230 protein-coding genes, 7 tRNA genes, 4 pseudogenes and 2 riboswitches (2 of these 243 running past the window's edge) are annotated in these 220662 nt (G+C 62.5%); of the genes and pseudogenes, 144 read left to right on the top strand and 97 right to left on the bottom strand.

The features are described from left to right. Window positions 1–435, bottom strand: the 5' portion of a protein-coding gene (gene folD, locus D8767_RS19030; protein ID WP_016714772.1) for a bifunctional methylenetetrahydrofolate dehydrogenase/methenyltetrahydrofolate cyclohydrolase FolD. 420 nt of this gene lie to the left of the window's left edge; 435 of the gene's 855 nt are visible here — the first part of the coding sequence; the start codon lies at window positions 433–435; its stop codon lies beyond the left edge, outside the window. Between the two features lie 270 nt (window positions 436–705). Here folD and D8767_RS19025 point away from each other — a divergent pair. The 11 genes from D8767_RS19025 to D8767_RS18975 all read left to right on the top strand — a co-directional run bounded on the left by D8767_RS19025 (window position 706) and on the right by D8767_RS18975 (window position 10423). Next, window positions 706–782, top strand: a tRNA-Arg gene (locus D8767_RS19025). A 41-nt stretch (window positions 783–823) separates the two neighbouring features. Further along, window positions 824–899 (top strand) — tRNA-His (locus D8767_RS19020). A 52-nt stretch (window positions 900–951) separates the two neighbouring features. Further along, window positions 952–1036, top strand: a tRNA-Leu gene (locus D8767_RS19015). Window positions 1037–1080: 44 nt separating this feature from the next. Then, window positions 1081–1156, top strand: a tRNA-His gene (locus D8767_RS19010). Window positions 1157–1398: 242 nt separating this feature from the next. Beyond that, complete coding sequence (locus D8767_RS19005) at window positions 1399–1698, top strand: DUF6388 family protein (RefSeq protein ID WP_016714771.1); 300 nt, start codon at window positions 1399–1401, stop codon at window positions 1696–1698. Window positions 1699–1945: 247 nt separating this feature from the next. Further along, window positions 1946–3259, top strand: coding sequence for a trigger factor (gene tig / locus D8767_RS19000; protein WP_016714770.1), 1314 nt, complete (start codon window positions 1946–1948; stop codon window positions 3257–3259). 91 nt (window positions 3260–3350) lie between these two features. Then, entirely contained in the window at window positions 3351–3992 is a 642-nt protein-coding gene (gene clpP, locus D8767_RS18995) for an ATP-dependent Clp endopeptidase proteolytic subunit ClpP (RefSeq protein ID WP_003259400.1), read from the top strand. Window positions 3993–4100: 108 nt separating this feature from the next. Further along, on the top strand, window positions 4101–5384 hold the full coding sequence (gene clpX / locus D8767_RS18990) for an ATP-dependent Clp protease ATP-binding subunit ClpX (protein WP_003250242.1): 1284 nt from the start codon (window positions 4101–4103) through the stop codon (window positions 5382–5384). A gap of 164 nt (window positions 5385–5548) precedes the next feature. Then, window positions 5549–7945: an endopeptidase La gene (gene lon, locus D8767_RS18985; protein WP_122048352.1), complete on the top strand. Its 2397-nt coding sequence runs from the start codon at window positions 5549–5551 to the stop codon at window positions 7943–7945. Window positions 7946–8097: 152 nt separating this feature from the next. Continuing rightward, window positions 8098–8370 (top strand): nucleoid-associated protein HU-beta, encoded by a 273-nt coding sequence (gene hupB / locus D8767_RS18980; protein WP_003250246.1) that lies wholly within the window; start codon window positions 8098–8100, stop codon window positions 8368–8370. A gap of 181 nt (window positions 8371–8551) precedes the next feature. Then, window positions 8552–10423 (top strand): SurA N-terminal domain-containing protein, encoded by a 1872-nt coding sequence (locus D8767_RS18975; protein ID WP_019097183.1) that lies wholly within the window; start codon window positions 8552–8554, stop codon window positions 10421–10423. Between the two features lie 55 nt (window positions 10424–10478). Here D8767_RS18975 and D8767_RS18970 read toward each other — a convergent pair whose 3' ends face one another. Then, on the bottom strand, window positions 10479–11519 hold the full coding sequence (locus tag D8767_RS18970) for a patatin-like phospholipase family protein (RefSeq protein WP_016714767.1): 1041 nt from the start codon (window positions 11517–11519) through the stop codon (window positions 10479–10481). A 180-nt stretch (window positions 11520–11699) separates the two neighbouring features. On the opposite strand from D8767_RS18970, the gene D8767_RS18965 reads away from it, so the two are divergent. The 3 genes from D8767_RS18965 to D8767_RS18955 all read left to right on the top strand — a co-directional run bounded on the left by D8767_RS18965 (window position 11700) and on the right by D8767_RS18955 (window position 13644). Next, window positions 11700–11978 carry a hypothetical protein gene (locus D8767_RS18965; protein ID WP_016714766.1) on the top strand — a complete coding sequence of 93 codons (279 nt, stop codon included), beginning with the start codon at window positions 11700–11702 and terminating at the stop codon, window positions 11976–11978. A 14-nt stretch (window positions 11979–11992) separates the two neighbouring features. Further along, entirely contained in the window at window positions 11993–12760 is a 768-nt protein-coding gene (locus D8767_RS18960) for a CHAD domain-containing protein (protein WP_029380319.1), read from the top strand. 86 nt (window positions 12761–12846) lie between these two features. After that, entirely contained in the window at window positions 12847–13644 is a 798-nt protein-coding gene (locus D8767_RS18955) for an acyl-CoA thioesterase II (RefSeq protein ID WP_016714765.1), read from the top strand. Window positions 13645–13676: 32 nt separating this feature from the next. Here D8767_RS18955 and D8767_RS18950 read toward each other — a convergent pair whose 3' ends face one another. The 3 genes from D8767_RS18950 to D8767_RS18940 form a co-directional block, all read right to left on the bottom strand. Beyond that, on the bottom strand, window positions 13677–14045 hold the full coding sequence (locus D8767_RS18950; protein WP_016714764.1) for an Mpo1-like protein: 369 nt from the start codon (window positions 14043–14045) through the stop codon (window positions 13677–13679). Window positions 14046–14120: 75 nt separating this feature from the next. Then, on the bottom strand, window positions 14121–15599 hold the full coding sequence (locus D8767_RS18945; protein WP_016714763.1) for a methyl-accepting chemotaxis protein: 1479 nt from the start codon (window positions 15597–15599) through the stop codon (window positions 14121–14123). Between the two features lie 109 nt (window positions 15600–15708). Then, complete coding sequence (locus tag D8767_RS18940; RefSeq protein WP_029380318.1) at window positions 15709–16506, bottom strand: TatD family hydrolase; 798 nt, start codon at window positions 16504–16506, stop codon at window positions 15709–15711. Between the two features lie 156 nt (window positions 16507–16662). Between D8767_RS18940 and D8767_RS18935 the strand changes: the two genes are divergently transcribed. The 4 genes from D8767_RS18935 (at window position 16663) to greB (ending at window position 19649) form a co-directional block, all read left to right on the top strand. Beyond that, window positions 16663–18081, top strand: coding sequence for a transglycosylase SLT domain-containing protein (locus tag D8767_RS18935; RefSeq protein WP_016714761.1), 1419 nt, complete (start codon window positions 16663–16665; stop codon window positions 18079–18081). Window positions 18082–18194: 113 nt separating this feature from the next. Further along, a complete protein-coding gene (locus D8767_RS18930) occupies window positions 18195–18632 on the top strand; it encodes a DoxX family protein (protein ID WP_016714760.1) in 438 nt (145 codons plus the stop codon). A 223-nt stretch (window positions 18633–18855) separates the two neighbouring features. Then, complete coding sequence (locus D8767_RS18925) at window positions 18856–19164, top strand: hypothetical protein (RefSeq protein WP_016714759.1); 309 nt, start codon at window positions 18856–18858, stop codon at window positions 19162–19164. 11 nt (window positions 19165–19175) lie between these two features. Next, window positions 19176–19649: a transcription elongation factor GreB gene (greB, locus tag D8767_RS18920; RefSeq protein ID WP_016714758.1), complete on the top strand. Its 474-nt coding sequence runs from the start codon at window positions 19176–19178 to the stop codon at window positions 19647–19649. A gap of 64 nt (window positions 19650–19713) precedes the next feature. On the opposite strand, the gene D8767_RS18915 is transcribed toward greB, so the two are convergent. Together D8767_RS18915 and D8767_RS18910 are read right to left on the bottom strand one after the other, a co-directional pair. Beyond that, window positions 19714–22221 carry an ABC transporter permease gene (locus D8767_RS18915; protein WP_016714757.1) on the bottom strand — a complete coding sequence of 836 codons (2508 nt, stop codon included), beginning with the start codon at window positions 22219–22221 and terminating at the stop codon, window positions 19714–19716. After that, window positions 22221–22904 carry an ABC transporter ATP-binding protein gene (locus tag D8767_RS18910; RefSeq protein ID WP_016714756.1) on the bottom strand — a complete coding sequence of 228 codons (684 nt, stop codon included), beginning with the start codon at window positions 22902–22904 and terminating at the stop codon, window positions 22221–22223. The genes D8767_RS18915 and D8767_RS18910 overlap by 1 nt, the downstream gene beginning before the upstream one ends. 10 nt (window positions 22905–22914) lie before the next feature. Here D8767_RS18910 and D8767_RS18905 point away from each other — a divergent pair, with 10 nt between their 5' ends. The 3 genes from D8767_RS18905 to D8767_RS18895 all read left to right on the top strand — a co-directional run bounded on the left by D8767_RS18905 (window position 22915) and on the right by D8767_RS18895 (window position 24961). Next, the gene (locus D8767_RS18905; protein ID WP_016714755.1) at window positions 22915–23520 is read left to right on the top strand and encodes an arylesterase; all 606 of its coding nucleotides are present in this window, start codon (window positions 22915–22917) and stop codon (window positions 23518–23520) included. A gap of 58 nt (window positions 23521–23578) precedes the next feature. Then, window positions 23579–23869 (top strand): hypothetical protein, encoded by a 291-nt coding sequence (locus D8767_RS18900; RefSeq protein WP_016714754.1) that lies wholly within the window; start codon window positions 23579–23581, stop codon window positions 23867–23869. 114 nt (window positions 23870–23983) lie between these two features. Beyond that, entirely contained in the window at window positions 23984–24961 is a 978-nt protein-coding gene (locus D8767_RS18895) for a L,D-transpeptidase family protein (protein ID WP_016714753.1), read from the top strand. A gap of 132 nt (window positions 24962–25093) precedes the next feature. On the opposite strand, the gene oprI is transcribed toward D8767_RS18895, so the two are convergent. After that, window positions 25094–25345 (bottom strand): outer membrane lipoprotei OprI, encoded by a 252-nt coding sequence (oprI, locus tag D8767_RS18890; protein ID WP_003259780.1) that lies wholly within the window; start codon window positions 25343–25345, stop codon window positions 25094–25096. A 508-nt stretch (window positions 25346–25853) separates the two neighbouring features. On the opposite strand from oprI, the gene D8767_RS18885 reads away from it, so the two are divergent. Further along, the gene (locus D8767_RS18885; protein WP_016714752.1) at window positions 25854–26135 is read left to right on the top strand and encodes a GNAT family N-acetyltransferase; all 282 of its coding nucleotides are present in this window, start codon (window positions 25854–25856) and stop codon (window positions 26133–26135) included. Window positions 26136–26199: 64 nt separating this feature from the next. Here the strand turns inward: D8767_RS18885 and D8767_RS18880 are convergent, their stop codons facing one another. Beyond that, the gene (locus D8767_RS18880) at window positions 26200–27276 is read right to left on the bottom strand and encodes a 3-deoxy-7-phosphoheptulonate synthase (RefSeq protein ID WP_016714751.1); all 1077 of its coding nucleotides are present in this window, start codon (window positions 27274–27276) and stop codon (window positions 26200–26202) included. A 232-nt stretch (window positions 27277–27508) separates the two neighbouring features. Between D8767_RS18880 and D8767_RS18875 the strand changes: the two genes are divergently transcribed. The 3 genes from D8767_RS18875 to cysB all read left to right on the top strand — a co-directional run bounded on the left by D8767_RS18875 (window position 27509) and on the right by cysB (window position 30182). Continuing rightward, window positions 27509–28456 (top strand): putative 2-dehydropantoate 2-reductase, encoded by a 948-nt coding sequence (locus tag D8767_RS18875; protein ID WP_016714750.1) that lies wholly within the window; start codon window positions 27509–27511, stop codon window positions 28454–28456. A gap of 124 nt (window positions 28457–28580) precedes the next feature. Continuing rightward, entirely contained in the window at window positions 28581–29078 is a 498-nt protein-coding gene (locus tag D8767_RS18870; protein WP_016714749.1) for a universal stress protein, read from the top strand. A 129-nt stretch (window positions 29079–29207) separates the two neighbouring features. Further along, window positions 29208–30182: an HTH-type transcriptional regulator CysB gene (gene cysB / locus D8767_RS18865; protein WP_010953293.1), complete on the top strand. Its 975-nt coding sequence runs from the start codon at window positions 29208–29210 to the stop codon at window positions 30180–30182. A gap of 38 nt (window positions 30183–30220) precedes the next feature. Here the strand turns inward: cysB and D8767_RS18860 are convergent, their stop codons facing one another. The 5 genes from D8767_RS18860 to D8767_RS18840 form a co-directional block, all read right to left on the bottom strand. Further along, complete coding sequence (locus tag D8767_RS18860) at window positions 30221–30955, bottom strand: phosphoadenylyl-sulfate reductase (protein WP_016714748.1); 735 nt, start codon at window positions 30953–30955, stop codon at window positions 30221–30223. A 79-nt stretch (window positions 30956–31034) separates the two neighbouring features. After that, complete coding sequence (gene pabB / locus D8767_RS18855; RefSeq protein WP_016714747.1) at window positions 31035–32378, bottom strand: aminodeoxychorismate synthase component I; 1344 nt, start codon at window positions 32376–32378, stop codon at window positions 31035–31037. 124 nt (window positions 32379–32502) lie between these two features. Further along, complete coding sequence (locus D8767_RS18850; protein ID WP_016714746.1) at window positions 32503–33483, bottom strand: alpha-L-glutamate ligase-like protein; 981 nt, start codon at window positions 33481–33483, stop codon at window positions 32503–32505. Further along, a complete protein-coding gene (locus tag D8767_RS18845; protein ID WP_016714745.1) occupies window positions 33483–35018 on the bottom strand; it encodes an inactive transglutaminase family protein in 1536 nt (511 codons plus the stop codon). Before D8767_RS18845 ends, D8767_RS18850 begins: the two co-directional genes overlap by 1 nt. Window positions 35019–35023: 5 nt before the next feature. Next, entirely contained in the window at window positions 35024–35560 is a 537-nt protein-coding gene (locus D8767_RS18840) for an ATP-dependent zinc protease (protein ID WP_016485910.1), read from the bottom strand. A 305-nt stretch (window positions 35561–35865) separates the two neighbouring features. Here D8767_RS18840 and D8767_RS18835 point away from each other — a divergent pair, with 305 nt between their 5' ends. The 6 genes from D8767_RS18835 (at window position 35866) to prpD (ending at window position 44081) form a co-directional block, all read left to right on the top strand. Beyond that, on the top strand, window positions 35866–36582 hold the full coding sequence (locus tag D8767_RS18835) for a GntR family transcriptional regulator (protein WP_016714744.1): 717 nt from the start codon (window positions 35866–35868) through the stop codon (window positions 36580–36582). Beyond that, window positions 36579–37469: a methylisocitrate lyase gene (prpB, locus tag D8767_RS18830; protein ID WP_016714743.1), complete on the top strand. Its 891-nt coding sequence runs from the start codon at window positions 36579–36581 to the stop codon at window positions 37467–37469. The genes D8767_RS18835 and prpB overlap by 4 nt, the downstream gene beginning before the upstream one ends. 58 nt (window positions 37470–37527) lie before the next feature. Further along, entirely contained in the window at window positions 37528–38655 is a 1128-nt protein-coding gene (gene prpC, locus D8767_RS18825) for a 2-methylcitrate synthase (RefSeq protein WP_016714742.1), read from the top strand. Between the two features lie 76 nt (window positions 38656–38731). Beyond that, the gene (acnD, locus tag D8767_RS18820) at window positions 38732–41320 is read left to right on the top strand and encodes a Fe/S-dependent 2-methylisocitrate dehydratase AcnD (RefSeq protein WP_028699638.1); all 2589 of its coding nucleotides are present in this window, start codon (window positions 38732–38734) and stop codon (window positions 41318–41320) included. A 13-nt stretch (window positions 41321–41333) separates the two neighbouring features. Further along, window positions 41334–42524, top strand: a complete 1191-nt coding sequence (gene prpF / locus D8767_RS18815; RefSeq protein ID WP_016714740.1) for a 2-methylaconitate cis-trans isomerase PrpF — start codon at window positions 41334–41336, stop codon at window positions 42522–42524. 72 nt (window positions 42525–42596) lie between these two features. After that, window positions 42597–44081, top strand: a complete 1485-nt coding sequence (gene prpD / locus D8767_RS18810; RefSeq protein ID WP_016714739.1) for a 2-methylcitrate dehydratase — start codon at window positions 42597–42599, stop codon at window positions 44079–44081. Between the two features lie 72 nt (window positions 44082–44153). On the opposite strand, the gene acnB is transcribed toward prpD, so the two are convergent. Further along, window positions 44154–46763 carry a bifunctional aconitate hydratase 2/2-methylisocitrate dehydratase gene (acnB, locus tag D8767_RS18805; protein WP_016714738.1) on the bottom strand — a complete coding sequence of 870 codons (2610 nt, stop codon included), beginning with the start codon at window positions 46761–46763 and terminating at the stop codon, window positions 44154–44156. A gap of 406 nt (window positions 46764–47169) precedes the next feature. Between acnB and D8767_RS18800 the strand changes: the two genes are divergently transcribed. Continuing rightward, window positions 47170–47652 (top strand): DUF1289 domain-containing protein, encoded by a 483-nt coding sequence (locus tag D8767_RS18800; RefSeq protein WP_161775526.1) that lies wholly within the window; start codon window positions 47170–47172, stop codon window positions 47650–47652. A gap of 10 nt (window positions 47653–47662) precedes the next feature. Here D8767_RS18800 and queD read toward each other — a convergent pair whose 3' ends face one another. The 8 genes from queD to D8767_RS18765 form a co-directional block, all read right to left on the bottom strand. After that, on the bottom strand, window positions 47663–48019 hold the full coding sequence (queD, locus tag D8767_RS18795; RefSeq protein ID WP_003250327.1) for a 6-carboxytetrahydropterin synthase QueD: 357 nt from the start codon (window positions 48017–48019) through the stop codon (window positions 47663–47665). Between the two features lie 63 nt (window positions 48020–48082). Next, window positions 48083–48295 carry an AlpA family transcriptional regulator gene (locus tag D8767_RS18790; protein ID WP_069016185.1) on the bottom strand — a complete coding sequence of 71 codons (213 nt, stop codon included), beginning with the start codon at window positions 48293–48295 and terminating at the stop codon, window positions 48083–48085. 24 nt (window positions 48296–48319) lie between these two features. After that, window positions 48320–48496, bottom strand: coding sequence for a hypothetical protein (locus D8767_RS28820; protein WP_162998262.1), 177 nt, complete (start codon window positions 48494–48496; stop codon window positions 48320–48322). Between the two features lie 14 nt (window positions 48497–48510). Continuing rightward, window positions 48511–49248 carry a metallophosphoesterase gene (locus D8767_RS18785; protein ID WP_121757574.1) on the bottom strand — a complete coding sequence of 246 codons (738 nt, stop codon included), beginning with the start codon at window positions 49246–49248 and terminating at the stop codon, window positions 48511–48513. A 24-nt stretch (window positions 49249–49272) separates the two neighbouring features. Further along, window positions 49273–49590 carry a hypothetical protein gene (locus tag D8767_RS18780; RefSeq protein WP_121757575.1) on the bottom strand — a complete coding sequence of 106 codons (318 nt, stop codon included), beginning with the start codon at window positions 49588–49590 and terminating at the stop codon, window positions 49273–49275. Between the two features lie 235 nt (window positions 49591–49825). Then, a complete protein-coding gene (locus D8767_RS18775; RefSeq protein WP_122048351.1) occupies window positions 49826–50176 on the bottom strand; it encodes a hypothetical protein in 351 nt (116 codons plus the stop codon). Beyond that, window positions 50173–50577, bottom strand: a complete 405-nt coding sequence (locus D8767_RS18770) for a DUF2591 domain-containing protein (protein WP_121757578.1) — start codon at window positions 50575–50577, stop codon at window positions 50173–50175. Before D8767_RS18770 ends, D8767_RS18775 begins: the two co-directional genes overlap by 4 nt. Next, a complete protein-coding gene (locus tag D8767_RS18765; RefSeq protein ID WP_121757579.1) occupies window positions 50574–51059 on the bottom strand; it encodes a hypothetical protein in 486 nt (161 codons plus the stop codon). The genes D8767_RS18770 and D8767_RS18765 overlap by 4 nt, the downstream gene beginning before the upstream one ends. 105 nt (window positions 51060–51164) lie before the next feature. On the opposite strand from D8767_RS18765, the gene D8767_RS18760 reads away from it, so the two are divergent. Beyond that, window positions 51165–51848: a DNA cytosine methyltransferase gene (locus D8767_RS18760; RefSeq protein ID WP_121757577.1), complete on the top strand. Its 684-nt coding sequence runs from the start codon at window positions 51165–51167 to the stop codon at window positions 51846–51848. A gap of 9 nt (window positions 51849–51857) precedes the next feature. Continuing rightward, window positions 51858–53225 carry an ISL3 family transposase gene (locus D8767_RS18755; protein ID WP_121757576.1) on the top strand — a complete coding sequence of 456 codons (1368 nt, stop codon included), beginning with the start codon at window positions 51858–51860 and terminating at the stop codon, window positions 53223–53225. Here the strand turns inward: D8767_RS18755 and D8767_RS29315 are convergent. After that, window positions 53158–53475 carry a hypothetical protein gene (locus D8767_RS29315; protein WP_256658596.1) on the bottom strand — a complete coding sequence of 106 codons (318 nt, stop codon included), beginning with the start codon at window positions 53473–53475 and terminating at the stop codon, window positions 53158–53160. The two genes, D8767_RS18755 and D8767_RS29315, sit on opposite strands and share 68 nt — an antisense overlap. Continuing rightward, complete coding sequence (locus tag D8767_RS18745) at window positions 53472–54332, bottom strand: hypothetical protein (protein ID WP_121757581.1); 861 nt, start codon at window positions 54330–54332, stop codon at window positions 53472–53474. The genes D8767_RS29315 and D8767_RS18745 overlap by 4 nt, the downstream gene beginning before the upstream one ends. A gap of 181 nt (window positions 54333–54513) precedes the next feature. Here D8767_RS18745 and D8767_RS29310 point away from each other — a divergent pair, with 181 nt between their 5' ends. Then, complete coding sequence (locus tag D8767_RS29310; protein ID WP_121757582.1) at window positions 54514–54813, top strand: hypothetical protein; 300 nt, start codon at window positions 54514–54516, stop codon at window positions 54811–54813. A 47-nt stretch (window positions 54814–54860) separates the two neighbouring features. On the opposite strand, the gene D8767_RS18735 is transcribed toward D8767_RS29310, so the two are convergent. Then, window positions 54861–55784, bottom strand: a complete 924-nt coding sequence (locus D8767_RS18735; RefSeq protein ID WP_121757583.1) for a DNA cytosine methyltransferase — start codon at window positions 55782–55784, stop codon at window positions 54861–54863. Between the two features lie 18 nt (window positions 55785–55802). Beyond that, window positions 55803–56153 carry a hypothetical protein gene (locus D8767_RS18730; protein WP_016711325.1) on the bottom strand — a complete coding sequence of 117 codons (351 nt, stop codon included), beginning with the start codon at window positions 56151–56153 and terminating at the stop codon, window positions 55803–55805. Between the two features lie 163 nt (window positions 56154–56316). Here D8767_RS18730 and D8767_RS18725 point away from each other — a divergent pair, with 163 nt between their 5' ends. After that, window positions 56317–56601, top strand: coding sequence for a hypothetical protein (locus tag D8767_RS18725; protein ID WP_162998263.1), 285 nt, complete (start codon window positions 56317–56319; stop codon window positions 56599–56601). Here D8767_RS18725 and D8767_RS18720 read toward each other — a convergent pair. The 14 genes from D8767_RS18720 to D8767_RS18660 all read right to left on the bottom strand — a co-directional run bounded on the left by D8767_RS18720 (window position 56588) and on the right by D8767_RS18660 (window position 62181). Beyond that, entirely contained in the window at window positions 56588–57100 is a 513-nt protein-coding gene (locus D8767_RS18720; RefSeq protein ID WP_121757585.1) for a hypothetical protein, read from the bottom strand. The genes D8767_RS18725 and D8767_RS18720 overlap by 14 nt on opposite strands. A gap of 41 nt (window positions 57101–57141) precedes the next feature. Beyond that, entirely contained in the window at window positions 57142–57336 is a 195-nt protein-coding gene (locus D8767_RS18715; protein WP_121757586.1) for a hypothetical protein, read from the bottom strand. Window positions 57337–57338: 2 nt separating this feature from the next. Continuing rightward, window positions 57339–57878 carry a single-stranded DNA-binding protein gene (locus D8767_RS18710; protein WP_121757587.1) on the bottom strand — a complete coding sequence of 180 codons (540 nt, stop codon included), beginning with the start codon at window positions 57876–57878 and terminating at the stop codon, window positions 57339–57341. A gap of 8 nt (window positions 57879–57886) precedes the next feature. Next, the gene (locus D8767_RS18705; RefSeq protein WP_121757588.1) at window positions 57887–58558 is read right to left on the bottom strand and encodes a 3'-5' exonuclease; all 672 of its coding nucleotides are present in this window, start codon (window positions 58556–58558) and stop codon (window positions 57887–57889) included. Further along, on the bottom strand, window positions 58555–59421 hold the full coding sequence (locus D8767_RS18700; RefSeq protein ID WP_121757589.1) for an ATP-binding protein: 867 nt from the start codon (window positions 59419–59421) through the stop codon (window positions 58555–58557). Before D8767_RS18700 ends, D8767_RS18705 begins: the two co-directional genes overlap by 4 nt. A 10-nt stretch (window positions 59422–59431) precedes the next feature. Continuing rightward, window positions 59432–59578: a hypothetical protein gene (locus D8767_RS28815; RefSeq protein WP_162998255.1), complete on the bottom strand. Its 147-nt coding sequence runs from the start codon at window positions 59576–59578 to the stop codon at window positions 59432–59434. Continuing rightward, on the bottom strand, window positions 59575–59883 hold the full coding sequence (locus tag D8767_RS18695) for a hypothetical protein (protein WP_121757590.1): 309 nt from the start codon (window positions 59881–59883) through the stop codon (window positions 59575–59577). Before D8767_RS18695 ends, D8767_RS28815 begins: the two co-directional genes overlap by 4 nt. Before the next feature lie 154 nt (window positions 59884–60037). Then, window positions 60038–60253 (bottom strand): hypothetical protein, encoded by a 216-nt coding sequence (locus D8767_RS18690; protein WP_121757591.1) that lies wholly within the window; start codon window positions 60251–60253, stop codon window positions 60038–60040. After that, window positions 60250–60480: a hypothetical protein gene (locus tag D8767_RS18685; RefSeq protein WP_121757592.1), complete on the bottom strand. Its 231-nt coding sequence runs from the start codon at window positions 60478–60480 to the stop codon at window positions 60250–60252. Before D8767_RS18685 ends, D8767_RS18690 begins: the two co-directional genes overlap by 4 nt. Continuing rightward, complete coding sequence (locus D8767_RS18680) at window positions 60477–60731, bottom strand: hypothetical protein (RefSeq protein WP_121757593.1); 255 nt, start codon at window positions 60729–60731, stop codon at window positions 60477–60479. Before D8767_RS18680 ends, D8767_RS18685 begins: the two co-directional genes overlap by 4 nt. Window positions 60732–60751: 20 nt before the next feature. Continuing rightward, entirely contained in the window at window positions 60752–60985 is a 234-nt protein-coding gene (locus D8767_RS29710; protein WP_121757594.1) for a DUF551 domain-containing protein, read from the bottom strand. After that, on the bottom strand, window positions 60982–61383 hold the full coding sequence (locus D8767_RS28975) for a hypothetical protein (RefSeq protein ID WP_174824247.1): 402 nt from the start codon (window positions 61381–61383) through the stop codon (window positions 60982–60984). The genes D8767_RS29710 and D8767_RS28975 overlap by 4 nt, the downstream gene beginning before the upstream one ends. Window positions 61384–61676: 293 nt before the next feature. After that, window positions 61677–61747: transfer RNA gene (locus tag D8767_RS18665), tRNA-OTHER, on the bottom strand. Window positions 61748–61884: 137 nt separating this feature from the next. Continuing rightward, window positions 61885–62181, bottom strand: a complete 297-nt coding sequence (locus D8767_RS18660; RefSeq protein WP_024086955.1) for a hypothetical protein — start codon at window positions 62179–62181, stop codon at window positions 61885–61887. Window positions 62182–62232: 51 nt separating this feature from the next. Between D8767_RS18660 and D8767_RS28810 the strand changes: the two genes are divergently transcribed. After that, on the top strand, window positions 62233–62445 hold the full coding sequence (locus D8767_RS28810) for a hypothetical protein (protein WP_044047313.1): 213 nt from the start codon (window positions 62233–62235) through the stop codon (window positions 62443–62445). 379 nt (window positions 62446–62824) lie between these two features. On the opposite strand, the gene D8767_RS29480 is transcribed toward D8767_RS28810, so the two are convergent. Beyond that, entirely contained in the window at window positions 62825–63589 is a 765-nt protein-coding gene (locus D8767_RS29480; protein ID WP_276528536.1) for a helix-turn-helix transcriptional regulator, read from the bottom strand. A gap of 88 nt (window positions 63590–63677) precedes the next feature. Between D8767_RS29480 and D8767_RS18650 the strand changes: the two genes are divergently transcribed. From D8767_RS18650 to D8767_RS18460, 40 genes are all read left to right on the top strand, one after another. Then, window positions 63678–63923 carry a hypothetical protein gene (locus tag D8767_RS18650; protein ID WP_069016418.1) on the top strand — a complete coding sequence of 82 codons (246 nt, stop codon included), beginning with the start codon at window positions 63678–63680 and terminating at the stop codon, window positions 63921–63923. A gap of 29 nt (window positions 63924–63952) precedes the next feature. Beyond that, window positions 63953–64162 carry a hypothetical protein gene (locus tag D8767_RS18645; RefSeq protein WP_014859732.1) on the top strand — a complete coding sequence of 70 codons (210 nt, stop codon included), beginning with the start codon at window positions 63953–63955 and terminating at the stop codon, window positions 64160–64162. 18 nt (window positions 64163–64180) lie between these two features. Further along, entirely contained in the window at window positions 64181–64393 is a 213-nt protein-coding gene (locus D8767_RS18640; protein ID WP_084859283.1) for a hypothetical protein, read from the top strand. Between the two features lie 180 nt (window positions 64394–64573). Further along, window positions 64574–65293 carry a hypothetical protein gene (locus D8767_RS18635; protein ID WP_372237742.1) on the top strand — a complete coding sequence of 240 codons (720 nt, stop codon included), beginning with the start codon at window positions 64574–64576 and terminating at the stop codon, window positions 65291–65293. Next, on the top strand, window positions 65290–65658 hold the full coding sequence (locus tag D8767_RS18630) for a hypothetical protein (protein ID WP_121757597.1): 369 nt from the start codon (window positions 65290–65292) through the stop codon (window positions 65656–65658). The genes D8767_RS18635 and D8767_RS18630 overlap by 4 nt, the downstream gene beginning before the upstream one ends. Then, window positions 65655–66383, top strand: a complete 729-nt coding sequence (locus D8767_RS18625) for a helix-turn-helix domain-containing protein (protein WP_121757598.1) — start codon at window positions 65655–65657, stop codon at window positions 66381–66383. The genes D8767_RS18630 and D8767_RS18625 overlap by 4 nt, the downstream gene beginning before the upstream one ends. Continuing rightward, window positions 66380–67141 (top strand): replication protein P, encoded by a 762-nt coding sequence (locus tag D8767_RS18620; protein WP_121757599.1) that lies wholly within the window; start codon window positions 66380–66382, stop codon window positions 67139–67141. Before D8767_RS18625 ends, D8767_RS18620 begins: the two co-directional genes overlap by 4 nt. Further along, window positions 67141–67350, top strand: a complete 210-nt coding sequence (locus D8767_RS18615; protein ID WP_121757600.1) for a hypothetical protein — start codon at window positions 67141–67143, stop codon at window positions 67348–67350. The genes D8767_RS18620 and D8767_RS18615 overlap by 1 nt, the downstream gene beginning before the upstream one ends. A 5-nt stretch (window positions 67351–67355) precedes the next feature. Beyond that, window positions 67356–67679 (top strand): hypothetical protein, encoded by a 324-nt coding sequence (locus D8767_RS18610; protein ID WP_162998264.1) that lies wholly within the window; start codon window positions 67356–67358, stop codon window positions 67677–67679. After that, on the top strand, window positions 67679–68413 hold the full coding sequence (locus tag D8767_RS18605) for a hypothetical protein (RefSeq protein WP_121757602.1): 735 nt from the start codon (window positions 67679–67681) through the stop codon (window positions 68411–68413). Before D8767_RS18610 ends, D8767_RS18605 begins: the two co-directional genes overlap by 1 nt. Continuing rightward, entirely contained in the window at window positions 68410–68844 is a 435-nt protein-coding gene (locus tag D8767_RS18600) for a hypothetical protein (protein ID WP_121757603.1), read from the top strand. The genes D8767_RS18605 and D8767_RS18600 overlap by 4 nt, the downstream gene beginning before the upstream one ends. Beyond that, window positions 68837–69307, top strand: a complete 471-nt coding sequence (locus tag D8767_RS18595; protein WP_121757604.1) for a hypothetical protein — start codon at window positions 68837–68839, stop codon at window positions 69305–69307. The genes D8767_RS18600 and D8767_RS18595 overlap by 8 nt, the downstream gene beginning before the upstream one ends. Beyond that, window positions 69304–69909, top strand: a complete 606-nt coding sequence (locus tag D8767_RS18590; RefSeq protein ID WP_121757605.1) for a recombination protein NinG — start codon at window positions 69304–69306, stop codon at window positions 69907–69909. The genes D8767_RS18595 and D8767_RS18590 overlap by 4 nt, the downstream gene beginning before the upstream one ends. After that, window positions 69906–70052: a hypothetical protein gene (locus D8767_RS28805; protein WP_162998265.1), complete on the top strand. Its 147-nt coding sequence runs from the start codon at window positions 69906–69908 to the stop codon at window positions 70050–70052. The genes D8767_RS18590 and D8767_RS28805 overlap by 4 nt, the downstream gene beginning before the upstream one ends. After that, window positions 70049–70747 (top strand): hypothetical protein, encoded by a 699-nt coding sequence (locus tag D8767_RS18585; protein WP_121757606.1) that lies wholly within the window; start codon window positions 70049–70051, stop codon window positions 70745–70747. Before D8767_RS28805 ends, D8767_RS18585 begins: the two co-directional genes overlap by 4 nt. 153 nt (window positions 70748–70900) lie before the next feature. After that, entirely contained in the window at window positions 70901–71428 is a 528-nt protein-coding gene (locus tag D8767_RS18580) for a hypothetical protein (RefSeq protein WP_121757607.1), read from the top strand. A gap of 264 nt (window positions 71429–71692) precedes the next feature. Beyond that, window positions 71693–71766, top strand: a tRNA-Gly gene (locus tag D8767_RS18575). A gap of 87 nt (window positions 71767–71853) precedes the next feature. Further along, window positions 71854–72165 (top strand): hypothetical protein, encoded by a 312-nt coding sequence (locus tag D8767_RS18570; RefSeq protein ID WP_064314657.1) that lies wholly within the window; start codon window positions 71854–71856, stop codon window positions 72163–72165. Then, window positions 72165–72434, top strand: coding sequence for a hypothetical protein (locus tag D8767_RS18565; protein WP_121757608.1), 270 nt, complete (start codon window positions 72165–72167; stop codon window positions 72432–72434). Before D8767_RS18570 ends, D8767_RS18565 begins: the two co-directional genes overlap by 1 nt. Before the next feature lie 73 nt (window positions 72435–72507). Then, entirely contained in the window at window positions 72508–72765 is a 258-nt protein-coding gene (locus D8767_RS18560) for a hypothetical protein (protein ID WP_121757609.1), read from the top strand. Then, the gene (locus D8767_RS18555) at window positions 72762–73214 is read left to right on the top strand and encodes a proteasome subunit beta (protein WP_122048350.1); all 453 of its coding nucleotides are present in this window, start codon (window positions 72762–72764) and stop codon (window positions 73212–73214) included. Before D8767_RS18560 ends, D8767_RS18555 begins: the two co-directional genes overlap by 4 nt. After that, window positions 73189–73812 carry a putative metallopeptidase gene (locus D8767_RS18550; protein ID WP_121757610.1) on the top strand — a complete coding sequence of 208 codons (624 nt, stop codon included), beginning with the start codon at window positions 73189–73191 and terminating at the stop codon, window positions 73810–73812. Before D8767_RS18555 ends, D8767_RS18550 begins: the two co-directional genes overlap by 26 nt. Before the next feature lie 30 nt (window positions 73813–73842). Beyond that, window positions 73843–74319, top strand: a complete 477-nt coding sequence (locus D8767_RS18545; protein ID WP_121757611.1) for a DUF2280 domain-containing protein — start codon at window positions 73843–73845, stop codon at window positions 74317–74319. After that, window positions 74294–75622 (top strand): terminase, encoded by a 1329-nt coding sequence (locus D8767_RS18540; RefSeq protein WP_121757612.1) that lies wholly within the window; start codon window positions 74294–74296, stop codon window positions 75620–75622. The genes D8767_RS18545 and D8767_RS18540 overlap by 26 nt, the downstream gene beginning before the upstream one ends. Further along, the gene (locus tag D8767_RS18535; RefSeq protein ID WP_121757613.1) at window positions 75622–77082 is read left to right on the top strand and encodes a DUF4055 domain-containing protein; all 1461 of its coding nucleotides are present in this window, start codon (window positions 75622–75624) and stop codon (window positions 77080–77082) included. Before D8767_RS18540 ends, D8767_RS18535 begins: the two co-directional genes overlap by 1 nt. Then, entirely contained in the window at window positions 77000–78094 is a 1095-nt protein-coding gene (locus tag D8767_RS18530) for a minor capsid protein (protein WP_232889642.1), read from the top strand. The genes D8767_RS18535 and D8767_RS18530 overlap by 83 nt, the downstream gene beginning before the upstream one ends. 112 nt (window positions 78095–78206) lie before the next feature. Further along, entirely contained in the window at window positions 78207–78980 is a 774-nt protein-coding gene (locus D8767_RS18525) for a hypothetical protein (protein ID WP_054573904.1), read from the top strand. Between the two features lie 3 nt (window positions 78981–78983). Continuing rightward, window positions 78984–79961: a major capsid protein gene (locus D8767_RS18520; protein ID WP_054573903.1), complete on the top strand. Its 978-nt coding sequence runs from the start codon at window positions 78984–78986 to the stop codon at window positions 79959–79961. A 46-nt stretch (window positions 79962–80007) separates the two neighbouring features. After that, entirely contained in the window at window positions 80008–80448 is a 441-nt protein-coding gene (locus D8767_RS18515) for a HeH/LEM domain-containing protein (protein ID WP_054573902.1), read from the top strand. Between the two features lie 3 nt (window positions 80449–80451). Next, window positions 80452–80829 (top strand): hypothetical protein, encoded by a 378-nt coding sequence (locus D8767_RS18510; RefSeq protein ID WP_054573901.1) that lies wholly within the window; start codon window positions 80452–80454, stop codon window positions 80827–80829. 3 nt (window positions 80830–80832) lie between these two features. Beyond that, complete coding sequence (locus D8767_RS18505) at window positions 80833–81225, top strand: hypothetical protein (protein ID WP_054573900.1); 393 nt, start codon at window positions 80833–80835, stop codon at window positions 81223–81225. Window position 81226: 1 nt separating this feature from the next. Beyond that, the gene (locus D8767_RS18500) at window positions 81227–81901 is read left to right on the top strand and encodes a hypothetical protein (RefSeq protein ID WP_121757614.1); all 675 of its coding nucleotides are present in this window, start codon (window positions 81227–81229) and stop codon (window positions 81899–81901) included. Further along, on the top strand, window positions 81898–82326 hold the full coding sequence (locus tag D8767_RS18495) for a phage tail terminator-like protein (RefSeq protein ID WP_100413940.1): 429 nt from the start codon (window positions 81898–81900) through the stop codon (window positions 82324–82326). Before D8767_RS18500 ends, D8767_RS18495 begins: the two co-directional genes overlap by 4 nt. 39 nt (window positions 82327–82365) lie before the next feature. Then, window positions 82366–83025: a phage tail protein gene (locus D8767_RS18490; protein ID WP_121757615.1), complete on the top strand. Its 660-nt coding sequence runs from the start codon at window positions 82366–82368 to the stop codon at window positions 83023–83025. Window positions 83026–83034: 9 nt separating this feature from the next. Beyond that, entirely contained in the window at window positions 83035–83418 is a 384-nt protein-coding gene (locus D8767_RS18485; RefSeq protein WP_121757616.1) for a phage tail assembly chaperone, read from the top strand. Beyond that, complete coding sequence (locus D8767_RS18480; RefSeq protein WP_372237807.1) at window positions 83415–83732, top strand: DUF1799 domain-containing protein; 318 nt, start codon at window positions 83415–83417, stop codon at window positions 83730–83732. The genes D8767_RS18485 and D8767_RS18480 overlap by 4 nt, the downstream gene beginning before the upstream one ends. Window positions 83733–83735: 3 nt before the next feature. After that, window positions 83736–87137: a phage tail tape measure protein gene (locus D8767_RS18475; RefSeq protein WP_121757618.1), complete on the top strand. Its 3402-nt coding sequence runs from the start codon at window positions 83736–83738 to the stop codon at window positions 87135–87137. Next, window positions 87137–87475, top strand: coding sequence for a phage tail protein (locus D8767_RS18470; protein WP_121757619.1), 339 nt, complete (start codon window positions 87137–87139; stop codon window positions 87473–87475). Before D8767_RS18475 ends, D8767_RS18470 begins: the two co-directional genes overlap by 1 nt. A gap of 9 nt (window positions 87476–87484) precedes the next feature. After that, window positions 87485–88234, top strand: coding sequence for a phage minor tail protein L (locus D8767_RS18465; protein ID WP_121757620.1), 750 nt, complete (start codon window positions 87485–87487; stop codon window positions 88232–88234). A 2-nt stretch (window positions 88235–88236) separates the two neighbouring features. Continuing rightward, window positions 88237–88992 (top strand): C40 family peptidase, encoded by a 756-nt coding sequence (locus D8767_RS18460; RefSeq protein WP_121757621.1) that lies wholly within the window; start codon window positions 88237–88239, stop codon window positions 88990–88992. A 127-nt stretch (window positions 88993–89119) separates the two neighbouring features. Here D8767_RS18460 and D8767_RS18455 read toward each other — a convergent pair whose 3' ends face one another. Together D8767_RS18455 and D8767_RS18450 are read right to left on the bottom strand one after the other, a co-directional pair. Further along, window positions 89120–89419: a hypothetical protein gene (locus tag D8767_RS18455; RefSeq protein WP_075804364.1), complete on the bottom strand. Its 300-nt coding sequence runs from the start codon at window positions 89417–89419 to the stop codon at window positions 89120–89122. Window positions 89420–89482: 63 nt separating this feature from the next. Next, window positions 89483–89746, bottom strand: a complete 264-nt coding sequence (locus tag D8767_RS18450; RefSeq protein ID WP_121757622.1) for a protein L — start codon at window positions 89744–89746, stop codon at window positions 89483–89485. A 199-nt stretch (window positions 89747–89945) separates the two neighbouring features. Here D8767_RS18450 and D8767_RS18445 point away from each other — a divergent pair, with 199 nt between their 5' ends. From D8767_RS18445 to D8767_RS18370, 15 genes and pseudogenes are all read left to right on the top strand, one after another. Continuing rightward, window positions 89946–90128 (top strand): hypothetical protein, encoded by a 183-nt coding sequence (locus tag D8767_RS18445; RefSeq protein WP_121757623.1) that lies wholly within the window; start codon window positions 89946–89948, stop codon window positions 90126–90128. 84 nt (window positions 90129–90212) lie between these two features. Continuing rightward, on the top strand, window positions 90213–90554 hold the full coding sequence (locus tag D8767_RS18440; RefSeq protein ID WP_121757624.1) for a hypothetical protein: 342 nt from the start codon (window positions 90213–90215) through the stop codon (window positions 90552–90554). A 422-nt stretch (window positions 90555–90976) separates the two neighbouring features. Then, window positions 90977–91564 carry a tail assembly protein gene (locus tag D8767_RS18430; protein WP_060709063.1) on the top strand — a complete coding sequence of 196 codons (588 nt, stop codon included), beginning with the start codon at window positions 90977–90979 and terminating at the stop codon, window positions 91562–91564. A gap of 56 nt (window positions 91565–91620) precedes the next feature. Next, a pseudogene (locus tag D8767_RS29705) lies at window positions 91621–94075 on the top strand (host specificity protein J); the annotation flags it as partial. An 884-nt stretch (window positions 94076–94959) separates the two neighbouring features. Further along, window positions 94960–97728 carry a DUF1983 domain-containing protein gene (locus D8767_RS29700; RefSeq protein WP_372237806.1) on the top strand — a complete coding sequence of 923 codons (2769 nt, stop codon included), beginning with the start codon at window positions 94960–94962 and terminating at the stop codon, window positions 97726–97728. Beyond that, on the top strand, window positions 97728–98783 hold the full coding sequence (locus D8767_RS18415) for a hypothetical protein (protein ID WP_122048349.1): 1056 nt from the start codon (window positions 97728–97730) through the stop codon (window positions 98781–98783). Before D8767_RS29700 ends, D8767_RS18415 begins: the two co-directional genes overlap by 1 nt. A gap of 9 nt (window positions 98784–98792) precedes the next feature. Beyond that, complete coding sequence (locus D8767_RS18410) at window positions 98793–99368, top strand: hypothetical protein (RefSeq protein WP_028699393.1); 576 nt, start codon at window positions 98793–98795, stop codon at window positions 99366–99368. A 2-nt stretch (window positions 99369–99370) separates the two neighbouring features. Beyond that, the gene (locus tag D8767_RS18405) at window positions 99371–99922 is read left to right on the top strand and encodes a tail fiber assembly protein (protein WP_122048348.1); all 552 of its coding nucleotides are present in this window, start codon (window positions 99371–99373) and stop codon (window positions 99920–99922) included. 62 nt (window positions 99923–99984) lie between these two features. Continuing rightward, the gene (locus tag D8767_RS18400) at window positions 99985–100215 is read left to right on the top strand and encodes a hypothetical protein (RefSeq protein WP_121757627.1); all 231 of its coding nucleotides are present in this window, start codon (window positions 99985–99987) and stop codon (window positions 100213–100215) included. Between the two features lie 60 nt (window positions 100216–100275). Beyond that, window positions 100276–100902 (top strand): glycoside hydrolase family 19 protein, encoded by a 627-nt coding sequence (locus D8767_RS18395; RefSeq protein WP_121757628.1) that lies wholly within the window; start codon window positions 100276–100278, stop codon window positions 100900–100902. Then, the gene (locus D8767_RS18390; protein ID WP_121757629.1) at window positions 100899–101411 is read left to right on the top strand and encodes a DUF2514 family protein; all 513 of its coding nucleotides are present in this window, start codon (window positions 100899–100901) and stop codon (window positions 101409–101411) included. The genes D8767_RS18395 and D8767_RS18390 overlap by 4 nt, the downstream gene beginning before the upstream one ends. A gap of 41 nt (window positions 101412–101452) precedes the next feature. Beyond that, complete coding sequence (locus tag D8767_RS18385; RefSeq protein WP_121757630.1) at window positions 101453–101665, top strand: hypothetical protein; 213 nt, start codon at window positions 101453–101455, stop codon at window positions 101663–101665. A gap of 24 nt (window positions 101666–101689) precedes the next feature. Continuing rightward, the gene (locus D8767_RS18380) at window positions 101690–101896 is read left to right on the top strand and encodes a hypothetical protein (RefSeq protein WP_121757631.1); all 207 of its coding nucleotides are present in this window, start codon (window positions 101690–101692) and stop codon (window positions 101894–101896) included. A gap of 119 nt (window positions 101897–102015) precedes the next feature. After that, the gene (locus tag D8767_RS18375; RefSeq protein WP_121757632.1) at window positions 102016–102324 is read left to right on the top strand and encodes a hypothetical protein; all 309 of its coding nucleotides are present in this window, start codon (window positions 102016–102018) and stop codon (window positions 102322–102324) included. Continuing rightward, window positions 102314–102517 (top strand): hypothetical protein, encoded by a 204-nt coding sequence (locus tag D8767_RS18370; protein WP_121757633.1) that lies wholly within the window; start codon window positions 102314–102316, stop codon window positions 102515–102517. The genes D8767_RS18375 and D8767_RS18370 overlap by 11 nt, the downstream gene beginning before the upstream one ends. Window positions 102518–102529: 12 nt before the next feature. On the opposite strand, the gene D8767_RS18365 is transcribed toward D8767_RS18370, so the two are convergent. Next, entirely contained in the window at window positions 102530–103708 is a 1179-nt protein-coding gene (locus D8767_RS18365) for a tyrosine-type recombinase/integrase (RefSeq protein ID WP_121757634.1), read from the bottom strand. Window positions 103709–104094: 386 nt separating this feature from the next. Between D8767_RS18365 and D8767_RS18360 the strand changes: the two genes are divergently transcribed. The 5 genes from D8767_RS18360 to D8767_RS18340 all read left to right on the top strand — a co-directional run bounded on the left by D8767_RS18360 (window position 104095) and on the right by D8767_RS18340 (window position 108121). Then, window positions 104095–104403 carry a PepSY domain-containing protein gene (locus D8767_RS18360; protein ID WP_016714736.1) on the top strand — a complete coding sequence of 103 codons (309 nt, stop codon included), beginning with the start codon at window positions 104095–104097 and terminating at the stop codon, window positions 104401–104403. Then, window positions 104403–104717, top strand: a complete 315-nt coding sequence (locus tag D8767_RS18355; protein ID WP_016714735.1) for a PepSY domain-containing protein — start codon at window positions 104403–104405, stop codon at window positions 104715–104717. Before D8767_RS18360 ends, D8767_RS18355 begins: the two co-directional genes overlap by 1 nt. Continuing rightward, window positions 104718–105386, top strand: coding sequence for a response regulator transcription factor (locus D8767_RS18350; RefSeq protein WP_016714734.1), 669 nt, complete (start codon window positions 104718–104720; stop codon window positions 105384–105386). Further along, window positions 105383–106702: a sensor histidine kinase gene (locus tag D8767_RS18345; RefSeq protein WP_016714733.1), complete on the top strand. Its 1320-nt coding sequence runs from the start codon at window positions 105383–105385 to the stop codon at window positions 106700–106702. The genes D8767_RS18350 and D8767_RS18345 overlap by 4 nt, the downstream gene beginning before the upstream one ends. 264 nt (window positions 106703–106966) lie before the next feature. After that, window positions 106967–108121 carry an HPP family protein gene (locus D8767_RS18340; protein WP_016714732.1) on the top strand — a complete coding sequence of 385 codons (1155 nt, stop codon included), beginning with the start codon at window positions 106967–106969 and terminating at the stop codon, window positions 108119–108121. On the opposite strand, the gene D8767_RS18335 is transcribed toward D8767_RS18340, so the two are convergent. Then, window positions 108095–108961 (bottom strand): LysR family transcriptional regulator, encoded by an 867-nt coding sequence (locus tag D8767_RS18335; RefSeq protein ID WP_016714731.1) that lies wholly within the window; start codon window positions 108959–108961, stop codon window positions 108095–108097. The genes D8767_RS18340 and D8767_RS18335 overlap by 27 nt on opposite strands. A 179-nt stretch (window positions 108962–109140) precedes the next feature. On the opposite strand from D8767_RS18335, the gene D8767_RS18330 reads away from it, so the two are divergent. Beyond that, window positions 109141–111030, top strand: coding sequence for a propionyl-CoA synthetase (locus D8767_RS18330; protein ID WP_016714730.1), 1890 nt, complete (start codon window positions 109141–109143; stop codon window positions 111028–111030). Between the two features lie 65 nt (window positions 111031–111095). On the opposite strand, the gene zapE is transcribed toward D8767_RS18330, so the two are convergent. Then, window positions 111096–112166: a cell division protein ZapE gene (gene zapE, locus D8767_RS18325; RefSeq protein ID WP_016714729.1), complete on the bottom strand. Its 1071-nt coding sequence runs from the start codon at window positions 112164–112166 to the stop codon at window positions 111096–111098. Between the two features lie 275 nt (window positions 112167–112441). Here zapE and D8767_RS18320 point away from each other — a divergent pair. Further along, window positions 112442–112516 (top strand) — tRNA-Gln (locus D8767_RS18320). A gap of 102 nt (window positions 112517–112618) precedes the next feature. Here D8767_RS18320 and D8767_RS18315 read toward each other — a convergent pair. The 3 genes from D8767_RS18315 to D8767_RS18305 are packed head-to-tail and all read right to left on the bottom strand — an operon-like array spanning window position 112619 to window position 117746. Continuing rightward, window positions 112619–115006 (bottom strand): response regulator, encoded by a 2388-nt coding sequence (locus D8767_RS18315; RefSeq protein ID WP_016714728.1) that lies wholly within the window; start codon window positions 115004–115006, stop codon window positions 112619–112621. Between the two features lie 13 nt (window positions 115007–115019). Further along, a complete protein-coding gene (locus D8767_RS18310) occupies window positions 115020–115481 on the bottom strand; it encodes a response regulator (protein WP_016714727.1) in 462 nt (153 codons plus the stop codon). 15 nt (window positions 115482–115496) lie between these two features. Continuing rightward, a complete protein-coding gene (locus D8767_RS18305) occupies window positions 115497–117746 on the bottom strand; it encodes an ATP-binding protein (protein WP_016714726.1) in 2250 nt (749 codons plus the stop codon). 253 nt (window positions 117747–117999) lie between these two features. Between D8767_RS18305 and D8767_RS18300 the strand changes: the two genes are divergently transcribed. The 7 genes from D8767_RS18300 to D8767_RS18270 all read left to right on the top strand — a co-directional run bounded on the left by D8767_RS18300 (window position 118000) and on the right by D8767_RS18270 (window position 124344). Further along, window positions 118000–118527, top strand: coding sequence for a spore coat U domain-containing protein (locus tag D8767_RS18300; RefSeq protein WP_016714725.1), 528 nt, complete (start codon window positions 118000–118002; stop codon window positions 118525–118527). A 30-nt stretch (window positions 118528–118557) separates the two neighbouring features. Continuing rightward, window positions 118558–119094: a spore coat U domain-containing protein gene (locus D8767_RS18295; RefSeq protein ID WP_019098003.1), complete on the top strand. Its 537-nt coding sequence runs from the start codon at window positions 118558–118560 to the stop codon at window positions 119092–119094. 18 nt (window positions 119095–119112) lie between these two features. After that, window positions 119113–119646 (top strand): spore coat U domain-containing protein, encoded by a 534-nt coding sequence (locus D8767_RS18290; RefSeq protein WP_028699338.1) that lies wholly within the window; start codon window positions 119113–119115, stop codon window positions 119644–119646. A 3-nt stretch (window positions 119647–119649) separates the two neighbouring features. Beyond that, entirely contained in the window at window positions 119650–120153 is a 504-nt protein-coding gene (locus tag D8767_RS18285) for a spore coat U domain-containing protein (RefSeq protein ID WP_016714722.1), read from the top strand. Window positions 120154–120193: 40 nt separating this feature from the next. Continuing rightward, entirely contained in the window at window positions 120194–120970 is a 777-nt protein-coding gene (locus D8767_RS18280; protein WP_016714721.1) for a molecular chaperone, read from the top strand. Window positions 120971–121078: 108 nt separating this feature from the next. Further along, a complete protein-coding gene (locus tag D8767_RS18275; protein ID WP_016714720.1) occupies window positions 121079–123376 on the top strand; it encodes a fimbria/pilus outer membrane usher protein in 2298 nt (765 codons plus the stop codon). Then, complete coding sequence (locus D8767_RS18270; RefSeq protein WP_016714719.1) at window positions 123373–124344, top strand: spore coat U domain-containing protein; 972 nt, start codon at window positions 123373–123375, stop codon at window positions 124342–124344. Before D8767_RS18275 ends, D8767_RS18270 begins: the two co-directional genes overlap by 4 nt. A 52-nt stretch (window positions 124345–124396) precedes the next feature. On the opposite strand, the gene D8767_RS18265 is transcribed toward D8767_RS18270, so the two are convergent. From D8767_RS18265 to D8767_RS18245, 5 genes are all read right to left on the bottom strand, one after another. Beyond that, the gene (locus D8767_RS18265; protein WP_016714718.1) at window positions 124397–125545 is read right to left on the bottom strand and encodes a M14-type cytosolic carboxypeptidase; all 1149 of its coding nucleotides are present in this window, start codon (window positions 125543–125545) and stop codon (window positions 124397–124399) included. An 85-nt stretch (window positions 125546–125630) separates the two neighbouring features. Next, complete coding sequence (locus D8767_RS18260) at window positions 125631–126404, bottom strand: helix-turn-helix domain-containing protein (protein WP_016714717.1); 774 nt, start codon at window positions 126402–126404, stop codon at window positions 125631–125633. 36 nt (window positions 126405–126440) lie between these two features. Beyond that, window positions 126441–127673: an MFS transporter gene (locus tag D8767_RS18255; RefSeq protein WP_016714716.1), complete on the bottom strand. Its 1233-nt coding sequence runs from the start codon at window positions 127671–127673 to the stop codon at window positions 126441–126443. 129 nt (window positions 127674–127802) lie between these two features. Continuing rightward, window positions 127803–128033 carry a hypothetical protein gene (locus D8767_RS18250; RefSeq protein ID WP_016714715.1) on the bottom strand — a complete coding sequence of 77 codons (231 nt, stop codon included), beginning with the start codon at window positions 128031–128033 and terminating at the stop codon, window positions 127803–127805. Continuing rightward, entirely contained in the window at window positions 128026–128808 is a 783-nt protein-coding gene (locus D8767_RS18245; RefSeq protein WP_016714714.1) for a VacJ family lipoprotein, read from the bottom strand. Before D8767_RS18245 ends, D8767_RS18250 begins: the two co-directional genes overlap by 8 nt. A gap of 167 nt (window positions 128809–128975) precedes the next feature. Between D8767_RS18245 and D8767_RS18240 the strand changes: the two genes are divergently transcribed. Together D8767_RS18240 and D8767_RS18235 are read left to right on the top strand one after the other, a co-directional pair. Next, window positions 128976–129692, top strand: coding sequence for a response regulator (locus D8767_RS18240; protein ID WP_016714713.1), 717 nt, complete (start codon window positions 128976–128978; stop codon window positions 129690–129692). After that, on the top strand, window positions 129689–131044 hold the full coding sequence (locus D8767_RS18235) for an ATP-binding protein (RefSeq protein ID WP_016714712.1): 1356 nt from the start codon (window positions 129689–129691) through the stop codon (window positions 131042–131044). The genes D8767_RS18240 and D8767_RS18235 overlap by 4 nt, the downstream gene beginning before the upstream one ends. Here the strand turns inward: D8767_RS18235 and D8767_RS18230 are convergent, their stop codons facing one another. After that, window positions 131045–131509, bottom strand: coding sequence for a nuclear transport factor 2 family protein (locus D8767_RS18230; protein ID WP_016714711.1), 465 nt, complete (start codon window positions 131507–131509; stop codon window positions 131045–131047). It lies immediately after the preceding gene. Between the two features lie 163 nt (window positions 131510–131672). Continuing rightward, window positions 131673–132476 carry a 2,5-didehydrogluconate reductase DkgB gene (dkgB, locus tag D8767_RS18225; RefSeq protein ID WP_016714710.1) on the bottom strand — a complete coding sequence of 268 codons (804 nt, stop codon included), beginning with the start codon at window positions 132474–132476 and terminating at the stop codon, window positions 131673–131675. Window positions 132477–132591: 115 nt separating this feature from the next. On the opposite strand from dkgB, the gene D8767_RS18220 reads away from it, so the two are divergent. Further along, on the top strand, window positions 132592–138162 hold the full coding sequence (locus D8767_RS18220) for a dermonecrotic toxin domain-containing protein (RefSeq protein ID WP_233454308.1): 5571 nt from the start codon (window positions 132592–132594) through the stop codon (window positions 138160–138162). Window positions 138163–138204: 42 nt separating this feature from the next. On the opposite strand, the gene D8767_RS18215 is transcribed toward D8767_RS18220, so the two are convergent. Together D8767_RS18215 and D8767_RS18210 are read right to left on the bottom strand one after the other, a co-directional pair. Further along, window positions 138205–138699 carry a DUF934 domain-containing protein gene (locus D8767_RS18215; RefSeq protein WP_016714708.1) on the bottom strand — a complete coding sequence of 165 codons (495 nt, stop codon included), beginning with the start codon at window positions 138697–138699 and terminating at the stop codon, window positions 138205–138207. After that, entirely contained in the window at window positions 138683–140335 is a 1653-nt protein-coding gene (locus tag D8767_RS18210; protein ID WP_016714707.1) for a nitrite/sulfite reductase, read from the bottom strand. The genes D8767_RS18215 and D8767_RS18210 overlap by 17 nt, the downstream gene beginning before the upstream one ends. A gap of 213 nt (window positions 140336–140548) precedes the next feature. Between D8767_RS18210 and D8767_RS18205 the strand changes: the two genes are divergently transcribed. Continuing rightward, window positions 140549–141622 carry an ABC transporter substrate-binding protein gene (locus D8767_RS18205; RefSeq protein WP_016714706.1) on the top strand — a complete coding sequence of 358 codons (1074 nt, stop codon included), beginning with the start codon at window positions 140549–140551 and terminating at the stop codon, window positions 141620–141622. 266 nt (window positions 141623–141888) lie between these two features. On the opposite strand, the gene D8767_RS18200 is transcribed toward D8767_RS18205, so the two are convergent. Then, window positions 141889–142107: a DUF2970 domain-containing protein gene (locus D8767_RS18200; protein ID WP_012271636.1), complete on the bottom strand. Its 219-nt coding sequence runs from the start codon at window positions 142105–142107 to the stop codon at window positions 141889–141891. A gap of 108 nt (window positions 142108–142215) precedes the next feature. Then, on the bottom strand, window positions 142216–145923 hold the full coding sequence (metH, locus tag D8767_RS18195; protein ID WP_016714704.1) for a methionine synthase: 3708 nt from the start codon (window positions 145921–145923) through the stop codon (window positions 142216–142218). A 175-nt stretch (window positions 145924–146098) separates the two neighbouring features. Here metH and D8767_RS18190 point away from each other — a divergent pair, with 175 nt between their 5' ends. The 5 genes from D8767_RS18190 (at window position 146099) to D8767_RS18170 (ending at window position 151472) form a co-directional block, all read left to right on the top strand. After that, the gene (locus D8767_RS18190) at window positions 146099–148399 is read left to right on the top strand and encodes a fatty acid cis/trans isomerase (protein WP_028699332.1); all 2301 of its coding nucleotides are present in this window, start codon (window positions 146099–146101) and stop codon (window positions 148397–148399) included. Window positions 148400–148507: 108 nt separating this feature from the next. Continuing rightward, window positions 148508–149542, top strand: a complete 1035-nt coding sequence (locus D8767_RS18185) for an acyltransferase (RefSeq protein ID WP_028699331.1) — start codon at window positions 148508–148510, stop codon at window positions 149540–149542. A gap of 58 nt (window positions 149543–149600) precedes the next feature. After that, complete coding sequence (gene nfuA / locus D8767_RS18180) at window positions 149601–150185, top strand: Fe-S biogenesis protein NfuA (RefSeq protein ID WP_016714701.1); 585 nt, start codon at window positions 149601–149603, stop codon at window positions 150183–150185. A gap of 195 nt (window positions 150186–150380) precedes the next feature. Then, entirely contained in the window at window positions 150381–150989 is a 609-nt protein-coding gene (locus tag D8767_RS18175; protein ID WP_016714700.1) for an SCO family protein, read from the top strand. Continuing rightward, complete coding sequence (locus tag D8767_RS18170; protein WP_016714699.1) at window positions 150990–151472, top strand: copper chaperone PCu(A)C; 483 nt, start codon at window positions 150990–150992, stop codon at window positions 151470–151472. It begins immediately after the preceding gene. A gap of 49 nt (window positions 151473–151521) precedes the next feature. Here D8767_RS18170 and D8767_RS18165 read toward each other — a convergent pair whose 3' ends face one another. The 8 genes from D8767_RS18165 to D8767_RS18130 form a co-directional block, all read right to left on the bottom strand. Next, window positions 151522–151749: a hypothetical protein gene (locus D8767_RS18165; protein WP_003250422.1), complete on the bottom strand. Its 228-nt coding sequence runs from the start codon at window positions 151747–151749 to the stop codon at window positions 151522–151524. Between the two features lie 73 nt (window positions 151750–151822). Next, window positions 151823–152656, bottom strand: a complete 834-nt coding sequence (locus D8767_RS18160; protein ID WP_028699330.1) for an AraC family transcriptional regulator — start codon at window positions 152654–152656, stop codon at window positions 151823–151825. Beyond that, window positions 152653–152967, bottom strand: a complete 315-nt coding sequence (locus tag D8767_RS18155) for an AzlD domain-containing protein (RefSeq protein WP_016714697.1) — start codon at window positions 152965–152967, stop codon at window positions 152653–152655. Before D8767_RS18155 ends, D8767_RS18160 begins: the two co-directional genes overlap by 4 nt. Continuing rightward, the gene (locus D8767_RS18150; RefSeq protein ID WP_016714696.1) at window positions 152964–153656 is read right to left on the bottom strand and encodes an AzlC family ABC transporter permease; all 693 of its coding nucleotides are present in this window, start codon (window positions 153654–153656) and stop codon (window positions 152964–152966) included. The genes D8767_RS18155 and D8767_RS18150 overlap by 4 nt, the downstream gene beginning before the upstream one ends. Window positions 153657–153756: 100 nt before the next feature. Beyond that, window positions 153757–154452, bottom strand: a complete 696-nt coding sequence (locus tag D8767_RS18145) for a sel1 repeat family protein (protein ID WP_028699328.1) — start codon at window positions 154450–154452, stop codon at window positions 153757–153759. 137 nt (window positions 154453–154589) lie between these two features. Further along, complete coding sequence (locus tag D8767_RS18140) at window positions 154590–155672, bottom strand: hypothetical protein (protein WP_016714694.1); 1083 nt, start codon at window positions 155670–155672, stop codon at window positions 154590–154592. Window positions 155673–155711: 39 nt separating this feature from the next. Further along, complete coding sequence (locus D8767_RS18135; protein WP_016714693.1) at window positions 155712–156338, bottom strand: LysE family translocator; 627 nt, start codon at window positions 156336–156338, stop codon at window positions 155712–155714. A gap of 2 nt (window positions 156339–156340) precedes the next feature. Beyond that, entirely contained in the window at window positions 156341–157129 is a 789-nt protein-coding gene (locus D8767_RS18130) for a YqcI/YcgG family protein (protein ID WP_016714692.1), read from the bottom strand. 159 nt (window positions 157130–157288) lie between these two features. Between D8767_RS18130 and D8767_RS18125 the strand changes: the two genes are divergently transcribed. Then, complete coding sequence (locus tag D8767_RS18125; RefSeq protein ID WP_025754379.1) at window positions 157289–158209, top strand: LysR substrate-binding domain-containing protein; 921 nt, start codon at window positions 157289–157291, stop codon at window positions 158207–158209. Here the strand turns inward: D8767_RS18125 and D8767_RS18120 are convergent. After that, window positions 158190–159130, bottom strand: a pseudogene (locus D8767_RS18120) (LysR family transcriptional regulator). The gene D8767_RS18125 and the pseudogene D8767_RS18120 sit on opposite strands and share 20 nt — an antisense overlap. A gap of 59 nt (window positions 159131–159189) precedes the next feature. On the opposite strand from D8767_RS18120, the pseudogene D8767_RS18115 reads away from it, so the two are divergent. From D8767_RS18115 to D8767_RS18085, 7 genes and pseudogenes are all read left to right on the top strand, one after another. Continuing rightward, a pseudogene (locus D8767_RS18115) lies at window positions 159190–159465 on the top strand (MFS transporter); the annotation flags it as partial. Between the two features lie 34 nt (window positions 159466–159499). Then, window positions 159500–161860, top strand: a complete 2361-nt coding sequence (locus D8767_RS18110; protein WP_016714688.1) for a DNA polymerase II — start codon at window positions 159500–159502, stop codon at window positions 161858–161860. A 79-nt stretch (window positions 161861–161939) separates the two neighbouring features. Beyond that, the gene (locus D8767_RS18105; protein WP_121757636.1) at window positions 161940–166436 is read left to right on the top strand and encodes an NEL-type E3 ubiquitin ligase domain-containing protein; all 4497 of its coding nucleotides are present in this window, start codon (window positions 161940–161942) and stop codon (window positions 166434–166436) included. Between the two features lie 229 nt (window positions 166437–166665). Beyond that, window positions 166666–167217 (top strand): DUF4174 domain-containing protein, encoded by a 552-nt coding sequence (locus tag D8767_RS18100; protein ID WP_016714686.1) that lies wholly within the window; start codon window positions 166666–166668, stop codon window positions 167215–167217. 174 nt (window positions 167218–167391) lie between these two features. Continuing rightward, the gene (locus tag D8767_RS18095; RefSeq protein ID WP_016714685.1) at window positions 167392–167883 is read left to right on the top strand and encodes a hypothetical protein; all 492 of its coding nucleotides are present in this window, start codon (window positions 167392–167394) and stop codon (window positions 167881–167883) included. Window positions 167884–167956: 73 nt separating this feature from the next. Beyond that, window positions 167957–168790 (top strand): DUF692 domain-containing protein, encoded by an 834-nt coding sequence (locus tag D8767_RS18090; protein WP_016714684.1) that lies wholly within the window; start codon window positions 167957–167959, stop codon window positions 168788–168790. Continuing rightward, window positions 168783–169481 carry a DUF2063 domain-containing protein gene (locus D8767_RS18085; protein ID WP_016714683.1) on the top strand — a complete coding sequence of 233 codons (699 nt, stop codon included), beginning with the start codon at window positions 168783–168785 and terminating at the stop codon, window positions 169479–169481. Before D8767_RS18090 ends, D8767_RS18085 begins: the two co-directional genes overlap by 8 nt. Window positions 169482–169513: 32 nt before the next feature. Here the strand turns inward: D8767_RS18085 and D8767_RS18080 are convergent, their stop codons facing one another. From D8767_RS18080 to D8767_RS18065, 4 genes are all read right to left on the bottom strand, one after another. Further along, on the bottom strand, window positions 169514–170002 hold the full coding sequence (locus D8767_RS18080; RefSeq protein ID WP_016714682.1) for a DoxX family protein: 489 nt from the start codon (window positions 170000–170002) through the stop codon (window positions 169514–169516). Between the two features lie 28 nt (window positions 170003–170030). After that, window positions 170031–170648, bottom strand: a complete 618-nt coding sequence (locus D8767_RS18075) for a ferric reductase-like transmembrane domain-containing protein (RefSeq protein ID WP_016714681.1) — start codon at window positions 170646–170648, stop codon at window positions 170031–170033. A 134-nt stretch (window positions 170649–170782) separates the two neighbouring features. After that, window positions 170783–172069 carry a HAMP domain-containing sensor histidine kinase gene (locus tag D8767_RS18070; RefSeq protein ID WP_016714680.1) on the bottom strand — a complete coding sequence of 429 codons (1287 nt, stop codon included), beginning with the start codon at window positions 172067–172069 and terminating at the stop codon, window positions 170783–170785. Next, window positions 172066–172806 carry a response regulator gene (locus D8767_RS18065; RefSeq protein WP_016714679.1) on the bottom strand — a complete coding sequence of 247 codons (741 nt, stop codon included), beginning with the start codon at window positions 172804–172806 and terminating at the stop codon, window positions 172066–172068. The genes D8767_RS18070 and D8767_RS18065 overlap by 4 nt, the downstream gene beginning before the upstream one ends. Before the next feature lie 220 nt (window positions 172807–173026). Between D8767_RS18065 and D8767_RS18060 the strand changes: the two genes are divergently transcribed. Both D8767_RS18060 and D8767_RS18055 read left to right on the top strand, forming a co-directional pair. Continuing rightward, window positions 173027–173302 carry a DUF2790 domain-containing protein gene (locus D8767_RS18060; protein WP_016714678.1) on the top strand — a complete coding sequence of 92 codons (276 nt, stop codon included), beginning with the start codon at window positions 173027–173029 and terminating at the stop codon, window positions 173300–173302. 10 nt (window positions 173303–173312) lie between these two features. After that, the gene (locus tag D8767_RS18055; protein WP_016714677.1) at window positions 173313–173828 is read left to right on the top strand and encodes a thioredoxin family protein; all 516 of its coding nucleotides are present in this window, start codon (window positions 173313–173315) and stop codon (window positions 173826–173828) included. Window positions 173829–173884: 56 nt separating this feature from the next. On the opposite strand, the gene D8767_RS18050 is transcribed toward D8767_RS18055, so the two are convergent. Both D8767_RS18050 and aroQ read right to left on the bottom strand, forming a co-directional pair. Continuing rightward, window positions 173885–174733, bottom strand: coding sequence for a shikimate dehydrogenase (locus tag D8767_RS18050; protein ID WP_016714676.1), 849 nt, complete (start codon window positions 174731–174733; stop codon window positions 173885–173887). Continuing rightward, window positions 174730–175179, bottom strand: a complete 450-nt coding sequence (aroQ, locus tag D8767_RS18045) for a type II 3-dehydroquinate dehydratase (RefSeq protein ID WP_016714675.1) — start codon at window positions 175177–175179, stop codon at window positions 174730–174732. Before aroQ ends, D8767_RS18050 begins: the two co-directional genes overlap by 4 nt. 205 nt (window positions 175180–175384) lie before the next feature. Between aroQ and D8767_RS18040 the strand changes: the two genes are divergently transcribed. The 3 genes from D8767_RS18040 to D8767_RS18030 are packed head-to-tail and all read left to right on the top strand — an operon-like array spanning window position 175385 to window position 181008. Continuing rightward, entirely contained in the window at window positions 175385–176638 is a 1254-nt protein-coding gene (locus tag D8767_RS18040; protein ID WP_016714674.1) for a TolC family protein, read from the top strand. Further along, entirely contained in the window at window positions 176631–177845 is a 1215-nt protein-coding gene (locus D8767_RS18035; protein ID WP_016714673.1) for an efflux RND transporter periplasmic adaptor subunit, read from the top strand. The genes D8767_RS18040 and D8767_RS18035 overlap by 8 nt, the downstream gene beginning before the upstream one ends. 16 nt (window positions 177846–177861) lie before the next feature. Beyond that, the gene (locus tag D8767_RS18030) at window positions 177862–181008 is read left to right on the top strand and encodes an efflux RND transporter permease subunit (RefSeq protein WP_016714672.1); all 3147 of its coding nucleotides are present in this window, start codon (window positions 177862–177864) and stop codon (window positions 181006–181008) included. A gap of 32 nt (window positions 181009–181040) precedes the next feature. Here the strand turns inward: D8767_RS18030 and D8767_RS18025 are convergent, their stop codons facing one another. The 5 genes from D8767_RS18025 to D8767_RS18005 form a co-directional block, all read right to left on the bottom strand. Beyond that, window positions 181041–182378, bottom strand: a complete 1338-nt coding sequence (locus D8767_RS18025; protein ID WP_016714671.1) for an MFS transporter — start codon at window positions 182376–182378, stop codon at window positions 181041–181043. 211 nt (window positions 182379–182589) lie between these two features. After that, entirely contained in the window at window positions 182590–184740 is a 2151-nt protein-coding gene (locus D8767_RS18020; protein WP_016714670.1) for a TonB-dependent siderophore receptor, read from the bottom strand. Window positions 184741–184808: 68 nt separating this feature from the next. Beyond that, complete coding sequence (locus D8767_RS18015; RefSeq protein WP_016714669.1) at window positions 184809–185219, bottom strand: DUF2946 family protein; 411 nt, start codon at window positions 185217–185219, stop codon at window positions 184809–184811. A gap of 170 nt (window positions 185220–185389) precedes the next feature. Then, the gene (locus D8767_RS18010; RefSeq protein ID WP_121757638.1) at window positions 185390–186961 is read right to left on the bottom strand and encodes a sensor domain-containing diguanylate cyclase; all 1572 of its coding nucleotides are present in this window, start codon (window positions 186959–186961) and stop codon (window positions 185390–185392) included. 75 nt (window positions 186962–187036) lie between these two features. After that, window positions 187037–187516 (bottom strand): hypothetical protein, encoded by a 480-nt coding sequence (locus tag D8767_RS18005; RefSeq protein WP_016714667.1) that lies wholly within the window; start codon window positions 187514–187516, stop codon window positions 187037–187039. Between the two features lie 135 nt (window positions 187517–187651). Here D8767_RS18005 and D8767_RS18000 point away from each other — a divergent pair, with 135 nt between their 5' ends. After that, window positions 187652–188149, top strand: coding sequence for a GNAT family N-acetyltransferase (locus D8767_RS18000; RefSeq protein ID WP_016714666.1), 498 nt, complete (start codon window positions 187652–187654; stop codon window positions 188147–188149). A 121-nt stretch (window positions 188150–188270) separates the two neighbouring features. Continuing rightward, the gene (locus D8767_RS17995; protein ID WP_016714665.1) at window positions 188271–188594 is read left to right on the top strand and encodes a hypothetical protein; all 324 of its coding nucleotides are present in this window, start codon (window positions 188271–188273) and stop codon (window positions 188592–188594) included. Window positions 188595–188640: 46 nt separating this feature from the next. Here the strand turns inward: D8767_RS17995 and D8767_RS17990 are convergent, their stop codons facing one another. The 7 genes from D8767_RS17990 to D8767_RS17960 form a co-directional block, all read right to left on the bottom strand. Then, on the bottom strand, window positions 188641–189978 hold the full coding sequence (locus D8767_RS17990) for an OprD family porin (RefSeq protein ID WP_016714664.1): 1338 nt from the start codon (window positions 189976–189978) through the stop codon (window positions 188641–188643). Further along, the gene (locus tag D8767_RS17985) at window positions 189975–190409 is read right to left on the bottom strand and encodes a pseudoazurin (protein WP_016714663.1); all 435 of its coding nucleotides are present in this window, start codon (window positions 190407–190409) and stop codon (window positions 189975–189977) included. Before D8767_RS17985 ends, D8767_RS17990 begins: the two co-directional genes overlap by 4 nt. A 17-nt stretch (window positions 190410–190426) precedes the next feature. Then, the gene (locus tag D8767_RS17980; protein ID WP_016714662.1) at window positions 190427–191215 is read right to left on the bottom strand and encodes an ABC transporter ATP-binding protein; all 789 of its coding nucleotides are present in this window, start codon (window positions 191213–191215) and stop codon (window positions 190427–190429) included. After that, window positions 191212–192228 carry an iron ABC transporter permease gene (locus D8767_RS17975; RefSeq protein ID WP_016714661.1) on the bottom strand — a complete coding sequence of 339 codons (1017 nt, stop codon included), beginning with the start codon at window positions 192226–192228 and terminating at the stop codon, window positions 191212–191214. The genes D8767_RS17980 and D8767_RS17975 overlap by 4 nt, the downstream gene beginning before the upstream one ends. Then, a complete protein-coding gene (locus D8767_RS17970) occupies window positions 192228–193238 on the bottom strand; it encodes an ABC transporter substrate-binding protein (RefSeq protein ID WP_016714660.1) in 1011 nt (336 codons plus the stop codon). Before D8767_RS17970 ends, D8767_RS17975 begins: the two co-directional genes overlap by 1 nt. A gap of 110 nt (window positions 193239–193348) precedes the next feature. Next, window positions 193349–193548, bottom strand: a riboswitch (cobalamin riboswitch). A 28-nt stretch (window positions 193549–193576) separates the two neighbouring features. Beyond that, window positions 193577–194743 carry a DUF1624 domain-containing protein gene (locus D8767_RS17965; RefSeq protein WP_016714659.1) on the bottom strand — a complete coding sequence of 389 codons (1167 nt, stop codon included), beginning with the start codon at window positions 194741–194743 and terminating at the stop codon, window positions 193577–193579. Between the two features lie 120 nt (window positions 194744–194863). After that, window positions 194864–196990 carry a TonB-dependent siderophore receptor gene (locus D8767_RS17960; protein ID WP_016714658.1) on the bottom strand — a complete coding sequence of 709 codons (2127 nt, stop codon included), beginning with the start codon at window positions 196988–196990 and terminating at the stop codon, window positions 194864–194866. A gap of 108 nt (window positions 196991–197098) precedes the next feature. Then, window positions 197099–197307: riboswitch (cobalamin riboswitch) on the bottom strand. A 160-nt stretch (window positions 197308–197467) separates the two neighbouring features. On the opposite strand from D8767_RS17960, the gene D8767_RS17955 reads away from it, so the two are divergent. Continuing rightward, a complete protein-coding gene (locus D8767_RS17955) occupies window positions 197468–198214 on the top strand; it encodes an outer membrane beta-barrel protein (RefSeq protein ID WP_016714657.1) in 747 nt (248 codons plus the stop codon). A 49-nt stretch (window positions 198215–198263) separates the two neighbouring features. On the opposite strand, the gene D8767_RS17950 is transcribed toward D8767_RS17955, so the two are convergent. From D8767_RS17950 to lpxO, 3 genes are all read right to left on the bottom strand, one after another. Further along, window positions 198264–198833: a GNAT family N-acetyltransferase gene (locus tag D8767_RS17950; protein WP_028699317.1), complete on the bottom strand. Its 570-nt coding sequence runs from the start codon at window positions 198831–198833 to the stop codon at window positions 198264–198266. Window positions 198834–198911: 78 nt separating this feature from the next. Next, on the bottom strand, window positions 198912–199256 hold the full coding sequence (locus D8767_RS17945; RefSeq protein ID WP_013973174.1) for a carboxymuconolactone decarboxylase family protein: 345 nt from the start codon (window positions 199254–199256) through the stop codon (window positions 198912–198914). A gap of 188 nt (window positions 199257–199444) precedes the next feature. Then, window positions 199445–200344 carry a lipid A hydroxylase LpxO gene (gene lpxO / locus D8767_RS17940; RefSeq protein WP_016714655.1) on the bottom strand — a complete coding sequence of 300 codons (900 nt, stop codon included), beginning with the start codon at window positions 200342–200344 and terminating at the stop codon, window positions 199445–199447. A gap of 158 nt (window positions 200345–200502) precedes the next feature. Between lpxO and thpR the strand changes: the two genes are divergently transcribed. Further along, the gene (gene thpR, locus D8767_RS17935; protein WP_016714654.1) at window positions 200503–201048 is read left to right on the top strand and encodes an RNA 2',3'-cyclic phosphodiesterase; all 546 of its coding nucleotides are present in this window, start codon (window positions 200503–200505) and stop codon (window positions 201046–201048) included. Between the two features lie 63 nt (window positions 201049–201111). Here thpR and D8767_RS17930 read toward each other — a convergent pair whose 3' ends face one another. Continuing rightward, the gene (locus D8767_RS17930; protein WP_016714653.1) at window positions 201112–202017 is read right to left on the bottom strand and encodes an AraC family transcriptional regulator; all 906 of its coding nucleotides are present in this window, start codon (window positions 202015–202017) and stop codon (window positions 201112–201114) included. A gap of 182 nt (window positions 202018–202199) precedes the next feature. On the opposite strand from D8767_RS17930, the gene calA reads away from it, so the two are divergent. Next, the gene (calA, locus tag D8767_RS17925) at window positions 202200–203252 is read left to right on the top strand and encodes a vanillin reductase (RefSeq protein ID WP_016714652.1); all 1053 of its coding nucleotides are present in this window, start codon (window positions 202200–202202) and stop codon (window positions 203250–203252) included. Window positions 203253–203392: 140 nt separating this feature from the next. Here the strand turns inward: calA and D8767_RS17920 are convergent, their stop codons facing one another. Beyond that, window positions 203393–204709, bottom strand: coding sequence for a hypothetical protein (locus D8767_RS17920; protein ID WP_016714651.1), 1317 nt, complete (start codon window positions 204707–204709; stop codon window positions 203393–203395). Window positions 204710–204914: 205 nt separating this feature from the next. Here D8767_RS17920 and D8767_RS17915 point away from each other — a divergent pair, with 205 nt between their 5' ends. Continuing rightward, a complete protein-coding gene (locus D8767_RS17915) occupies window positions 204915–206114 on the top strand; it encodes a sugar transporter (protein ID WP_016714650.1) in 1200 nt (399 codons plus the stop codon). Between the two features lie 199 nt (window positions 206115–206313). Here the strand turns inward: D8767_RS17915 and ttdB are convergent, their stop codons facing one another. Next, entirely contained in the window at window positions 206314–206922 is a 609-nt protein-coding gene (gene ttdB, locus D8767_RS17910) for a L(+)-tartrate dehydratase subunit beta (RefSeq protein WP_016714649.1), read from the bottom strand. Further along, window positions 206919–207560: pseudogene (gene ttdA, locus D8767_RS17905) on the bottom strand (L(+)-tartrate dehydratase subunit alpha); the annotation flags it as partial. The pseudogene ttdA and the gene ttdB, both read right to left, overlap by 4 nt. 277 nt (window positions 207561–207837) lie before the next feature. Here ttdA and D8767_RS17900 point away from each other — a divergent pair. Genes D8767_RS17900 through D8767_RS17890 form a run of 3 tightly spaced genes read left to right on the top strand, consistent with a single transcriptional unit; the run spans window position 207838 to window position 209854 of the window. Continuing rightward, window positions 207838–208092 carry a helix-turn-helix transcriptional regulator gene (locus tag D8767_RS17900; RefSeq protein ID WP_019097992.1) on the top strand — a complete coding sequence of 85 codons (255 nt, stop codon included), beginning with the start codon at window positions 207838–207840 and terminating at the stop codon, window positions 208090–208092. Beyond that, the gene (locus tag D8767_RS17895) at window positions 208076–209308 is read left to right on the top strand and encodes a type II toxin-antitoxin system HipA family toxin (protein WP_016714646.1); all 1233 of its coding nucleotides are present in this window, start codon (window positions 208076–208078) and stop codon (window positions 209306–209308) included. The genes D8767_RS17900 and D8767_RS17895 overlap by 17 nt, the downstream gene beginning before the upstream one ends. Window positions 209309–209368: 60 nt before the next feature. Then, complete coding sequence (locus tag D8767_RS17890) at window positions 209369–209854, top strand: isochorismatase family protein (protein ID WP_016714645.1); 486 nt, start codon at window positions 209369–209371, stop codon at window positions 209852–209854. A gap of 145 nt (window positions 209855–209999) precedes the next feature. On the opposite strand, the gene D8767_RS17885 is transcribed toward D8767_RS17890, so the two are convergent. Together D8767_RS17885 and D8767_RS17875 are read right to left on the bottom strand one after the other, a co-directional pair. Beyond that, window positions 210000–212771: an amino acid adenylation domain-containing protein gene (locus D8767_RS17885; protein WP_016714644.1), complete on the bottom strand. Its 2772-nt coding sequence runs from the start codon at window positions 212769–212771 to the stop codon at window positions 210000–210002. A 534-nt stretch (window positions 212772–213305) separates the two neighbouring features. Next, window positions 213306–214982 (bottom strand): sigma-54-dependent Fis family transcriptional regulator, encoded by a 1677-nt coding sequence (locus D8767_RS17875; RefSeq protein WP_016714642.1) that lies wholly within the window; start codon window positions 214980–214982, stop codon window positions 213306–213308. A 373-nt stretch (window positions 214983–215355) separates the two neighbouring features. Between D8767_RS17875 and D8767_RS17870 the strand changes: the two genes are divergently transcribed. The 7 genes from D8767_RS17870 to D8767_RS17840 all read left to right on the top strand — a co-directional run. After that, entirely contained in the window at window positions 215356–215613 is a 258-nt protein-coding gene (locus D8767_RS17870) for a phenol hydroxylase subunit (protein ID WP_016714641.1), read from the top strand. Window positions 215614–215668: 55 nt separating this feature from the next. Then, window positions 215669–216664: an aromatic/alkene monooxygenase hydroxylase subunit beta gene (locus tag D8767_RS17865; protein ID WP_016714640.1), complete on the top strand. Its 996-nt coding sequence runs from the start codon at window positions 215669–215671 to the stop codon at window positions 216662–216664. Then, on the top strand, window positions 216661–216930 hold the full coding sequence (locus D8767_RS17860; protein WP_016714639.1) for an MmoB/DmpM family protein: 270 nt from the start codon (window positions 216661–216663) through the stop codon (window positions 216928–216930). Before D8767_RS17865 ends, D8767_RS17860 begins: the two co-directional genes overlap by 4 nt. A 32-nt stretch (window positions 216931–216962) precedes the next feature. Beyond that, window positions 216963–218477: an aromatic/alkene/methane monooxygenase hydroxylase/oxygenase subunit alpha gene (locus D8767_RS17855; protein WP_016714638.1), complete on the top strand. Its 1515-nt coding sequence runs from the start codon at window positions 216963–216965 to the stop codon at window positions 218475–218477. Window positions 218478–218541: 64 nt separating this feature from the next. After that, window positions 218542–218901 (top strand): phenol hydroxylase subunit P4, encoded by a 360-nt coding sequence (locus tag D8767_RS17850; RefSeq protein ID WP_016714637.1) that lies wholly within the window; start codon window positions 218542–218544, stop codon window positions 218899–218901. An 11-nt stretch (window positions 218902–218912) separates the two neighbouring features. Continuing rightward, window positions 218913–219974, top strand: coding sequence for an NADH:ubiquinone reductase (Na(+)-transporting) subunit F (locus D8767_RS17845; RefSeq protein WP_016714636.1), 1062 nt, complete (start codon window positions 218913–218915; stop codon window positions 219972–219974). A gap of 76 nt (window positions 219975–220050) precedes the next feature. Next, window positions 220051–220662, top strand: partial view of a transporter gene (locus D8767_RS17840; protein ID WP_016714635.1) — the 5' portion only. It continues 288 nt past the right edge of the window; 612 of the gene's 900 nt are visible here — the first part of the coding sequence; the start codon lies at window positions 220051–220053; its stop codon lies beyond the right edge, outside the window.

The following is a 220662-nucleotide window of genomic DNA, read 5'->3' as shown; positions in this document are numbered from 1 at the left end:
GCCTTTCGGCGTGCACGGGCGCAGCAGCGGGATGCGCTGGGCCAGGCGGCCGATGTTATACGGGTGGAAACCGTCCACATCCTTGTCCGGGCGAATGCGCTCGAGCAGCAGGGAGGCGTCCAGGTGCGCCGGCAGCGGCAACTGCAGCAGGATGCCGTCGACAGCCGGGTCGTCATTGAGGCGGTCGATCAGCTCGGTCAGGGCCTGCTGCGAGGTCTCGCTGGGCAGGTCGAACGCCTGCGAAATGAAGCCGACCTCTTCGCAGTCCTTGCGCTTGTGCGAGACATAGACTTGGGAGGCGGGGTCGGTGCCGACCAGGATCACTGCCAGGCCCGGCGTACGCAGGCCTTGCTGGCGACGCTCCACGACACGTTGAGCGATCTGCTTGCGCAGGTTGGCGGCGATCGCCTTGCCATCGATTAGGTGTGCAGTCATAGACGCGTGATTAACCATCGAGAAGGAAACAATAAAGAGCGCGCATTCTCGCACGACACGGCCCACGGGCAAAGGCGGGTGGTCGGGCAAATCCCCTAACCCCTTAAATAATTTAAATTTTTTTTAAAAAGGTGTTGACGAGGTACAGGGTCGACTATAAGATTCGCCGCACTTGTCGGGCACAGCCTAGCACTGGTTGGCTAAGTCGGGCAGAATGAGTGGTTTAGCAGTTATCTGTTAAGGTCTCGTTCGGTTAGGCTTCAAGCTTAAGCGCCCGTAGCTCAGCTGGATAGAGCATCCGCCTTCTAAGCGGATGGTCGCAGGTTCGAGTCCTGCCGGGTGCGCCATTAGGCAGCTTTGGCACGCAAGTAGGCGGTAATGCAATATGGTGGGCGTAGCTCAGTTGGTAGAGCGCTGGATTGTGATTCCAGTTGTCGTGGGTTCGATTCCCATCGTCCACCCCATATTTTTCAAGGGCGCCTCGATAGCATCTGGCGCCTTTGTTTTAAGCGTTACGCGGACGTGGTGAAATTGGTAGACACACTGGATTTAGGTTCCAGCGGCGCAAGCTGTAAGAGTTCGAGTCTCTTCGTCCGCACCATGCTTCTGTAAGGTAGTGCCGCAACATCGCAAGACTGCAATATGGTGGGCGTAGCTCAGTTGGTAGAGCGCTGGATTGTGATTCCAGTTGTCGTGGGTTCGATTCCCATCGTCCACCCCATATTCTTGAAAAGGCGCCTTGATCGTGAGATCGGGCGCCTTTTTTTTTGGGGTTGTGTGGCTGCGGTGTGCATGTCTTGAGTGTTCTGGCGCCTGTGAGATCGAGCGCCACAAACCTCACGCCAGAAACTAGCGACCGCGACGCAATTCCCCCTTGCAATCCTCTGGTGACACCCCAATAAAAGCTGTTAGATTTCAGCCGGTTGAAACAACGGCCCAGTTGGCCGGCAGAGGAACAACCCGATGATCGCAAAAGAAGCCCGTCAGGCCCTGGCGCTACAGCGCTTTGCCGAGGCCAATCCGCAGCTGCTCGAAGAGATCCGCGAGCTGGATCCGCGCGAGCAGGCCCAGCAGATCGAATGGGCATTCGAGGATGCGGCCGAGGAGCAGGGTATCCAGCCTTGGGAGCTGGCCCTGCAACTGATCGCCGAAACCCCGGAGCAACTGCAGGCCATGCGCCTGGAGACGCACCGCGAGGTCGCCGAGGCGCTGGGGATGGAATGGGAAGAGTACTGCCAGTTCAACGAAATCGACCCTGAATAAAGGAAGCGAAATCGTTGTTGGCAGTTGTTTGACAAGGTATTTCGGCTGTAGGGCGCCCCAGGTGTCGTGCGGCCCTTATTGAAACAGGTCTGGCGGTGCGCCGTACGGGCCTTGAAAGTTAATCGACCGGCGTGGTTTCCCGTCGTCCCGAGTGGGGTGACTTCTGCTGCGCGACTCACTAGAATGCTTGCCCTTGATTCTGGAGTCGGGCTAACGCCGGCTAACGTCTGTGCAACGAGGAATATCCATGCAAGTTTCTGTTGAAAACACTTCCGCTCTCGAGCGCCGCATGACCATCGCCGTTCCGGCCGAGCGCGTCGAGAACGAAGTCAACAAGCGTCTGCAGCAGACTGCCAAGCGCGCCAAGGTTGCCGGCTTCCGCCCAGGCAAGGTGCCAATGAGCGTGATCCGTCAGCGCTTCGAGGCCGATGCCCGCCAAGAGGCTTTCGGTGACCTGGTCCAGGCTTCCTTCTACGAAGCCATCGTCGAGCAGAAGCTGAACCCGGCTGGCGCTCCGGCTGTAGAGCCCAAGTCCTTCGAAAAGGGCAAGGACCTGGAATTCGTCGCCACCTTCGAAGTGTTCCCTGAGTTCACTGTTGCCGGCCTGGAGTCGATCAGCGTCGAGCGCCTGAGCGCCGAAGTGGCTGACGCCGACCTGGACAACATGCTGGAAGTGCTGCGCAAGCAGAACACCCGCTTTGAAGCCGTCGAGCGTGCCGCGCAGAACGACGACCAGGTCAACATCGACTTCGTCGGCAAGGTCGACGGTGAAGTGTTCGCCGGTGGTTCGGCCAAGGGCACCCAGCTGGTACTGGGCTCCGGCCGCATGATCCCAGGCTTTGAAGACGGCCTGGTTGGCGCCAAGGCTGGCGAAGAGCGCGTTGTCAACGTGACCTTCCCAGAGGACTACCAGAACCTGGACCTGGCTGGCAAAGCCGCCGAGTTCACCATCACCGTCAACAGCGTTGCCGCCCCTGTGCTGCCAGAGCTGAACGAAGAATTCTTCGCCCAGTTCGGCATCAAGGAATCGACCCTGGAAGGCTTCCGCACCGAGGTTCGCAAGAACATGGAGCGTGAGCTGCGTCAGGCGATCAAGACCAAGGTCAAGAACCAGGTCATGGACGGTCTGCTGGCCGCCAACCCGATCGAAGTGCCAAAAGCCCTGCTGGAAAACGAAGTCAACCGTCTGCGCGTGCAGGCTGTTCAGCAGTTCGGTGGCAACATCAAGCCAGAGCAACTGCCAGCCGAGCTGTTCGAAGAGCAAGCCAAGCGCCGCGTTGTGCTGGGCCTGATCGTTGCTGAAGTGGTCAAGCAGTTCGAACTGAAGCCGGACGACGCCAAGGTTCGCGAAATGATCGAAGAAATGGCTTCGGCTTACCAGGAGCCTGAGCAGGTCATCGCTTGGTACTACAAGAACGACCAGCAACTGAACGAAGTGCGTTCGGTTGTGCTGGAAGAACAAGTTGTAGATACTGTTCTGCAGAAAGCGACTGTGACCGACAAGTCGGTCTCGTACGAAGATGCCGTTAAACCAGCACAGGCTCCTGCCGAAGCTGAGTAATAAGGTTCTCTCGTAGGAAACCCCCACAAGCCAGCCTTCGAGCTGGCTTGTGCGTATTCAAGCCATGACTATTTGGGAGTGAGCGCAGGACATGTCCCGCAATTCTTATATTCAGCAGAGCTCTGACATCCAGGCCGCAGGCGGCCTGGTCCCGATGGTTATCGAGCAGTCCGCCCGTGGCGAACGCGCTTACGACATCTACTCGCGCCTGTTGAAGGAGCGTGTAATTTTCCTGGTCGGCCCGGTAGAGGACTACATGGCCAACCTCGTCGTTGCGCAACTGCTGTTCCTTGAAGCGGAAAACCCGGACAAGGATATCCATCTGTACATCAACTCGCCGGGTGGCTCCGTCACCGCCGGCATGTCGATTTACGACACCATGCAGTTCATCAAGCCGGACGTTTCGACCATCTGCATCGGCCAGGCCTGCAGCATGGGCGCCTTCCTGCTGGCTGCCGGTGCCAAAGGCAAGCGTCACTGCTTGCCGAACTCGCGCGTGATGATCCACCAACCGTTGGGCGGCTTCCAGGGGCAGGCGACCGATATCGAGATCCATGCCCAGGAAATCCTCAATATCAAGGCCCGTCTGAACGAGCTGCTGGCCTACCACACCGGCCAGGACCTCGAGACCATCAAGCGCGACACCGAGCGTGACAACTTCATGAGCGCCTCGCGCGCGGCCGAGTACGGCCTGATCGACTCGGTCTACGACAAGCGGCAACTGGCCTCCTGAACCGGGGCGCCAGAGCAGGTAGGTGCGCAAAGCGCCTACCTGCGGACTTGAAAAAGCCCGCAATTGCCTTCATCTTGTGTTGCAAGCCTACCGGATTGGATCGATCGAATGACTGACACCCGTAACGGCGAGGACAGCGGCAAATTGCTTTATTGCTCCTTCTGCGGCAAAAGCCAGCACGAAGTGCGCAAACTGATTGCCGGGCCCTCGGTATTTATCTGCGACGAGTGCGTCGACCTGTGCAATGACATCATCCGTGAGGAGGTGCAGGAAGCCCAGGCCGAGAGCAGCGCGCACAAATTACCTTCGCCGAAAGAAATCAGCGGCATCCTGGACCAGTACGTCATTGGTCAGGAGCGCGCGAAGAAGGTGCTGGCCGTAGCGGTGTACAACCACTACAAGCGCCTGAACCAGCGTGACAAGAAGGGTGACGAAGTCGAACTGGGCAAGAGCAACATCCTGCTCATCGGGCCGACCGGCTCGGGCAAGACCCTGCTCGCCGAAACCCTGGCACGCCTGTTGAACGTACCGTTCACCATTGCCGACGCCACCACCCTGACCGAAGCCGGTTATGTGGGTGAGGACGTCGAGAACATCATCCAGAAGCTGTTGCAGAAGTGCGACTACGACGTGGAAAAGGCCCAGATGGGCATTGTCTACATCGACGAGATCGACAAGATCTCGCGCAAGTCGGACAACCCGTCCATCACCCGTGACGTTTCGGGCGAGGGCGTGCAGCAGGCGTTGTTGAAACTGATCGAAGGCACCGTGGCTTCGGTTCCACCGCAAGGTGGCCGTAAACACCCGCAACAGGAATTCCTGCAGGTTGATACCCGCAACATCCTGTTCATCTGTGGTGGTGCGTTCTCGGGCCTGGAAAAGGTTATCCAGAACCGCTCCACCAAAGGTGGTATCGGTTTTGGCGCCGAAGTGCGCAGCAAGGAAGAGGGCAAGAAGGTTGGCGAGTCCCTGCGTGAGGTCGAGCCGGACGATCTGGTCAAGTTTGGCCTGATTCCGGAATTCGTCGGCCGTCTGCCGGTGCTGGCGACCCTCGACGAGCTGGACGAGGCTGCGCTGATGCAGATTCTCACCGAGCCGAAGAATGCCCTGACCAAGCAGTATGCCAAGCTGTTCGAGATGGAAAGCGTCGACCTCGAGTTCCGCAGTGATGCACTCAAGGCCGTTGCCCGCAAGGCTCTGGAGCGCAAGACTGGCGCCCGTGGCCTGCGTTCGATCCTCGAAGGCGTGCTGCTCGACACCATGTACGAGATCCCTTCCAAGAAGGATGTCAGCAAGGTGGTGATCGATGAGAGCGTCATCGAGGGTACCTCGCAGCCGCTGATGATCTACGAAAACAGCGAGCCGCAAGCCAAGGCCGCGCCAGACGCCTGATTCAGGCAAAGGCCGGTTCACGGTTGCAAGCAAGGAGGGGGCCTACGGGCCCCTTTCTGCTTTTCCTGCGCTAGCGCTTGTAATTTCCCAAGTGTACCCCCACATTAGGTCCAAGCATCATTTCCACCGGTTTCCGGCCATAAGGCCGCTGTAGAGGCGAAATCATGAAGACCACCCTCGACTTGCCTCTTTTGCCATTGCGCGATGTCGTTGTTTACCCGCACATGGTTATCCCGCTGTTCGTGGGGCGCGAAAAATCCATCGAGGCCCTCGAGGCCGCGATGACGGGCGAAAAGCAGATCCTTCTGCTGGCCCAGAAGAACCCGGCCGACGACGACCCGGGCGAGGACGCCCTGTACCGCGTCGGTACCGTTGCCACCGTGCTGCAACTGCTGAAGCTGCCTGATGGCACCGTCAAGGTGCTGGTCGAAGGCGAGCAGCGTGGCGCTGTCGAGCGTTTCACCGAAGTAGAAGGGCACATCCGTGCCGAAGTCTCCCTGATCGACGAAACCGACGCCGCCGAGCGCGAGTCGGAAGTGTTCGTGCGCACGTTGCTGTCGCAGTTCGAGCAATACGTACAACTGGGCAAGAAGGTCCCTGCCGAAGTGCTGTCTTCGCTGAACAGCATCGAAGAGCCAGGGCGTCTGGTCGACACCATGGCCGCCCACATGGCCCTGAAGATCGAACAGAAGCAGGAAATTCTCGAAATCGTCGACCTGCCAACCCGTGTCGAGCACGTGCTGGCGCTGCTGGATGCCGAAATCGACCTGCTGCAGGTCGAAAAGCGCATTCGCGGCCGGGTCAAGAAGCAGATGGAGCGCAGCCAGCGCGAGTACTACCTGAATGAGCAGATGAAGGCCATTCAGAAAGAACTCGGCGATGGCGATGAAGGCCACAACGAAGTCGAAGAGCTGAAAAAGCGCATCGAAGCCGCTGGCCTGCCCAAGGATGCCCTCACCAAGGCCCAGGCCGAGCTGAACAAGCTCAAGCAGATGTCGCCGATGTCGGCCGAAGCCACCGTGGTGCGCTCGTACCTCGACTGGCTCGTGCAGGTACCGTGGAAGGCCCAGAGCAAAGTGCGCCTGGACCTGGCCAAGGCCGAGGAAATTCTCGATGCCGACCACTATGGCCTGGAAGAGGTCAAGGAACGCATCCTCGAATACCTTGCCGTGCAAAAGCGCGTCAAGAAAATCCGTGGCCCGGTGCTGTGCCTGGTCGGCCCTCCCGGTGTCGGCAAGACCTCGCTGGCCGAGTCGATCGCGGCCGCTACCAACCGCAAGTTCGTTCGCATGGCCTTGGGTGGCGTGCGTGACGAAGCCGAAATTCGTGGTCACCGCCGCACCTACATTGGCTCCATGCCAGGCCGTCTCATCCAGAAGATGACCAAGGTGGGCGTGCGCAACCCGCTGTTCCTGCTCGACGAAATCGACAAAATGGGCAGCGACATGCGTGGCGACCCGGCCTCGGCGCTGCTGGAAGTACTCGACCCGGAGCAGAACCACACCTTCAACGACCACTACCTGGAGGTTGATTACGACCTCTCGGACGTGATGTTCCTGTGCACCTCGAACTCGATGAACATCCCGCCGGCGCTGCTCGACCGCATGGAAGTCATCCGCCTGCCGGGCTACACCGAGGACGAGAAGATCAACATCGCGGTCAAGTACCTGGTGCCCAAGCAGGTCAAGGCCAACGGCTTGAAGAAAGAAGAGCTGGAAGTCGACGTTTCGGCGATCCGCGACATCATCCGCTACTACACCCGCGAAGCCGGTGTGCGGGGCCTGGAGCGGCAAATTGCCAAGGTATGCCGCAAGGTGGTCAAGGAACATACCGGGCAGAAGCAGGTCAAGGTCAAGGTGACCAGCGAGCAGCTGGAACACCTGCTGGGCGTGCGCAAGTTCCGCTACGGCCTGGCCGAGCAACAGGACCAGATCGGCCAAGTCACCGGCCTGGCATGGACCCAGGTGGGCGGCGAACTGCTGACCATCGAAGCCGTGGTCATCCCCGGCAAGGGCCAGCTGATCAAGACCGGTTCGTTGGGCGATGTGATGGTCGAGTCGATCACTGCCGCACAGACCGTGGTGCGTAGCCGCGCCCGCAGCCTGGGTATTGCCGCCGACTTCCACGAGAAGCATGACGTGCATATCCACATGCCGGAAGGCGCTACGCCGAAGGATGGCCCAAGTGCCGGTATCGGCATGTGCACCGCGCTGGTGTCGGCGCTGACGCAGATTCCGGTGCGCGCCGATGTGGCCATGACCGGCGAAATCACCCTGCGTGGCCAGGTGCTGGCCATTGGCGGGTTGAAGGAAAAACTGCTGGCGGCACACCGTGGCGGGATCAAGACGGTGATCATTCCCGAGGAGAATGTTCGCGATTTGAAGGAGATTCCTGAAAATATCAAACAGGATCTGCAGATCAAACCGGTCAAATGGATTGACGAAGTCCTGCAAATTGCGCTGCAATACGCCCCGGAGCCCTTGCCAGATGTGGCTCCGGAGATTGTCGCGAAAGATGAAAAGCGCGACGGCGATGCTAAGGAAAGAATCAGCACGCATTAGTAGTTTTTGGCTGGGGGGCTTTCCTTGACAGTTTTTTCGGGGCCTTGCTATAAAGCGGCACGCTATTGTCATCAGGCCACCCAGCGCACGTTTCATAAGCTTTTCATTACATACTTAGAAACAAACTCAATAGAGAAATAAGGGGACTTAGAGTGAACAAGTCGGAACTGATTGACGCTATCGCCGCATCTGCTGACATCCCGAAAGCTGTAGCCGGCCGTGCGCTGGACGCAGTCATCGAATCCGTCACCGGCGCCCTGAAGCAAGGTGACGATGTGGTACTGGTTGGCTTCGGTACCTTCTCGGTCAAGGAACGCGCCGAGCGCACCGGCCGTAACCCGCAAACCGGCAAGGCGATCAAGATCGAAGCCGCCAAGGTTCCAGGTTTCAAGGCAGGCAAAGGCCTGAAAGACGCCGTCAACTAAGTCGTCTTTCAGCCGGACCCGGCCTGGCCTGGTCCGAGCACGGTGATGGCGGGGCGCAAACGTTCCCGCCTGACACGTTTGCTAAGCAAAGGCGCATCCTCGGATGCGCCTTTCTTTTATCAGGATTCTACCCACGCTCCGCGGTTGTCGACGCAGTGGTACAGCCGTTTCTGGGGGACGCATGCTGCAAAATATCAGGGACAATTCACAAGGTTGGATTGCCAAGACCATCATCGGCCTTATCGTCGTGTTGATGGCGTTGACCGGCTTTGAAGCCATTTTCCAGGCCGCCACCCATAGCCAGGACGCCGCCAAGGTGAACGGCCAGACCATCAGCCAGAACGAGCTCAGCCAGGCCGCTGACATGCAGCGCCGTCAGCTGATGCAACAGTTGGGCAAGGATTTCGACCCGGCGCTGCTGGATGACAAATTGTTGCGTGAAGAGGCCCTCAAGGGCCTGATCAGCCGCAAGCTGCTGCTGCAAGGCGCCGAAGATGCCAAGTTCGCCTTCTCCGAAGCCGCGCTGGATCAGGTGATCCTGCAGACGCCGGAATTCCAGGTGGACGGCAAGTTCAGTGCTGACCGTTTCGACCAGGTCATCCGCCAGATGGGCTACGGCCGCATGCAGTTCCGTGACATGCTTGCCGAGGAAATGCTCATTGGCCAGCTGCGCACCGGCCTGGCCGGCAGCAGCTTCGTCACCGACCAGCAGGTGGATGCTTTCGCCCGCCTGGAGAAGCAGACCCGCGACTTCGCTTCCCTGACCTTCAAGGCCGACCCGGCCTCGGTCAAGGTCAGCGACGAAGAGGTCAAGGCGCACTACGACCAGCACGCCAAGGAGTTCATGTCGCCTGACCAGGTGGTGATCGACTACATCGAGCTGAAGAAGTCGGCGTTCTTCGACCAGGTCAACGTGACCGACGAAGAGCTCAAGGCCCAGTACGAGAAAGAAATCGCCAACCTCGCGGAACAGCGCCATGCCGCGCACATCCTCATCGAGGTCAACGATAAAGTCACCGACGCCCAGGCCAAGGCCCGTGCTGAAGAGATTGAGCAGCGTCTGGCCAAGGGTGAAGACTTTGCCGCATTGGCCAAGGAGTTCTCTCAGGACCCAGGCTCGGCCAACAACGGTGGTGACCTCGGCTTCGCCGGCCCGGGCGTGTACGACCCGGCCTTTGAAGACGCGCTGTACAAGCTGCAGGATGGCCAGGTATCGACCCCGGTACGCACCGAGTTCGGCTACCACCTGATCAAGCTGCTGGGCGTGCAAGCGCCAGAAGTGCCAAGCTTCGCCAGCCTGAAGGACAAACTGACCCGCGACCTGAAGATCCCGTTGGTCGAGCAGCGTTACGTCGACGCCAGCAAGCAGCTGCAGGATGCTGCCTACGAGGCCTCCGACCTGGCTCAGCCGGCCCAGGACCTGAACCTCAAGGTGCACACCTCCGCAGCCTTCGGCCGCGAGGGTGGCGAAGGCATCACCGCCAACCGTTCGGTGGTACAGGCTGCGTTCTCCGAAGAAGTGCTGGACGAAGGTGCCAACAGCACCGCCATCGAGCTCGACCCGGAAACCACCGTGGTACTGCGCGTCAAGGAGCACCGCAAGCCGGAGCAACTGCCGCTGGAGGCCGTGGCCAAGAACATCAGCGAGCAGCTGGCCAAAGACAAGGCGACCGCCGAACTCAAGGCCAAGGCAGACAAGCTGATTGCCGGCCTGCGTGACGGCTCCATCGCAGCGGGCAGCGTGCATGAAGGGCAGGGCTGGAAGGCCTATGAGGCTGTTACCCGTGGCGAGGACGGTATTGACCCGGCCGAACTGCAGGCACTGTTCCGCCTCGGCAAGCCGCAGGCCAAGGACAAGCCGGTTTACGGCAGCGTAGTGCTGCGTGACGGTAGCCTGGTGGTGCTGCAGCTCAAGGGTGTTAACGAAGGCGCCACCGCCACCGACGAAGAGAAGCAGCAGATCCGCCGCTACCTCGCGTCGCGCGCTGGCCAGCAGGACTTTGCGGCTTATCGCAAACAGCTGGAAGCCAATGCAGACATCACCCGTTACTAAGGTGATCATTGCATGAAGAAACAGGCCGCCTTGTGCGGCCTGTTTCATTTCTGCGCTAGCGCTTTACACCCTCATAGTTATCTAGCGTATCGCGCGCAATCTCCCGCCCCAAAGCAATCAGCTCCGGCGCTTTGTAAAACTCGAAAAACCGGCACACCCGCTTGGGCACGTTGATCAGTACATCCGGTGGATAGCCGGCGATCTTGTACTGCGCCAGCGAGGTCTGCATCACTTCGAAGCTCTGGTTGATCAAATCCAGCAGCGAAGCCGGCCCCACGTTGTCAATGATGAACGAGCCGGTCGCCGACTTGGGCGCCCCCTCGCGCTCGGGGGCCGCTGCCGGTTGCTGGCCTTCCGGGTTGGCGGCATCTGCCAGCCACGGGTTCGGCGGCGCCAGCCCTTCGGCAACGATCTCCTGTTCGATGCGTATCAGCTCTTCCGCCGGCTTGCGCCGGAACGGCAAGCGAGAGCCCAATGAGCTCAGCAGGGAGTCAAAACGCATCTTGAACGCCGCCGGGCGCTCGATCACTGGCAATTGATACTGCTTCTGGTTGGTGGCGTTGAGGTTGACCGCGATGATCAGGTCGCAGTGGCTGGACACCACCGGCACGATCGGCAGCGGGTTGAGGATGCCGCCGTCGACCAGCATGCGATTGCCCTGCATCACCGGCGTGAACAGGCTGGGGATGGCCGCCGAGGCGCGCATGGCCTGGTGCAGGCAACCCTCCTGAAACCAGATTTCCTGCTGGTTGGTGAGGTCGGCGGCAACCGCCGTGTAGGGGATGCGCAGTTGTTCGATGTTGATCTCGCCGACGATCTTGCGGATCTGCCCGAACACCTTGTCACCACGAATGGCGCCGAGGCGAAAGCTCACGTCCACCAGGCGCAGTACATCCAGGTAGTCGAGGCTCTCGATCCAGTTGCGGTAGTCTTCCAGCTTGCCGGCGGCGTAGATGCCGCCAATCACCGCCCCCATGGAGCAACCGGCGATGCAGGCGATGTCGTAGCCCCGGCGCTCGATTTCCTCAATCACGCCAATGTGCGCATATCCTCGGGCGCCGCCCGATCCCAATACCAGTGCCACGCGTTTACTCATGAACATTCCTCGGGCCGTGCAACCATGGTCCTACAATGCACCCTTGGCGGCCTGTGCTTCAATGTAGATCGCGCTGAGCTACTGTGATAATGCTGGCCACGCAAAGTTGGCTGGGCAGGGCACTTTTCAGTTGCCCGGGCGTCGAACAGCCACCGTTTTTTTACCATTGAGGTCATACCGATGAAAGCCTGGATCTGCCTTCCACTGATTGCCCTGGCCTTGGCAGGCTGCGCGGGCAAGACGGCCTACCGCGACAACTGCGCCACCCAGCTGGATGCCGCCTGGAAGGAGCTGGACCTGGCCAAGGCCGAAGGCTTTGCCGGTGCCGTGAGCTACTCCAAAGCCTTGTCGCTGCTGACCGGCGCGAAGACCCAGCAGCAGTTCGAAGGCTACGAAAGCTGTACCCGCAAGGCCGAGAAGGCGCGGTTCTACATTCGTGAGTCTCGCGCCGGGCGCTGACCGAGGAGCGTCTTATGTCTGCCATGCTCGATCATGTAGTTGCCCAGATGCTGGCCGTGCAGGTACGCCTGCTGGCGTGCCGCGAGCGCCTGGCTGCCAATACCGACAGCGAGGCGCTGCATGACCTGCGTATTACCTTGCGCCGTCTGCGCAGCCTGCTGAGGCCCCTGCGCGGGTTGCCAGGCGTGGAACAGCTGGAGGATGCCGCCAGGGCCTTGGGTACCCTCACCACGCCGCTGCGCGATCGTGAGGTGCTGGCAGCCGAGCTGATCGCGCGCGGCCACGTCGCGGTCGGGCAGCGGCGCCTGGAAGGGCGGGACAGGACCTTCGCCAGTGTGGCTACCAGCCCGCAGCTGGCGCGTGTGCTGGCGATTGTCGACGCGTTTCCGTTGTTTCTGCGGGCAGCCGGCCGCGAGGGGCTGACCAGGTCACTGGGCAAGCGCATCGACAAGCGCCTGGTCAAGCAGTGGCGTACATTGCACAAAGCCTTGCAGGATCCGGCTCACGACCGTCACCGCCTGCGCTTGCTGATCAAGCGTGCGCGCTATGGCGATGAAGCCTACCCGCAGCTCGACCACGCCGGGAAAAAGCTGCAGCGCTTGCTGAAAAAGGCGCAGGGCGACCTGGGGGGCTGGCATGACCGCCTGCAGTGGCTGCTGCAGGCGCGCGACCATGCAGACCTTGCCCCCTGCCAGGCCGACTGGGAGCGGGAGTTGCACGAAGCCGAGCGCCAGTCGGACGTGACGCTGGATGCCATGTCGCAGGCACTGGAGCGGCGTTAGCCCCAACAATGACCGATATGCGGGCTGATCGCCCAGGGTTTGCTGGCTAGGATGGGCAGACCCTTTCTGCAGGCAGGAGCCGGCCCATGAATTTCACTCAACTGCTCGACGCTGTGCGAGCCAACTCGGAAGCCGTCAGCATCCCGCCCAGCTGGGCCCAGGGCCGCGCTGCCTTTGGCGGGCTGATGGCGGCCATGGTCTATGAGGCCATGCGCCTGAAACTCACCGACAGCCGGCCGGTACGCTCGCTGGCCATCAGCTTCGTAGCGCCTGCGGCCGCGGACGTGCCCATTCGCTTCGAGGTGGAGGTGCTGCGCGAAGGCAAGGCTGTCAGCACCTTGCTGGGCCGCGCGGTCCAGGATGGCCAGGTGGTGACCTTGGTGCAAGGCAATTTCGGCGCGGGGCGCCCATCTGTCGTCGATGTACCGGCATTACCGGCCATGGAAATGAAAGCGCTTGAAGACGCCGCACCCGAACTGCCCTATATCAAGGGCGTCACACCCGAGTTCATGCGCCATGTCGCCTTGCGCTGGGCGTTGGGCGGTTTGCCGTTCAGTGGCAATCAGTCGCGCAAGATGGGCGGTTGGGTACGGTTGCGGGATGTGGCAGAAGAACAGGTCAATGAAGCACACCTGCTGGCGCTGGTCGATGCCTGGCCGCCGAGCCTGATGCCGTTTCTCAAACAACCGGCTGCTGGCAGTACGCTGACCTGGACCATCGAGTTCATCCAGCCTACGGCGAAATTGTCGACCTTTGACTGGTGCCGCTATTGCGTGGAAACCGAACATGCGCGGGATGGCTATGGGCATGCTGCGGCCGCCCTTTGGACGGCAGAGGGCGAATTGCTGGCCCTGAGCCGGCAGACCGTGACCGTATTTGCCTGATCAATCCTGGGAGCGCAAACAGCCCCTTGGCATCAATGCCGGTGCTTGTGTCGCTCCCGCCAGGCCTTCCACCACGCCCCGCTCAGCACAAAGCGTGGAAAGGTAATGAACTGCTCGGTCAGCAATCGCTGCACCGCGTCCTGACGATTGGCGAACGGCTCAGGCTGCTCGGCTTCCAACCGGTGCCCCTGGCGCTGCAAACCAAGCCCCGCAATCAGGGCGATCACGCCGACGGCAATCTGCCCCAAATCCAGGGCGAACAGGCCGGACAGAACCAACAGCGCACCCAGAATGAACAGCGGCACGGCAATCAGGTGCAGCACGAGGTTGGTTGGGTGGCGGTGGTTGTGGTGGTAGCCACGCCATTGCCAGGCGGGCAGGTTGGGCAGACGCTTGCTCATGGGCATTTCCTCACGGTCATGCCCAAAGCTTAGTGCGGCCTCCGTATGGGGGCCAATCGAGGCTGGCTATGGTGACTATAGCTTGAGCTGGCCAATGGCTTTGCTGAGTTCGCCGGCCAGGGTCGCCAGTTCGCTGCTGGTGGTGGCCGAGCCCACCGTCTGCTGCACGGTCTGCTCGGTGACATCGCGGATGCTCACCACGGCGCGGTTCATTTCCTCGGCCACCTGGCTTTGTTGCTCGGCGGCCACGGCGATTTGGGTGTTGCTTTCGCGCATCTGCGCCACTGCATCGGTAATCTCGGCCAGCGCTTCGCCGGCCTCCTGGGCTTGTCGCACGCAGTCGTCGGCTTTGTAAGAGCTTTCCTGCATGAACTCCACCGCATCGCGGGTGCCCGATTGCAGGGCCGAGACCATGGTGGTGATTTCGTCGGTAGAGGTTTGCACACGCTTGGCCAGGTTGCGCACCTCATCGGCCACCACGGCAAAGCCGCGCCCCAGGTCGCCAGCACGGGCTGCTTCGATGGCAGCGTTGAGCGCCAGCAGGTTGGTTTGCTCGGCGATGCTGTGGATCACGCTGACCACGCCGTTGATCTTCTGGCTGTCGTCGGCCAGTTGGCGAATCATTTCGGCAGTTTGCTGCACGCCGCTGGAAAGCCCGGAAATCGAGTCCTGTACCCGGCTGACCACCTCTTTGCCACTGCCGGCCAACGTGTCGGCGGTTTGCGACAGGTCGCGGGTGGCACCGGCATGCTCGGCGATGTGGTGTACCGTCGCTGACATTTCGTTGATGGCGGTGGCGGCCTGGTCGGTTTCGCTTTGCTGCCCGAGCATGCCGTGGCGCACGTCGCTCATGCTCGCGGCCAGGCGTGCGGCGCCCGAGTCCAGTTGTGCCGCCGTGTGGGCAACAGTGCTGACGACCCGGTGGTAGGTGGCCTGCATCGCATTGAAGGCCCCGGCCATCTGGCCGACCTCGTCACCGCAGGCCAGCGGCACGCGGGCGGCCAGGTCACCGGTTTTCTCCACATGCAGCATCACGTCTTTCAGGGTGTTGAGCTGGCTGAGCAGGAAGCGGATCAGCAACTGCGAAGCGCCGAGCATGGCCAGCATCAGGATCAGCACGCACACCGCGTAGTTACTGAAGCGGTCGAAGAACACCTGGCGCAGGCTTGGCGACTGTGCCACCACGGCCACTTGCTGGTCACCGTTGCGCAGCACCTGTGCGCCGCGCAGCGGGTTTTCTCCGAGGACCCAGGCGCCTGGCAGTTCGACCCAGCCTTGGGCGTTGCGCAGGGGGTCGAGCGCCTCACCGGCGAACGTCGGCGTTTGCCCCGCAGGCCAGCTGATGACATTGGCAAGGCGGGGCAGTGCTTGCCCAGCCGGCCAGGCGGCTATCAGCTGGGCTTGTGCGGCCGCCTGGGCCTGCGCTGCCTCGGCGCGGGCGCGTTGCTCCAGGTGCACGGCGTAGAGCACCAGCAGCAAGGTCGTGACAAAGGCCACCGCGTTGACGGCCCAGAATTTGTACTTCAGGGAAACATTGCTAAGCCAGGCACCCATGGGCAGGTCTTCTCTGAGTTGAGCGGAAACAATATTGGCAAGGTGCCATCATTGTGCCTGTATCTACTCAGCAAGATGTTGATACATATCAACAGCCCGCACGCAGGGCTCACGGAAGCTGGAAAAATGCCCGCGCCGTTGCGGTGGTGTGGGCAGCCGTATGCTCGGCTGATTCGGCCCGGTGCAAGGCGACTTCACGCAGCACCTCTGGCAAAAACGCCGGCTCGTTGCGCCCGTTCTTCGGCTTGGGACGCAGGCTGCGTGGCAGCAGGTAGGGGGCGTCGCTTTCCAGCATCAGCCGGCCTTCGGCAATGTTGCCTACCAGCGGGTGCAGATGAGTGCCACGGCGTTCGTCGCAGATCCAGCCGGTAATGCCGATGTGCAGGTCCATGTCCAGGTAGGCGAACAGTGCCTCGCGTTCGCCGGTAAAGCAGTGCACCACCGCGCCGGTCAGGTGGTCGCGATAATCCTTCAGGATCGCCAGCAAACGCTCGCTGGCGTCGCGCTCATGCAGGAACACCGGCAGGCGCAGTTCCGCAGCCAGGGCCAGCTGGGCTTCCAGGGCTTTTTCCTGCAGCGGGCGAGGGGAGAAGTCGCGGTTGAAATCCAGGCCGCATTCGCCCACCGCACGCACGCGTGGCTCATTCAGCAGTTGGCGCAAACGGCGCTCGCTACCGGCATCCCAGGCCTTGGCATCGTGAGGGTGTACGCCTGCCGTGGCGAACAGGTGCGCGCCGCTGTTATCCAGCTGCTGGCACAGCTCCAGTGCCTGCTCGCTGACTGCCAGGCTGGTGCCAGTCAGCACCATTTGCGCTACACCGGCTTCACGTGCGCGCTCGACAATGGCTGCCTGCTGGTCGTGGAAACTGCTGTTGGTCAGGTTGACGCCGATATCGATCAGTTGCATGGTGCTATCTCGTGCCGCGGGGCGGCCAGCATAGCAAAAACCGCGTTTTTCTGAAAAAACCAAGAACTTCATGCTGTTGCCGTGGTCTTTTACCGCCATTTCTCACTTGGCGGTGCAACCCATGGATGCCGCCCACCGACAACGGACACGTTTTGCATGCTGCGATGCTGGCTCACCTTCCTGTTCACGCTCGGGCTGACGATTGGGCTGACCCTGCCCGGTGCCGCCCATGCGCGCGCGCCGGGGCCGCAGCAGAATATCCCACCAGCCAAGGTGCGCGACCTGCAACAGATTCGCTCCAGCCAGGTGTTGCGGGTGCTGGTCAATCAAAGCCGTAACAGCTCAGGCGAGGTCAAAGGTGAGCCGGTCGGCATCGAATACTACCGCCTGCGCGCCCTGGAGCATTACCTCAATGCCCGTGCCGCCGATGGCCAGGAGATTCAACTCAAGCTCATCCCACGGGCCAAGGAACAACTGCTAGGCGCACTGGCCCGCGGCGAGGGTGACCTGGCAGCGCCGGGCGAGCTGCTTGACCCCGGCACGGTGCGCGGTGTCAGCAGCAGTGCGCCAATTCTCGACCAGGTGCCGCTGATGCTGGTTGGGCGCAAAGGCGAGCGAAGCTTCAGTAAGGTCGAACAGCTTTCCGGGCGCACCGTGGCTTTGACCAGCGCCAGTGCTGCCGGGCCGCTGATCCAGCAGGTCAACCAGCAACTGGCGCTGCGCAAACGGCCGCCGATCAAGGTGGAATGGGTCGACTCAACGCTGGCGGTAGAGGATGTGCTGGAGATGGTGCAGGCGGGCATCTATCACCTGACGGTGGTCGAGCAACCCATTGCCCGGCGCTGGGCGCGGGTGATGCCACGCCTGCGCCTGGACACCCGGGTGCACCTGGGGGCTCCGCAGGCCATGCGTTGGTATGTAGGGCGCGATGCACCGCAATTGCTGGCCACGGTCGATCGTTTCCTGCAGGGCTACCGTGCACCGGACAACCAGGATGCCGCCTTCGAGCGCATCTACCGCCGCCAGTACCGGGTGCACAACCCGTTGGCCAGCAAGGACCGTCAGCGCCTGGCCTCGGTGCGTGCAGTGCTGCAGAAGCATGGCCAGGCGCAGCAGATCGATTGGCTCAACCTGGCCGCGCTGGCCTTCAAGGAGTCCACCCTCAACCCGGCCGCACGTGGCACTGGCGGTGCCCACGGCCTGATGCAGATAACGCCTTCGGCGGCCCAGCGGGTAGGGGTGAGCAACACCGCCACGGTAGATGGCAATGTACAAGCCAGTGCCCGTTACCTGGCGCTGATCCGTCGCAAGTTCTTTGCCAGCCCCAAGATCAACGAGCGTGAACGCATGGCCTTTGTACTGGCGGCCTACAACCTCGGCCCAGAGCGGGTTCAGGCCATGCGTGCGGAGGCCCGGCGGCGTGGCCTCAACGGCAACCAGTGGTTCTTCCAGACCGAGCGCATCGCCATGGAGCAGGTCGGCATGGGGCCGGTCAACTTCGTCAATAGCGTCAACAAGTACTTCCTGGCGTTCAACCGCGAGCGTGCGGTACTGGAGCGCGTAGCGAAGCGTTGAGAAATCGATTTTATCGATTGTTATGTTGGGTTTTTTGCGATTTTAATATCTATTGGATTGATTATTATGGCGCCCATCCCAACACAACTTCTCCGCTTCAAGGACGCTTCGACATGAACAACACGACCCTCAACGCCCTGTTCTCCACCCGCGCCGGTGCTGGCCTCAGCGTTATCCGCATCCTGGTTGGCATCATCTTCATGGCGCATGGCGCGCAAAAACTCTTCGGCCTGTTTGGCGGTTATGGCCTGGAAGGTACCGGCCAGTGGATGGAAAGCATCGGTCTGGCGCCGGGTTACCTGATGGCCTTGCTGTCCGGCAGCGCAGAACTCTTCGGCGGCCTGGCCCTGGTGATCGGCCTGCTGGCCCGCCCGGCGGCGCTGGCGCTGACCGTGACCCTGGTGGTGGCGATCTTCTCGGTGCATATCGGCAACGGCCTGTTCATGTCCAATAACGGCTATGAGTTCGCCCTGGCCCTGCTGGCGGGCACTGTCGCCGTCATGATCGAAGGCGCTGGCCGCTTCTCGCTGGACCGCCTGATCGCCCGCTGATACCACCCATGCGGCAAGATCCAAGCCTCAGGCCGATCACTTTCGGTTTGAGGCTTGTATCTTGCCGCTTGTAGCTCTAGCATACCGCCTGCGCCGATTTAAACAGCTACTTGCGGGGCGCAGGAAAGCCCCCATCCGGGTTATCCGAAATACCGCTAAAGCGCTGGTTCGGTGACGCCTCCCACCGCTGCCCAGCGGGATTCGCGAGGCGGAGAGAAGCTCCATGAGTTGCCCACGTACCAGTGTCTGTTTAAGCCCATTGCCTGCCAACCAGGCGTCCCGCACACCGCGCATTCTGCTCGGCGGCCAGCATCAGCCCACCCTTTTGCGTCACCTTGAAGGCCTGTCTCGACGCAAGGGCCAGGCGCGCGCATTTCTGATTCAGTTCGCTGATGCTGGCTGCCACCTGGCGCAGTACGGCAATGACCGTTTTGACCTGGCCGTCATCCAGGCTCCGGCGCAGGATGAGGCCGCAGACGTTATTGGCCACCTCACCCGTATCGCGCGCCAAGGCCTGATTACCCGCCGTTAAGGAGTGTGCTGTTGAGCACCAACATCATTACCACGGAAGGCCACGAGGCGCTGAAGAAAGAGCTGGACCACCTGTGGCGGGTGTATCGCCCGGAGATCACTCAGAAGGTTGCCTGGGCGGCATCCCTGGGGGATCGCAGCGAAAACGCCGACTACCAGTACAACAAGAAGCTGCTGCGCGAAATCGACCGCAGGGTGCGTTATCTGCGAAAGCGTCTTGAAGATGTGAAGGTGGTGGCTTATTCGCCGCAGCAGGAAGGCAAGGTGTTTTTCGGCGCCTGGGTCGAGATCGAGAATGATGATGGCGAGACCATGAAGTTTCGCATTGTCGGTTATGACGAAATCTACGGGCGTAACGACTACATCTCGATCGATTCGCCCATGGCCCGTGCCTTGCTCAAAAAGGAGGAGGGCGATGAGGTGTTGGTGCATACGCCTACCGGTGAAGCGACCTGGTATGTGAACAGCATCTCGTACGGGCAATAGATTGATGTTGTTTGTGCCGGCCTCTTCGCGGGCGAGCCCGCGAAGAGGCCGGCACATGTAACACTCAAGTTTCCCGCAACACCGCCAAAGGGCTGGCATTCAACGCCCGCCGCGTCCCCAGCACACCTGCACCGCCCACCAGCAGCGCCCCTGCCAGTGGCAACACCAGCAGCCACGGGTGTGGGCTCCACTGCAAATCGAAGGCATAGCGATACAGCACCAGGGTAATCAGTTCACAACCCACTGCCGCCAACAGCCCACTGGCCGCACCCAGCAAACCGAACTCGATACGCCGCGCCTTCACCAGCAATGGCCGCGCCGCCCCTAGCGCACGTAGCAAGGCACCTTGGCGAATGCGTTCGTCCAGCGTTGCCTGCAAGCCGGCGAACAGCACCGCCAGCCCGGCCGCCAGCACGAACAACAGCACATACTCCACCGCCAGGGTCACCTGGGCGAGGATGCTGCGCAACTGGTCGAGCAAGGCGTCCACCTGCAGGATGGTCACCGCCGGAAATGCCCGCGACAGCGCCACCACATCCAGGTCGTGGCCGGGTGCCAGGTAGAAACTGGTCAGGTAAGTGGTCGGCAACCCCTGTAGCGTGCCGGGCTGGAAGATCATGTAGAAGTTCGGCTGGAAGCTGTCCCAATGCACGCTGCGCAGGCTGCTGACCCGGGCCTGGCGCTGCTGGCCGCCGATGTCGAAGGTCAGCAGGTCGCCCATGTGCAGTTTCAGGCTGGTGGCCAGCTCCGCTTCCACCGAAACGCCGGGTATTTCGCTGTCGGCCGGCAAGGCTTGCCACCAACTGCCGGCAGTGAGTTGATTGCCTTCGGGCAGTTCGGCGGCCCAGGTCAGGCTAAGGTCTCGCTGCACGGCGCGTTCACCCGCCGATTCTTTGCTGACAACTTGCTGCACCGGCTGCTCGTTGATTTGCACCAGGCGCCCGGGCGTAACCGGGTAAAGCGGCGCCGAGGCTGCATTGACCTGGTGCAGGCGTTGCGCGAAAGATTCGCGGTCATCCGGCAGGATATTCAGGGCGAAATGGTTGGGTGCATCCTTGGGCAGTTGGGCTTGCCAGGTGTCGAGCAGTTCGGCGCGAAGCAGGGCGACCAGGGCCATGGCCAGCAGGATCAGGCCGAAGGCCAGGGCCTGGCCGGCTGCGGCCGTGGGGTGGCGTAGTAGCTGGCCCAACCCCAGGCGCCAGGTCAGCGGTGCGCCGGCCAGCAACTGGCGCAGGCTGCGCAAACCGAGCAACAGCAGGCCGCCGAGCAACAATGCGGCGACCAGACCGCCACCGAGCAAGGCGAAGGTGAGCAGCAGGTCAAGGCTCAGGCGCCACATGATCAGGCCCAAGGCAAACAGCGCGGCGCCATACACCAGCCAACTGCTGGGCGGTATGGGCAGCAGGTCGCGGCGCAGCACCCGCAGCGGGGGCACCTGGCCCAGTGCAGCGATCGGCGGTAGGGCGAAACCGGCCAGTGCCACCAGCCCGGTCCCGATGCCGGCCAGGGCCGGAACGATGCCGCCGGCAGGCACCACGCTTGGCAACAGCCCCTGCAGCAGGCGGAACAGGCCCAGCTGGGCCAGCCAGCCGAGCAGGGCACCGGCCAGGGCGGCGACCAGGCCGAGCATGGCCAGTTGCAGGCAATACAGGCCCAGTGCCTGGCGGCGCGACAGGCCCAGGCAGCGCAGCAGGGCGCTGGCGTCCAGGCGGCGTGCGGCATAGCGGCTGGCCGACAGGGCCACGGCCACGCCCGCCAGCAGCACCGCCACCAGGCTGGCCATGTTCAGGTAGCGTTCGGCCTTGCCCAGCGCGCCACCGATCTGCTGGTTACCATCGCGGGTGTCGCGCAGGCGCTGGTTGGCGGCCAGGTCTTTTTCCACGGCCTGGCGGTATTGGGCCAGTGCCTCGGTATCGCCGCGCCACAGGTCGCGGTAGGTAACCCGGCTACCCGGCTGAATGACGCCAGTGGCCTCGAGGTCGGCCAGGTTCATCATCACCCGGGGGGTAAGGCTGTAGAAGTTGTTGGCGCGGTCGGGTTCGTAGGTCAGCACGCGGCTCATGCGCAGGGTTTTCATGCCCACGTCGATGCTGTCGCCAATCGCCAGGCCCAGCGCCGCCAGCAGGCGGGGTTCGACCCAGGCTTCACCAGGCGCCGGGCCACCGCCAGGTGTCTCCTCGGCATAAGGGGCCGGCGCGCTGCGCACCTGCCCGCGCAACGGATAAGCGCCGTCGGCGGCCTTGACGCTGGACAGCTGGATGCCATTGTCGCCGCCTACCACGCTGGTGAATTCGACCACCTGTGCATGGCGCAAGCCAAGTGCCGTGCCGCTATCGATCTGCTGCGCACGGGCCGGGGCGCTGCCTTGCAGCACCAGGTCGGCGCCCAGGAATTCACTGGCGCGCAGCTGCATGGCGCCGTTGAGGCGGGCGCCGAAATAGCCGATGGCGGTGCTGGCCGCCACGGCCACCAGCAAGGCAAAGAACAACACGCGTACTTCGCTGGCGCGAAGGTCGCGCAGCAGCTGGCGCAGGGCCAGGCCGCACAGGCGGGACAACGGCATGTGGGTCATCAGGCCTCCACTGGGGCCACCAGGCGCCCCGCGTCCAGGCGGATCTGGCGGCGGCAGCGCCGGGCCAGGCGTTCGTCATGAGTGACCAGCACCAGGGTGGTACCGCGCTCCTTGTTCAACTCGAACAGTAAATCGCTGATGCGCTCGCCCGTGTGGCTGTCGAGGTTGCCTGTGGGCTCGTCGGCAAACAGCACCGCCGGTTGTGCCGCGAAGGCGCGGGCGATAGCAACCCGCTGCTGCTCACCGCCCGACAGTTGACGGGGCGTGTGGCTCAGGCGCTTGCCGAGGCCGACCCGTTCCAGCAGTGTGCGCGCGTGTTCGCGTGCATCCCGGCGACCGTCCAGCTCCAACGGCAGCATCACGTTTTCCAGGGCGTTGAGGCTGTCGAGCAGTTGGAACGACTGGAACACGAAGCCCACATGTTCGGCGCGCACCCGGGCGCGCTGGTCTTCATCCAGGGGGCCCAGGTCATGGCCGGCGAGGATGACCTTGCCGGCGCTGGGCTGATCGAGGCCGGCAAGCAAACCGAGCAGGGTCGACTTGCCGGAGCCCGATGCGCCGACGATGGCCAGGCTGTCGCCTTGGGCCAGGTCGAGGGAGAGTGCGTGAAGGATGGTCAGGTCACCTTCCGCGCTGGGGACCACTTTGCTAAGGTTCTGCGCAACGAGAATGCTGGGGCCCATGGAGAATCCGATGCGAGTGTGGTGGTTGAGTGCCGGTCTGGCCCTGTATTGCCTGGCCCAGAGCGCGGCGGCGGGAACACTGCTGATTGTTGGCGATAGTATCAGCGCCGGTTTTGGCCTGGATAGCCGCCAGGGTTGGGTCTCTTTGTTGCAGGCCCGGCTTAAAGACGAAGGTTTCGACGATAAAGTGGTCAACGCCTCGATCAGCGGTGACACCAGTGCAGGTGGCCAGGCGCGGCTGCCGGCGCTGCTTGCAGCCCATAAACCGAGCCTGGTGGTGCTGGAGCTGGGCGGTAACGATGGCTTGCGTGGGCAGCCGCCTGCGCAATTGCAACAAAATCTTGCCTCGATGATTGAAAGCGCGCGCCAGGCCGGCGCCAAGGTGGTGCTGCTGGGCATGCGCCTGCCGCCCAATTATGGCGTGCGCTATACCACCGCATTCGCCAAGGTGTATGAACAGCTGGCGGCGGATAAACAGGTGCCATTGGTGCCGTTTTTCCTCGAAGGAATAGGGGGCGTGCCTGAGTTGATGCAAGCCGATGGCATCCACCCGGCCCAGGGTGCCCAGCAGCGCTTGCTGGAAAATGCCTGGCCAGCGATAAAACCCTTGCTCTGACGCTTTAAACGGGGCCAGCTTTCGGCTAATGTTGCGCCCCCCGTTTCGAGTGCCCCCGATGCCGCGCCCTGCCTGGTCCCTGTATGCCTACCAACTGATCGAGCCCGATGAGCAGCTCGACCTGTTCGCCTGCCAGGAAATCCGCGTTCACCTGGTGGCTCGCCAGCTTGAGCTGGGCGTGCCGGTAGACCGCACCTTGTGCGGCGGCCTGCTGCCTGCGCAGCCGCGCTGGTCGGCCGTGCCGCGTGCCATCTACCGTGACAGCCGCCTGTGTGACCTGTGCCGTGCCATCCTCGATGCCCAGCGGCGCGGCATGCGCCCAGTCTGGCCAGAGCTGCAGGCCAGCTGAACGGCAAGCACCTTTCATCATCTGAAACGCTTGCATGGGCGCCAATGCCTCCCGCTTGCATCGAGGCGGGTGTACAATCGTTCCTCTTGACCTATCTTTCGAAGGATTTACCGGATGTTGCCGCGCTTTCCTGTCGTCACCCGTAGCCTGTCCCTGGCCGCCCTGCTGGTAGCGGGCCCCGCTGCTGCGCTGGAATTGCCACTGCCACCGCCCGGTGAAGACATCGTCGGCCAGGTGCATACGATCAAGGCCAAATACGAGGACACGTTCGCCGACATCGGCACCGCCAACGACCTCGGCTATCTGGAAATGATCGCCGCCAACCCGGGCGTCGACCCGTGGCTACCGGGCGCCGGCACCGAGATCATACTGCCGACCCGCTACATCCTGCCGCCGGGCCCGCGTGAAGGTATCGTCATCAACCTGGCCGAGTACCGTATGTATTACTTCCCGAAAGGGCAGAACGTAGTGCATACCTTCCCGCTGGGTATTGGACGTGAGGGGTGGGGGTCGCCGATCGCCAACACCAAGATCACCGCCAAAACGCCGAACCCGACCTGGACGCCACCTGCCTCTATCCGTAAAGAACACGCCGCAGACGGCGACATCCTGCCGGCTGTGGTGCCAGCAGGTCCGGATAACCCGCTGGGGCCGTTCAAGTTCACCTTGGGCGTGCCGGGCTATCTGATCCACGGGTCGAACAAGAAGTTCGGCATCGGCATGCGTACCAGCCACGGTTGCTTCCGCATGCTCAACAACAACGTGCTGGAACTGTCGAAGATGGTGCCGGTCGGTACGCCGGTACGCATCATCAACGAGCCCTACAAGTTCGGTATCAGTGGCGGCAAGGTCTATCTGGAGGCGCACACGCCGCTGGACGACCAGGGTAACCCGTCGGTGGTCGACAAACACACTGCGGTTATCAACGCCTTGCTCAAGCGGGAAGACCTTGCCAACAACCTGCGCATGAACTGGGACATGGTGCGTGACGTGGTGGCTGCAGAAGATGGCATGCCGGTAGAAATTGCCGTGCCGGTGCAAAACCAGGGCAATGCGCCGATGGTGACGAGCATACCGCCCGAACTGCAGTAAGGTATTCGCGACACACCCGGGCCCGCCTTAGTGCGGGCCTTTTCGTATCTGCGGGGCGCGTTTGGCTTGTTTACAGGCAATAAAAAAGCCGACCCACAAGTGGGTCGGCTCCATAACAATCCGTGAGGATTATTACTTGCGGCTGGCTTTGTCCAGCATACGCAGAGCGCGCTCGTTGGCTTCGTCAGCGGTCTGCTGAGCCTTCTGAGCGGCTGCCAGTGCGTCGTCAGCCTTACGGTAGGCTTCGTCAGCACGAGCTTGAGCGCGAGCTGCTGCGTCTTCAGTCGCAGTCAGACGAGCTTCGGTTTCTTTGGATACGCTGCTGCAACCGGTAGCCAGAACTGCGGCCAGAGCCAGAGCAGAGAATTTCAGAACGTTGTTCATCGTGTTCCCCTTCAAGGACTTTCTATTAAATAGCCATCTCTCAGGAAAAGAGAAACTGGCCGGCGTACATAGTACCCATTACTTGTAGTAAGTAAACTGACTGAGCGCAAGAACTGCAAAAAAAATGTTGCTTGACGCCGTGCCGACAAGATTTGCGGCGCGTGTGTGAAAAAAACGTGCAGGGTTCGCAAGCGGTTGTACTACAGGAACTTTTTTGTTGAACTAAGGGTGACTTTAACTGTCCTTCGACGTCTTAAGCCCTACAACATCCGGTGGCTGTTGAACGTGCAGGGAAGAGTCGCATTCCGGGCATTTTCGCCATTTTTAGCCGCTACCACCTTGAGCAATCCCGTTTGCGGCGCCTACTATCTTGTGAGTGCCAGAGAATCCGAACGATTGCAATCGTCCAGAGGTCGTAGGGGCAACAGGTGGCATAGAGGATTCTGTGCCGGATAAACCACCATCGGTGAAGGTATGGGTCTGCCGAGAAGACCTGCGAGGAGTAGTGATGAGCGAAGCGCTGACCATCCACCATGACCAGGCCGGTCATCAGTTCGAGACCAACGTGGACGGTCATCGTGCCTACCTGACGTACATGGATCTGGGCAAGCAGACGCTGGACATCTATCGTACCTTCGTGCCGAACGCCTTGCGGGGCCGCGGGATTGCCGCCGCGTTGACCGAGCAGGCCTTGGCGTACGCCGAGCAAATGGGTTACACGGTCATTCCTTCCTGCTCGTACGTGGAACGCTACATGGAGCGCCAGCAGCGGCATTCCAGCAAGGCCTGAGCTGCCGAAAGGCATCAGATACAAAAACGCCGGGCAATGCCCGGCGTTTTGTTTATTGCAATGCTCAGCCGCGCTTACGCTGCGGTAGCACATCCTTGAGCTTGGTACGCATGCTGCGCAGGGTTTTCTCGGTAGCCGACCAGTCGATGCAGGCATCGGTGATCGAGACGCCATACTGCAACTCTTCCAGGTTTTTCGGGATCGACTGGCAGCCCCAGTTCAGGTGGCTCTCGACCATCAGGCCGATGATCGACTGGTTGCCTTCGAGGATCTGGTTGGCAACGTTCTCCATCACCAGCGGTTGCAGGGCCGGGTCCTTGTTGGAGTTGGCGTGGCTGCAATCGACCATGATGTTGGCCTTGATCTTGGCCTTGGCCAGGTCCTGCTCGCACAGGGCGACGCTGACCGAGTCGTAGTTCGGCTTGCCGTTGCCGCCGCGAAGTACCACGTGGCCGTAAGGGTTGCCCTTGGTGGTGACGATCGACACGCCGCCTTCCTGGTTGATGCCGAGGAAGCGGTGTGGCTTGGAGACCGACTGCAAGGCGTTGATGGCAACGGTCAGGCCGCCGTCGGTGCCGTTCTTGAAGCCAACCGCCGAAGACAGGCCCGAGGCCATCTCGCGGTGGGTTTGCGATTCGGTGGTGCGGGCGCCGATGGCCGACCAGCTGATCAGGTCTTGCAGGTATTGCGGGGAAATCGGGTCGAGCGCCTCGGTGGCGGTCGGCAGGCCCATCTCGGCCAGGTCCAGCAGCAGCTGACGGCCAATGTGCAGGCCGTCCTGGATCTTGAACGAATCATCCAGGTACGGGTCGTTGATCAGGCCTTTCCAGCCCACGGTGGTGCGTGGCTTTTCGAAGTACACGCGCATGACCAGGTACAGCGTATCGGACACTTCTTCGGCCAGCACCTTCAGGCGCTCGGCGTACTCGTGGGCGGCCTTGATGTCGTGGATGGAGCAAGGGCCGACCACGACGAACAGGCGATGGTCCTTGCCGTCGAGAATATTGCGCACCACTTCACGGCCGGCAGTCACGGTCTGCAGGGCCTTGGCGCTGAGGGGGATTTCCTTCTTGAGCTGATCGGGGGTGATCAGGGTCTCGTTGGAGGCAACGTTCAAGTCATCGATCGGTAAATCAGCCATCGTGTTACTCGTCAGGTCACGGGTGCCGGCCGCCAGCTATCCCCGTGCGGCCCAGCAGCAAGAATATTCGCAGCGGGGAGCCGAACCTTAGCGCGTTACAGGTGGCGCGACAATGGGTTTGGCCCAGTCATTGTGGGGTTTTTCCCTGATCGAGTGCGTTGAGCGCGAATGGGCTGCCCAGCGCTGCGTAACCTGTGTAAAAAGAGGGCTGACTTCATACTCGGAGATCGGCATGCATCCGCACACCCCTCGCATCGGTATCATCGGCAGTGGCGCCATCGGCGGCTTTTATGGGTTGATGCTGGCCCGGGCCGGTTTCGATGTGCATTTTCTGTTGCGCAGCGAGTACCAGGCCGTCAGTGAGCAAGGGCTGACCCTGGAAAGTGACGTGCATGGTGCGTTGCAGATGCAGGTGCACGCCTATGCCAGTGCCGCCGACATGCCGCCTTGCGACTGGTTGCTGATCGGTGCCAAGGCCACCAGCAATGATCAGCTCGCACCTCTGATCGTGCAGGCCGCCGCACCCGGCGCCAAGGTCGTACTGCTGCAGAACGGCCTGGGGGTGGAGGAGCAATTGCGCCCGGCCTTGCGTAGCGACATGCATCTGCTGGGCGGCCTGTGCTTCATCTGCGTCAACCGTCATGCGCCAGGTGTGATCCGCCATCAGGCACTCGGGGCTGTCAACCTGGGTTACCACAGTGGGCCGGCAAGTGACGGCGGTGCTGCGCTGGTCGGTGAAGGGGTGGCGTTGTTCAAACGCGCGGGCATCGATTCGCAGGCCATGCCAAATCTCGACTCGGCGCGGTGGCAGAAGCTGGTGTGGAACGTGCCTTACAATGGTCTGTCGGTGCTGCTGGGGGCCAGCACCACGCCGCTGATGGCAGACAGTCACAGCCGTGATCTCATCCAGGCACTGATGGCCGAGGTGGTGCAGGGCGCTGCAGCCTGTGGCCACGTGTTGCCCGAGGGCTATGCCGAGCACTTGTTCCAGGTGACCGAGCGCATGCCCGACTACTGGCCAAGCATGTATCACGACCATACGTTCAAGCGCCCACTGGAGTTGCAGGCTATCTATGCCGAGCCGCTGGCACGTGCGCGTGCGGCAGGCTGCTGCTTGCCGCGTATGGAAATGCTCTATCAGGCGCTGAGCTTTCTCGACAGCAACCACCGGCCTCACTGAGGGCGGCACTGACCTCGGCTGGGCGCTTCAGCCCGCGCCAGTAGCGCGCCGGACGGCAAAGCGTGCATCCGGCGCGCTGCTAAGCTGAAGCTTGCTCTGCCGCTGCGGCAGTCGAGGAGGTCGAATGATCCGCTCCATGCTGTACGCCACCGACCTCGGTGTCTACGCACCTTTTGTGATGCAACACGCGCTGGCCCTGGCGCGTACGTTCAATGCCGAGTTGTATGTGATCCATGCGGTGGAACCCATGGGGCAGTTCGCCGAATCCCTCCTGCAAAGCTACCTTGATGAGCAGACGCTCGACCAGTTGCACAGCCAAGGCGTGAACACGGTGATGGCCAACATCGAGCAGCGCGTGCTGGAAAACTTTCGTGATGAGCTGGGTGAGGAGGCCGACCTCGCGGTTATCAAGGCGGTGCGGGTACGCCAGGGTGACCCCGCGCAGGTAATCCTTGATCAGGCACAGCGGTTGAGTGTCGACCTGCTGATTTTCGGCAGCCACAGCGCCGGTGCCGGCGTGGATGTACCCCTGGGGCGAACGGCGGTTCGGCTGCTGCAGCTGTCGCCGGTGCCGGTGTACATGGTGCCGTTGGCGCAGCACTTGGGGCGTAGGAAGGCATGAAGATGACTGTAGGCTGTTTCCGGGGGGCATGTAACAAAATAGTTCTAGATTTATTTCCAGAACCACTAATATAGTTATATATCGTCGCTGCCTGCTGCCGCGGACTCATCGCTGAACCGAGGGGAACCTATGAAGCTTCAACAACTGCGCTACATCTGGGAAGTGGCGCACCATGACCTCAACGTCTCCGCGACGGCGCAGAGCCTGTATACCTCCCAGCCAGGTATCAGCAAGCAGATCCGCCTGCTCGAAGACGAATTGGGTGTTGAAGTCTTTGCGCGTAGCGGCAAGCACCTGACCCGCGTCACGCCGGCCGGCGAGCGCATCATCAATACCGCTGGCGAAATCCTGCGCAAAGTCGAAAGCATCAAGCAGATTGCCCAGGAGTTCTCTAACGAGAAGAAGGGCACGCTGTCCATCGCCACCACCCACACCCAGGCGCGCTATGCCTTGCCGCCGGTGATCAGCAGCTTCATCAAGCAGTATCCGGAAGTGTCCCTGCATATGCACCAGGGTTCGCCCATGCAGATCGCCGAGATGGCAGCAGACGGCACGGTAGACTTCGCCATCGCCACCGAGGCCCTTGAGCTGTTCGGCGACCTGATCATGATGCCGTGCTACAAGTGGAACCGTTGCGTGGTGGTGCCGCAGGGTCACCCGCTGGCCAAGCTGCCGAAACTCACTCTGGAAGCGGTTGCCGAATACCCGATCGTTACCTATGTGTTCGGTTTTACCGGGCGCTCGAAGCTGGACGAAGCGTTCAACCACCGCGGCCTCACGCCGAAAGTGGTGTTCACCGCGGCCGACGCTGACGTTATCAAGACCTATGTGCGCCTGGGGCTGGGCGTGGGTATCGTCGCGGGCATGGCTGTGGATGCCAAGCTCGATAGCGACCTGGTGGCGCTGGATGCCAGCGAGCTGTTCGAGGCCAGTATCACGAAGATCGGCTTCCGCCGTGGCACCTTCCTGCGTGGCTTCATGTGCGACTTCATCGAGAAGTTCGCTCCGCACCTGACCCGCGAAGTGATGGCCAAGGCCATTCAGTGCCATAACAAGCAGGAGTTGGAAGAGCTGTTCGAAGGTGTCGAACTGCCGGTGCACTGATTCAAGAATGCCGGGGCTGCAAAGCAGCCCCGGTTATTTCAAGCCTTGCTGATCAGGTTGCCCGCGTGCAACCCGCATTCCTTCTGTGTCGACTCTTCCCACCACCAGCGCCCCTCGCGCTCATGCTGGTTCGGCAGCACCGGCCGGGTGCAAGGCTCGCAGCCAATGCTGATGAAGCCGCGCTCATGCAGGCTGTTGTACGGCAGCTCAAGCATACGGATATAACCCCACACTTCCTCGCTGCTCATCTGCGCCAGCGGGTTGAACTTGTACAGGGTGCGCTCGGGTGTGGAGAAGGCGCTGTCGATTTCCAGTGCCGCTACCTGGCTGCGGGTGCCCGGGCTCTGGTCGCGGCGCTGGCCGGTGGCCCAGGCGTTAACGGTAGCCAGCTTGCGGCGCAGCGGCTCGATCTTGCGGATGCCGCAGCACTCGCCGTGGCCGTCCTTGTAGAAGCTGAACAGGCCCTTTTCTTTCACGAACGGGTCAAGCCTGTCGCGGTCCGGGCTGAGGATTTCGATTGGCAGGTTGTACTGCTCGCGCACCTGGTCGATGAACCGGTAGGTCTCCGGGTGCAGTCGGCCGGTGTCGAGGCTGAACACCTTGACCTGCTTGTTCAGCTTCCAGGCCATGTCGACCAGCACCACGTCCTCGGCGCCGCTGAAGGAGATCCACAGGTCATCACCAAAGTGCTCGAAGGCAAGCTTGAGGATGTCCTGCGGGGACTTGTTGGCATAGGTCGCGGCCAGGGCGGCGACGTCGAAGGGTTGACTCATCAGGCGGTTTCCATCTTGGCTGTGGCGCTGTGCGCTCGTAGTAAGGTGATGGTAACAAAAAAACGCGGGCTAGACGGACTCACAAGCCCTGCAAGGTCTGCATCAACACCCGCACTTTGGCGATCGACTCTTCATATTCGGCCTGCCATTCGGAGTCAGCCACTACCGCGCCGCCACCCCAGCAGCTGACCTGGCCGTTTTTGACCAGCAGGCTGCGAATGGCAATCGAGCTGTCCATCTCGCCGCGCACATCCACATACAGCAGCGAGCCGCAGTACAGCGCCCGCCGCGTGGGTTCCAGCTCGTCGATGATCTGCATGGCGCGAATTTTCGGCGCGCCGGTGATTGAGCCGCCGGGGAAGCTGTCGCCGATCAGGTCCAGGGCATCCTTGTCGCTGGCAAGCTGGCCGGTGACACTGCTGACCAGGTGATGGACGTTGGGGTAGCTCTCAAGGCTGAACAGCTCTGGTACTTTCACCGAGCCGATTTCGCAGGTGCGCCCCAAGTCGTTGCGCAGCAGGTCGACAATCATCAGGTTTTCCGAGCGGTCCTTGGGGCTGCGCAGCAGCTCCTCGGCATTGCGTGCGTCTTCGCCTGGGTCGCTGGCGCGCGGACGGGTGCCTTTGATTGGCCGGGTTTCCACCTGGCCCTGGCTGACACGGATGAAGCGCTCGGGCGAAAAACTCAGCAAGGCGCTGCCGTCAGCCAATTGCTGGTAGCCGGAAAACGGCGTGGGGCATGCCTTGCGCAGGGCCTGGTAAGCTCGCCAGGGGTCACCCTGGCAGGGGGCGCGGAAGCGTTGAGTCAGGTTGATCTGGTAGCAGTCACCGGCCTGGATGTAGCGCTGGACCTGGTCGAAAGCGGCTTTGTACTGTTCCGGCTGCAGGTCACCAGCCATTGGGGCGAGCAACTGGAAGTCACCGGTTTCGGTGCAGCGACTGCCTTCGAACAGGCCGATCAGGCGTTCTCGCTCGTCGCTTGCCAGGCTCGGGTGGAACACCAACTGGCTGGTACCGTGCAGGTGGTCGCTGACCAGTGCCCAGGCGTACAGGCCCAGTTGCGCGTCAGGCAGGCCGAGGTCGTCCACAGCCAGGCTTGGCAGGTGTTCCAGCCGGCGGCCGAAGTCGTAGCTCAGGTAGCCGATCAGGCCACCGGCAAAGGGCAGTTCAACGCCCTTGGGCAAGCCTGCGTGGCCCAGTTGCGCCAGGCCGGCACGCAGGCGTTGGAGGAAGGCGCGGCCGTCTTCATCGGGCTGCGCTTGCAGCTGTTGCAGCGGCCAGGCGCTGAGCAGGTCGAAGCGACCGCGTTCGGCGCCTGGGCGGGCACTGTCGAGCAGGATCGCGCCGGGAGCCTGGCGCAGGCGGGCGAAATAGGCCGCAGGGTCGGGCTGGTAGGGCAGGGGGTGCAGCGTACAGGTCGGCATCAGTGTGGACGGCGATGTAAAAGCGAGGAGGGCGATTGTAGACCTGTGTAGGAAAAGCGCCTAGCACTGGGCGCGACATTCAACATTGTGTTTTATGCAGGGGCTGCAAAGCAGCCCCAATATTTCAGCGGTTGGGCACGTGCCCGAACAACCCTTGTGCTACCCGAACGCGCTGTTCGGCATCTTCAGTAATACCATCTTTTGCCAGCGCTTCAATGTGCGCCTCAATGGCATGGGTGCGCTGGGTCAGGCCGCAGTCGTTGGCAATCTGGATGTTCAGGCCCGGGCGGGCGTTGAGTTCCAGAATCAGCGGGCCTTTGTCCTGGTCCAGCACCATGTCCACGCCAATGTAGCCCAGGCCGCACAGCTCATAGCAGCCGGCCGCCAGCTTCATGAAACCATCCCAGTTCGGCAGTTGCACGCCGTCCACCGCATTGGTGGTGTCCGGGTGCTTGCTGATGATGTTGTTCAGCCAGGTGCCGCGCAGGGTCACGCCGGTGGCCAGGTCGACACCCACGCCGATGGCGCCCTGGTGCAGGTTGGCCTTGCCGCCAGACTGGCGGGTCGGCAGGCGCAGCATGGCCATGACCGGGTAGCCCATCAGCACGATGATGCGGATGTCCGGCACGCCTTCGTAGCTGATGCTCTTGAAGATCTGGTCGGGGGTAACCCGGTACTCGATCAGCGCCCGGTCGCGGTGGCCGCCCAGCGAGTACAGGCCGGTGAGGATGCTCGAAATCTGGTGCTCGATTTCCTCATGGCTGATGATCTTCCCCGACACTGTGCGGTAGCGGTCCTCGAAGCGGTCGGCAATGACCAGGATGCCATCACCGCCGGCACCCTGCGCCGGCTTGATGACGAAGTCGCTGCGCCCGCCAATGATCTGGTCGAGCTTTTCGATCTCTTTTTCGGTCTCGATGATGCCGTACATTTCCGGCACATGGATGCCGGCCGCCAGGGCACGCTCCTTGGTGATGATCTTGTCGTCGACAATCGGGTACAGGTGGCGCTTGTTGTACTTCAACACGTAGTCCGCGTTGCGCCGGTTGATACCCATGATGCCCCGGGCCTCCAGGGCTTTCCACGTCTTGATCAGGCCAAACATCAGGCGTCAGCCTTCTTCAGGAATGCCTTGAAGCGCACAAGCTCGGTCAGGCGGTAACCGCGGTAGCGGCCCATCGCCAGCATGAAGCCCACCAGGATCAACAGCACGGCAGGGAAGGTGAACACGAAGTACACCAGTTCCGGCACCATCATCAGCAGGTGCGCAAGCGACGCGGCGAACAGGGTGCCGATGGCCACTTTCATGGCATGGCCACCGCCACGTTCTTCCCAGGTAATGGACAGGCGTTCGATGGTCATGGTCAGGATCACCATCGGGAACAGTGCCACCGACAGCCCGCGCTCAAGGCCCAGCTTGTGGCTGAACAGGCTGATGGCGGCGATCAGTACCACGACAAAGGTGAGTACCACCGACAGGCGCGGCAGCATCTGCAGCTTGAGGTGTTCCAGGTACGAGCGTAGCGACAGGCCCAAGGCCGTGATGACCGTGAACAGCACGATGCCGAAGCCCAGCTGGGTCTCGCGGAAGGCCAGGGCGATCAGTACCGGGGTGAAGGTGCCAAGGGTCTGCAGGCCGATCAGGTTGCGCAATACCAGGATCACCAGCACGCCGATCGGGATCATCACCATGATCATGAAGGTTTGCTGGGTCTGCAGCGGCAAGCCGTACAGCGAGTACTCGAGGAAGTCGGCGTCGGTGTTCTCGTCGGTCAGCTTGGCCAAGCGGATGGCGTTCATCTCGCTGTTGTTCATGCTGAAGGTGACGTTGGCCTTCTTGCCGCCATCGACGGTGATCAGGTTGTCGTCACCGGTCCACCACAGCAGGCGGTCGCTGGGCAGGCCCTGCTCGCCGGTGTCCGGGTTGAAGTACAGCCAGTCGTTACCGTTGAAGCTGCGCAGCCACAGCTCCGGGGTTTGCGGGGTATCGGCCACCAGGCGGATGGTGTGCACCTTCTCCATAGGCACATGGGCAATCGACAGCAGCAGGTCGATGATCTGGGCCTTTTTCATCGGCGAGGTATCGCCGGCCAGTAGCAGCTTGACGTTGTCGTCGTTGAGGTTGTTGACCCGCTTGATGGTCTCGCTGACGAAGGTCTCGACGTCGGCGGAGTGCTGGCGAATCGGCGCCATGAGGGCTTCGGCGGCAATCTTCTCGGGGCCTTCGATCGCCAGGCTGTCACGGAAGGTCGGGCCTTTGACGGTGGTCTTCTCGTTGCTGTAACGCTTGGTCAGCACCAGACGGTAGTACAGGGTCTGGTTGCCGCTGGCGCGGCGGGCCGACCAGGTAACCTTGCGGTTGCCGTCGGCGCGGTTGACGCTGACCCCGTAGTTGTTGGAGATGAAACTCTCGTTAAGGCTGACGTAGTCGCGGTTCAGCGGTGGCACGAACATCTGCACCTTGACCGGGTCCTTGGTGCTGGCCACGAACTCGACCTTGGCGTCGATGTTCCACAGGTCGTCGGTTTCATCCTCGGTCACCGGGATGCCGAGGAAGAAGATCTGATAAGCCGTGACCGCCACGCCCAGCAGCACCAGCACGGTGATCAGGACTTTCAGATGGAGGGTAAGAGAGCGCATCGGGATTACTCTGCTTTGGGAGCGTCGGTGGCACAGGCAGGTTTGCCGGCCGCATATTTAAGGCTTGGGTCGACCAGCGCGTCGAAGTGCTTGAGCGCCTCGGAGCCGATCAGCAGCGGGAACTGGAACGCGCTGCGGTCGGTGAGGTTGACTTCGATGGTGCGCATGGCCTGGCCCATGCAGATTTCGAGTTCGATGACCGGGCGGGCGGTATAGGCCTTGCCCGATTCGGCATCATAGTCGCCGGCCCGGCGCTTGATCTTGCTCACGCGTGCCAGTGGACGTTCGATCGGGTGCGAGTGCGCCGCATCGATGGCCAGGTAGAAGCGCACCCAGCTTTCGCCGTTGCGCTTGAAACGCTTGATGTCGCGGGCGCTGAGCGATGCGGTCTTGGCACCGGTGTCGAGCTTGGCGGCCACTTCCAGGTCCAGGTCGCCCAGGCGGGCGTATTCGTTGAGACCATACACGGTCTTGCCCGCCGCCTGGCCAAGGGCCGGTAGCAGGGTGAGGCATAGCAGCAATAAAACGGGTGTAAGTCTCATAATCCTGGCGCGGTGCAGTGCAAGGTTCGGGCTATGTTAAGGGCAAGGCGACTGGCAACGACTGCGCAAGCTTCCTCGTTTATCTGTCAACAAGCATGAATGGATGACAGACAGGCTATCCATACCCCATCGGAGGCGCGGCATTCTATCACGCCGACGTCTTGACGCCAGCGGTGCGCGATCTGACAGCATCGAGAGGGTGATAGTTCGTTCTTAGACGATTGTCGACAATATTCATTTTGTCTTTGACTTGGAGGGTTCTGTTCGTTAATTTCTGGCGAAGAGTTTTTCAAGGTGTCGACAATATGCAGGACCTTTCCACCCCCAGCCCGGTGCAGGCAGACGAAACGGAAACCCTTTCCGAAAACGTCTTCCGGCGCATCCAGGCGGCCATCGTCAAAGGTGAAATCGCCCCCGGCAGCAAGATCTCCGAGCCGGAGCTGGCGCGCACCTATGGCATCAGCCGCGGGCCGCTGCGCGAGGCCATTCACCGCCTCGAAGGCCAGCGTCTGCTGGTGCGCGTGCCGCATGTGGGGGCGCGGGTTGTGTCACTCAACCACGCCGAGCTGATCGAGCTGTACGAAATCCGTGAATCGCTCGAAGGCATGGCCTGCCGGCTGGCCGCCGAGCGCATGAGCCAAGCAGACATCGACGAGCTGCGCCGGGTGCTTGACACCCACGAGCGCGATGCAGCGTTCCAGGCCGGCCTGGGTTATTACCAGCAGGAAGGCGACTACGACTTCCATTACCGGATCATCCAGGGCAGCGGCAACCAGACCCTGGTCAAGATGCTGTGTGGCGAGCTGTACCAATTGGTGCGCATGTACCGCATCCAGTTCTCGGCCACGCCCAACCGCCCACGCCAGGCTTTTTCCGAGCACCACCGCATTCTCGATGCCATCGCCGACCGTGACGGCGAACTGGCCGAACTCCTGATGCGCCGCCACATCGGCGCGTCCAAGCGCAATATCGAGCGTCACTACCTGGACGCCCACAACAACAGCCCACGAGGTGAGAAATGACTGTGAAGAGCACCCCCGGTCAGCGTTTCCGCGACGCCGTTGCCGCTGAACACCCGCTGCAGGTGGTTGGCACCATCAACGCCAACCATGCCCTGCTGGCCAAGCGCGCCGGCTTCAAGGCCATCTACCTGTCCGGTGGCGGCGTGGCCGCCGGCTCCTTGGGCCTGCCGGACCTGGGCATCAGTGGCCTCGACGACGTGCTCACCGACGTGCGCCGCATCACCGACGTGTGCGACCTGCCGCTGCTGGTGGATGTCGACACCGGCTTCGGGGCCTCGGCTTTCAACGTTGCCCGTACCGTGCGTTCGATGAGCAAGTTCGGTGCTGCCGCCATCCATATCGAGGATCAGGTGGGCGCCAAGCGCTGTGGTCACCGCCCGAACAAGGAAATCGTCAGCCAGCAGGAAATGGTCGACCGCATCAAGGCCGCCGTCGATGCCCGCACTGATGACAGCTTCGTGATCATGGCGCGTACCGATGCCCTGGCCGTCGAAGGCCTGAACGCTGCCCTGGACCGTGCCGAGGCCTGTATCGAGGCTGGCGCCGACATGATCTTCCCGGAAGCCATTACCGAACTGCAGATGTACAAGACGTTCGCTGACCGGGTGAAGGCACCGATCCTGGCCAACATCACCGAGTTCGGCGCCACGCCGCTGTACACCACCGAAGAGCTGGCCTCGGTCGACGTGTCGCTGGTGCTGTACCCGCTGTCGGCGTTCCGTGCCATGAACAAGGCAGCCGAGAACGTGTACACCGCACTGCGCCGCGACGGCACGCAGAAGAACGTGATCGACACCATGCAGACCCGCATGGAGCTCTACGATGCCATTGGTTACCACGCCTTCGAGCAGAGCCTCGATGCGCTGTTTGCCCAGAAGAAGGGCTGAGCAACACCCTGAATTAGCCAGAAAGCATCCATAACAAATTCAAGAAAGGAGAATCACCATGGCCGAAGCAAAAGTACTCAGTGGCGCAGGCCTGCGCGGCCAAGTGGCTGGTCAGACCGCACTGTCGACCGTGGGCCAGGCCGGTGCCGGGCTGACCTACCGGGGTTACGACGTGCGTGACCTGGCGGCCGGTGCCGAATTCGAAGAGGTCGCCTACCTGCTGCTGTACGGTGAGCTGCCAACCCAGGCCGAACTGACCGACTACAAGCGCAAGCTCAAGGGCCTGCGTGACCTGCCGCAAGCACTGAAGGAGGTGCTGGAGCGCATCCCGCGTGACGCTCACCCGATGGACGTGATGCGCACGGGTTGTTCCGTGCTGGGCACCCTGGAGCCCGAGCTGACCTTCGAGGCCCAGCGCGACAAGACTGACCGCTTGCTGGCACTGTTCCCGGCCGTGATGTGCTACTGGTACCGCTTCACCCATGAGGGTGTGCGCATCGATTGCACCAGCGACGAAGACACCCTCGGTGGCCACTTCCTGCACCTGCTGCATGGCAAGAAGCCGAGCGAGCTGCACGTCAAGGTGATGAACGTGTCGCTGATCCTCTACGCCGAGCACGAGTTCAATGCCTCGACCTTCACTGCCCGGGTCTGTGCCTCGACCCTGTCCGACCTGTACTCCTGCGTCACCGCTGCCATCGGCTCGCTGCGCGGCCCACTGCACGGCGGTGCCAACGAGGCGGCGATGGAGCTGATCGAGCGTTTCCAGAGCCCGCAGGACGCCACCGCCGAGCTGCTGCGCATGCTGGAGCGCAAGGACAAGATCATGGGCTTTGGCCACGCGATCTACAAAGAGTCCGACCCGCGCAACGAGGTGATCAAGGGCTGGTCGAAGCAGTTGGCCGACGAAGTGGGTGACAAGGTGCTGTACCCGGTTTCCGAAGCCATCGACAAGACCATGTGGGAGCAGAAACGCCTGTTCCCCAATGCCGACTTCTACCATGCCTCGGCGTATCACTTCATGGGTATCCCGACCAAGCTGTTCACCCCGATCTTCGTCTGCTCGCGCCTGACCGGTTGGGCGGCGCACGTCTTCGAACAGCGCGCCAACAACCGCATCATCCGCCCGAGTGCCGAGTATGTCGGCGTCGAGCAGCGCCAGTTCGTGCCGATCGAACAGCGCTGATTAGAAAAGAAAGGCACCCCGCCCCTCACCGGGGCGCAGGCGCCTTCCGACTCCTGTGACCGAGCCTGATTCCATGATGAACACTGCATTCCGCAAGCACCTGCCAGGCACCGACCTGGACTTCTTCGATGCCCGTGCGGCGGTCGAGGCGATCAAGCCCGGCGCCTACGACGGCCTGCCATACACCTCCCGCGTGCTCGCCGAAAACCTGGTGCGCCGCTGCGACCCGGCCACCCTCGATGCCTCGCTGAGCCAGCTGATCGAGCGCAAGCGCGACCTCGATTTCCCCTGGTTCCCGGCCCGCGTGGTGTGCCACGACATCCTTGGCCAGACCGCGCTGGTCGACCTTGCTGGCCTGCGTGATGCCATTGCCGACAAAGGCGGTGACCCGGCTGCGGTCAACCCGGTGGTGCCGGTGCAGCTGATCGTCGACCACTCGCTGGCCGTCGAGTGCGGTGGCTTCGATCCGCAGGCGTTCGAAAAGAACCGTGCCATCGAAGACCGCCGCAACGAAGACCGCTTCCACTTCATCAACTGGACCAAGAAGGCGTTCAAGAACGTCGACGTGATCCAGCCGGGCAACGGCATCATGCACCAGATCAACCTGGAGAAGATGTCGCCAGTGATTCACAACGACCGTGGCGTGGCCTACCCGGACACCTGCGTCGGCACCGACAGCCACACCCCGCATGTCGATGCCCTGGGCGTGATCGCCATCGGCGTGGGCGGCCTGGAAGCGGAAAACGTGATGCTCGGCCGCGCCTCGTGGATGCGCCTGCCGGAAATCGTCGGCGTCGAGCTGACTGGCAAGCTGGCACCGAACATCACCGCCACCGACCTGGTGCTGGCCCTGACCGAATTCCTGCGCAAGCAGAAGGTGGTCGGCGCGTATCTGGAGTTTCACGGTGAGGGTGCCCGCGCCCTGACCTTGGGCGACCGCGCCACCATTTCCAACATGGCCCCGGAATACGGTGCCACCGCAGCCATGTTCGCCATCGACCAGCAGACCATCGACTACCTGCGCCTGACCGGCCGCGAAGAGCAGCAGGTCAAGCTGGTTGAGACCTACGCCAAGGCCGCCGGCCTGTGGGCCGACAGCCTGGGCGGCGCCGTCTACGAGCGCACCCTGAGCTTCGACCTGTCGAGCGTGGTGCGCAACATGGCCGGGCCGTCCAACCCACACGCGCGCGTGGCCACCAGTGACCTGGCTGCCAAGGGCATTGCCGGCAATTGGGAAGACGTGCCAGGGCAAATGCCTGACGGCGCGGTGATCATCGCCGCCATCACCAGCTGCACCAACACCAGCAACCCGCGCAACGTGATTGCCGCAGGCCTGCTGGCGCGCAATGCCAACAAGCTGGGCCTGGCCCGCAAACCTTGGGTCAAGTCGTCGCTGGCACCGGGCTCCAAGGCCGTGCAGTTGTACCTGGAAGAGGCGGGGCTGGAGAAGGAGCTGGAGCAACTGGGCTTTGGTATCGTCGCCTTCGCCTGCACCACTTGCAACGGCATGTCCGGCGCCCTGGACCCGGTAATCCAGCAAGAAATCATCGACCGCGACCTGTACGCCACCGCCGTGCTTTCGGGTAACCGCAACTTCGATGGGCGTATCCACCCGTATGCCAAGCAGGCCTTCCTGGCGTCCCCGCCACTGGTGGTGGCCTATGCCATTGCCGGTACCATCCGCTTCGACATCGAGAAGGATGTGCTGGGTGTGGTCGATGGCAAGGAAATCCGCCTCAAGGACATCTGGCCGAGCGATGAAGAGATCGACGCCGTGGTGCGTGCTGCGGTCAAGCCAGAGCAGTTCCGCAAGGTGTACATCCCGATGTTCGCCATCGAGGAAGACCGTGGGCCGAAGGTGGCGCCGCTGTACGACTGGCGCCCGATGAGCACCTACATCCGCCGCCCGCCCTATTGGGAAGGTGCCCTGGCCGGTGAGCGCACCCTGCGCGGCATGCGCCCGCTGGCGGTGTTGCCGGACAACATCACCACCGACCACCTGTCGCCGTCCAACGCCATCATGTTGGACAGTGCCGCCGGTGAGTACCTGGCGAAAATGGGCCTGCCGGAAGAAGACTTCAACTCCTACGCCACACACCGTGGCGACCACCTGACCGCCCAGCGTGCCACCTTCGCCAACCCCAAGCTGTTCAACGAAATGGTGCGCAAGGAAGACGGCAGCGTGAAGCAGGGGTCGCTGGCGCGTATCGAACCGGAAGGCAAGGTCACCCGCATGTGGGAAGCCATCGAAACCTACATGCAGCGCAAGCAGCCGCTGATCATCGTGGCCGGCGCCGACTACGGCCAGGGTTCGTCCCGTGACTGGGCGGCCAAGGGTGTACGGTTGGCGGGTGTCGAGGCGATCGTGGCCGAAGGTTTCGAGCGCATTCACCGCACCAACCTGGTGGGCATGGGGGTGCTGCCGCTGGAGTTCAAGCCGGGCACCGACCGCAAGACCCTGGGCCTGGACGGTAGCGAGACGTATGACGTGCTGGGCGCGCGTACGCCCCGGGCGACCCTGACGTTGGTGGTTACCCGCGCCAATGGCGAGCGCCTGGAAGTGCCGGTGACCTGCCGCCTGGACACCGCCGAGGAAGTGTCGATCTACGAGGCGGGCGGTGTGCTGCAGCGTTTTGCCCAGGACTTCCTCGAAGCAACCGCTTGAACAGGACTTGAACATGGCACATGTACCGCAAGTGAAAATCCCCGCCACCTACATCCGTGGCGGCACCAGCAAGGGTGTGTTCTTCCGCCTGCAAGACCTGCCCGAGCAGGCGCAAATCCCGGGGCCGGCCCGCGATGCGCTGCTGTTGCGGGTAATCGGTAGCCCCGACCCTTACGGCAAGCAGATCGACGGCATGGGCGGTGCCACCTCCAGCACCAGCAAGACCGTGATCCTGTCGCAAAGCATCAAGCCCGGGCATGATGTGGACTACCTGTTCGGCCAGGTCAGTATCGACAAGGCGTTTGTCGACTGGAGCGGCAACTGCGGCAACCTGTCTGCGGCGGTCGGTTCGTTCGCCATCAGCAGTGGCCTGGTGGACGCGGCGCGCATTCCACGCAACGGCATCGCCACGGTGCGCATCTGGCAGGCCAACATCGGCAAGACCATCATCGCCCATGTGCCGATCACCGAAGGTGAAGTGCAGGAAACCGGCGATTTCGAGCTGGACGGGGTGACCTTCCCGGCGGCCGAGGTGCAGCTGGAGTTTCTCGACCCGGCAGCCGACGAAGACGGTGACGGCGGTTCGATGTTCCCGACCGGTAACCTGATCGATGAGCTGGAGGTGCCGGGCGTGGGTACGTTCAAGGCCACCCTGATCAATGCCGGCATTCCGACCATCTTCGTCAATGCGGCCGATATCGGTTATACCGGCGCAGAACTGCAGGACGCCATCAACGGGGACCCTCAGGCGCTGCTGCGTTTCGAGACCATTCGTGCATACGGTGCCGTGCGCATGGGCCTGATTGAAAACGTCGACCAGGCAGCCGGACGTCAGCACACGCCAAAAGTGGCGTTCGTTGCGCCGCCGAGCACCTACACTGCGTCCAGTGGCAAGGCGGTGCAAGCGGGTGATATCGACCTGCTGGTGCGCGCCTTGTCCATGGGTAAGCTGCACCATGCGATGATGGGGACGGCTGCGGTGGCGATTGGCACTGCGGCGGCCATTCCGGGCACGCTGGTCAACCTCGCGGCTGGCGGGGGTGAGCGTAGCGCCGTGCGTTTCGGCCACCCCTCGGGCACCTTGCGGGTCGGGGCCGAGGCGCGTCAGGTGAATGGTGAGTGGACAGTGACCAAGGCAATCATGAGCCGCAGTGCTCGCGTGCTGATGGAGGGCTGGGTTCGCGTGCCTGGCGATAGCTTCTAACGCACCACTGGCGCTCGGCTTTAGTTAGTTGGGGCTGCATAGCAGCCCCGGCAATTCTGAAGGGAGCTGGATATGAGCGCCAACGTTGACCTGAACGACCGCCCGGACTACGACCGGGTGCTGCAAACCCTGGCCGACTACGCCCTCGGCTACCGGGTCGATTCCGCCGAAGCCCTCGACACCGCACGCAACTGCCTGATGGACACCCTGGGCTGCGGCCTGCTGGCCCTGCGCTTTCCCGAATGTACCAAACTGCTCGGCCCTCAGGTGGAGGGCACGCTGGTGCCCAATGGTGCCCGCGTCCCCGGTACCGCCTACCGGCTCGACCCGGTCAAGGCGGCCTGGGACATCGGCTGCACCGTGCGCTGGCTGGATTACAACGACACCTGGCTCGCGGCCGAATGGGCTCACCCCTCGGACAACCTGGGCGGTATCCTGGCCGTTGCCGATCACCTGTCGCAGAAGCGCGTGGCCGCAGGTGAAAAACCGCTGCTGATGCGTGATGTGCTCGAAGCCATGGTCATGGCCCATGAGATCCAGGGCGTGCTGGCACTGGAAAACTCGTTCAACCGCGTCGGTCTCGATCACGTCATTTTAGTAAAAGTGGCCTCGACTGCCGTGTGCGCCAGGTTGATGGGCGCCAACCGCGAACAGATGCTCTCGGCGTTGTCCCATGCCTTCGTCGATGGCCAGGCCCTGCGTACCTATCGGCACGCGCCCAATGCTGGCTCACGCAAGTCCTGGGCCGCAGGTGATGCGTCCAGCCGTGGCGTGCGCCTGGCCGATATCGCCCTGCGCGGTGAGATGGGCGTACCGGGTGTGCTCACGGCGCCACAATGGGGCTTCTACGACGTATCGTTCAGCCATACCAACAAGGACCTGGCGCTCAAGCCCGCCGGGCAGTACGAACTGCGTCTGCCCCAGGCCTTGGGCAGCTACGTGATGGAAAACGTGCTGTTCAAGGTCAGCTTCCCTGCCGAATTTCACGCCCAGACCGCCTGCGAAGCGGCAGTTACCCTGCACCCTCGGGTACGTAACCGCCTGCATGAAATCGACCGCATCGTCATCACCACCCAGGAGTCGGCAATCCGCATCATTTCCAAGAGCGGCCCGCTGGCCAATGCCGCTGACCGTGACCACTGTCTGCAGTACATGGTGGCAGTGCCGTTGATCTTCGGGCATCTGGTGGCGGAGCACTATGAAGACACCTTCCATGCCAACCACCCCAGCATCGACCGCCTGCGCGAGAAGATGGAAGTGGTGGAAGACCCGCGCTTCAGCCGCGAGTACCTGGAGCCGGACAAGCGCTCCATCGCCAATGCGCTGCAGGTGTTCTTCAAGGATGGCAGCAGTACCGAGCAGGTGGTGGTGGAATACCCTATCGGGCACCGGCGGCGGCGAGGGGAGGGCATACCCCTGCTGGAGGCCAAGTTCAGGGCCAACCTGGCAACGCGGTTTGCGCGCCAGCGGTGTGGGGAGGTACTGGAGGTGTGCAAGGACCAGCAAACGCTGGAAGGGATGGCGGTGCACCGGTTTGTGGATTTGTTCGTGATCTGAGCGGGTGAGAGCAGGCAAATGAAAAGCCCCGGCATCGCTGCCGGGGCTTTCTTTTACAGCGTGTAACTCAGCTTACGCCTGAACCACCGGGATCTTGGCGTTGGCTGCCGCTTCGCGGAACTCGGCGATCTGATCGAAGCTCAGGTAGCGGTAAACGTCGGCAGCCATGCTGTCGATGTCTTTCGCGTACTGCATGTACTCTTCGACGGTCGGCAGCTTGCCGATGATCGAAGCGACAGCAGCCAGCTCGGCCGATGCCAGGTACACGTTGGTGGCGTCGCCCAGACGGTTCGGGAAGTTACGGGTCGAGGTGGAGACCACGGTCGAGCCGGTCTGCACACGTGCCTGGTTACCCATGCACAGCGAGCAGCCTGGCATTTCCATGCGCGCACCGGCCTTGCCGTAGATGCCGTAGTAGCCTTCTTCGGTCAGCTGGTGGGCGTCCATCTTGGTTGGCGGGGCCAGCCACAGACGGGTCGGAATACCGCCCTTGACCTTTTCCAGCAGCTTGCCGGCAGCGCGGAAGTGACCGATGTTGGTCATGCACGAACCGATGAACACTTCGTCGATCTTCTCGCCCTGTACCGAAGACAGCAGGCGGGCATCGTCCGGGTCGTTCGGCGCGCAGAGCACAGGCTCTTTCACGTCGGCCAGGTCGATTTCGATGATTTCGGCGTATTCGGCATCGGCGTCGGCCGACAGCAGCTCAGGCTTGGCCAGCCAGGCTTCCATGGCCTGGGCGCGGCGCTCCAGGGTGCGGGCATCGCCGTAGCCTTCGCCGATCATCCAGCGCAGCAGGGTAATGTTGGACTGCAGGTACTCGGCGATGGCCTTCTCTGGCAGCTTGATGGTGCAACCGGCAGCAGAACGCTCAGCCGAGGCGTCGGAAAGCTCGAAGGCTTGCTCGACGGTCAGTTCGTCCAGGCCTTCGATTTCCAGGATGCGGCCGGAGAAGGCGTTTTTCTTGCCTTTCTTCTCGACGGTCAGCAGGCCCTTCTGGATGGCGTAGTAAGGGATCGCATGCACCAGGTCACGCAGGGTGATGCCAGGTTGCAGTTTGCCCTTGAAGCGCACCAGGATCGATTCTGGCATGTCCAGCGGCATGACGCCGGTGGCAGCGGCGAAGGCTACCAGGCCGGAACCGGCCGGGAACGAGATGCCGATCGGGAAGCGGGTGTGCGAGTCGCCACCGGTACCCACGGTGTCAGGCATCAGCATGCGGTTCAGCCAGCTGTGGATGATGCCGTCGCCCGGGCGCAGCGACACGCCGCCACGGGTGCGGATGAAGTCTGGCAGGGTGTGGTGGGTGGTGACGTCGATCGGCTTCGGATAAGCCGCGGTGTGACAGAACGACTGCATGACCAGGTCAGCGGAGAAGCCCAGGCAGGCCAGGTCTTTCAGCTCGTCACGGGTCATCGGGCCAGTGGTGTCCTGGGAACCGACGGTGGTCATCTTCGGCTCACAGTAGGCACCTGGGCGCACGCCCTGGCCTTCTGGCAGGCCACAGGCACGGCCGACCATCTTCTGCGCCAGGGTGAAGCCCTTGCCGGTGTCGGCTGGCTGCTCTGGCTTCTTGAACAGGTCCGATGGGCCCTGGCCCAGCTCGGCGCGGGCTTTTTCGGTCAGGCCACGGCCGACGATCAGCGGGATACGGCCGCCAGCGCGGACTTCATCCAGCAATACTTCGGTTTTCAGCGCGAATTCGGTAACCAGCTCGTCGCTGCCGTGACGGCGCACTTCGCCTTTGAACGGGTACACGTCGATGACGTCGCCCATGGCCAGGTTGGTGCAGTCGAATTCGATCGGCAGGGCGCCGGCGTCTTCCATGGTGTTGTAGAAGATCGGGGCGATCTTGGTGCCGAAGCAGAAGCCACCGGCGCGCTTGTTCGGCACGTACGGGATGTCGTCACCGAAGAACCACAGCACCGAGTTGGTGGCGGATTTACGCGACGAACCGGTACCGACCACGTCACCGACGTAGGCAACCGGGAAGCCTTTGGCCTTGACGGCTTCGATCTGGGCCAGCGGGCCGACCGAACCTGGCTGCGACGGCTCGATGCCGTCACGGGCCATTTTCAGCATGGCCAGGGCGTGCAGCGGGATGTCAGGGCGCGACCAGGCGTCCGGGGCAGGGGACAGGTCGTCGGTGTTGGTCTCGCCAGGCACCTTGAACACGGTCAGGGTGTACTTGTCGGCGATGGCCGGGCGCGAGGTGAACCACTCGCCGGCAGCCCAGGACTCCAGCACGGCCTTGGCGTGGACGTTGCCCGCCTTGGCTTTTTCGGCCACGTCGTGGAAGGCATCGAACATCAGCAGGGTGTGCTTGAGCTGTTCGGCCGCGACGGCGCCCAGTTCGGCGTCATCCAGCAGTGCGACCAGCGTTTCGATGTTGTAGCCGCCCTGCATGGTGCCCAGCAGTTCGGTGGCGTGCTTGCGGTCGATCAGTGGCGACTTGGCTTCGCCCTTGGCGACGGCGGAGAGGAAAGCAGCCTTGACGTAGGCAGCTTCGTCGACCCCTGGCGGTACGCGGTTGGTGATCAGGTCTACGAGGAAGGCTTCTTCGCCGGCCGGCGGGTTTTTCAGCAGCTCGACCAGGCCTGCAGTTTGTTCGGCGTTCAGCGGCTGGGGCACGATACCCAGGGCGGCACGCTCTTCGATGTGTTTGCGGTAGGCTTCAAGCACAGTTATTTCCCTCATCAGTGGTCCCTAAAGGGGGTCCGGGACGCTCATCCAGCATTCCATGCACCCATGCGCTGCTACGGCTTTGTGGGCCGCCCAGCCAGGGTCGCAAAGAATCCTTACAGAAGCTGCTTTCAAAGTTTTACGCCTGCAGAACGGGGAGCTGATGAGGGCTGGCGCGGGCATGCGAGGGGTGCATGGCCCGGGCCAACGCCGTTCTACCGGATTAACTGTGCTCGTGACGCTTTGAAAACAGCTTCCAACGGACATTGTTGCCTTTGAAAAGGCGGGATGATTCTACGGCAAAAAAAGCCCGAAGGTAAGGCGCAGAAGGTGACTTTAACGAGTGACCCTGGTTAGACAAAGGGCTAACATGGGGCCGTGTTCCACCGCCAAGCTGTTGTTTTTCATGTCCAACAAGTCCATCAAGACCCCTTGCGTCGGCCTGTGCTCCACGGTGTACGGAGACACGGTGTGCCGTGGCTGCAAGCGCTTCCACCACGAAGTGATCAACTGGAACGGCTACGACGACGCGCAGAAGCGCGCGGTATGGCTGCGCCTTGAGCAGTTGCTGGTGCAGGTGATGATGGCCAAGCTGGAGGTGTTCGACAAAGGCTTGCTGCGCCAGCAGCTGGAACAGCGCTCCATCCGGTTTGTCGAGCAGCAGTCGGCGTATTGCTGGGCGTACCAGCTGATTGCCCGTGGGGCGCGGATGATCCGGGACCTTGAGGCCTACGGCATGGTCTTGCTGCCGGAGTTCCGCGACTGGGAACTGCCGCAACTGCGCGATGCCATCGACCGCGAATTCTTCCTGCTTTCAGAAGCGCATTACCAGCGCTACATCGCCCCCAGCTTCCTGCGCGATGCCATGGGCAGCACGCAGGGGCAGTGAGCCGGGCGAATCAGTCGCCGGTGTATTCACACCCGCTGGTGCAGGTTTCGTGGATGCGCACCTTCGACAGCTCTGGCATCAGCGGCTTGACCTGGTCCCAGATCCACTTGGCGATCACTTCGCTGGTGGGGTTTTCAAGGCCCGGGATGTCGTTCAGGTAGTTGTGGTCCAGCTGGTCATAGATTGGCTTGAAGATCGCCTTGACCTCGGCGAAGTCTCGAATCCAGCCAGTGTGCGGGTCCAGCGGGCCGGTCAGGTGCAGGCCGACCTTGAACGAATGGCCATGCAGGCGGCCGCATTTGTGCCCTTCAGGGACGTGGGGCAGGCGGTGAGCCGATTCGAATGTAAATTCCTTGAAGATTTCCACTGGTGGACCTGTATAGCTGGTGGGATAAGGGCTTGAGCGGAAATTGGTGTTTCAATGTACTGCTCAATGTACTGATTGGTCGTCGCTGGGGTCGAAAGAGGTCATCCACTGGGTGATGTCCGACTGGCGCCAGGCAACCGAATTTGGGCCTATCTTAACCTGTTTTGGGAAGGTGCCTTCACGGATTCTGCGATAGACGGTGTTCCGGCCAATGCCGGTCACGTGCAGCACCTCGTCGAGGCGCAGGAAGCGGTCGATGTTCTCTGCGGTGCGCATGGGTATCTCCTTTATATAGCAGGGTCAGGCCGTGAAGTGGTATCCGACCTTCGCCGCCTTGGCGGCTTCCTCGGTGCGGAACATGAGCTTGGTCTTGCTGGTGCTGCCCCAGCTGTTGTATTCGACGTCGACCCACCAGGCGCCGAACTTGCGGTACGGCTCGCCGAGGATCTTCGTGACGTAGCAGTCGATCAGGTTCATGGTCGGCTCCTGGCTCAGTCCCAGCTGAGCTTCGCTGGTGTTGGAGGGATTGTTTCGAGGCTGGCAAGGTCGAGCAGGGTGAAGTACCCACCGTCCTGGGGTCTCCACCCCATGGTGTCGATGTAGATCACGTTTCCTAGCGATGCCGGACTGGGAAGGGGCGTATGGCCAACCACTACGGCGCGAACGCCATCAATCGGTTCGTTATCGCGAAGCTCAATGCGGCTGCGCGACCACATGCAGGTGTTCTGCGTCAGCCTCAGCTGCTTGGCAGTCTCCGGCGCTTCAAGCGCGGCCCGCAGCTGATCCCAAGACGGGAATGGGCAGTCAGCGTGCACAACACCGACCAGGCCGCCAGGTGTCTCCACCTCGATGGCGATCGGCAATTCACGGAACTGGGCGGCGAACTCTCGCTGTTCATCCCATGGCAGCCCAGCGAACCAAGAACCACCGTTGTATACCCAGTTGTCCACGTCGCAGGTATCGAACCGGCAGACGTAGTCGTCGTGGTTGCCGCGCACTGGGTGGAACCAGGGCTTGGCCAGCCAGTCAAGCACATCACGGCACTCGGGGCCGCGATCGACCAGGTCGCCCACGCTGAACAGTCGGTCAACTGCTGGGTTGAAGCCGGCTGCGTCCAACGCGGCCTGCAGCCGGGTGAAGTGCCCATGAATGTCGCCAACCGCGAAATCGCGGCCAGCCGTGTTTGCGGCGAAGCGCTTGATGCGCACCACCTCGATGGTTTCGAGCATGTCAGCTCCTACAGGGAATTGGGGTCAGGCCGTAGCCTTGGCGATGGTCTGCTCGAAGCGCGCGGCCAGGTTGGCGTTGACCTCGGCCTTTGCCATGCTGTCGGAGGTGCCTTTGGCGCGGTGCAGGGTCTCGTATGCTCGCAGCTGTGCTGCAGCATCGATCAGGTCATCCAGCAGCAGAGGGGAGGCCGCGATCAACTTTGCGTTTGCCATCTGATGCATTCCCCCATCTACCTGGCAGATGAAGTACTCGCCGTCACCAACGACGATGCTGAGTTTCCCGGGATCTGCTTCATGGCCTTTTTCGTCGATGACCCAAGGGCCTGGCTTGTGTTTCGTCATGGCAATAGCTCTCCATGCCCGCGCATGTCGGGGGCTTGAGTTGTAGGGGGAGGGGTTAGAAGGTCAGCCGCGGCAAATGCTCAGCCAGCCAGTGATTAGCCACCAGGTGTCCTGGGCGGCCATGAATCCAATTCCGGCGGTGAAGCCTATGAGGAGTGCTTTCTGGGCCAGCCTCATCGCGGCGCTTTCCATATCAGATAGGCCATGTGCAGCGGGGCAGCGAGAGGTATCAGGATCATGACTTCTTCTCCTGTGCGCGGCGTGCAACGCCTTCCATGATGGCGATCGACATGCGCCGCCGTTCTTGCACGGCCGGGCTGTCCGGGTCGTAATTCGGGCCGAGATAAGTTTTCGGGTCGGTGGCCATGGCGCGCTTGATGCGCTGGAATTGCTCGTCACGCTGCCAGACGCTGCTCCAGCTCAAGAACGGTTTCTTGTCTTTCTCCTCACCCTCGGCCAGCTTCCAGATGGCCTGGCGGTCGAAGGTCATGAGCATGTCCATTGCGCAAACGGCCAGGCGCAGCTCGTCGTAGTCGGGGCGTTCGCCCGATCGGGCGGCTTCGATGATCTCGCCAAGTGTTCTCATGGCATCAGCTCCTTCGGCACCTGGACGGTATCGCCAATTTTTAGAGCGACTATCGCCCTGCAGCCTGCGGTGAGGATCGTTGGACCACCGGCTAAGCGGCTGAATCCAGTGGGCCGGTTGTAGGCGAAAGCTCGGTACCGGGAGGCTGTACCGTCCTGCAGCATGCCGAAGCCCTTGCAGTGCTTATCGAATAGAGGCCCGCCCAGCGCCCATTCTTCCCACGGGTTGTAGCGCTTGGTGTGTTCGATGGCCTCGCCCTGGTACCGGGCGAACACCCGCCAGGGCACCCCGTTGTAGCCGGGCGGCTCAAGGAACAGGTCTAGCCCTTCAGCCTTGCCGACTGCCCAGCCAAGCGCCTCGCCGGCAAGGTCTGCCGTCTTCACTTCGATCATGTCGGTCATGGCGTCTCCCGCCTGGCAACCGCGCGGTCGATGCGCTCGATTTCGGCGAGTATCAGTGCGCCGGCTCGGATCAGGTTCTCCCTTCTGCTGCGAGGCTTCCACCAACTGAGCGCCCATGGCCAGGACGGCGGGCAAGTTGGCTGCCACTTTTTCATGGCCTGCTTTTCGTCGTCCCAGATATCCAGCCACGGGGGCGCGATCGCATAGCAGGTGGCGGCATCGACCAGCTCAAGGCTGCCGTACTGATCGTCATGCTCCGCCGTCCAACCCTCCGCTTCGGTCTGTCGCTTGCGCTCGGCCAAGACAGCTAGGCCCGCAACGGTAGCGCCGCCCTGGCACTTGTACTCCACGGCTCTGGCCAGGCGTTCAAACGCATGTTCGTTTACCCCGAACGCCAAGGCTTCCTGGCATGCGCTGCTTGCAAGGTCGAGCAGTGCGCTTTCGTCGACCAGCAGGTGCTGGCGCATCTTGTTGGCTTCCATCACAGCTGATACCTCTCATCAATCCAGCGGGCTATTCGGAATATCGTGTGTAAAGCATGAGGGTCAGCTATAATCTAAATCCGGATTATCGTGTGGATTGGAGATATGAATGAGCTGGCTCTTTTCGCAGGCGCTGGTGGAGGATTGCTTGCCAGCCACCTCCTTGGATTCAGAACGGTCTGTGCCGTCGAGCACAACGCACATGCACAGCGGGTACTCGTGCAGCGACAGAATGACAAGCTGCTCAACCCCTTCCCGATCTGGGATGACGTTCGAACCTTTGACGGGCGACCGTGGAAAGGAGTTGTTGACCTCGTATCTGGAGGATTTCCCTGTCAGGCCTTCAGCACAGCGGCTGCTGGACGCAACAACGCTGAAAACCTTTGGCCGGAGATGCGGAGAATCGTGGCAGATGTCGCTCCCCGGCTTGTCTTCGCCGAAAACGTCGCGGCAGAAGCAATCGAGATGGCGGCTCAAGACCTCCGAGCTATGGGTTACAAGGTCAAGGCAGTTCCCTTATCAGCGGCAGACGTGGGTGCTGACCACATTCGGGAGCGATACTGGCTACTTGCATACGCCGACGACAAAAGCGAACTATTGCGCCAGTTCAATGCAAAAATGGCCAGCTGCCCGAGAGTTCACTCGCGTGTTTGGTCGGCCAACCCCGGAAGCCCACGAATGGCTGATGGGATGGCCAATCGGATGGACAGATACCAGGCCTCTGGAAACGGACAAGTGGCTATCGTGGCTGCGCTCGCATTCATTCTGCTTGCAGAGCAGTTCGTCTAAGGAAGCTGCGTGACCGATATTCTTGATCTTCCGGACTGGAAAGTCCTGACCTCCCGCCTCGATGGCGGCACTTACACCATCGAGGCGGAGTACACCCAACCCCTCCAGGCCTGCACCAAATGCGGCGTAGTGGGGAAGCTGTATCGTCACGGCCCAAAGCTGGTTACCTACCGCGATAGCCCCATCAGGGGCGCTCATGTCCAGCTTGAAGCGAAGGTGCAGCGCTACAAGTGCCGCGAGTGCGGTGGAACGTCTCTCCAGCCACTGGAGGGCGTCGAGGTTGATCGGCGCATGACGAAGCGGTGCGTCGAGTACATCAAGACTCAGTGCCTGCGTGACACGTTCACCAGGCTGGCCGAGCACATCGGTTGCGACGAGAAGACGATCCGCAACATTGCGAACGACTACGTTCACTACATGAACACCCAGTTCAAGCCGTACCTGCCCAACTGGTTGGGCATCGACGAAACCAAGATCGCCGGGGATATGCGCTGCGTGCTGACAGACGTTGGCCGGAACGTGCCTATCGACATTCTTCCCCATCGAGACCAGGACACCCTGGCTCGCTGGCTCCACGGTTTCTCAGACCGCTCAACGCTATTGGGCGTGGCCACTGACATGTGGCGCCCATACCTGAACGTGGTGAACATGATGGCTCCTGGCGTGCCAGTGGTCATCGACAAGTTCCACGTTGTGCGGATGGCCAACTATGCCGTGGACAAGACCCGCATCCGGCGCGGTAAGGCCCAGGGCGTGAAGGTCAACAAGGAGTGGAAGCGCAGCAAGGTACTGCTCAACAAGAGCGGAGCCAACCTCACCGACAAACAAGCCTTCAACCTGGATATGTGGGTGGAAAACGACGCCGAGATTGGTCAGTCGTACCAGTTCAAGGAGGACTTCTACGCCCTGTACAACCTCCCCAAGGCCGAGGCAGTCCCAGCTATTGAGGCATGGGTCGCGCAGGTGAAGGCAAGCGATGTCGCGGCGGATTACAAAGACCTTCTGTCGGCCCTGAAGAATTGGCGGCAGCAGATCATCAACTACTTCGACAACCCTATCACCAACGGTTACACCGAGGCCCTGAACGGCATGACGAAGGTCATCAACCGAAACGGGCGTGGCTATACGTTCGAAATCATCCGGGCTCGCGTCCTGTTCTCCCGCAGCGCCCGAGCAGGGCAGACACCTGAATGGTTCTGCGCAAGCTGCGGAGGTCTTTTCTACGAAGATGAGCGAGCCGTTTGGATGCCAACCGAGGCTGGTGATGATCGAAAACACTGCCTCTGTGAAGAGTGCAATGAGCGATCAATTACACAGTCGATGGAGTGGGAAGACACCATCGACTGGGCTGAGGTTTACACACAGTTATCCGAATAGCCATCCAGCGCCCAGGCGCCAGTGCGGGTGTAGGTTCGGGTTGGGTTTCGTGCGGGGAGAGCTGGCGCTGGTTGCCGGCCTGCAGCTGGCTGTCGGGGATGCAGCTCAGCCCGTACCCGATTTTCCAGCAGGTCACGCCGCGCAGATCGTCGTGGTAGATCCGGGCGTCGTAGGGCATTGGGATTGTTTCGCGTGGATCTGCGCTGGCGCCGGTGGCCAGAAGCAGGAGGCAGAGGGCGAGGCGGGTCATTGGCTCGCCTCGCGCTGGCGGTCGGCGTATGCCTCGGCGTTGCACTTAGGGCAGGGAATGTCGCCGCCGCTCAGCAGTGGGCCGCCTGGCACGTCGCAGCTGTCCTCATCCCAAAGGAAACCATCGACACACTGGGCATCGGGGTACGGCGCACCGAAGTGACTGCCGTGGTAGTCGCATCCCGCGGCGTCCGGATCTATCGCCTTGAACTCGACAACCCAGACCCACGGGTTGCTGGTCCATGATTCTTCACCGTTGATGCTGCTCCAGAGGCACTCGAATAGCTGCGCGGCGGTGAGCGTCTCGTCTGCATCGGGTACGTGCCGAAGGAAATTCACACCCTCTGCTTCGGCCTGGTCCTCGCTGATGTCCTGCAGCCGTTCGATGCGCACTGCTGTGATTTCCAGCAAGATTCGGCTGGCCCAGCGGGGCATGTGGATCGAGGGGCGCCCTCGGCCCTGCGAGACCATTGCGCATCCTGTCTGCCGTACGCTTCCGTCTGCCGGGTACATGATCGGCTCGCCCTGGCTGAGATCGCGAGGTGCAATCCCATCGAGCTGGGCGTCAGCCGCCCAGGCTTCGCGCACCCACAGGCGGTCACCCGGTTCGCCAAATGGGCAAGCACCAAGTTCACCCACCTTTACAGCGCACTCCTGCTCAGTTCTGCCGTAGACGACAAAGCCGTAGCGCGGGTGATGCTGGCCTACGGCAACCCAAGGTTCCGGGCTGTCCGGATACTCCAGGCGTGGGATCTGGCCGCCTTTCACTGGCCGGCGTGTGACCGTCTTCCGGCCCTCCAGGATGGCGCGCACCATCGGCGCACTGAACAGGATCGGGCTTTCCTTTGCTTGAGACATAGCTTCGCCTTGGCCGCCATATCGCGGCAGTAAGTTGTACAAGTGGTTGGGTTCGGTACAAGAAAATCGGCCGGTGGTCCGATTCAGTTCTCAAGCTGCGATACCGAGATTGCGTCTCGCCTCGCTTTGGCTATGGTGAGAGTTCACCCGTGGCATACAACTAAAATCGTAGGAGGCCGACATGAGGATTCGCGGTGAAGTTTTCTGGGAGTGGGCTGATCCAACGCTTCACCACCGTGCTCACGACGAAATCCTCAGCGATGGAACGCATATTGATGTTCAGGTGCGACTGTCGCGGGGAGGCACGACGCAGATGTTCATCGGGGTTTATGCCCCTAGCGGTATGGCTATCCATGAGGAGGCCTTCGATTCGCGACCAGGGGAGTCGATGACTCGAGCTCTGGCCTGGGGGGTTGGTCGTGCTCGCCGTATTGCCTCTGATGGCCCTCCCGCCGCTGATCGAATCGCCGCCTTGAAATAATTGGGAGAGGGGTTACAGCCGGATGGAGTACAGATGTGCTCTTTCGGTCATGCGGCCTTCATCAAGGCCTCGATGACTCGCTGACCGGCCAGCGGTGGTACCGCATTGCCGGCCATGTGCATGGTCAGCCGGTGATTGTCCGGCCGTAGGGTGTCAGCTGGGAATGACATCGCGGCCAGGGCCTCGCTGGCGCTGAGCATCCGCATGCGGTCGCCGTCGACCAGAGCCCATCGGTCTAGGGTGGTAATGGTGCCGATCGGCCGGTTGATGTCGCGGCCGGTGGTGCCGGAGCCCTTGCCGTAGTAGGGCATGATGAAGCGATCTCCGAAGCGTTGGCGCCCGTTGCGCACTCGGTCGAGCGTGGCCTGGGCCCGGCCTAGCTTCTCGATCTGTGACCAGCGCCCGGCGTCGAAGTCGAGGAAACTGGCGGCTGACACATGCCGTTCCTGCGGCAGCTGCAGCATCAGCGGGGCCTTGCTGCGCGTCAGGACCATGAACAGGCGCACCCGGTGCTGCGGCACACCGAGGTCAGCGCAGTCCACGATGTGCGGCGCTGCCTGATACCCCAGCGCCTGGATGGCTTGCAACCAAGCCGGGTAGAGCACCCAGTCGGTGAACTCCGGTACGTTCTCGATGATGGCTGCCTGCGGCCGGTGGAACTCAAGGGCCGCTACCGGCGCCCAGGCCGTCGAGCGCGATGCGTCATGCTCAGGGTTCCCCGATTTCTTCCCGCGGGCCTTGGCGTGCCCCTGGCAACACGGCGAAGCGAGCAGGATGTCGTGAGCAGGTACCTGCTCCCAGCGAGCCTGGTGCAGATCCTGGCAGACATGCTCGGTGTTGGGATGGTTGGCTGCATGCCATTTCACGGCATCTGGCCAGTGGTTTGCCGCCCAGAGAACCTGGACGCCTGCGGCGCGCGCGCCGGTGCTCCATCCGCCGAGGCCGGCGAACAGGTCGATTGCTGTGGTCATAGTGGTCTCGGTCGAGGATCAGTCGAACAGGTGCTCGCGGCGCCCGGTCTCGTGGTAATGCAGGTCCTGAATGGCCTGCTGCTGGTCGATGGTGAACATCGGGTTGCAGGTGGTGCAGTGGCCGGCGATCTTGATTGCCTGGAACGACAGCGTGATGGATGAATGGTCCCTGTAGCAGGATGGGCACTTGATCGAGTCGCTTTCGCAGCACAAGCGCGCTTCGTCCTCGCCGTCATGGATGGTCTTGCATACCGGGCATTCGAACATCTCCTCCACTTCTGGCTGGCAGCACTCCCGGGCTCCATCTTCATCGTCGTGGATGTCGCCACAGAAGCCGCACTTGTAGAGCGTCCTGATCTGAACCTTCATGGTGTCTCCAGGCAGGCGCCGCCCTCGCCGCGGAGGCGTTATCGTTGAATAGGGGAAGGCGCTGGCGGGCAGCGCGGGTGAAAAAACTTCTAGAACGATTTTTCTGGCAGCGCGTACCAGAGTAAAAAGAGATACCGGCATGGGGCCGGATACAGGTGGTGATATGTCGCTAGAAGATGATGATGGCCTCAGCGCCTACGTTGGGGATCTGCTTGACGCTGGATATTTACAGGGCGCAGAAGCAGGGGTCGCGAAACGATTTTTGGATGGCCAGGATCTCACTCCCGACCAGCAGAACGTTTTTGATCGTTATGTGATCGCCAAGCATGATCCAGGCCGCTGCATCCGAGGATGCGAGATACCTTGGTCTGAAAAGTATGAGGCTAAGCAAAACGGCGGGATGTGCAGTTACTGCGCTCACCTGACTGAAAAAGTCATGCGGGAGTGAGTATTTCATCTCCTGGATCTTGCTGAATCATCAGCATGCTCTTCCGGTCGAAGGCCAAAGCCAGGCGAGGTGAGATGCTGATCTCATGCCGCGGCGGGGTGAGAAACTTCGCCGCGTGCAGCCTGCCCAGGGCGTGGATGCCGTGGATCAGCGCCTCGATCATCTGGCTGTAGGTGGCATAGGCCCAGCCGCAGATTGCTCGCAGGTGCTGGCCGGTTCGCTTCCTGGCTGACAGCCTCAGCGGCTCCGTCCGCGCCACAGCTCGGTGAGCATCGATTTCGTGGCGCGCGATCCTGAACAGCGCGTGATGCCCGAGCGCTTCGATGTGATGAATCATCAGCGTCATCGCCTCGCCCTGTTCCTCGATCCCGGCCCACTCCATCAGCTCCAGCAGGGCCTGCTTAGTCCCTGGTCGAACCTTCAAGCGCAGGTCTTCTTCCTGCAGTCGCTCGGCCTTCTCTCGTCGGCGCTTGTCGCGCTCTGCTTGGTCCATCGCCATACGGCACCTCCTTCAATCCGCTGGGCGGTAGGTTGAACTGCTCACGCCGCCTTGTTCTTTGCAGCGCGCTTCGGATTTTTCTGTTCAATCTCAAGATCCATGTCGTTCCAGCCGGCCAAGAACCAGGAGCCGTGGAACGTGTGAGAGGCGAATGGGTTGGCCAGCTTGCCGCCACCGTTGCGGCGGCATTCCCGGCCAAGGTAGTAGACGCTGGGATGCTCGCCGCAATCGCTCATGGCTATGCACCCACCAGGTGGTGGAGCGGGGCGAACGGGATGTCGTCGTCGAAGTTATCCGGCGGAGCCGACTGCTGGCTCTGTTGTCCGTAGTTGTCATTCGCGTTGTAGCTGTGCTGCTGCCGAGGTTGCTGGCGCTGTTGCCGCTGCTGTTGAGGCTGCCGCTGTTGTTGCTGCTGGCCGCCGCCATGGTTATCCGGCCGGCCGCCCAGCAGCTGCATGGTGCCGTTGATGTCAACGTGCACCTCGGTGCTGTACCGCTTGATGCCGTCTTTCTCCCATTCGCGGGTCTTGAGCTTGCCTTCGATGTAGCACTGCGAGCCTTTGCGCAGGTACTCGCCGGCAATCTCGGCGACCTTGCCGAACAGCACTACCCGGTGCCATTCGGTCTTCTCGACCTTCTGCCCGGTCTGCTTGTCCGTCCAAGCCTCGCTGGTGGCAAGGCTCAGGCTGGTGACCGCGTTGCCATTGGGCAAGTAGCGGACCTCGGGGTCCTGGCCGCAGGTTCCGACCAGGATGACTTTGTTTACTCCGCGGGCCATGTTGTCTCCTAGCGCTGCAGTGCTTTGCGAACGAACGGGTCGAGGTCAGGTTGGTTGAGCAGCCAGCGGCGATAGTCGGCCGGCAGATCGCTGAACTTGGTGCCGCGGTGCTTGCCGAAGCCGATCACGGTCGGGATGCGGGCGTCTTCGGAGATACTCCAGAGTTCTTCCCAGTCGGCCACCGGGCGGCCCAGTTCGGTAGTTAGGGCATCGAGAATCTTGACCAACAGCAGTCGGCAATTCTTCACATCATCCAGGGCGGCGTGTGCATTGCGGAGCAGGCCCGGAGCTTGCTCCCGGTAGTGCAGGTAGATCATCGCCGATTGGGAGTGGCTGTCGGCGTCGGGCCACAGTCGGCGGCTCAGGGCTGCGGTGCAGATGCGCTTGAGCTCTGGCTTGCCGATGACGCCCCAGTCGTAGTCGACGTTGTGACCGATCAGATACTCAACCTCGGCAGGCAGCGCGAATTCGGTGTGGTCCGGGCAGCCCGCCAGGTCCTCATCGAGGATGTGGCTGGTGGCCAGTGCGCCGAGCTCAATCGGCTTGCCCGGTTTGTAGCGCTGAAGGAATTCGCCAGCCGCTGGAAGGCCCGGGATAGCTGCAAGTTGCAGCCAGGCGGCCTCGACCAAGTGCGGCTCGTTGAAGCCAGTGGTTTCGCTGTCGAAGATGAAGGCATTCATGCCGATTGCTCCTGAGGGGTAAGTTCGTACTTGCGTTGGTCCTTCGCGGCGTTCAGCTGCGCAAGGAGGTGAGGGGACTGCTCGAGGACGCGATAGGCTGCCGAGAACACGCTCTGCAGCTCCTGCATCGTCTCTGTGATCGGGATCTTCGACAGGGCGTCGTCGAGTGCCGCAGCCTGGAGATCAGCTTGAGACTTGCCATCGTTCAGCCAGGCCAGAAGGCGCCGGCCGGTATCCGGGCTGACAACCTCCGGCTGATCGAAGAGGCGGGTACGGTCCTTGGTGGCCACGGCAACATTGCCGTCGTGGAGGAGGTCGAGCACCACGGTGAACTCGTAGTCAGAGCCGTCACGCTGCTCCGACTTCATGCCCAGCTTGAGGATTTTCTTGCCTTCGCCCTGGACCGTCTCGGTCTTGCTGCGCATCGTGCAGATGATGTGCAGTGGGCTGGTCAGGATGGTGTCGACCAGCTTGCGGTGGCGCGGCGTGGTCTCGTTCCAAGCCGACCAGGTATTGCCCTTGTAGCGCTGCTTGGCGATCGTGTCGTTGATCTCAAGGCAGCCACCAGAACCGACCCACTCGTGGGAGTAGCTGTCAATGATCAGCGTCGAGTAGTCGCCTGCCTCTGCAGCCTTGATGGCTTCGATGTACCGCTCCGGCGAGTACGGCGCGCTCAGCCCCATGACATCGAAGTCGGTCAGGTCGGCATACAGCGAAGCGCTTTCGTGCTCGGTGTCGATGACTGCAATCGGTCCGCCCAGGCCGATGGCCAGTTGCAGCGCGGAATATGTCTTGCCTGATCCAGATGGGCCGGTAAGTGCTAGCCGTAGCCTTGCCTGCTTACGTTCGGCTTTCTTGAACATTGGGATGCCCTCAGTTCGGTTGGTTGTCCCACTGCCGCTCAATGCGAGCGGCCTCTTCTTCGTACTCTTTGCGCTCTTCGCCCTGGAACCGCTCAGGCGAGAACGCTCCGACCGTCATCCAGTCGAGCTGGGCGGCCAGGCGAGGCGTTGTGTTCACAGTCCCTCCCGTGCGCCATCAGGCTTGCGCGGCCAGAAGTCGAAGGCGAACGCCGACAGCGCCATGTGCATCTTGTTGGCGCGCTCCATGCCGGGACGGCGGAGTACTTCCTTGAGGTAGCACCACTGCAACTCGCCGTAGCCATAGGAACTGGAGTTCTTGATGTGATCGGCCTCGATCACCTTGGCCAGCTCATCGAAGAACTTTGCCTGCTGAGTGTCTTCCATGGCCCAGAAGGCCTTGGCCAGGATGGCAGGCGTCAGGCCGACGACCTGCTGGTCGAGCTCTACGCGAATTTCGGACATGCGAATCTCCCGCGCCATGCATGCGGCCGGCGCTGATGTGGTGGTTACTGGGTGATACAGCCGGCTTAAGAGCTGGCAAGCATCCAGGCAGTGCAAAGGGAAAGGGTGATGAAGCTGCCGCGCCAAAATGCCCAGCGCCTTGCTTGCTGGCGACTCATGCCCGCACCTCATAGGCCAGCGTGCATATTCCGCACAGGTAGGCCCGGCCGGACCATGCCTCTGGGTTCTCGATATGAGCAAGACGCGCCTGGTTCATGGCGTCTGCCAGGGTCAGGCCCTTGAAGACCATGAGGATACGGTCGTCTGGCACTGCCTGTTCAGCTTCAGCGACCTGTTCGTCAATGAGCGACATCACGATAGGCGTTGTCATGCCACCCTCCCGTTCGCTACCAGCCAAGCTTCGTTGTTGCGGGCAATTGCCAGATTCAAGCGCTCCATGTACCCGCGCTGCTTTGGAAGATCGATCGCGCCGGTCAGTCCGGCAAGGTCGATGGCCATCGACAGCTCGCCGCGCAGCCCCTCGCTGAACGAGGCTTCGATGGCCACGAACCGCGAGTTGATGATGGCGACAACCTCTTCGCGTGTTCCTCTGTTCATGCAGTCCTCCGGGCGGCACCTGAGCCGCACATGGCTTCCATCTTGTCGAGAGCCGATCCGATCACTCTGCGGCTTTCTGCCCGCTGTCGTTCATCGCGTTCGCGGATCATCGTGTTCCAAGCCTCGTTGTTCGCCCTAGCCTGCTCCGAGGTCATATGGTCAACCCACGACGAGTCACCAAAGAGCTGGTACTGGCGATCGATCTCGCGGGCCTGGGCGCTGTCTGCGTAAAGCTCATGCTCGCGAGCCATGGTCGCCTCCAGGTGGTGGGTTACTCGGTGGGTGGGGAAGGGAGGGGCTGCCAGTGGGTCGGCTTCCAGCTTGAAGTCCAGCTGCTTTGCGGCTCTTCCCACGAGAAGTACGGCGGATATCCGTGTGCGTGCGCAATCGAGCCTTTGCCATGCTCGCGATAAAGCGACTCGCGAGCACCGTATTGTTCGTTCCAAGCAAGAACCCTGGTCCCAACCTCCGGAAGCCTGTCGCTGCACTTGATCCAGGCGCTCATGGCTTCACCCGGGCTTTATCAATGGCGTCCAGTTGTTCAGCCCAAGACTCGGTGAAGTCGCGGTAATCACCGCTGTCGAGCCACTGAGCATTAACAGAATCAACGTCACCGCTTGGGCTGATGCGCAGAAGCCAGTCTTCGAAAATGCGTTGCTCGGCGCTCTCTACCACCGATACCAGCGCAGTGAGCAGATCTGGGGCGGCTGCGATCAGGCGGGCATTGGCTTCTAGCTCTTTGTCAGCAGGGTTGAATGCTGATGGGTAGTCTGCGTAAAGACACGCATGCCTTACTGTTTCATCATCCGGCCGCCGCGGTGGGAATGGCCCTATTCGATGACAAATACCAACTGAAGTCTGGATGGTGTCCAGTACCCAAGGCCCTGGAGTGTGTTCGCTCATAGTGTGAACCTCAGTAGGACCGCATGAGGCAGATGCCAGCGCAGGTGACCAAACCTCCTGCGAGCCGTGAGAGCGCAGGGCTGGAGCCTGTCTGATGCGGTCGTATGTGAAGGGAAGGGGATGCAGATGCCGGGCGCTACCCCGGCAGCTGGCTTGGCGTGGACCCATCCAGCGGCGCAATTCGTTTACCCTCAGAGCGAGGGAAGGGACGTCCACAGGTGCTTCGGTAACCGCGCCCTGAGCTGGGCGCTTCTCTGCATCGGGGTGTGATCTGGCCGGTGCTGATCTCCGGCACAACCGGGCGGGAATTGAACCCGCAACGCCACCTCGCGAGAGGCCGCTCTACCGGTGAGCTACACGGTTACAGCCTTGGTTCACCCTGCCTAGGAACCCGGTCACCCTCAGCTCTAGCGCATCAGCCTGCGCATTCAGATCACGCTCCGATGCAGCCTGCGATGGGGAGCAGGGCATCGGGCAGTTAACGTCAGGCGGACGTGGCGCTTACTCGTTGTTGAGCCACTTCAAGACCGTTTCCTCACCGATAGCGCTGAGAAAATCGTTCGGGTCGACATTGCTGCTTGCCAGCCATTCGGAGATCTCGGCCTCGTCCATGGTTTCCAGCAGCTTGCCGGCGCCGATGTGGTTCACGATTTCGTGCGGCTCCAGGTCGTGCAGACGGTCGTCGATGTGGAGCGACTCAGCAATGTCGCTACCTTTGCCTTCAACCGTAACGCGCACCTGGCTGTTCCGGCCCACGCTTTCAACGCTGACGCTATCCGCGTCGAATGTGATGCTCATGCGATCTTCCTCCAGTAGATTCCCAAAGCACCCGGTAGCCCAGGTGCTTCAGTGAATCTCGTGGTGCACCGCGACCCGCTACTGGCGTCGGTCGCGGTTTGTTGCGTCAGCAATGTGGGCGCCATTCCCGCTGCTGATCGCAGGTCAGGCGCCATCCTTGGGCTTGGTTCGGGCGGCGAGCTTCCTCCCCAGGTCGGCAATCAGCATCTGTTCGCCTGGATCAAGGGTCCTTACAACATGCACGCTGCAGCTCTGGTGCCCTGATTTGATGGGGCAGGGTGCATGAGGTCCGGCGCCCATCTGTGCCGAAGCTCAGGGCGCTAATTCAAAAATTCGTGTTGCCGCTCCCGCTTACCGAGGTCGATACGGCCAATCCCAGGGAGCCGCATGGCTATGTGGATTCGCTAACGCCTTTCCCGGCAGGAGCTTGAATCGGTTGAGTTGTGTAAAGAGCGGTTAGGCTTGAGGGCCTCCAGAGGGGCTGTGTAGCGCCTCGATGGGATTGAATTTATCTGCGCGATAAATCACTGTCAATATCAATTTGATAAATTTATCTCCTGCCGATGATCGGTGCGTTTATCAGGGTGATTTTCTCTGGACGAAAAAAAGCCCGCACATGGCGGGCTTGATGGGTTATTCGAGGCTAGAAGAACGAAGCTCCCCAGAAAACTCGACCGATGATGGTGATTTCCTCGGCCACCAGCTCGTCGGCGGTGTACTCCTCATCTGGGTGCTCGTCGCGGTTGAAGCTGCGCAGGCGGAGACCGCCGCGTGGAGTGCGGTAAAGCTGCTTCACCCGGACGTGCCCGGCGTGATTCAGCGCGTACATCTTGCCGTCGACTACATCGGAAACCTTGTTCTTGGACCGATCCACGGCCACGGTGCCGCCATTTTGCAGCACTGGCTCCATGGAATTGCCTGAGATCGAAACGCACACAGCCTGGTCGGGCTGGACGCCCATGTTGCGCACGGTGTACTTGCCGAAGCGCAGCTTTCGGGTACCGCTTACTTCGATCACTGTCTTTCCGCCTCCTGCAGACAGTTCAACTTCCTTCAGGAATGGCAGTTCGATCTCGTCGTCATCCAGGGGCGTGTCATCTGCCCACTGGTCAATGCCTTCGGATTCGATCCTGGCGTTCGGCTCAACGAACCTCTTTCCAGCAGCATGGTTGTGCGGTTGATCAAGCCATCCGTGCTCAAGACCTGCGGCAGCTTCGATCTTCCTGGCCAACTGTGGGCCGAGGTTTCTCTTAGGGTTGGGTGAAATGATCAGGCTGATAACGGACGGCGCCGTGCCGCACGCGGCGGCGAATTCGGCCTGGGTAGGGTAGCGGGCCGCAAGGGCTCGCAGGTTCTCGCGTCGAATGGTGTTGGTATCCATGGGCGGATGATCGCCGCTTTTATCCATCTGATAAATAACCTTGCAGATCAATCATTGGTTGCCTAAAAATTATCAGTGAGATAAATTTGGTTTATCTCTCGGAAAGGTAACGAAGATGAAGACCCCAATTCCTGAAATGCAGACCTGGCTTTCCGGCGCCAGCGCCGATGAGCGCCAGCGCGTGGCCGATGCTTCGGGTATCTCGGTCGGCTACCTCTGGCTGATCGCTGGCGGCCATCGAAAACCATCCGAAGACGTTGCCGCAAACCTGCACAAGGCTACCGACGGCCGCGTCTCGGCTTTCTCGTTTTTCCCGAAGCTGGCAGCGATCGCTGCAACCGCCGCTGAATCTGCCGCTTAACCATTTTTCAATCACAAGGAAATCCCTGAATGCATCTGGACCCCGCCAACAAACGTAGCGAAGTGATCAAGTCGCGTTGGAAGCCCGAGGAAGTCAGGAAGCTGCGCATGGAGGCCCGAATGGCCGGCATGCAGCTGGCGACCTACGTACATGAGCTAGCCAATCTTGGTCGTCGACTGGGCGCTGCCGATCTGCTCCGAGAAATGAACGGCGCTGGCGAGCAGGATAAAACGGCCTGAAGCCCCTATGGAGGGCCTATGCCTGAAAACACCTTCGAATTGCTGCCAATCGAGGTGAAGGCTGAGGTTCGACAGCTGGCTGCCGACCTCGGCTGGAGCCTGGAGAGATCGACCGACGAATACCTGGAAATGAGTCGATCCCTAGCCATCCAGGAGCAACTGCGACAAGCAAGACATAAAGCCCCCGTGTTGGGGCTGGTAGGGCACAAAAAGGGCCTCGATGTTCCCTGATTGTGGAAAGACAGAGGCCCTCTTTCGGGCTTCTAGCAGGCACAAAAAAGCCGGGATTGCGCCCCGGCTCTCTGCAACATCACATAAGTGAGACCAATTATGCATATGCAGACCCCAAGTGTACAGCCCATAAGCTTGCTCGCGCCACAAAACGCGAAGCACGATTCTGTGGCGCGCACGATGAGCAGCTTTGATCTGCTAGTCCTGGTCAACGAAGCCAGGATGCAACACGGCGAGAGCGAGGTTCGGCGCGCCGACTTCACAGCGCGCTGCAAGGACGAACTCGACGGCGAATACTACGAAACTTTCGTAGTTAAGAATTCCCGCGGCCCGGCCTCCGAGGGCCTGATGCTGACCAAGGACCAGTGCCTTCTGGTGTCAATGCGCGAATCCAAGGCAGTGCGCCGGATCGTGGTGCAAAAGCTCAACGAACTATCGCAGCCGCGCGAGCTGACCCGCCTCGAGCTGATCCAGCTTGCCTATGAGGCAGAGCAGGCCCGCGTCCTGCTCACCGTCCAAGTCGAGGCCCAGGCCAAGAAGATCGACCACCTGGAAAACCTGTTCAAGGAAGGCATGAGCCATGTCCAGTTCTGCAAGGGCCTCAATGGGGTCAACGTGATGCAGGTCGGTCACTTCCTCGAAGGCCGAAACTGGCTCTACAACGAGAGCAAGTCCGGCACCCGCTACCGCGTCGCTGCTTACGCCCGCGACAAGTACATGACCGAGCATCAGCAGGAAATCACCCCGCACGGGAAAGAGGCGTTCATCAGCTACACGCCGATCCTGCTGCGCAAGGGCGCGGTGCGCCTCTACGAGCTGTACCTGGCCGGCGAGCTGCCCATGAAGAAGAACTGGGACGGCCTGCACACCCACGACAAGGCCGTGCGGGGTGCAGCATGAACCCTGAATTCCACACTGAAACGCACCGAGTCGCGCGCAAACGTCACACCTGCACGGAATGCCGTGGCTACATTGAGCCTGGCGACCGCTACGAATTCGTCTCTGGTCTCTGGGATGGTGACGTTTCTACCTACAAGACTTGCGCCCAGTGCGAAGCAGCCCGTGACTTCTATGTCAACGAGCTCAACTCAACCGATTTCCGGGACCACGAGGAAGGCGCCTACTGCTACAGAGAAGTCCGCTGCGATCTGGAGGAGGCTGCGAATGAAATTCCGCCGGGGACTGGCCTGAAGTTCAGGGCATACCGGCATGTCGTGGGTATGCGGCGGCGTGGTGCTGCAGCCAGGGCGGAGCGCGCAGCATGAGCATGGAACTGATGGTCAAGGCCATGAAGACCAAGGTCGGCAATCCTCTGCGCAAGCTGGTGCTCATCAAGCTGGCCGACAACGCCAGTGATCAGGGTGAGTGCTGGCCGTCGTATCAGCACATCGCCGATCAATGCGAGATCGACCGGAGCACTGTTCGCAAGCACATCAAGCACTTGGAAGCTCAGGGACTGGTGCGCATTGAGAACCGCGAAGGGCCGAAGGGCAATTCCACCAACCTGTACTACCTGACCCTGCGCAACCCTGTAGGCCAAAACAGCACCCCTGTAGGCCCAGAAAGCACAGGTGTAGGCCCACAGCCTACAGGGGGTGTAGGCCCAGAAAGCACCAGAACCAGTCACTCTTTTGAACCAGTCACTGAACTAGTAGAGCAGACGGTCGCTGCCGCTCCCTCGGCGAAGAAGAAGGCTTCGAAGTTCGACCCGCTCACCTGCAAGCCGGCCAACGTGAGCGAGCAGACCTGGGCCGACTGGTGCCAGCACCGCAAAGAGATCCGTAAGCCACTGACCGCCACCACCTGCGCGAAGCAGGCCAAGACCCTGGCGGGCCACCACGCGCCAGACGCCGTGATCAACCAGTCCATCAGCAACGGCTGGACCGGCCTGTTCCCGGAGAAGGTGCTGCCTGGGTCTCAGCAGGGCCAGCGCCGGACCGGTCCTGACTTCAACGACACCAGCTGGGCTGATGACCTGGGGGCCTTATGACCGCACAACCGAAACTGCGCAGCGTGACGCAGATCATGGCCACGGCCCGCAACCTGCCGGCCGAGGTGCAGGCCCCGGCCAAACAGCTTGACCCCGGCACCACCGAAGTGGTCAACGCCCTGTTCAAGGAACTGCAGGCCATCTTCCCAGCGTGGAAGCAGGCCTGGCCGGACGACGAGGCCCTGAAGGCTGCCAAGCGCAGCTGGATCAAGTCCTTCGTCGCCGCTGGCATCAACACGCTCGAGCAGATCCGCTTCGGCATCCAGAAGTGCCGGGTGCTGGGTACCGACTTCGCCCCGAGTAGCGGCAAGTTCATCAAGCTGTGCCAGCCGACCCCGGAGGAGATGGGCATTCCGCCGCTTGCGCGGGCCCTGGCAGAGGCGCTGGAGAATTTCCACCCCAGCAGGGCAGGTTCCCGCACCTGGTCGCACGCAGCGGTGCGCCACGCGGCCCTGCAATGCGAGGCGCAGAACCTGGGGTCGATGGAGGTGGAGCGGGCCGAGAAGGTATTCGCCCGGGCCTACGACATCACCATTCGCATGCTGGTGGCCGGCGAGCCACTGGGCGACATCGCCACCGGCATCGGACACGACAGCCAGAAGAGCGCTTCCCAGCTGGCCGATGAGTACGCCGCCCAGAAGCAGGTCCGCCTGCTGGAGATCCAGCAGATCCCAACCAGCGCCGCTGCGTGCCGTGCGCACCTGCTGGCCAAGTTGAACATCAAGCGCGCCGGGCAGCCGGCCGGGGAGGGGGTGTGATGCGCACCTATCTGAAAGCTGTGCTGATGATCGTCCTAGCTCCGTCGGTGATCGTTCTGGGTTCCGTGGTGGCCTATCTGTGGTGCGAGTTCGCCATGTCGCTGGATCTGCCAAAGCCTGTGCGCTTCGGGATCTACATCACGCCGGTGGTGCTGCTTGCGGCGATCCCGGTCACCTGGGTGCTGAACCGGATTGAGGGGCGAAAGTGATGACCATGACAGATCGAGAAATGTTGGGGCTAGCCGCCAAGGCCGCTGGCTACGTTGTGCGCTGGTATGACGACAGCCTGGCTTACGGGCCGACTTTCGGGATTGAGGTGGAACCCGGCAACCCATCCGGGTTCGAGCCATGGAACCCGCTGGAAGACGACGGTGATGCATTCCGCCTCGCTCTGTGCCGACCTGGCCTGGACCTGACCTGGGTGATCACCGAGGCATGGCAGGCATCTGACGATGAGGCTGAGCGTGCGGCATACGTGCGACGCGCCATTACCGAAACACTTGCGCGCATTGGCAAGGCCATGCAGGAGAAGCACTGATGGACACCAACAAGATGCGCGAAATGCGTGAAGCCTTCGAGCGCACCAACTCGCGCGACCATCGCCGCCAGCCGCCGAAGGGCAATAACTACATCGACCCGATGGCCCAGGCCGACTGGGAGTCGTTCCAGAAGGGCTGGCAGGCCTCCCGCGAGGTGGTGGTAAACCCTTATCCGCCTACTATGTCGATCACCTGGTACGACACGCCTGAGCAGGTCCACCGCGCCATGTGGGAGGAAGGCGCCATCGCCAACGGCATGACCTACGAGCAGATGATGTCCGAGAGCACCTGCGTCGGCGAGGACTTCGCGGGCAACGAGCACGAGGTCACCCACGAGCAGGAGATGGCCGGCATCCGCACCCAGGGCTGCTGGGCGTTCGTCGACACCCGGGTGAACATGATCCACGCCTGGGCCGATCCCGAGGCCGACCGCGAGCTGGTGCTGCACATGCTGGCTCACGAGATCGGCCACGTCACTGGCGCCGAGCACCCCGACCCGATTCAGGAGGAGATGCGCGCCGAGCAGTTCGGCCGCGTGGCGAAGATGGCCGCGAGCCTGATGCCCGCCCCCGAGCCAGACGCGTGGCGGATGTTCAACGGCGAGGACGGCTACGAGTACACCGACTGCCCTGAGACCGTGGAGAGCTGGCGCGTTCACCTGGGCGAGAAGTACGCCCACTGGATCGAGCCGATGGTTCTGCCGAGCAAGGCGTTTGGGGGTAAGCAGCCATGACCATCGACAAAGAGAAGCTGAAGGCGCTGGCGCAGTCCGTAGCCGACTTGGAAGACCATCCCGAACTCGGAGCCGAGCATGCCGAGGCCAAGGATGCACTGTGGCAACACATGCACTGCCACACCATTCTGACCCTGCTCGCGGAGATCGAGCGATTGGAATTTGAGCCTGCAAAACACGCGCGCCGCCTGATCGACCAGCTCAAGGCCGAGAACGAGGCGCTGCGCAAGCTGAAGCTCCCGCATTACCTGAAGCTATCTGGCGAGATGCGCGCAGCCGGCGACCATGCCGAGCTGCGGGCGCGCGAGGACCAGTGCTACAGCGTTCCTGTTCTAAAGGCCGTGTTCTTCGAGGCCGCCATCCAGCGCTGGCTTGATGATCAGGAAGAAGCGATCGACGCAGCCATAGCCAAGGAGGAGAGCCATGACTGAAAAAATCTCCGTCAACTGCCAGGCCAAGCTGTCCGAGGCCGTGACCATGCTCACTCGCATGTTCCGCGATAAGAAGTTCGTCGTGGTCACCATGCGCCCGGGCAAGGACCGCACCCTGGACCAGAACGCCCTGTGGTTCGCCATGTACGACCGCATCGCCAAGAGCACCGAGATGGGCGACATCGAGGACGTTCGCCGGTACTGCAAGCTCCACTTCGGCGTGCCGATCATGCGCGCCGGCTGCGAGGAGTTCCGCACCGGATGGGCCGAGTCGTTCATCCACCTGCCGTATGAGGTGAAGCTGCGCCTGATGGGACCGTGCGCCATGTTCGGGCCGGATGGCTTCCCGGTAACCCGCCTGTTCGACCGGGCCCAGGGCTGCCAGTACACAGACCGCATCGTGGCGGAGTTCGCGCCGCAGGGCGTGGTGTTCAGCGATTTGCTTGGGGAGGAGGCGGCATGAGCCTGACCAAGGAGATCAAGCCGAAAAAGTGCAAGGCACCAGGTTGCGGCAAGCCCTTCAAGCCAGTCATGACCACGCAGAAGGTGTGCAGCGTTGCATGTGCCCGCGCCATGGCCAAAGACCCGAAGCTACAGAAGATCGCCGCCAAGGCCATCACCAAGCAGGCCCGCCAGGACCTGCAGGAGCGCCGCGAGAAGCTCAAGACGCACCGCGAGCACATGGTTGAAGCGCAGGCCGCGTTCAACGCCTACATCCGCGAACGTGACGCCGGGCTGCCGTGCATCAGCTGCGACTCGCTGCCGAGCGACCACGACCTCATCACCGGAAGCCGCTGGGACGCCGGCCATTACCGATCTGTGGGTGCTTGTCCGGAACTGCGCTTCGAGCCGCTGAACGTCCACCGCCAGTGCGTGAAGTGCAACCGGAACCTGTCGGGGAACGCGGTCGAGTACCGCATCCGTCTGGTGAAGCGCATCGGCGCCGAAGCCGTGGAGTTCCTCGAAGGGCCTCATAAGCCCCAGCGCCTGACCATCGAAGACCTGCAGGCCATCAAGACCCTGTACAGGCAGAAGCTCAAAGACCTGAGGAGGGCGGCAGCATGACACCGGCATGGGGATTTCTGATTTTGGCCACCCTCATGGTGGTGGGTGGTGTGGCTTTGTCCTGGGCGGGCGCAGTGCGCCGCAAGCGCAGCTACGAAGAATTCATTTTGAGAAAGGCCAAGCGGGCAGGGGGTGGGCAGTGAACTATCAGAACGTGGTATCGGCAGTGGTTCGCGCACTGGCGGCCGAGACGATCAACAGCGCCGGCGGCTGCAATGTCGAGCCTCGGGTGCAGACCAGCAAGCTCAAGGGCGAGATATCGGGGAAGGATGCCGCGCTGCTGGCTGACTCGATCGTCCACAAACTGCTGCATGCCCAGCTCAGCCCGCGACACTGGAATGCCCTGGTGGCCAAGTACAGCACCCACCGCGGGCGCAAGATCGATTCCATCGGCCGCCTGGTGGCTGTGGTGCCCACGCCGGCGCCCAAGCGGTTCACCCAGCAGGCCGTGTTGGTCTGGGCTGTACCGGAGCAGAAGAAGGGCGTGCAGCGTGTTGCTACCCAGGCCAAGCCGGTCAAGCCACTGGAATGCGCCGAGGACTGCGGCTGCAAGGAGGGCTGCAGGCTGGAGTGGCGAAACCGTGCGGCCCGGCAAGCAGTTGAGCGGGCCAATACTCACGCCAGGACTGTAGCTGAGCAGCGATCTGGCGAAATGATCGTGCTCGCCGAGTCGAACTACGACATGACCAACTGGGATTCCCAGGGTCTGACCGAGCGCACTTACCAGCGCTGGAACAAGGCCATCAAGGATTCCCTGGAGTCGATGGTCAACGAAGCGCTGGTGGAGGCACAGCACATGCTAGAGGCGGTTGGAGTGCTTTCCGGCGAGGCGGCGTAAAAGGCCCTCAAAAGGGCTTGCAATATCATGTCGCCATGTCGTAAATTTGCCCCATCCTGTCATTCCTGCATGTGTTGATGATTGACGAAAAGAACCCGGCCAATGCGCCGGGTTTTTTGTTAGCCTTGGCATCCCATTTAGGCGGAAGTCAGCATGGCTAAGCCAATCTTCATCGACAACTGTGCATTCGACGCGCTCTATGAGCTTGGCATCGAACCAGCCAATATCCAAAGTGCTGGTTATGAGTTCTGGGTCACTGGTGAGGTGCTCGCAGAAATTGACGCAATCCCTGACGTGGACGACAAGCAAGCTAAGAAGGAATGGATCAAGAGGGTAGTCACTAGCGAGGCTGTGGAAGAGCGGGGCTACTTTGGCTTTGCAGAGGCTGGCGACTCGTATGGGTTCGACCAAGGCCTGCTGGCTGATCTGGATCAGAGCCACTTCTTGACTGAGACCGCAGGCCAGTTGGGGCCGGAGAGAGCCACGGGCTTTCCTAAACACCATACAGATCGGCTGCTACTGTCCCATGCCATCTGTTTCGCAGTAATCACTGCAGAAAAGAGATTGGGAAATGCACTTCTTTCGGAAAAAGCACTTGAGCGTGGGGCTACGATCATAAGTCTCCAGGACTTCAATCCGGAGGTTGAGACGTTCATCGAATTTCTCTGCCGTCACTATTGAATCAGCGCTGCACATGAGGCCCAGCCATTGAGCTGGGCTTTTTTGTGCGCGCAAGAAACGCAACTGCAGCCAGGGCAGGCCCTAACGGGACAGCCTGGACACTGCTAGCCAGTAGTGTGGTGATACGGAAAAACACCGGCAGCCCGCGCACCCTGACCTCACATGCTTTCATGGTGGCGCGTGACCGGACCGGCGAGACTGGTGCATTGGGGTGCCAGCGCTGCAATGGTCTTCGGCGGACAGGTGGGGAGAGACCCACGCAAAGCGGGCAAGCAGAAGGTTTGCCGCCAGCCTTCCAAGCTGAGCAGAGAAGGGTTCGATTCCCTCTGCCCGCTCCAAATTCGATTCGTTAAGTGCTGCTCCGCACGTTTGCCCGGCCCCTCAATAGGGCCTCCCCTCCGGGCCTTTTCTTCTAGGAACCACTCATGGCCGAACCAGCAAGCACGACTGCCGGCGTCCTGCTGGTGAAGTACGGCGTGATCATTGGCGGCTTCGCGGGAGCGATCCTCTCGCTGACTTTCCTGCGCGGCCTCACCCGTGGCCAGGCTGTCGCCGCCTTCTTCACCGGTTTCACCTCGGCAGTTTTCTGCACCCCGCTGGCAATCAGTTTCTTCAAGCTTGAAGCTGGCGGAGAAACCCAATACGGCGTGGCCTTTCTGATAGGCCTTCTGGCAATGAACATCATCCCGGTGCTGAAGTCGCTCGTGGGTCAGTTCGGAGCCAAGGGAGCTACCTGATGAGCTCGACCCTGATTTCAGTCCTGATCGGCGCCAATGCCTTCCTGAGCGTGCTGGTGGTGATCGCTGCGTGCGACTACCTGCGGCGGATCAAGCCGATGGATGCGCCACTGCTGGCCGTCGCGTTCTACCTGGTGGCCATCGGTGCGTTCGGCGCCTTCGTCCTGGCCATGAACGGCCATGTGCCCACCCTGTACGGTGTGATCCTCAAGCTGGGGATCGTCCTGTACGCGGTCGCCAGGCGCGGCCATGTGCTCCAGCCGGGGTAGGGCGCCACAAGTTCCCAATGCGCCGACCTGTGGCGCGTCATCACTCAGCCTGTGCGCAGGCCGGAGATAACCCATGAAGACCGAGTACCGAGTTCGTCCAGTCACCCGTTACATCGTCACTCGATTCGCGACCGAGCAAGTATCGGAAGGCGGATGCTGTGGCGCGTCCTCTTCCGCAATCGGCGAGTTCGCCAGTGGCCAGCAGGCCGACCTGGTTGCTGACGCGATGGTGGCAAGGGATCAAGCTGACGGCATTGAGTCCATCCGCACCCGCCACGGGCTTAGCCTGGGTGAGGTGATCTCTGGCCAGCGACTGGAGCAGGGTGCATGACCACCATCGCCTACAAGGACGGCGTGATCGCCTACGACTCCCGCCAGACCCGCAGCGGCTCCATTGTTTCCGATGACTGCCAAAAGCTCACCGTCGTGGATGGCGTCAGCTTCTTCCTGTCCGGTGCCGTGTGCGACGAGAAGGCCCTGATTGCGGCCTACTTCGGCACGCCATCGCCAGTTCCGGTCGAGTGCTCGGGCTACGTGGTGGATGGCGGCAGGCTGCAGATGGTGGGCCATGACGACAAGGCCGGCGTATGGCGGCAGGACCTCGATCCGGCCAACCCTGACGCGATCGGCAGCGGCTCGGCCTATGCCCTGGCAGCAATGGACATGGGCGCGAGTGCCGAAGAGGCGGTCCGTGCCGCGATGAAGCGGGATATCTACACCGGCGGCAAGGTTCGGACTATGAGGATTGACCAGCATGGAAAGGCCAGTTCCTCCGGCTGACCTCCTTGAGCTGACCGACTTATCGGTGCTCGGCACCAGGCTTCAGCCAGCGCCCGAGATTGGCGAATGGGTGCAGGCAGCGATCCTCAGCGATGGTGGCGAGCTGCATAACCATGACCATGCTCACCTGATCGACGCGCCGCTGCGCTTCCTGTGGGCCTCAGCCTGCTTCGAGAAGCAGGGGCGAACCGTAGTGGGCCAGGCAGAGTCGGTGATGTTCCGCGCTGGCGGATGGCAGAAGGCACGGCAAGAGCAGCAAATGATCGACTGGTTCGGCGAGGTGCCGGGCTTCGTCATCACCCTGGCTGCGGATTACTGCTCCCAGTGCTCCGACACCGAGTTCTGCGCTCTGGTCGAGCACGAGCTTTATCACATCGCCCAGAAGCTCGATCAGTACGGCGCGCCCAAGTTCACCCAGGATGGGTTGCCCAGCCTGACGCTCCGTGGCCACGATGTGGAGGAGTTCGTCGGCGTGGTTCGCCGCTACGGTGCCGGGCACGACGTACAGCAGCTGATCGACGCTGCGAGCCGGCCGCCTGAGGTGGCCAAGATCAACATTTCGAGGGCCTGCGGAACCTGTCTACTGAAGTCGGCCTGATTTTGGACAGGTTTGGACGGATGAACGCCTATGGCAGCCCTATCAAGTGAGGTGAAGGTCTTCGTAATTCAGGCCTTGGCCTGTTTCGATACGCCGTCCCGGGTGGCCGAGTCGGTCCAAAAGGAATTCGGCCTGGCCATCACGCGGCAACAGATCGAATCGCATGACCCGACCAAGGTGTCCGGCAAGGGGCTTGCGGCCAAGTGGAAGCAGCTATTCGAGGAGACTCGTAAGCGCTTCCGCGAGGACATTACCGATATCCCCATTGCCAACAAGGCCTACCGCTTGCGTGGTCTCAATCGCATGGCCGACAAAGCAGAGGGCATGCGCAACATTGCCCTTAGCGCTCAACTGTACGAGCAGGCGGCCAAGGAATGCGGCGACATGTACGTCAACCGCAAGATCGAACCAGACAAGCCCCTGGACTCCCAGGCGGACCAGCAGCACGCCGTTGCTGAGTACAAGCTGGAGCCAGACGAAGGTGTCCCGACTACCCCGTACCTATGACCCGCCGGTGAAGTTGACGCCGAAGCAGGCAAACATCTATGTCTGGGGCTTTCAGCCTGAGGCGCGCTTCCGCGATGCGGTGTGTGGGCGTCGATTCGGCAAGACCTTCCTCGGCAAGGCAGAGATGCGCCGCGCGGCTCGGTTAGCTGCGGAGTGGGGTGTGAGCGTCGAGGACGAGATTTGGTATGGCGCGCCGACGTTCAAGCAGGCCAAGCGGGTCTTCTGGCGCCGGCTGAAGCAGGCCATCCCGGAAGCCTGGCGCGCAGCTCGACCAAACGAGACCGAGTGCTCGATTACCCTCAAATCCGGGCACATCATGCGCGTGGTCGGCCTGGACAACTACGACAACCTGCGTGGCTCCGGCCTGTTCTTTGTATTGGTGGACGAGTGGGCGGACTGCCCATGGGCAGCCTGGGAAGAGGTACTCAGGCCAATGCTCTCGACCTGCCAGTACACGATTCCCCAGACCGGGGAGTCGAGAAAGGGCGGGCATGCGCTGCGGATCGGCACCCCGAAGGGCTTCAACCACTGCTACGACACATACCGCGACGGGCAGCCAGGCGGTGAGCCTGACCACAAGAGCTGGCAGTACACCTCGCTGCAGGGCGGCAACGTCCCTGCCGATGAGCTGGACGCTGCCCGCCGCAAGATGGACCCGCGCACGTTCCGACAGGAATACGAGGCCGGATTCGAGAACTACGCCGGGGTGGTGTACTACACCTTCGACCGGGCCGAGTGCCGCACCAGCGAGCGCATCAAGCCAGGCGAGGCTGTGCACATCGGCATGGACTTCAACGTCATGAAGATGGCCGCGGTCGTGTACGTGGTCCGGGACGGTCTGCCGTTGGCGCTGGACGAGTTCCACTCAGTGCGGGATACGCCCGAGATGATCGAGAAGATCAAGGTGCGTTTCTCGGGGCACAGCGTATCTGTGTACCCAGACGCCAGCGGACAGAACACCAGCAGCAAGAACGCCAGTGAGTCGGACCTGTCACTGCTCAAGAAGGCCGGCTTCACCGTGGTGGTCGATTCACAGAACCCCGGCGTGAAGGACCGGATCAACGCGGTAAACGCCATGTTCCTCAATACCTATGGGGAGCGGCGCCTGAAGGTCAACATCGACCAATGCCCGCAGCTCACCCAGTGCCTGGAACGGCAGACGTACACCGACAAGGGCGAGCCGGACAAGGACCCCAAGAAGGGGCACGACCACATGAACGACGCTGCGGGCTACTTCATCGCCAAGCGGTTCCCGATCAAGACTCAGTCCGCCGGCACCCGCCGCATCGGAGGTTTGGCGTAATGCCTGTTCAATCCACCAACCCTGACTACGACGCTCACATCGAAGAGTGGCGGATGATGGACGACGCCCTGGAGGGTGAGGGCGCCATTAAGCGCAGCCCGCGCAACCTGCCCAAGCCCAGCGGTATGGTCGAGGCTGAGAAGCTGGACGGCCAGGGCAATGCGTACCTCTACCGTAACTACACCGACCGGGCCCAGTACGAACACTGGGTGCGCGATTCGCTGCGCTCGATGATGGGGCTGGTCTCGCGGCTGATCCCCGAGGTTAAGCTGCCATCGGGCCTGAAGGGCCTGGAGGACAACGCCACGGCAGATGGCTTCGGCCTGACCCAGCTGTTCCTTCGGATAGTGCGCCAGGCCATTTCCCACGGCCGGGTGCCGCTGGTGGTCAACATCGATGACAAGGGCCAGCCGTATTTCGCCACATATGCGGTGCGCAACGCCATCAACTGGGACACCGCCGACCAAGGTGGTCGCCAGGACCTAGTGCTGTCGGTGTTCCGCGAGTTCCGACGCAAGGAGCAGGATCGCTACAGTCACGAGTGCGAGACGGTCTATCGCGAGTTCTACATGGACGGCGCGGTCTGCCGCACAGGCGTGCGCAACGAGGCCGGTGAGCTGATCGAGGACGACCGCCCACTGGGCGCCGTCGACGGCAACAACAAACTAGTGCGCGGCCTGGACTACATCCCGGTCATCTACTGCGGGTCCACCGACAACTCTCCGGATGTGGATGAGATCCCGCTGCTTACCATGGCCCGGGCCGCGCTGAAGTCGTACCAGCTCAGTGCCGACTACTTCACGGCGCTGCACCAGACCAGTCATCCGCAGCCGTGGGTGTCAGGGCTGGACGAGAGCGTGGAACTCAGCGTGACCGGTCCTTCCGCAGCCTGGGATCTCGGGCCGAACGGTCAATGCGGCTATCTAGAGTTCCAGGGCGCCGGAATCGAAGCCGTCCGCACAGCTATGGAAGACCAGAAGAACGCTGCCCTTGAGGCTGGCGCCAAGGTCATGGACGTCTCTGGCACGGAGTCGGGCGAGGCTCGCAAGACCCGGCAGAATGACCAGCACGCGACGCTCCACAGCATCGTCATCACCGCGGCAGCCGCGATTGAGCAGGCCCTGCGGTACGCCGCAGAGTGGACAGGCTTTAATCCTGACGAAGTGGTCTTCACGGTCAAGCCGGAGTTCGTGATCCCAGAGGTGAACGCCCAGGTGCTGGCCGAGCTGCAGAAGAGCGTCATGGCCGGCACGATCAGCGCCGAGACCTACTGGCAGTACCTCACCACCGGCAAGCTACCCGAGCGGGCCTACGACGAAGAGGCCGGACTGATTAGCGACGAGCGTGAGTCGGCCGGCATCAACCTGGACAAAGACGATGGCGACGAAACCGACGCAAACGGCGGACGAGATGCTGCTGGAGCAGGTCAGTCGGCACGCGGTGCTGCTGGAGCGGCTTAAAGCGGGTGAGGTCAAGAAGTTCGAGACGGTGCTGCGCCAGATGGATACCCAAGTGCGCGAACAGCTGACCCGAAAGGAGCTCACGACCTACAGCCGAACCCGGCTTGAGGAGTTCCTGGGTCGAGTTGGCGGCAAGCTGCTGGGCATCTACCAAGCGTTTGGCGATCGCATGCAGGCAGACTTGGTGGACATCGCGCTGTACCTGGCCGCTTTCGAAAGCCGGAGCCTGTCCAAGGCACTGCTCATCAATGCCATCATGCCGACCGACTCGCTGATCCGGGCCGCGATCAATACGCAGCCCCTTCAGGTGGCAGGAATCGACGGCGGTACGCTGCTGAAGCCGTTCCTGAGCGGCTGGACGCGCACTGAGTCTACCCGGGTGACCAATGCCATCCGCCTTGGCGTGGTGCAAGGTCAGACCAACGCAGAGATCACCCAGGCCATTCGGGGTACTGCCGCGCAGAACTTCACCGATGGCGTGCTGGCGGTCAGTAACCGCAACGCCAGGTCGGTTGTGCACACCGCCGTGCAGCACGTGTCCGCGACGGCACGCATGGAGACGCTCGCCGCTAACGCCGAACTCGTTCCGGGCTACCGCATCGTGGCCACCCTCGACCGGAAGACCAGCCAGCAGTGCAAGAGCCTGGACGGGCGTGAGTTCGAGATAGGGAAGGGGCCGGTGCCGCCGTTCCACATCAACTGCCGCACGACCATCACGCCCATCACCAAGCTGTCAGCAGCGTTCGCGAAGGGCGCCACGCGCGCGTCTGTGGGCGCATCTGGCGGCGCGCAGGTGTCAGCCAGCCTCAATTACTACCAGTGGCTTCAAACGCAGCCAGCGGCGTTTCAGGATGTCGCGCTGGGACCGGTGCGCGCTAAGCTGTTCCGAGACGGCGGTCTCACGGCTGAGCGCTTCGCCTCGCTGCAGCTGGACAAGAACTTCAAGCCACTGACGCTCGATCAGCTCAAGGAGCTGGAGCCGTTGGCGTTCGAGAGGGCCGGTCTTAACTGACCCGCGCCACAAAACACCTAGCCACGATTTCGTGGTGCGAACTACGGCCTCGCATTGCGGGGCCTTCTTCTGCCCGCCAGGCGGGCCTACTCAGTCCCCAGGGGATAGTCACATGCCTTTTGACTTCGACCCGGCCGCCCACGGCCTCACCCTCGACGAAACCCAAACTGCCGCGCTGAAGGCAGCGCTGGGCGGCGAGGTGCAGAAATTCCTGGACGGCGAGGTCTCGGGCCTCAAGTCCAAAAACACCGAGCTGATCGGCTCCAACAAGACCATCAAGGCTGAACTGGACAAGTTGAAAGGCCAGTTCGACGGCCTGGATATCGAAGCGGTCAAGGGCCTGCTGGCAAAGGCCGGCCAGGACGAAGAGACCAAGCTGATCGCCGAGGGCAAGCTGGACGAAGTGATCAGCCGCCGCACTGAGCGCCTGCGCACCGACCTGGACAAACAGGTCAAGGCCGCCAACGAGCGTGCGGACAAGGCCGAAGCCTTCGCCGCCAAGTACAGCGACAAGGTACTGGCTGACTCCATCCGCGCTGCCGCCATCAAGGCCGGCGCGCTGCCTGAGGCTACCGAGGACATCATCCTCCGCGCCCGCGGCACCTTCAAACTGAGCGAAGACGGCGAGCCCGTTGCCACCGACCGTGCTGGCGAAGTCGTGTACGGGAAGGACGGCAAGACCCCGCTGTCTCCCCTCGAATGGGCGGAATCGCTCCGCGAAACCGCTTCCCACCTGTGGCCAAGGGCCCAGGGTGCCGGGCAGACCGGCGACAACGGTGGCAAGGCCACGAAGAAGTGGGGTGAGTACACCGAGACCGAGCGCGCAGCGATGGCTCGTGACAACCCCGAAGCATTCAAAAAACTCCAAGCCACCCGAGGAACCTAACTCATGCCAACCACCCAACTGTCGGACATCTTCGTTTCCGACTACTACGGCACCCTAGAGCCGGTGAACTCTCCAGAGAAGACCGCCGTCTTCGAGTCGGGCATCATCACCCGCTCGGCTACCCTGGACGATATCGCAAAGAATGGCCAAGGTACTTCCGAGATCAGCTACTGGCAGGATCTCGACGCCGACGAGGCGCCAAACATCTCCAACGATGATCCTGACGACCAAGGCGCTGTCGGCAAAGCTGAGCAGGGCAGCATGCGTGCCCGAACCCTGTACCTCAACAAAGGTTACGGTGTCTCCGACCTGGCAGCCGAACTGGCCAATTCCGAGCCTATGCAGCACATCCGCAACCGCTTCGGCACCTACTGGACCCGCCAGTGGCAGCGCTACCTGATGGGCGCCGGCCGCGGCATCATCGCGGCCAACATCGCCCAGAACGGCGGCGACATGGTTAAGGACTCGGGCGCTTCGATCAGCGCAAACGCCTTCCAGGACGCCGCTTTCACCGCCGGCGACGCCGCCGACATGTTCGCCGCCATCGGTGTGCACTCAGTCGTCATGAACCAAATGGTGAAGCAGGACATGATCGAGTACCTGCGTGACTCGCAGGGCAAGATCATCCTGGCGACCTATCTGGGCAAGCCGGTGTTCATGGACGACGCCCTGACGTACGCGCCTGGCCAGTACCTGTCGTTGTTCTTCGGCCAGGGCGCTTTCGGCTACGGCGAAGGTGATCCGACCAAGCCGGTCGAACTGGAGCGCAAGCCTGGTGGCGGCAACGGCGGCGGCGCGGAGGTGCTGTGGGAGCGCAAGACCTTCATCCTGCAGCCGGCTGGCTTCAGCTGGCAGGGCAGCGAGAACCGCAACCTCAGCCCGACCGCCGCCCAGTACGCTGCAGCAGCAAACTGGAAGCGCGTATTCGACCGCAAGCAGGTTCCGTTCGCCGCGGTCATCAGCGGCACCGCCACCCCTTGACCCATGATGCGGGGCGCCGACCTGGCGCCCTGCGCAGGAGATCAGCATGAAAGTCATCTACACCAACACCCCGGGCACCGAGCGCGGCACCTGTTATCGCCGCCTGGATCAGTTCTTTGGCGTCATCGACGGCGCTACCTCGGTATCCGTGCAGGGCGATGCTCCGCACATCGGCGAGGCGTACCAGCGCCAGGGCATCAGCGTCAGCGAGATTGATGAAGGGCTGCGCCTGGACGGCCCGACCATCGCCCAATGGGTGGCGGAGGGTTATAAGGCCTCGGCCTACCCGCCGAACGGCTATGCCCCGGTCAGCAGCCAAGTGGAAATCGACAAGGCGATCGAGGAAGAGGACGGTGGCGACGATGAAACCGACCCGTACAAAATGAAGGTCCCGCAGCTGAAGGCCTGGCTGACGGCCCAAGGCATCACCTTCGAGGCCGGCCTCAACAAGCCCGACCTGCAGGCCCTCATCCCTTCGAAGGAATAAGCCATGACCGACTTCATCACCGTCGCTGATGTTGATCAGAAGCTCGGTCCGGACTGGGCGGGCACCGGTGATGCAGTCCTCGCCGTGGCCATGGCCAACGCCTGGCTGACAGCCAAGATCAAGCGGACGGTGCCAGATCCGGTGCCGGATGCCATCGTGACTGCCGGCGCGCAAGTGGCCAAGCTGGCTGCGGCCGGCAAGCTCTACAAGGACACCCAGCGCGAGGTGCAGAGCAAGACGGTGTCGGCCCAGGCTGGCACTTCGACCAGCAAGACCTACGTCGCGGGATCTGTCGATCGCTCTGCTGGCGAGAACTTCGCCCTTGACCTTATCGCCCCGTGGATCAGGCGCACTGGCACCGTGATGCTCAAGAGGATCTGACCCATGGGCATGCGCGAAGAACTACAGGCCGAGCTGGCGGAAGCGTTCGACGATCCAGATGGCCTGGCCGATGCGGTGAAGCCCGTTGCTGGGAGCCGTATCGTAAAGGGCGGATATGACCCCGAGATCGGCGGCACGGTGCCGGCGTCAACCATCTACTACGCCGGCCGCGGCGTGTTTGGCAGCTATCTGGCCAAGGAGATCGACGGGACCCGCATCCAAACCGAGGATGTGAAGCTGCTGGTGCTCCAGAACGAGATTTTCGAGGGGCAGGCCGGTGCCGCTACCGATGTTCCAGCTGCCCCCAAGATCGGTGACCAGGTGAGCGGGTACCGCGTGCTCAACGTTTCCGAGGACCCGGCTCAGGCTACCTGGACCATTCAGCTGAGGAAGTGACATGGCGCGCGGCTCACACATGGCCCAGCGATACGGCGGGCAGCAGGGCGGGTTCGCTGAGGCCATACGGGCCTTCGCAGAACAGGCGGAGCAAGCCCTGGACGCGACCTTCCGCGAAATCGTGATCGAGATCGGCAGCAGCGTCATCCGCATGTCACCGGTAGGCAACCCGGAACTATGGGCGGCCAACGTGGCTCACCGGGCCAAGGCCAACAAGGCCGCCGATGACTACGACTTCAAGGTCGCGGTACGCAACACCTTGATCAACCTGAACCAGGACAACTTCACCAAGGCCGGCAGGCTGCGTAAAGGCGTGAAGTACGCCAAGCCCCTGACTAAGACCGAGCGTGAGCAGAACTTCGCTGTGAACGGCCTGGTCGCGGGCCAGGGCTACGTAGGCGGGCGGTTCCGGGGCAACTGGCAGTTCTCCATTGACTCGCCGGCGACCGAAGAACTCGACCGCATCGATCCGTCGGGCAGCGAGGCCATTACTGCGCTCATCACCCAAGTGCAGGCGCTGACCATCGGCCAGACGGCGTACATCGTGAATAACCTGCCGCATGCCATCCCCCTCGAGTACGGGCATTCGTCGCAGGCTCCGGCCGGCATGGTCCGGGTCACGCTCGCAAACTTCCAACGCATCGTCGACGAAGCCATCAGGAACAACCGCGTATGAGCCAAGCACGTGCCAGACAGGCTATCGAGATCAAGCTGATGGCCTGGGCCACGGCGCGCCCGATACGGGTCGCGAACTTCGAGCAGGCCTTCGAAGCTCAACCAGGTGAAACCTACCTGCAGGCTTTCCAGCTGCCGGCGGGCACCACATGTCGCTACCTGGGCGGCGAGGCCTACGAGTACACCGGAGTCTACCAGGTCAGCATCGTTTGCCCGGCGGGCCAGCCTCTGGCAGCCGCCGAGACCCTGGTAGGAGAGCTTTCGAGTCTCTTTCGGGTGGACTCGGAACTCAGCCGCAACGGCTTCGAGGGCCTGGTCACCGAACCAATTGACCAGGGCCCGACCATCACCGAGTCGGCGACCTACACGGTCCCGGCCAGCTTCACCTACCGCGGTGTCGCGGACCAACCGCCCGCTGGGGCATAACCAACCGCCGCCCGGCGGGCAACAACGAGGAAACACTTCATGGCCGCAAAATTTCCGCTGCCGAACGGCTCTGTGCTGGAAATCGCCAGCATTTTTGGCGCCGCTGTCGCCTTCACCGCTCTGACCAATGCCTTGCCACCGGTGGCCACCGCTGCCGGTCACGACATTGAGAATGGCGATGTCCTGCTGGTCAGCTCCGGTTGGGCACTCATCGCCGACCGTGCCGTCAGCGCCGCAAACGTGGCCGCCGACACGTTCGCCTTGAAAGGCCTCAACACCACCAACGTGGACAAGTACACCCCTGGCGCCGGCGTAGGCTCGGTGCTCCCTGTCACTGCTTGGGCGCAGATTTCTAAGGTGACTGCGTTCACTTCGGCCGGCGGTGAGCAGCAGTACCTCACCGTGGGGTATCTGGAGGATGACGACGATCGCCAGTTCCCGACCAACCGCAACCCGATCACGCTGTCGATCACCGTCGAAGACCAGCCGAGCGCAGCCTACGTCGCCCTGGTCGAAAACTACGGTGACAGCAAGGAGCTCGTGGTGGTGCGACTCAAACTGCCGGGTGGCGACCAGATCCTCTACCCAGGCTATGTGAGCATCACCACCACCCCGACCATGGATCGGAACAGCCTCATGACGCGCACCATCAGCATCGCACTGTCGGGCCGTCCCGTTCGCATCCTGGCCGGCGCGTAAGGAGCCCTCATGGCGAAGATCAAGATCGCGCAGAATCCCACTTTCGCTGCCGTGGTGCAGGTTCCGCGAATTGGCGCCGAGCCGGCGCCGGTCGAATTCCAGTTCCGCTACATGGACCGCGTGGCCCTGTCCGCAATGTTCGACCGCTGGAACAAGGCTCGCGATGCCTGGGCGGAAAAGGCCCAGAAGGACGGGGCGACTTGGGAGGAGGTCACCACCGGTGAAATCGTCCTGCAGGCCGAGCAGTTGGGCGATATCGTCACAGGCTGGGACCTGGAGGACGAGTTCAGCGCCGAGGCCATCGTTGACCTGGTGCGCACCTGCACCGGCGCTCCGAAGGCGGTCATTGATGCCTACCAGGCTGCCTACAGCCCGGCCCGCTTGGGAAACTGAAGGCGGCGGCCCGGGCCTGCTACGAGCGTGGTCCGTCCGCCGAACAGCTGGCGGCGCTGGGGCTGACACTTGATGACATCGAGGAGGAGGTAGTGGAGGTCTTGCCGGATGCCTGGCCTGCGTTCCGCCTGTTCGATGCGCTGGGCACGCAGTGGCGGGTGGCTTCGGGCGGCCCATCCGGCCTGGACTACACCGCCATTCCTGCAACCGCCTCAATGCTCGGCATCAAGCGCCGCGACCTCAACGACATTTTCCCCGATCTCCGCGTCATGGAGGTTGAGGCCTTGGCCGTCATGGCCGAATCGATGGAGTAGATCATGACCACCATTGCCTCTCTCGGCCTTCAGATCGACTCCGGTGATGCCGTCGAAGCCAAGGACAACCTCGATCAGCTGACGGACGCTGGCAAGCGTAGCGAGGAGTCGGCCGGGCGAACCGGTCGCGCCTGGGAGACTGCCCTGGGCAGCCTGCAGGGTGACACCCGGCAGATCGTGCAGGAGCTGCAGGCGCTCAACGCCAAGCAGACAGAGTTGGCGCAGCAGATGGCCACCGTGGGACGCGCCGTTACCAGCGCTTCCACGGCATTCAGCAGCGCCGCGGCGAACATGGGAGCTTTCCGGGCCGAGGCCGCTCAGGCGGGCAAGGTGCAGGAGGCGCTCACCAGCGCCACTGATGCCGGCGCCCAGGCTGGCCGGCGCGCCGCCGAATCCGCCGACGAGCAGCAAGCCAGGATTCTGGCCGTGGCCAAGGCCTCGCTGGAGGCCAGCCAGTACGTTCAATCGCTCAACCGGGCAACCGAGCAGAGCGCCGAGGTAACCGCCCAGGCGAACGCCGTTCTGTCCGACAGTGCCAGCCGCCAGGCAGCCATCAACAGCCGGGCCCAGGCCCTCATCGCCACAGAAGAGCGCCAGGCGGAGGCGGCGAAGAAGGCCGCCGGCGCGCATCGGGAAGAAGGCCAGGCGCTTGAAGATCTGCTGGGCAAGATCGACCCTACCGTCGCGGCCATGAGCCGGCTGGACCAGATGGAGCAGAAGCTGAAGGGCTTTCGCACCAGTGGCGCGCTCGATGCGGAGACCTTCGGCGAGTACCAGGCGAAGATCGACCAGGCCCGCACAGCCTTGGGCGGTGCCGATGTAGCACTGAACAAAACTGGGATGTCGGCAAAGGCCACCGCTGCTGCTCTGCGGGGCGTGCCGGCACAGTTCACCGACATCGTGGTATCCCTGCAGGGCGGCCAGGCCCCGCTGACTGTCCTGCTGCAACAGGGCGGGCAGCTAAAGGACATGTTCGGCGGTATTGGGCCGGCTGTGCAAGCGCTCGGCGGCTACGTCTTGGGCCTGGTGAACCCGTTCACCGTCGCAGCTGCAGCGGTGGGCGTGCTCGGCTATGCCTATTACTCGGGCAGCGAAGAGGCGGTCAGGTTTGAGAAAGCGCTGATCACCACCGGCAATGCCGCCGGCACAACATCGGATCGACTTTCCGGCATGGCCCGTGAGGTAGCGGCAACTGTCGGCACCACTGGCGCTGCAGCAGAGGTGCTCACCCAGCTAGCCAGCAGCGGCAAGGTAGCCTCTGGCAGCTTCGTCGAGATCACCGAGGCCGCATTGGAGTGGCGATCGGCAACCGGCAAAGCAGTCGAGGACACCGTCGCCGAGTTCGTGAAGATCGGCAAGGACCCGGTGGCTGCTGCCAGGGACCTCAACGAGCAGTACAACTTCCTCACCGCTGCGACCTACTCGCAGATCGTAGCCCTTAAGGAGCAGGGCGACACCATCGGGGCTGCCAAGCTGCTCACCGACACCTATGTCGATACCATCAAGAACCGGAGCAAAGAGGTCACCGAGAACCTGTCCATCTGGGAGCGCGGCTGGAAAGCGCTGCGTGGTGAGGTGGCTGCAACCGTAGATTCAGTCAAGAACATTGGCCGGGACCAGGATATCGCGAGTCGCATCGTAGAGACGCAACAACGCGTGGCTGCGGCGCAGAGCGCGGTGAACGGCGATCCTGACGACACCGCAGCTAAGCAAAAGCTGACGGATGCCAACCTTGAACTCAAGGCTCTCATCCAGCAGCGAGACACACAGCAGGCGATTGCCAAGGCCCGGGAACTGGATAGCCAGCGGCAGCAGGCGGCTATCCTGGCCATCGGCAAGATCGACGCTCTGGAGAAGTCCGCAAGGACCAACGCCGAGAAGCGCGCGGATGCTCTCAAGGAGTACAACAAGTCTCTTGATGCGATCCGCAAGGTCAACCCGAATGATGATCGGCTGAAGCCCGAGAACATCGCTCGGGTGCAGGCCGATATCGCCAAACAGTTCAAGGATCCTGCTGGGCGAACTGCGTCGGTCGACCTTTCCGGGTTCAACGACCAGAAGAACGCGCTGAGCGCAATCTTGGCCGAGTACAAGAACCACCAGAAAGAACTGGACGCGGCGCAGAAGGCGGGGCTTATCTCCCAGGAGTCCTATGCCTCCCAGCGCGCAGCGATAATCGAGCAGCAGAAGGGCGACGTCACCTTCGCTTACGAGGCCGAGATCAAGGCACTGGAGGATGCGAAAGGCAAGAGCACTACCAGCGCCCAGCAGCGCATACAACTGGACCAGAAGATCGCCGATGCCCGCGCTGCTATGGTCAAGGCCCAGAAGGACGCCGACACCGAACTGGCGGTGCTGGCGACCAATGAGCAGGGCCGGCTGGCCAAGCAGGCCGCCGCTACCCAGGCCTATGTGGATCAGCTTGAACGCCAGCGCGCTGCGCTTTCGACTAGCGGTGACCGTTCTGCGGCTGCCATTGGTCTAGGAGATCGGCAGGCTGGCCTGCAGCGCGACCTGGACGGAGCAACTGATCGATTTAATGATGAGCGTGCCAAGCTTCTTGATCGCCGCCGCACCGCGCCGGACAAGTACAGCGAGGATGACTACCAGCGCGACCTGGCGATCCTGAGCAAAGCCGAGGAAGAGTACCGCGACACTGTCGTGGATAACTACGACAAAATCTCGGCTGCCCAAGGCGACTGGCGCAAAGGCGCCTCCTCTGCTTTCCAGAACTACCTGGACCAGGCGCGGGATGTTGCCGGGCAGACGAAATCTCTTTTCACGAACGCATTCACCTCAATGGAGGATGCAGTCGTGAACTTCGCCATGACCGGCAAGTTCTCGTTCGCGGACTTCACCAAGTCGATACTGGCGGACATGGTGAGAATTGAGACACAGCGCGCGGCTTCGGGCCTATTGGGCAGCTTGGTGAGCTGGGGCGCGACGGCAGCCTCTGCCTGGTTCGGCGGTGGAACGACTTCCGCCGGTTCGACACAGGCAGGCTACGCCCCTGAGATCATGGACAACTTCGTCTCTGGTCAGCGCGCAGGTGGTGGACCGGTGGCAGCAAACTCGCTTTATCAGGTCAACGAGCTGGGGCCGGAACTGCTGAGTCAGGGAGGGAAGACCTATCTGATGATGGGCGATCAGGGCGGGACGATCACCCCGCTAGGCTCTGGACCCAGTCCAACCCTCACAGCGACAAGCAGCTCGGGAACGATGATCAGCGTGTCGGCACCGGTCAACGTGGCCGTCGCGGATCGTAGCGACGAAGGCATGGAACTCGACCAAACGCTACTGCAGCAGAACATGCAGAAGCAGATGCAACTCGCTGCCGAGAAGGCTGTTGCCGACTCGTGGCGGCCTGGCGGCGTGAGCTACCGAAACACAAAAGGAGGGCGCTGATGGCCATCGAGACGTTCAGCTGGCCAACCCAGCGTGGCGAAACGCCCGATATCACCTATCGGGTCCGTGAGTCGAAGTTCGGCGGCGGGTACCGGCAGGTGGTGGGCGACGGCCCCAACAACAAGGAGGACAGCTACCCGATCAGCGTGACCGGCACGAAGGCCCAGGTCCGCAAGATCATGGAGTTCTTCGACCGGCACGGCGGCGCCAAGGCCTTCCTTTGGTCTACGCCGCTCGGCGATCTGGGCCTGTTCACCTGCGCAAACCCCAAGCCCACCCCTGTGGGTGGCGGTCGATTCAAGGTCTCCGCCACCTTCGAGCGGGCTTTCCACCCATAGGGAGCGAGTATGTCGCTGATAAAAGACATCCAGACTCTGGAGCCTGGCAGCGAAGTGCTGCTGTTCGAGTTGGATGGCTCGGACTTTGGCGCCGACATACTGCGCTTCCACGGGCACGCGATACCGCACACCTCCGAGGAGCTTGCGGCAGCAGGTGCGAACGCCGACCAGTTGCCCGCCAAGTCGATTTGGTGGCAGGGCAATGAGTACGGCGCCTGGCCGATGCAGATCGATGGCATAGAGGCAAACTCGGACGGTACCGCTGTGCGGCCCACGCTGACCGTTGGCAACGTCAACGGCAGAATCACAGCGCTTTGCCTGGCGTTCGACAACCTGCTCGAGTTCAAGCTCACCATGCGCCACACGATGGCGCGTTACTTGGATGCGGTGAACTTTCCGGAAGGCAGCCCGGAGGCCGACCCAACCGAGGAAGCCATTGAGGTCTGGTACATCGATCAGAAGGTGTCGGAGAACGGCAAGACGGTGGCCTGGGAGCTGGCCAGCCCCGGTGATGTCGGCGGGGAGACGATCGGCCGGCAGATGACCCAGCTTTGCCACTGGGCAATGACCGCCGGCTACCGCGGCCCCAACTGCGGATATACCGGCCCTTACTTCGACCTCGACGGCAGCCCCACGGATGACCCGGCCAAGGACCAGTGTAATGGGTGTTTGGATTCGGGCTGTGTTGTGCGGTTCGGTGAAGGCAACCCGAATAGCTTTGGTGGCTTCCCGGCTGTTTCCCTCATCGCACGGAGCTGACCATGCGCAAACACATCCTCGCCGCCGTGCAAGCGCAAGCTGCGGCGGAGTACCCGCGCGAGTGCTGCGGACTGATCATCGCTGTTGGCCGCTCCCACAGGTATATGCCGTGTGAAAACGCCGCCGCCGACCCTGCAGAAGAGTTCCGGATTTCGCCGGAGCAGTATGCTGAAGCGGAAGACCAGGGCGAGGTAATCGGCATCGTGCACTCCCACCCGGACGCAACTAGCAAGCCGTCGCCACGCGACCTTGCCATGTGCGAAGCCACGGGTCTGCCCTGGTACATCCTGTCGTGGCCGGAGGGCGATCTGCGGAGCATCACCCCGACCGGACACACGCCGCTGCTGGGGCGGCCGTTCGTGCACGGCGCATGGGACTGCTGGCAAGTCTGCGCCGACTGGTACAAGCGGGAGTGGGGCCTGGAGTTTCCGGTCTATGCCCGGGAGGAAGGATGGTGGGAGCAGGCAGACGGCCCGAGCCTTTACGAGCAGGCCTACGAGGCCGCCGGGTTCTACCAGGTCAGCCAGCCGCAACGCGGCGACATGATCGTCATGGCCGTGGGGCGCACCGCGCATCCGAACCACGCCGGCATCTACCTGGATGGCAATTCCCAGTTACCCGGCGAGCAGGCCCAGGTGTTCGGTCCAGGCCCATTCATGCTGCACCATCTGTTGGGCAGGCCATCAGAAATCGTCGTGTTCGGCGGGCCCTGGCTCGACCGGGCGCGCCTCGTGTTGCGTCATCGGGACGCAGAATGAAGCGGCTTGGCCGCAGGAGAGAGTGAGATGCAGCAGGCCACAAAGGAAAGCCATGATCCGTTCGTGCTGGTTTCGGTTCATGGCTTGCGTATCGATTTACGAAAAGGAACGATGACCTTCCCTGGAATCACTTCCCGCGGAAGAACGAGCGCGCCTCTTGCTGATCATTCAGCAGGAATCGAAGCGGAGCGGAAAACGCTGTCTCCGTTACTTCGTTGTTCGGGATGTTCGTAAGCGGCCATCCATGCTTAAGGGTATGGGTAAGCATCTGCTCCATGACCTTTGGTGAGTAGCCTGGGATTTCACGTAGGGCCGCTGAAATTGAGGCGAGAGCTGCTGCGTTGCCGGCCTTCAATGCTTCGAATTCATCCTTCAGGCTACTCAACTCAGCTTTAAGCTGAGCGATTTTCCCGTTTTCGTCTTGCACATTGACCTCCTAGGTCATCATTCCCCAGTCCATGGGCTTTCAGGCAACGGACCGGGGCGGTTATCAGCGAAGGTCCGGACCCTGTGTTTGGGTCATCACCACGAGCTGCCAAAGGATGGGTTTGTCGTGCTTTGGATGTTGGGTCTTGTTTTGCGGCGGGAAGGGATCGCCTTTGTTGGAAGTGATTTCATCTCCACAGTTATAGCAGCGATAGATGCCCGACACAGGAACGTCTTCGCCGATTTCATAAACGTGGGTCCAGTGCTCTTCGTCAGGGCTATCTACTTGGCGAAGGTACTGATTTGTGTGATCTGCTACTTGTGCCATCGGTTGCTCCTTGCGTTAGAGGCACAACGCTACTACGCGCGGGCCCATTCCACGTACTGGCTTTCCGTCCAGGGTGGATGGGTGGACAGGAGCGGTTGATGCCAAATTGACACCAATCTGCGGTGTCAGTAGATTCGCCGGTTGACCAAGGTCTCAGGCATCGCGCTTTGACCGAAACACAGCAAAGGAAGGTATATCAGTGGCCAAGTTCATGTGGATCGTCACCATTATCATGTCGCTAATTGGTGCTGTTGTTGGGTTCGGCGGTATGTACTTAGCCAATGGCGCGCCACAAGAGGCGGCGTCGGCAGCAATGGGGCTGGCTTGCGCAGTGATCCCGTATTGCGTAGCGAAGGCGTTTACCGAACTCCGTTCGCTTTGAGCATCTCTCAAGCCCCGTCTGCCCGGGGTTTTGGTGATGGCGCTGATAATGTTAGATTGCCTTCGCTCACATGGAGGGGTAGCAATGCGTAAATCGTTCGTGGTTGGATCAATTATCGCAATGTCGTTGGTGTCGACGGCATCTTTTGCGGCGAGACCATCGCAGGAGACGCTAGAGTTTTGTGGCGGATTGTCGAAATTGGCAAACACGGTTATGACTTCGCGTCAGAATGGCGTTGCCATGTCGAAGTTAATGGAGGCCAAGGTTTCCGATGAGGCTATGAACGACTTGGGCGCACTGATGATTGAGCAGGCATACGATTCGCCTGCATACGGCTCCCCAGAGTACAAGCAGAAGGCAGCCACTGATTTTGAGAACAGTTGGTACTCCAACTGTTTGAAAGCCCGAAGTGCGGCCAAGAGCTAGGGGAGGCGCATTCTCATGCCAATTAGTTTTAGGTCGGGAATCATTGGCGCTACTCTGGCGTTACTAGCAGGGTGCGTGACGACCGCAGATTTGGAAGGCAACGATCCTTCGATTAGCGCGGTAACGAAGAAAAACCCAAAACAGTATGCTTTGTGCGTTTTCCCTAAGTGGCAGGCTGCCAGGACGGAGTCCTCAATGGTGGAAACCGAAAACGGTTACCGCCTATGGGTGTCGAATAGCAGCATGGCAGACGAGCTTCTTGATATCACCAAAACGTCGACCGGCAGTTCAGTTGCTCTTCGACAGCGCATGCCTTGGTCGGCCATGCCGGGTCGTTCCGCTGTGGAGCGCGCCGTCAGGTCATGTCTTTGATTGATCACCACAAACCGCCCTAGGGCGGTTTTTTAATGCCTGGAGGAAGCATGGCAACCACAGCAGCCAGTTATCAACCAATGACCATTATCAAGCTATCCGGATCCTTGGCGCAGAAGTTCGGGCGAACTCATCGTCGACAGCTTGACAGCGGCGAGGCCTGGGAGGCCTTCAAGGCTCTGAAGGCTACGTTACACGGATTCGAGGAGGAAATTAGACGGCTTGATGGGTTGGGATTGCGCTTCGCCATCTTCCGTAACCGAAAGAACATTGGCCTGGACGAAATGAACCTGCGCGGCACTCAGGAGGTTCGTGTAGTGCCGGTTGTCCACGGCAGCAAGCGCGGTGGAGTTCTTCAAACCATCATTGGCATTGCTTTGATGGTATCTGCCATATGGCTGGGCCCATCCGCATTTTATGCTGGCCTTTCCATGACGCTTGGTGGAGTGGTTCAGATGCTCAGCCCGCAGGCCCAAGGTTTGTCTCAGAGCGCTGCCACTGAGAACTTACCAAGTTACGCCTTCGGCAGCGCTAAGAACACCACCGCCAGCGGTAACCCTGTCCCGATCTGTATCGGCGAGCGCCGTTGGGGTGGCGCGATCATCTCTGCCTCCATTGAGGCACAGGACAAGGCCTAGGGCCGATTCAGCGTACAGACCGCCTCCGGGCGGTTTTTTGTTGCCCGGAGGAAAGCATGGGCCCGACAGATCACCTGGACATCACCGGCGGCAAGGGTGGTGGGAGCAAACCGAAGACGCCCGTCGAGGCCCCTGACAGCCTGCAGTCGACGAACATCGCAAAGATCCTGTTGGCCGTGGGCGAGGGCGAGTTCGACGGCACACCGACCGATCGTGATATCTACCTCGACAATACGCCGATCATGGACGCCAGCGGCAACGTGAACTTCCCGGGTGTGAAGTGGGAGTGGCGCCCTGGCTCCGTTGAGCAGGACTATATCCAGGGCATTCCGTCGGTGGAGAGCGAGACCACCGTCAACGTCGAACTGCGCAGCGACAACCCGTTCACCCGGGCGCTGAGCAACATCCAGCTGTCGGCCGTGCGCGTGCGTATGTCCTGGCCGCGCCTGGCCCAGCAGGACAGCAGCGGCAACACCAATGGCTACCGCATCGAGTACGCCATCGACATTGCCACCGATGGCGGGGCGTACGTCGAGGCTCACCTGGGGGCGGTGGACGGCAAAACTACAAACGGGTACCAGCGCTCGGTGCGGGTGAATTTGCCGGCGGCAGCGTCCGGTTGGATGATGCGTGTGCGTCGAATCACCCCGAATGCCAACAGCGGCACTGTGGCCGACACGATGACCATTGCCGGCTACACCGAGATCATCGACGAGAAGCTGCGCTACCCAAACACGGCTCTGCTCTACATCGAGTTCGACGCGCAACAGTTCCAGAACATCCCGGCCGTGACGGTAAAGTGCAAGGCCAAGCGCTGGCCCGTGCCGACCAACTACGACCCAGTGACACGCACCTACACCGGAGTGTGGGATGGCACCTTCAAACAGGCCTGGACCAACAACCCGGCGTTCGCCACCTATGGCATCTGCGTGGAAGACCGCTTTGGCCTGGGCAAGCGCATCAAGTCGTGGATGGTCGACAAGTGGGAGATGTACCGCATCGCCCAGTACTGTGACCAGCTGGTGCCGAACGGTGTAGGCGGGCAGGAGCCGCGCTACCTGTGCGACATGAACCTGCAGGGCCGCGCCGAGGCCTGGACCCTGCTGCGCGATCTGTCGGCCATTTACCGGGGCATGGTGTACTGGGCTCACGGCTCGTTGTTCATGCAAGCAGACATGCCGCGCGCGCAGGACATCGACTACGTGTTCACGCGGGCCAACGTAATTGACGGCGAGTTCGTGTACGGCGGCGCCGAGCGCAATACGCACTACAGCCGGGCCCTGGTCAGCTACGACAACCCGGCCAACAACTACGACACCGACGTTATCCCTGTCACCGACTTGGCGCTGCAGCTCCGGTACCGCGACCGACCCATCGAGATCTCGGCCATCGGTTGCACCCGTGCATCCGAAGCTCAGCGTCGCGGCAAGTGGGCACTGTTGAGCAACAGCCAGGACCGCACCGTCACATTCAAGACTGGTATGGAAGGCCGCATCCCGCTGCCTGGCTACGTCATCCCTGTGGCTGACGAGCTGGTGGCAGGACGCCCGAATGGTGGCCGGATCTCGGCGGCAGCTGGCCGTGTAGTCACCCTTGATCGCGATACGCCGATCAAGGCCGGCGATCGCCTGATTTTGAATCTGCCGAACGGCACCGCCCAGGCACGCACGGTACAGTCCGTCGCCGGTCGCGCAGTGACGGTTACCACCGCGTATGGCGTTCAGCCTGAGCCCGAGCTGCAGTGGGCGATTGACTACGACGACTTGGCGGTCCAGCTGTTCCGAGTTTTGAAGACCACACGCACCCAGGAAGGCGAGTACGAGATCACCGCGCTTGAGTTCAATCCGAGCAAGTTCGCGGCGATCGACACCGGGGCCAAGCTGGACGAGCGCCCGATCAGCGTCATCCCGGTCACCACCGTGCAGCTGCCGGCCAGCGTGACCTTGACCTCGGCCTATGCCGTGGACCAGGGTATCGCGGTCAGCACCATGACCATCTCCTGGCCTGCAGTGCAGGGTGCCGTGGCCTATGACGTCGAGTGGCGTAAAGACAACGGCAACTGGGTTCGTGTGCAGCGCACCGGTGCCGCATCTGTAGACGTCGTGGGTATCTACGGCGGCGCCTACTTGGCCCGAGTGCGGGCAGTTAGCTCTTTCGATATTACTTCGACTTGGCGCGACTCCACGCTCACTCAGTTGAAAGGTAAGGAGGGGTTGCCGCCCGCCGTTGCATACCTCACTACGACGCCCCTGGTATACGGAACTGCCCTGTCTTGGGGTTTCCCAGCCGGCGCCGAGGACACTGAACGCACCGAAATTTGGCAGAGCGCGACCACCAGCCGCGACGGCGCTATCAAGCTTGGTGACTTTGCCTACCCTCAGGCAGAGCACGAGATCCACGGCTTGGCCGCTGGCGTTTCGTTCTTCTACTGGGCGCGCTTGGTGGATCGCTCTGGAAATATCGGCCCCTGGTACCCGGCAGGCGTTGGCGTAAACGGACAGTCCAGCAGCAACCAATCCGAATACGAGGAGTACTTCAAGGACAAGATCAGCAATGGCGCGCTGTATCCCGCTCTGCGGGAAGAGATCTCCCTGATCTCTGGCCCGCCTACCCAGACAGGCTCCGTCGCCCAGCGTCTTGCTGCTGAGGCAGTGGCTCGTGCGCAGGCCATCGCGGCAGAGGTCGTGGACCGCAACCAGGCGATTGCCGCCGAAACCCAGGCGCGGACCCAGGCTATCAGCGACGAAGCCGCAGCGCGCGCGCAGGGCCTGCTGTCCGAGGCCCAGGCGCGCGGGGCGGCGATCACCAGTGAGGCGCAGGCCCGGCAGTCAGCCGATGACTCGCTTACCCAGAAGATCGAGACCGTAACGGCTTCGGCCGGCAACAACGCTGCCGCTATCCAGGCGGAGGCGACAACCCGGGCCAATGCTGACTCGGCACTGAGTCAGAGCCTCGCCACTGTGGCCGCTAACACGGCATCGAACACCGCAGCGATCGGCAACGAGACCACGGCGCGGACCACCGCGGACACCGCTCTGGCCGCACAGATCGCTACCCTGCGTGCCGAGTCTGGCGGGTTCGATTCCGCGCTCAACTATGGCTTTGCCTCGACTGTTGAGGGATGGACCGGTACGCGCTGTACGCTGGCCGTCGAGAACGGCCGGCTCATCGTTACCAATGACGGGACCGGTGCGGCGTATCTGGGCTCTCCGGTGGTGTCACTCAAAGGGCGTGATCATGACCGAATCCGTTGCCGTATCACACGGCGTGCGGGTTCGGGGTGGAATGGCCAGGTCACTTACGTTACCGCCAACCATGCTTCATCGACGTCCTACCGCAAAGTGATCCCGGATCCGGGCCTGGCGGTTGGGCAGACCGTGGTGCTTGAGTGGGACATGTCGCAGCTCACCAACGGCGGCAGCGACTGGACGGATAGCACGGTCACCAGATTTTACCTGTGGATCAGCTCCGGCACGACCGACGTGTTCGAGATCGACTGGATTGCCGTCGGCCAGATCGCGCCGTCGGCATCGGTGGCGTCGGTGGTGGACGAGCGCACTGCCCGGATCAGTGGTGATGAGGCGAATGCTTCGGCTGTCACCGCGCTGGGCAGCAGCCTGACCACTACCAACCAGAATGTCACCGCTGCCCAGCAGGCCGCTCAGGACGCGGCCACGCTGGCGGGAGGCAAAGGCAAGGTACTGGTGCAGGCGACGGCGCCGGCCGTGGCGGACCGCCTGGCGCAAAACCTGTGGATCGACACCACCGGCAATGCCAACACCCCGAAACGGTGGAATGGCACTGCCTGGGTGGCTGTGACGGACAAGGTGGCAACGGATGCCGCTGCGGCTGCGCAGTCGGCACTCTCGCAGTTGGCTGGCAAGGCGGACGCTTCGGCACTGCAGGCCCTCAGCACGACGGTCAGCAATCAGGGCAACACCTTGTTGAGCCAGGGCAGCAGCATCACCGAGCTCAACAACAGCCTGCAGACCACCAACGGCAACGTGGCTACGGCTCAGCAGGCCGCTCAGGCTGCGGCAAGTCTGGCCGGCAGCAAGGGCAAGGTGCTGTATCAGTCGGCTGCGCCGGCGGTGGCTGACCGTCAGGCCGAGAACCTGTGGATCGATACCAGTGGGGCGGCGAACACGCCGAAGCGCTGGACTGGGTCTGCCTGGGTTGCGGTGACCGACAAGGTGGCCACCGATGCAGCGGCTGCTGCAGCTAGCGCACTCGCTCAAGTTGCTGCCAAAGCTGATGCCTCAGCCCTGCAGGCATTGCAAACCACCGTCACCAACCAAGGCAACACGCTGACCGCCCAGGGTACGTCGATCAACCAGATCAAGGCGTCCATCGGCCAGCAACCAGACAACCTGATCCTGCGGGGCAGTTTCGAGGATGGCCTGGTTGATCCCTGGAGCGGTGACGCCCGGATCACTAACATCTCGGCGCATCCCTCAGCCGGCAAGGGCGTTTCGTTCTATACGAACAGTTTCTGCGGTGTAGCTGCAAACGTAGTGACAGCTGGCGGCGAGCAGTTCGACCTGTCAGCAGACATCTGGCCGGCCTACATGACGGCCGGTCAAACTGCACGGTTTCAAATGCAGTTCTACGATAAGGCCGGTACCAGCCTTGGTTACGTCAATGCCTTCTCGGTGGCAGCTGCGGCAACAGGATTCAAGTCCTACTCGGGCCGCATCACTGCGCCGGCAGGGGCCGTGTCGGCACGGTTTTTAACCCGTACGGAGCCAGCGGACGGCTCTGGTCGCTCGCTGTGGTGCAACATCGTGGCGCGCCGTGTCACCGCTGCTGATACTGCCAACGCGGATGCCATCAGTACCCTTGGCGCGAGCGTCACCCAACAAGGCAACACATTGACCAGCCAGGGCCAGGCGCTGACGCAACTGCAAAGCAGCGTGGGAGGTATTGGGGGGAATGGTGCCAACCTGCTCAGTGACGAGTACAGCTGGTTGACCTCGACCGCGCTGCCGCCGATGTTCAACTCGGCGGGCGTCAGCAAGGCGGGTGTGGCGGTCGCAGCGGCTGATTCGGGGTACGGCTTCCAGATCATAGACGCGACGGCAAGCAACCACTACGTGATGCTCAGTCCGACCAGCAACACCGCCGGGTTCAATATCCGGATTGATCCTGGCACTTACCTGGTGTCGATGTGGGTCCAAGGCAGCGCGGCTGGTTCGATGCGGGTGTCCCTATATGACGGCGCGGGGCGGCCTTCAGCCAACGTCGCGTATACGACCACCCGGACTCGCTACACCTACCCGATCACGGTAACTGACAGTACCCGTGCAACGCTGACTCTGTACCCGAACCAAACGGCAGTCCCTGGTGTTGTCGTGACCATCGACTCTGTGATGGTCGAGCGGCGCATCGGGGAGAGCAATACCCCATCGCCGTTTGTTCCAGGGCCCAGTGCTCGAGCGGTCAGCGGTCAGGCTACTGCGATCAGCCAGATGGACACGGTTGTGAAGCAGCAGGGCACGGCCATAACCGCGCAAGCCAGTCGCCTGGACGGGCTGTATGTTCAGGTGAATCCGGAAATGGAGGGTGACAGCTCCGGCCTGGCCGGCGCCACGGGTGGACTGGTGGGTGTCTGGACCGAGCAATCGGCCCGGATCGAGGACGGTATTGCCATGGGACGGCAGGTAGAAACGGTCCAAGCGCAGATGGGACAGACCAATGCCTCTGTACAGCAGGTCAGTGAGGTCATGGCTGACATCAACGGAAGGGTATCGGCTCAAACCACGCTGAAGGTCGAAACGAACCAGGGCGGCCGCAAGGTCGTCTCGGGCATCGCGATCGGCAGCAATGGCGAGGAGGGCGAGATCCTACTGATGGCTCAGCGACTGGCGATCATCGACAGCCTGAATGGACAGACGATTCTGCCCTTCGTGGTAGAGGGGGGGCAGGTCTTCATCAACCAGGCAGTTATCAACCAAGCGTTCATCCAGAACATTGTGGCTGGCATGACCATCCGCTCCCAAGCGCTCAACTCGCAGGGTCTTCCGCTGCTGGAGATCAACTTCGCAGCAGGTACGTTCACGCTAAGGGGGCAGGATGCCAACGGTTCGACGCTGCTCAACAATGGCGGCCTGTACGTCTACGATGCCAGCGGCATCGAGCGAACAGCAGTGGGGAGGCTTACCTGATGGCTGATCTGTATGGGCTCCGGACGCGCGATGCGTCCGGGGCTGTGACTTTCGATACAACCATCACCCCAGTCCGATCACTAAAAATGATGCAGGTCACCGGGAATAGCGCCTTTGACCAATACATCTCGATCCCAGAGATACAGGCCGCCTCGTTCGTAGTGGTTGATGCATTGTTTGATGCAGGGGAAAACACCTACAGCCCGCAAGCGTGGTACTCGCAAGGCCAGCTGCAACTCAGGCAGGCAGAAAACCGTGCATGGCAGGTAATGATCCTCTCGCAAGGAGGTGAGCCATTTGCCGCGCCGGGCAGCTACGGGATACGGGCGCTCAACAACAACGTCCGTACTCAGATCGACGCAATCAACCGAGTGCTTACGATCCGCTACAACGGAAATTTCAACATAGGGTTTCAAGGTCCAGGCAGCGGTTCGCAGATCCAGTGGGGTGATGTGAACTTCGCCGCACCCATAACCACAAACGAGCGGCCGCTAATTTTCCTCAATGCTGCCAACTACATGATGGTGGGCAACTTCTATGTCAAAGGCAGCCCAGGCAACTGGACGGGCTTTCGCATTAAGGCATGGAACAACAACCAGGCGCATGGTGATGTCGCGCTGTATCCAATGCAGATCAAGTGGTTCTGCGCGAGCTACCTAACACCCAATACACCCGCTGGGGACTACGGCGCCTCGGTCAAGGATGCCACCGGTGCCCGTACGTTCGTCACAACCGCCAACCTTTCACTACTGAACGGCCAGCCTGCCAGTAACAGCTTCGTCCAAACGGGTGACCCGATTTCAGGTGGCGCCTATTACCACCCTAGTCAGCAGATGCCGTGGACAGGCAGCTATGACGACTACGTGCTGGCGAACGCTTTGTTCTCCTGCACCAACATTCAGCAGACCGCCCAGCCTATCCGGACCAACTACGGAGGCTTCTTGCCGGGAAATCGGTCGATTCTGCAGATGTACTGCGACAACGCCTCTGGCATCAACCCGCTCACCGCGAATGGGCGAACACTATTTGCGTCCAGGCCCATGAAGCCTCTTTAAGGAACAGACATGGCAAAGCAAGTAATCAACCTCGGGTCTTCGCCAACAGGTGCCGGCGGGGACGATCGCCGTTCGGCTTGGGTGAAGGCCAAGGCCAACTTCACCGAGCTCTACAATTGGCTATCGAACTTGTCGCAAGGCGACGATGTAGCGACTGCGCTGCCTGCTTCTTTGCCGGTGGCCAAGGGTGGCACTGGCGGCACCACTCAGGCAGCTGCACGCACAGGCCTGGGTCTTGGCAGTTCGGCAACCCTAAACACCGGCGCCGCCCAGGGAAACGTGGCTGTTGTCGGGTTTCGCGGACTTGGCATCCAAGGACTTGCTAAAGCCTCATCCGTAAACGTTGTGCTCAGCGGATTCGATGCGTACGACAACACGGTTACCGCGTACTCGCCGTCGACCTACGGCAGCATGCTGACGATGGGCTATCCGTTCGGCGATTGGGCGGGGCAATTGTTCATCAGTTGCACGCCGCAGAGCAAAGCCTGGATTCGTGGCGGCTCACAAGCCAACGCCCCTTTTTACGAGATCTACACCACCGGCAACACCACCCGTGCCGCTGACGGCACATTGAAGGCGATCTGAACATGGCAAGAGCAGCAATCAACATCCTGGGTGACGGTTCGATCATGGACATTACTTCGCTCGGCAGAGGAGACATCTCTGTAGCGCATCCCAGCCCTGGTCAGTACCTGGTGACTGGCACGCTAGGAATGTGCCCTCCGCCAGAGGGCTGGGGGTATGTGATCAACCAAGCGGACTCAGGAGCATCTGTCGCTATCTCGTTCACAGATGGCGTCCTGTTGGTCAGCGTGGCCAAGGAAGGAGAGCCGGCCGACCTGGTTCACAGCATCACCTTGCACGTATCTGTGGAAGATCTGCCAGCCCCTCAGGTTCCCGATAGCCCTGCTCCAGAACCGGTAGACCCACTGGCGCTGGCTCAGGTGGAGGCAGCTCGGCTGCGAGCAATTGCCGACGCTGCCATTGCGCCGCTGCAGGATGCTGTCGATCTGGATGACGCCACGGTGGATGAAATGCGCCGCCTCACGGCTTGGAAGCGGTACCGCGTTGCCTTGAACAGGCTACCAGAGCAGGCGGGCTGGCCAACTGAAATCGACTGGCCGGCGCTACCGGCCTGACTCACAGCAACACCTAAACCCAACCGCCACCCGGCGGTATTTTTTTGCCTGGAGAAAACCCCATGCCTTACATCGCCATCAATCTCAGCAACGCCTACGACCCTGAGAACAACACCCGCTTTGCCACTCCCGAGGAGGCTGACGCCCGCGCTCGGGCGGTCCTCAACCAGTTCCCAACTGCGCAGGTATTCACCGCCCAGGTACTGAAGGAGTACAGCGCCAAGGTTTCGATCACCGCAAAAGAACCGGCTGAGCCTGAGTCCGTGCCTGCGCCTGAAGAGCCTGCTGCATAACTCTCTGTAACCAACCCAAGCCCGCCCAGTGCGGGTTTTTTTGTGCTTGGAGAAAACCGAATGCCCATCACTGAGCAGCAGTTGCTGCAGGTTCTGCCAAAGGCCCGCACTGTAGCGGGCATTTTTTTGCCTGCGCTCAACCGCGCAATGCTGCGTTGGAAGGTCGACAGCCGCCTGCGCGCCGCTGCGTTCCTAGCTCAGATCGGCCACGAGTCTGGCCAGCTGCGCGTTCTGGTGGAGAACCTGAACTACAGTGCGGACGCCCTGGTGCGCACCTGGCCAAGTAGGTTCACCGATCAGAATGCGGCGGCATATGCCCGGCAGCCAGAGAAGATCGCCAACCGCGTTTACGGCGGACGCATGGGGAATGGCCCTGAGTCGTCGGGCGATGGCTGGCGTTATCGCGGGCGCGGGCTGATCCAGCTCACCGGGCGCGACAACTACCGTGCCGCAGGCGCCGCACTGGGCCTGCCGCTGGAGGATAAGCCGGAATTGCTCGAGCAGGCTGAGCATGCTGCGCAATCCGCTGCGTGGTGGTGGGCGAAGCACGGGCTGAACGAACTGGCTGATGCCGGACGCATTCAGGACATCGGCAGCATCATCAACACCGGCAAGCCAGGCCGCGTCCCGCATGGCGCTGCTGAGCGCAAAGCGCTTTATGACATTGCTGTGCGGGTGCTGGCATGAAGTGGCTCGGCGCGGTACCGCCCTGGTGCTGGTGGCTGATCGCCCTGGTGCTGGTAGTCGGAGGGCAGCAGTACCGCGTGGCGGTCGCTCAAGGTGAGACATCAGCCGCACGCAAAGAACTGTCCGACTACCGCCTGGAGGTCTCCGAGCGGGACCGGCGCGCAGCCGCTCAGGCCAGAACCGAAGAACAGCGCCGCCAAACCGTGGCGGACGAGGAGGGTGAGAGTGCGCGCAAGAAACTGGAACTGGCCCAAGGCCGCGCCGCTGATGCTGAGTCTGCTGCTGACGGGCTGCGCGGGGAAATCGCCCGATTGCGGGATGGCCACCGAGCCACCTGCGACACCATCACTGCCCAGCAGCGCCAGGCAGGAACCTCTGCCGTCGTGGTGCTCGGGGGATTGCTTGAAGAAGCTGACCGAATGGCGGGAGACCTCGCGACAGCGTTTGAGCGAAGCAGAATAGCTGGGTTGGCCTGTGAGGCGGTGGTTAACCGTATGAAGGCTCCGTAGCGCTGCCTATAATAATCCGTCTATCGGTACGGAGAAGGCCAATGGACAAGCGCACCTTCATTGGGCTGGTGGAGGCCGGTGAGCCACTGATCCAACAGGCAATCGATGCCACGCGGGAATACCACCAAGCCCTGGACCGCAACGCGCCGCCCGAAGAGGTCGAGCGCCTACGCCTATTGGCGGATTCGCTATACCAAGCGGTTATCGATTACCAGTTAATCCAAGCAGGGCGGGCACCGGCTACCATTCAGTGATGGCCTTCTCCGGATGGAGCACCGATGAAGTGTAAGCCGCCGATCCTTTACCCTGACCATCCCATGTACACCGACGCCGTGGACGCTATGAAGCGTTATCACGAAGCCCAGGCTTCTGGTGAGCCGGAGGAAGAGGTGGAGCGTCTGCGGCTGATTGCCGAATCGCAATTCCAGGCGGTCACCGACTACCAGCTCAAAGCGTTAGGCGGCCCTGCTGGCCCGGTTCACTGATTGGGCCCCATGTGTCGACATCATTCCTGAGCAACCACGCATAGTCCGCCGAGCGGTACTGGCGCGGTTGCTTTACCTGATGCTGAAATACTGTATCCATATACAGTATTTGGTGTAGCATGTACTTCCTCCTCGTTCGCCGCCGCGTGAATGGCGTGGCCATCCCTTCCGATCAGCTCAGGAAGATCCAGCCCCTGCGGGCTGACATCCACATCGGTGACCACCACAGTGAGCCGCTGGGCCGGGTTTCGACCCAGGCGTGGGTGTTCAACCCGTCGCCCGGGCCCGACATCATCCCGCGGCTGCACGATGCCAAGGTCAACGGCATGGCCCAGCTCGGGATGAACATCAACGGGGTCGAGGAGATCGACGGCGTGCTGTACGCGCAGTCGTGGTGGTGCCGGGCGGTAGGCGAGTATGGCAACTGACCTGCCGCCGGCCTGGGTGGCTGAACTGGACGATCAGGCCGCCCTGGTTGAAGATCCGGATGGCCGCGCAGCTGTGCTCAGTGAGATGGCCTATGCCGCGCACCGGCGGCAGGAGATCGACGAGGGTGACCTAGTGGACATGCTTGAACTGGCAGAGGCGGCCAGGCTGTGGGCGCTCCAAGGGAACGAGTGATTCGGCCACCAATCAGTCCTTTGGTGGAAGCACCATGTCGGCCCAGGCCTGCATCATGTCGCGGCGCTGCTCTATATATGTGGCGTGGTTGTACACATCACGGATGGCGCTGCTGTCGGCGTGGGCCAGCTGGCGCTCAATCCAGTCCTTGTTGTAGCCACGGCTGTTCATCTCCGTAGAAAACAGGTGACGGAAACCGTGGGGCGATTGCCGGCCTGTATACCCGCAACGGTCCAGCAGGTTTACCGCGTAGTTGATGCCGATCGGTCGTACCGCATCGGACCGGTTCGGGAACACATACTTCATACCGCCTGAGATCGGCAGCATGGAGCGCAGTATCTCCACGGCCTGGCGAGACAGCGGTACCACATGGTCGCGGCGCATCTTCATTTTGGTAGCTGGTATCGCCCAGGTCGCTGTGTCGAGGTCGATTTCCGCCCACTCGGCTTTGCGCACCTCAGCAGGCCGGCAGGCGGTGAGGATCAGCAGTTTGGTGGCGCACTGCAGCTGCAGGCCTGACTGGCTTTCCTCGATGGCCTTGATGATGGCCGACATCTCCGAGAAGGCGAGGAACGGTCGGTTTTTGTGCGGCGCCATCCTCTCGGTGACAGTGTGCATTTCCGCCGTGGGGTTGTTCTCGATCATGCCGGTGGCGATCGCATACCGAAAAACCTGACCCATCCACTGCCTGGTCTTGACGGCAGTGGTCACCGACCCGCGACGCTCAATGCGGCGAATCAGCGTGATCACATCGGACCGCTTGATCGAATCGATCTGGCGCAGGCCGAACGCCGGAAGTACATCCAGCTCCATCGCATTCGAGATGATCTTGACCGTCGATTCGGTCAGGCTTCCCTTCCTGAATTCCAGCCACTCGTCGTAGACGCGGCGGAATGTCCTCTCTTGGGCGCCAAGGCGCTCTGTCTTCTTCATCCTCCTTGATTCGCGTGGGTCTATTCCCTGCGCGACCTCTTCGCGCGCCTCGTCCCTTCGCGCACGTGCCTCCTTCAAGCCGATCTCTGGGTAGGTCCCAAGGGAAATCCTGGCCTGCTTTCCAAGCCAGGTGAACCTGAAATGCCAGCTCTTTACGCCGGTTTCGGCGATGTACAGCGTGAGCCCGAGCGAGTCCGCAAGGGTGTAGCCCTTTTCCCGGGGCTTGGCCTGCCTGGCCGCGGTGTCCGTGAGCGCCACTAGTACATTGCCTCTCGCTTTGTGTTGGATGTACTGGATGATGTACTACGTTTTTGGGATTGGGAAGGTACAGCGTGGTACGAGGCGATACGCCAATGACGCCGCATTCAGGGCGCCATGGCTGTCTATGGTATCGCTCGGTTTTCGGCGGGAATCCACTGTGGAATTCTTGAAGATTTCCACGCTGTCATAACTCTGTGTGAATCAATAATGCGCGCAGTCTACCAGCATGCCCGTTACAAGGCTTGCAGGTGTTCATGCAACCGCCCGGTGGTGCGGTCTTGACCTGCGCTATCATGCTGCCAGCTTTTTTCAGGTTGAATTAAGGACCGGTGGTTAATCTTAACCCCGTAGACAACTTGCACAGTTCTCAGGAGAGAAGCACGATGAAAACCTTGACTGCCCTGTTCACCGCCGCCGCCCTTGCCCTGGGCGCCAATGCCGCCTTCGCCAAGGACGTACAGCCTGACGAAGTGGTCAAACTGGTCAACGCCAAGACCATCAAGTCGCTCGACGAGCTGAAAGCCACCGCCGTGGCCAAGCACCCGGGCGCCACCGTCACCGATTCGGAGCTGGAAGACGAGTACGGTCGCTACATCTACAAGGTCGAACTGCGTGACACGCAGAACGTAGAATGGGACGTGGCGCTGGACGCCAAGACCGGTGAAGTGCTGAAGGACGAGCGGGACAACTGATGATTCACTTACCGCGGCCAGCGCGCTACCTCGCGCTGGCGCTGCTGGCCGTGTGTTCGCTGGCCGCCGCCCGCGACCTTGACCAGGACGAAGCCCTGAAGCTGCGCCAGAAGGGCGTCATCCTGCCGCTCGAACAATTGCTGGAAGCCGCCCTGGGGCGTTACCCCGGGGCGCGTTTGCTGGAGGCCGAGCTGGAAGAGGACGACGATCGCTACGAATATGAAGTCGAACTGCTGACGGCGGACGGTGTGGTGCGCGAGATCAAGCTCGATGCCAGCACCGGCGCCCTGCTCAAAGACGAGGAAGACGACTGAATGCGCCTGTTGCTTGTCGAGGACAATGTACCACTGGCCGACGAGCTGACCACCGGCCTGCAGCGCCAGGGTTATGCCGTGGACTGGCTGGCTGACGGCCGTGATGCGGTGTACCAGGGCCAGAGCGAGCCCTACGACCTGATCATCCTCGACCTTGGCTTGCCGGGCTTGCCGGGCCTGGACGTGCTTGCCCGGTGGCGTGCCGCTGGTCTGGCCACTCCGGTATTGATCCTTACCGCCCGTGGCTCGTGGGCCGAGCGTATCGAAGGGCTGAAAGCCGGGGCTGATGACTACCTGAGCAAACCGTTCCACCCGGAAGAGTTGCAACTGCGCATCCAGTCGCTGCTGCGCCGTGCGCGCGGCCTGGCCAATCAGCCAACCCTGGAAGCTGCCGGCCTGCACCTGGATGAAAGCCGCCAGTGCGTGAGCCGTGATGGCGTGGATGTGCAACTGACCGCCGCCGAGTTCCGCCTGCTGCGCTACTTCATGCTGCACCCGCAGCAGATCCTGTCCAAGAGCCACCTGGCCGAGCACCTCTACGACGGTGAGACCGAGCGGGATTCGAACGTGCTGGAAGTACACGTCAACCACTTGCGCCGCAAGCTGGGCCGCAGCGTGATCGAGACCCGACGCGGGCAAGGCTATATCTACGCGGGGAGCACCGAGTGAAGTCGATCCAGGCGCGTTTGAGCCTTGGCCTGGTCGCGGTGCTGGTGGTAGTCGGCGTGGTCCTGGCGCAACTGACCTTGTGGTTGTTCGAAGCCGGCCTGCAGCGTTACCTGGAAAACGGCCTGCGAAAGGAAAGCGAGAACCTGCTGGTGGCACTGGTGCGCGGGCCATCCGGCCTGCAGCTGGATGAGCGGCGCATCTCGGCGGCGTATCAGCGGCCTTTTTCCGGTTATTACTTCCGTATCGATTTCGACAAAGGCACCTGGCGTTCACGCTCGCTGTGGGACCTGGACATGCCCAAGCCTGCTGCGCCAGGCCTTTCCGACAGCCATGAGCTCGGTCCGGAAGGGCAGCAACTGCTAGCCCTGCGCGCTGACTACCGTCGCCTGGGACAAGACATCTCGATCAGCGTCGCACAGGATTACTCACCGGTGCGTGAGGGCTTTCGGCGCATGCAGCAGATCGGCCTTGGCATGGGCCTGGTGGCACTGATTTTGGTGTTGGTGCTGCAGCGCATGACCGTAACGCGCTCGCTACGGCCGTTGGAGCGGGCGCGCCAGCAGATCGCCCAACTGCAGCAGGGCCAGCGGTCACAACTGGATGCCGAGGTGCCCAGCGAGCTGGCCCCGTTGGTGGGACAGATCAACCACTTGCTTAGCCATACCGAAGACAGCCTGCGCCGTTCGCGCAATGCCTTGGGTAACCTGGGGCATGCACTGAAGACACCGTTGGCGGTGCTGCTGAGCCTGGCGTCCAGTGAGCGCCTGAAGGACTTGCCCGAGGTGCGGGCGCAGATGCGTGAGCAGCTGGAGCAGATTCAGCAGCGGTTGGCGCGCGAACTGAATCGCGCGCGGTTGGCGGGTGATGCCTTGCCCGGTGCGCAATTCGATTGCGAGGCCGAACTGCCGGGGTTGCTGAGCACGTTGGGCATGATCCATGGAGAAGGGTTGCTGCTGGCCAGCGATGTGCCCCCCGGGTTGCTGTTGCCATGGGACCGTGAGGACTTCCTGGAGTTGTTGGGCAACCTGCTGGACAACGCCTGCAAGTGGGCCGACAGCGAAGTGCGCCTCGGCATTGGGTCGAATGCCGAGGGCTATCAGGTATGGATCGATGATGACGGCCCGGGGATTCCCGAGGGTCAGCGGCAGCAGGTGCTGGAGCGTGGTTCGCGGCTGGATGAGCAGGTGGACGGGCACGGCCTGGGGTTGGGCATCGTGCGCGATATCGTCGAGGCCTGGGGCGGGCAATTGTCGCTGCTGGAAAGCCCTCTGGGCGGGCTGCGGGTGAGTATCGAGTTGCCGCGCAAGACTCGGTAGTGCCGGAACTGCAATCTCTTGTGGGAGCGGGTTCAGTGGCTCGCTTGAGAAATATCAGTACTGCAAAAAAATTGCAGTACAGCCGCATTTTTTTGAATTAGCCCAATCTCCCCCCGCCCGGCAAAATCCCGTTCACGAAACCCTGCGGTTTCCATCTCTCCACGGACGGAGCCCCTTGTGCTATTGCACGCGCAATACGAGGCCCAGGCCACCTCGGCTGGGCTTTCTTTTTAATCAGAAAAACCAAAGATTCCGACTACTCAAATGCCTGCCTCGCGTTCCGAAAGTCGTCTGCAGCGGCTGTTGCCGGCGCCCCTGAATATTCCCCCAAAAGAATGGCTGCGTGCCGCTATCGGTGCGTTGCTCGGCCTGTTCCTTGCCGGCTGGCTGACCAGCATCGCCTATGGCCCCGGTATCGCCCTGCATCTGCTTGGCCCGCTTGCCGCCTCGGCTGTGCTGGTGTTTGCCGTGCATTCCGGCCCACTGGCCCAACCCTGGCCGGTGCTGGGTAGCTATGCCCTGGCGGGCGCGGTCGGCCTGGCCATGCGCGAAGGCTTCGGCCCCGAGCTGTGGGTAGCCGCTGCCGCCCTGGGCATCTCGCTGCTGGTGATGTGCCTGCTGCGCTGCCTGCACCCGCCGGGTGGCGGGGTGGCGGTGAGTGCAGTGCTGGCTGACTCAGGGCTGACCGCCATGGGCGACCACCTGCTGGAGCCGGTGCTGCTCAATGCGTTGATCCTGGTAACAGTGGCGATTGTCTACAACCGCCTGACGGGCGTGCGCTACCCGAAAGGCGCGGTGCCGCGCAAAGACCTGCACCACACCCATGACCCGCTGCCCGGCGAGCGGGTTGGCATCCGCAGTGAAGACTTGGACCAGGCCCTGGAAGAGCTGGGCGAGTTCGTCGACGTCACCCGTGACGAGCTGGAACGCATCATCCTCGCCACCGAGCAACACGCCCTGCAGCGCAGTCTCGGCGGTATTACGGCGGCCTCGGTGATGTCCCGCGACGTGCAGTTCGCCACGCCCGATACCACCCTTGAGCAGGCCTGGAAAATGCTCGCCAGCCACCACCTGAAAACCCTGCCGGTATTACAGCATGGCAAGCTGGTGGGCATCGTCAGCCTCAGCGACCTGGTTGGCCCGGCCATGCAGCGCGGCCGTTTCAACTGGCGCGGGCTGTTTGGCCGCAAGGCGGTGCGCATGGAGCAGGTGATGAGCCGGCGGGTGGTGAGTGTCAGCAGCCAGCACCCGTTGGAGCGCCTGCTGCCGCTGTTGTGCGAACAAGGCTTGCACTGCCTGCCGGTGCTCGACGCCGACCAGCTGGTGGGGGTGATTACCCAGACTGACCTGATTGCCGGCCTCAAGCGCCAGTTGCTCAGCAAAGCCGAGGCTTCAGATAGCCGGGTCCCAGCGCTGTGACCAGTCGCTGGCGCCTGCAGCCACCAGCCGGCGCAAGATGGCGAAGGCCTGTTGAAGGGCTTCGCTGTCGCGTTCGCGTGGATACACCAGGAAGGTTGGGTAAGTGAACTCCGGGGCCTGCGGTACCCGCTCGAACACACCGCTGTCCAGGTATGCCTGCACCACCCGCGTGCGGAAGTAACCGCTGCCACCCTGGTCGAGAATGAACTGCAAAGCCAACGGGCCGAGGTTGAAGCTTAACGCCGGGCGCGCGCAATCGGGCAGGGCGGCATCGTGCCGACGGCGGAAAGCCTCGCCCCAGTCGATGTAGATATACGGTTCGGGTTGGTCGACGCGGCGCACGCGGATCAGTTTCTCTTCCATCAACTGTTCCACCTGCAAGCCCGGCCCGTAGGTCGGCTGGTACACCAGCGCAGCGTCCAGCAGGCCCATCTCGACCTTGCGCAGCAGCGACTCGCCGTCGCTCACTTCGCTGCGTATGGCGTGGCTGGGCAGTTCACGGTGCAGGGCAGTGACCCAGTCAAGCAACATCGGGTTACCCAGGCTGACTTCTGCCCCTACATGCAGCACTTGCTGGCAGCCTTCAGGCAGCGGCAGGTCGCGCCGCGCTGCTTCCCAGGTTTGCACCAGCTGGTTGGCATAACTGACAAAGGCCTCGCCGTCGCTGGTCAGGCTGGCACCGTTGCGGCTGCGCACGAACAGCTGGCAGCCCAATTGCTGCTCCAAGCGCTGCACCCGGGCGGTAATGGCCGTCTGTGACACGAACAGGCGTTCGGCGGCGGCGACCAGGCTGCCGCAACGCACGATTTCCAGAAAGGTTCGGGCCTGTTCGATGTCCATGGGCTGCTCGGTGGCTGAAGGGTGGCCTATTCTAGAGGCTTTGCACCGTTATGGGGCGCTTTAGCGTTGTCTGCAAATTTGCAGGTCGGTTGTGACTTTAGTCCCATGGCGGCGCCGTTGTAGCGGTCCATACTCAAGGTTCGCCCTTCAATAACAACAAGTACCGGGTTCCTTTCGCTATGAGCTATCAGCACAGCTACGCCCATTCCATTTCCGACCCTGCCACATTCTGGGGGGAACAGGCCGCGCACCTGGCCTGGCACCGCAAGCCTGCCCTTATCCTTCAAGGCAACGCCGACGGTACCCACCGCTGGTTCGCCGATGGCCGCCTGAACAGTTGCTACCTGGCCCTCGATCACCAGATCGAGCAGGGCCGTGGCGAGCAGCTGGCACTGATTTACGACTCGCCGGTGACGGGCGTGCAGCAGGCCTATACCTACAACCAGTTGCGCGACGAAGTGGCGCGCCTGGCCGGCTTGCTGCGCCAGCTAGGGGTAAACAAGGGCGATGGTGTGATCATCTACATGCCCATGGTGCCGCAGGCGGCCATGGCCATGCTGGCCTGCGCGCGCATTGGTGCGGTGCACTCGGTGGTGTTCGGTGGCTTTGCCGCCAACGAGCTGGCGCTGCGTATCGATGACGCCCGGCCGGCCCTGTTGCTCACGGCATCCTGCGGGCTGGAGTTCGACCGGGTAATTGCCTACAAGCCGCTGGTCGACCGTGCCCTGCAACTGGCCCGGCACCAGCCGCGCAATGTGCTGGTGCTGCAACGGCCGCAGGCACAAGCTGAACTGCAACCAGGCCGCGACCTGGACTGGCAGGCGGCCTTGGCCGGCGCCACGCCGGTCGCCCCGGTCGAACTGGATGCTGGTGACCCGCTGTACATCATGTACACCTCGGGCACCACCGGCAAACCCAAGGGTATCGTCCGGGAAAACGGCGGTAATGCTGTGGCGCTGTGCTATGCCATGCGCCATATCTATGGCATGCAGGCCGGCGATGTGTGGTGGGGCATTTCCGACGTGGGCTGGGTGGTCGGCCATTCGCTGATCGTCTACGGGCCGTTGATGAGCGGCTGCACCACGGTGTTCTACGAAGGCAAGCCGATCCGCACCCCAGACGCCTCGGCCTACTGGCGGGTGGTGGAGCAATACAAAGTCAATGCGCTGTTCTGTGCGCCCACCGCCATGCGTGCCATCCGCAAGGAAGACCCGGAGGGCGAGCTGATCCGCAAGCACGATCTCAGCTCGCTGCGCCAGCTGTTCCTGGCGGGTGAGAAGCTCGACTCAAGCACCCATGAATGGCTGGAGCGGGTCAGTGGCAAACCGGTGCACGACCATTGGTGGCAGACCGAAACCGGCTGGCCGGTCACTGCGCCCTGCGTCGGGCTGGAGGGCAGCGCGGCCAAGCCGGGCTCAAGCAACCGGGCGGTACCGGGCTACCATGTGCGTGTCGTGGATGACGAAGGCCACTTGCTGGGGCCTAATCACCAAGGCTCGATTGTCATTGCCCTGCCGTTGCCGCCCGGGTGCAGCCAGACGCTATGGGGTGACCACGAGCGTTATTTGCAGGCCTACCTGCGCACCTATCCGGGTTACTACCACACAGGCGATGGCGGCTACCTGGACGAGGATGGCTTTGTCTACATCATGGGGCGCACGGATGACGTGATCAACGTGTCCGGGCACCGCCTGTCCACCGGCGAAATGGAAGACCTGGTGGCCTGTCACCCGGCGGTGGCCGAGTGCGCGGTAATTGGTGTGCACGACGAGATCAAGGGGCAGGTGCCGCTGGCGCTCGTTGTGCTCAAGGACGGCGAGGGCATCAGCGAGGCGCAGTTGCTGGTGGACCTGGTGGGCAGCGTGCGCGAGGCAATCGGCCCGCTGGCCTGTTTCAACCGGGTTCGGCTGGTGAAGCGTTTGCCTAAAACGCGGTCGGGGAAGATCTTGCGGGCGGTGCTGCGCAAGATTGCCGACGGGCAGGACTACGTGCCGCCTTCGACCCTGGATGACCCGGCGGTGCTGGGGGAGATCGAGGGGGTGCTGGCGGATTTGCCCAGGGCGGGTTGATGCGCTGACTCTTCTGGCCTCTTCGCGGGGTTACCCGCGAAAAGGCCGTATCAGGCAATGGAGATCTAAGGGGCTACCTGATGCAGTTGCCCCAACCGGCTGCGGGTTCGCATCAGGTCGGCAAGCGGCCCGCCCAGGCTCTCTTCCAGCGGTCGCTTGCCAATCACCGTCACTTGGCGGTCCTGGTCATACAGCACATCCACCAGGTTGACGAAGCGCTGCTGGGCTGCCAGCGAACACTCCGCCAAGTCATCCAGCCCATCAATGATCCACTCATCATACTGCTGCGCCAGCGCCAGGTAGTCGATCACCGCCGTGGCCTTTTCGCACAAGTCGTCAAACCCGAGCACCACCCGCCGGCCGTCGATGGCCAGTGCGCGCAGTGGGCGCTTGTTCACCTCCAGCATCACCGGCTGTTCGCGCGGCACGTTCAGCGCCTGGCGCTGCGCGGCATCGCCTGGCCACACATAATGGCCCTGGGTGAAACGCTGGTGCTCGCGGTTGGCCGGCAGGCTGCGAAAATCCGTATCGCCGCCTACCTCCAGCACTTGCATAGCGCTGTTGATCAGGCGGATCACGGGCAGGAAACGCTCGTGGTACAGCGGGTTGGGCAGCAAGCCCTCAGGGGCGTAATTGGAGGTCACCAGCAGGAACACGCCACGGGCGAACAAGGCGTTGAACAACCGGGTGAGCAGCATGGCATCGCCAATGTCATGCACATGGAACTCATCGAAGCACAGCACCCGGCAATTGCCCACCAGCTCATCGAGTGTGGCGCCCAGTGCATCGTCCAATGCCCGGTGGCGGTGCATGCCCTGGTGCAGGCGGGCAAAGAAGTCATGAAAGTGCAGGCGCAGTTTGGCTTCTACCGGCACCGCCTGGAAAAAGCCATCGAGCAGCCAGCTCTTGCCGCGTCCCACCGAGCCGTACAGGTAAAGGCTGCGTGCTTGCCCTTGTTCGAGCTGTGCCAGTTGTGTGGCCATGCACTGGATCACCCGTCGCTGGCCATCACTCAGCTGGTAACCCCGGCTGCGGGCTTTTTCCTCGAACCAGTCGAGCAGTTCACTGTGGTTGGCTTCGGCGCCACGCAGGCGTTGGCCAAGCTGGCGAAGTGGGGCGGGGATCCAGGCAGACAAATGCACAGCTCCTTGGGTGATGGCGGGGCAGCGTGCAGCTTGCCCGAGGGCGGCCATTTTGACTAATACGGAAAGTGGCCGGCAATGATCGCTTCATGCGATAGGTCTGGCATCAGCGCGGGTGAAAATGACTAACTCGCTGTTTTCTGGCAATTTTTTTTCATCAGGGGCTTCACAGATCAAAACTTTGTTGTTAAAGTGCCGCGCATTCCAAGACAACAACCCAGTTGTCACTCAGTTGGAATTGTCAGAGCAGCAAGCGCTGCATCCGATACAGGGGCGTCGCCAAGCGGTAAGGCAGCAGGTTTTGATCCTGCCATGCGTTGGTTCGAATCCAGCCGCCCCTGCCATTTTTCAGCTTCAAACGTATATCACCCGGTGCTTAGAAAGATGAGCGCTGGGTTTTGTCGTTTTTGCGCGATGTCTGTAGAGCGGCCTTGTGCCGCTCTCAACTAACCTGCAATCCCCAGCATTTCATTCAGCACCCTGGCCAGCTCATCCGCCTGCACGGGCTTCTGGATGACCACGCTGCGCGGTAATTCCAGGCCCTGCAACTCCGCATAACCGGTAAGAAACACCACCGGCAGGTGCGGGTAGCGGTCACGGGCCGCCAGCGCCAACTGCGCGCCGTTGAACTCGGGCATGGCGAAATCGGTAAGCAGCAGGTCGATTTCCCCATCCAGCAGGACCAGGGCCTGTTCGCCGCTGTGCGCCTGGCGCACCTGGTAGCCGTACTGGCGCAACACGTCACCCAGCATGTCGCGCACCAGGTGGTCATCATCCACCAGCAGCACCGTACGGTTGCGGCCACTGTCGCTGACCGGCTGCCTGAGCAGCGGTACGGCCGGTTCGCTCATGGCCTGCTCCTTGACCGCCGGCAGATACACCGCCACTTGCGTGCCACGGCCAGGTACGGTGTCGATGCGCACGCCGCCCCCGGACTGTTTGGCAAAGCCGAACACCTGGGCCAGGCCAAGGCCGGAGCCCTTGCCGATGTCCTTGGTGGTAAAGAACGGCTCGAACACCTTGGCCAGCACGTCTTCGCTCATGCCGCAGCCGGTATCGCGGATGCTCAGCATCACGTATTCCCCAGGCTCCGGGTCTTCGGGGCGCTGTGGGCGGGTATCGATGCAGGTATTGTGAGTGGTCAGGGTCAGCTGGCCACCATCGGGCATGGCATCGCGGGCATTGATCGCCAGGTTGAGGATGATCATTTCGGTCTGGGTAGGGTCGGTCAGGGCCTGCCACAGGGCCGGGTCCAGGTCCAGGCGTACCGAGATGTTACCGCCCAAGGTGCGGCTTAGCAGTTCTTCCAGGCCGGCCAGGGTGCGATTGAGGTTCAGCGGCACGGGTTCCAGGCGCTGACGGCGGGAAAACGCCAGCAGTTGTGAGGTCAGCTTGGCGCCACGCTCGCCGGCTTCGCGGATGTGCGTGAGGCGCGTGCGGGCTTTGTCCAGGTTGGCCTTGGCCAGGTCGCGCTCGAGAAAGCTGGCGCCGGTGAGGATTACCGTCAGCAGGTTGTTGAAGTCGTGGGCCACGCCTGCGGTCAGTTGGCCGACCGCTTCCAGCCGTTGCATCTGTTGCAGCGCCGCCTCGATGCGTTCGCGCTCGTTGATCTGCTCGCGCAGGCGCGTGTTGGCTTCTGCCAGGCCAAGAGCGGCTTCGCGCTCGCTGGTAATGTCACGCGCCACCACGTAAAGCAAGGTGTCCTCGGGCACCACCACCCACGACAGCCAGCGCTGCTGCCCACCGGCGTGCTGGATGCGCCCGACGAAGCGGGCACTGGTGCGGCCGTGGGCGAGGGCGGCCAGCTCGGTAAGCAACAGTTCCTGGTCGTGCTCGGGCAGCAGGTGCAGCAAGGAGGACTGGCTCAGGCGCTCGCGGGAGAAGCCCAGGCTGGCTTCCCAGGCAGGGTTGAGTGCGACTGGGGTCAGGTCTTTGTTGAGCACGGCCAGCAGGTCCTGCGACAGCTCCCAGGCGCGGTCGCGTTCACGGGTGCGGCGTTCCACCCGCTCGCCCAGCATCTCGTTGAGCTGGCGCAGCGCCTGGGTGGCCAGGCGCTGGGTGTGGATGTCCTGCAGTACGCCGGAAAAACGCACGCACTGGTCGTTGACGAACTGGCACTGGCCGCTGCTAAGCAACCAGCGTGGCTCCAGCCCGTTGGGTTGGGCAATACGGAACTCGACCCGGTAGTGGCCCCCGCTTTCCGGGCGCATGGCGTGCTCAACCGCCTCGCGCACCAGTGGCAGGTCGTCGGGGTAGATGCCGGCGTAGAACACGTCAAGGCTCATTTCGGTGCTGGTGGGCAGGCCGAACAGCGTCTTGCAGCGGTCGTCCCACAGCAGCAGGCCTTCTTGCGGGCGCAGGTCCCAGGTGCCCATGCCGGCGGCGTCGATGGCGATGCGGGCACGGGCTTCGACATCTGCCAGTGCCTCTTCGGCGCGGCGCCGGCGCTGGCGTTCCTGCACCTCGGTCAGGGCCCGGCGCACGGCCTTGGGCAGCAGCGGCAAGTTTTTCTTCAGCACATAGTCGGTGGCGCCGAGGCGGATCATTTCCACCGCGTGCTCTTCGCCATAGATGCCGGACAGGAAAATGAACGGTACGGCTGGCGCCAGGCGTTGGGCGATGGCCAGCACCTCGGTGCCGGACGAGCCTGGCAGCACGCAGTCGCACAGGATCAGGTCATAGTGGGCCTCACGCAGGGCATGTTCGAAACCCGCATGGTCGAACACCAGCCGGTGCTGCACATTCAGCCCGCTGCGCTCCAGGCGCATCAGGGTCAGCTCGGCGTCCATCGAGCTGTCCTCGACCATCAGTATTTTCAACGGCGTTTGCTGCATCGTTGCGGCGGCCTCAGTTGCTACCGCGACGGTTCAGCCGCAGTGAGCCGGGTGGCGGTTCGTTGAGCACTGCCCAGAATACCCCGAGGTCGGAGATGGCGGCGACGAATTCCTTGAATTCCACCGGTTTGACCACATACGCGTTCACCCCCAACTCGTAGGCGCGCAGCAGGTCAGGCTCCTCCCGCGAGGAGGTCAGCATGACGGTGGGGATGCTGCGCAGTTCAGGTGTGGTACGTACTGCCTTGAGCACTTCCAGGCCATCGACCTTGGGCAGTTTCAGGTCCAGTAGCAGCACGGCAGGGTTGCCGTCGTCGCGATCGGCATAGGCATTGCGGCGCAGCAGGTAGTCCAGGGCATCGGCGCCGTCGCGCAGCACGATGACTTCGTTGGCCAACTGGCTACGCTCCAGGGCCAGCAGCGTCAGCTCCAGGTCCCTTGGGTTGTCTTCGACCAGCAGGATGGGTTTAAGCATGGTGATAGTGGTGCCTCAGGTGGATGCGGTGTGGTGCGGTAAGGTGAAGTGGAAGCTGGCACCCTGGTCGATCTGACCAGTGGCCCAGACCCGGCCGTCATGGCGCTCGATGATACGACGTACGCTGGCCAGGCCAATCCCGGTGCCTTCGAAGTCCTCCATGCGGTGCAGGCGCTGGAACACCCCGAACAGCTTGTTGGCGTAGGCCATGTCGAAGCCTACGCCATTATCGACGATGATGATTTCGGTTTCGTCAGGGTGCTGTACCGCGCGGATGCCAATGTGCGCGGGGTTACGGCCACGCGTGTACTTGATGGCATTGGCGATCAGGTTGTGCAAGGCCATGTTGATGAATGCCGGATCGCCGATCACCTTGGGCAGTGCAGCAATGTCCCAAACGATTGCGCGGCCTTCGTAATCCGGTGCCAGCTCGCTGCGAATCGCATCGACCAGCGTGTTGAGGTCGACGTCGGACAGGCGCAAGGCCGAGCGGCCCATTTGCGAGAAGTTGAGCAGGTTGTCCACCAGGCTGCCGGCGAAGTGCGCCGCTTCTCCGATATGCTGAAGGTAGCGCTTGCCGCGTTCGCTCAGACCCTGGCCTTCGATTTCGCCGAGCAGTTCGGTGTAGCCGGCGATGTGCCGCAAGGGGGCGCGCAGGTCGTGGGACACGCTGTATGAAAATGCTTCAAGCTCCTTGTTCGAACGGCGCAGTTCGCCTGCCAGTTGCGCCAGCTCTTCGGCCTTGCGCAACACAATGCCCAGCACCGCGCTGCGCAACTCCATCACGCCCTCGATCTCCAGCGGGTCCCAGGGCTCGCAGTAGTCGCGCAGTTCTTCCTGCCAGCGTTCGAAACTGTGCCGCGGGTCGAGGTTGCCCTGCGGCCCGGCCTGCTTGGTCGGCTGGCCAGCCCAGTTCACCGTGCGCACCTGCTCGGGGCGGAACCACAGCAGGTAGTGCGAGTGGATCTGCGAGATGGCCACCGCCAGCACACCGCCGACATGGGCGGCCAGCTCGGGCAGGTCGGTGATGTCACGGCGCAGGTTGTCACTGTGGAACACAGTGTCTGCACCGCGCTGGCCAAGCCAGTGTACCAGCGCGGTCACCTGGGCTTCGGGCGGGGTCTTGCCGATCAGGTCGCAGCGTTCGGCCGAGATCACGGCGGCACCCTGGGCACCGGCAAAGGCCAGTAGCACATGGGGCAGCTCGCGCAGGCCGTCGCTGACGCTGTCATGGTCGGCCATGGACGAGATCATGCGCACGATGTGTTGGCGCAGCGCCAGCAGCTTGCGTGTGCTGGCATGCGCCTCGCGGGACTCGATCTGCAGCGACAGCACGCTGGCCAGCAGCTCGCAGGCCGTGCGGGTACGCAGGTCCACTGCACGCGGCTGCTGATGGTGGCAGGACACCAGCCCCCACAGTTCACCATCGACCACGATCGACAACGACATCGACGCCAGCGTGCTCATGTTGCGCATGTATTGCAGGTGCACCGGTGACACGCTGCGCAGCGTGGCAAAACTCATGTCCAGTGCCTTGCCGGTACGCGGGTTGGTGGCCGGATGCAGGGGCGAGGGTTGGTAGTTGGCGTCTTCGATCACGCGGATGCGGTTCATCCGGTACAGCTCGCGCGCCTGGCGCGGGATGTCTGCAGCCGGGAAGCATAGGCCCAGATAACGGGGGTAGCCCGGGTCGGCCACCTCGGCCAGCACCTGGCCGTTGCCATCGGCATCGAAACGGTACGCCTTGACCCGGCCAAAACCGGTGATGCGCTTGAGTTGGAGCACCGTTTGCTGCAGCAGGTCTTCAAGGCTGCTGGCCGGCTGAAGGCTGCCAACGAAGCTGCGCACCAGTGGGTAGTAGTCGCCTTGCCCGGCCAGGTCCGGCGGCAGGCGTGGGGGTTCGAGCTCGGCCACCAACACGTCGTCGTGACAGTGCACCAGCAGGTGCAACGGGGTGCTGAACGGCGCGCCCTGGCGCAAGCGCACGTCGCCAATGTGAAAAGGGAAGACTTCATCGTCGGGTATGCGCGCGAGCTGCGCGCACAGGTCAAAACCGTCGCTGACCAGGTGGGTGAATTGGCAACCGATCAGCTCCCGGGCTGGCAAGCCCAGCCACTGTTCGACATTTTCACTGGCCTGCAGCACGCACAGGTCGGTGGCATCCAGCACCAGCAAGAAACCGTGGGGCTGGATGCTGCTCGGCACGTGGATCGGTTCCCGGGCACAGCGTTCCATGGCTTCTTCCAGCGTGTTGTCTGCAGTCATCAGTGAAAACGCTCCTGTCTTGTCCGTCCCTGTATGGCACAGGATGAGGTGTGTCACCCTAACAGAAATCCAGCAGTTTTACCGGCCTCTGGCCATTGGAGGCACTGGGTAGCGAGGGGTTCTACGCGGGGCTGGTTTTTTTTGACGGAGCGGTATCGCTTTATCGCTAATACAAAAAAATGGCTTGATGCCACCACGGTCGTGCTGCCTCGCTGCTACGCTCAGACCAGGCAGTTTCGATAAGGATAATAAGGTGACGGAGCGCTTGGTGGCCGCGCTGTTGGGCCTGTTGTTCAGCGGCAGTACCGTGGCAGCGGATTTTCTCGTGGAAGTGCGGGTGCTGGTGCAGCGTGGCTGCATGCTGGTTACCCAGGCACGCGATGCGGGAGCTCAGGCGCTGGGGCGGATCGACCTGGGTGCGACGGCTCGCCTGGACGGCCCTGGCGCGCCTTTGAGCGGGGTTTTGCTGAGCCAGCGCCCGCCGCGCCTGGAGTGCAACCCGGGCACCCCTTATCAAGTGCGCGTCGACGGCGGCCAGCATGGCGGCGTTGGCGAGCTGCGTTACCTGGCCAGCGACGACCGCACCGCACGGCCCATTCCTTACCGCTTGTACCGCGATGCTGCCTGGCGCGACCCCTTGGAGGTTGGCGTGGCCCAGTCGGCGCGGGTGCCAAGCAGTGGCTCGGTCGAGCTGCCGCTGTATGCGCGTGTCGACAAATTGGCCTGGGTGCCGAATGCAGGGCTGTACGCCGACCTGCTCAAAGTCACGGTCACCTGGTAGGGACGCCGCCATGCACAAGGACGCCATGCCATGAACCGTACTTCCATCCTGTTACTCACCCTTGGGCCATTGCTGGTAACTGGCGGTGCGGCGCACGGCAGCACCACCGGTTTCATCCAGGCGCGGCTGGTGATCAGCGCGGCCTGCCAGATCAGCAGCAACGACACTCAACCGGCCGTACTGGGTAACCCGGGTCTGCTGGATTTCGGTGAACGTGGCCCGAATTGGGACCAGCCGCTGCGCAGCCGGGTTGACGAAGCAAGCGGCGAGGGCAGCCTGCAGATCAGTTGCACGCCTGAGGTACGGGCGTTCAACGTGCGGATCAACGGTGGCCTGAATGGCGACGACGGCATTCGCCGACTGAGCAACGGCCGTGAACTGATCCCTTATCAACTGGCGGTCGACCCGGGTGGCAACAGCCGCTACGCCATCGGCCAGGCACGCGCCTTCACCATCAACAGCACCCGGCAGATCCCGATTCCCATCTACGGAGTGGTAGTGGCGCAACGTCGCGCGCTGCCGGCCGGGCTGTACCGCGACACCCTCAGAGTGACCCTGGACTGGTAACTACGCAAGGAGACTCCGATGCGAACGAACCTATCATGCTGCATGCTTGCAGGCCTTGGCCTCGCGCTGGCCTCCCAGGCCCAGGCGGCGACGGTAACCGGGAATATCACCTCGACGTTGACCCTGATTGCCGCGTGCCAGGTCAACGGTAGTTCGGGTACATCAGGGCTTAACTTCGGTGCCTTGGACTTTGGCACCCAGGATGCCCTGTTCACTAGCGCAAATGCCCAGGTACTGGGGGGCGGGGGCGGCGCCATGAGCATTCTGTGTTCGGCCGGTACGGTGCCGGTGGTCAAGGTACGTGCGGGCCTGCACGACGGCCAGTCGAGCGGTGGCACGCGTGCCCTCGCTGACGGCGCTGGCAACTTTGTACCTTACGACCTGTATACCGACTCGGGGCGTACAACGTTGCTGGCAATCGACGGCACCATCACCCTGCCCACCAGTACGGGTGTGGCCCAGACCGTCAACCTGTACGGCAAGGCCGTGGGCAAGGCGGGTTTGCCTGCTGGGGTGTACAGCGACACGATTTCGGTTGAGCTGTCGTTCTGAACCATGCGCCGCTGGTTGACGTGGGGCCTTACGGGCACCGGTTTGCTCCTGGCTACACCGTTGAGCGCGGTGACTACCAGCACCTTCACCGTGACGGCACAGATTGTTGCCGGTTGCCTAGTGGTGGGGGGCGTCACCAGTTATGGAACGCTGGACTATGGTACGCAGTCTGCGTTGTCCACCAGCACCCTGAGCACCTCGCTGGGTGGCACCACGGTCACGTTCCAGTGCACCCCCGGCGTTGCCATGAACATGAGCGTGGATGGTGGGCAGAACAGTGCGAGTGGCACGCGCAACCTCAAGCGCACGAGCGGCACGCAGCTGCTGGCCTACCAGCTTTACCGGGACGCGGCCTACAGCCAGACGTTGGGCATCGGCACGAGTGTGGCCGTGAGCTATTCCGACCCGACAGCGATCAAACTGCCGGTCTACGGGCGGGTTCAGCTGAGCGGCACGCTGCCAGCGGGGACCTACACCGATGTGGTGCAAGTGACGGTGACCTGGTGAGTGCCAGCGCCACCAACGACACGTGTCTAAGGAGAGTTGCATGCGGCAAGGCGCGAAGTGGGCGCATGGATTGATCGGGTTATCGTGGCTGGCGAGCCTGCCAGCCGGAGCGGCGACTTCGGTGCTGATCTGGCCGATCGACCCGGTGTTGGAGGCTGATCAGAAGGCCGGTGCCCTGTGGCTTGAAAACCGCGGCACGGCGCCGGCCAACCTGCAGGTACGGGTATTCGCCTGGCGCCAGGGCGATTATCAGGAACAGTTCCAGGCACAGCGTGAAATCATCGGCAGCCCGCCGGTGGCCAACATCGCCCCTGGGCAAAAGCAGCTCATCCGCCTTACCCGCACCGGCCCGTCACCGGCCGGTCAGGAGCAGGCCTACCGCATCATCATCGACGAAATCCCGCCCGCCATTCCTGTGGACAAGGCCGAGCCAGGCGCCACTGCGGCAATTCGCCTGCAGATGCGCTATTCGGTGCCTCTGTTCGTCTACGGCGAAGGCCTGTGGGGCAAGGCCGACACCGAGGGCAGGCGCAATGCCGAGGGCGTTGGCAAGCCGCAACTCACCTGGCGCCCGGTGACCGTGCAGGGCAAGCCCTACGTTGAGCTGCGCAACACAGGCCCGGTGCATGCGCGCCTGACCGATGTGGTGGTGCAGCAAGGCAGCCAGAGCAAACCGTTGGCCGAGGGCTTGCTGGGCTATGTGCTGCCGGGTGCGAGCATGCGTTGGCCGGCACCCGTGGCGCCCGGCAGCACCAGCGTGCTCAAGGGCCGGGTCAACGGCCAAGGCTCGGCGGACGCCATCCGCCAAGGCCAATGAGCCAGCAACTGAATGCAGTGCAGGGGCCAGGGAGGACCCGGCAATGGTTGGAAACCGTGTGTGAAATGGCTAACGGCGACGACGCGCCGCTGGTGCCTGGGGCTGGCCATGGCTGGCCCCAGCCTGGCGCTGGCCGACGACCTGCCTCCGCCGCCTACGGAGATGTCCGCCACCGCCGATGCCACGCTGTACCTCGACCTGCTGGTAAACCAGATGCCCAGGGCTGAACTGGTGCCGGTGCAGCAGCGGGCCGGGCAGTTGTACCTGGACAGCGAGGTGTTGCGCGCGGCCGGTATTTCGCTGCCGGGCAACCCCCAGGGCGAAGTGGCACTGGAAGGCATCGCAGGGTTGCACACCGACTACGACAGCCAGAACCAGCGCTTGCTGCTGCAGGTGCCGCCGGCCTGGCTGCCCGATCAACAGGTCGGCGACCACAACCTGTACCCGGCCAGTGATGCCCGCAGCAGCTTCGGCGCCTTGTTCAACTACGACCTGTACCTGAACGACACCGATGATGGCGGTACCTACCTGGCCGCCTGGAACGAGCTGCGCCTGTTCGACAGTTGGGGCACGTTTTCCAGCACCGGGCAGTGGCGCCAGTCGTTCAATGGCGCACAGGCGGATGCAACACGCCAGGGGTTCATGCGTTACGACACCACTTGGCGCCTTACCGACGAGCAGCGCCTGCTCACGTATGAAATGGGTGATTTTGTTAGCGGTGCCTTGCCCTGGAGCAGTTCGGTACGGGTAGGGGGGCTTCAGTTGTCGCGTGATTTCGGTGCACGCCCCGACCTGGTGACGTACCCGTTGCCGGCATTCGCGGGTGAAGCGGCGGTACCGACGTCGCTGGACCTGTTCATCAATGGCTACAAGTCCAGCACCACCGAGTTGCAACCGGGTCCATACACCTTGACCAATGTCCCCTTCATCAATGGCGCGGGGGAAGCGGTGGTGGTCACTACTGATTCTTTGGGACGGCAGGTGTCGACCACTTTGCCGTTTTACGTCACCAGTAGCCTGCTGCAAAAAGGCCTGTCGGACTATTCGATGGCGGCAGGTAGCTTGCGACGTGATTACGCCGTGCGCGATTTTGCTTATGGCCCAGGCGTGGCTTCGGGCAGCCTGCGCTACGGGCTCAGCGACACCTTCACTTTGGAAACCCATGCCGAAACCTCCGAATCGCTGATGCTCGGCGGCCTGGGCGGCAACATGCGGCTGGGCAACTACGGGGTGCTCAACGCTGCCTTGGCGCAAAGCCGCTTCGACGGCGAGAAGGGCCACCAGGTCGCCTTGGGTTACCAGTACAACAGCCAGCGCATCGGCTTCAGCTACCAGCGCCTGCAACGCCATGGCGATTATGCCGACCTGACGCGGGTCGATTCCCCGGACATGCAACTGAGCAAAAGCAGCGAGCAGGTCACCCTGAGCCTCAACCTGAACGAGTACGGCAGCATAGGTGCCGGCTATTTCGATGTGCGCGCCGGTGACGGCACGCGGACCCGTCTGATCAACCTGAGTTACAGCAAACCGTTGTGGGGCAGCAGCAGCGTGTACCTGTCGGCTAACCGCGAAGTGGGTGATAGCCAGTGGGCGGTGCAGGCGCAGCTGGTGATCCCGTTCGACCTGCACGGCACCCTGGCGTTGAGTATGGAGCGGAGCAAGGAAGGCGAGCGCCTGCAACGGGTCAACTACAGCCATGCGGTACCGGCCGGCGTCGGCGTTGGCTATAACCTCGGTTACGCCGCAGGCAGTGACCGCGATGCCTACCGCCAGGCTGACGTTACCTGGCGGCTGCAATCGGTGCAGTTGCAGGCCGGGGTGTATGGCAGCAGCGGCGAGATGACCCGCTGGGCCGACGCCAGTGGCTCGCTGGTGTGGATGGATGCGGGCGTTTTCGCCGCCAACCGCATTGACGATGCGTTTGTGGTAGTGAGTACCACAGGTTATGCCGATGTACCGGTACGCTACGAGAACCAGGAAATCGGCCGTACCGATTCCAAAGGTCATTTGCTGGTGCCATACAGCAGCGGGTACTACCGCGGCAAGTACGAAATCGACCCCATGGACCTGCCACCGGACGTGCTTGCTGCTGAGGTTGAACAGCGCGTGGCGGTGCGCCGGGGCAGCGGTTATTTGCTGGAGTTCCCGCTCAAGCGTGTGATGGCGGCCAGCGTCGAGCTGGTGGACGGCAACCAGCAGGTGCTCAAGCTGGGCAGCCGGGTCACCCACGAGCAAAGTGGCAGCCAGGCCGTGGTGGGTTGGGACGGATTGGTGTACCTGGAGAACCTGTCGGAGCACAACCGCCTGCAGGTGCAGATCGAAGGGGGCGGGCAGTGCCAGGTGGCCTTCGACCTGCCCGAAGCACAAGGCTCGATACCCTTGATTGGCCCGTTGGTGTGCCGATGAGTGGCTGGCTGCGTGTCCTGTGGGCGAGCGTGCTGCTGTTGCCAGCGGGTACCTCCTGGGCCCTTTGCTCGTCGGTAGCAACGTTGCCAGCAGCGTTTGGCAGTCTGAATTCAACGCAGGTTCGCACCACGGTGCAGACTGCGTCGACCCTGAACTCTGGTTTGCAGTGCACAGGTTCATTACTGACCTTGCTCAGCAGCAGTGATCATTTCTACGCGACGATAACGCCTGCCTCGGGCGGGTTGGTCGGCCCTACAGGCGATGTCATTCCTTATACCCTGTACGCGAACAACACGACCAGTTACCCGATCACCCGGGGGGTGGCCTACGACTTTGCCCGCAACGGTATTATCGACCTGTTGGGGTTGCTCGGGGGCACTACACCCAAGGCAGTGCCTATCTACATGCGCACGCAGATCGGTAGCAACGTTGCAGCAGGGTTGTATCAGGAAAACCTGACCGTGGCCTGGAGCTGGGATTACTGTTCGGGGATTGGCGCGCTTGGAATATGCCTGGGGCGTGACGTTGGTTCGGGCACCAAGACCTTGAACGTGAGCCTGACCGTGACCAACGATTGCCAGATTACCACCCCCGACATCAGCTTCAGCAGCGCGCCGGTGGTCGCAGGGTTCGGTACGGTGAGCCAGAGCCTCAACGTGTCGTGCACCAAGGGCAGCAACTACACCGTGGGGCTGGACGACGGGCAGAACGTCTCCGGTGGCCGGCGGCGAATGAAGTCATCGGCCAACAACTACCTGGCCTACGACATTTTCAAGAGTGCCGGGACGGTGCGCTGGGGCTCATCGGGGGCGGCACGACGTGCCAGTACCGATGCAGACGTAAACCCTGGGGCGGGTACCGGCACTGGGAGCCAGCTGTTCAACTATAACGCCAAGGTCTACACGGACCAGCCTACGCCGCCAGCGGCGACCTATTCCGACAGTGTGATACTGGATGTGCAGTTTTGACAAAGCCTGACGCGGTCCTGCAAGAGGGCCGCGTCAGTTGCAAAGGCAGGGCTCAGCGTAAATCGCCCACCATCTTCGCCAACGTTTCCAGCACCGCCCCGGCCAGTGCCTTCGACCGCGCCCCCGACCACCCGGTAACCGCATCGGGCGCGTCGTCATGGTCCTTGAACGGCATCTCCAGTGTCAGTGACAGGCAGTCATGCGCCATGCCCACTGCGTTGCAGGCCAGCGTGGTATTGGCCTGCCCTGGCTTGTCACGGGTGTAGCCATGCACGGTCTGGAAGTCCCGAGTCAGGCTGCACAAGGTGCTGCGGAACTGCTCCTCGAGCGTTGCCAGGCGTGGCGTGTAGCCCGGGTTGCCCTCACAGGCAGCGGTGAATACGTGGGGGATCTCTTCATCGCCGTGTACATCGACAAAGGCGTCCACCCCGTACTGCTTCATCTGCGCTTGGGCAAAGAACACCTCCGGGGTCAGCTCGACGCTGGCGTCCAGCCAGGCGCGGTTGAGGTCCTTGCCCTTGAAGTTGGTGCGCAGGTGGCCGAGGAAGGCGCCGTCCGGGTTCATGTTGGGGATCAGGTAGAGGTCGGCCTTGGCCAGTAACTGCTGGATTACCGCATCGTTGGCCTGCAGGCGATCGATTACCCCTTCCATGAACCATTCGGCCATGTGCTCGCCCGGGTGCTGCTGGGCAATCAGCCACAGCTTGCGCTTGCCAGTGGCGCCATCGCCAGCGCGCAGCAGCGGAATGTCGCGGCCCTGTACGCTTCGGCCGCTGGCCAGCAACTCGACCCCTGGCAACTGGCGAGCACGTTCGATCAGCTGGTTGTGACGGGCGCGCGAGTAGGGCTCGAAGTAGGCGAACCAGATCTGCTCCTGCTCCGCTTTCACTTCGAACGACAGCGCCGTGCCGTCGAACTGACTGGGTACGCGGAACCAGGTGTTCTGGTCGTAGCTGGCCACTGCGTTGTAGCCGCTCCAGGCATTTTTGTACGAGGAGCCCGATGCGTTGTCGAGACTGAAGCGATGGACCTGGCCCGGGGTCAGCCCACTGACCTTGAAGTGGAACCACTGGTAGTGGCCGCTGTGGGTGTCGGGGCGGATGGCCAGGTGCACCTGGGCCGGGTTGCTGGCGTCCAGCACCTGAATGTTGCCGGAATCGAAAGCGCAGTCGATCTGCACGGGGGACAGCGTCACGGTCATGGGCCGGGCTCCTTATCGGGCGTTGTTGTAGGGGTACTGTACACGGCTTGGCCCGGTCCACGCCAAAATCGCACCGGCCTGCAGGTTATTTGAAGAACTGGCTCGGTGTGGTGCCGAACTGGCGCTTGAACATGCTGGCGAAGGCACTGGGGCTGTCATACCCCAGCGCCCCCGCCACATCGATGATCCGCTCGCCCTGTGCGATCCGCTCAAGTGCCTGCATCAGCCGTGCCTGCTGGCGCCACTGGCCAAAGGTCATGCCGGTTTCCTTGCGGAACAGGCGCTGGATGGTCTTTTCATCTACGCCCAGTTGCAAGGCCCAGTCAGCCACGGTGGCGTTGTTATCAGGCCTTTCGTGCAAGGCCGAGCAGATGGCCTTCAAGCGGCTGTCGCTGGGTTGCGACAGCTTCAGCGGCAAGGTTGGCAGTACGCAGATTTCGTCGAGGATCAAGCGCATTACCCGGGCCTCACGCGAGTCCTCGGCAAAGGGGGCGGTAAAGCCCACCGAGGCTTTGATCAGTTCGCTGAGCAGCGGCGAGATGCTGATGGCCTTGCTCTGCAGGGGCAGGCCCGCTGCCGCGTCGGTGCGCACGAACACACTGCGCATCTTCACGTCGCCAACACAGCGGATGGCGTGAACCTGGCCGCAGGGCATCCACACACCGCGGCTGGGCGGCACGGTCCAGCATTCGTTACCGGACTCGACGATCATCAAGCCTTTGATGGCGTAGATCAGTTGATGCTTGGCATGCCGGTGGGGTTCGATGAACCAGTTCGTAGGGTAGTCGGTCGCACGGCTCCCGACTTCCCAGGTCCATTCATCGACCTCCACCAGCAATTCGCGCTGCGGCTTTACCATCGTGACCTCGTGTAGATGCAGCCAGGCAGCGCCACTTTAGCAGCAACGGCTCGGCCGGGCCTGCGAGCGGGTGGCCGGCAGCAGCGCGGTGGCCAGCCCGAGCAACGGCAGGAACGCGATGGCCTGGTACACCCACTCGATGCCATGCCGGTCGGCCAGTTCGCCCAGGCCGGCGGCGCCGATGCCGCTGATGCCGAACATCAGCCCGAACATCACCCCGGAGACCATGCCGACCCGCCCTGGCACCGCCTCTTGGGCATACACCACCAGGGCCGCGAAGGCCGAGGACATCACCAGGCCAATGGCCACGGCCAGTACGGCTGTCCAGGCCAGGTTGGCATGGGGCAGAGCCAGGGCGAAGGGGGCGACGCCAAGGAACGAGACCCAGATCACCGCCTTGCGCCCGATGCGGTCACCCACCGGGCCGCCGGCAAAGGTCCCCAGCGCCACGGCTGCGAGGAACACGAACAGGTACAGCTGGCTGTGTTGCACGCTCAGGCCGAAATGCTCGATCAGGTAGAAGGTGAAGTAGTTGGTGAACGAGGCGATGTAAACGAACTTGGCGAACATCAGCACGGCTACCACGGCCACTGCGCGCCACATGGCACCCCGCGACAACCCGGGCGCTTGCTGACCGGCGAAAGTCTTGAGCCGGGCCTGGCCGTGGCGCACGCTCCAGCCTGTTACCCGCAACAGCACCCATACTGCCAGTGCAGCCGCCAGCATGAACCAGGCAATGGCCGGCTGGCCGTGCGGAATGACAATGGCGGCGGTGAGCAGCGGGCCGAGGGCCGAGCCAGTATTGCCGCCAACCTGGAAGGTGGATTGCGCGGTTCCGAAGCGCCCGCCGGAGGCCATCCTGGCCACCCGCGAGGCTTCGGGGTGGAAGGTAGCCGATCCCACGCCAACCACTGCGGCGGCCAGCAACAGCATTTCATAGCTGCCGGCAAAGGCGAGCAGGGCGATGCCCACCAGCGTCACCAGCATGCCGGCGGGCAGCAGGAAGGGTTGTGGATATTTGTCGGTGAACAGGCCGACCCAGGGCTGCAGCAGGGAGGCGGTCACTTGGTAGACCAGGGCGATCCAGCCGATCTGGGCAAAGCTCAGCGCAAAATCGCTTTTCAGCATGGGGTAGATCGATGGCAGCACCGCCTGGATCAGGTCGTTGAGCAGGTGGGCGAATGCAGCAGCACCGACGATGCGGACCACAAAGCCCTGAGGCTGGTCGGCAGGCGTGGTCGAGGCTACGGAGGCAGCGGAGGTTGTCATGGGCAAGGTTCTTCTGTGGCAAGGGAGCAAGGCATTGCCGCAGCAGGTTAGCCAGTGCCCGGGTTGCCTGTCTCACGCCGAACAGGCAGCCACTGCCGCGTTTCGGGCATCCGTGCCCGCAAAGCCCTTTTAGCGTTCGTGCCTGGCCATCCAGCGCAGCAATGCCGCAATCGGTATGCTGCGGTGAACCTCGTGTCGGTAGGGCTTACCTTCGGCGCTGTAGCGCTCTCGATACCGGCTAATGACCAGGCTACGGCCATCAGCCGATAGCCGCGCCTCCAGTTCATGCAGCAACAGGGGTTGCCGGGCGGCACCTTCCAGGCGCCTGAACAGCAGCATGGCTGCCTGGGCATCATTCATGGCCGGTTGCCTCCGGGCAATGGGCTTGCCATGTTCCAGGTTTGCCTGCCTTGCCTTCTGCCACCAGGTTGCTGCGCTGCTGGGCGGTGTAGTCGCGCATTGCCAGGTAGTAATCGGGCCAGGTGTGCAGCAGATCGGTCAACGGCAGGGTGGCGGCGCGCCCATCCACGATGTGCCCGGCAGTGGCCACGGTCGTGAGGGTGGCAACCGTGTCGCTGTTATCGCCGAACGGGTCCACGGCCATGCTCAATACCTTGCCGGTAGCGTCGCGCACGTTGTGCGTACCCAGTAATGGCAGCTCGACGATGGGGCCATTGGCGATGCCCCAGACGCCGAAAGTCTGGCCAAAGTCTGAGCGGTGTTGGCTCAGCCCCATCTTCCCGGACACATCGACCAGGCCCGCCACACCCAGGGTGGTGTTGAAGATGAAGCGTGAAAGGCTGGTCATGGCCCGTTCGCCGTTGCCCTGCAGCAGGTCGTTGACGAACACCTTGGGCTCGCCGAAGTTGTTGGCAAAGTTGTGCACGCCCTGCCGGGCAAAACCAGGCAGCGCGGTGTAGCCGCGGGCGATGGGGGTCAGCAGGTAGTCATCGACCGTGCGGTTGAAGGCAAATACTGCGCGGTTGGCGGGTTCCGCCGGATCGCTGACTTGATAGGCCACAGGGCCGCAGGACGAGGCGGCAGGTGCGCGCTGGCTGCAGCCTCCGGCTGCGAGCAGCGACAGTGCCAGCGCAGCAGAGCGCGCCGAACGGGAGACGGATGATGAGCGGGACATAGGCACATTCCTGGCAAGAACTGGCGGCGATGCTGCCCGGCTTTTCTTGCCAGGTAATGTCTGGATTGTCTCGGCCCGGACACTTTGTTACCGAGTTGAAATATATGACGGCCGCAGGGTGATGGCCTTAAAGTACCGCTTGGTTACCTTGTTCGTGGTGCTTTTTCGTGAGCCATTTGCTGATCGTCGACGATGATGTCGAGGTGCTCGACCTGTTACAGAAGTTTCTTCGCCAGCATGGCTACGAGGTAGACGTCGCCTGCGATGGCAAAGCGCTCTGGCAGGCGATCGAGCGGCGCGTGCCAGACCTGGTCATCCTCGACGTGATGCTGCCCGGTGACAGTGGCCTGGTGCTGTGCCAGCGCCTGTTGGCCGAACACAAGGTGGCAGTGATCATGCTGACCGCCATGGGCGAGCTGAGCGACCGTGTGGTGGGCCTGGAGCTGGGGGCAGACGACTACCTGACCAAGCCGTTCGCTGCCCGTGAACTGCTGGCGCGGGTCAGGGCCGTGTTGCGCAGGGCCGGTGAGGGGGCTGCTGGCGCTGTTGTCGCTACGAGCCACCCCTCGGTGCTTGAGTTCGCCGGCTGGCAGCTGGACGTGGTGCGGCGCGAGTTGCGCTCGCCGGATAACGTCATGATCCCGTTGTCCAACGGTGAATTCGAGCTATTGCTGGTGTTTGCCGAGCATCCGCGTCGGGTGCTTAGCCGCCAGCAGTTGCTGGACCTGGCCCGTGGCGAAGCCTACGACGCCTACGACCGCAGCGTTGATGTACAGGTGAGCAGGTTGCGCCGCAAGCTTGAAGCTGACAATGGCAGTGAGCCGTTGATTCGCACCCTGCGTAATGCCGGCTACCTGTTCACGCCCACGGTCGCCAGGCGATGAAGCTGTTCACCCGGCTGCGACAGGCCCTGCCGCAGCCAAGAATCACCATTGCCCGCTGGATTGCGCTGACCACTTTGACGGCGATGCTGTTCCTGTTGCTGCTCAAGGGGCTGTTCAGCCTGCTGTTGAGTGTGTGGGCGCAACCACCGCTGCTGGAAAGCGGGGTGATCGAGAAAGTGGCAGCGGTGACCCGCATCCTCGATGCGGCGCCTGTGTTGCAACGCAGCAACATTGCGGGCGCGGCGGGTGACGGCACCTATTCGGTACGCTGGTTGCAGCGCCATGACGAAGCCGGTGTGCCCATGCTGGTCGATGCCGAGTACCGCCAGGGCACGCCTATCCTGCGTGCCTTGCTCAAGCGCCCGGATGCCAGGGTCGAGGCATTCGAGCCTTCCGACATGCCGGAATACGCCCCTGAACGCGGCTATGCCCTGATGATCGAGCTGAGCGACAAGTCCTGGGTGCTGTTTCGCGCTACCAGCCGTAGCTGGGGCCTGGATGAACTGCCGCGTAACCTGATCATCCTCGCCTTGATGCTGGCTTCCAGCCTTGCTGTCGCGTTGTTGGCCACACGCTACCTGGCCAAGCCCCTGGAGCGCTTTGCCGAAGGTGCGCGGCGCTTTGGCAAGGACTTCAACGCGCCCCCCATCCCGGTGGTCGGCCCGCACGACCTGCGCCAGGCCATCCTGGCCTTCAATGCCACCCAGGCTCAGCTCAAGCATTACCTGAACGACCGCACGCAGATGCTCGCGGCCATCTCCCACGACTTGCGCGCACCACTGACGCGCATGCGCTTGCGCGCCGAGTTCATCGACGATGCCCAGTTGCAGGCCAAGTTGTTTCAGGACGTTGACGAGATGCAGGCGATGGTCGATGCCGCGCTGGCGTTTTTCCGTGATGACGCGCGGCTTGAACCCACCACCGTGTTCGACCTGGGCGAGCTGCTGCTGACCGTGGTGGACGACTTCAAGGATGCGGGCGTGGAGGTTGGCCTCAGCGGGCCGCGCCGCTGTGTTTACACCGGGCGGCCCGTGGGCATCAAGCGGGTGTTGGTCAACCTGATCGACAATGCCGCGAAGTACGGTTGCGAACCAACGGTGGTGTTGGCGGTAACTGCCAGGCAGATAGAAATTACCGTGCAGGATCGCGGGCCGGGTATCGCGCCGGAACTGCAGGAGCAAGTATTCGTGCCGTTTTACCGTATTGAAGGCTCACGCAACCGCGACACTGGCGGTGTGGGGCTGGGCCTGCCCGCCGCACGGGCCATCGTGCTGGAACAAGGTGGCAGCCTGACATTGAGCAACCGCCTCGACGGCGGTTTGCAAGCCAAAGTCACGCTGCCAGTGGGTTGATCAAAGCCCCAGTTCGCTGAGCCCGGGGTGATCGTCCGGGCGCCGGCCCAGCGGCCAGTGGAACTTGCGCTCGGCCTCGCTGATGGGGTGTTCGTTGATGCTCGAATGACGGTTGTGCATCAGTCCGTCGTCGGCAAACTCCCAGTTCTCGTTGCCGTAGGCGCGGAACCACTGGTCGCTGTCGTCGTGGTATTCGTAGGCGTAGCGCACGGCAATGCGGTTGCCGGTGAAGGCCCACAGTTCCTTGATCAGGCGGTATTCCAGTTCGTGGTGCCATTTACGGGTCAGAAACGCTTCGACCTCGGCACGGCCACGGGGGAACTCGACGCGGTTGCGCCAGACCGTGTCCGGGGTGTAGGCGAGCGCAACCTTGGCAGGGTCACGGCCGTTCCAGCCATCTTCGGCCAGCCGGACTTTTTCGATGGCACTTTCGCGGGTGAAGGGAGGAAGGGGCGGGCGGGACATCGGTGTACTCCTCGGGTCGTTTGGCTTGTAGCAGGTTAGCTGCCGCTGCCTGGACAGAGAATGGATGTGCCGGGCACTTCATAATTGCGGTCCGTGGAATAGTGCTGAGGTGTCGTGCCCAGGTGCGGCCCTTATGTAACCCCTGCACAAGGGCGTACCCCTGTCAGTCCCAGGCCGGTGCCAGGCCGTCTGGGCTGACTTCGCGGCCATTGCGTTCGAGCGTGGCGATGCGTGCCATGTCGTCTGCGTCCAGCTTCAGGTCACGGGCAAGCAGGTTGCTGGCCAGGTTTTCACGCTTGGTCGACGACGGGATGACCGCATAGCCCAACTGCAAGGCCCAGGCCAGGGCAACCTGGGCGACAGTAGCCTTGTGCTTCGCGGCAATCTCGGCGAGTACCGGGTCCTTCAGCACCTTGCCGTAGGCCAGGGTCATATAGGAGGTGACGGTGATGCCCTGTTCCTTCAGGAACGCGGTCAGCTTGCCGTTTTGCAGGTAAGGGCTGAGTTCGATCTGGTTGGTCGCGATTTCGCCTTTGCCGACGACTTCGATGGCCTGGCGGGTCAGCTCGATGTTGAAATTGGATACACCGATCTGGCGTGTCAGGCCCAGCTTTTTCGCTTCGGCCAGCGCGGTCATGTATTCGCGCAGTTCCACCCCGTTGCCCGGCGCTGGCCAGTGGATCAGCAAGAGGTCGACATAGTCGGTACGCAGTTTGCTCAGGCTGTCGCGCAGGCTGGGGATGAGCTTGTCGGCGGTGTAGTTGTCCACCCAGATCTTGGTGGTGATGAACAGCTCGCTGCGCGGCACACCGCTTTCGGCGATCGCCTGGCCAACGTCAGCTTCGTTCTTGTAGATTTGCGCGGTGTCGATGACGCGGTAGCCCAGCGCCAGGGCCGACTTGACCGAATCGATAACGGCTTGCCCGGTGAGGCGGAAGGTGCCCAGACCAAAAGATGGGATGCTCATGAAAATGCTCCTTGGCAGATCAGGGTGGACCCAGGCGTGCGGCCTGCGTCAGTGAAGCCAGTGTGCAGGTTTTGCGCGTAACGATTAATGCAGTGTGGCGGCAAGATCTTTTGCTTTGAAGTCAACAGTCGCCCCGGGACTCATGTTCAGGGCGCCAAGGGATTGCCATAGATACCACCGTGGCCACGTCGGGCCTGATGCAATGCGGTTTTCTTGCCCGGAGACCGCGATGCACCCGCCACCCTTTACCGATGGCTCGACCGATGCCCTGATTGCCAGCCGTTTACCGTCCTGGCTGACCGGGGCATCGCTGAATACCTTGTACTCACTGCATGCGAGCCAGCAATGGCAGCAGCACGTTCAACACCAGTTGCATGAGTGGTTGGCAAGTATCCTGCCTCTGGATGCATTTGCCGCCCCATTGTTGCAGCAGGCGTTGTACACCCGGCATGGTTTGACGTTGGATGTTCGCAAGGCGATGCTGCGCCGACGTACATTGCAGCGTTTCGCATCACACATTGCGACCCTTCCAGATGGGGTGAAAGAGCATGTCCATCAGCAGAGCCTGCTGGCTGCTGCGCTGCATAATTTTACCGAGGGGGAAACATTTGCCAGTGCTATTTTGCAAGGCACTGTCGTGCAGGACTCGAATGGCCAGGACGCAAGTCTTTCGCCAAAGGCATTTTACACGTTGTGCCGAACCCTCGACCTGGGTGGGCAGTACCAGGCTTATCTGAATACCCGGTTGATGCCAGGCGGAGAGCCTGGGAGGCAGCTGGAGGCCCTTTTGCAGGAGGGCTATCGGGCTGCTCTGGAGGCGGCACTGCGTCTCTCACTGTACAACGGCGAAATTTCCAGGCATGGCTTTGATCAGTGCATCCCGCTGGCCTCGCAGGTAGCTGGCAAACCCTCGACAGGTACAGGTTTGCAGCCTCATGCGCTGCGTGTATTCGGCAAGCTCGCACGCGGGGTGGTGGTATTCGACGTTGCAGCATCCGACAGTGCGCAGAGAGGGCTTCTGTGCTGGGTGCCTGACGATCCCCATGGTGCGCTTACCTGGTACTCCACATGGGACCAACTGTTCCTGACGATGGGCAAGCAGTTTCGTTTGCCTGGCTATGTCGATTTTTTCCAGCGCTTCATCAGCGAACGGGATCGTGAGGCTTACAGCCGTGCGCTGGGTGAGGCGTTGAAGCAAGGCGATGAAAATGTGCCGGTTCGTCTCGATGGGCGCCACGAAGTGATCGGGCAGCCATTGTTCGAATACCTGCGCAAGCAGCAGATCGATAACTTGTTGGACAATGCCAGGGTCCTGGCGGTGCCTACCGCCGATGTGGATGCACAGGTGCGTGACCGGCGCTTGCACTTCTATCTCGAAAGTGCGCTGGACCTACTGGGCCTGGCGAGCTTCGGGCTTCCCGCGTTGGCGCTGCCGTTGTTGGGCATCACCGCGTTGCAGGTAGCCGACGAAGTATACGAGGGCTATGCCGATTGGCGACTGGGTGATCGACAGGCGGCGCTGGAGCACCTTTATTCGGTTGCCGAAACGGTGATCATGACGGGCGCCAATGTGGGCGCTGGGCTGGCAGCACAGCGGCTGGCCAGGGCAGCGCAGGTCGATGAGCTAGTGCCGGTACGGTACGACGAGCACAGGTTGAAATTGTGCGACCCGGCGTTACCCGGCTATGAGATTGAGCCTGTGGGCAGCACGGGAGCGCTACCTTTGGGCGGGCCGGGGGAGCGGGTGCGCACGCCAGTCGGCAGCTTTGAAACCTACCTTGAGGCGCAATCGCAACAACGGCGAATCCGTCATCCGCAGCGTGCCAGTGCCTATGCGCCGATGCTTGAAGGCAACGGCGCCGGCGCTTGGCGCCACGAGCTCGAAAGCCCTCATGAGTGGCAGGGGCGCGTGCATTTGCTGCAAGACCTCGCCAGCGATCTGTCGCAGCTGGATGCTGAAGCGGCCAACGATGTGCTACTCGCCACTGGCCTGAATGAAGACCATCTGAGGCGTTTGCACCTCGATCACGCGCCGCCTCCGGCACGGCTGCTCGATGCAGCTGAGCGGCATCGTGTGCACACGCAAGAGCCATGGCTACGCGGCGATCGCTTCGAGGAGCATCTACAGGCCCAACAAGGCGTCGCTACCCCAGAACAGGCCGTGTTGCGCAGAGACTTCCCAGGGCTTTCAATCAGGGGGGCGCGCGAAATCATCGAGCATGCCAGCGAGGACCAGGTTGAACAATTGCAGATACGCCAGCGTGTTCCCCTGGCCTTGGCCGAACAGGCGCGTTGGCAACTGCACGATGCGCGACTGGATCGTGCCTGTGCCGGGCTGCGCCAGGCCGCAGCCATCAACCGCGATACCGAGCAGTTGGCGTTGAGCCTGGTCGGCGATGAGGCGCCTTGGCGAGGCACCCGGGTTGAAGTGCGGCTTGCATCGGCGCAAGGCGAAAGAATGGCCTGTGTCGGCGCTGAAACCTCCGACGAGCTCCGTACGCTGGTGCGTACCGCCGACGGTTATGAAGTAATAGCGCGCGCCGGTGACCCTTTGTCGCCCCCTTCGTCGCCATGCAGCCTGTTCGAAGCGCTGATACAGCTGCTGGACCCTTGGCAGCGCAAGCAGTTGGGCGAGGCCGCCGACAGCCCGCAGGCGTTGGTGGATGCGTTGTCACTCTGGGCAAGCCAGCGGCGTGAACGGGTGGCCGATGTGCTTGGTATGGCGCCAATCACCCCTGGTTTCAGGCCTCCAGTCAGGCTGGGAGACGGGCGCGTGGGATACCCGTTGAGCGGACGGGGGGAGAGCAGCCTTCGTGCATTGCGCCGGGGTATGCAGCGGCTGTTTCCAGACCTGGATGATCACGCATTTGAAGACCTCATCGACAGGGCGCGAAGCCTTGGGTTGACGGCCTGGAACTATCATCTGCGCCTCAGTGGGCAGCTGCGTGCACTTGACCTGGCTTTGAGCCGATGGCGACGTCAGTCATCCGGCCCTTTGCAACTGCTCAGGCGGGCCCGCATGGCACGGCGAATCCGAAATGCCTGGCGGCGCAGTATTCGCGACGAGGCCGGCAACTTCGCGTTGATTCTGGAAAACTCACGGCTGGGCTCATTGCCGGATTTGCCAGATACCGTCAGTTTTGACCATGTGACCACGCTCACGCTGACAAACCTGGAGCTGGCCCACGTCGATGAGCGCTTTCTGTCCCGTTTCCCCAGCGTGACCAGGCTTGACCTGACGGGGAACCGGTTGACCGAACTGCCAACACTGGAACACACGCCTTGGCTGGAGACGTTACGACTGGCGCATAACCGGATCGTGATAACCGAACCGGGCAATCGGCAGCTGGCTGGTTTGAGCCATCTGACCACGCTGGACCTTGATTTCAACGCGCTTGAGGTTGAGCCAAGGGTGAACCTGTCCACTGCCCTTCGACGTTTGCACTTACGTGGTAACCGGCTGCGCACGGTCCCTTTGCATCTGCTGCAGCAAGTCGCGTTGGAGCAGATCGACTTGCGTGGTAACCGTATCGGTACCATTGACGAAGCTCAGTTGGCCCTTCTGAACGCTTATCCCGACAGGGTGCGTCTGCAAGACAACCCGCTGCCTCCTGTCATATTGGAACGGGTGGACGAACGTGTTTGGCTCCCCCCTTCACAACCATTGCCCGCACAACCAGCTGCGCATGAGTCGGACCCTTGGCTGGTTGGCTTGAGCGGGCAGGAAGCGGCCCGGCGCAGGGAGGCGTGGCAAGCGTTGCGTGCCGAACGGGGCAGTGAAGACTTTTTTGCCTATCTGGAAGCGGTGCGGGCGGCTGAGCAGTTCACGCGCCAACCGGCAGAGGCCCGCCGGCGTGTGGGCGAGTTGCTTGAAACCATGTGGCACAATTCGGTTGTCCGCAGTGCTGTGTTCCGTCAGGCGGCAATGCCGCGCGGGCGTGCCGACCTCGATGTACTGGTGGTGAGGCTGCAGGTCGAGCTGCGTACCGAAGGCGTGAGAGGGAGACGGGTGGAGCGCGCGTTGCGAGACCTGTCGCGGGAGCTGTTCCGGCTGGAGCAAGTCAATCGTTTTGCCGCGCAGCATATCGAGCGTCTGCGTCTGCCGCCCGGCGAAGCCCGTACAAATGACGTTTACCTCGCCTTCAGAGTGGGCCTGGCAGATGCTTTGGGTATTTATGGGCAACCCACCTACCTGAACCTCCAGCATGTAACCAGCGTCACACCTGAGCTGCTATCGGAAGCCGAAGCAGCGGTGCACGAGGCCGAAACGGCTGAAGCGCTGAGCCAGTTCCTGTCGCGGCAATCCTTCTGGCAGGACTATGTGCGTGTCGCGTACGCCGATGAATTTGCCGAAATACGCCACGAGTACGCTCCGCAGTTAGGTGCGTTGGAGCCTGAACCCGGTGAGGTGCATGTGCCCATGGATGCTGTGAACCGGATCGGCGCCCAACGCCAGGCATCGGAGAGGGCGCTGACGCTGAAACTGGCGCGTGGCAATGCCTGGGCGTGGTTCCGCTTTGAGCCCTCTCATGGGCCTGGCCTTCGAGCGTTTACCCGGCTGTCGAGGCAGTTGGAGCAAAGCCTGGATACTTGGCGAGGTCTGCCGACCGATGCGGAATATCATGCTCGCTCTGCCGTGGCGCAAACACTGCGCCAGGCTTGGTATTCGGGCTTTCGCGCTGAAGGCCCAGGCTTCAATCCCACCATCGAAGGGTTGTCGGTCAGCACGTTGCCGGAGCTGCCGGTGGGCATTCGTTTTGACAGGCTGCGTACGTTGTCGCTACGCAACCAGCAGGTCACGGCCATTGCAGGTGATTTTTTGCGGCGCTTTCCCAATCTGGAGGTGTTGAACCTGTCGGGTAGCAGAATTTCACGCCTGGAAGGGCTTGAGCATTTGCCTCAACTGCGCAGCTTGAACCTGGGGGGTAACCTGCTTGATACGGTGACAGGCCTGGAAAACCTGGGGCAGTTGGTCGAGTTGGACCTCAGCGGCTGCAGGCTGGAGGCATTGCCCGCTGGCATTGAGCGTTTGACGAATCTGACGAGCCTGGACCTGGCCTTCAACCAGTTGAGTGAGCTGCCGGAACAGCTGGGTGCGCTGCCAGCGCTAGAGAACTTGCAGTTGAGCGGTAACTTGTTGACAGGCTTGCCACGCACTATAGGCAACCTGGCGCGGCTGAACATTCTAAATCTCGGTGGCAACCGGTTGAGCGTAGTGCCGGAAAACCTGAATGGTCTGGCAAGGCTCACTCAGTTGTACTTGCACGATAACACCATCGTTCTTGATGCCGTCAGCGAGTCGCGACTGGAGTGGTTTTCCAGGCTGGAGGTGCTCAACCTTGAGGGCAATCCACTCGTCAGTGCGCCACTGCTGCGCTACAACGTCCACCTGCGGTATTTGTCGTTGCGTGCTACCGGCCTGAGGGCGTTCCCGCTTCAGTTAATGCAAGGTCACCCAGACTTGAGCGTGGACTTGCGAGGCAATCGCATCACTGCCTTGGACGAGGATGCCCTGCGTTGGGTGGAGGCCAACCCCCATACCGTCAATCTCGAAGACAATCACTTGAGCGAGCAGGTCATGGCTCGTGTACGCGATGCCTTGGCGCGCTTGCAATTGCAATGGGTCAGGGAAGAAGAGGAGGGGGAGGTGACCGCAATCAGAAAACCACCCTCACGCAGAGGGTAATGAGCCAAGCCATGGCCTGGGTGGGCCATGGCTTGCGGTGCATCAGCGGCGGCGGAACAGCGGCAGCGGCTCGTCGGTGGCGGCCTGGTAGGTCACCGAGAAGTCCTTCAGGCTTTGCAGCGCGTCTTCCGGGTTCTTGTCGGCACGGATGGCGAATGCATCGAAACCGCAGCGGGCCATGAAGAACAGCTGGTCACGCAGCACGTCACCGATGGCGCGCAGTTCGCCCTTGAACTTGTAGCGGTCACGCAGCAGGCGCGCATTGGAGTAGCTGCGCCCGTCTGTGAACGCCGGGAAGTTCAGGGCGATGACCTGGAAGTGCTGCACGTCTTCGCCGATTTCTTCTGCCTCCTGGTCGCTGTCCAGCCACACACCCAGGCCGCCGTCGCGGGCTTTGAGCACATGGGCATGGTCGCGCCACATCTGCAGCGGGACGATGTAGTCGTCGCAGTTGGTCAGCTCGTCAAAGGACGTTTCCTTGGGCAACAGGTGCCAGGTTTCGTCGACGATCTGGTTGTTCTTAATGATTCGCTGCATAGACGCGTTCCTTGAAGGGGTCGATGCCGATACGCTGGTAGGTGTCGATGAAACGCTCTTCCTCGGTGCGTTGCTCGACATACACGGCGATCAGCTTCTCGATCACATCGGCCATGTCATCCTGGGCGAAGGACGGGCCGAGGATCTTGCCCAGGCTCGCGCCACGCGCGGCGTTGCCGCCCAGCGACACCTGGTAGAACTCCTCACCCTTCTTGTCCACGCCGAGGATGCCGATGTGGCCCACGTGGTGGTGGCCGCAGGCGTTCATGCAGCCAGAAATGTTGAGGTCGATTTCACCGATGTCGAACAGGTAGTCCAGGTCGTCGAAACGGCGCTGGATGGATTCGGCAATCGGGATCGACTTGGCGTTGGCCAGCGAGCAGTAGTCACCGCCCGGGCAGCAGATGATGTCGGTCAGCAGGCCGATGTTCGGCGTGGCGAAGCCGCCTTCGCGCAGCTCCAGCCAGAGCGCGTGCAGCTGGCGCTGCTCGACGTCGGCGAGGATGATGTTCTGCTCGTGCGAGGTGCGCAAGAAGCCAAAGCTGTAGCGCTCGGCCAGGTCGGCCACGGCGTCCAACTGCTTGTCGGTCAGGTCGCCCGGGGCAACGCCGGTCGGCTTGAGCGACAGGGTCACGGCCACGTAGCCAGGGCGCTTGTGGGCGCGGGTGTTGCGCGAGCGCCAGCGGGCGAAACCTGGGTATTCGGCGTCCTGGTTGGCGTAGTCGAAATTCTCGAGGGCCAGGTAATCCGGGTCGACGAAATGGCGCGACACGCGCTGCACTTCAGCTTCGGTCAGGGTGGTGCTGCCGCCACGCAGGTGGACCATTTCGGCCTCGACCTTCTCGGCGAACACTTCCGGGGTCAGGGCCTTGACCAGGATCTTGATCCGCGCCTTGTACTTGTTGTCACGGCGACCGTAACGGTTGTACACGCGCAGGATGGCGTCCAGGTAGCTGATCAGGTCTTGCCACGGCAGGAATTCGTTGATGAACGAGCCGACCACCGGGGTACGGCCCAGGCCACCGCCGACCAGCACACGGAAGCCCAGCTCGCCGGCAGCGTTGCGCACCGGCTCCAGGCCGATGTCGTGCACTTCGATGGCGGCGCGGTCTTCTTGCGAGCCGTTGATGGCGATTTTGAACTTGCGCGGCAGGTAAGCGAATTCCGGGTGGAAGGTGGTCCACTGACGGACGATCTCGCACCACGGGCGCGGGTCGATGATTTCGTCTGCGGCCACACCGGCGAACTGGTCGGTGGTGGTGTTGCGCAGGCAGTTGCCGCTGGTCTGGATCGCGTGCATCTGCACGGTGGCCAGCTCGGCGAGGATGTCCGGGATGTCTTCCAGCGCCGGCCAGTTGAACTGCACGTTCTGGCGGGTGGAAATGTGGGCATAGCCCTTGTCGTAGTCGCGAGCGATCTTGGCCAGGGTGCGGACCTGGGTGGCGTTCAGCTGGCCGTACGGCACGGCGACACGCAGCATCGGCGCGAAACGTTGGATGTAAAGGCCGTTCTGCAGGCGCAGAGGGCGGAATTCTTCTTCGCTCAGCTCACCGGCCAGGTAGCGGCGGGTCTGATCACGGAACTGCTTGACGCGGTCCTCGATGATCCGCTGATCGTACTCGTCGTATACGTACATAAAAGTCCTGTCTCAGGCATGCAGCTATTCGCGCGCACGGCCGCGCACTCCGGTACGGAGCCGGGGAACGATATCAGGTTGCGGTTATGCGCTAAAGTGATGTTTTAGCATATGAAAAGAACCAAATGGACTATGTGAGACTGACTGCCATTTGTGCCTCGGGTGAGGCAGGGCGTTTATAATCCAGGGTTTGCTTCGCAGAGATTTGACCCCATGCTCAAGGCCCTGTGCCAAAGCTTGTTTCTGGCCCTGCCGCTGGCGGCAAGTGCGCAGCCATCGGTGGTTTTCCTCAACCCTGGGCTGTCCACCGAGACGTTCTGGACCAGCTATACCCGCTTCATGCAGGCCGCCGCGGATGAGCTGGGCATGACCCTGCGGGTGGAATACAGCGAACGCCGCGCCGACTTGGCCCTGACCCAGGCCCGGGCGATCATGAGTGGGGCGCAGCGGCCGGATTACCTGGTGCTGGTCAACGAGCAGTACGTTGCGCCCGAAGTGCTGCGCCTGTCGCGTGGCACGGGGGTGAAGCTGCTGTTGGTCAACAACGGCCTGACGGCCAGCCAGGTTCGCAGTATTCAGGCCCAGCCCGACAAGTATGCCGAGCCGCTGGGCACCTTGACGAGCAACGACGAGCAGGCGGGCTTCCAGATGTTACACCAGATGGTCGCGCAACTGCCGCGCGACGTCGGGGCGGTGGACCTCGTGGCTTTTGCCGGGCTCAAGACCACCCCGGCCTCGCAGTTGCGCGAGGAAGGCATGCGCCGTGCGCTGGCCGACTTCCCTCAGGTGCGCCTGCGCCAGGTGGTGTATGGCGGCTGGAGCCGCCAGCGCGCCTACGAGCAGGCGCAGCAGTTGCTGGAGCGCTACCCGGCAACGCGCCTGGTGTGGTCGGCCAATGACGAAATGGCCTTTGGCGCCATGCAGGCGTTCGAAGCGGCAGGGCGCAAGCCTGGGCGTGATGTGCTGTTCAGCGCCGTCAACAGCTCGCCCGAGGCCTTGCGCGCGCGTATCGACGGTCGCCTGAGTGTGTTGATGGGGGGGCACTTTACCCTGGGTGGCTGGGCCATGGTGATGCTGCACGACGACGCACACGGGCTGGCGCTGAACCGTGATGGCCTGCGCGAGCACAGTGCCCCGGTGCTGCAAGTGATCGACCAGGCCAAGGCCAGGCGTTGGCTGAAACTGCTGGAACGGGACGACTACGGTGTCGATTTCCAGCGTTACAGTGCCGAAGGGCGGCCGTCTGGCTACCAGTACCCGTTTCTGACGGCACCGGTCGAATATTGAAAGACCTTGCTTGAGGAAAGGGCATTGCTCGTCTTAACTGCTGGTGGTGAAGTGCATTCCCATAACCACTACAAGAGGCAATGCAATGGGAAACTCAACCAAGGTCCGCAAAGCTGACAGCAGCGTCGATGCCTGGGCGATCCTTTGCCTGATCGTGTTGGTGGTGGTCACTGCCGTGTATTGGGTCAGCCACCAGTAGACCTGTTCTCAAGACCGTGAAGCCGTCAGAGCGCCTGCGGGAGGGAATCCCGCAGGCGTTTTCATTTCTAGCGGGCGGTAAGGTGCAGGGCCAGTTGCACCAGGCCGATCAAGACGGCAATGAACACCAGGGTGAACAGCGTCCCCAGTGCGATGAAATGGCTGGCTTTGCCGTGGGTAAAGTCGCGGGCGCGGTTCTTGCCGCTTTGTACGCCGAAGGCAGCGGCGAGGATGCTGTGCAGCATCTGCCAGAAGGTAGGCGGTTTGCCCTGGCTGGAATCGTCCATGGTGGCTCCTGAGAAATCAGAGGCAATCAAGGACAGTGTAGGCAATGAAAAGGCGGTTGCCTGGACTGGCTTCTTCGCGGGTTTACCCGCGAAGAAGCCAGCGCGGTCTTAGCTGTCGTACCCGAGGTTAGGCGCCAACCAGCGCTCGCTCACGCTCACATCCTGGCCTTTACGCGCGCTGTAGTTTTCGATCTGGTCCTTGTCGACCTTGCCCACGGCAAAGTACTGCGCTTGCGGGTGGGCAAAGTACCAGCCGCTGACCGCCGCCGCCGGGAACATCGCGAAGTGCTCGGTCAGGAACACGCCGCTTGGCCCGGTTTCGCCGATGGCGGTGCCATCGAGCAGGCGGAACAGGGTTTCCTTCTCGGTGTGGTCGGGGCAGGCCGGGTAGCCCGGGGCCGGGCGAATACCGCTGTACTGCTCCTTGATCAGCGCCTCGTTGTCCAGGTGCTCGTCGCGGGCATAGCCCCAGTGCTCTTTACGCACCTGCTCGTGCAGCCACTCGGCGCAGGCTTCGGCCAGGCGGTCGGCCAAGGCCTTGACCATGATCGAGCTGTAGTCGTCGCCTTTGTCCTGGTAAGCCTTGGCCACTTCCTCGGCACCGATGCCGGCGGTGGTGATGAACCCGCCTACATAGTCGGTGACGCCGCTGGTTTTTGGCGCGACGAAGTCGGCCAGCGACCAGTTGGGCTTGCCATCCGGTTTGATGGTTTGCTGGCGCAGGTGGTGCAGGGTGGCCAACGGTTGGCCGTCCTCGCCGTACACCTCGATGTCGTCATCGGCCACCTGGTTGGCTGGCCAGAACCCGAACACGGCGCGGGCGCTGATCAGCTTCTCGTCGATCAGCTTGTCGAGCATCTCGCGGGCATCCTTGTACAGCGCCGTGGCCGCCTCGCCGACCACTTCGTCGGTGAGGATGCGCGGGAACTTGCCGGCCAGGTCCCAGGAGATGAAGAACGGGGTCCAGTCGATGTATTCGGCCAGGGTACGCAGGTCGATGTCTTCCAGCACCTTGACGCCGGTGAAGGAGGGCACTGCTGGCTGGTAGCCGGCCCAGTCGTATTGCGGCTTGGCAGCGATGGCCTGGCTGTAGCTCAGGCGCTCGGTGCGGGCGCTGCGGTTGGCGGTGCGCTCGCGTACTTCCACGTATTCCTGGCGGGTTTTCTCGACGAAGCCCGGCTTGAGTTCCTTGGACAGCAGTTGGGTCGCCACGCCCACCGCGCGCGAGGCGTCGGTGACATAGACCACGGCATCATTGCTGTACTTGGGCTCGATCTTGACTGCAGTGTGCGCCTTGGAGGTGGTGGCACCACCGATCATCAGTGGCAGCTCGAAGCCCTGGCGCTGCATTTCGCGGGCAACGTGCACCATCTCGTCCAGCGACGGGGTGATCAGGCCGGACAAACCGATGATGTCGCACTTCTGTTCGCGAGCGGTTTGCAGGATTTTTTCGGCCGGCACCATCACGCCAAGGTCGACGATGTCGTAGCCGTTGCAGCCCAGTACCACGCCGACGATATTCTTGCCGATGTCATGCACATCGCCTTTGACCGTGGCCATCAGGATCTTGCCCTTGGCTTCCGGCTTGTCGCCTTTTTCGGCCTCGATGAACGGGATCAGGTGCGCCACGGCCTGCTTCATCACGCGGGCCGACTTGACCACCTGGGGCAGGAACATTTTGCCCGCGCCGAACAGGTCGCCGACCACGTTCATGCCGTTCATCAGTGGGCCTTCGATCACTTCGATCGGGCGTGCGCACTGCTGACGGCATTCTTCGGTGTCTTCGACGATGAACGCGGTGATGCCCTTGACCAGCGCGTGCTCCAGGCGTTTTTCCACCGGCAGCGAGCGCCATTCTTCGTTTTCCACTTCCTTGGTGGCGCCGCCGCCTCGGTAGTCGTCAGCGATCGCCAGCAGGGCGTCGGTGCCGTGCGGGGTGCGGTTGAGTACCACGTCCTCGACTTTTTCGCGCAGTGCCGCCGGGATCTCGTCGTAGATTTCCAGCTGGCCGGCGTTGACGATACCCATGGTCAGGCCGTTCTGGATCGCGTGGTACAGGAACACCGAGTGGATCGCTTCACGCACCGGGTTGTTGCCACGGAACGAGAACGACACGTTGGACACACCGCCCGAACTCAGCGCATGGGGCAGGTGATCGCGGATGTAGGCACAGGCCTCGATGAAATCGACGGCGTAGTTGTTGTGCTCTTCGATACCGGTGGCGACGGCGAAGATGTTCGGGTCGAAGATGATGTCTTCCGGTGGGAAGCCCACTTCATTGACCAGAATGTCATAGCTGCGCTGGCAGATTTCCTTCTTGCGCGCGGCGGTGTCGGCCTGGCCGACCTCGTCGAAGGCCATCACCACCACGGCAGCGCCGTAGCGCTTGCACAGGCGGGCGTGATGCTTGAACTGCTCGACGCCTTCCTTCATGGAAATGGAGTTGACGATGCCCTTGCCCTGGATGCACTTGAGGCCCGCCTCGATCACGTCCCACTTGGACGAGTCGATCATGATCGGCACGCGGGAAATGTCCGGCTCACCGGCGATCAGGTTGAGGAAGCGGACCATGGCGGCCTGGGAGTCGAGCATCCCTTCGTCCATGTTGATGTCGATCACCTGGGCGCCGGCCTCGACCTGCTGCAGGGCGACTTCAAGCGCTTCGGTGTAGTTTTCTTCACGGATCAGTCGGGCGAACTTGGCGGAGCCGGTGATGTTGGTGCGCTCGCCGACGTTGACGAACAGCGACTGGCGGTCGATGGTGAACGGCTCCAGGCCCGACAGGCGGCAGGCCTTGGCGATTTCCGGGATCTCACGCGGCTTGTACTTGGCCACGGCTTCGGCAATGGCCTGGATGTGGCCTGGGGTGGTACCACAGCAGCCGCCGATGATGTTCAGGAAGCCGCTGGCGGCGAACTCCTCGACCACCGCAGCCATTTCCGCCGGGGTCTCGTCGTATTCACCGAAGGCGTTCGGCAGGCCGGCGTTGGGGTGGGCCGAAACATGGGTGTCGGCTTTGGTCGCCAGCTCTTCCAGGTACGGGCGCAGGTCCTTGGCGCCAAGGGCGCAGTTCAGGCCCACGGAAATCGGCTTGGCGTGACGCACCGAGTTCCAGAACGCTTCGGTGGTCTGGCCGGACAGGGTACGGCCGGAGGCGTCGGTGATGGTGCCGGAGATCATGATCGGCAGTTCGACGTTGTCGTCCTCGAACACTTGCTGCACGGCGAAGATCGCCGCCTTGGCGTTGAGGGTGTCGAAGATGGTTTCGATCAGGATCAGGTCGGCGCCGCCCTCGATCAGGCCGCGGGTGGCCTCGATGTAGTTTTCGACCAGCTCATCGAAGGTGACGTTGCGGTAGCCAGGGTCGTTGACGTCCGGGGAAATCGAGCAGGTGCGGCTGGTAGGGCCGAGCACGCCGGCGACAAAGCGTGGTTTGTCGGGGGTTTCCAGGGTCTTGGCATCCGCTACCTGGCGGGCGATGCGCGCGCCTTCGACGTTCAGTTCGTAGACCAGCGACTCCATGCCGTAGTCGGCCTGGGAAATCTGCGTGGCGTTGAAGGTGTTGGTTTCGAGAATATCGGCGCCGGCATCCAGGTAGGCTTTCTCGATGGCGGCGATCACGTCCGGGCGGCTGAGCAGCAACAGGTCGTTGTTACCTTTGACATCGCTTGGCCAATCGGCGAAACGCGTGCCACGATAGTCGTGTTCCTCGAGACGGTAGCTTTGGATCATAGTACCCATGCCGCCGTCGAGGATCAGGATGCGCTCTTTGAGTGCGTTCTGGAGTGCTTGGAGACGAGCGCTGCGGTCGGACATAGGAACTACCTGGTCGGGCAAATATCAGAAGGTGCGGAATCATAACAAAGCTGCGCGGTTTTTACGCACATCGCCCATTTGCATGAAAACTGCTCATGTTGTTGGCGCGATTACCAGCACCCAAGGACGACCAGGCACAATCGTGATGGCTTTTAAGAACCAGGACTTTTCGCACATGGTGCATCGTATCCTTGCCGGCGCCTTCGCCCTGCTCATCAGCGGCGCGGTGTTCGGGCAAGCCCCTCAGTCGAGCCCGGCTATTTCCTACACCCGGGACATTCAACCGATTTTCACCGAGAAGTGCGTGGCTTGCCACGCCTGCAACGACGCTGCCTGTCAGCTTAAGCTGGAAAGCCCGGAAGGCGCGGTGCGCGGGGCCAGCAAAGTGCCCGTGTACCAGGGCGAGCGCAGCAAGGCGGTGCCTACCACGCGGCTGTTCTACGACGCCCACAGCGAAGAGGAATGGCGCAAGAAGGGCTTCTACTCGGTGCTCGACAACCAGGGCAGCCAGGCCGCACTGATGGCGCGCATGCTGGAACTGGGGCACAAGACCCCACTCACGCCCAACGCCAAGTTGCCCGAGGACATTGTCCTGGGCTTGAACCGCAACAACATGTGCCCGCTGCCCCATGAATTCGACGCCTATGCCGGCGCCCACCCCAAAGAGGGCATGCCGTTGGCGGTGACCGGGCTGACCGACAAGGAATACGACACCATGCGCCGCTGGCTGGCAGCGGGTGCGCCGGTGGAATACCAGCCGATCAAGCCAAGCGCAGCCGAAGCCCGGCAGATCACCGAGTGGGAAGAGCTGCTCAACCGTCCGGGCTCCACCGAGGCGCTGGTCGGCCGCTGGCTGTACGAACACCTGTTCCTGGCGCATATCTACTTCGTTGGGGGGGAGCAGGGGCACTTCTTCCAGTGGGTGCGTTCGCGCACGCCGAGCGGCAAGCCGGTCGATATCATTGCCACGCGCCGCCCCAACGACCCGCCGGGCACCGACTTCTACTATCGGTTGATCCCGGTGCAGGGTGTGATCGTGCACAAGACGCACATCACCTACCCGATGGGGCCGCAGAAACTCAAACGGGTCAAGCAGCTGTTCTATGCCGGCGACTGGCACGCCACCGCACTGCCGGGTTACGGCCCGCGTCACCGGGCCAACCCGTTCGAAACCTTCGAGGCGATCCCGGCAGTGGCGCGTTACCAGTTCATGCTGGATAACGCCGAATACTTCGTACGCACCTTCATCCGGGGCCCGGTGTGCCGTGGACAGATCGCCACTGACGTGATCCGCGATAACTTCTGGGCACTGTTCCAGGAGCCGGCCTTCGACCGTTACATCACCGACGCCAAATACCGTGGCGAGGCCACGCCGCTGCTGGCCATGCCGGGCCAGATCGATGACGTGGGCAGTGTGCTGAGCCTGTGGCACGCCTACCGCGACAAGCGCAACGAGTACGAAAAGCTGCGCCGTGACGCCTATGCCGACATGCCGGCACCGGGCTGGTCGACCTTATGGGCCGGTAACGACAACGCGTTGCTGAGCATCTTCCGCCACTTCGACAGCGCGTCGGTGAGCAAGGGCCTGATCGGTGACGTGCCGTTGACCGTGTGGTTGTTCGACTACCCGTTGTTCGAGCGCACCTATTACCAGTTGGCGGTCAACTTTGACGTGTTCGGCAATGTTTCGCACCAATTGCAGACGCGCCTGTATTTCGACCTGATTCGCAACGGTGCCGAGGTCAACTTCTTGCGCCTGATGCCTGCCGACCAGCGCAAGGCGATCCTCGGTGACTGGTACCAGAACAGCGGCAAGGTGAAAATGTGGATGGACTATGAGGACATCGACACCGACACCCCGAGTGGCATACAGCTTGACCCGCGCAACCCCAAGCGCGACTTTGGCCTAAAGCTGTTGCAGCGCACCGGCAGCCTGAATGCCACGCCCGACCCGATCAACCGCTGCCAGGGCGCGTTCTGCTCACGGCCGCAGATGAGCGAAGAGTTCCGCAATGCCGAGCAGTCGCTCAGCCGCCTGGTGTCGCGCCCGGCTGCGGGGCTGAAGGTGATCAACCAGTTGCCCGAGGCAACCATGCTGCGTATCGAAGGGCAGGGCGGCCAGCGCCAGGTGTACAGCCTGCTGCGCAACCGTGCGCACAGCAACGTGGCGTTCCTGCTGGGTGAGGCATACCGCTATCAGCCGGGGCTGGATACCTTGACGTTGGCCCCGGGTGTGCTCAGCAGCTACCCGAACTTCATCTTCAACATCCCGACAAAGGATGTGGCGGAGTTCGTCGAGGACATGGAGTATGCGAAAGATGACCCGGCGAAGTTCGAGCGCATCGTCATGCGCTGGGGCGTGCGCCGCAGTCACCCTGAGTTCTGGCGCTACTTCCATGACTTGAACAGCTTCATCAAGGAGACCCAGCCGGTGGAGGCGGGGGTGCTGGACATGAACCGCTACGAGAACCTCTGATCGGGTAAGCTGACCTTTCCGGGTACCCTGCGGTCGGACAGGTTGGGTGGTCTGGGAGCTGTCATAGGCTCCCAAGGCCTCAACGCACCGGCAAGCGCAGGGTACTTCATGCTGTATTCGCTTCAGGCACTGCGGGCGTTCGCCGCCTGGGTGGTGGTCTGCCACCATTTCATGCAGATCTTCTTCGACTTCCACGCCACCGGCCCCATTGGCCAACTGCTTACCGACCGTGGTGCCGTAGGCGTCGACATCTTCTTCGTCATCAGCGGGCTGGTCATCTACCTGTCGACCCGCGATAAAACCATCGAACCGCGCCAGTTCCTGCTCAATCGGGTGCTGCGTATTGTTCCGGCCTACTGGTTCTACACCGCGTTGATGGCCATGTTGCTGCTGGCTTTTAGCCAATGGATGCCACATCAGGTGTTCACCTGGCACCATCTGTTCTTGTCGATGCTGTTCATCCCGGCAGAAAACCCTGGAGGCTATGGCCTGTACCCGACCCTGAACGTGGGCTGGACGCTGAACTTCGAGATGTTCTTCTACCTGCTGTTCGGCCTGGCCTTCCTGGTGCGCCAGCGTCATCACCTGTTGCTGGTTACCGCGGCCTTGTTGCTGGCTAGCGAGGTGCTGGGCCGGCTGGGTGTGCTAAGCCGCTTCTACAACAACGACATCATCTACGAGTTCTTGCTCGGCATCGGTTTGGGCGTGCTGTATCGCCGTGGGCTGATCCGCCAAGGGCGGTGGTTGCCGCTGGGCGTGCTGGTTGTGGCGGGCCTGGCCATCTATCACCTGGATGCGTCCCTGCGCCTGCTGCATTGGGGCCTACCGAGCGCCATGATCGTGATGGCCTTCATCGCGCTGGAACCGCTTTTTCAAGGCAACCGGCTGCTCAAGGCCTTGGGGGACTGCTCGTACTCGGTGTACCTGGTCCATGTGCTGGTGCTGTACGCCGGCTGGTTCGCCAGCCAGCGCTTGCAGTTGAACCCGTATCTGGTGTTTGCCCTGTGCGTGCCGTCCATTGGACTAATGTCGTGGTTCAGTTACCAGTGGCTGGAGCGCGGGCTGTACCGGCGCATGCAGGCCTGGCTGGCGGCGCCACGGGGAGTGGCCCCTGAATATGCGCTTTCCCGAGTCAAATACTAGGACTTTGTTCAATGAGCGGGTTGGCGTACACTTGGCGGCAAGTCTGTGAGGAACCTACATGAGCGCTATAACCATTACCGACGCCGCCCATGACTACCTGGCCGATCTGCTCTCCAAGCAGAATACGCCTGGCATCGGCATTCGCATTTTCATCACCCAGCCGGGCACCCAGTACGCAGAGACGTGCATTGCCTACTGCAAGCCGGGCGAAGAGAAGCCTGACGACACCGCCGTGGGTCTGAAGAGCTTCACCGCTTACCTGGATGCGGTCAGCGTGCCGTTCCTGGAAGACGCACTGGTTGACTACGCCACCGACCGCATGGGTGGCCAGCTGACCATCAAGGCGCCTAACGCCAAGGTGCCGATGGTCAACGAAGACAGCCCGATCAACGAGCGCATCAACTACTACCTGCAGACCGAGATCAACCCGGGTCTAGCCAGCCACGGCGGCCAGGTCAGCCTGGTGGACGTGGTCGACGACGGCATCGCCGTGCTGCAATTCGGTGGCGGTTGCCAAGGCTGCGGCCAGGCCGATGTCACCCTGAAGGAAGGTATCGAGCGCACCCTGCTCGAGCGTGTTCCGGAATTGAAGGGCGTGCGTGACGTGACCGACCACAGCCAGAAAGAGAACGCCTACTACTAAGCCAAGGTCGGCTCTCTAGCAACAAAGTGTTACGGTTTCAACCCCTGCGACAACAGGCCGCAGCCCGTATTCAAAGGGTTGTAGGCCTTCCCCGCCTTGGTCGGGTAGAACCCCTTGGGGTGTCATGCCAGAATGCCCCGGTTTTTCAGCCGGCCCGTCCCGAGGGCCGGCACCTTCCCTGTAAAGGATGGTTTCATGAATGATCTGTATACCCGGCGCGCAGTTGTCGCCGGGATGGGCGTTCTCGGGCTCGGCCTGCTGGCAGGCTGCAGCCCGGCCCGGGGGCTCGAGTTCAAGTACGGCAAGAACATGAGCAACGAAATCCTCGGGCGCAAGTTCAGCCTCAAAGACCCACAAGGTAACGTGCGCACCTTGTCGAGCTTCTACGGCAGCATGCCGATGGTCTTCTTCGGCTTCACCCAGTGCCCGGCCGTTTGCCCGACCACGCTGGCGCGTGCGGCGCAAATCCGCAAGCTGCTGAGGGGCCGTGACCGTGACCTGTTCCAGGTGGTGTTCATCACGCTGGACCCCGAGCGCGACACCCCCGAGGTGCTTGATGCCTACGTCAAGGCCTTCGACCCGACGTTCACCGCGCTCACCGGCACCCCCGAGGAAATTGCCGCAGTGGCCAAGGAATTCAAGGTGTTCTACGAAAAGGTCCCGGCCGGTGACACCTATACCATCTCTCACTCGTCCACCAGCTACGTCTACGATACGCGTGGCACCCTGCGCCTGAGCCTGGGCCATTCCCTGAATGCCAAGGAATGTGCCGAAGACCTGGTCACCCTGATGGAGATCTGCTGAATGTCGATGCAACCGATCAAACGCGGCCTGGCTGCCCTGGCACTGATGGGCCTGGCCCTGCCAGCCCTGGCCCAGACCACCGTGAGTGAGGCCTGGGTGCGTGCCAGCGTGCCGCACCAGCAGTCCACCGGTGCTTTCATGACCCTCACCGCCAGCAGCGACAGCAAGCTGGTGAGCGTGGCTTCGCCTGTGGCCAAGACCGTGCAGGTACACGAGATGACCATGAACGGTGACGTGATGGGCATGCGTGAGGTGAAGTCTGTAGAGCTGCCGGCTGGCAAGGCCGTAACCCTCGACCCGAATGGCCTGCATGTGATGCTGATGGGCCTGAACAATCAGGTGAAGGAAGGCGAGAAAGTGCCACTGACCCTGACCATCGAAAATGCCAAGGGCGTCAAGGAAACCGTGGACGTGCAGGCTGAGGTGCGTGCGCTCAACGCCGAGGCCGGCGGTGGGCATGACCACATGCACATGAAGCACTGACCGATCGAAGGGCCGCGTTTAGCGGCCCTTTTCTTTTCAGACGTACCCTTCAGCTACGAAAGCGCGGCAGCGGCCTGTCGAGGGTCAGCGAGGTCAGGGTCTTGCGGACCTGGGCTTCGTCGGCCTCCAGCGCCTTCAGGCTTGCCCGGATCTTGCCGGCGGCGGGCACATCGCCCTGCCGGTCGATCCAGTCGGCAATCTCCTTGCAGGCACTGCTCAGGCAGGCCTGGCGCTGGTTCATCAGCGACAGAAGGGTGGTGAGCTCTCTTTCGGACATGGCAGGATCCTCCCATTCAGCCTTGTCAGTGTAGCAGTGGCTGGCCGGCTTGCCTGAGGCCGGGTGACGCAGTTCAAACTGGAAGGCAAGCGCTGCGATACGCCCCCGGCGTCACTCCGTACGCCTGCTTGAACTGCCGGCTGAGGTGGCTCTGGTCAGCAAACCCCAGGTCAAACGCCACTTCCGAAGCGACCAGGCCGCTCTTAAGCATTTCCCGGGCGCGGGCCAGGCGGCGCTGTTTCAACCAGGCATGTGGCGGCAGGCCGGTGGCCTGGCGGAATACCCGTGCGAAGTGGAACGGTGACAGGTTGACTGCGGCGGCCAGCGCTTCGAGCGAGGGTGGGTCGGCCAATTGGCTTTCCAGCAGTTCGCGGGCGCGGGCCACGGCCAGGGGCTCGTGGCCGGGGGCTGAAGGCTCGGCGCATTGCCCGTGACGCTGCACCAGGGCCAGCACCGCCTGGCGCCAGGCGGTCTGTTGCTGCAGGGCGCTGGCGCCGGCTTCGGACAGCTGATGCAGCTGGCTGAAGGCGATGGCCAGGGCAGGGTCCTGGATGACGCTGTCCTTGAAACGGGGCATGCCGTGACGGCCCAGTTCCAGCTCGTCGAGCACGCCGGTTACCCGCTCGTGCTCGGGGTAGAAGCCGCGATAACGCCAGCCCGCTTCATGGGCTGTGGCACCGGTATGCAGCTCGTCAGGGTTGATCAGCACCATGCTGCCAACCGGCGCCAAGTGCTCGCTGCCTCGGTGCCAGAAGCGCTGGGCCCCGGATTCGATCACGGTGAACACATAGCCTTCGTGCACATGCGGGGCGAAACGCTGCTGGAAATAACGCGCGTGCAGCATCTCGACGTCGCCCAGTGCAGGTGCCTGCCAGAGGTGTGTCTGCTCGCGCAGGGGCGTGCTCATGCCAGCCAGCTGCGCAGGAAGAAGAAGATCAACATGCTCACCAGCATGCTCAGCAATACGCTGCGGGTCAACAGCACCAGGGCGATGGCCACCAGAGAGCCCAGCAGGTAGGGGTTGAGCAGGCTCAGGTTGAGCTGGTGATCGGGCATGAAGATGATCGGGCCGCAGATGGCGGTGAGCATGCCAGGCACGGCAAAGCCAAGGAACTGCCTGGCGTTGGAACTCAGACGCAAGGGCAGGCGTGGTTCCAGGAACGCATAGCGGTTGAGGAACACGATGGCGCCCATGGCAAAAATCAGGATCCAGGTCATGCTCGGGCTCCGGCAAATTTCTGGCAGATGAAACCGGCGCTCATGCCCAGCAGGCCTGCGGCCACCAGGGCGGTTTCCCAGTGCCAGTGGCTGAACAATACCGAGCAGAACAACGACACAGCTACGCATACCACCGTGGGCAGGTTGCGCACCAGCGGTGCGATCAGGGCGACGAAGGTGGCGACGATGGAGAAGTCCAGGCCCAATTGGTCCAGGTGTGGAATGTTCTGGCCCAGCAGGATGCCGGCTAGGGTAAACAGGTTCCAGGCCACGTAGAAGGTCAGGCCCACCCCCAGAGCGTACCAGCGGTTGAACTGCTGCTGGTCGTACTGGCTGGTCAGGGCGAAGAATTCGTCGGTCAGCAGAAAGCCCAGGCCCAGCCGCCAGCGCAGCGGCTGGCTGGACAGTACCGGGCGCATCGACAGGCCGTACAGCAGATGCTGCGAGGTCAGCAGCAGGGTGGTGAGCAGGATCGACGCCAGGTTGGCGCCGCCTTTGAGCATGCCGATGGCCACCAGTTGCGCGGCGCCGGCGAAGACGATGGCCGACAGCCCTTGCCCTTCCCAGGCAGTGAGGTTGGCTTCGATGGCCATGGAGCCTGCCAGCAGCCCCCAGGGGGCGACGGCCAGGGACAGGGGGAGAATGGCGATGGCGCCGTGGAGAAAGGCTTGGCGGGCGATGTGGGGCATGATGGCTGCAGTGCTTTACGTGGTAGGCCAGCATGCCAGAAGGGTTAGGGGCATGGCTTGAACGATCTTGCTGGTCGACGCGAATCCTTGTGGGGGCGGGCTACGGATGGCGGGTCAGATGCTGCTGCGCCGTCACGCAGCCATTGATGTCCACGGCCTTCTGCAGCAGGGTCAGGCGGTGCTGCGGGTCGAGGTCGCCGAGCAGGCGGTACACTTCGGCCTGGTAGTCACGCTGGCGCCCCCACAGCATGTCCAGGCCCTGTGGCCGGCTGCGGTTGCAGGCCAGGCGGGTGGCCGGTTGCGGGTAGTAGGGGGCGTACACGGTGGCCATGCTGGGGATGGCTTCCAGTGCTGCGCGGTACTCGCTACTGACGTTGTAGGGCCGGCACCAGGTGGCGATGGCCGGCGCGGGTGCGGCGAAACCCTGCTGGAGGCTGGCCACGAGTAACGGGCAGGCGGCATCCGGAATTTGCGCGACGGGCAGATACGTCATGTAGTACAGCGCCAGGCGGTACTGCGCGACCGGATGGCCCAGCTCGACCGATTTTTTCAGCAGGGCAACCGCTGTCGGCAAGGTATGGGCCAGGGCCTGGCCCTGACGGCTTAGCTCGGGGTCGCCGCCAACGGCTGTGCGCAGTGTATTGGCGTCGTCGCCCTGGTTGTCGGCCTGCTCCAGCAACGGCAAGGCCTGGCGGTAGAGCAGGTCGGCATGAGGGTCGATGCGCACCTCCAGCGCGTGCGCAGCCAGCGGCAACAGGGCGATCAACAGCGGGGGCAGGCGTCGCATACGGCTCACAGGCAAGCCCCATGGGCGGCCAGGCAAGGATGGACGGCTTCGATGTTCATGGCGGTCAAGCGTGCGCCTCGGGCAAATCGGAACGACGACGTATTCTAGCCATCCACGCGGGCTGCCGGAAGACCACCCGGCAACTGTCAGACGAGCTTGATCGGCGTGACCTTGCGCAAGGCGTGTTTTTCCTGGGCCAGACCGAGTTTGGCGGTGATCACCTTGGCCAGGGCATTGTTGCCCAGATCGTTCAGGTGCAAGCGGTCGATGAACAGGTCGGCGCCGAACACAGGTGAGCTGTTGAGCATGCAGTTCATGTCGTAGCAAGGCACAGGGTCGGCCTGGCTCTTGATGCGGCGGAAAAACGCCGAATGCAACTGGCTGTCGAATGCACCCTCTAGCAGCCGTTCGAAGTTCGCCGGCTTTTGCTGCAGTGCGGTCAGCATGGCCTGTTCGCCGGCAGGCAGGGTATCCCGGCACCAGGGCAGCAACGGCTGCAGAATGAAGGTGAGGGTGGCGTGGCTGTCTGCCAGCAGCCGGTCCCATTGGCGCAAGGTACGGCCAATGTTATCGGCAGCACGGGCCAGGCGCTTTTCCGGGGGCGACAGCGGCCAGCTGACCGGGGCGGCGACCGCAGGGGGGGCCAACGCCTGGCGGATACGCCGCCACAACGACTGCCGACGGGATGGTGCGGCGGGCTGCATGCCTTCGCTGAAACTGTTGAGAAAGTCCTGGTAGGCCTTGGCGTGCTGCGGGCCGTTGAGGTTGGCGAGGACTTCACTGAGGGCTTCGTGGGCCAGGCTGTTGAGGCCGCTGAGCACCACTACGTGGCCGAGCTGGCCAAGGCGGTGCTGGTGGGTCAGGAACATCATCAGCTCCTGGCTGGCGTTGAGGCCGCAGCCGGCCAGGCTCAGCCAGACTTCGCCGGTGAGCATCGACAGGTGTGAGGCCACCGTGTGCTCGTCGGAGCTGGCGCCGATACCCAGGGCGGTGGAGCCGCCGACCAGCAGGTTGATACGCGAAGCACCACCGCGCTCGGCTGCGGAAAAGCGCTTGCCGGCGCAATGGCTGTAGCGCAGGCCGAGCGCATCGGTATTGATGGTGCCAGACCGGTAGCCACTTTCGTGCACATGCACGGTGAGCGGGGCACGCCGACTGCCCAGCAGCAGAAAGCGTTGGTAGTCCTGCTGCAAGGGCGAAGGAGATGCGCCCATGTCAGTCGCGGTCATGGTCGCTCCTTCGGTTGCGCCGAGTGTTGCGCTTCACGTTCAGGCCGCCAGTTCCTTGAGGTTGTACAGCAGGCCGCCGGCGGCGATCAGCAGCAGGGCCACACCGGAAGCCAGGCTTATCATGCGGTTGCTCCGCTGCGAGGCGATCTTGCCGATGGCGAAGATGTACAGGCTGAGCACGGCAAAATCGATGGCCACCCACAGCAGCGACAGGACCACCATGCTTTTGCCGAACGATTCGGTGATCTGGATGAACTGCGGGAAGAAGGCGATGAAGAAAATGATGTCCTTCGGGTTGGAAATACCCACCATGAACCCTTGCAGCAGCCCGCCACGCCCGGCCTTGGGGGCTTCGCTCGCCGTTTCCGGCGCAGGCGCATTCAGGGCTTCCCTCAACGTGCCCACCGCGATGTAGCCGATGAACAGGCAGCCCAGCAGGCTCATGGTGCTGAGCCAGGCCTTGTCGATGGCGGCGCTGGTGAGAATGATCCAGGCCGCTGCACCGATAAGCACCAGTGACGCCCAGTTGGTGCCGACGGCGGTAAACATGGCCTTGCGCGAACCGGAGGCAGCCGCAGTGTTGACGATCAGTGCCACCACCGGGCCGGGGGTAGCGATCAGCAGCAGGACAGTGAGGGCATAGGTGGCGGTAAGTGCGGTATTCACGGTCAGTTCTCGATCAGTATGTCGGTTGCCGCCGGGTGTGCGGCATGGGCGTGGAACGGGCAGCGCGACGGGTTGAGCGACCCCGCCTCCTGAAGTTGGTACTGCTTCCACTCGTAGTTGTCGGCATCGCCGAAGAAGCCGAGGGTGTCAGGTACGACACCGTCGTTGTAGTGGTGCACGCGCTCGCGAATGCGCTCGCGGATTTTCTTGCCGCTCTCGGTATTGGCGTTGGCCACTTCGTCGAAGTTTTCCCGTGGGTTGATGACGAAGGTGATGTGCTGCCCCAGGTTGCGGCTTTTCATTTGCTGGTGGCCGGGGAAATTCATGTTGATGAACAGGGGCATGCCGGCGTAGCAGAACGACCAGGCGGTGTCGTCGGGGTCGGTGGGAATGCCTTGCGGCCACGGGTGTGGGTCGCGCGCATGTACGCCACGCAACACTTTCCAGGCCAGCGCCTGTTGTTCGGCCAGGGTGCTGCCCGCTGCTGTTTCGAGAAACACCACCAGGGGGCTGCCGATGCGCTGTTTGGGTTTGATCGGCGTAACGGTGCATACGTAGTCGGCCAGCCCTTGAGCGATGTCATCGGCCAACTGCTCGGCGCGGGCGAAAAGAATATGGCAGGTTTCGCCGTTGACCGCCTTGCGGCCGAACAGGCAGGGGAAGTCGGGGTTGGCGAGAATACTGCGAAAATGCTCTATGGTCTTGTAAGTCCAGTGCTGCGTGTTCCAGACATGTTCATCGGCTAGCTCTAGCGCATCCAGGCGATAGCAATTTCCATATCCCGTAAACATGATTTCCCCAGGCGTAAATTTAATGAACGTTCAAGCCACATGCAGGCAGGATCTTGGTTATGTTTATTATTTACCTGCATTTTCCGAGACGCTCTTGACGTTGTAAAACGCGTGGAACTATGACCTACTATTAGTCTTACTCATGCTCGGGACGTCGCCATGTCGGAACGGATTCAGGCCTTGCACGCCCTGCGTGCCTTCGAGGTGGCCTCTCGCTATGGCTCTTTTACCCGCGCTGCGGAAGAGCTCGCCTTGACCCAGGGCGCGGTCAGCCATCACATCAAGACCCTGGAGGCCATGTTCGGCTGCGACCTGTTCGAACGCCGTGGCCCCAAGCTCAGCCTGACCGAGCACGGTCGCCTGCTGGCGCAAGAGCTGAAAGTGGGCTTCAAGATCATCGAAAATGCCTGCGCATTGCTGCGCCAGGACCGCTATGGCCTGCGCCTGAAGGCCCCGTCCACGCTCACTGTGCGCTGGCTGCTGCGGGCACTGGATGCCTTCAAGAAGCACGAGGACAACTGCAGCGTGCAGTTGTCCAGCGTGTGGATGGACATCGACAGCGTGGACTTCTATTCCGAGCCCTACGACTGTGCCATTCTCCTGGCCAACGGGCGTTTCCCCGCCGATATCGAGAGCTTCAAGCTGTTCGATGAATGGTTGATCCCGGTGTGCCACCCGGATTACATGGCGCAAGCGCAGCCGGCCCTGGCCGACCTGACCCAGTGCGAATTCCTGCATCCGTCCCCGGACCGCCGTGACTGGCGGCGCTGGCTGGCGCGCATGGACGCGCTGGATATCAGCATCGATCAGGGGCAAGTGTTCGATACCCTCGACCAGGGTATTTCAGCCGCCCAGCAAGGCCTGGGTATTTCGGTGGTCGACCTGGTGCTGGCCAGCGCCGACCTGGCGGCCGGGCGCTTGGTCACACCGTTCAAGCACGCCGTGGCCACCGGCGACGGCTACTACATGACCTGGCTCAAGGCCAGCCCCAAGGCGCGGCAAATGCACAAGCTGCGTGACTTCCTGCTCGGCCAGGTGCCACCGCTGGCCTACAAGGACATCAACTACCTGTACGGTTGAATACGCGTTCGAGCATGAAGTCGATGAACACCCGCAATTTCGGCGGCATCTGCCGCCCGGACGGCCACAGCAGGTAGAAGCTGCCGCGTCGCTCCATGAAGTCGTCGAGCACGCTCACCAGTGAGCCATTGCCCAGCTCACGGCCCACGGTGAAGTCCGACAGGCAAGTGATGCCGCGGTGGTTCAAAGCGAAGCAGACGCGTGTCTCGACGTGGTTGCACACCATCGAGATGGGGATGTCATAGGCGTGTTCGGGGTGCTCCTGGCGCAGCGGCCAGGTTTCCAGCTTGCCGTTGCTGGGGAAGCGGTAATGCAGGCAGGTGTGCGCCGCCAGGTCGCGCGGGTGCATGGGCGTGCCGCGTTCGCGCAGGTAGCCGGGCGAAGCCACCAGGCGGTGCTGGAAATACCCCAGAAACTTGGCATTGAGCCGTGAATCCACCGGCTGCCCACCGCGCATCACCACATCGAAACCTTCGCCGATGATATCCACCATGCGGTCGGAAAAGTCCAGGTCCAGCTCCACTTGCGGGTACAGCGCCATGAACTCGGCCAGCGCCGGCATCACCAGCCCGGTGACCTGCGGCATGCTCACCCGCAGGCGCCCGCGTGGGGTTTCGCTGGCTTGCGACAGTTCCTGCTCGGTGGCCTCGATTTCGGCGAGGATGCGCCGGCTGCGCTCAAGGAACAGCGTGCCTCGGCGGTGAGGGTGATGCTGCGGGTGCTGCGGTGGAACAGGCGTACGCCCAGGCGGCTTTCCAGGCGCGCTACGCGCTTGCCCACAGCCGAGGCACTGATCCCCAAAGACTGGCCAGCGGCGACGAAGCTGCGGGTTTCGGCCACCCGATTGAAGACCACGAAACCGCTGAGGCTATCCCTGCTGCGCTCCTGATTGCGGACGTGGATGTCCGGGGTGAACGGCATTGTAACCGTCTTTTTCCGTAATGGCCTCGCCTTGCAGACTGTTCGCCTCGTTTCCTACCCTGAGCATCGCCTTGTGGGGGGGGACCTACGGCGGCGCGCCGACCTTGCTGCAGACGGCCTGTGCAGACGCGGCGGGCGAAGGGGGCGACGTGGCGCAATCGATGCGGGTGACGGTGTGGAACAGCGCCAATGCCCTGGGCGGAATCATTGGCGGGTTGTTACTGGCCGGGGCAGGGGTGGAGGGGTTTGGTGGTGTGGTACTCGCGCTGATCGCGGTGGCCTGGTTGTTGGCCTGGGCCGCGCGCAGAAGCGGCTTCGTGGCGGGGGCACGCTAGCGTAGAATCATCCTTTTCGGTAGAGGTTGACGCAGTGGAGTTGCAGCAGGGCTTTGTCCTGACCCGGCATTGGCATGACACGCCAGAAGGCACCTGCGTGGAACTCTGGCTGGCCACCGATCGGGGGCCACGGCTGCTGCGTCTGGCACCCCAGGTCTCGGTGGCGTTCATCCCGCAAGCGCAAGCGGCGCACGCGCAGGTGTTGCTGGCGAACGAGCCTGGCGCCGAACTGCGGCCCTTGCAGCTAAAGGATTTCGACCAGCGCCCGGTCATGGGCCTTTATTGCCGGCAGCACCGGCAACTGATGCAGCTGGAGCAACGCCTGCGCACGGCAGGCATCGAGGTGTTCGAAGCGGATATCCGCCCACCCGAACGCTACCTGATGGAGCGCTTCGTCACCGCGCCGGTGCAGTTCACCGGGCAACCCGATGACCAGGGCGTGGTCTGCGATGCCCAGCTCAAGCCCCTGCCGGGCTATCGCCCACCGCTGCGCCTGGTGTCGCTGGATATCGAAACCAGTGAACGTGGCGAGCTGTACAGCATTGCCCTGGAAGGCTGCGGCCAGCGTCAGGTGTACATGCTCGGTCCGGCCAACGGCGACCCTGAGGGCCTCGACTTCGATCTGCACTATTGCGATGACCGTGCCGGGTTACTTGCGTGCCTCAACCAGTGGATGGCGGAGTACGACCCGGATGCAATCATTGGCTGGAACCTGATCCAGTTCGACCTGCGCCTTTTGCACGAGCACGCCAAGCTGCTGCAGGTGCCGCTGGCACTGGGCCGCAACGGCGCCCCCATGACCTTGCGCAGCCACGCCAGTGGCGGCCATGTATTCGCCGACGCGCCGGGGCGGCTGTTGATCGACGGCATCGAAGCGCTGCGCTCGGCAACCTGGAGCTTTGCGTCGTTCAGCCTGGAAAATGTCGCGCAAACCTTGCTCGGTGAAGGCAAGGCCATCGACACGCCGTACCAGCGCATGGACGAAATCAACCGCCGTTTCGCCGAAGACAAACCCGCCCTGGCACGCTACAACCTCAAGGATTGCGAGCTGGTCACGCGCATCTTTGCCCATACCCGCCTGCTCGAGTTCCTGCTGGAGCGCGCTTCTGTCACCGGGTTGGCGGTGGACCGCAGTGGGGGTTCGGTGGCCGCCTTCTGCCACCTGTATATCCCGCAGATGCACCGCCTGGGCTTCGTCGCCCCCAGCCTGGGCAGCCGCCCTGACGAAGCCAGCCCCGGCGGTTTCGTGATGGATTCGCGCCCAGGCCTTTACGACTCGGTGCTGGTGCTGGACTACAAGAGCCTCTACCCCTCGATCATCCGGACCTTCCTGATCGACCCGGTAGGGCTGGTCGAGGGCCTGCGCTTGCCCGACGATGAGCACTCGGTAGAAGGCTTCCGAGGTGGGCGTTTCTCGCGTAGCCAGCATTGCTTGCCGGCCATCGTCGAGCGCGTCTGGCAAGGGCGGGAGGCGGCCAAGCGTGAAGGCAACGCACCGCTGTCGCAGGCGCTGAAGATCATCATGAATGCCTTTTACGGCGTGCTGGGCTCTAGCGGTTGCCGTTTCTTCGACCCGCGCCTGGCCTCGTCGATCACCATGCGCGGTCACCAGATCATGCGCCAGACCCGGGCGTTGATCGAGGCCAAGGGCTATGAGGTCATCTATGGCGACACCGACTCCACCTTCGTCTGGCTCAAGGGCGCCCATGGTGAAGCGGCTGCGGCACAGATCGGCCGAGACCTGGTCGCCCACGTCAATCAGTGGTGGCGCGAGCACCTGCGCCAGCAGATGAACCTGGAAAGCGCACTGGAATTGCAGTTCGAAGTGCATTATCGGCGTTTTCTGATGCCGACCATCCGTGGGACCGACGAGGGTAGCAAGAAGCGTTATGCCGGGATGGTGCAGCGCGCCGACGGCAGCGAGGATGTGGTTTACAAGGGCCTGGAGTCGGTGCGCACCGATTGGTCACCACTGGCGCAGCAGTTTCAGCAGGAACTGTACGGGCGGATCTTTCGCGGCCAGCCGTATCGCGACTATGTGCGCCACTATGTGCAGCAGACCTTGGCGGGCGAGCTCGACAACCTGCTGGTGTACCGCAAGCGCCTGCGTCGGCCGCTGGCCGATTACCAGCGCAACGTGCCACCCCATGTACGTGCTGCGCGCCAGGCCGATGAATACAACAGCCGGCTCGGTCGCCCTCGCCAGTACCAGCGCGGCGGCTGGATCAGTTACGTCATCACTACCGCCGGCCCCGAGCCGATGGAAAACCTTCAATCGCCGATCGATTACGAGCACTACCTCACTAGGCAGTTGCAGCCGGTTGCCGATGCCATCCTGCCGTTCGTTGGCGATGATTTCTCCACGCTGACTGGCCGCCAGTTACAGCTGTTCTGAGCGCAGGCGTTAGCTATCTAGTACCCGGTGCCGAGCCTGCTCCCTAGTCTGGCCTCTTTTCATGAAGAGGCCTCGAGCAATGGACACTACTCCGCCATCAAGCGCACAGGCAGCCATCGATGCGTTCCAGGACAGCATCATCAGCAAGCGCCTGCCGCTCTGGTTGCGTCAGACACCCCCAGGGCAACTGCCTGAGGTCAGCAAGGCATTGGCGAACAGCCTTCGCAGCCGTGAGCAAGTCAATGCGCTGCTGCGGGGTATCGAAGGTATCGACAGCTTTGTTGCGACGGGCCTGGACAAGGCCCTTGACGAACGTTACGGGCTTGGCGGCAATGCTCGCTCGTTCAAGTTTCTGGAAGGCCGTCGCGAGCCTGTGATCAACAGCCAGCCGGTAGGCGCGCACCTCACCGAGGTGGTCTATGAAGAAAAGCCGCTGCTTGAGGTGGCACTGCGCAACTTCACTGCCGAGCAGGCCCAGGCCGGTGGCCAGCCGCGCGGTAATCGGCTGCTGGTTCCGCGCCAGGGCAGGCTTGCACCGCCCACGTGCATCGAGCTTGCCGCGCTTTGCCGTGAGCTGGATTTGGGTGAGGGTTATCAACGTCATCTGGATTCCATTCTAAAGCCCGCAGGTGATGCAAGGCGCGTGGAGTCCTGCCTTGTAGATGCCAGCCGCCACGCCATGCTGGTAGACGCCTACAAAGCCAGGCAGGAAGGGACGCTGGATGACAGCGAGCTCAAGTTGGTGGTGGCTATGTGCGAGGATGGCAAGCTGCTGCGCCTGGCGGGTGACCTTGTGGAGGCCAGGCAACTGAAGTTGCTGGGTTGCCGGATTGAGCAGGTGATCGTGTTCGAGGTGATTGACCAAGGTGTCCTTTTCAACACCACGCGCCGTGTGTTGCTCTACGTGCCAGGCGACCCTGTGTCGCCTTGGCGCGCATTCGAGAGCATCGACAAGCTGAACCGCGAGTTGGGTCGTCGCCTGCGAGACAAAGCCTACCAGCGTTTTTTCAGCCGCTTCGTGCTACGACGTGACAGCCAGGCTTTCTTTGCTCAGGTTTCGGCGCTGTTCGATGACCTGGCGGACTGGGCGTTTCGCGATCTTGAACCGCATTTGCAGGGTTATTCGCAACCGTTGTTCAATGGTTTGGCACAGGCACGTATTCGCCAGATCAAGGAGGATGCGGCGATGATCGCGGTGCCTGTGGCCAGGCTGGACCGTGAGGTGCAGCGCCAGCATGACCAGCGCCTGGCCGCCGAGGGGTGGGCGCTGCTCAACCTGGCCAGTTTCTTTGTGCCTGGCCTTGGTCTTGTGCTGCTTGCCGTGACGGCCTGGGAGCTGCTGGGCGAGGTTTACCATGGCTTTGAAGCCTGGCATGAGGGGGATCGCCGAGAGGCTCTCGACCATTTGACCCATGTTGCCACCGACCTTGCCGTGCTTGCGACGACGGTGGCGGGAGTTGGTGTGGCCCGACGGCTTTGGGCACGCTCCGCGCGGGTCGATGCCATGGTTCCGGCTCGGCTGGAAGACGGCACCGTCAAACTCTGGCAACAGGATCTGACCCCGTTTCAAAGCCAGGCCCCCGATGCCTGCGCAAGCCGCGACGCCATGGGCATCCGACGTCTGGGCGGGCAGGCCTGGATCGAGATGGACGCCCATCATTATCGTGTGACCGAATCGGCCGGGGACGGTCAGTGGCAACTGTGCCCCGTTGCCGGCCATGGTCCCAAGCTGCGTCACAATGGCGCTGGCGCCTGGCGGTTATGGAGTGAACAACCGGCCCTGTGGCGGGATAGACATCGCATGTTTCGTCGCCTGGGCGAACCCTTCAACAGGCTGGATGACGAACAGATCGATCAGGTCCTGTTATTCCATGGGCTCGATGGCGATGACGTGCGAGGCTTGCATGTATATGCCCAGGCGCCCAGCCCGGGCATGCTCGACAGCGTGGTGCGGGTCAGGCTCGACCAGCGCATTCGCGGCATGATTGGCCGCTTGCGCAGCGGCGAGCCGGTAGAAGATGCGACCGTGCTTGATCACGCACGGCGGTTGCCAGGTGCGAATGGCCTGCCAGATCAGGCACTGGCTGAGCTGGCGTGGACGCAACGCCGAACATTGCTGCAGTACCTGTACGATGCGTTGCAACCCTCCGACAGCCCTGGGAGCGCAGCGCTGCGCCGGGTCTTTCCCGGGCTGGATGCTCGCACCGCGCAAGCGTTGGTAACGGCCGCCAGCAGCGTTGATCGCAGGCGCTTGTTGACCAGCGGCAGGGTTGCACTCGATCTGGCCGAAGCGGCCAGGGCCAGCCTGTCGGGTATCCGCCAGACGCGGGTTCTGGAAGCCTTGTACTTGGACACGCCCCAGAATGCGGACCTGGCACGGGTAGCCTTGGGCCTGTTGCAGGCGCTGCCTGGGGGCGAACAAGGTGTGCGCTGGCGCTTGTATGAGGGCTATCTGGGCGGGCCGATGCTGGCGCAGTGCGGTCAAGGCAGGCAGGCATTTGACCTGGTGCACCTGAACGGCGGGTTCCAGCTGTTTGATGATCAGGGTGGGGCCATCGGTGAGGCAGGCGAGTTGTTCGAAGTCATCGCGCCAGCTTATACCGAGGCGCAGCGTGAAATGATGGGAATCGGTGACCCGTTCTCGCACAACCTTCGGGTGATGCTTGGGCGCGAGGCGGTGCGACGTCGTGACCAGATCAGTCGTCTGCTAGGCGTGGTACGCCCGCGGGCTGTTCGAGCGCCGATGCGCTTGGCCGACGGGCGTTTGGGTTACCCGCTGGGTGGTGCAGGCGTGAGCGGTTTCGCGTCAAGAGGCAATGCCTTGAGGGCGGAATTGCGAGATATCTTCCCTTGGTTGAGTGACGAGCAGATTGACACCTTCGCCGATGACGTGAGACGTTCAGGGCGTCAGCTCAGAGGGCTACTGAGGGACCTGAGCACTGAATTCACGGTGCTTCGCAACACGCTGGATACCTGGGTGGCACACGAGCAGGGCGAGGTTCGGGAGGACCGGGACGCCTTGCGTCAGACGCTGTTCAATTGCTGGAGACGGTCGGTAGGGGTCGGCGATCTGCACATCGACGCACAAGAAAACCTGCATGTCATGTTTTGCAATTTCAGGCCGGGCGGTTTGCCCAGCCTGCCCGCGCAGGTCAGCTTCAGAGGTGTGAGCAGCCTGTCGTTGCTGCACCTTGACCTTATGGAAGTACCCGACAGTTTCTTGTTGGCCTTCCCAAACCTCAGAACCCTTGACTTGGGTGGCAACCTGCTGACGCGGCTGCCGCAACCGTTGCTGCAGTTCACGCAGCTACGGCACCTGAGCCTTACCAACAACCGCATTGGCCTGAACCTGCAGCAAACCGCCACACTGGCCTGTTGCACTGGCCTGGAATCCCTCGACCTGTCCCACAATCCACTGCGGCGGGGGTTCACGTTGGCTGGTTTGACCGAACTGCGCTGGCTGAGCCTGCGCGACACACAAATTACGCAGCTTCCCCCGGGCATTTTCGACCGCGATCAGTTGGTGGCTGTTGACTTGAGGGAAAACCGGATCCGGCAGGTTCCGGAGCATTACTACCAGTTACCCGTATGGCGCCGGCGAAGGATCCGCCTGAGCGGCAACCCCTTGGGCGAAGCACAGACACAACGTTTGCAGGCTTCGCTGAGGAGCGCGCATCCTGTCGTCGACGAGGAGCAAGCGCTTCTGCGGCTGGATCACGCGCGTGAAGTATGGGGGGATGCGGTAGCCCCTGAGCATCGTGGCTTGATGCTCGCAGCCTGGGATTCCCTGGATGCAGGGCCGGACTCCGAGCGTTTTTTCCGCGTCCTCGGGCAACTGTTGCTGTCCGAGGACTTTCGCGCCAATGCACGTGCGTTGGGCAATCGGGTGATAGTGGTGTTGCAGGCCATGGCCACCACACCGGAGTTGCGTGAGAACCTGTTGTCCGTGGCCAATGATGAATGGGGGTGCCAGGATGGTGCAACCTGGTGCTTGAGCAATCTCGAACTGAACCTGCTCGTGTGGCAGGTTGAACATGCCGCTCAAGGAAAAGACGAACGCGCTCTGCTTCGCCTGGGAAGACGTTTATGGCGCCAGGATGCGGTCGACAGGTTCGCTACCCGATGGGCACTCGAACATGGCAGGGAGCAAGAGGGAAGTGAGGTCGGGTTGGCCTTCAGGGTCGGGCTGAGGGAACCGCTCGACTTGCCCGTGCAGGTGGGTGATATGAGCTTCCATGCTATTTCAGGGGTTCTCCAGGCGGACCTGGCGGCGGCGCAAGCGGCAGTGCGAGATGCCGAAACCTGGGATGAACTCGCCCGTTCGATGGTTGACCGTGAATTTTGGCAGGCGCACCTGGAGCGTGCTCATTCAGACCGGTTCGCCGAAGTTGACCTGCCGTTCAGGCGTCAGCTTGAAGCGGTACTCGAGGATGAAACGCTCAGCGAAGGCGCAATGATCGAGCAGGCAGATGCCATTCGTGACGCTCAACGTGCTGCACGCAGGGGGCTGATGCTGGACTTGACGATTCATGCCATGGAAGTCGGGCCAGAAGATCCAGGCATTCGTGTGCGTTGACGACCGTTCAGGGCAAGGAGGTGCCTGCCCTTGTGCAAAGCGGCTTTGGGCTATGCTCAGTCAAGGTGACGGCGGTTTGTGCCAGTGCCGTCGCCTTGGCTTCAGGATGTCCGGAAATCGGCAGTTACTTTTCCACGGCCCGTTCTTGAGTGAAGTGGTTTAGGCTCCTTGTCGGATTTTTCTCCGTGATCTGTAGTCATTGGTATATCGAGACAATAAGGAGATACGCATGCTCGTCCGGTCACTGACTTTCGCTACCTTGCTAGCTGTTACCGGCCCCTTGTTTGCCGCAGACAGTGATGCACCCTTGGCCAAGGAGCTAGGCAAGGCCAGGCCATTGGTGGTGATTGCCCCGAGCACTGCCGACCCGACCTTGCGCGGGTTGAACAAGGCACTGGAAGACCCGGCCACCCAGGCCGCCTTCAAAGAGCGCAATCTGGTGCTCTACAGCGTCGCCAACATGATGGGTAAGCGCGAAGACAAGAACCTCGAACAGCAGACCACCATGGCCCTGATCCGCGAGCTCAAGCTGGGCGCGAGCAAGGGCACCAAGGTGATCCTGGTGGGCAAGGACGGCGAGCGGCACATGCTCAAGGATGACGAAAGCGGTGAACCTATCGACCCGCAGGCGATTTTCAAGGCGGTCGATGAATTGCCCGCCAGCGAAAAGGCGGTGACCGCACCCGAACCTGTGGCCGCAGCGCCGGAAGCCAAGGCAAAGGACAGCAAACCGGCCAAGCCAGCCAAACCGGCAGCCCCGCCCAAGCCGCTGGAAGACTGAACACGCGTCATGGCCCCAAGGTAGCTTGGGGTCCGTTACCGGGCGTTGTGTATCCCACTGTATCTGCCCGCGCTGCAGACCCACTCCCATACAAAAGCGCGCCTTGCGCGATACATTCACGACAAACCGCAACGGCCTAATGGCTCCACTTTCCAACCACAGTGGAGCTGCATCATGACTCAAGCAAAAAACACCCTCGGCCTGCTCGGCGCCGCCCTGATCGGCAGCATGGCATTGACCAGCAGTGCGTTTGCCGTGGAACCGCTGGCACAAGGTTACCAACAGGCTTCGGCCAAAGTGGCCGGCGAGGGCAAGTGTGGCGAAGGCAAATGCGGCGGCAGCGGCAAGGCCACCCAGAGCGAAGGCAAATGCGGTGAGGGCAAGTGTGGCGCCAGCGCCAAGGCCGGGGCGGAAGGCAAGTGCGGCGAAGGCAAGTGCGGCGATGCCTCGTTCGCCAAAACCGACAGCAACTATGATGGCAAGGTCTCGCGGGATGAGTTTCTGGCGGTGGCCAAGGACCGTGCCGGCGACTTCGACAAGATCGACAGCAACCATGACGGCTTCATCTCCGAGCAAGAAGCGGCGGACCACCTGAAGGCGATTTATCAAGCCAACGGCAAGGCCATGCCCGAGGGGTTGTTCAGCCACCTGGCTGGCAAATCCTGACCCTTACCCTTTGAAGTGACGCAACGCCCCTCCTGCTGGTCAGGCGGGGCGTTGTGCCTGTTGGAGATTTTTTATGCGTGCTGCGACGTTGAATACCGGGCTTGGCTTGCGCCGTGGCCTGCTGCCGGAACTGCTGGCGATGGACGCTGGTGCAATAGACTTTCTTGAATGCGCACCGGAAAACTGGATAGCGGTTGGCGGTGCCTACGGCAAGGGCCTGGCCCAGTTGGCCGAGCGTTTTCCCATGACTTGCCACGGGTTGTCGTTGTCGTTGGGCGGCAGTGAGCCACTCGACCTGCATTTTCTCGACCAGACCCGCCATTTTCTCGATCGCCACCAGGTGCGCATGTACAGTGAGCACTTGAGCTATTGCAGTGACGACGGGCACCTGTACGACCTGATGCCCATACCGTTCACCGACGAAGCCGTGCACCATGTGGCTGCGCGCATACGCCAGGCGCAGGAGCAATTGGGCCGGCGTATTGCCGTGGAAAACATTAGCTACTACGCCGCGCCTTATCAGGCGATGAGCGAGCTCGATTTTATCCGTGCGGTACTCGATGAAGCCGATTGCGACTTGTTGCTGGACGTCAACAACGTTTTCGTCAATGCCTGCAACCACGGCTACGAAGCCCGGGCCTTTCTTGAAGGCTTGCCCCAGGCACGGGTGACCGGCATGCACATAGCCGGCCATTACGATGAAGCACCGGACCTGAAGGTCGACACCCATGGGGCGCCGGTCAAAGAAGATGTGTGGGCGCTGTACACCCTCGCTTGTGCGCGCTTTGGCGTGCAGCCGACCGTGCTCGAACGTGATTTCAACTATCCCCCGCTGGCCGAACTGTTGGCCGAGACGGCGCGTATCCGCAGCGTGCAACTGGATTCGGGAGGGCCGCGTGATGAATGAGACGTTGCGCGAGCAGCAATACACCTTGGCCCGTCACGTACGCGACCCGCAACGCAACGCACCGCCACCGGGCGTGGAGGCGCGACGCCTGAAGGTTTACCGCGAGTTGTTCTATGGCGCTATCGAGGGCCTCCTGGCGGGCAGCTTCCCGGTGATGCGTCAGGCGTTGGGTGAACAGCGTTGGCATACCCGTGTGCGAGATTTCTATGCCAACTACCGTAGCCAGACGCCCTTGTTTACCGAGATTGCCGAAGCGTTTGTCGAATACCTGCAAGGCGTCGAGCTGGATGCGCCCTGGCAGTTGGAGCTGGCGCACTATGAGTGGGTCGAGGCGCAGTTGTACTTGAGCGATGCCGAGGACCCGGCCCATGACCCGGCGGGCGATTTGCGGGAGGAGGCGCCGCTGTTGTCCTGCGTGGCGAGGGTGTTGGCTTATGAGTGGCCGGTGGAGCGCATCGGGGTGGATTATCAGCCAACGGTTGCGCCCGAGGCCCCGACGTTGCTGCTGGTGTATCGCGATGCTGCGTTGACGGTGCGCTTTGCGCGCCTGGCGCCGATGGCCTATCGGTTGCTGGCGCTGGAGCAGGGTACCGGGCGGGCGCGGCTGGAGGCGTTGGGAGGGGATGTGCAGCAGGGGCTGGCATTGTTGGAGGGGTTGCGCGAACTGGGCATCATTGTTGGTACAGTTTGAGGGCGCTGGGGGCGCTTTGCGCCCCAATGGCTTTACCTGCTGAGCCGCATCCGCAGCCAATGATCCAGGCTCAACCGCCCAGCCCCTTTGAGCAGCAGCGGCAGCAACGCCACCAGGTAGATCAGCGGCAACTTGAAGTTGCCGAAACCCTGGTCAGTAATGGCATACCCCTGTGCCAGCTCGGCAAGGCTCGACCAGTGCGCCGGCCAATGCACCGCGGCAATTGCGACCACGGTTACCACCATCAGCCCCAGCGATGCCAGCCGCGTCCCCAGGCCCAGCAACAGCAGCAACGGCAGCACCAGCTCGGCCCACATCGACAACTGCCAGTTCAGCTCGGCGGGCAGTTGGTTGAAGGGAAACGGAAAGCTGCCTTGCAGGTCGGCGAACCAGTTGTTGCCATTGAACTTCTCAAGGCCGGATTCGAAAAACTCCCAAGCCAGGAACAGCCGCAGCGGCAGGTCGGCGCTCCAGGTGCCGAGGCGGTCGAAGGCGGTTAGTGTGCGGGTCAAAGTGGTCATGTCAGTGTGTACTCCAAGGCAGCTTTAGTCAGGAAAGGGCGCGGGCGCTGCGGCGCTGTTGGCGCGCCAGCTTGGCGGTGAGCTTGACGGCGATGGCGCTGAACATCAGGGCGAACGCCAGTGGGTACCAGCCGCCCATGGGGATGCGTTTGTAGAACGACAGGCAGAACACGGCTGCCAATACCCACATACCGGTGCTGTGCAGGGCTTGCCAGGCGCGGCCGCCCAATAGCCGCATGGGGGCCTTGAACGAGGTGGCGGTGAGCAGCAGCAGGAACAGGTACCCGACGCTGCCAGGCAGGCTGGAGGTGAGCGTGCGGCCGGCCCAGAACAGTTCGGGGAATTGTTGGGCGTAACGGTAAATCAACAGGCCATGCACGGTATGGGAGAACGCGAAGGCCAGCCCCAGGTAGCGCCGTTCCTGCAGCACGCGGCGGCTGACAGCGCCGGGTAGCAAGGTGACCAGTGACGAAGCCAGGAATGCCAGCAGAAACAGTGCGAAGGAACTGCGTGCGGTAGCGCGGATGGCGCTGCGCAGGCCATCAGGGTCAGGCTGGCTGGCCAGGACTATGGCGGTCATCGCCAGGGTCAGGCCAGCGAGGGCGGCGAACAGCCTCCAGCCGGAGGGCAGGGTAAGGGCTTTCATCAAGGGGGCTCCCGGTGTGTGATTGTGTCACCGGGAGTGTGTGGGGGTGGGGTATCTGCAGTGTGTCGGGAGCGATGGGGTTGTGTATCGGTTTGTATGGATGTATCAGGCTACCCCGCTCTCACGAAGGTCTGTCAGGTCAGTTCTATCTGGGCACACAGCCCGCCGCTTTCGCGGTTGCTCAAGGTCAACCGGCCCCCCATGGCCTGGATCAACTGGTGGGCAATGGCCAACCCCAGCCCGGTACCACCCGTACTGCGATTGCGTGAACCCTCTACCCGGTAGAACGGCTTGAGCACTTCGTCCAGTTCGCCGCCGGGAATCCCCGGCCCGTTGTCGAGCACACGGATTACGGTCGTGCTGCCCTCGCGGCACACTTCCAGTTCGGCGGCGCCTGCAAACTTGAGGGCGTTGTCCACCAGGTTCACCAACACCCGGCGCAGTGCATGCGGGCGGGTTTCCAGCAGGCTGCCAGTGCTGCCGTGGCGCTCGACCTGGGCGCCGCTGTCCTGGTAGTCGAACACCAGGCTATCAAGAAAGGCATCGAGGTTGACCCGGCAGAGTGCTTCGGTGCTGGTATCCATGCTGCGGGCATAGGCCACCCCTTCGCGCACCAGGTGCTCCATTTCACTCAGGTCGCTCCACAGCTTGTCTTTTTCGACCCCATCGTCCATCACTTCAACGCGTAGTTTCATGCGTGTGATCGGCGTTTGCAGGTCGTGAGAAATGGCTGCCAGCAATTGCATGCGCTCCTTGAGGTGGGCGGCGATGCGTGCCTGCAAGGCGTTGAAGGCCACGGCGGCGTACTTCACCTCGCGCGGGCCGCTTTCATCCAGTTGCACACCGGGTTTGTCCGGGTCGAGGTTGTCCACGGCGTGGGCCAGCCGGGTGAGGGGGCCGATGGCCAGGCGCACTGCCAGCCAGGTGCATAGCAGCAGTACGGCCAGCTGAATCAGCAATACCACGGGCAACCAGCGGGCCACCGGGACCGGCGATGGGGTCACGTCGATGGTCAGGGGCGCACCGTCGGCCAGGCTCAGGTGCGCCTGGAAGTGCGCATTCGGCCCGGGTATTTCCTGGAAGGTCAGGCGGTAGTCGCTGCCAATGGCCTTCACGATCGACTCGGCGGCCATGGGCGGGTCGCTGCTGGGCATCGCCTCGCCTGTCAGGCCGTGGTCCAGGCGGTAGCGGTAGGTACGCCGCTCCAGACGTGGCAGCCAGGCGGCACGTTCGGCTGCGGGCAGGCGGTCGAGGATGGCGACCGACGTCGCCACATCCTGTTCCAGGGTGCTGAGCATCATCGAGCGGCTGCTAATGTAGCGCTCGTAGGCCTGCAAGCCAAACGACAGGCTGTACGCCAGCACCAGACCGGTGAAGAAGATCAGCGCCAGGCGCGATGCCAGGGTGCGCGGCCATTTCATGACGGTGACTCGAGCAGTTGCACGGGCAACGAGAACACATAGCCCTCGCTGCGCACGGTCTTGATGCAGTTGGGCTCGCGGGCGTCGTCGCCCAGGCGCTGGCGCAGGCGGCTGACCAGCAGGTCGATGGAGCGGTCGAAGATGTCGGCCTCGCGGCCTTGGGTCAGGTTGAGCAGCTGTTCGCGGCTGAGTACCCGCTGTGGGTGGTCGAGAAACACCCGCAGCAGGCGGTACTCGGCGCCGCTAAGGGCCACCAGGGTGCCTTCGCTGTCGAGCAGGTGGCGCGCGGTGGTGTCCAGGCGCCACTGGCCGAAACCCAGCAGGCGGCTGCTTTCACTGATGGTGAGGTTGGGCGGCAGCATGCGCGTGCGGCGCAGCACGGCGTTGATGCGGGCGAGCAGTTCGCGGGCGGAGAACGGTTTGGTCAGGTAGTCGTCGGCGCCCATTTCCAGGCCGATGATGCGGTCGGTTTCGTCGTTGCGTGCGGTGAGCATCAATACCGGGGTGTTGCGGTGCTTGCCGGCGCGCAACTCGCGGCACAGCAGCAGCCCGTCGTCGCCGGGCATCATGATGTCGAGCACGATCAGGTCGACGCTGTTGGCTTCCAGAAAGGCGCGCATCTGCCGGCCGTCGGCAACGATGCTGGTGCGCAGGCCGTTCTTCTTCAGGTAGTTGCCGACCAGTTCGCGGATCTCGCGGTCGTCGTCGACGATCAGGATGTGATCGACGTGTTCCATGCGCAGCGTTCCTGTGTAAAGGGGGGTGGGCGCAGTGTACCGAGCGCGTTCGCGCTTGCCTGCCGGGTTTTGTATTGCAGTGTATCTGGCACTGGTAGAGATACAGCAGGACGCACATCACAGCCTCGGGCGACACATACGGGATACCTGGCAGGCGTGAAATGGCTCTCGACCGGGAAGCACAACTTCCCACACCCAAGTGTTACTCAGGAGAGATGCCATGAACGTCAAGACCTTCGCCAGCGCCAGCCTGTTCGCCGTGCTCAGCTTCGGCGCTATCGCCGCCCAGGCCGCCACCGCGCCCATGGGCGATGCCGGTGCCATGCAGTACCGCTACGGTGACCACCTGGATGTGAAAAAAGTGCTGTCGGTGCAGGATGACCAGAGCAACGCCTGCGGCCTGGTGAACACCCGCATGGACTACCTCGACTCCAAGGGCCAGCAGCAAAGCGTGCAGTACCGCACCTACGCCACCGGCGGTTGCCATGAGAATTGATCGCCGCCTGATGCTGAAGGTGGGGGGGATTGCCCTGGCACTGACGGGGCTTGGCCTGGCCGGGCACCTGATGGCCCGCGACAGCTACGGTGCGATGCCGTCGCTGGCGGGGGCCAGCCAGTGGATCAACTCGACACCGCTGGATGGGCCGGCGCTCAAGGGCAAGGTGGTGCTGGTGGACTTCTGGACCTGGGACTGCATCAACTGCCAGCGCAGCCTGCCGCATGTGAACGACTGGGCACGGCGCTATGCCGACCAGGGGCTGGTGGTGGTGGGGGTGCATACGCCGGAGTACGACTACGAGCATGATGTGGACACCTTGCGGGACAAGGTGGCCGGGCTGGGGATCGATTATCCGGTGGCGGTGGACAACGATTACAAGGTGTGGAATGCCTGGGGCAACCAGTTCTGGCCGGCGCATTACTTTATCGACCGCAAGGGGCAGGTGCGGCATGTGCACTTTGGCGAAGGGGATTATGGGGGGCAGGAGCAGGTGATACAGGCTTTGCTAGATGAGAAAGGGTGACTGGCCTGTGCCGGCCTCTTCGCGGGCAAGCCCGCGAAGCAGCCCACACCGATCACTCAGGAAAAACTGGCAAAGTGCGCCTGCATCCGCGCCGCATCCGCCTGGCGCCCGCTGAACAGCTCGAACGCCTTCACCGCCTGGAACACCGCCATGTTGCTGCCATCCAGCGTGCGGCAACCCAGCGCCCGGGCCGCGCGCAGCAGTTCGGTCTCCAGCGGGAAGTAGATGATCTCCGCCACCCACAAGCGCGCATGCAGCAGCTCGACCGGCAGTGGCGTACCCGGCAGTTTGGCCATGCCCACTGGCGTGGTATTGACCAGTCCGTCTGCCTCGGCCAAAGCCGTGGCCAGGTCGCTGCCAACCACGGCGCGCCCTGCGCCGAAATGGGCATTCAGGTTGTCCACCAGTGCCTGCGCACGGGCCGCGTCCACTTCGAACAGTACCAGCCGCTCGACCCCTTCACCCAGCAGGGCATGGGCCACCGCCGAACCGGCGCCGCCGGCACCCATCTGCACCACCTGGCGGCGTGCCACGTCGGGCAGGCCACGGCGCAAGCCTTCGGCAAAGCCCAGGCAGTCGGTGTTATGGCCGACCCGTTTGCCGTCCTTGAGCACCACGGTGTTCACCGCGCCGATGCCACGGGCTTCGTCCGACAGCTCGTCGAGCAGCGGCAGAACCGCCTGTTTGAACGGGTAGGTGATGTTGAGCCCGGTGAAGCCGGTGTGCTGCGCGGCGTCGAGCAGGCCGGGCAGGGCACTGTCGTCCAGCTGCAGCTGGTCGGCGTCGATCAGCCGGTACAAATAGCGTAAAGCCTGGGCATCCCCTTCGTGTTCGTGCAGGGCAGGGGTACGCGACAGCTGGATGCCACGGCCGATGAGGCCGGCGAGGATGGCGTGCTGGCTCATGCCGTGCGCTCCTGGAACAGTTCGGCGAAGTGGCTGAGGGCCATGCGGTAGCCATGGCTGCCCAGGCCGCAGATGACACCGACGGCGATGGACGATACGAACGACAGGTGACGGAACGGCTCGCGCTTGTGCACGTTGGACAAGTGCACTTCGATGACCGGCAGTTCGCTGGCCACCAGGGCGTCGCGGATGGCCACCGAGGTGTGGGTCCAGGCGCCGGGGTTGATCACGATACCGGCGCAGCGGTTGCGGGCGGCGTGAATCCAGTCGATCAGTTCGCCTTCGTGGTTGGTTTGCCGGAATTCGAGTTCCAGGCCGTGGGCATGGGCAGTATCGGCACAGCTTTGCGCCAGGTCCGCAAGGGTTTCGTGGCCATATTGGGCAGGCTCGCGGGTGCCCAGCATGTTCAGGTTAGGGCCGTTGAGCACGAGAATAAGAGGCTTCATGACGGGCATCGCTTTGTTGTTGTTGGATGCGCGTAGTTTTGTACTGACTGGTTAGTTCCGTCAATTGGACGAGGCCGCCGCACCGGGAAAGTGGGCGATTATCGAACGCAGCCAAACCTTACAAAATTGTAATGCTCCCGACACCGCCCCGATAAGCACGGTTTTTTACAGTCCCTCGCCTATACGCGTCGACGAGGACTTGTTCGTGCCCAACCCCCGCAAGATCGCCTTGCTCTGCCTGTTGCTGGCCAGCGCCACCAGCGCCCAGGCCAGCCAGAGCCTGAGCCTGCCCCAGGCGCTTGCCGCCGCCTTTGCCCAGAACCCGGAACTGGCCGCCGCCGGCCGCGAAGTCGGCATTGCCGACGGCGAGCGGCGCCAGGCAGGGTTGATCCCCAACCCTGAGTTGTCCTGGGAGGTCGAGGACACTCGCCGCGACACCAGCACCACCACCGTCACCCTCAGCCAGCCGCTGGAACTGGGCGGCAAGCGCGGCGCACGTATCGCGGTGGCCGGTGCCGGCCAGGCCATTGCCCAACTCGACCTGGAGCGCCAGCGCAATGGCCTGCGGGCTGATGTGGTGCAGGCCTTCCATGCCGCCTTGCGGGCGCAGACCGCGCTGGAACTGGCGCAGCAGTCGCAGGCATTGACCGAGCGCGGGCTGCGGGTGGTTCGGGGGCGGGTCACCGCTGGCCAGTCATCACCCGTAGAGGCCACCCGTGCCCAGGTGCAACTGGCCCAGGCCCAGGCCGAAGTGCGGCGTGCGCAAACTCAGCGCGGCGTGGCCTACCAAGCCTTGGCACGCCTGATCGGCAGCCCGCTGGCAGGTTTCGACCACTTGCAGGCCGCCAACCTTTCACCTGGCGTTGCGCCCAGGGCCGACACCTTGCTCGACCGTGTTGAGCAAACGGTCGAATGGCGCCTGGCCGCCGCCCAGGTCGAGCGTGGTGAAGCCTCCTTGGGATCGGAAAAGGCCCAGCGCATCCCCAACCTCACCGTCAGCCTCGGCAGCCAGTACAGCCGCGAGGACCGCGAACGCGTCAACGTGGTCGGTCTGTCGATGCCCTTGCCATTGTTCGACCGCAACCAGGGCAACGTGATGTCAGCCGCGCGCCGTGCCGACCAGGCGCGTGACATGCGTAACGCCGTGGAGCTGCGCCTGCGCAGTGACACCCGCAGCGCTGTCAGCCAGTGGCACACGGCGATGCAGGAGGTGGACGCCTACGACCGCACCATTCTGCCGGCTGCGCAGCAGGCCGTGGACACCGCCACCCGTGGCTTCGAGATGGGCAAGTTCGCCTTCCTCGATGTGCTTGACGCCCAGCGCACGCTGATCGAGGCACGCGGGCTGTACCTCGAAGCGCTGGCCTCGGCGACCGATGCACGGGCGCAGGTCGAGCGGATCTATGGCGACCTCGATGGCCTGAGCACCCCCTTGAACAGCAGGAGCAACAATGACTAACCCACGCAAGATAGCCCTTCTGGTTGCCGCCATGGCCGCGCTCGGCCTGGGTGGCCTGGCCTGGACCGGCAACCTCGGCCCGGCGTCGAAAACAGAAGCCCGGCACGATGACCACGGCGAAGACGGCCACGGCCATGGCACCGAGAAAGCCGCCGAAGGCCACGAAGAGGAGGGCCACGGCGAAGAAGAGGGCCAGTTGCACCTGTCCATCGCCCAGATCGAGGCCGCCGGTGTGCAGTTGGCTACCGCCGGCCCTCGGGCACTGGGTACCGCTATCGGTTTTCCGGGGGAGATTCGCTTCGACGAAGACCGTACGGCTCACGTGGTGCCGCGTGTACCCGGCGTGGTCGAGGCGGTGCAAGCCGAGCTGGGCCAGGCGGTCAAGCGCGGCCAGGTATTGGCGGTGATTGCCAGCCAGCAGATTTCAGACCTGCGCAGCGAGCAACAGGCCGCCCAGCGCCGGCTGGAACTGGCGCGCCTGACCTTCCAGCGCGAACAGCAGCTGTGGCAGGAACGCATCAGTGCCGAACAGGATTACCTGCAGGCACGCCAGGCGTTGCAGGAGGCCGAGATCGCCTTGGCTAACGCCCGGCAGAAGGTCGCCGCCGTGGGCCCGGCTGGCGCTGGCAACCGCTATGAGCTGCGCGCCCCCTTCGATGCGGTGGTGGTGGAAAAGCACCTGACCGTGGGTGAAGTGGTCGACGAGACCAGCAATGCGTTCACGTTGTCTGACCTGAGCCGGGTGTGGGCTACCTTCGCCGTGGCCCCGCGTGACCTGGACAAGGTGATGACCGGCCGTGATGTCACGGTCAGCGCACCGGACCTGGGCGCCCAGGTCGAGGGCAAGGTCAACTACGTTGGCAGCCTGCTTGGCGAGCAGAACCGTGCCGCCACCGTGCGTGCCACCTTGGCCAACCCCAACGGCGCCTGGCGCCCCGGGCTGTTCGTCAATGTGGCTGTCAGCGTCGAGCGCTTCAATGCCGCTGTCGCGGTGCCGGAAAACGCCCTGCAAACCTGGGAAGAGCAAACCGTCGTGTTTGCCCGCACTGAAGAGGGTTTCGAGGCTCGGCCAGTGAAAACCGGCCGCCGCGATGCTGGCCAGGTAGAAATCACTGACGGTCTTGCCGCCGGTACCCAGGTGGCCGCCGCCGGCAGCTTTGTCCTCAAGTCGGAACTGGGCAAAGGCTCGGCCGAGCACAGCCATTGATCACGGGGACGCCTGCATGTTCGAACGCCTGATCCAATTCGCCATCGAGCAGCGCCTGGTGGTGATGCTGGCCGTGGTCCTGATGGCCGCGGTGGGTATCCACAGCTACCAGAAACTGCCGATCGACGCTGTACCGGACATCACCAACGTCCAGGTGCAGATCAACACCGCCGCCCCCGGCTACTCCCCGCTGGAAACCGAGCAGCGCATTACCTTTGCCATCGAGACGGCCATGGCTGGCCTGCCAGGGCTGAAACAGACCCGCTCGCTGTCGCGCTCGGGCCTGTCGCAGGTCACGGTCATTTTCGATGACGGTACCGACCTGTTCTTCGCCCGCCAGCTGGTCAACGAGCGCCTGCAAGTGGCCCGCGAGCAGTTGCCCGAGGGCATAGAGGCGGGCATGGGGCCGATTTCCACCGGCTTGGGCGAGATTTTCCTGTGGACCGTGGAAGCCGAACAGGGCGCCCTGAAGGAGGATGGCACGCCCTACACACCCACCGACCTGCGGGTGATCCAGGACTGGATCATCAAGCCGCAGCTGCGCAATGTGCCGGGGGTGGCCGAAGTGAACAGCATCGGCGGCCATGCCAAGCAGTACCTGATTGCACCGGAGCCCAAGCGGCTGGCGGCCTACAAGCTCACCCTCAACGACCTGATCGGCGCGCTGGAACGCAACAACGCCAACGTGGGTGCCGGTTACATCGAGCGCAATGGCGAGCAGCTGCTGATCCGGGCGCCGGGCCAGGTGGCCTCGGCCGAAGACATCGCCAATATCGTCATATCCAGCGTGGACGGCACGCCGATCCGCGTCAGCCATGTGGCCGAGGTTGGCCTGGGTGAAGAGCTGCGTTCGGGCGCCGCCACCGAGAACGGCCGTGAAGTGGTGTTGGGCACGGTGTTCATGTTGATCGGCGAAAACAGCCGCACGGTGTCTCAGGCGGTGGCCGCCAAACTGGTCGAGATCAACCGCAACCTGCCCAAGGGCGTGGTGGCGGTGACGGTGTACGACCGCACCAACCTGGTCGAAAAAGCCATCGCCACGGTGAAGAAAAACCTGGTTGAAGGCGCCATTCTGGTCATCGCCGTGCTGTTCCTGTTCCTGGGCAATATCCGCGCTGCGCTGATCACCGCCATGGTCATCCCGCTGTCGATGCTGTTCACCTTCACCGGCATGTTCAGCAACAAGGTCAGCGCCAACCTGATGAGCCTGGGCGCGCTGGATTTCGGCATCATCGTCGATGGCGCCGTGGTGATCGTGGAAAACGCCATCCGCCGCCTGGCCCACGCCCAGCAACGCCATGGCCGCATGCTGACCCGCAGCGAGCGCTTCCATGAGGTGTTTGCCGCCGCCCGCGAAGCGCGCCGGCCGCTGATTTACGGGCAACTGATCATCATGGTGGTTTACTTGCCGATCTTTGCCCTGACCGGGGTCGAGGGCAAGATGTTCCACCCCATGGCGTTTACCGTGGTCATGGCCCTGCTGGGTGCGATGATCCTCTCGGTTACCTTCGTGCCGGCGGCCATTGCCCTGTTCGTCACCGGCAAGGTCAAGGAGGAGGAAGGCCTGCTGATGCGCACGGCGCGCCAGCGCTATGCCCCGGTGCTGGCCTGGGTGCTGGGCCGGCGCAAGCTGGCGTTCGCGGCGGCTGGCACTTTGGTGCTGCTTTCCGGCGTAATGGCCAGCCGTATGGGCAGCGAGTTCATCCCCAGCCTCAGCGAGGGCGACTTTGCCTTGCAGGCCCTGCGCGTGCCGGGCACCAGCCTGTCGCAGTCGGTGGACATGCAACAGCGCCTGGAGCAGGCGATCATCGCCCAGGTGCCGGAAGTGGAGCGCGTATTTGCCCGCACCGGCACCGCCGAGATCGCCTCCGATCCGATGCCGCCGAACATTTCCGACGCCTACGTGATGTTGCGCCCGCGCGAGCAATGGGCAGACCCGGGCAAGCCGCGTAACGAGCTGATCGCCGAAGTACAACGTGCGGCGGCCAGCGTACCGGGCAGCAACTACGAGCTGTCGCAGCCGATCCAGTTGCGTTTCAACGAACTGATTTCCGGGGTGCGCAGCGATGTGGCGGTAAAGCTGTTCGGGGACGACATGGACGTGCTCAACCGCACCGCCGCGCAAATCGCCAGCAGCCTGCAGCGCGTGCCGGGTGCGTCTGAGGTGAAGGTTGAGCAGACCACCGGCCTGCCCGTGCTGACCATCGACATCGACCGTGACAAGGCTGCCCGCCATGGCCTGAACGTGGGTGACGTGCAGGACGCCATCGCCATCGCCGTAGGGGGGCGCACGGCAGGCACGCTGTATGAAGGTGACCGCCGCTTCGACATGGTGGTGCGCCTGCCCGAAACCTTGCGTACCGATGTGGACGGGTTGGGCAGCCTGCTGATTCCGGTGCCGGCCAGTGCCACAGCCGGCGCTGCGCAGATCGGCTTTATACCGCTGTCGCAGGTGGCCACGCTGAACCTACAACTGGGGCCGAACCAGGTCAGCCGCGAGGATGGCAAGCGCGTGGTGGTGGTTAGTGCCAACGTGCGTGGGCGTGACCTGGGCTCGTTTGTCGAAGAGGCTGAACAGACGCTCATTGGCCAGGTTCAAATCCCGCCGGGCTACTGGACGCGCTGGGGTGGCCAGTTCGAGCAGCTGCAGTCGGCGGCCGAGCGCTTGCAGGTGGTGGTGCCAGTGGCTTTGCTGCTGGTCATGGCGCTGTTGCTGATGATGTTCAACAACCTCAGGGATGGCCTGCTGGTGTTCACCGGCATCCCGTTTGCCTTGACCGGTGGAGTGCTGGCGCTGTGGTTGCGGGACATTCCGCTGTCCATCTCAGCGGGTGTGGGGTTCATTGCGCTGTCAGGCGTGGCGGTGCTCAACGGGTTGGTGATGATTGCCTTCATCCGTGGGTTGCGCGAAGAAGGGCGCACCCTGCGAGCGGCCGTGGAAGAGGGCGCGCTGACGCGCTTGCGGCCAGTCTTGATGACCGCGCTGGTGGCGTCTCTGGGGTTCATTCCGATGGCCTTGGCGACCGGGACCGGGGCGGAGGTTCAGCGGCCGCTGGCGACGGTGGTGATTGGCGGGATTCTGTCGTCTACGGCGCTGACGTTGCTGGTGTTGCCGGCGTTGTATCAGTGGGCGTATCGGCGCGAAGAGGTGCAGGAGGGCTGAGACCCTGGGGCTGCAAAGCAGCCCCAAAAATCTCAGACGGTACTACGAACCCCCGGCCGCACGCCGTCTACCCCAACTTCATCATGCAACGAAATCCGCGAAGTCTCCGGCAACGCCAACCCCCCCACCAATGCCACCAGCGCAATCACCACCAGGTAAAACGCCGGTGCCAGGCTGCTGCCGGTCTGCCCGATCAGCCAGGTTGCCACCAACGGCGCGGTGCCGCCAAACAGCGTATAGGCCACATTGTAGGTAATCGCCGAAGCGGTATAGCGGGTGCGGGTAGGGAAGCTTTCCGACAGCAACGCTGCGGTAACTACACCACTGCACAACGCCCCCACCGCCAGCAAAATCACGCCGATCAGCGCGCCGGACATCGAGCCCGAGCTGGCCAGCCAGTACGCCGGGAACACGCACAGCATCACCCACAGGCAGGTAAAAGCGATGGTCTTGCGCCGCCCCACCCGGTCCGAGAAGGCCCCGGCCAGTGGACAGCCGACGGCGGCGAACAGCAACGCCACGGTGGTCACCAGCAGCGATTGCGCGCGGGTCAGGTTGCCCACCAGTTGCAGGTAGGTGGCGAAGTAGGTGGTGAACATGTAGAACGACAGCGCAGTCAACGAAATGAACGCCCCCAGGTTGCGGATGGCCCGGCCATGGTTGCGCAGGGTTTCCTTGAGCGGCGAATGCTCGTGCTCTTTGCCCTGGGCGATGGCTTCACGGAACGCCGGGGTTTCTTCCATGCGCCAGCGCAGGTACAGGCCGACCAGCCCCAGCGGTGCAGCGATCAGGAACGGAATGCGCCAGCCCCAGGCATTCATCGCCTCGCTCGACAGGCTGGCCTCCAGGCCATAGGCAATGACCGCTGCACAGGCAAAGGCAGAAAAGGTCGAGACCGGCACGAAGCTGCCATAGAAAGCGCGCTTGTCGTTGGGCGCATGCTCCATCAGGTAGGCGCAGGCCCCGGCATATTCGCCACCGGCAGAAAAACCCTGCAGGCAGCGCGCCAAGGTCAGCAACGCAGGTGCGGCCAAGCCGATGCTGGCGTAGGTCGGCAGCAGGCCGATCAGGGTGGTGGAGCCTGCCATCAGCAGAATGGTCAGCGACAGGATGCGTTTGCGCCCCAGGCGGTCGCCCAGCGCGCCAAACACGATCCCGCCCAGCGGGCGCAGGGCAAAGGCCACGGCAAATACTGCAAAGGTCTTGAGCAAGGCCACGCTGGCGTCTTCGCTGGCAAAGAACTGGCTGGCGATCAAGGTGGCGAGAAAGCCATAGACGGCGAAGTCGAACCACTCGACGAAATTGCCGATGGCCGAGGCGGTGATCACCCTGCGCAGGGTGGCGGGGGATACCTCATGAGGTGCGGACATGCGAGTGCTCTCCGGTTCCATTGGCAGGCATGATGAACGTGGCGCGGTCGGGCCGCGCCATCATTGTTGTGTTTGCCAGTAGATCGCCGGGCGCTGGAGCGTGCTTTGTCGAGGGCGACCTCGGGATACCTGAATCAACCGCAAGTTATTCGCAAGGCCGCACACAAGAGCCAATTCAGGCCGGGATGTTCATGCAAGACAGGCCATTGGCTCAGAAGCGCATGTCCAGCGCCAGCTCGAAGGTGCGCGGCGGCCCCATGTAGTACTGGCTGTTGTAGGCCTGCTTGGCATACACCTCGTCGGTCAGGTTGCGCACCCGCCCGGTCAGCGTGGTGTGCTCGTCCAGCCGGTAGCGGGCGAACGCGCCGAACAGCGTGTAGGCGGGGGCCTTGAGGCTGTTGGCGTTGTCGGCATACACCGAACCCACGTAGCGCCCGTCCGCGCCCACCGACCACGCCGACGACAGGCTGTAGGTCAGCCACAGGTTGGCGACATTGGCCGGTACGTTGGTCGGTGCATTGCCCTTACGCGAGACCGATACCCCGTTGACGGCCTCGTTGAATTCGTCGTACTGCGCATCGACGTAGGCGTAGTTGGCTTCGGCCAGCAGTTTTGGCGTTACCTGCAGGCGCCCGGACAGCTCCACCCCGCGTGAAGTCTGCTGCCCCGCCTGGACCGTGAGGTTGGCGTCGTTCGAGTCGCGCACGGCAAAGTCCTTGCGCACGATCTGATACAGCGCCAGGGTGGCCGCACCGCGCCCGTCGAGGAAGTCGAACTTGCTGCCCACTTCCCATTGCTCACCCTTGGACAGGTCGAACAACCCCACATTGGAGTAGGTCGCGGCTGCCAGCGAGCCGGCGGGCAGGTCGGCCGAGGTGCTGTATTGCGCATACAGGCTGGCCGAAGGTGTCAGTGCATAGGTCAGGCCGATACGCCCGGACAGCGGCTCCCAGCGCCGTTCGAAATAGGCCGGCGAGGTGGGCGTCACGGCGCCGTAGTTGGTGACTTCCATGTCCAGGTAGTCGTAGCGCAAGGCGGTCAGCAGGGCCAGGCGCTCGGTGAGTTGCAGGCGGTTTTCGGCAAACACCGCACGGTTGATCACCTCGTGGCGACGTTGTTTGGTCAGGCCGGCATTCACCCCGGGGATGTTATCGAAACTGCCAGGGTTGAAGTGCTCGGCATCGACCACGTCGCTCCAGCTGCCCGAAGTGGGATAGAGGGTCTGGCGCATGCGTGAGTATTCCAGCCCCAATGACCACTGGCTGGCCAGGCCGAACAGCTGGTTGTCGTGGCGCAGCTCGATGCGGTCGCCCAGCAGGTTCTGGTCGTGGCGTTGCAGGTAAGGGCTGCTGCGTTGCACCTGGCCAGTCGGGGTGTAGGCGTAGCGTTCAAGGTTGCGGTAGTCGCGTTGGGCGTTGTAGTGGTACAGCGTGTTTTGCACGCTGGTGCTGTCGCTGACCTGGTAGTCGAGGATCGAGCGCAGCCAGCGTACGCGCTGCTCATAGCGGCCGTCAGCAACGTTGTAGTTTTCGAAGCGGCGGCTGTTGTCGATCTTCATCGTGCTGCGCCCGGGCAGGATCGGCGAGCCCCAGTAGGGGCTGTCTTCGCGGTCTTCCTGGTACTCCAGCGCCAGGGTGTGGGTGAGGTTGGGGGCCAGGTCGCTGAGCAGCGAAAAGGCCAAGCTGTCGGTGTGCCGTTCGTTGCGGTCGACGTAACCGTTGCCCTGCCCGCGGCTGAAGTCCAGGCGCATGAAATGGCGGGCGTCAGCGGGGTTGCTGGCCAGCGCCTGGTTGATTCCGAACGCCACCTCGCTGTCGTCGAAACTGCCATAGCGGATACGCCCGTCAATGGTCTGCTGGTCGCGGCTGGCGAGTTTGGTGATGTAGTTGATCGAACCGCCCACGGCACCGGCACCATGCAGGAACGAAGACGGCCCGCCAATCAGCTCGACGCGGTCGAGCACCCAGGCATCCACTGGCCGGGTGGCGCTGCTGTAGCCCAGGTTGATGCCGTTGTACAACTGGGTGACCTGGTTCTGGGTAAAGCCACGGTAGGCAACGAAGCCGCCAAAGCCTGGGTTGGCCGAGGCGTTCACGCCGGTCATGGCGTTGATCACGTCCTGGCTGTCCTTGGCGCCGCGTTCTTCGATCAGGCGGCGGTCCGAGACGCTGACCGAGGCGGGTGTTTCCCGCGCGGTGAGGCCCAGGCGCGAGCCGGTGCGGATCGGTTCGTCCAGTTGCACACCGCTGGCGGCATCGCGTTCGCCGTCGATGGTGGTGGCGCCCAGTTCAACGGGGGCGATTTCGGCGCAGGCGAAGCTGCAGGTGCCCATCAGGAGCACCAGGGAGGTGTTACGAAGCATGTTGGTGTGTCTTCCACGCAAAGGTCATGGCTGACGGCGAGCGCGCACGCAGGCGTGCCCGGCTGACGTCAGGCGAAAGGCATTACAGCGACGGGGAAGGCGGTGGGGGAGGCGCGGGGGTGGAGGGCGGGGCGTTGATAGCGCGGTGGCGGTTGTGCCCAGCTACGTACGACGATGGGCGAGGTGGCCACGGCTTGCGCCGGGGTGAACGACCAGCCGCCGCTGCCGAGCGGTACGGCCAGGCCGAACGAAGAGCACACCGGGCAGTCCAGCTGGGCCATGTGCTGGTCACCGCCGGCGCCGTCCAGGTCGATGGCCACGCCGTGTTCGCTGTTCACCGAGCAGAAGCCGCCCTCCAGCCCGGCCAGGCGCAGTCCGCCCATCTGGCCATGGTGCAGGCCGCACAGCAACAGGCTGAACAGGACGCTGGCGTAGAGCGTCCAGGCAGTCAGCGTGCGAGTGTGCCGGGTGGTTTTCATGGCGGAGAATCTACCATCCGGATGAACGGTCGGGTAGCTCTTTTGCTGCAAGATTCACGGGGCTGCTTTGCGCCCCCAAAATCTGTCAGGCTGCCCGCTCAAGCACATCCAGCAAATCGACAAACGCCAGCGCCAGTTGATGCCGTGGCGCCAGGTTACCGCCCCACAGGTCAGGCGATGACTACCCGATTGCGCCCCTCCTGCTTGGCCCGGTAAAGCGCCCGGTCAGCCCTGCTCAGTGTTTCCACAGGCTCACTGCCTGCCTCGCCATCCCAGCGCGCTACCCCCAGTGAAATTGTCACCGCCCCCACAGGTTCCAGCGGCGTATCCTGTACTGTAACCCGCAACCGTTCAGCCACCACCGCGGCCACCTCCAGGCTGGCCCCCGGCAGCATCATCAGGAACTCTTCGCCGCCGGTGCGGCACAGCAGGTCCCCTTCACGGCAACAACGGCGCATCAGCTCGGCCAGCTGGCGCAGCGCCTGGTCGCCGATCTCGTGCCCATGGCTGTCATTGACCCGCTTGAAATGGTCGATGTCCAGCACGATGGCCGCAAATGCCCGTCCTTCGGCTTCCAGCAACGACAGGCTGAGTTCCAGGCTGCGGCGGTTGCCCAGGCCGGTCAGCGGGTCGGTCTGGGCATCACGGTCAAGCCTGCCGATGCGCTCGTGCAGCAGGTTCAGCCCGAATAACAGTGCGCGCTTGAGCTCGGCCGCCTCGAAGTACCAGGCGGGCACCCGGTGCAAGCGTTCGGCTGTACCGGCTCGGTCCATCGAACGGGCGCCGGCGGCCAGTTGCCAGAGTGGCCGGGCAATGGTCAGGGCCAGCCACCACAGCAGCAGGCTGCCCACCAGCGCGAAGGGCGCGGAGGTGCCGATCACGTTGAGAATCAGGTGGCTCAGCGGCGTTACGGTCTGTGCCAACGGCTGCTGCGCCACCACGCCCCAGCCGGCGCTGGGCACGGTGGCGTACCCGGCCAGCATTTCCACGCCCTGGCTGTTGGTCAGTTGCCGAGTACCGCTGTCCAGTGTCGCCAGTTGGTCGACCAGCGCGTTGCCTTCCACCACGGTGCCTACTCGTTGGCTGTTGGGGTGATACAGCAGTCGGCGGTTGCGGTCGACCACATACAGGTACGAGCCGTCCTTGTAGAAGTGTTCGCCCAGCAGGCTGTTGAGGATGTTGCGTTCTCGCAGGTACAGGCTGCCCCCCACGTACCCGAGGTAACGGCCGTTGTCGTCGAAAATGGGGTGCGACAACACCACCACCAGGTTGTTGGCCGCCGACAGGTAGGGCGTGGAAACCAGAGGGCGGCGTTCGTGCAGTGCTTCCTGAGCACCCGGCGATTGCATGCGGGTGCCGACAAAGTGGCGTAGCGAGGCTGGAGAAATCGCCAGCAGCACGCCGTTGGCATCGATCACGAACGTGGAGTTGAAGGCCATGCTCTGGCCCAGTACACGGTCGGTCTCCACCTGCAGTGCTGCCGCTTCGCTCAACTGGTGGCCCTGCACGCCGGCGCTGAATGAAAGCTGCTGCAAGGCGTTGCCGATGAAGGTCTCGGTGATGGTTGCCAGTTTCGTCGCATACACCCGGTTGGCTTCCAGGGCGTGGTCGATCAGCAGCTGGCGCTGCACCCGGTAGCTGGCGAAATAGCTGGCGCACAGCATGACCAGGGCAGTAAGGGCGCAGAGCACCAGAATGAGTGTTCGCAGATCCAGGCGCAATCCGTGCTTGGCGTGTGGCAATCCTGACCTCGGGCTTTGAAAATAGCTAAGAAATGGAAACAGCCTTGCGCGCTAGGGGGTGGACGGGCGCTGCATTCAGGAACCTGCCCTGTCCAGCGCATTCAGCTCGTCTTCCACCTGTTGCATGCGTCGCTCCACCAGCGCCTGCACCTTCACATCGCGGGCGGTTTCGCGCATCAGGGCAGTGAGCTTTTCGCTCAGGCGCCTGCCGGCTTCGGTGTCTTCCAGCGCGCGGGCCTTGGCCGGGTCCTGGGTGGCTTCGACGATGGTGGCGAACTCGGCATCGCTGAAATTCTTCTCGCTGTAGAGGCGGAACAGGTCCTGGTGCTGGTCCTCGACGGTGAGGTACTTGCGCAGTACACCCTGGATAGTGGCTTGCGACAGCTGCGGGTGAGTGCGACCGAGCAGCGTGGCCATGCGCTCGATATTGTGCGTGTAGGCATCCTGCAGCGGTAGCTGGGCGAGGATCTGTTCTTCACGGGTTGGCTTCTGGTCGCAGGCGGTAAGGGCGGCAGTCAGCAGCAGGGGCAACAGCAACTTCTGGAAGCGAGGCATGGCGTGGCCTGGTCTGGTCTGGCAGTGAAGACTGCCGATTATACCGATGTCCGCATGGCCGCGACGAGCCCCGTTATTTGCCTTGATCGGCACGCTGGTGTAGAACCCAGCCCTCCAACCATTGCCAGCAGCCCCATGCCAAACCGGACCCTGCAACCTGTCGCGCGCGTCGCCATTGCCGAAGTCGTGGCGTTTGTCGAAAGCGCTCGCCGCGAGCTGTTCCCGATGCTTGTCGCGGCACCCTTGCCGCACGACCTTGCGCACTTTGCCGAAACCTACCTGGACGGCGCGGGCTGCTTTCTTGAAGCCCGCGATGACGGTCGGCTGGTCGCTGTGATCGGCTATGTGCCCTATGACCATCGTTTTGCCCAGCTTGACTATCACGCTGAGCGGGTAGTGGAGGTGGTGCGCCTGTTCGTGCTGCCGGCCTATCGCAGGCAGGGTCTGGCGGGCGCGTTGTTCAGTGCATTGCGCGAGCGGGCGGTGCAGGCGGGTATCGACTGCCTGTACCTGCATACGCATCCGTTTCTCCCGGGTGCGATTGCGTTCTGGGAACGGCATGGGTTTGCGGTGGTGGACGTGGAGCAAGATCCGGTCTGGCAGACCACGCACATGCAGCTGCGGCTGCGCTGATTTGTGGGAAAGCGCCTACAACGGCCTTTTCGGCGTGATCGACGCGTTCATTTTCAGGGCGGCCCGGCTTGCTTACCTTCCCTCATGCAAGGCTTTTTCACTGCACCGAGGGAGACTCACGATGCCACACATGGCCCTGTACAAACTTAAACTGCTGGACGAGTTCGAGGACCGCAGCGACTTGTGGACCTTCGGCGATTTTGAGAACAGGTTGATGGACTTGTGGCGTGGCGCGACGCGGCATGATGCCAAAGGCATCATCAATGCGGCGCACAAGGAACGGCGCTGGCCGAGGACGGTGAAGCGCTACCTGCTGACCAACTACCGGGTATTTGGCAATGTCAGTTCGGAGCTTGAGCAGACGTTTGCCGAGGTATTGGCGACGATGAGTGTGCAAGAACGGGCGGAGTGGGGCTTGCTGCCTGCTGCCGGCACGGTTGCCTGACAGAACCTGGGGCTGCCCGGCAGCCCCGATTCAGGCAATGCAGCCATCAGAACCCGCCCGACAACGGCCACTCCACCGCCAGGCGTATCTGGTCACCATCCAGCTCGGCCTGCGCCGTGTTCCCCCGGTGCACGTTATGTCGCAGCGAGAACGTGGTGCCCTTGGCCTTGCCACTCTGCACCACATACCGCGCCTCCAGGTCGCGTTCCCAATGTTTGCCACCCTTGCCATACCCCAGGTACGCATACCCGCCAGTCGGGTCGACATGCGTGCCGTCGATATCGAACCCGCGCACGTACAGCGCCGTCAGGTTCAGCCCTGGCACCCCATAGGCCCCCAAGTTCAGGTCATAGCGTGCCTGCCATGACTTTTCGTTCGGTGCGTTGAAGTCCGACATCTGCACCGCGTTGGCAATAAAGATCGCACCCCGCGTGACGTAGTCGAAGGGCGTATTTCCGTCCACTTGCTGCCAGCCCAGGCTGAACCCGTGCGGCCCTTGGTTGTAACGCGAGACCAGGCTCCAGGTGGTGTTGTCGATACGCCCGGACAGCGCCTTGCCGGTGTCGGTGGTGCGGTACAGGTTGAGGTCCAGGCTGACGCTGCGGCGGTTATCCAGCACATGGCTGAGGGTGCTGCCCAGGTAATGCTGGTTCCAGCTGTCCTCGTAGCGCGAGGTGTAGAGGCTGCCGCTGAAGCTGGCGCCCGGGTTCCAGACCACGCCGGCCAGGTCGAAGCTGTTGCCCTGTTTGCTATTGGAGTAGTTCACCACAAAGCCCTGATCGTGGCTTGTGGCATTGCGGTCGGTGCTCTCGTTGAAGTGCCCGGCCACCAGCTTGAGCGTGTCGAAGTCGTTGCTGGTAAGGAAGAAACCGGTGGCGGTCTCGGGTAACAGGCGGCTGTCGGAAGAGCTGAACACCGGGGTCTTGACCCGCTGCTCACCGTAGGCCAACACGGTATTGGCCATGCGCACTTTCAATGCCGCGCCTGCGCGGCTGTACTCGTTCTTTGGGTGCCCGTCGTTATCGACCCCCAGCAAGCGCGCTTTGCCCGCACGCCCACCGCCACTGTCGAGTTGTACGCCCAGGTAGGCGTGGGCATCGACGCCGACACCCACCAGGCCATGTGTAAAGCCAGACTGGAAGGTGCCCATCAAACCGTAGGCCCATTCTTCAGCCTTGCCACTGCGTTCGCTGCGTGGTTTGTAGGCATTGCGCGCGGAACTGTTGCGCCCGCCATGCGTGTAGTCGCGCTGGTCGAACACGCTGCGGTTGAGGATGCTCCAGCTGCCATCCTCCACAAAACCGTTGCTTTGCGACTGTGCAGAGTCGGCCTGGGCGAACGGCGCCAGCCCCAGCAGTGGCAGCGCCAACAACAACCGGCTCATTGCGCGGCCTCAAGTTTCTGCAACTGGGCAGCAAAGCGGGCCTTGGCCCGGGTCGGCAAGTTGGCGGGCAGTTCGGTAGCCGATGCGTCACCTACCTGGATGACCATCACCATGCCCATCGCCAGGTGCGGAATGCACTGGATGCCGTACACGCCCGGCACGCTGAAGGTTTGTTCGAACGGCTGGTTCAGCTTGCTCTTGAAGGGCTTGGCCCCGGTGGGCAGCAGGCCTGCCACGCTGGCCGCATTGTGCCCGCTCTGGGTGGGCAGGAAGCGCACGGTGTCGCCGGGCGCGATGCGCAAGTGGTCCGGCTCGTAAACCATCGCGCCTTCGCTGCCACGGTTGAGCATTTTCACTTCGTGCACGTCGGCCAGCGCGGCCGGGGCGAGCAGGGTGCTGGCAAGCAGCAAGGCGAGAGGACGCAGCGGCATCGGTAGAACTTCCTGGTTCAGGGGGCGCGAAAGCGTAGGATGCGCGCGCCGTCGAAGGGGTCGGTAAGGTAATGGGCGTGAACGCCGAAGGTGTTCAGCAGGCGCTCGGGGGTGAGCACTTCAAGGGGGTTGCCCAGGGCGACCAGGTGCCCTTTGTCGAGTACGGCCACGCGGTCACAGGTGAGTGCCTGGTTGAGGTCGTGCAGCGCTACCAATGTGGTGACCGGCAGGGCCTGGACCTGTTGCAGCAGGCTCAGCTGGTGCTGGATGTCCAGGTGGTTGGTCGGCTCGTCCAGCAGGAGTACTTGTGGCCGTTGCGCCAGGGCGCGGGCGATGTGCACGCGCTGGCGCTCGCCACCGGACAATGAGCCCCAAAGGCGTGTGCGCAGGTGCAGGGCATCGAGGTCAGCCAGCGCCTGCTCGACGATGGCGCGATCCACTTGCGAGAACGGTGCCAGTGCTGAGAGCCAAGGTGTACGGCCCAAGGCCACGGCATCGAACACGCGGATTGCATCGAGGGTGTCGGCCTGTTGTTCGACCAGTGCCAGGGCCTGCGCCACACGGCGGCGGGGCAGCTGTGCCAGTGGTTCACCCAACAGTTGCACGCTGCCGCTGGCCGGCTTGCGCAGCCCGGCCAGCAACTTGAGCAGCGAAGACTTGCCCGAGCCGTTAGGGCCGACAATGCCGAGCGTTTCGCCCGCGACAACGTTCAGCTCGATACCGCTGAGCACGGTATTGCCGGCCAGTTGCAACCCCAGGCCCTGGCAACTCAGGGGCGAAATCTGTACAGCGGTCATGACGGTCATGAGCGCCCCCGGCGGCTGATCAGAATCAGCGCGAAGACCGGTGCCCCGATCAGTGCGGTGACCACCCCCACAGGGATCACCTGGCCCGCAATCAAGGTGCGTGAAAGCACGTCGGCGGTAATCAGGAACAGCGCGCCGCCCAGTGCGCTGGCTGGCAGCAGGCGGCTGTGCCCGGGGCCGAGCAGCAGGCGCAGGGCGTGGGGAATCACCAGCCCAACAAAACCGATGGCACCGACGATGGACACCATGACCGCCGTCACCAGCGCCGCGCAGCTGATCAGCAGTAGCTGGGTGCGCCGCACCGGTATGCCCAGCGAAGCAGCCGAATCGGCGCCGAAGGTAAAAGCATCCAGCGCGCGGCGGTGCAACAGGCACACCACCAGGCCGAACAGTGCCACCGGCACGGCCAGCCACACCGATGGCCAACGCACCCCGCTGAGGTTGCCCATCAGCCAGAACAGGATGCCGCGTGCCTGTTCGGCAGTGGCCGACTTGGTAATCAGAAAGGCAGTTAGCGCGTTGAACAGTTGTGAGCCGGCAATGCCGGCAAGGATGACCTGGGCGTTGTTGTTGCCGGGGCCGGCCGCGCGGGCCAGTACCAGTACAAGGGTGAATGCGGCCAGTGCGCCGATGAACGCCCCGGCGGACATGCTCAATGCCAGGCCACCCAGCCCCAGCAGGCCGACCAGCACCGCCCCGGTCGAGGCGCCGGCAGACAACCCCAGCAGATAAGGCTCGGCCAAGGGGTTGCGCAACAGCGCCTGGAGGATCACGCCACACGTCGCCAGGCCGGCACCGCAAGCAGCGGCGACCAGGGTGCGGGTAAGGCGGTAATTCCAGACGATGCCGGCGTCGATCGGGTCGACCGGGTAGCCGGCCTGCCACAGGTGGTTGGCCAGCACCTGGCCAACCACACGGGGCGACAGGTTGGTTTCGCCAATGGCGGTGCCGGCCAGCAAGGCGGCCAGCAGGGCTGCAAGGGCGACCGCGATGCAAGGTAACAGGCGAATCATCACTGGGCTGCTTTACCGCTGGCAAAGGCTGCAGACAACGTCTGCAGGCCGCTGAAAAGGCGGATGCCGGCCTGCATGGCATCGGCGTCGAGGATGATGATGCGGTCATGCTTTACCGCGTCCATGTTGCGGGTAACCGGGTCGTTACGCAGGAATTCGAGCTTTTTCTGGTAGTCGTCGGCGGGGAAGCGGCGACGGTCCATGCGCGCGATGATCAGCCAGGTGGGGTTGGCCTTGGCCAAGGTTTCCCAGCCTACGGTGGGCCATTCCTCCGTGGACTCGACCACGTTGCGCACCCCCAGGGTGCGCAGCATGAAGTCGGCGACGCCTTGGCGGCCGGCCACGTACGGGTCGATGTCGAGGTCGGCGCTGGAGAACCAGAACAGTGCCGAGGTGGCGGACAGGTCCTTGCCCGCCAGTTGTGCCTTGGCGCTGTCCAGGCGGCCTTTGAGCTCGGCATTCAGGGCAGTGCCGCGGTCTTGCACATCGAAGATCTCGGCCAGCTGGCTGACGCTCTTGTAGATGCTGCCTACCTGGAACGCTTGCAGGCGAGTACCGTCGGCGCCGACCAGGTTGTCCTTGCCTTCGCAGTCCGAAGGCAGCAGGTAGGTGGGTATCTTCAGTTCGTCGAACTGTTCGCGGGTGCCGACAACACCCTGTGCGCCGACCATCCATTCGAACTGTACCGCGACCAGTTGCGGGCGCTTGCCCACTACGGCCTCGAAGCTCGGGTCGTTGTCAGCCAGGCGCGGCACCTTGTCGTTCTGCGCTTTGTATTCGGGCAGTACGTTGTTGAACCACAATGAGGTGCCAGCCAGTTTGTCACCCAGGCCCAGTGCGTAGAGCATTTCAGTGCCGGCCTGGCCGATGGTGACGGCGCGTTGAGGCGCCTGAGCGAACGTCTGCGGCCTGCCGCAATTCTCGACTGTAAGCGGGTAGTGGGTGGCGGCGGCTTGGGCCAGGCCAGTGAGGCCTAGGCCGGCGAGCAGGGTGGCGAAACGGGGCAGCATGCTGGGGCGATCTCCTATCGGACAGTTCGGGTGAGGAACGCACGGACAGGCATCGCCGCGCCCCGCCGTTGGCAGGGGCAAAACGGATGGCCAATCCCGGACACCCCGCCGGTTGGTGAATGTAGGCCGGCAGGTCTCCTGACTGGTGCGTCATGGCCCGGCTCCAGCCTTCCCGGGCAATTACGCCCAGTGGCATCAATGGAGCAGGCTCGGCACCTACAGTTGCGGGGGCAGTTCCGTTTGGCCCGTGTTGGCGGGCCTGGGATTCCCTATTAATTCCGTGGTGGAAACCGGCGGCCCGCATGGTAGACCATCGCGCTGCCGGGTGAAAACGCTTTTCAGAAGTACTTCAGCCAGGTGATGTCGCGGCGGCGTGCCTTCAAGCGGGCGAACTTGCGTACCGGCAGGTACAGCGACGCGGCCAGCAGGATGGCGATCAGCCACACGGCGGCGATGCCATCGAAACCAAAATAGTCGCCACGGTTGAGGCCGAACAGCGCCACGCAGGCCAGGTACAGCAGCTTCAGCACGTACAGGTGCAGCAGGTAGAAGAACATCGGCGCAGCACCAAACACCGCCAGCGCGCTGATCCAGCGGGCCTGGCCGGCGCGTTCGAAGGCGCGCAGCAACAGCAGGCCGCAGCCCAGGGTCAGGGCCAGGAACAGCAGTGACGGCGGGTATTTGGTGATGTTGAAGAAGCTCATCAGGGTTTGTGTGAAGGTTGGGTAGCCGCTCCAGGGCGCCTCGCCATAGCCATTGAACATACGCAACACGGCAAAGCCCAGCAGCGCGGCCAGCCCGGCCAGCAGCAGGCGGTGCTGACGTTCGACGGCCTCGCTGCCACGGGCGAACCACGGGCCCAGGCCGTAGCCCAGGGCGATGACGCCGATCCACGGCAGTACCGGGTAGGACGTGCGCAGGCGCAGGGTGTCGGAAAACGCCAGCCAGCCACGGTCATGCAGGATCGCCCACGGCACATGCAAGGCCGATTCCACGCCGAAGTGCAGGCCATCGAGCAGGTTGTGGCCGGCGACGATGACTGCGCCCAGGGCGAGCAGGGCGGCGCGTGGCAGCCATACCAGCAGCGACAGGGCGATCATGCTGATGCCAATGGCCCAGATGACTTGCAGGTAAATGACGCTGGGCGGCAGCTGAAAGGTCCAGGCGAAGTTGACCAGGGTGAACTCCAGCGCCACCAGAAACAGCCCGCGTTTGAACAGGAACGCCGACACATCGCCACGGCCCTGATGCTTTTCGCCGTACAGCCAGGCCGACAGGCCGGTCAGCAGGACGAACACCGGCGCACAGAGGTGGGCCAGCGTGCGGCTGATGAAGAGCGACGGCTCGGTGGTGTCGATGGCCATTGGGTCGCTAACCTGACGGTGCAGGAAGAAGGTTTCGCGGACGTGATCCAGGAGCATGAAAAGGATCACCAGGCCGCGCAGGGCGTCGATGCTCTGCAGGCGCTGGGTGAGCAGGGTGGGGGTGGCGCTGGCGCTTGTCATGGAGGGTCGCTGATAGGAATGAATGTCATGTGAAACGTTATCTTATAACTAATTGGTCAGCGGTTGGTAGAGGTTTTTGTGTTGCCTGCTCCGGCCTCTTCGCGGGCACAGGCAACTCAATCAGAAGCTGTAATCCACCGTCGCAAAATACGACCGTGGCATCCCCATCAACCACTGCTGCCCACTGAACGCCGACTGCACATACTCCCGGTCGAACAGGTTGTTCAACTGCAACCCCAGCCGCACATCCGGCAGCACCTGCCAGGCGACGTTGGCATCGACCACGGTGTACCCAGGCGCGCTCTGGGTATTGGCAGTATTGGCAAAGCGCTCATCCACATAACGCGCACCAATGCCGGCCTCCACTTGCTGCCCGAAGCCTTTGCTCAGCCACAGGTTGGCAGTACGCCGTGGCACATTGGCCGGCCGATTGCCCGCACGGTCCTGCGCTGCTCCACCGACCATTTCGTCAAAGTCATCATACTTGGCGCGCACCAGCGACGCGTTCGCCGACACCTGCCACTGATGCGCCAGCGCCAGTTCCAGGGTCGCTTCCAGGCCATCGGACGTCTGCTGCCCGGCCTGCTGCTTCTCGTGGGTGATCGGGTCGTCCACCAGCAGCTTCTTCTTGACGATGTGGTAGGCCGCCATCGTCCATTCACCGCGACCGTCCCAGAAGCGTTGCTTCAGGCCCACCTCGGTCTGCTTCGCTTCGGTCAGCTCATAGTGCATCTGGGCCGGGCTGAGGCTGATGAGATTGTTCACCCCGTCCTCGCTGGTGGAGTACTGGCCGTACAGCGACAGGTCGTCGGTAAATGCATACACCAGGCCGGCGCGCCAGTTGCCGCCTTGCAGGCTGTGGTCGCTGCGGCTGCCATCGATCAGGTTGTCGCGGTCGATGTGGTTCTGGTCGCGGCGCACGCCCGTGACCAACGACAGCCGATCGCTCAGCTGCAGGCGGTTCTCGGCGAACAGGGCGAAGGTGTGGGTGGTGGACAAGGTTTGCGGGCGCAGGGGGGAGGCGCTATGGAACCAGCCAGACTGCGCCTGCCACGGGTCGATGTAGTCGCCGCCCACATCGTTGTAGGGGGCATTGCTGTCGACGTTGAAACGCACCTTGTTGTACTCGGCGCCGACCACGGTCTTGCTGGCCAGGCCGAACAGGGTGTGGTCGAAGGTGAAGGTCTGGCGGTCGCCGAACTGCTCCTGGTTGTGCTTGATCTCCAGGTAGCTGCCGCGTTGCAACTGCTGGTGCTCGGCGTCCCAGCTGTAGTCTTCGGCGTTGCGCCAGTGGCGGCGACTCTTGATGTAGTACAGCTGGTTGCTGGCGCTGAGGTGGTCGTTCAGCGTCCAGTCGGTGTTCAGCCGGGTCCATTCATCGACGTAGTGCTGCACGTCGTTCTGCACGTTGTAGTTTTTTTTGCGCAGGCTGCTGCGGTAGTGGCCATCGATCAGTGGCGTGCCGTAGTAGTTGGCGGGTTGCGCATCGCCACGGTCGTGGGCGAGGGTGAAACTGAGGTCGTCGCTGGCATCGAAACGCAGCGCGGCGCTCAGGGCCAGGCTGCGCGAAGGGGTGCGGTCGACCCAGCCATTGCCCCCTTGCTGGTTCAGGGTCAGGCGGTAGCTCAGGCGTTCGCTGAGGCTGCCACCGCTGTCCAGGCCGAGCTGCTGGCGGTCCCACGAACCGTAACCCAGGCGCAGGTGGTTACGCACTTCGCCGGCAAACGGCTTTTTCGGGATTACGTTGACCACCGCACCGGTGGCGCCCTCGCCATGCAGCACCGAAGCCGGGCCGCGAATCACGTCGATGCGCTCGACCATCCACGGGTCGACTGGGAAGGTCTGGGTGCCGGCACCGGTGTACAGCCGTGCGCCGTCGAACAGGGTCATCACCGAGCTGTGCCCGGCAAAGCCGCGAGCAGAAAGGCCCGTGCCGCCGTCGCCCGGGGAGCCGACGAAGGTGATGCCCGGCGAACGGGTCACGGCGTCCTGCACCGTGAGGTTGTTGCGCTGCTGGATCTGCTCGGTGCTGATGCTACTGGTGCTGGCCGGCGTCTCCAGGGCGTTGAGGCCAAGGCGCGAGCCGGCCTGGGTCGGCGTGACCAGGTCGATAGCGTGGTTGTCGAGGGTGTCGGTAATGGCCGTGGTGGGCAGGGCCAGGGGTTGTCGGTCCTGGTCATCGGCCAGGGCTGGAAGGGCGACGGCCAGGCAGGCCGCCAGGGGGTGAAGCTTGAACATACGGGACATGTCGTTCCACTGCTGCAGGAATGAATGGATCCCGGTGGAAAACACGCAAAGGCGCACCGTGCAGGCAGGCGCGCGCACGGATACCGGCCTGCGCCCGCCCACCGCGGGTTGCCAAGTGAAGCTTCAGGCCGGTCTCCGGGCTTGCGAGGGGCATGAAACCTTCACCTTCCCATGCCTGAGCACAGTGGTATGTCGAAGGGTTCGCTCGCTTACCGTTGCGGGGGCAGCGCCGGACTTGTCGTGGTCGATACGACGCACCGGCTTCCCGTTTCACCCTGCACGCGGCGGTACAGGGCACCTGAAACTGGCGCGCATCTGACCATTGAAACGCCGGGGCGTCAAATGTTGGTACGCCATGAATGCCGCGATAAATCACAAGGTTGCACGTTTTTACTGATTTTTTTTCGAACTTTTTTGGCGGCGTTTGTCTCGAACCGCACGTTAGCCTTTCGTTATCAAGTCATGGAGACTTCCCGCATGCCTGCTCGTCAACTGTTGCGCCACTCCTGCCTGCTCGCCCTGATCGCCGCGCCGCTGGCTGCCACCGCCGCGCCCAGCACCGATCCGTTGTTCACAATCGGTCTGCAGGGCGCCTACGACAAGTTCAAGTTTGAAGGTGGCAGTGAAAGCGACAAGGAACACATGGGCCAAGGTGGCGTGTTCGCCACATTCGGCAACAAGCTGACAGCCGAATCTGGTTTCATCTACCAACTCGGCGCCGAGGCCAAATTCGGCAAAAAGAACGACAACAAGCTCAAGGAGGCTCAGGCCGATCTTGATCTTGGCTGGCGTGCGGCGTTGGACGCTCGCAACTTTGTCGACGTGACTGTGGGCGGCGGCTACAGCTGGTCGCGCTTCGAGCCGGAAATCAACGACCTTGATACCAAGCTCACCGTGAAGTCGCCCTTTGCCAAGGCAGCGCTGGGCTACAACCACCAGTTCGACGCCTCGACACTGCGGGTGGAAGTGGGCGCGCGGCATACCCTGGACGGCCGCGCGCGGCTGAAGGTGGATGACTTTGGCAGCGACACGGTCGACCTGAAAGACCGCACCAACCCGTATGCCGAGGTGACGTTGCTGATGAATCAGCAAGGCGGTATGCCGGTACAGGCCGGGGTTTACTACACCCGCACCGAATACAAGCTGGATGAAGACTCCCCAGTAGCAGACAACACCAAGCTCAAGCGTGACGAGTTTGGTGTGAAGGTAGGCTTGGCTTTCTGAAGCTGAGCGCTTGGCAGGCCCGACCGCTTCGCGGGCCTGCTCAAGAACATCAGCGTCCGCGACGGCGCGACACCCGTGCCTCGATGTTCTTGCGCCCGATCAGCAATGGCGGCTTCTCCACCACCGGCTCGTCCGCCAGCCATTTGTACATCACCAGGCAGTCCACCAGCCCCAGGCGGGCATGGCGATAGGCCTTGGGCAAGCGGCCAACGGTCTCGAAGCCCAGTTTGTGCCACAGCGCCACGGCCACTTCATTGCTGGCCACCACCGAGTTGAACTGCAGGGCCAGAAAGCCCTCCTGGCGTGCCAGCTTCTGCGAGTGCTCGCACATCAGGCGCGCCACGCCACGGCCACGCGCCTGTTCGCAGACCATGTAGCCGCAATTGCCCACATGCGCACCAGGCCCGGCAGCATTGGCCTTGAGGTAATACGAACCCAGCATCTCGCCATCTTCTTCGGCCAGCAGCGTGTGCAAGGGCAGTTCCAGCCACACCTGGCGGGCTTGTTCGAAGCTCAGGGCCGGGTCGAAGGCATAGGTTTCACGGGCCTGGACAATGGCCTGGAAGGTGGGCCAGAAACGGTCGAAATCGTCGGGCGTCATGGGGCGAATGTGGATCATGCGGGTTCCTGCGCGGGCTAAGCCGCACAGTCTGGGTCGCGCGGCGCCGTCGCGCAAGGGCGGCGGCGCCGTTTGTGCTCAGCCGTTGGCCTTGCCGACAGCATCCATGGCCCGCGCTGAGTAGACCAGCGCGGCACCGGCATTCATCGCCACCGCCACGCCCAGCGCCTCGGCAATTTCCTCGCGGCTGGCGCCATGCTTGACCGCCTGCTGCGAATGCACGGCGATGCAGCCGTCGCAGCGGGTGGTCACGGCCACCGCCAGAGAGATCAGCTCGCGGGTCTTGGCGTCCAGATGGTTGGTCTTGGCCCCCGCACCGCTGGCGGTCATGTAGCCGGCCACGGTGTCGGGGGAAAGTTGCTTGAGATCGCCGATGCCGGCCATCAACTGCTTACGGTAGGCGTCCCAGTCCATCATGCTCATCGTCTTCACCTTGGGGTGGTTGCGAGTGGAGCTTTCAGGCTAGTCGAAGTGTGGCAAGTGTGAGGCTTGTACTTTGGTGGGTGTTTGCTGAGCTGTTTGTGGGAGCGGGCTTGTCCCGCGAAGGAGGCTGCGCGGAGCATGGCACCGGCTTCGCCGGTGTTTGCGGGGCAAGCCCGCTCCCACATCGGTCAGATGTAGATGAACACCAGAACCAACGCCGCGACCACGGCCCATTTTTCCAAGTAGTAACGCATGCGGTTGCGCTTTTTCAGCGCCTTGCCGCGCTCGCGGATCTTATAGATGCGGGTGAACAGCCGGTTGATACCACCGGTCTTGTCGCCGTCACCGTTGGGCGCGGCGGCGGCGGCCATGACGTTGCGGCTGAACCAGCGGTTGAACGCCGTTGCCCAGCGGTACTTGAGCGGGCGCTCGACGTCACAGAACAGGATGATGCGGTTGTGTTCGGTGGTATTGGCTGCGTAGTGGATGTAGGTTTCGTCGAAGATTACCCCCTCACCGTCGCGCCACGAGTACTTCTCGCCGTCCACGTCAATGTAGCAACCGTCGTCGTTTGGCGTATCCAGGCCCAGGTGATAGCGGTACGAGCCAGCATACGGGTCACGGTGGCGTACCAGCTTGGCGCCCGGCGGCAGGGTGGCGAACATGGCGGCCTTGACCGTGCCGATGCCTTGCAGCAGCTCGGTGGTACGTGGGCACAGGGCCATGGCCGATGGGTGGCTTTCGCCATACCACTTCAGGTAAAAGCGCTTCCAGCCGGTTTTGAAGAACGAGTTGAAACCGACGTCATCGTAATTTTCGGATTTTTTGATTTCGCCCACATGCAGCAACTGGCGGCCCTCTTCACGGATTTCCTGCCAGTGGTCTTGCAGCGGCTTCAGTTCGGGGAAGGCCTCGACCGGCAGGTAAGGCTTAGCCGGGAGCTTGGAAAACAGGTACAGGAAGCTGTTGACTGGGGCCAGGAAACTGGAGTGGTCGCCCAGCTGGCGGGTCAGCTTGTGACGAACCCGACCGCGCAGGTGAACATAGGCGATCGAAAGGACGAAGATGAGTACGAGTGCAATTTTCATGGACGTTTACTTGTCGAAAAATGGCCATGCGCCATGGCATAAGCCAGCCAGCATAAACAATCATGGGGGCAGTTTGTACTTATTGTTACGAAACGACGGGGCGACATTGGTGTAATGCCCTACAGTCTTGCGCAAACGTTTCATGTTCGGGAGTTTGTATGGTTCAGGATGTACGACCCAGCGGTAGCCCCTTCAAACGGCTGTTTTTCGCCCTGCCGGTCAGCGATGTACAGCGCCGTGCCCTGGCCCAGTGGCGCCGGGGTTTGAACCTGCGCAGCGGCAAACCGGTGCCGGCGGCCAACTTCCACGTCACGTTGCTGTTTCTTGGCGATGTGGATGCCGCGCAGGTGCCTGCGATCTGTGCGGTGGTCGATCAACTGGCGCTGCCGGCTACGGCACCACGGCTGTTGCTCGACCGCTTGCAGGTGTGGCCGCGGGCCGGAGCCTTGGTGCTGGAGGCACAGCAGACACCGCCGGCCCTGTTGCAACTGGTGTACGGGTTGCAGCAGGCGTTGTTGCCGCTGGGAGTTGAGGCGGCCGCCCGTGAATATCGGCCGCACTTGACGCTGTCCAGGGATTACCGTGGGCAGCCACCCGAGGCCACCAGCGCGCCGGAGTTCCACCTCGCGGCACGCCACTTCACGCTTTACGAGTCGCGCAAGGGAGCATACTGGCCATTGGCGCAGTGGCCACTTTCGAGTTGACGGTGGCCAAGGCTGAGCTCAAGGCCGCAATCATTGCCATGGTCGAGCGGCAGTAATGGCGCGCTACACCGGCAAGCTCTGATACGGCAACTCATCCCCCGGGCTGCGGTCGAACTGGCGCTTGTACTCGCGGCTGAACTGCGAGGTGCTCTGGTAGCCCACCCGGTGCGCAGCTTGTGCCACCCCCAGGCCTTCGCCAATCAGCATCTGCTGCGCCTTTAACAACCGCAGGCGCTTGAGGTACTGCATCGGTGCCATGTCGGTGCAGCGCTTGAAGTGTTCGTGGAAGGTCGAAACGCTCATGTTTGCCCGCGCAGCCAGTGCTTCCACGCTCAGCGGCTCGTTGTAGTGCGCGCGCAGGTGGGCGAGGGCGGCGCCGATGCGGGCGAAGTGCCCCTGTTGCTCCACCAGCGCCCGCAACACACCGGCCTGTGGGCCGCGCAGGGCGGTGTACAGCACTTCGCGTACGCGCGCCGGGCCCAGCACTTTGGCATCCAGCGGGTCCTGCAGGCAGTGCAGCAGCCGCTCGACACTGTCGCGCATCGGCGCATCCAGCGCTGCCGAGGTCATCGATTGCGGGGTTTGTGCCTGTACTGCAGCGTCCGGTGCCAGGTCCATGCTCTGCACCAGTTCACCCAGAACGCCACGGTCGATGTCCACCGCCACGCCCAGCAAGGGCGCTTCACGGGTGGCGAAGGTTTCACACATGAACGGGACCGACAACGCCTGCACCAGGTAATGCCCGGCGCCATATTCCAGGGTACGTGGCCCCAGGCGCGCCAGCTTGCTGCCCTGGGCCAGGATCATCAGGCTGGGCTCGTAGATCTGAGGGCTGCTGGCCACATAGTGGTCCCAGCTCAGCACCTGCACCTGGGGCAGGTGCGTGGGGACGAAGCCAGGGCGCGTGGCGAGGCTGCGGATCAGCGCGCAGAGCCGCGCGTTGGCGTCGACGTGGCGGGTCAGTTGCATGGTGAACCTGGGGGCAGAGAATCGGACAGCCTAATCATCGCAGATTGAGGGTGTGGCGCCAGATGCTGGCTGGAATCTTCGGAGAATCAGGCATGCATGCCGGAGAATCAGCCGTGTGCCAGGCGGCAAACAGCGCGCAAAATGCGCCGACTGAATCGTTTCACTTTACTGCGAGGCCCTGCATGTATACCGCCATCGGTTACGCCGCCCAAACCCCCACCAGCCCCCTGGCCCCTGTCACCTTCGAGCGCCGCAGCCCACGCCCGGACGATGTCGCCATCGAAATCCTTTACTGCGGCGTGTGCCATTCCGATATCCATCAGGCGCGCAACGAATGGGGCATTGCTGTATACCCGCTGATGCCCGGCCACGAAATCATCGGCCGCGTCACGGCGGTGGGCGGCCAGGTGACTGCGCACAAGGTCGGTGACCTGGTGGGCGTTGGCTGCATGGTCGACTCGTGCCGCCACTGTGAAGCCTGCGCCAAGGACCTGGAGCAATATTGCCTGGAAGGCCCGACCATGACCTACGCCACCCCGGACCGGGTCGACGGCAGCAACACCATGGGCGGTTACTCCAGCAGCATCGTGGTCAGCGAGCACTTCGTGGTGCGCATTCCGGCCGGCATGGACTTGCCCAGCGCGGCGCCTATCCTGTGCGCCGGCATCACCACCTATTCGCCGCTCAAGCACCACGGCGTCGGCCCGGGCCACAAAATCGGCATCCTTGGTATGGGTGGCCTGGGCCACATGGGCATCAAGCTGGCCAAGGCCCTGGGTGCCGAGGTGACCCTGTTCACCCGGTCCCAGGCCAAGGCCGAAGAAGCCCGCCGCCAAGGTGCCGACCACGTGATCGTGTCCACCGATGCCGAGCAGATGCGCGCCGCTGCCGGCCGGTTCGATTTCCTGCTGGACACCATTCCGGTGCAGCACGACCTCAACCCGTACCTTGAAACCTTGAAGTTCGATGGTGTGCATATTCTTGTCGGCCTGATCGAACCGATCGACCCGGCGGTGCACGCGGCCAACCTGGTGATGAAGCGCCGGGTGCTGGCGGGGTCGTTGATCGGGGGCATTGCCGAGACTCAGGAAGTGCTGGATTTCTGTGCCGAGCACAACATCCGTTGCGATATCGAGATGCTGGATATTCGCAATATCAACCAGGCGTACGAGCGGATGATTGCCGGTGATGTGAAGTACCGGTTCGTGATCGACATGGCCACTTTGCAGGGCTGATTATTCGGTTGGCTGTACCGGCCTCTTCGCGGGTAAATCCCTCCCACAAGTACTGCACAGTTTTCGAAGCTTGTGCGATCCCTGTGGGAGCGGGTTTACCCGCGAAGAGGCCTGTACAGGCAACCAAGAGGCTGAATCTGTTACCAGACCATCGCCTTGTCCAACCCCTTCCAGAACAACCACCGCCGGACCTCGCCATGCGCCCCGGTGCCGATCTGCCATTCAGGCCGCCCGCTGTCCAGCGCGATCACCGAAACAACCCCCGCATGGCTCGCCGCCACCAGCGTTTGTCCATCGGCGCTGATATCCATCGCACAGATGGTCGACCCCAAATAATGCTGCCAATGTTCGGTGCCATCCTCGCCGAACGCCCGCAGGTAGCCATAGGCATCCCCCACAATGTACTCGCCATCGCGCGCCACCCCGGCATATACCCTGGCGCCATCCTGCACCAGCGGGGTACGCGGGTCCTGGCTGTAGTAATCGGTATCCAGCCCTGGCAAGTCCGCCACCTTCACTGCCAGCGTGGCACCGCTATGGAAATGGCAGGCATTGACGATCAGCTGGTCACCCGTGCGGTTGAACAACGCAAAGTGCGGGTACTCGCTGCCTGGGCCGATTTCGGCAACCGGCCTGAACTGGGCATCCAGCACCCGGTGACGGGTACCTTGCTCGCCCACCACGATCAGCCGGCCATCCGCCGACACTGCGCCATGCTCCATGCTCAGCCCCAGGCTGATGTCGTCCGGGTCGGTGCCTTCGGCCAGCTCGTCGAGCACCCGCGTTTGTTGCGGCAGCAGGCGAGTCGCACCTTGAGTGGTCAGCACGAAGATCCCTTCGGCGCTTACCAGCAGCACACGCTGGCCATCGGGGAAGGGGACCAGCGCGGTTGGCGCGGGCGGCAGGTCGAACGGCTCGAACGGGTACCCCGGCGGCAACCCCTCAAGCCCGCTTGGCCATGCCAGTCGCTGTACTTGCGGGCCACCCCAGCCGTCTGTCACGCGCACGCCCTCGGCATTGGCCAGGGCGAAGTAGCGGCGGGCCGGGCAGCGGCCGAAGTGCTCGATGCCGATCACCGGTGTCACCCCTTGGCGGTCGATACGCACGACCTGGCCCTTGTCGTAAGGCATGCCGATGCGGGCCAGCAGGCTGCCGTCGTCCAGCAGCAGGACATTGCTGATCCCTTGGCCGTGGTCATCGAGCAACGGTACCAAGGGGTGGTGTGCGGGTGGCCAGGCCTCGCGAAACGCTCGGCGTTGCTGTTCGTCGACGCCAGGGCGATTGGCGGCGTGCAGGGCAGCCAGCCAGGCGTCCAGCAAGTGCCCGGTGGCTGGCGCCTTTGGCTCTTCCAGTTTATCCCAGCCTTGCGCACGGCCCTGCGCGACGTAGTCGTTGACGGCCTGGGCGTAGGCGGTTACCGCCTGCTGCCACTGCTGCTGGGGGTGCTGCTTGTCCATGAGCGGATCGGGCTCCTTGTTGCACTCGCGTTTCACACAAAAGGCGCATGGTACTCCTTCTGCCTGCCACGCGGTTGTGAGGCTCCGGCTTGACGCGTACCATGCCGGGCATTCCTATCAATAACAAAGCGTGCGTTGGCGCCCCTGCAAGCGGGTGGCTGGCGTGCGACCTGTTGCCTTGCCTGCGGAGAAGCGGTTTGCACCCATGAACGGACCCATACCCACCCACCAGCCACCCACGGCGGGCAGCGGCAGCTGGCTGAGCGTCATCGCCCTGGCCCTGGCAGCCTTCATCTTCAACACCACCGAGTTCGTGCCGGTGGCGCTGCTGAGTGACATTGGCCGCAGCTTCGACATGAGCACCGCCCAGGTCGGCCTGATGCTGACCATTTATGCCTGGGTGGTGGCATTGGCCTCGCTGCCGATGATGCTGCTGACCCGTAACGTCGAACGGCGGCGTTTGTTGCTGTGCGTGTTCTTGGTGTTCATTGTCAGCCACTTGTTGTCGTGGCTGTCGCAGAGCTTTGCCATGCTGCTGGTCAGCCGTATCGGTATTGCCTTGGCGCATGCGGTGTTCTGGGCGATCACGGCCTCGCTGGCGGTGCGCGTGGCACCACCGGGCCAGCAGGCCAAGGCGCTGGGCCTGCTGGCCACCGGCACCACCCTGGCCATGGTGCTGGGCATTCCGCTGGGCCGCGTGGTGGGTGAGGCGCTGGGCTGGCGCATCACCTTCCTGAGCATTGCCGGTGTGGCGCTGGTCACCATGCTGTGCCTGATGAAATCGCTGCCGCTGCTGCCCAGCCAGAACTCCGGCTCGTTGCGCAGCCTGCCGATCCTGTTCAAGCGCCCGGCGTTGGTCATTACCTATGCGCTGGTGACGCTGGTGATCACGGCGCAGTTCACCGCCTACAGCTACATTGAGCCGTTCGCGCTGCATGTGGCGCAGATTGGCGGTGAGCGCACCACACTGTTGCTGCTGCTGTTTGGCGGTGCCGGGGTGTTCGGTTCGTTGCTGTTCAGCCGCTACAGCGATCGCTTCCCCCATGGTTTCCTGGTGGGTTCGATCGGCCTGTTGGCAGCGTGCCTGCTGTTGTTGTTGCCGCTGTCGGGCAACTTCTATGCGTTCGCTGCGCTGAGCATGTTCTGGGGCGTGGCGATTCTCAGTTTCAGCTTGTCGCTGCAGTCGAAGACGTTGAAGCTGGCATCCGACGCCACCGATGTGGCCATGGCGTTGTTTTCGGGCATCTACAACATCGGTATTGGTGGTGGTGCGCTGCTGGGCAGTATCGTCAGCAGCCAGATGGACGTGGCGGATATCGGCCTTGTGGGCGGTAGCGTGGCAGTCATCGGGCTGGTGCTGGCGGTTACCAGCACCCGACGGTTCCGCGAGGCACTGGCGCACTGACCTGCGCCTGGCGCGCACGTGTGCCGCTTAGGGGCGCAAGGCGCGCCCCAGCATTCAAACCGCCACGGCGCAGGGCCTGTGGGGTGGGCGTTTGCGGGGAGGGCATGTTATGGGGGGCTGCTGTGGCAGCAATCGGGCAGCAGTGGATGCTGGGACAGCAGCATAAGGGCTGCGGGAACAGGGCCTGCGCGAAATTCTTTTACTTGATAAACCGCACTTGACTGTTGATCTTCTCCATCACCGCCCCCTTGCGCTCATTGAAGCGCGCCTTGTTCTGCTCGAACAGGTTGTTGCCCTTGGTATCGATCGAGATGATCAGCGGCCCGAACTCACGCACGCGGTTCACCCACAGCGTTTCCGGCATGCCCAGGTCCTGCCATTCTGCCCGCTCGATCTCTTCCACCTGAGTGGCCGCCAGCACCGCGCAGCCCCCCGGGAACACCGCATGTACCGCCTTGTTCTCCAGGCAGCCGGTGGTGGTCTCCGGGCCCATGCCGCCCTTGCCGACAATCAGCTTCACACCGGTCTGCTCGATGAACTGTTTCTCGAATTTTTCCATGCGCATGCTGGTGGTTGGCCCGATGGAAACCATCTCGAAGCTGCCGTCGTCTTTCTTCCTGACAATGGGGCCGGCGTGGAAGATCGCGCCGCCACGCAGGTCTACCGGAAGTTCGCGACCCAACTCGATGAGGCGCCGGTGTGCCACGTCGCGGCAGGTCACCAGTTGGCCGGTGAGGTAGACGACATCGCCCACGTTGAGGTTGGCCAGGTCTTCGTCGCTGATCGGGGTGCTGAGGATCTTTTTCACAGTACTACCCCTTCATGGGAGAGGATGTCGTAGGTCAGGTCGGCGTTGATGCGGATCTTGCCGCGGCGGTGGGCCCAGCAACCGGTGGACACCGCCACGCCGATGGTGGAGGGGTGGCGGGCCGAAGACTCGATGTTCACCCCCATCACGCTGCTGTTGCCGGTCAGGCCCTGCGGGCCGATACCGATTTCGTTCAGGCCTTCCTCCAGCAGCTTTTCCATCATGGCCGCGCTTTCATTGGGGTGGCTGGAGTCCACTTCACGCAGAATGGCCTTCTTCGACAGGCGTGCCGCTGTTTCTACCGAGGTCGAAACCCCAACCCCCACCAGCAAAGGCGGGCAGGCATTGACCCCGCGCGAGGTGATCACATCGAAGACAAACTCGGTCACCCCTTCATAGCCTTGCCCCGGCATCAGCACCTTGGCCGAACCTGGCAAGGTGCAGCCGCCACCGGCCATGTACACATCGACAATGCAGTGATCGGCATCGGGGATGATTTCCCAGTCCAGCCACGGGATTTTCGAGCCGGTGTTGGTGCCGGTGTTTTTCTCGATGAAGGTTTCCACCGCGTTGTGGCGCAACGGCCCCTGAATGGTGGCTTCCTTGGTGGCGTTTTCGAGGATGCCTTCCATCTCACCGTCCGGCCAGTGGCCCGCCTTGCAGGGTGTAGTCGACCCACACCGAGGCCAGGTGGCGCGGCACACGTACCGGCGCATTGCCCGCGCACCATCAAGGTGTTGTCGGTCCGGTTGTTGCCGGACACGTGGGTGTGTACGCCAGCGGTGTAGCTCACGGCTTCGGTAATGATGAACACAGCAAGACGTGAGGGGTACGAGGTATACAAGGTTTGATGAATCGAATACGATGCATTTTCAAGGTTTTTCTATTTTTGCACTGTATTCGATGCACTCAAGTATGAATGAATTAGGCAATCTGATAAAAAAACTGCGCAAGGAGGCCGGCCTGTCACAGGCGCAACTTGCCCAGCGGCATGGTATGAGCCGGGCGACCATCTCTGGCATCGAGAACAACACGATTCCCGAAGTCGGGATCCGCAAGGTCGCCGCAATCCTTGAGGGCCTGGGTTACGAGTTGACGGCAACGCCCAAGCGTCGGCGCAAGACCCTTGACGAGTTGAAGGCCGGGGGTATCCATGACCAGTCAGCGTGATCGTTTGTACATTGGCGCCAGCGGTGAGGCTGTCGGAACACTTGGCCGCAGCGAGGATAACCTGCGTGATTCGGTCTTTGTTTACAACGCGGCGGTCACTGAGGAACAGGCTGTTTCCCTGACCATGCCGGTGCGCCTCGAAAGCTACAAGTGGGAGTACGGCATACACCCACTGTTCGAAATGCATATCCCGGAAGGGCACCTCAAAGAGGAATTGATGCGCCGCTTCAGCAAGTCGGTGCGGGGTTTTGACGACTTTGCGCTGCTGGGTATCGTCGGTCCACACCAGCTAGGCCGCATCAGCATTGCCCAGCATGCCAGCGACCAGCCGCTACCGGGCATCAAGCTCGCCAACCTGCTGATTCACGACGGAGCCACAGACCTGTTCAATGACCTTTTGAGCACTTACGCGACCTATTCAGGGGTATCAGGTGTTCAACCCAAGGTGCTGGTGCGTGATACCGATGAAGTAGGAGCCGAAGTTGGCCGGTTCACCCATCGAGGTGCTACGCACTTGGTGAAGGCATTCAATGAAGCAGAGTTCCCGCAGTTGGCCGCCAACGAGTTTTTCTGCATGCGGGCGGCCCTTCACTGTGGCCTTGAGGTACCGGAATTTCAACTGAGCCAGCATGGGCAGTTTCTGGTTGTGAGACGCTTCGACATCGGCAGCGACAGCTACCTCGGGTTTGAAGACATGTGTGTGCTTTCCGGGTGGGGGACGCGCAAGAAGTACGACGGCAGTTACCAAGGCTGCGCGCAACTGATCAAACTTTATGTCACCCCCGGCCGGGTACCGGACGCGCTGGAAAGCTTCTTCACGCTGGTAGCGCTTTGTGCGGGCATTCAGAACGGCGATGCTCACTTGAAGAACTTCGGCCTGCTGTACGAGAACTGTGCGGAAGATGCCGACATCCGGCTTGCACCCGCTTACGATTTGGTGACCACGACGGTGTACAACAGCCACGATATCATGGGGCTGTTGCTGGGTGGCTCCAAGGCCTGGCCCAAACGCAAGATGCTGGTGCAGTTCGGGCGCACCGCCTGCAACCTTACGCAATCGCGCTGCGATGAGTTGCTTAACAAAGTCGAAGTCGGCATCAACCGTGCGATGGCGGAATTATCGGATTATCGCAACAGCCATCCGGCATTTGAGCGCATAGGGGAGAAGATGGCCGCTGCGTGGGCCCAGGGCATGAACAGAAGTATTGTGGCCTAGGGTTTGGGACCTGGCCACGCGTTATACTCCGCGCCATTTTGCCAATGGCCGGAGTACGCTATGCGCCAGGTTTTGCTCATCGTCGATGTCCAGTCCACCTTCAGCCCGCCCGAGTGGCTGGTTGATGGTTTGCGGCGGTTGTCAGCGAATATCCCTACCATTGCTTCGGTCGAGTTGCATGACGAACAGGTCACACCGTTCGAGCGGCAACTCGGCTGGCACCCGGCGGCTGAGGACGAGAGCCTGGTCGAAGCCGACCAGGTCTTTATCAAGCATGGCTACGGGCAGAGCGCCGAAGCTATCGAGTACATTCGGCAGCTGGGTGTAGAGCGGGTGCTGGTGTGCGGGCTGCAGACCGAAACCTGCGTGCTGGCCGCTGGCTTTGCCCTGTTCGATGCGGGGCTGACGCCTACCCTGGTGACGGACATGACCGTAGGCTCTTCGCTGGACCGTTCGGGCAAGCTGGGCATCGCGTTGTGGCAGCATCACTTCCGTCAAGTCACTACTTCGGTAGAGGTACTGGCCGAACTGGCCGGACAGGCCTGACGCATGTCGTCACTTTACCGTCATCTGGCGCCTCGAGCTCCCGGGCCAGGTCAATGTGCTGGCGATTCCCAAACCTGTGAAGTTGCAGGATGGCGACGTCGATTATAGCGCCCGCTACAGTACGTGGTATCGGAATTGCCCAGCCTCAAGCGGAGGTGGCGCGCTCGGCTGCATCTGCTCCGCGCGCCGGGTTCTGCCTGTTCTTGCGGTTGAATAGAAGGCGCAACAGGGTATTCCAGCAGTAGGCCACCAGCACCCCGCCGGCCAGTGCCAGGGTTACCTCGAACAGTGGGTGATTGAAAATACGGCCCGCCAGCGACAGGAACTGGAAATGTGTCAGGTAGATATACAAGGTTGACGAGGCAATCACCGCACCTGCCCGTGCCACCAGGGCAGGCACTGGCACCGAGCGAACCCAGATCAGGGCCAGCATCGCCGGCAGCGCGATATCGATATAGCGCGAGAATGTCTGCCAGCCCACGCCGGCAATCGCCATCAGGTCCAGCTCGCCGACCACCAGCACCGCCACCGCGCTGGCCACCCATTTACGCGCGGTAGTGTCGGCATGGTGCACAGCCATGCCCAACACCATGACGGCCAGGAAATGCTGTGGTACCCGGTTGAACAGCGCACCGGCGTCGAACACGAAGCGGCTGACCAGCACATCCAATGCCACCAGCGCACAGGTCGCAATGATCAGGCAGCGGAACGGGTCGGCGAGGACCACCTGGCGCACACGCCGGATCGACAACACCAGGCCGATGATCAGGATCATCTGCACCAGCACTTCGATGTACCAGTAATTGAACACACTGACCTCGCTGGCCGGGAACCAGTTGGAAACCAACAGCAGCGATTGCCAGTGCAGGTGGTCGAATACCAGCTGGATCAGCGCGGTGTACAGCACCGTTGGCACCACGATGGCTGCCAGCGACCTGAGCAGTGTGCGCGCATCGCCACGTTCTTCGATGGCCTTGAGCTGGAATCGCGCCAGGCTGATGCCGGAAACCAGGAACAGCACCGACGTTTCGCCCACGATCAGCCAGTGGTCGAACGCGCTCAGGTGGCCGACCACGATCAGGATGATGGCAAGCATGCGCACGAACACCGGCATTTCCATCACCCGCCAAGGGCCCTTGGGCGGTGCGCTCAGTTCGGCCAGCTGGCTCACCGGCAGGGTTTCCCAACGTTCAGGGAGGTGACCGATCAGTTCCTCCAGCACGCGTGAAGCCTGCACGAACGACAGTGAATCGCCGCCCAGCTCGACGAAACTCAACCTGGCATCCAGGCGTGGCACCTGGAGGATGCGCGCCCAGGCGGTGCTCAGCTTTTCCGCCAGTGGGGACAGGAGCACGTTGGCCGTGTCGTCAAAGGGCGCAGGCAGGGCGCGTTTGTCGAGCTTACCGTTTGGGGTGAGCGGCAGGGCATCGAGGAACACGAAAAGCGCCGGCACCATGTAGTCCGGCAGTTGGCCGCTGAGCGCCTGGCGCAGTGCATCGGGGGTGGTGGGCGTGCGGCTGACGCAATAGGCAACCAGCCGGGTCGAGGCGCTGTCGTGATTAGCCACGACCACGCATTGCCCGATGTGCGGGTGGCGGGTGATGGCGTTTTCGATTTCCGCCAGCTCGATGCGATGGCCACGGATTTTCACCTGGCTGTCGCCGCGTCCCAGAAAACGGGCGCTGCCATCGACCAGGTAGGTGCCCAGGTCACCCGTGCGGTAGCAGCGGTCGCTTGAGTCGCCGGTGAACGGGTTGGCGACGAACTTGGCCTCGGTCAGTGCCGGGTCGCCCCAGTAGCCTTGGGACAGGTAGGGGCTGCGGATCAGGATTTCGCCCGTTTCCCCTTCGCTGACCAACTGGTTGGCCGGGTTGACCACCAGCAACTGTGCATTGGCGATGCCCTTGCCCAATGGGACACGCGCATTGTCGGCGTGCGGGTCAAGCATATGGAAGGCCATTGCTTGTGGTGTTTCGGTGGTGCCGTAGAAGTTCACATTGACGGCGTTGGGCGCAATGGCGCGGATTTGTTGGTACAGCGCCGGGCTGAGCGCATCGCCGCCCCAGAACAGGTAGCGTAGCCGGTCGAGCACCTGGCCATTCAGGTGTGCGCCGGTTTCGATCAGCTTGCCCAGTGGCGGGGTGAGGTGGATCACGCTCACGTTGTGCTGATGAATCCAGCTGGCCAGCCGGGACGGGTCGGTCAGGGTTGGCTGGGCAGGGCAGGCGATGGTCGCGCCGATCGACAGAGGCGTGAACACGTCGCGGTACACCGGGTCGTGGCCCAGGCCGGAAAGCAGGGAGAAGGTGTCGGCCTGGCTGAAGCGATGCCGGCGTACATGCCAGTCGATGAAGTGCACCAGCGGCGCGTGGTGGGTGACGATGCCCTTGGGTTCACCGGTGCTGCCCGAGGTGAAGGTGATGTAGGCAGGGTGTTCGGGGTTTACGGCGGGCAGCGCCACAGGCAGGTTGGGGAAGGCTTGCAGTGCGTCAGCGGGGGCTTGCGGCACCGTAACGACAAGAGGGCAGTCGGTATCGACGGTCGCCTCGCCACAGCGCAGGACCACGGCCGGCCCCAATGTGCGGACGATCTGTGCAATGCGCGCAGGCGGGTAGGCGGCGTCGGCCACGGTAAAGGCCAGGCCGGCGCGCAGGCAGCCGAGCATGGCGTATACCAGGGCGGCGCAGCGGCTGGCGACGATGACCACACGATCGGTGCCGCTGGCAGCGTTTTCTACCAGATAGGCGGCAATGCCCTGACTGATCTGCGCGAGCTGGGCATAGCTGCAGGTGGTGTGCTGGGCATGAATGGCGATGGCATCCGGGCAGTGACCGGCCTGTTCGAGGAAGGCGTGGTGAATGGGCTGCTCGGCACGGTACTCCAGGCACAGCGTCGGGTTCGGGCGCAGGTCCGGCATGATGGGTAAGGGCTCCGCATGAACGTTGGGGCTGGCTGGTAGCACAACGCTAGTGCAGGGTGGCCGGTGGCGCCAATGAGAGTGGCTGTTGCGCGATAGCCGGGTGCGCACCCTGTGAGAGAGGATTTACCTGCGAACACTCGCAAAGACGGTGCCACGCACCACGCTGTATTTTTGACCGCCCAAAGGATCAATCTCAGATGTTTCCTACAAGGAATTAGGACGCCCATGAACCTTCGGCAAGCGATTCCTCGTTAGTGTTCAGGGACCATCACGGTCCCTTTCAAGGCCTACTGGGCTATCGCCCGGCTCTTCATGCAGCAAGGCCCTGAAGCCCTACCCACATTCGTGCACCCACCCCGCGACTGGAACGACGACGATGGCCTGAGCCACATGCATTGCCTGGCACCAAAGGTTGAATGGCCAGCGGACATAGACCGCGAATCCCGTACTGCACCCTCTGAAGAAGCTGCAGTGGATGGCACCGGCTAGAACCGCTCTCACAGGGGCTCTGCAAAAATTGCTACGGTGGATTCACCCCCTCTTCAGCCTGTAGGCCAGGGCAGGGCGGGTCATGCCGAGCAGGCGGGCGGCTTCGGAAACGTTCTGCCCACAGCGCTGCATGGCCTCCTGCATCAGCACCGCCTCGACGGCGTCCAGGCCTGTACCGCTGTCGAGAATCTGCGCCACCCAGCCGGGCGTAGCCTGGTCACCGTCTACCACCAGCCGGCCATCGCTGCCCAGTCCGATACTGTCGAAAGCCGGAGGGGCATGCGGGAACAGCGCGTCCAGGCCGATACTCTGATTCTCGTCGGTGATGATCACCCCGCGCTCCATGAGGTTTTCCAGTTCGCGGATGTTGCCCGGCCAGTCGTATTGCAGGCACACCTGCATCGCCCGGTCGCTGAGCCCACGGGTTTTCTTGCCGTAGCTGTGGTGCAGGCGGCCGAGGAAGTGCTCGATCAGCAGCGGGATGTCTTCGCGGCGTTCGCGCAGTGCGGGAATGTGCACCGGGAACACGTTCAGGCGGTAGAAAAGGTCGGCCCGAAAGCGCCCATCCTTCACGGCCTGTTCGAGGTTTTCGTGGGTGGCGGCGATCACCCGTACATCCACCGGCCGCGTGCGGCTGTCACCCACGCGCTCCAGTTCGCCTTCCTGCAGCACACGCAACAGGCTGGCCTGGGCGCGTGGGGTCAGCTCGACGATTTCGTCCAGGAACAGCGTGCCGCCGTTGGCCCGTTCGAAGCGGCCCATGCGTGCCTGCTGGGCGCCGGTGTAGGCGCCTTTCTCCACGCCGAACAGCTCGGCTTCGATCAGGTCCGGCGGTATGGTCGCGCAGTTCAGCGCCACGAACGCGGCGCCAGCGCGCTCGCTGCGCAGGTGCAGGCTGCGGGCGATCACTTCCTTGCCAACCCCGGTTTCGCCCAGCAACAGCACCGAGGCCTTGCCAGGGGCGACTTTGTCGGTGAGTGCGCAGCAGCGCCGGTACACCGCCGACTGGCCGATGCCATAGAACTGCCCCGACTCGTACTGCAGGCGCTGGCGCAGGTTGGCCACCTGCACCTGCAGCGACTGCAGCTCGTCGATCACCGGGTCGCTCTGGAAGTAGCGCAGGAAGGTGTCGGCATCCTCCCATTGCTCCACTGGCTTGCCGATGATGCGGCATTCGCTGCCACCGCAGCCACGGCAACTGACCTCCTTGTACAGCACCTGGCGGCCGAGGAAGAACGAGCTGTAGCTGATGGCGTAACCGAGCAGCATCCAGCACACCGGTTGCTCGGAATGGATGGCTTCGGACTGGCAGTTTTCCACCTCGAAGGAGTCCTGCCATTCGATGTCGGCGTAGAAATGGCCGTTGTCCAGGTCGATTTCCAGCTGCAGCGGGCGCACCTTGACCATGCCCTTGAGCGAATGCAGTTGCGGGCCGATGAAGAACATGTCCACCGGGTTGCCATTGGGCCGCAGCTTGCGCGCCAGCTCGGCGTCCTTCAGCCCCGACTGGTAACCCAGGCGCAGGAAGAAGCCCTTGGCCCGCTCCACGCCAAGCATTTCGATCAGCTCGCGGCGCATGCTGGCCATGGTTGCGGCCTGCACCAGCAGCATGCGCTGCTCGTCCAGCCAGATCTTGCCTTCGGTGCCTTCGAACCGTACCCGTTCGGTCAGGTCCTTCAGCGCCGGCGCAGGTTCCGGTGCCCTGTACTGGGTAATCATTCGCTTGCGCCCCTTGTTTGTAGTTGTATGGGGAATTGGCGTGCACCCGCTCAGGCAAGGCGGGTTTGCTGGTCACGCCGGGACGACCGCAGTCTGCAGGCAAGGCCCGGGTCGTTCTCTTTTCTAAACCGCCTGAAAGCGGCGCAAAAGTCAATCGCCGGTGACGTTTGCCATTTGCTCAAACGGCGCTGGCGCATTTGAGCAAATGATCAAACGGGCAGACTGCAGCGTGCGCATAGCGCTGCCTCAGGGTAACGCGTAAAAAAATAAAAGCCTTTAAAAACAATTAGTTGTGTTGAATTTTTGGCGATTTCAAAGCGCCTGGCACAGCCGTTGCTCTAGCCCCTGGCACGTCCAACCAGAGCACCAGCGCATGACTCAAGCCACCACCACCTTCGAGCAAATGCCGCGCTACGTCCGTGTACGTAGCGAGCCGGACGCCGCCTTCGTCGAGTTCGACTTTGCCATCGGTTACCCGGACCTGTTCGTCGAACTGGTCCTGCCGCGCACCGCCTTCGCCAGCTTCTGCGCCAGCAACCGGGTGCGCCACATGGACGCTGCGATGGCTGCTGCCGTCGATGCCGACATGCGCAAGTGGCGCTATGGCGAAAGCCGCGACGCGGACGAGTAGCGCGCCGCCTGCTGGCGCATTGCATTCCCACAACAACAAGTACAGGACGCCTTGCATGAGTATCGAGATCAAGACGGCCACGGTCGAGCCGATCCGCCAGACCTTCAGCCACATCCGCCGCCGTTTCGGTGACAAGCCGGCCAGCCGCTACCAGGAAGCCAGCTTCGACATCGAGGCCGCCACCAACTTCCACTACCGCCCGCTGTGGCAGCCCGACAAGCTGCTCAACGACCCCAGCCGTACCGCCGTGCAGATGGCTGACTGGTACGCCGTCAGCGACCCGCGCCAGTACTACTACGGCGCCTACGTGCAAGCCCGGGCACGCATGCAGGAAAACGCCGAGCACAGCTTCGCCTTCTGCGAAAAGCGCGAGCTGCTGGCCAGCCTGCCGGCCGAAACCCGTGCTTTGGTCGCGCGCCTGCTGCTGCCGCTGCGCCATGCCGAGCTGGGCGCCAACATGAACAACAGCGGCATTGCCGCCGACGCGTTCGGCACCAGCGTCACCCAGATGCACATGTTCCACGCCATGGACCGCCTGGCCATTGCCCAGTACCTGTCGCGCATCGGCCTGCTGCTGGAGGACGACGGCCTGGCGTTGTTGGCCGAGGCCAAGCAGCGCTGGCTGGACGAGCCGGCCTGGCAAGGGCTGCGCCGCTATGTGGAGGACAGCCTGGTGGTGCGTGACTGGTTCGAGCTGAGCCTGGCGCAGAACCTGGTCAGCGACGGCCTGCTGTATCCGCTGTTGTTCGAACACTTCGATGCGCAGCTGGTGGCCATCGGGGCAGGGCAGCTGGGCATGCTCACCGAGTTCATGCGCCTGTGGTTTGCCGAAAGCCAGCGCTGGGTCGATGCGCTGGTCAAGACGGCCGCAGCCGAGAGCCCATACAACCGTGAGTTGATCGAAGGCTGGGTGTGTGAGTGGCGCAGCCGTGCCGTGCAAGCGCTGCTGCCGCTGGCCGAGGCCGGCCCAGGCCGTGACGCGCTGGATGCTTGTGACAGCGCCTTTGGCGCACGCCTGAAAAAACTTGGCCTCAGTGGAGACGCCGCATGACTTCCCTCGTGTACATCGCCTTCCAGGACAACGACAGCGCCCGCTACATCGTCGAGGCCATCACCCAAGACAACCCGCATGCCCAGGTGCAGCACCAGCCGGCGATGATCCGCGTGCAGGCCGAAGGGCGCCTGGAAATCCACCGCGCCACGGTGGAAGAAATGATCGGCCGTGAATGGGACGTGCAGGAAATGCTGATCGACGTGATCACCCTCGGCGGCAACGTCGAGGAAGACGAAGACTGCTTCGCCCTGCACTGGAACTGATCCGCACAACGACAAGAACAAGGGAGACCACCATGGCCGCCAAGCGCCTCAACCAGAAAGACAAGTACCGCTGCCTGACCCGCGACCTGGGCTGGGAGCCAAGCTACCAGAGCAAGGACGCCATCTACCCCTACGAGCGGTTCGAGGGCATCAAGATCACCGACTGGGACAAGTGGGAAGACCCGTTCCGCCTGACCATGGACGCCTACTGGAAGTACCAGGCCGAAAAAGAGAAGAAGCTGTACGCCATCTTCGATGCCTTCGCCCAGAACAACGGCCACCAGAACATCTCTGACGCCCGCTACGTGAACGCCCTGAAACTGTTCCTGAGCGGCGTCACCCCGCTGGAGTACCAGGCCTACCAGGGCTTCGCCCGTGTCGGCCGGCACTTTGGTGGCGCCGGCGCACGGGTGGCCTGCCAGATGCAGGCCATCGACGAGTTGCGCCACGTGCAGACCCAGGTGCACGCCATGAGCCACTACAACAAGCACTTCAACGGCCTGCATGACTTCGCCCACATGCACGATCGGGTGTGGTTCCTGTCGGTGCCCAAGTCGTTCTTCGAAGATGCGCGCACAGCCGGCCCGTTCGAGTTCCTCACCGCAATTTCGTTCTCGTTCGAGTACGTGCTGACCAACCTGTTGTTCGTGCCGTTCATGTCGGGTGCCGCGTTCAACGGTGACATGGCCACGGTCACCTTCGGCTTCTCGGCGCAGTCCGACGAAGCCCGGCACATGACCCTGGGCCTGGAGGTGATCAAGTTCCTGCTGGAGCAACACGAGGACAACGTGCCCATCGTGCAGCGCTGGATCGACAAGTGGTTCTGGCGCGGTTACCGGCTGCTGACCCTGGTCGGGATGATGATGGACTACATGCTGCCCAACAAGGTGATGTCCTGGGCCGAAGCCTGGGAGGTGTACTTCGAACAGGCCGGTGGCGCGTTGTTCAAGGACCTGGAACGCTATGGCATCCGCCCGCCGAAGTACGTCGAGCAGACCACCATCGGCAAGGAACACATCAGCCACCAGGCCTGGTCGATTTTCTACCAGTACAGCCAGGCCACCAACTTCCACACCTGGATCCCCACCGACGAGGAGCTGGACTGGCTGTCGGCCAAGTACCCGGACACCTTCGACCGCTACTACCGGCCGCGCTACGAGCATTGGCGCGAGCTGCAGGCGCGCGGCGAGCGCTTCTACAACCCGACGCTGCCGATGCTGTGCCAGATCTGCCAGATCCCGCTGGCCTTCACCGAGCCGGATGCGCCCACGCAACTGAGCCACCGCAGCCTGGTGCATGAGGGCGAGCGCTACCACTTCTGCTCCGATGGCTGCTGCGACATCTTTGCCTTCGAGCCGGAAAAGTACGTGCAGGCCTGGCTGCCGGTGCATCAGATCCTGCAGGGCAACTGCGGTGGCGGCGATGTCGAGGCGGTGGTGCGCGACTACTACAACATCGACCCCGGGCAGGACAACTTCGAGTACCAGGGTTCGCCCGAGCACCAGCGCTGGGATGCCTTGCAAGGCACCGGGCGCAAGGCCGGCTGAGCCACCGAACCACCAGGGCGCCGTTGACGCGCCCTGGCCTTACAAGAACAAGAGGAACAACGCCATGCCCGTGACCGCCATTGGCACCTACACTGCCCAGCCCCTTGACCGCCAGGCCAACTTCCACGGCGCCCAGCTGGTGTACCTGTGCTGGGAAAACCACCTGCTGTTCTGCGCACCGTTCACCCTGCCGGTGGACCCGGCGCTGCCCTTCGCCGCTTTCATCGAGCAGGTGGTCAAACCGGCCATTGCCCTGCACCCGGATGCCGCCCAGGTGGACTTCGCCACTGCGCGGTGGCGCCTGGATGAGCAGCCCTTCACGCCCGACCTGGCCCGTGGCCTGGCGGCCAACGGCATCACCCACAAAAGCCTGCTGCACCTGCATACCCCCGGCCTTGAAGGCCTGGGCGGCAGCCACAACTGAGGAGTGCCGCCATGAGCTATCAAGTCACCATCGAACCCACTGGTGAACAGATTGAAGTAGAGGAGGGGCAGACCATTCTCGAAGCCGCCCTGCGCCAGGGCGTGTGGCTGCCGTTTGCCTGCGGCCACGGCACCTGCGCTACCTGCAAGTGCCAGGTACTGGAAGGCGAGGTCGACCTCGGTGCCGCTTCGTCCTTCGCCCTGATGGACATGGAACGCGACGAGGGCAAGGTGCTGGCCTGTTGCGCCATCCCGCAGAGCGACCTGGTCATCGAGGCCGACATCGACGTCGACCCGGACTTCGCCGGCCTGCCGGTGCAGGACTACCACGCCGTAGTCACTCGGCTGGTCGAACTGTCACCGACCATTCGCGGCGTGCACCTGAAACTCGACCGGCCGATGGCCTTCCAGGCCGGGCAGTATGTGAACCTGCAACTGCCAGGCATTGAAGGCAGTCGCGCATTTTCCCTGGCCAACCCGCCCCAGCAGGCGGATGAGATGGAACTGCATGTGCGCCTGGTGGAAGGCGGCGTGGCCACGGGGTACATTCACCAGCAGCTCAAGGTGGGCGATGCGCTGGCGCTGTCCGGCCCATACGGGCAGTTTTTCGTGCGCAGCTCACAACCGGGCGACCTGATTTTCATCGCTGGCGGCTCGGGGCTTTCCAGCCCGCAGTCGATGATCCTCGACTTGCTGGCCCGTGGCGATACCCGCCGCATCACCCTGTTCCAGGGCGCTCGTACCCGTGCCGAGCTGTACAACCGCGAACTGTTCGAAGCGCTGGCTGCCCGCCATGCGAACTTCAGCTATGTGCCAGCCCTCAGCCAGGCTGCCGAAGACGCGCAGTGGCAAGGTGTGCGCGGTTATGTGCACGACGCGGCCAGGCAGCATTTCGATGGCCGCTTCAACGGCCACAAGGCTTACCTGTGCGGCCCACCACCCATGATCGATGCGGCCATCACTTGCCTGATGCAGGGCCGACTGTTCGAACGCGACATCTTCATGGAGCGCTTCTACAGCGCCGCAGACGGTGCCTCCGAAGGCCAGCGTTCGGCCCTGTTCAAACGCATCTGAACCTTTTGGCGTCTGGCTCCCTGGCCACAGGGGGCTGGCGTGCACCCGACCGATAACAACAAGAAAGGTTGACCCGATGACCCCGACCCTTGCAAACCTGCTGCGCCTTGCCGTGTGTGCCTCGTTGTTCGGCGCTGCCAACCTGTCCCATGCCACCGAAGGCGGCGGCACGTCTTACCCGCTCGGTGCCGAAAACTACATGTCCGGCGCCATGCCACCACCGGGTTTTTATGGCCAGCTGTTCGTCAACCACTACGAAGCCGACAACCTGCGTGGCAACGACGGGCGCAAACTACCGGTGGACTTTCGTGTACGTGCCAACGCCATCGTGCCGCGGTTGATCTGGGTGAGTGACTACACCGTGCTAGGTGGCAGCCTGGCGTTGCATGCCATCGTGCCGCTGGTGGATGTGAGGGTCTCGCTCAATGGCCAGTCGCAGCACAACAGCGGCCTGGGCGACGTGATCTTCGGCCCGGCGCTGGGCTTTCACCACAGTGACAAGTTTCACAGCATCCTGGCCTTCGACATGATTGCCCCCACCGGCCGCTACGACAAGAACGACCTGGCCAACCCCGGGCGCAATTACTGGGTGTTCGAGCCGGTGTATGCGATGAGCTACATCGACCCGGCCGGGCTCAACCTGGATGCCAAGGTGATGTACGACTTCAACCGGCGCAACCCGGCCACC

Origin of the sequence: Pseudomonas sp. LTGT-11-2Z (assembly GCF_003691445.1) — a bacterium.
GTDB lineage: Bacteria > Pseudomonadota > Gammaproteobacteria > Pseudomonadales > Pseudomonadaceae > Aquipseudomonas > Aquipseudomonas monteilii.
Note: the sequence above shows the minus strand (reverse complement) of the source record. Positions and strands in the feature narration are given on the sequence as shown.

Bases quoted from the DNA above. Each gene is read 5' to 3' on its own strand.
- tig (WP_016714770.1), top strand. From the start codon at position 1,946: ATGCAAGTTTCTGTTGAAAACACTTCCGCTCTCGAGCGCCGCATGACC.
- D8767_RS18330 (WP_016714730.1), top strand. From the start codon at position 109,141: ATGAGCTATCAGCACAGCTACGCCCATTCCATTTCCGACCCTGCCACA.
- D8767_RS18490 (WP_121757615.1), top strand. From the start codon at position 82,366: ATGGCCGCAAAATTTCCGCTGCCGAACGGCTCTGTGCTGGAAATCGCC.
- D8767_RS18275 (WP_016714720.1), top strand. From the start codon at position 121,079: ATGGCTGGCCCCAGCCTGGCGCTGGCCGACGACCTGCCTCCGCCGCCT.
- D8767_RS18785 (WP_121757574.1), bottom strand. From the start codon at position 49,248: ATGCTCGAAACCATCGAGGTGGTGCGCATCAAGCGCTTCGCCGCAAAC.
- D8767_RS18335 (WP_016714731.1), bottom strand. From the start codon at position 108,961: ATGGACATCGAACAGGCCCGAACCTTTCTGGAAATCGTGCGTTGCGGC.
- D8767_RS18065 (WP_016714679.1), bottom strand. From the start codon at position 172,806: ATGGAACACGTCGATCACATCCTGATCGTCGACGACGACCGCGAGATC.
- calA (WP_016714652.1), top strand. From the start codon at position 202,200: ATGTATACCGCCATCGGTTACGCCGCCCAAACCCCCACCAGCCCCCTG.
- D8767_RS18615 (WP_121757600.1), top strand. From the start codon at position 67,141: ATGCGCACCTATCTGAAAGCTGTGCTGATGATCGTCCTAGCTCCGTCG.
- D8767_RS18565 (WP_121757608.1), top strand. From the start codon at position 72,165: ATGAGCTCGACCCTGATTTCAGTCCTGATCGGCGCCAATGCCTTCCTG.
- D8767_RS18470 (WP_121757619.1), top strand. From the start codon at position 87,137: ATGGCCATCGAGACGTTCAGCTGGCCAACCCAGCGTGGCGAAACGCCC.
- D8767_RS28820 (WP_162998262.1), bottom strand. From the start codon at position 48,496: ATGAACCTGATCGACTGCTACGTCACGAAGATCCTCGGCGAGCCGTAC.
- D8767_RS18850 (WP_016714746.1), bottom strand. From the start codon at position 33,483: ATGTTTGGCCTGATCAAGACGTGGAAAGCCCTGGAGGCCCGGGGCATC.
- pabB (WP_016714747.1), bottom strand. From the start codon at position 32,378: ATGCCGACCTGTACGCTGCACCCCCTGCCCTACCAGCCCGACCCTGCG.
- D8767_RS17855 (WP_016714638.1), top strand. From the start codon at position 216,963: ATGGCCGCCAAGCGCCTCAACCAGAAAGACAAGTACCGCTGCCTGACC.
- D8767_RS18095 (WP_016714685.1), top strand. From the start codon at position 167,392: ATGACTCAAGCAAAAAACACCCTCGGCCTGCTCGGCGCCGCCCTGATC.
- D8767_RS18930 (WP_016714760.1), top strand. From the start codon at position 18,195: ATGAACAACACGACCCTCAACGCCCTGTTCTCCACCCGCGCCGGTGCT.
- D8767_RS18760 (WP_121757577.1), top strand. From the start codon at position 51,165: ATGAATGAGCTGGCTCTTTTCGCAGGCGCTGGTGGAGGATTGCTTGCC.
- D8767_RS18125 (WP_025754379.1), top strand. From the start codon at position 157,289: ATGTCGGAACGGATTCAGGCCTTGCACGCCCTGCGTGCCTTCGAGGTG.
- D8767_RS18945 (WP_016714763.1), bottom strand. From the start codon at position 15,599: ATGGGTGCCTGGCTTAGCAATGTTTCCCTGAAGTACAAATTCTGGGCC.
- D8767_RS18140 (WP_016714694.1), bottom strand. From the start codon at position 155,672: ATGACCGCGACTGACATGGGCGCATCTCCTTCGCCCTTGCAGCAGGAC.
- D8767_RS18315 (WP_016714728.1), bottom strand. From the start codon at position 115,006: ATGCAGCAAACGCCGTTGAAAATACTGATGGTCGAGGACAGCTCGATG.
- D8767_RS18690 (WP_121757591.1), bottom strand. From the start codon at position 60,253: ATGACAACGCCTATCGTGATGTCGCTCATTGACGAACAGGTCGCTGAA.
- D8767_RS18250 (WP_016714715.1), bottom strand. From the start codon at position 128,033: ATGAATGATGCCCAGGCAGCCATGCTGCTGTTCAGGCGCCTGGAAGGT.
- D8767_RS18530 (WP_232889642.1), top strand. From the start codon at position 77,000: ATGGCGACGAAACCGACGCAAACGGCGGACGAGATGCTGCTGGAGCAG.
- D8767_RS18745 (WP_121757581.1), bottom strand. From the start codon at position 54,332: ATGTCTCAAGCAAAGGAAAGCCCGATCCTGTTCAGTGCGCCGATGGTG.
- D8767_RS18610 (WP_162998264.1), top strand. From the start codon at position 67,356: ATGACAGATCGAGAAATGTTGGGGCTAGCCGCCAAGGCCGCTGGCTAC.
- D8767_RS18535 (WP_121757613.1), top strand. From the start codon at position 75,622: ATGCCTGTTCAATCCACCAACCCTGACTACGACGCTCACATCGAAGAG.
- D8767_RS18350 (WP_016714734.1), top strand. From the start codon at position 104,718: ATGCGCCTGTTGCTTGTCGAGGACAATGTACCACTGGCCGACGAGCTG.
- D8767_RS18360 (WP_016714736.1), top strand. From the start codon at position 104,095: ATGAAAACCTTGACTGCCCTGTTCACCGCCGCCGCCCTTGCCCTGGGC.
- D8767_RS18165 (WP_003250422.1), bottom strand. From the start codon at position 151,749: ATGTCCGAAAGAGAGCTCACCACCCTTCTGTCGCTGATGAACCAGCGC.
- D8767_RS29710 (WP_121757594.1), bottom strand. From the start codon at position 60,985: ATGAGCGCCTGGATCAAGTGCAGCGACAGGCTTCCGGAGGTTGGGACC.
- D8767_RS17985 (WP_016714663.1), bottom strand. From the start codon at position 190,409: ATGCCGCTGCGTCCTCTCGCCTTGCTGCTTGCCAGCACCCTGCTCGCC.
- D8767_RS18915 (WP_016714757.1), bottom strand. From the start codon at position 22,221: ATGACCCACATGCCGTTGTCCCGCCTGTGCGGCCTGGCCCTGCGCCAG.
- D8767_RS18970 (WP_016714767.1), bottom strand. From the start codon at position 11,519: ATGAGTAAACGCGTGGCACTGGTATTGGGATCGGGCGGCGCCCGAGGA.
- D8767_RS18625 (WP_121757598.1), top strand. From the start codon at position 65,655: ATGAGCATGGAACTGATGGTCAAGGCCATGAAGACCAAGGTCGGCAAT.
- D8767_RS18835 (WP_016714744.1), top strand. From the start codon at position 35,866: ATGCAGGACCTTTCCACCCCCAGCCCGGTGCAGGCAGACGAAACGGAA.
- D8767_RS18940 (WP_029380318.1), bottom strand. From the start codon at position 16,506: ATGCAACTGATCGATATCGGCGTCAACCTGACCAACAGCAGTTTCCAC.
- D8767_RS18280 (WP_016714721.1), top strand. From the start codon at position 120,194: ATGCGGCAAGGCGCGAAGTGGGCGCATGGATTGATCGGGTTATCGTGG.
- D8767_RS18485 (WP_121757616.1), top strand. From the start codon at position 83,035: ATGGCGAAGATCAAGATCGCGCAGAATCCCACTTTCGCTGCCGTGGTG.
- D8767_RS18190 (WP_028699332.1), top strand. From the start codon at position 146,099: ATGGTGCATCGTATCCTTGCCGGCGCCTTCGCCCTGCTCATCAGCGGC.
- prpC (WP_016714742.1), top strand. From the start codon at position 37,528: ATGGCCGAAGCAAAAGTACTCAGTGGCGCAGGCCTGCGCGGCCAAGTG.
- metH (WP_016714704.1), bottom strand. From the start codon at position 145,923: ATGTCCGACCGCAGCGCTCGTCTCCAAGCACTCCAGAACGCACTCAAA.
- D8767_RS18245 (WP_016714714.1), bottom strand. From the start codon at position 128,808: ATGTCCCGCTCATCATCCGTCTCCCGTTCGGCGCGCTCTGCTGCGCTG.
- D8767_RS18550 (WP_121757610.1), top strand. From the start codon at position 73,189: ATGGAAAGGCCAGTTCCTCCGGCTGACCTCCTTGAGCTGACCGACTTA.
- D8767_RS18935 (WP_016714761.1), top strand. From the start codon at position 16,663: ATGCTGCGATGCTGGCTCACCTTCCTGTTCACGCTCGGGCTGACGATT.
- D8767_RS18875 (WP_016714750.1), top strand. From the start codon at position 27,509: ATGCATCCGCACACCCCTCGCATCGGTATCATCGGCAGTGGCGCCATC.
- oprI (WP_003259780.1), bottom strand. From the start codon at position 25,345: ATGAACAACGTTCTGAAATTCTCTGCTCTGGCTCTGGCCGCAGTTCTG.
- D8767_RS18015 (WP_016714669.1), bottom strand. From the start codon at position 185,219: ATGAAAACCACCCGGCACACTCGCACGCTGACTGCCTGGACGCTCTAC.
- lon (WP_122048352.1), top strand. From the start codon at position 5,549: ATGAAGACCACCCTCGACTTGCCTCTTTTGCCATTGCGCGATGTCGTT.
- D8767_RS18270 (WP_016714719.1), top strand. From the start codon at position 123,373: ATGAGTGGCTGGCTGCGTGTCCTGTGGGCGAGCGTGCTGCTGTTGCCA.
- D8767_RS18545 (WP_121757611.1), top strand. From the start codon at position 73,843: ATGGCAGCCCTATCAAGTGAGGTGAAGGTCTTCGTAATTCAGGCCTTG.
- D8767_RS18975 (WP_019097183.1), top strand. From the start codon at position 8,552: ATGCTGCAAAATATCAGGGACAATTCACAAGGTTGGATTGCCAAGACC.
- D8767_RS17960 (WP_016714658.1), bottom strand. From the start codon at position 196,990: ATGTCCCGTATGTTCAAGCTTCACCCCCTGGCGGCCTGCCTGGCCGTC.
- D8767_RS18075 (WP_016714681.1), bottom strand. From the start codon at position 170,648: ATGAAAGCCCTTACCCTGCCCTCCGGCTGGAGGCTGTTCGCCGCCCTC.
- D8767_RS18185 (WP_028699331.1), top strand. From the start codon at position 148,508: ATGCTGTATTCGCTTCAGGCACTGCGGGCGTTCGCCGCCTGGGTGGTG.
- D8767_RS18520 (WP_054573903.1), top strand. From the start codon at position 78,984: ATGCCAACCACCCAACTGTCGGACATCTTCGTTTCCGACTACTACGGC.
- D8767_RS18905 (WP_016714755.1), top strand. From the start codon at position 22,915: ATGCGAGTGTGGTGGTTGAGTGCCGGTCTGGCCCTGTATTGCCTGGCC.
- D8767_RS18150 (WP_016714696.1), bottom strand. From the start codon at position 153,656: ATGCCCCACATCGCCCGCCAAGCCTTTCTCCACGGCGCCATCGCCATT.
- D8767_RS18055 (WP_016714677.1), top strand. From the start codon at position 173,313: ATGCTGAAGGTGGGGGGGATTGCCCTGGCACTGACGGGGCTTGGCCTG.
- D8767_RS18025 (WP_016714671.1), bottom strand. From the start codon at position 182,378: ATGTCCGCACCTCATGAGGTATCCCCCGCCACCCTGCGCAGGGTGATC.
- D8767_RS18400 (WP_121757627.1), top strand. From the start codon at position 99,985: ATGCCTTACATCGCCATCAATCTCAGCAACGCCTACGACCCTGAGAAC.
- D8767_RS18380 (WP_121757631.1), top strand. From the start codon at position 101,690: ATGAAGTGTAAGCCGCCGATCCTTTACCCTGACCATCCCATGTACACC.
- D8767_RS17845 (WP_016714636.1), top strand. From the start codon at position 218,913: ATGAGCTATCAAGTCACCATCGAACCCACTGGTGAACAGATTGAAGTA.
- D8767_RS18285 (WP_016714722.1), top strand. From the start codon at position 119,650: ATGCGCCGCTGGTTGACGTGGGGCCTTACGGGCACCGGTTTGCTCCTG.
- D8767_RS18695 (WP_121757590.1), bottom strand. From the start codon at position 59,883: ATGTCCGAAATTCGCGTAGAGCTCGACCAGCAGGTCGTCGGCCTGACG.
- D8767_RS18160 (WP_028699330.1), bottom strand. From the start codon at position 152,656: ATGAGCACGCCCCTGCGCGAGCAGACACACCTCTGGCAGGCACCTGCA.
- D8767_RS18495 (WP_100413940.1), top strand. From the start codon at position 81,898: ATGAGCCAAGCACGTGCCAGACAGGCTATCGAGATCAAGCTGATGGCC.
- D8767_RS18050 (WP_016714676.1), bottom strand. From the start codon at position 174,733: ATGAGCCAGCACGCCATCCTCGCCGGCCTCATCGGCCGTGGCATCCAG.
- D8767_RS18080 (WP_016714682.1), bottom strand. From the start codon at position 170,002: ATGACCACTTTGACCCGCACACTAACCGCCTTCGACCGCCTCGGCACC.
- D8767_RS18130 (WP_016714692.1), bottom strand. From the start codon at position 157,129: ATGTTTACGGGATATGGAAATTGCTATCGCCTGGATGCGCTAGAGCTA.
- D8767_RS17865 (WP_016714640.1), top strand. From the start codon at position 215,669: ATGAGTATCGAGATCAAGACGGCCACGGTCGAGCCGATCCGCCAGACC.
- D8767_RS18525 (WP_054573904.1), top strand. From the start codon at position 78,207: ATGCCTTTTGACTTCGACCCGGCCGCCCACGGCCTCACCCTCGACGAA.
- D8767_RS17980 (WP_016714662.1), bottom strand. From the start codon at position 191,215: ATGACCGTCATGACCGCTGTACAGATTTCGCCCCTGAGTTGCCAGGGC.
- thpR (WP_016714654.1), top strand. From the start codon at position 200,503: ATGGTTCAGGATGTACGACCCAGCGGTAGCCCCTTCAAACGGCTGTTT.
- D8767_RS18005 (WP_016714667.1), bottom strand. From the start codon at position 187,516: ATGCCTCGCTTCCAGAAGTTGCTGTTGCCCCTGCTGCTGACTGCCGCC.
- D8767_RS18710 (WP_121757587.1), bottom strand. From the start codon at position 57,878: ATGGCCCGCGGAGTAAACAAAGTCATCCTGGTCGGAACCTGCGGCCAG.
- D8767_RS18475 (WP_121757618.1), top strand. From the start codon at position 83,736: ATGACCACCATTGCCTCTCTCGGCCTTCAGATCGACTCCGGTGATGCC.
- D8767_RS18395 (WP_121757628.1), top strand. From the start codon at position 100,276: ATGCCCATCACTGAGCAGCAGTTGCTGCAGGTTCTGCCAAAGGCCCGC.
- D8767_RS18775 (WP_122048351.1), bottom strand. From the start codon at position 50,176: ATGAGAACACTTGGCGAGATCATCGAAGCCGCCCGATCGGGCGAACGC.
- D8767_RS18770 (WP_121757578.1), bottom strand. From the start codon at position 50,577: ATGACCGACATGATCGAAGTGAAGACGGCAGACCTTGCCGGCGAGGCG.
- D8767_RS29700 (WP_372237806.1), top strand. From the start codon at position 94,960: ATGTCGCAGCTCACCAACGGCGGCAGCGACTGGACGGATAGCACGGTC.
- D8767_RS18255 (WP_016714716.1), bottom strand. From the start codon at position 127,673: ATGACAACCTCCGCTGCCTCCGTAGCCTCGACCACGCCTGCCGACCAG.
- D8767_RS18860 (WP_016714748.1), bottom strand. From the start codon at position 30,955: ATGAGTCAACCCTTCGACGTCGCCGCCCTGGCCGCGACCTATGCCAAC.
- D8767_RS18310 (WP_016714727.1), bottom strand. From the start codon at position 115,481: ATGCTTAAACCCATCCTGCTGGTCGAAGACAACCCAAGGGACCTGGAG.
- D8767_RS18605 (WP_121757602.1), top strand. From the start codon at position 67,679: ATGGACACCAACAAGATGCGCGAAATGCGTGAAGCCTTCGAGCGCACC.
- D8767_RS18650 (WP_069016418.1), top strand. From the start codon at position 63,678: ATGAAGACCCCAATTCCTGAAATGCAGACCTGGCTTTCCGGCGCCAGC.
- D8767_RS18505 (WP_054573900.1), top strand. From the start codon at position 80,833: ATGGGCATGCGCGAAGAACTACAGGCCGAGCTGGCGGAAGCGTTCGAC.
- D8767_RS18700 (WP_121757589.1), bottom strand. From the start codon at position 59,421: ATGTTCAAGAAAGCCGAACGTAAGCAGGCAAGGCTACGGCTAGCACTT.
- nfuA (WP_016714701.1), top strand. From the start codon at position 149,601: ATGAGCGCTATAACCATTACCGACGCCGCCCATGACTACCTGGCCGAT.
- D8767_RS18260 (WP_016714717.1), bottom strand. From the start codon at position 126,404: ATGGTAAAGCCGCAGCGCGAATTGCTGGTGGAGGTCGATGAATGGACC.
- D8767_RS17975 (WP_016714661.1), bottom strand. From the start codon at position 192,228: ATGATTCGCCTGTTACCTTGCATCGCGGTCGCCCTTGCAGCCCTGCTG.
- D8767_RS17930 (WP_016714653.1), bottom strand. From the start codon at position 202,017: ATGCAACTGACCCGCCACGTCGACGCCAACGCGCGGCTCTGCGCGCTG.
- D8767_RS18965 (WP_016714766.1), top strand. From the start codon at position 11,700: ATGAAAGCCTGGATCTGCCTTCCACTGATTGCCCTGGCCTTGGCAGGC.
- D8767_RS18200 (WP_012271636.1), bottom strand. From the start codon at position 142,107: ATGGACGATTCCAGCCAGGGCAAACCGCCTACCTTCTGGCAGATGCTG.
- D8767_RS17920 (WP_016714651.1), bottom strand. From the start codon at position 204,709: ATGGACAAGCAGCACCCCCAGCAGCAGTGGCAGCAGGCGGTAACCGCC.
- D8767_RS18390 (WP_121757629.1), top strand. From the start codon at position 100,899: ATGAAGTGGCTCGGCGCGGTACCGCCCTGGTGCTGGTGGCTGATCGCC.
- D8767_RS18720 (WP_121757585.1), bottom strand. From the start codon at position 57,100: ATGGCGATGGACCAAGCAGAGCGCGACAAGCGCCGACGAGAGAAGGCC.
- D8767_RS18440 (WP_121757624.1), top strand. From the start codon at position 90,213: ATGCGTAAATCGTTCGTGGTTGGATCAATTATCGCAATGTCGTTGGTG.
- D8767_RS18175 (WP_016714700.1), top strand. From the start codon at position 150,381: ATGAATGATCTGTATACCCGGCGCGCAGTTGTCGCCGGGATGGGCGTT.
- D8767_RS18515 (WP_054573902.1), top strand. From the start codon at position 80,008: ATGAAAGTCATCTACACCAACACCCCGGGCACCGAGCGCGGCACCTGT.
- D8767_RS17885 (WP_016714644.1), bottom strand. From the start codon at position 212,771: ATGCCGGACCTGCGCCCGAACCCGACGCTGTGCCTGGAGTACCGTGCC.
- D8767_RS18870 (WP_016714749.1), top strand. From the start codon at position 28,581: ATGATCCGCTCCATGCTGTACGCCACCGACCTCGGTGTCTACGCACCT.
- D8767_RS18235 (WP_016714712.1), top strand. From the start codon at position 129,689: ATGAAGCTGTTCACCCGGCTGCGACAGGCCCTGCCGCAGCCAAGAATC.
- D8767_RS17870 (WP_016714641.1), top strand. From the start codon at position 215,356: ATGACTCAAGCCACCACCACCTTCGAGCAAATGCCGCGCTACGTCCGT.
- D8767_RS18900 (WP_016714754.1), top strand. From the start codon at position 23,579: ATGCCGCGCCCTGCCTGGTCCCTGTATGCCTACCAACTGATCGAGCCC.
- acnD (WP_028699638.1), top strand. From the start codon at position 38,732: ATGAACACTGCATTCCGCAAGCACCTGCCAGGCACCGACCTGGACTTC.
- D8767_RS18560 (WP_121757609.1), top strand. From the start codon at position 72,508: ATGAAGACCGAGTACCGAGTTCGTCCAGTCACCCGTTACATCGTCACT.
- D8767_RS17995 (WP_016714665.1), top strand. From the start codon at position 188,271: ATGCCACACATGGCCCTGTACAAACTTAAACTGCTGGACGAGTTCGAG.
- D8767_RS18070 (WP_016714680.1), bottom strand. From the start codon at position 172,069: ATGAAATGGCCGCGCACCCTGGCATCGCGCCTGGCGCTGATCTTCTTC.
- D8767_RS18215 (WP_016714708.1), bottom strand. From the start codon at position 138,699: ATGCAGCGAATCATTAAGAACAACCAGATCGTCGACGAAACCTGGCAC.
- D8767_RS28975 (WP_174824247.1), bottom strand. From the start codon at position 61,383: ATGAGCGAACACACTCCAGGGCCTTGGGTACTGGACACCATCCAGACT.
- D8767_RS18030 (WP_016714672.1), top strand. From the start codon at position 177,862: ATGTTCGAACGCCTGATCCAATTCGCCATCGAGCAGCGCCTGGTGGTG.
- aroQ (WP_016714675.1), bottom strand. From the start codon at position 175,179: ATGAAGCCTCTTATTCTCGTGCTCAACGGCCCTAACCTGAACATGCTG.
- D8767_RS18170 (WP_016714699.1), top strand. From the start codon at position 150,990: ATGTCGATGCAACCGATCAAACGCGGCCTGGCTGCCCTGGCACTGATG.
- D8767_RS18680 (WP_121757593.1), bottom strand. From the start codon at position 60,731: ATGGCTCGCGAGCATGAGCTTTACGCAGACAGCGCCCAGGCCCGCGAG.
- D8767_RS18375 (WP_121757632.1), top strand. From the start codon at position 102,016: ATGTACTTCCTCCTCGTTCGCCGCCGCGTGAATGGCGTGGCCATCCCT.
- D8767_RS29310 (WP_121757582.1), top strand. From the start codon at position 54,514: ATGAGGATTCGCGGTGAAGTTTTCTGGGAGTGGGCTGATCCAACGCTT.
- clpP (WP_003259400.1), top strand. From the start codon at position 3,351: ATGTCCCGCAATTCTTATATTCAGCAGAGCTCTGACATCCAGGCCGCA.
- D8767_RS18570 (WP_064314657.1), top strand. From the start codon at position 71,854: ATGGCCGAACCAGCAAGCACGACTGCCGGCGTCCTGCTGGTGAAGTAC.
- D8767_RS18295 (WP_019098003.1), top strand. From the start codon at position 118,558: ATGAACCGTACTTCCATCCTGTTACTCACCCTTGGGCCATTGCTGGTA.
- D8767_RS18730 (WP_016711325.1), bottom strand. From the start codon at position 56,153: ATGAAGGTTCAGATCAGGACGCTCTACAAGTGCGGCTTCTGTGGCGAC.
- D8767_RS18210 (WP_016714707.1), bottom strand. From the start codon at position 140,335: ATGTACGTATACGACGAGTACGATCAGCGGATCATCGAGGACCGCGTC.
- D8767_RS18415 (WP_122048349.1), top strand. From the start codon at position 97,728: ATGGCTGATCTGTATGGGCTCCGGACGCGCGATGCGTCCGGGGCTGTG.
- D8767_RS17955 (WP_016714657.1), top strand. From the start codon at position 197,468: ATGCCTGCTCGTCAACTGTTGCGCCACTCCTGCCTGCTCGCCCTGATC.
- D8767_RS18000 (WP_016714666.1), top strand. From the start codon at position 187,652: ATGCCAAACCGGACCCTGCAACCTGTCGCGCGCGTCGCCATTGCCGAA.
- D8767_RS18035 (WP_016714673.1), top strand. From the start codon at position 176,631: ATGACTAACCCACGCAAGATAGCCCTTCTGGTTGCCGCCATGGCCGCG.
- D8767_RS18555 (WP_122048350.1), top strand. From the start codon at position 72,762: ATGACCACCATCGCCTACAAGGACGGCGTGATCGCCTACGACTCCCGC.
- D8767_RS18500 (WP_121757614.1), top strand. From the start codon at position 81,227: ATGGCGCGCGGCTCACACATGGCCCAGCGATACGGCGGGCAGCAGGGC.
- D8767_RS18780 (WP_121757575.1), bottom strand. From the start codon at position 49,590: ATGACGAAACACAAGCCAGGCCCTTGGGTCATCGACGAAAAAGGCCAT.
- D8767_RS18060 (WP_016714678.1), top strand. From the start codon at position 173,027: ATGAACGTCAAGACCTTCGCCAGCGCCAGCCTGTTCGCCGTGCTCAGC.
- D8767_RS18765 (WP_121757579.1), bottom strand. From the start codon at position 51,059: ATGGAAGCCAACAAGATGCGCCAGCACCTGCTGGTCGACGAAAGCGCA.
- D8767_RS18910 (WP_016714756.1), bottom strand. From the start codon at position 22,904: ATGGGCCCCAGCATTCTCGTTGCGCAGAACCTTAGCAAAGTGGTCCCC.
- D8767_RS18020 (WP_016714670.1), bottom strand. From the start codon at position 184,740: ATGCTTCGTAACACCTCCCTGGTGCTCCTGATGGGCACCTGCAGCTTC.
- D8767_RS18405 (WP_122048348.1), top strand. From the start codon at position 99,371: ATGGCAAGAGCAGCAATCAACATCCTGGGTGACGGTTCGATCATGGAC.
- D8767_RS17860 (WP_016714639.1), top strand. From the start codon at position 216,661: ATGACTTCCCTCGTGTACATCGCCTTCCAGGACAACGACAGCGCCCGC.
- D8767_RS18895 (WP_016714753.1), top strand. From the start codon at position 23,984: ATGTTGCCGCGCTTTCCTGTCGTCACCCGTAGCCTGTCCCTGGCCGCC.
- D8767_RS18925 (WP_016714759.1), top strand. From the start codon at position 18,856: ATGAGTTGCCCACGTACCAGTGTCTGTTTAAGCCCATTGCCTGCCAAC.
- D8767_RS18340 (WP_016714732.1), top strand. From the start codon at position 106,967: ATGCCTGCCTCGCGTTCCGAAAGTCGTCTGCAGCGGCTGTTGCCGGCG.
- D8767_RS18290 (WP_028699338.1), top strand. From the start codon at position 119,113: ATGCGAACGAACCTATCATGCTGCATGCTTGCAGGCCTTGGCCTCGCG.
- cysB (WP_010953293.1), top strand. From the start codon at position 29,208: ATGAAGCTTCAACAACTGCGCTACATCTGGGAAGTGGCGCACCATGAC.
- D8767_RS18635 (WP_372237742.1), top strand. From the start codon at position 64,574: ATGAGCAGCTTTGATCTGCTAGTCCTGGTCAACGAAGCCAGGATGCAA.
- D8767_RS18640 (WP_084859283.1), top strand. From the start codon at position 64,181: ATGCCTGAAAACACCTTCGAATTGCTGCCAATCGAGGTGAAGGCTGAG.
- D8767_RS18800 (WP_161775526.1), top strand. From the start codon at position 47,170: ATGTCCAACAAGTCCATCAAGACCCCTTGCGTCGGCCTGTGCTCCACG.
- D8767_RS18450 (WP_121757622.1), bottom strand. From the start codon at position 89,746: ATGGCACAAGTAGCAGATCACACAAATCAGTACCTTCGCCAAGTAGAT.
- D8767_RS28805 (WP_162998265.1), top strand. From the start codon at position 69,906: ATGACACCGGCATGGGGATTTCTGATTTTGGCCACCCTCATGGTGGTG.
- D8767_RS17900 (WP_019097992.1), top strand. From the start codon at position 207,838: ATGAATGAATTAGGCAATCTGATAAAAAAACTGCGCAAGGAGGCCGGC.
- D8767_RS18410 (WP_028699393.1), top strand. From the start codon at position 98,793: ATGGCAAAGCAAGTAATCAACCTCGGGTCTTCGCCAACAGGTGCCGGC.
- D8767_RS17890 (WP_016714645.1), top strand. From the start codon at position 209,369: ATGCGCCAGGTTTTGCTCATCGTCGATGTCCAGTCCACCTTCAGCCCG.
- D8767_RS18950 (WP_016714764.1), bottom strand. From the start codon at position 14,045: ATGAGCAAGCGTCTGCCCAACCTGCCCGCCTGGCAATGGCGTGGCTAC.
- D8767_RS29315 (WP_256658596.1), bottom strand. From the start codon at position 53,475: ATGACCCGCCTCGCCCTCTGCCTCCTGCTTCTGGCCACCGGCGCCAGC.
- prpF (WP_016714740.1), top strand. From the start codon at position 41,334: ATGGCACATGTACCGCAAGTGAAAATCCCCGCCACCTACATCCGTGGC.
- D8767_RS18460 (WP_121757621.1), top strand. From the start codon at position 88,237: ATGCGCAAACACATCCTCGCCGCCGTGCAAGCGCAAGCTGCGGCGGAG.
- D8767_RS18645 (WP_014859732.1), top strand. From the start codon at position 63,953: ATGCATCTGGACCCCGCCAACAAACGTAGCGAAGTGATCAAGTCGCGT.
- D8767_RS18600 (WP_121757603.1), top strand. From the start codon at position 68,410: ATGACCATCGACAAAGAGAAGCTGAAGGCGCTGGCGCAGTCCGTAGCC.
- D8767_RS18885 (WP_016714752.1), top strand. From the start codon at position 25,854: ATGAGCGAAGCGCTGACCATCCACCATGACCAGGCCGGTCATCAGTTC.
- D8767_RS29480 (WP_276528536.1), bottom strand. From the start codon at position 63,589: ATGGATAAAAGCGGCGATCATCCGCCCATGGATACCAACACCATTCGA.
- D8767_RS18735 (WP_121757583.1), bottom strand. From the start codon at position 55,784: ATGACCACAGCAATCGACCTGTTCGCCGGCCTCGGCGGATGGAGCACC.
- D8767_RS18660 (WP_024086955.1), bottom strand. From the start codon at position 62,181: ATGAGCATCACATTCGACGCGGATAGCGTCAGCGTTGAAAGCGTGGGC.
- D8767_RS18595 (WP_121757604.1), top strand. From the start codon at position 68,837: ATGACTGAAAAAATCTCCGTCAACTGCCAGGCCAAGCTGTCCGAGGCC.
- D8767_RS18510 (WP_054573901.1), top strand. From the start codon at position 80,452: ATGACCGACTTCATCACCGTCGCTGATGTTGATCAGAAGCTCGGTCCG.
- D8767_RS18205 (WP_016714706.1), top strand. From the start codon at position 140,549: ATGCTCAAGGCCCTGTGCCAAAGCTTGTTTCTGGCCCTGCCGCTGGCG.
- D8767_RS18305 (WP_016714726.1), bottom strand. From the start codon at position 117,746: ATGACTGCAGACAACACGCTGGAAGAAGCCATGGAACGCTGTGCCCGG.
- D8767_RS18580 (WP_121757607.1), top strand. From the start codon at position 70,901: ATGGCTAAGCCAATCTTCATCGACAACTGTGCATTCGACGCGCTCTAT.
- D8767_RS18105 (WP_121757636.1), top strand. From the start codon at position 161,940: ATGGACACTACTCCGCCATCAAGCGCACAGGCAGCCATCGATGCGTTC.
- D8767_RS18705 (WP_121757588.1), bottom strand. From the start codon at position 58,558: ATGAATGCCTTCATCTTCGACAGCGAAACCACTGGCTTCAACGAGCCG.
- D8767_RS17945 (WP_013973174.1), bottom strand. From the start codon at position 199,256: ATGAGCATGATGGACTGGGACGCCTACCGTAAGCAGTTGATGGCCGGC.
- D8767_RS18465 (WP_121757620.1), top strand. From the start codon at position 87,485: ATGTCGCTGATAAAAGACATCCAGACTCTGGAGCCTGGCAGCGAAGTG.
- D8767_RS18230 (WP_016714711.1), bottom strand. From the start codon at position 131,509: ATGTCCCGCCCGCCCCTTCCTCCCTTCACCCGCGAAAGTGCCATCGAA.
- D8767_RS17895 (WP_016714646.1), top strand. From the start codon at position 208,076: ATGACCAGTCAGCGTGATCGTTTGTACATTGGCGCCAGCGGTGAGGCT.
- D8767_RS17875 (WP_016714642.1), bottom strand. From the start codon at position 214,982: ATGATTACCCAGTACAGGGCACCGGAACCTGCGCCGGCGCTGAAGGAC.
- D8767_RS18840 (WP_016485910.1), bottom strand. From the start codon at position 35,560: ATGAGACTTACACCCGTTTTATTGCTGCTATGCCTCACCCTGCTACCG.
- D8767_RS18430 (WP_060709063.1), top strand. From the start codon at position 90,977: ATGGCAACCACAGCAGCCAGTTATCAACCAATGACCATTATCAAGCTA.
- D8767_RS18845 (WP_016714745.1), bottom strand. From the start codon at position 35,018: ATGCGCTCTCTTACCCTCCATCTGAAAGTCCTGATCACCGTGCTGGTG.
- D8767_RS17915 (WP_016714650.1), top strand. From the start codon at position 204,915: ATGAACGGACCCATACCCACCCACCAGCCACCCACGGCGGGCAGCGGC.
- D8767_RS18630 (WP_121757597.1), top strand. From the start codon at position 65,290: ATGAACCCTGAATTCCACACTGAAACGCACCGAGTCGCGCGCAAACGT.
- D8767_RS19005 (WP_016714771.1), top strand. From the start codon at position 1,399: ATGATCGCAAAAGAAGCCCGTCAGGCCCTGGCGCTACAGCGCTTTGCC.
- D8767_RS18100 (WP_016714686.1), top strand. From the start codon at position 166,666: ATGCTCGTCCGGTCACTGACTTTCGCTACCTTGCTAGCTGTTACCGGC.
- D8767_RS17965 (WP_016714659.1), bottom strand. From the start codon at position 194,743: ATGACAAGCGCCAGCGCCACCCCCACCCTGCTCACCCAGCGCCTGCAG.
- D8767_RS18370 (WP_121757633.1), top strand. From the start codon at position 102,314: ATGGCAACTGACCTGCCGCCGGCCTGGGTGGCTGAACTGGACGATCAG.
- D8767_RS18090 (WP_016714684.1), top strand. From the start codon at position 167,957: ATGCGTGCTGCGACGTTGAATACCGGGCTTGGCTTGCGCCGTGGCCTG.
- D8767_RS17850 (WP_016714637.1), top strand. From the start codon at position 218,542: ATGCCCGTGACCGCCATTGGCACCTACACTGCCCAGCCCCTTGACCGC.
- D8767_RS18085 (WP_016714683.1), top strand. From the start codon at position 168,783: ATGAATGAGACGTTGCGCGAGCAGCAATACACCTTGGCCCGTCACGTA.
- D8767_RS18715 (WP_121757586.1), bottom strand. From the start codon at position 57,336: ATGAGCGATTGCGGCGAGCATCCCAGCGTCTACTACCTTGGCCGGGAA.
- D8767_RS18790 (WP_069016185.1), bottom strand. From the start codon at position 48,295: ATGCGCACCGCAGAGAACATCGACCGCTTCCTGCGCCTCGACGAGGTG.
- prpB (WP_016714743.1), top strand. From the start codon at position 36,579: ATGACTGTGAAGAGCACCCCCGGTCAGCGTTTCCGCGACGCCGTTGCC.
- D8767_RS18955 (WP_016714765.1), top strand. From the start codon at position 12,847: ATGAATTTCACTCAACTGCTCGACGCTGTGCGAGCCAACTCGGAAGCC.
- D8767_RS18620 (WP_121757599.1), top strand. From the start codon at position 66,380: ATGACCGCACAACCGAAACTGCGCAGCGTGACGCAGATCATGGCCACG.
- dkgB (WP_016714710.1), bottom strand. From the start codon at position 132,476: ATGAGCATCCCATCTTTTGGTCTGGGCACCTTCCGCCTCACCGGGCAA.
- D8767_RS17990 (WP_016714664.1), bottom strand. From the start codon at position 189,978: ATGAGCCGGTTGTTGTTGGCGCTGCCACTGCTGGGGCTGGCGCCGTTC.
- D8767_RS18960 (WP_029380319.1), top strand. From the start codon at position 11,993: ATGTCTGCCATGCTCGATCATGTAGTTGCCCAGATGCTGGCCGTGCAG.
- prpD (WP_016714739.1), top strand. From the start codon at position 42,597: ATGAGCGCCAACGTTGACCTGAACGACCGCCCGGACTACGACCGGGTG.
- D8767_RS18355 (WP_016714735.1), top strand. From the start codon at position 104,403: ATGATTCACTTACCGCGGCCAGCGCGCTACCTCGCGCTGGCGCTGCTG.
- D8767_RS18725 (WP_162998263.1), top strand. From the start codon at position 56,317: ATGTCGCTAGAAGATGATGATGGCCTCAGCGCCTACGTTGGGGATCTG.
- D8767_RS18385 (WP_121757630.1), top strand. From the start codon at position 101,453: ATGGACAAGCGCACCTTCATTGGGCTGGTGGAGGCCGGTGAGCCACTG.
- D8767_RS18685 (WP_121757592.1), bottom strand. From the start codon at position 60,480: ATGAACAGAGGAACACGCGAAGAGGTTGTCGCCATCATCAACTCGCGG.
- D8767_RS18265 (WP_016714718.1), bottom strand. From the start codon at position 125,545: ATGACCGTGACGCTGTCCCCCGTGCAGATCGACTGCGCTTTCGATTCC.
- D8767_RS17970 (WP_016714660.1), bottom strand. From the start codon at position 193,238: ATGCTGCCCCGTTTCGCCACCCTGCTCGCCGGCCTAGGCCTCACTGGC.
- clpX (WP_003250242.1), top strand. From the start codon at position 4,101: ATGACTGACACCCGTAACGGCGAGGACAGCGGCAAATTGCTTTATTGC.
- D8767_RS18880 (WP_016714751.1), bottom strand. From the start codon at position 27,276: ATGGCTGATTTACCGATCGATGACTTGAACGTTGCCTCCAACGAGACC.
- lpxO (WP_016714655.1), bottom strand. From the start codon at position 200,344: ATGAAAATTGCACTCGTACTCATCTTCGTCCTTTCGATCGCCTATGTT.
- D8767_RS17950 (WP_028699317.1), bottom strand. From the start codon at position 198,833: ATGATCCACATTCGCCCCATGACGCCCGACGATTTCGACCGTTTCTGG.
- D8767_RS18590 (WP_121757605.1), top strand. From the start codon at position 69,304: ATGAGCCTGACCAAGGAGATCAAGCCGAAAAAGTGCAAGGCACCAGGT.
- D8767_RS18155 (WP_016714697.1), bottom strand. From the start codon at position 152,967: ATGACCTGGATCCTGATTTTTGCCATGGGCGCCATCGTGTTCCTCAAC.